The sequence below is a fragment of the Synechocystis sp. LKSZ1 genome, from assembly GCF_040436315.1.
GTDB lineage: Bacteria > Cyanobacteriota > Cyanobacteriia > Cyanobacteriales > Microcystaceae > Synechocystis.
Map to the genome: position 1 here is coordinate 2,702,959 of NZ_AP031572.1, position 230,686 is coordinate 2,933,644.

The 230,686-nt window shown below is 50.8% G+C and carries 212 protein-coding genes, 3 tRNA genes and 3 pseudogenes (1 of these 218 cut by a window edge); 109 read left to right on the top strand and 109 right to left on the bottom strand.

Translation table 11 applies throughout. The features are described 5' to 3' along the window. Positions 1-682, top strand: the 3' portion of a protein-coding gene (locus tag ABXS88_RS12230) for an ABC transporter ATP-binding protein (RefSeq protein ID WP_353672324.1). Its footprint begins 542 nt before the window's first position; only the last 682 of its 1,224 coding nucleotides appear in the window; its start codon lies off the left edge, out of view; it ends in the stop codon at positions 680-682. Here the strand turns inward: ABXS88_RS12230 and folK are convergent. Both folK and ABXS88_RS12240 read right to left on the bottom strand, forming a co-directional pair. Then, entirely contained in the window at positions 669-1,163 is a 495-nt protein-coding gene (folK, locus tag ABXS88_RS12235; RefSeq protein ID WP_353672325.1) for a 2-amino-4-hydroxy-6-hydroxymethyldihydropteridine diphosphokinase, read from the bottom strand. The two genes, ABXS88_RS12230 and folK, sit on opposite strands and share 14 nt — an antisense overlap. Further along, entirely contained in the window at positions 1,160-2,476 is a 1,317-nt protein-coding gene (locus ABXS88_RS12240) for a dihydroorotase (protein ID WP_353672326.1), read from the bottom strand. The genes folK and ABXS88_RS12240 overlap by 4 nt, the downstream gene beginning before the upstream one ends. Before the next feature lie 544 nt (positions 2,477-3,020). Here ABXS88_RS12240 and acs point away from each other — a divergent pair. After that, positions 3,021-4,988 carry an acetate--CoA ligase gene (gene acs, locus ABXS88_RS12245; protein ID WP_353672327.1) on the top strand — a complete coding sequence of 656 codons (1,968 nt, stop codon included), beginning with the start codon at positions 3,021-3,023 and terminating at the stop codon, positions 4,986-4,988. Between the two features lie 65 nt (positions 4,989-5,053). Here the strand turns inward: acs and ABXS88_RS12250 are convergent, their stop codons facing one another. From ABXS88_RS12250 to ABXS88_RS12260, 3 genes are all read right to left on the bottom strand, one after another. Continuing rightward, positions 5,054-9,868 carry a Calx-beta domain-containing protein gene (locus tag ABXS88_RS12250; protein ID WP_353672328.1) on the bottom strand — a complete coding sequence of 1,605 codons (4,815 nt, stop codon included), beginning with the start codon at positions 9,866-9,868 and terminating at the stop codon, positions 5,054-5,056. A gap of 336 nt (positions 9,869-10,204) precedes the next feature. Continuing rightward, positions 10,205-11,833, bottom strand: a complete 1,629-nt coding sequence (locus ABXS88_RS12255) for a S8 family serine peptidase (RefSeq protein ID WP_353672329.1) — start codon at positions 11,831-11,833, stop codon at positions 10,205-10,207. Beyond that, entirely contained in the window at positions 11,796-12,125 is a 330-nt protein-coding gene (locus ABXS88_RS12260) for a hypothetical protein (protein WP_353672330.1), read from the bottom strand. The genes ABXS88_RS12255 and ABXS88_RS12260 overlap by 38 nt, the downstream gene beginning before the upstream one ends. Before the next feature lie 90 nt (positions 12,126-12,215). Between ABXS88_RS12260 and hypD the strand changes: the two genes are divergently transcribed. Then, positions 12,216-13,364: a hydrogenase formation protein HypD gene (hypD, locus tag ABXS88_RS12265; RefSeq protein ID WP_353672331.1), complete on the top strand. Its 1,149-nt coding sequence runs from the start codon at positions 12,216-12,218 to the stop codon at positions 13,362-13,364. On the opposite strand, the gene cutA is transcribed toward hypD, so the two are convergent. After that, positions 13,309-13,635, bottom strand: a complete 327-nt coding sequence (gene cutA / locus ABXS88_RS12270) for a divalent-cation tolerance protein CutA (RefSeq protein WP_353672332.1) — start codon at positions 13,633-13,635, stop codon at positions 13,309-13,311. The genes hypD and cutA overlap by 56 nt on opposite strands. A 3-nt stretch (positions 13,636-13,638) precedes the next feature. Continuing rightward, complete coding sequence (locus ABXS88_RS12275) at positions 13,639-14,241, bottom strand: pentapeptide repeat-containing protein (RefSeq protein WP_353672333.1); 603 nt, start codon at positions 14,239-14,241, stop codon at positions 13,639-13,641. 380 nt (positions 14,242-14,621) lie between these two features. Between ABXS88_RS12275 and ABXS88_RS12280 the strand changes: the two genes are divergently transcribed. The 3 genes from ABXS88_RS12280 (at position 14,622) to bchN (ending at position 18,117) form a co-directional block, all read left to right on the top strand. Next, positions 14,622-15,302 carry a phosphate ABC transporter permease gene (locus ABXS88_RS12280; protein ID WP_353672334.1) on the top strand — a complete coding sequence of 227 codons (681 nt, stop codon included), beginning with the start codon at positions 14,622-14,624 and terminating at the stop codon, positions 15,300-15,302. Between the two features lie 420 nt (positions 15,303-15,722). After that, positions 15,723-16,595: a ferredoxin:protochlorophyllide reductase (ATP-dependent) iron-sulfur ATP-binding protein gene (gene bchL / locus ABXS88_RS12285; protein ID WP_353672335.1), complete on the top strand. Its 873-nt coding sequence runs from the start codon at positions 15,723-15,725 to the stop codon at positions 16,593-16,595. Between the two features lie 112 nt (positions 16,596-16,707). Continuing rightward, positions 16,708-18,117 (top strand): ferredoxin:protochlorophyllide reductase (ATP-dependent) subunit N, encoded by a 1,410-nt coding sequence (gene bchN, locus ABXS88_RS12290; protein ID WP_353672336.1) that lies wholly within the window; start codon positions 16,708-16,710, stop codon positions 18,115-18,117. Here the strand turns inward: bchN and ABXS88_RS12295 are convergent. Then, positions 18,114-18,854, bottom strand: coding sequence for a hypothetical protein (locus tag ABXS88_RS12295; protein ID WP_353672337.1), 741 nt, complete (start codon positions 18,852-18,854; stop codon positions 18,114-18,116). The two genes, bchN and ABXS88_RS12295, sit on opposite strands and share 4 nt — an antisense overlap. 77 nt (positions 18,855-18,931) lie before the next feature. Here ABXS88_RS12295 and ABXS88_RS12300 point away from each other — a divergent pair, with 77 nt between their 5' ends. Continuing rightward, positions 18,932-20,032 carry an ABC transporter ATP-binding protein gene (locus tag ABXS88_RS12300; protein ID WP_353672338.1) on the top strand — a complete coding sequence of 367 codons (1,101 nt, stop codon included), beginning with the start codon at positions 18,932-18,934 and terminating at the stop codon, positions 20,030-20,032. 28 nt (positions 20,033-20,060) lie between these two features. Here ABXS88_RS12300 and ABXS88_RS12305 read toward each other — a convergent pair whose 3' ends face one another. Further along, complete coding sequence (locus tag ABXS88_RS12305) at positions 20,061-20,837, bottom strand: fumarylacetoacetate hydrolase family protein (protein WP_353672339.1); 777 nt, start codon at positions 20,835-20,837, stop codon at positions 20,061-20,063. 192 nt (positions 20,838-21,029) lie between these two features. Between ABXS88_RS12305 and rpsF the strand changes: the two genes are divergently transcribed. From rpsF to aroQ, 3 genes are all read left to right on the top strand, one after another. Continuing rightward, positions 21,030-21,371, top strand: a complete 342-nt coding sequence (rpsF, locus tag ABXS88_RS12310; RefSeq protein WP_353672340.1) for a 30S ribosomal protein S6 — start codon at positions 21,030-21,032, stop codon at positions 21,369-21,371. Between the two features lie 128 nt (positions 21,372-21,499). Continuing rightward, entirely contained in the window at positions 21,500-21,640 is a 141-nt protein-coding gene (locus tag ABXS88_RS12315) for a hypothetical protein (RefSeq protein WP_353672341.1), read from the top strand. A gap of 15 nt (positions 21,641-21,655) precedes the next feature. Continuing rightward, positions 21,656-22,123, top strand: a complete 468-nt coding sequence (gene aroQ, locus ABXS88_RS12320) for a type II 3-dehydroquinate dehydratase (RefSeq protein ID WP_353672342.1) — start codon at positions 21,656-21,658, stop codon at positions 22,121-22,123. An 8-nt stretch (positions 22,124-22,131) separates the two neighbouring features. On the opposite strand, the gene cax is transcribed toward aroQ, so the two are convergent. Continuing rightward, on the bottom strand, positions 22,132-23,232 hold the full coding sequence (cax, locus tag ABXS88_RS12325) for a calcium/proton exchanger (protein ID WP_353674820.1): 1,101 nt from the start codon (positions 23,230-23,232) through the stop codon (positions 22,132-22,134). Between the two features lie 135 nt (positions 23,233-23,367). On the opposite strand from cax, the gene ABXS88_RS12330 reads away from it, so the two are divergent. From ABXS88_RS12330 to ABXS88_RS12340, 3 genes are all read left to right on the top strand, one after another. Beyond that, positions 23,368-24,357, top strand: coding sequence for an ATP-binding cassette domain-containing protein (locus tag ABXS88_RS12330; RefSeq protein WP_353672343.1), 990 nt, complete (start codon positions 23,368-23,370; stop codon positions 24,355-24,357). A gap of 208 nt (positions 24,358-24,565) precedes the next feature. After that, complete coding sequence (locus ABXS88_RS12335) at positions 24,566-24,727, top strand: hypothetical protein (RefSeq protein WP_353672344.1); 162 nt, start codon at positions 24,566-24,568, stop codon at positions 24,725-24,727. Between the two features lie 59 nt (positions 24,728-24,786). Next, the gene (locus ABXS88_RS12340) at positions 24,787-25,158 is read left to right on the top strand and encodes a Lin0512 family protein (protein WP_353672345.1); all 372 of its coding nucleotides are present in this window, start codon (positions 24,787-24,789) and stop codon (positions 25,156-25,158) included. Here ABXS88_RS12340 and ABXS88_RS12345 read toward each other — a convergent pair. The 10 genes from ABXS88_RS12345 to ABXS88_RS12390 form a co-directional block, all read right to left on the bottom strand. Then, a complete protein-coding gene (locus ABXS88_RS12345; RefSeq protein WP_353672346.1) occupies positions 25,150-26,112 on the bottom strand; it encodes a protochlorophyllide reductase in 963 nt (320 codons plus the stop codon). The genes ABXS88_RS12340 and ABXS88_RS12345 overlap by 9 nt on opposite strands. Positions 26,113-26,243: 131 nt before the next feature. Then, complete coding sequence (locus tag ABXS88_RS12350; RefSeq protein WP_353672347.1) at positions 26,244-27,221, bottom strand: vitamin K epoxide reductase family protein; 978 nt, start codon at positions 27,219-27,221, stop codon at positions 26,244-26,246. A 491-nt stretch (positions 27,222-27,712) separates the two neighbouring features. Continuing rightward, positions 27,713-28,912 (bottom strand): hypothetical protein, encoded by a 1,200-nt coding sequence (locus ABXS88_RS12355; RefSeq protein ID WP_353672348.1) that lies wholly within the window; start codon positions 28,910-28,912, stop codon positions 27,713-27,715. Between the two features lie 20 nt (positions 28,913-28,932). After that, positions 28,933-32,193, bottom strand: coding sequence for a hypothetical protein (locus ABXS88_RS12360; RefSeq protein WP_353672349.1), 3,261 nt, complete (start codon positions 32,191-32,193; stop codon positions 28,933-28,935). 32 nt (positions 32,194-32,225) lie between these two features. Next, positions 32,226-32,786 (bottom strand): Uma2 family endonuclease, encoded by a 561-nt coding sequence (locus tag ABXS88_RS12365; protein ID WP_353672350.1) that lies wholly within the window; start codon positions 32,784-32,786, stop codon positions 32,226-32,228. A 23-nt stretch (positions 32,787-32,809) separates the two neighbouring features. Beyond that, on the bottom strand, positions 32,810-34,318 hold the full coding sequence (locus tag ABXS88_RS12370) for a hypothetical protein (RefSeq protein ID WP_353672351.1): 1,509 nt from the start codon (positions 34,316-34,318) through the stop codon (positions 32,810-32,812). A gap of 4 nt (positions 34,319-34,322) precedes the next feature. Further along, a complete protein-coding gene (locus tag ABXS88_RS12375; protein ID WP_353672352.1) occupies positions 34,323-34,823 on the bottom strand; it encodes a hypothetical protein in 501 nt (166 codons plus the stop codon). Between the two features lie 17 nt (positions 34,824-34,840). Continuing rightward, positions 34,841-36,085 carry a hypothetical protein gene (locus ABXS88_RS12380; RefSeq protein ID WP_353672353.1) on the bottom strand — a complete coding sequence of 415 codons (1,245 nt, stop codon included), beginning with the start codon at positions 36,083-36,085 and terminating at the stop codon, positions 34,841-34,843. 257 nt (positions 36,086-36,342) lie between these two features. Further along, a complete protein-coding gene (locus ABXS88_RS12385) occupies positions 36,343-37,374 on the bottom strand; it encodes a hypothetical protein (protein ID WP_353672354.1) in 1,032 nt (343 codons plus the stop codon). Positions 37,375-37,471: 97 nt separating this feature from the next. Beyond that, positions 37,472-38,224, bottom strand: coding sequence for a neutral zinc metallopeptidase (locus tag ABXS88_RS12390; RefSeq protein ID WP_353672355.1), 753 nt, complete (start codon positions 38,222-38,224; stop codon positions 37,472-37,474). 278 nt (positions 38,225-38,502) lie between these two features. Between ABXS88_RS12390 and ABXS88_RS12395 the strand changes: the two genes are divergently transcribed. Together ABXS88_RS12395 and ABXS88_RS12400 are read left to right on the top strand one after the other, a co-directional pair. Next, positions 38,503-40,557, top strand: coding sequence for a hypothetical protein (locus tag ABXS88_RS12395; RefSeq protein ID WP_353672356.1), 2,055 nt, complete (start codon positions 38,503-38,505; stop codon positions 40,555-40,557). Between the two features lie 37 nt (positions 40,558-40,594). Further along, a complete protein-coding gene (locus ABXS88_RS12400) occupies positions 40,595-41,221 on the top strand; it encodes a flagellar motor protein (RefSeq protein WP_353672357.1) in 627 nt (208 codons plus the stop codon). A gap of 57 nt (positions 41,222-41,278) precedes the next feature. On the opposite strand, the gene ABXS88_RS12405 is transcribed toward ABXS88_RS12400, so the two are convergent. The 3 genes from ABXS88_RS12405 to ABXS88_RS12415 all read right to left on the bottom strand — a co-directional run bounded on the left by ABXS88_RS12405 (position 41,279) and on the right by ABXS88_RS12415 (position 45,357). After that, positions 41,279-41,878 carry an L-threonylcarbamoyladenylate synthase gene (locus ABXS88_RS12405; RefSeq protein ID WP_353672358.1) on the bottom strand — a complete coding sequence of 200 codons (600 nt, stop codon included), beginning with the start codon at positions 41,876-41,878 and terminating at the stop codon, positions 41,279-41,281. 9 nt (positions 41,879-41,887) lie between these two features. Then, on the bottom strand, positions 41,888-42,787 hold the full coding sequence (gene prmC / locus ABXS88_RS12410; protein ID WP_353672359.1) for a peptide chain release factor N(5)-glutamine methyltransferase: 900 nt from the start codon (positions 42,785-42,787) through the stop codon (positions 41,888-41,890). Positions 42,788-42,891: 104 nt separating this feature from the next. Continuing rightward, positions 42,892-45,357 carry an ATP-dependent Clp protease ATP-binding subunit gene (locus ABXS88_RS12415; RefSeq protein ID WP_353672360.1) on the bottom strand — a complete coding sequence of 822 codons (2,466 nt, stop codon included), beginning with the start codon at positions 45,355-45,357 and terminating at the stop codon, positions 42,892-42,894. A 321-nt stretch (positions 45,358-45,678) separates the two neighbouring features. Between ABXS88_RS12415 and ABXS88_RS12420 the strand changes: the two genes are divergently transcribed. The 4 genes from ABXS88_RS12420 (at position 45,679) to ABXS88_RS12435 (ending at position 49,136) form a co-directional block, all read left to right on the top strand. Beyond that, on the top strand, positions 45,679-46,242 hold the full coding sequence (locus ABXS88_RS12420) for a hypothetical protein (RefSeq protein WP_353672361.1): 564 nt from the start codon (positions 45,679-45,681) through the stop codon (positions 46,240-46,242). Positions 46,243-46,348: 106 nt separating this feature from the next. Continuing rightward, on the top strand, positions 46,349-47,812 hold the full coding sequence (locus ABXS88_RS12425) for an efflux RND transporter periplasmic adaptor subunit (protein ID WP_353672362.1): 1,464 nt from the start codon (positions 46,349-46,351) through the stop codon (positions 47,810-47,812). Between the two features lie 2 nt (positions 47,813-47,814). Then, positions 47,815-48,288, top strand: a complete 474-nt coding sequence (gene coaD, locus ABXS88_RS12430; protein ID WP_353672363.1) for a pantetheine-phosphate adenylyltransferase — start codon at positions 47,815-47,817, stop codon at positions 48,286-48,288. A gap of 32 nt (positions 48,289-48,320) precedes the next feature. After that, positions 48,321-49,136 (top strand): DivIVA domain-containing protein, encoded by an 816-nt coding sequence (locus ABXS88_RS12435; RefSeq protein WP_353672364.1) that lies wholly within the window; start codon positions 48,321-48,323, stop codon positions 49,134-49,136. Here ABXS88_RS12435 and ABXS88_RS12440 read toward each other — a convergent pair. The 3 genes from ABXS88_RS12440 to ABXS88_RS12450 all read right to left on the bottom strand — a co-directional run bounded on the left by ABXS88_RS12440 (position 49,133) and on the right by ABXS88_RS12450 (position 53,371). Then, entirely contained in the window at positions 49,133-50,026 is an 894-nt protein-coding gene (locus ABXS88_RS12440; protein WP_353672365.1) for a phosphatidate cytidylyltransferase, read from the bottom strand. The genes ABXS88_RS12435 and ABXS88_RS12440 overlap by 4 nt on opposite strands. Before the next feature lie 114 nt (positions 50,027-50,140). Continuing rightward, positions 50,141-50,734, bottom strand: a complete 594-nt coding sequence (cbiT, locus tag ABXS88_RS12445) for a precorrin-6Y C5,15-methyltransferase subunit CbiT (RefSeq protein ID WP_353672366.1) — start codon at positions 50,732-50,734, stop codon at positions 50,141-50,143. 102 nt (positions 50,735-50,836) lie between these two features. Then, positions 50,837-53,371: a glycogen/starch/alpha-glucan phosphorylase gene (locus tag ABXS88_RS12450; protein ID WP_353672367.1), complete on the bottom strand. Its 2,535-nt coding sequence runs from the start codon at positions 53,369-53,371 to the stop codon at positions 50,837-50,839. Between the two features lie 306 nt (positions 53,372-53,677). On the opposite strand from ABXS88_RS12450, the gene mutS reads away from it, so the two are divergent. Further along, positions 53,678-56,344, top strand: a complete 2,667-nt coding sequence (mutS, locus tag ABXS88_RS12455; protein ID WP_353672368.1) for a DNA mismatch repair protein MutS — start codon at positions 53,678-53,680, stop codon at positions 56,342-56,344. Positions 56,345-56,415: 71 nt separating this feature from the next. Further along, complete coding sequence (locus ABXS88_RS12460; protein ID WP_353672369.1) at positions 56,416-56,637, top strand: hypothetical protein; 222 nt, start codon at positions 56,416-56,418, stop codon at positions 56,635-56,637. A gap of 5 nt (positions 56,638-56,642) precedes the next feature. Here ABXS88_RS12460 and tmk read toward each other — a convergent pair whose 3' ends face one another. Beyond that, entirely contained in the window at positions 56,643-57,263 is a 621-nt protein-coding gene (tmk, locus tag ABXS88_RS12465) for a dTMP kinase (RefSeq protein WP_353672370.1), read from the bottom strand. A gap of 80 nt (positions 57,264-57,343) precedes the next feature. On the opposite strand from tmk, the gene ABXS88_RS12470 reads away from it, so the two are divergent. The 9 genes and pseudogenes from ABXS88_RS12470 (at position 57,344) to ABXS88_RS12510 (ending at position 64,864) form a co-directional block, all read left to right on the top strand. Next, on the top strand, positions 57,344-57,820 hold the full coding sequence (locus ABXS88_RS12470; protein ID WP_353672371.1) for an NAD(P)H-quinone oxidoreductase subunit N: 477 nt from the start codon (positions 57,344-57,346) through the stop codon (positions 57,818-57,820). Between the two features lie 381 nt (positions 57,821-58,201). Continuing rightward, positions 58,202-59,515, top strand: coding sequence for a hypothetical protein (locus ABXS88_RS12475; RefSeq protein ID WP_353672372.1), 1,314 nt, complete (start codon positions 58,202-58,204; stop codon positions 59,513-59,515). Positions 59,516-59,531: 16 nt separating this feature from the next. Beyond that, positions 59,532-60,689, top strand: coding sequence for a DUF262 domain-containing protein (locus tag ABXS88_RS12480; RefSeq protein WP_353672373.1), 1,158 nt, complete (start codon positions 59,532-59,534; stop codon positions 60,687-60,689). Further along, a complete protein-coding gene (locus ABXS88_RS12485) occupies positions 60,686-60,949 on the top strand; it encodes an MAE_28990/MAE_18760 family HEPN-like nuclease (RefSeq protein ID WP_353672374.1) in 264 nt (87 codons plus the stop codon). Before ABXS88_RS12480 ends, ABXS88_RS12485 begins: the two co-directional genes overlap by 4 nt. 51 nt (positions 60,950-61,000) lie before the next feature. Next, on the top strand, positions 61,001-62,020 hold the full coding sequence (locus ABXS88_RS12490; RefSeq protein ID WP_353674761.1) for an IS4 family transposase: 1,020 nt from the start codon (positions 61,001-61,003) through the stop codon (positions 62,018-62,020). A 21-nt stretch (positions 62,021-62,041) separates the two neighbouring features. After that, positions 62,042-62,554, top strand: a complete 513-nt coding sequence (locus ABXS88_RS12495; protein ID WP_353672375.1) for an MAE_28990/MAE_18760 family HEPN-like nuclease — start codon at positions 62,042-62,044, stop codon at positions 62,552-62,554. 364 nt (positions 62,555-62,918) lie between these two features. Then, the gene (locus ABXS88_RS12500) at positions 62,919-63,296 is read left to right on the top strand and encodes a cupin domain-containing protein (RefSeq protein ID WP_353672376.1); all 378 of its coding nucleotides are present in this window, start codon (positions 62,919-62,921) and stop codon (positions 63,294-63,296) included. A 192-nt stretch (positions 63,297-63,488) separates the two neighbouring features. After that, positions 63,489-63,950: a hypothetical protein gene (locus tag ABXS88_RS12505; RefSeq protein ID WP_353672377.1), complete on the top strand. Its 462-nt coding sequence runs from the start codon at positions 63,489-63,491 to the stop codon at positions 63,948-63,950. Between the two features lie 67 nt (positions 63,951-64,017). After that, positions 64,018-64,864: pseudogene (locus ABXS88_RS12510) on the top strand (IS630 family transposase). A 230-nt stretch (positions 64,865-65,094) separates the two neighbouring features. On the opposite strand, the gene psbA (ABXS88_RS12515) reads toward ABXS88_RS12510, so the two are convergent. Further along, positions 65,095-66,177 carry a photosystem II q(b) protein gene (gene psbA / locus ABXS88_RS12515; RefSeq protein WP_353672378.1) on the bottom strand — a complete coding sequence of 361 codons (1,083 nt, stop codon included), beginning with the start codon at positions 66,175-66,177 and terminating at the stop codon, positions 65,095-65,097. Between the two features lie 275 nt (positions 66,178-66,452). On the opposite strand from psbA (ABXS88_RS12515), the gene hflX reads away from it, so the two are divergent. After that, the gene (gene hflX, locus ABXS88_RS12520) at positions 66,453-68,081 is read left to right on the top strand and encodes a GTPase HflX (protein WP_353674821.1); all 1,629 of its coding nucleotides are present in this window, start codon (positions 66,453-66,455) and stop codon (positions 68,079-68,081) included. Here hflX and ABXS88_RS12525 read toward each other — a convergent pair. Further along, positions 68,061-69,290 (bottom strand): pentapeptide repeat-containing protein, encoded by a 1,230-nt coding sequence (locus ABXS88_RS12525; protein ID WP_353672379.1) that lies wholly within the window; start codon positions 69,288-69,290, stop codon positions 68,061-68,063. The two genes, hflX and ABXS88_RS12525, sit on opposite strands and share 21 nt — an antisense overlap. 388 nt (positions 69,291-69,678) lie before the next feature. Between ABXS88_RS12525 and ABXS88_RS12530 the strand changes: the two genes are divergently transcribed. The 5 genes from ABXS88_RS12530 (at position 69,679) to ABXS88_RS12550 (ending at position 76,595) form a co-directional block, all read left to right on the top strand. Further along, positions 69,679-70,614, top strand: a complete 936-nt coding sequence (locus ABXS88_RS12530) for an isoaspartyl peptidase/L-asparaginase (RefSeq protein WP_353672380.1) — start codon at positions 69,679-69,681, stop codon at positions 70,612-70,614. A gap of 89 nt (positions 70,615-70,703) precedes the next feature. Beyond that, the gene (locus ABXS88_RS12535; protein ID WP_353672381.1) at positions 70,704-71,969 is read left to right on the top strand and encodes a hypothetical protein; all 1,266 of its coding nucleotides are present in this window, start codon (positions 70,704-70,706) and stop codon (positions 71,967-71,969) included. Positions 71,970-72,087: 118 nt separating this feature from the next. Continuing rightward, entirely contained in the window at positions 72,088-74,103 is a 2,016-nt protein-coding gene (locus ABXS88_RS12540) for a GspE/PulE family protein (RefSeq protein ID WP_353672382.1), read from the top strand. Positions 74,104-74,202: 99 nt separating this feature from the next. Beyond that, the gene (locus ABXS88_RS12545) at positions 74,203-75,336 is read left to right on the top strand and encodes a type IV pilus twitching motility protein PilT (protein ID WP_353672383.1); all 1,134 of its coding nucleotides are present in this window, start codon (positions 74,203-74,205) and stop codon (positions 75,334-75,336) included. A gap of 41 nt (positions 75,337-75,377) precedes the next feature. After that, positions 75,378-76,595 (top strand): type II secretion system F family protein, encoded by a 1,218-nt coding sequence (locus ABXS88_RS12550; RefSeq protein ID WP_353672384.1) that lies wholly within the window; start codon positions 75,378-75,380, stop codon positions 76,593-76,595. On the opposite strand, the gene ABXS88_RS12555 is transcribed toward ABXS88_RS12550, so the two are convergent. After that, positions 76,592-77,302, bottom strand: coding sequence for a class I SAM-dependent methyltransferase (locus ABXS88_RS12555; protein ID WP_353672385.1), 711 nt, complete (start codon positions 77,300-77,302; stop codon positions 76,592-76,594). The two genes, ABXS88_RS12550 and ABXS88_RS12555, sit on opposite strands and share 4 nt — an antisense overlap. A 144-nt stretch (positions 77,303-77,446) precedes the next feature. On the opposite strand from ABXS88_RS12555, the gene ABXS88_RS12560 reads away from it, so the two are divergent. From ABXS88_RS12560 to ABXS88_RS12580, 5 genes are all read left to right on the top strand, one after another. Further along, positions 77,447-78,763 (top strand): deoxyguanosinetriphosphate triphosphohydrolase, encoded by a 1,317-nt coding sequence (locus tag ABXS88_RS12560; RefSeq protein ID WP_353672386.1) that lies wholly within the window; start codon positions 77,447-77,449, stop codon positions 78,761-78,763. Between the two features lie 67 nt (positions 78,764-78,830). Beyond that, on the top strand, positions 78,831-79,424 hold the full coding sequence (locus ABXS88_RS12565) for a rhomboid family intramembrane serine protease (protein WP_353672387.1): 594 nt from the start codon (positions 78,831-78,833) through the stop codon (positions 79,422-79,424). 49 nt (positions 79,425-79,473) lie between these two features. Further along, the gene (gene lgt, locus ABXS88_RS12570) at positions 79,474-80,355 is read left to right on the top strand and encodes a prolipoprotein diacylglyceryl transferase (RefSeq protein ID WP_353672388.1); all 882 of its coding nucleotides are present in this window, start codon (positions 79,474-79,476) and stop codon (positions 80,353-80,355) included. Between the two features lie 11 nt (positions 80,356-80,366). Beyond that, positions 80,367-81,149 (top strand): precorrin-4 C(11)-methyltransferase, encoded by a 783-nt coding sequence (gene cobM, locus ABXS88_RS12575; protein WP_353674822.1) that lies wholly within the window; start codon positions 80,367-80,369, stop codon positions 81,147-81,149. An 86-nt stretch (positions 81,150-81,235) separates the two neighbouring features. Continuing rightward, positions 81,236-81,436, top strand: a complete 201-nt coding sequence (locus ABXS88_RS12580) for a hypothetical protein (RefSeq protein WP_353672389.1) — start codon at positions 81,236-81,238, stop codon at positions 81,434-81,436. Here ABXS88_RS12580 and ABXS88_RS12585 read toward each other — a convergent pair. Both ABXS88_RS12585 and ABXS88_RS12590 read right to left on the bottom strand, forming a co-directional pair. After that, a complete protein-coding gene (locus tag ABXS88_RS12585) occupies positions 81,416-82,276 on the bottom strand; it encodes an MnmC family methyltransferase (RefSeq protein WP_353672390.1) in 861 nt (286 codons plus the stop codon). The genes ABXS88_RS12580 and ABXS88_RS12585 overlap by 21 nt on opposite strands. Positions 82,277-82,278: 2 nt before the next feature. Then, the gene (locus tag ABXS88_RS12590) at positions 82,279-82,620 is read right to left on the bottom strand and encodes a hypothetical protein (protein ID WP_353672391.1); all 342 of its coding nucleotides are present in this window, start codon (positions 82,618-82,620) and stop codon (positions 82,279-82,281) included. A gap of 314 nt (positions 82,621-82,934) precedes the next feature. On the opposite strand from ABXS88_RS12590, the gene ABXS88_RS12595 reads away from it, so the two are divergent. Continuing rightward, positions 82,935-83,525, top strand: coding sequence for a chromophore lyase CpcT/CpeT (locus ABXS88_RS12595; RefSeq protein ID WP_353672392.1), 591 nt, complete (start codon positions 82,935-82,937; stop codon positions 83,523-83,525). On the opposite strand, the gene ABXS88_RS12600 is transcribed toward ABXS88_RS12595, so the two are convergent. Together ABXS88_RS12600 and ABXS88_RS12605 are read right to left on the bottom strand one after the other, a co-directional pair. Beyond that, positions 83,522-84,163, bottom strand: coding sequence for a flavin prenyltransferase UbiX (locus ABXS88_RS12600; protein WP_353672393.1), 642 nt, complete (start codon positions 84,161-84,163; stop codon positions 83,522-83,524). The genes ABXS88_RS12595 and ABXS88_RS12600 overlap by 4 nt on opposite strands. After that, entirely contained in the window at positions 84,160-84,900 is a 741-nt protein-coding gene (locus ABXS88_RS12605; protein WP_353672394.1) for a HEAT repeat domain-containing protein, read from the bottom strand. Before ABXS88_RS12605 ends, ABXS88_RS12600 begins: the two co-directional genes overlap by 4 nt. A 237-nt stretch (positions 84,901-85,137) precedes the next feature. On the opposite strand from ABXS88_RS12605, the gene accD reads away from it, so the two are divergent. Continuing rightward, entirely contained in the window at positions 85,138-86,115 is a 978-nt protein-coding gene (gene accD, locus ABXS88_RS12610) for an acetyl-CoA carboxylase, carboxyltransferase subunit beta (protein ID WP_353672395.1), read from the top strand. 17 nt (positions 86,116-86,132) lie between these two features. Here the strand turns inward: accD and ABXS88_RS12615 are convergent, their stop codons facing one another. Continuing rightward, positions 86,133-87,203 carry a phosphotransferase gene (locus ABXS88_RS12615; RefSeq protein ID WP_353672396.1) on the bottom strand — a complete coding sequence of 357 codons (1,071 nt, stop codon included), beginning with the start codon at positions 87,201-87,203 and terminating at the stop codon, positions 86,133-86,135. 416 nt (positions 87,204-87,619) lie between these two features. Between ABXS88_RS12615 and ABXS88_RS12620 the strand changes: the two genes are divergently transcribed. Together ABXS88_RS12620 and ABXS88_RS12625 are read left to right on the top strand one after the other, a co-directional pair. Further along, entirely contained in the window at positions 87,620-89,353 is a 1,734-nt protein-coding gene (locus tag ABXS88_RS12620) for a peptide ABC transporter substrate-binding protein (protein WP_353672397.1), read from the top strand. Continuing rightward, positions 89,350-90,651, top strand: a complete 1,302-nt coding sequence (locus ABXS88_RS12625) for an ABC transporter substrate-binding protein (RefSeq protein ID WP_353672398.1) — start codon at positions 89,350-89,352, stop codon at positions 90,649-90,651. The genes ABXS88_RS12620 and ABXS88_RS12625 overlap by 4 nt, the downstream gene beginning before the upstream one ends. A 41-nt stretch (positions 90,652-90,692) precedes the next feature. On the opposite strand, the gene ABXS88_RS12630 is transcribed toward ABXS88_RS12625, so the two are convergent. The 3 genes from ABXS88_RS12630 to ABXS88_RS12640 form a co-directional block, all read right to left on the bottom strand. Beyond that, a complete protein-coding gene (locus ABXS88_RS12630; RefSeq protein ID WP_353672399.1) occupies positions 90,693-91,814 on the bottom strand; it encodes a site-2 protease family protein in 1,122 nt (373 codons plus the stop codon). A gap of 131 nt (positions 91,815-91,945) precedes the next feature. Continuing rightward, complete coding sequence (locus tag ABXS88_RS12635) at positions 91,946-92,143, bottom strand: hypothetical protein (protein ID WP_353672400.1); 198 nt, start codon at positions 92,141-92,143, stop codon at positions 91,946-91,948. Between the two features lie 198 nt (positions 92,144-92,341). Next, positions 92,342-93,163 carry a hypothetical protein gene (locus tag ABXS88_RS12640; RefSeq protein WP_353672401.1) on the bottom strand — a complete coding sequence of 274 codons (822 nt, stop codon included), beginning with the start codon at positions 93,161-93,163 and terminating at the stop codon, positions 92,342-92,344. Between the two features lie 239 nt (positions 93,164-93,402). On the opposite strand from ABXS88_RS12640, the gene ABXS88_RS12645 reads away from it, so the two are divergent. From ABXS88_RS12645 to ABXS88_RS12660, 4 genes and pseudogenes are all read left to right on the top strand, one after another. Continuing rightward, positions 93,403-94,284, top strand: a complete 882-nt coding sequence (locus ABXS88_RS12645) for a Tab2/Atab2 family RNA-binding protein (protein ID WP_353672402.1) — start codon at positions 93,403-93,405, stop codon at positions 94,282-94,284. 195 nt (positions 94,285-94,479) lie between these two features. Continuing rightward, positions 94,480-95,976, top strand: a pseudogene (gene bchE / locus ABXS88_RS12650) (magnesium-protoporphyrin IX monomethyl ester anaerobic oxidative cyclase); the annotation flags it as partial. A gap of 276 nt (positions 95,977-96,252) precedes the next feature. Beyond that, a complete protein-coding gene (locus tag ABXS88_RS12655) occupies positions 96,253-97,440 on the top strand; it encodes a TRC40/GET3/ArsA family transport-energizing ATPase (RefSeq protein ID WP_353672403.1) in 1,188 nt (395 codons plus the stop codon). A 14-nt stretch (positions 97,441-97,454) separates the two neighbouring features. Beyond that, on the top strand, positions 97,455-98,276 hold the full coding sequence (locus tag ABXS88_RS12660) for a DUF1350 family protein (RefSeq protein WP_353672404.1): 822 nt from the start codon (positions 97,455-97,457) through the stop codon (positions 98,274-98,276). Here ABXS88_RS12660 and ABXS88_RS12665 read toward each other — a convergent pair. The 3 genes from ABXS88_RS12665 to ABXS88_RS12675 all read right to left on the bottom strand — a co-directional run bounded on the left by ABXS88_RS12665 (position 98,265) and on the right by ABXS88_RS12675 (position 101,945). Then, the gene (locus ABXS88_RS12665; protein ID WP_353674823.1) at positions 98,265-100,184 is read right to left on the bottom strand and encodes a cation:proton antiporter; all 1,920 of its coding nucleotides are present in this window, start codon (positions 100,182-100,184) and stop codon (positions 98,265-98,267) included. The genes ABXS88_RS12660 and ABXS88_RS12665 overlap by 12 nt on opposite strands. 64 nt (positions 100,185-100,248) lie before the next feature. Next, positions 100,249-100,737 (bottom strand): hypothetical protein, encoded by a 489-nt coding sequence (locus tag ABXS88_RS12670; protein ID WP_353672405.1) that lies wholly within the window; start codon positions 100,735-100,737, stop codon positions 100,249-100,251. Next, on the bottom strand, positions 100,734-101,945 hold the full coding sequence (locus ABXS88_RS12675) for a reverse transcriptase-like protein (RefSeq protein WP_353672406.1): 1,212 nt from the start codon (positions 101,943-101,945) through the stop codon (positions 100,734-100,736). Before ABXS88_RS12675 ends, ABXS88_RS12670 begins: the two co-directional genes overlap by 4 nt. A gap of 44 nt (positions 101,946-101,989) precedes the next feature. On the opposite strand from ABXS88_RS12675, the gene ABXS88_RS12680 reads away from it, so the two are divergent. Further along, on the top strand, positions 101,990-102,649 hold the full coding sequence (locus tag ABXS88_RS12680; RefSeq protein ID WP_353672407.1) for a class I SAM-dependent methyltransferase: 660 nt from the start codon (positions 101,990-101,992) through the stop codon (positions 102,647-102,649). Here ABXS88_RS12680 and ABXS88_RS12685 read toward each other — a convergent pair. Next, positions 102,641-105,208: a TIGR03960 family B12-binding radical SAM protein gene (locus ABXS88_RS12685; protein ID WP_353672408.1), complete on the bottom strand. Its 2,568-nt coding sequence runs from the start codon at positions 105,206-105,208 to the stop codon at positions 102,641-102,643. The two genes, ABXS88_RS12680 and ABXS88_RS12685, sit on opposite strands and share 9 nt — an antisense overlap. A gap of 123 nt (positions 105,209-105,331) precedes the next feature. Further along, complete coding sequence (gene glgA, locus ABXS88_RS12690; protein WP_353672409.1) at positions 105,332-106,807, bottom strand: glycogen synthase GlgA; 1,476 nt, start codon at positions 106,805-106,807, stop codon at positions 105,332-105,334. A gap of 217 nt (positions 106,808-107,024) precedes the next feature. Between glgA and ABXS88_RS12695 the strand changes: the two genes are divergently transcribed. Then, entirely contained in the window at positions 107,025-107,327 is a 303-nt protein-coding gene (locus tag ABXS88_RS12695; RefSeq protein WP_353672410.1) for a TMEM165/GDT1 family protein, read from the top strand. On the opposite strand, the gene ABXS88_RS12700 is transcribed toward ABXS88_RS12695, so the two are convergent. Together ABXS88_RS12700 and ABXS88_RS12705 are read right to left on the bottom strand one after the other, a co-directional pair. Further along, positions 107,317-109,095, bottom strand: coding sequence for a mechanosensitive ion channel family protein (locus tag ABXS88_RS12700; RefSeq protein WP_353672411.1), 1,779 nt, complete (start codon positions 109,093-109,095; stop codon positions 107,317-107,319). The genes ABXS88_RS12695 and ABXS88_RS12700 overlap by 11 nt on opposite strands. A gap of 105 nt (positions 109,096-109,200) precedes the next feature. Next, positions 109,201-110,544: a chloride channel protein gene (locus ABXS88_RS12705; protein WP_353672412.1), complete on the bottom strand. Its 1,344-nt coding sequence runs from the start codon at positions 110,542-110,544 to the stop codon at positions 109,201-109,203. Positions 110,545-110,797: 253 nt separating this feature from the next. On the opposite strand from ABXS88_RS12705, the gene ABXS88_RS12710 reads away from it, so the two are divergent. The 8 genes from ABXS88_RS12710 to trmFO all read left to right on the top strand — a co-directional run bounded on the left by ABXS88_RS12710 (position 110,798) and on the right by trmFO (position 115,466). After that, a complete protein-coding gene (locus ABXS88_RS12710; protein ID WP_353672413.1) occupies positions 110,798-111,619 on the top strand; it encodes an HNH endonuclease in 822 nt (273 codons plus the stop codon). 151 nt (positions 111,620-111,770) lie between these two features. Beyond that, positions 111,771-112,061 carry a type II toxin-antitoxin system RelE/ParE family toxin gene (locus tag ABXS88_RS12715; RefSeq protein WP_353672414.1) on the top strand — a complete coding sequence of 97 codons (291 nt, stop codon included), beginning with the start codon at positions 111,771-111,773 and terminating at the stop codon, positions 112,059-112,061. Between the two features lie 9 nt (positions 112,062-112,070). After that, positions 112,071-112,358 (top strand): addiction module antidote protein, encoded by a 288-nt coding sequence (locus ABXS88_RS12720; protein ID WP_353672415.1) that lies wholly within the window; start codon positions 112,071-112,073, stop codon positions 112,356-112,358. Positions 112,359-112,815: 457 nt separating this feature from the next. After that, positions 112,816-113,022, top strand: coding sequence for a type II toxin-antitoxin system HicB family antitoxin (locus tag ABXS88_RS12725; RefSeq protein WP_353672416.1), 207 nt, complete (start codon positions 112,816-112,818; stop codon positions 113,020-113,022). Continuing rightward, positions 113,022-113,246 carry a type II toxin-antitoxin system HicA family toxin gene (locus ABXS88_RS12730; protein ID WP_353672417.1) on the top strand — a complete coding sequence of 75 codons (225 nt, stop codon included), beginning with the start codon at positions 113,022-113,024 and terminating at the stop codon, positions 113,244-113,246. The genes ABXS88_RS12725 and ABXS88_RS12730 overlap by 1 nt, the downstream gene beginning before the upstream one ends. Positions 113,247-113,267: 21 nt before the next feature. Then, a complete protein-coding gene (locus ABXS88_RS12735) occupies positions 113,268-113,456 on the top strand; it encodes a type II toxin-antitoxin system RelE/ParE family toxin (protein WP_353672418.1) in 189 nt (62 codons plus the stop codon). A 9-nt stretch (positions 113,457-113,465) separates the two neighbouring features. Further along, positions 113,466-113,753, top strand: coding sequence for an addiction module antidote protein (locus tag ABXS88_RS12740; RefSeq protein WP_353672419.1), 288 nt, complete (start codon positions 113,466-113,468; stop codon positions 113,751-113,753). 339 nt (positions 113,754-114,092) lie between these two features. Next, entirely contained in the window at positions 114,093-115,466 is a 1,374-nt protein-coding gene (trmFO, locus tag ABXS88_RS12745) for an FADH(2)-oxidizing methylenetetrahydrofolate--tRNA-(uracil(54)-C(5))-methyltransferase TrmFO (RefSeq protein WP_353672420.1), read from the top strand. Between the two features lie 117 nt (positions 115,467-115,583). Here the strand turns inward: trmFO and ABXS88_RS12750 are convergent, their stop codons facing one another. Both ABXS88_RS12750 and ABXS88_RS12755 read right to left on the bottom strand, forming a co-directional pair. Beyond that, a complete protein-coding gene (locus tag ABXS88_RS12750; protein WP_353672421.1) occupies positions 115,584-116,645 on the bottom strand; it encodes an Mrp/NBP35 family ATP-binding protein in 1,062 nt (353 codons plus the stop codon). 38 nt (positions 116,646-116,683) lie between these two features. Further along, the gene (locus tag ABXS88_RS12755; RefSeq protein ID WP_353672422.1) at positions 116,684-118,678 is read right to left on the bottom strand and encodes an AarF/ABC1/UbiB kinase family protein; all 1,995 of its coding nucleotides are present in this window, start codon (positions 118,676-118,678) and stop codon (positions 116,684-116,686) included. A gap of 151 nt (positions 118,679-118,829) precedes the next feature. On the opposite strand from ABXS88_RS12755, the gene lnt reads away from it, so the two are divergent. Both lnt and ABXS88_RS12765 read left to right on the top strand, forming a co-directional pair. Next, positions 118,830-120,359: an apolipoprotein N-acyltransferase gene (gene lnt, locus ABXS88_RS12760; RefSeq protein ID WP_353674824.1), complete on the top strand. Its 1,530-nt coding sequence runs from the start codon at positions 118,830-118,832 to the stop codon at positions 120,357-120,359. A gap of 105 nt (positions 120,360-120,464) precedes the next feature. Further along, positions 120,465-121,445 (top strand): 30S ribosomal protein S1, encoded by a 981-nt coding sequence (locus tag ABXS88_RS12765; RefSeq protein ID WP_353672423.1) that lies wholly within the window; start codon positions 120,465-120,467, stop codon positions 121,443-121,445. Positions 121,446-121,516: 71 nt separating this feature from the next. On the opposite strand, the gene ABXS88_RS12770 is transcribed toward ABXS88_RS12765, so the two are convergent. The 3 genes from ABXS88_RS12770 to ABXS88_RS12780 form a co-directional block, all read right to left on the bottom strand. Further along, a complete protein-coding gene (locus ABXS88_RS12770) occupies positions 121,517-122,455 on the bottom strand; it encodes a histone deacetylase (RefSeq protein ID WP_353672424.1) in 939 nt (312 codons plus the stop codon). A gap of 89 nt (positions 122,456-122,544) precedes the next feature. Next, positions 122,545-122,868 (bottom strand): hypothetical protein, encoded by a 324-nt coding sequence (locus ABXS88_RS12775; protein WP_353672425.1) that lies wholly within the window; start codon positions 122,866-122,868, stop codon positions 122,545-122,547. Positions 122,869-122,997: 129 nt separating this feature from the next. Beyond that, positions 122,998-123,960 (bottom strand): orange carotenoid-binding protein, encoded by a 963-nt coding sequence (locus ABXS88_RS12780; RefSeq protein WP_353672426.1) that lies wholly within the window; start codon positions 123,958-123,960, stop codon positions 122,998-123,000. A gap of 219 nt (positions 123,961-124,179) precedes the next feature. On the opposite strand from ABXS88_RS12780, the gene ABXS88_RS12785 reads away from it, so the two are divergent. From ABXS88_RS12785 to ABXS88_RS12795, 3 genes are all read left to right on the top strand, one after another. Further along, on the top strand, positions 124,180-125,088 hold the full coding sequence (locus tag ABXS88_RS12785) for an alpha/beta fold hydrolase (RefSeq protein WP_353672427.1): 909 nt from the start codon (positions 124,180-124,182) through the stop codon (positions 125,086-125,088). A gap of 83 nt (positions 125,089-125,171) precedes the next feature. Next, positions 125,172-126,107, top strand: a complete 936-nt coding sequence (locus tag ABXS88_RS12790; RefSeq protein ID WP_353672428.1) for a hypothetical protein — start codon at positions 125,172-125,174, stop codon at positions 126,105-126,107. Between the two features lie 16 nt (positions 126,108-126,123). After that, positions 126,124-126,801, top strand: coding sequence for a PspA/IM30 family protein (locus ABXS88_RS12795; protein WP_353672429.1), 678 nt, complete (start codon positions 126,124-126,126; stop codon positions 126,799-126,801). 4 nt (positions 126,802-126,805) lie between these two features. Here ABXS88_RS12795 and ABXS88_RS12800 read toward each other — a convergent pair. The 4 genes from ABXS88_RS12800 to rpsP form a co-directional block, all read right to left on the bottom strand. Continuing rightward, a tRNA-Ser gene (locus ABXS88_RS12800) sits at positions 126,806-126,890 on the bottom strand. A 6-nt stretch (positions 126,891-126,896) separates the two neighbouring features. Further along, entirely contained in the window at positions 126,897-127,799 is a 903-nt protein-coding gene (locus ABXS88_RS12805; RefSeq protein WP_353672430.1) for a TIGR04168 family protein, read from the bottom strand. 56 nt (positions 127,800-127,855) lie between these two features. Beyond that, positions 127,856-128,260 (bottom strand): KH domain-containing protein, encoded by a 405-nt coding sequence (locus tag ABXS88_RS12810; protein ID WP_353672431.1) that lies wholly within the window; start codon positions 128,258-128,260, stop codon positions 127,856-127,858. A gap of 4 nt (positions 128,261-128,264) precedes the next feature. Beyond that, a complete protein-coding gene (rpsP, locus tag ABXS88_RS12815) occupies positions 128,265-128,513 on the bottom strand; it encodes a 30S ribosomal protein S16 (RefSeq protein ID WP_353672432.1) in 249 nt (82 codons plus the stop codon). Positions 128,514-128,717: 204 nt separating this feature from the next. On the opposite strand from rpsP, the gene ABXS88_RS12820 reads away from it, so the two are divergent. After that, a complete protein-coding gene (locus ABXS88_RS12820; RefSeq protein WP_353672433.1) occupies positions 128,718-130,064 on the top strand; it encodes a hemolysin family protein in 1,347 nt (448 codons plus the stop codon). 4 nt (positions 130,065-130,068) lie between these two features. On the opposite strand, the gene ABXS88_RS12825 is transcribed toward ABXS88_RS12820, so the two are convergent. Next, positions 130,069-130,932: a shikimate dehydrogenase gene (locus tag ABXS88_RS12825; RefSeq protein WP_353672434.1), complete on the bottom strand. Its 864-nt coding sequence runs from the start codon at positions 130,930-130,932 to the stop codon at positions 130,069-130,071. Positions 130,933-130,987: 55 nt separating this feature from the next. Between ABXS88_RS12825 and ABXS88_RS12830 the strand changes: the two genes are divergently transcribed. Further along, positions 130,988-131,061, top strand: a tRNA-Val gene (locus ABXS88_RS12830). Here the strand turns inward: ABXS88_RS12830 and ABXS88_RS12835 are convergent. From ABXS88_RS12835 to ABXS88_RS12850, 4 genes are all read right to left on the bottom strand, one after another. Then, entirely contained in the window at positions 131,053-132,156 is a 1,104-nt protein-coding gene (locus ABXS88_RS12835; protein WP_353672435.1) for a glycerate kinase, read from the bottom strand. The genes ABXS88_RS12830 and ABXS88_RS12835 overlap by 9 nt on opposite strands. Positions 132,157-132,198: 42 nt before the next feature. Then, positions 132,199-133,125, bottom strand: a complete 927-nt coding sequence (locus ABXS88_RS12840; RefSeq protein ID WP_353672436.1) for a DnaJ domain-containing protein — start codon at positions 133,123-133,125, stop codon at positions 132,199-132,201. Positions 133,126-133,189: 64 nt separating this feature from the next. Then, positions 133,190-134,035, bottom strand: coding sequence for an inositol monophosphatase family protein (locus ABXS88_RS12845; RefSeq protein ID WP_353672437.1), 846 nt, complete (start codon positions 134,033-134,035; stop codon positions 133,190-133,192). A gap of 17 nt (positions 134,036-134,052) precedes the next feature. After that, on the bottom strand, positions 134,053-134,421 hold the full coding sequence (locus tag ABXS88_RS12850; protein ID WP_353672438.1) for a 2Fe-2S iron-sulfur cluster-binding protein: 369 nt from the start codon (positions 134,419-134,421) through the stop codon (positions 134,053-134,055). A 71-nt stretch (positions 134,422-134,492) separates the two neighbouring features. Here ABXS88_RS12850 and ABXS88_RS12855 point away from each other — a divergent pair. From ABXS88_RS12855 to gatB, 3 genes are all read left to right on the top strand, one after another. Continuing rightward, a tRNA-Ser gene (locus tag ABXS88_RS12855) sits at positions 134,493-134,579 on the top strand. 203 nt (positions 134,580-134,782) lie between these two features. Further along, positions 134,783-135,229 (top strand): Hsp20/alpha crystallin family protein, encoded by a 447-nt coding sequence (locus tag ABXS88_RS12860; RefSeq protein ID WP_353672439.1) that lies wholly within the window; start codon positions 134,783-134,785, stop codon positions 135,227-135,229. 128 nt (positions 135,230-135,357) lie between these two features. Continuing rightward, the gene (gatB, locus tag ABXS88_RS12865; RefSeq protein ID WP_353672440.1) at positions 135,358-136,845 is read left to right on the top strand and encodes an Asp-tRNA(Asn)/Glu-tRNA(Gln) amidotransferase subunit GatB; all 1,488 of its coding nucleotides are present in this window, start codon (positions 135,358-135,360) and stop codon (positions 136,843-136,845) included. Here the strand turns inward: gatB and ABXS88_RS12870 are convergent. Further along, complete coding sequence (locus ABXS88_RS12870) at positions 136,842-137,501, bottom strand: phosphoribosyltransferase family protein (protein WP_353672441.1); 660 nt, start codon at positions 137,499-137,501, stop codon at positions 136,842-136,844. The two genes, gatB and ABXS88_RS12870, sit on opposite strands and share 4 nt — an antisense overlap. Before the next feature lie 217 nt (positions 137,502-137,718). Here ABXS88_RS12870 and ABXS88_RS12875 point away from each other — a divergent pair, with 217 nt between their 5' ends. From ABXS88_RS12875 to gloA, 3 genes are all read left to right on the top strand, one after another. Then, entirely contained in the window at positions 137,719-138,198 is a 480-nt protein-coding gene (locus ABXS88_RS12875) for a Tic20 family protein (protein WP_353672442.1), read from the top strand. A 335-nt stretch (positions 138,199-138,533) separates the two neighbouring features. Next, the gene (locus ABXS88_RS12880; protein WP_353672443.1) at positions 138,534-140,249 is read left to right on the top strand and encodes an iron uptake porin; all 1,716 of its coding nucleotides are present in this window, start codon (positions 138,534-138,536) and stop codon (positions 140,247-140,249) included. Between the two features lie 114 nt (positions 140,250-140,363). Continuing rightward, a complete protein-coding gene (gene gloA / locus ABXS88_RS12885) occupies positions 140,364-140,756 on the top strand; it encodes a lactoylglutathione lyase (protein WP_353672444.1) in 393 nt (130 codons plus the stop codon). A gap of 59 nt (positions 140,757-140,815) precedes the next feature. Here the strand turns inward: gloA and ABXS88_RS12890 are convergent, their stop codons facing one another. The 3 genes from ABXS88_RS12890 to ABXS88_RS12900 form a co-directional block, all read right to left on the bottom strand. Further along, the gene (locus tag ABXS88_RS12890; protein WP_353672445.1) at positions 140,816-141,046 is read right to left on the bottom strand and encodes a NifU family protein; all 231 of its coding nucleotides are present in this window, start codon (positions 141,044-141,046) and stop codon (positions 140,816-140,818) included. A 46-nt stretch (positions 141,047-141,092) separates the two neighbouring features. Then, the gene (locus tag ABXS88_RS12895) at positions 141,093-141,737 is read right to left on the bottom strand and encodes a DUF3386 domain-containing protein (RefSeq protein WP_353672446.1); all 645 of its coding nucleotides are present in this window, start codon (positions 141,735-141,737) and stop codon (positions 141,093-141,095) included. An 81-nt stretch (positions 141,738-141,818) separates the two neighbouring features. Then, entirely contained in the window at positions 141,819-142,049 is a 231-nt protein-coding gene (locus tag ABXS88_RS12900; RefSeq protein ID WP_353672447.1) for a type II toxin-antitoxin system CcdA family antitoxin, read from the bottom strand. 67 nt (positions 142,050-142,116) lie between these two features. Here ABXS88_RS12900 and ABXS88_RS12905 point away from each other — a divergent pair, with 67 nt between their 5' ends. Then, complete coding sequence (locus ABXS88_RS12905) at positions 142,117-143,040, top strand: RluA family pseudouridine synthase (protein WP_353672448.1); 924 nt, start codon at positions 142,117-142,119, stop codon at positions 143,038-143,040. 32 nt (positions 143,041-143,072) lie between these two features. Further along, a complete protein-coding gene (locus tag ABXS88_RS12910) occupies positions 143,073-143,936 on the top strand; it encodes an MBL fold metallo-hydrolase (RefSeq protein WP_353672449.1) in 864 nt (287 codons plus the stop codon). A 27-nt stretch (positions 143,937-143,963) separates the two neighbouring features. Here ABXS88_RS12910 and ABXS88_RS12915 read toward each other — a convergent pair whose 3' ends face one another. Beyond that, positions 143,964-144,596: an alpha/beta hydrolase gene (locus ABXS88_RS12915; protein WP_353672450.1), complete on the bottom strand. Its 633-nt coding sequence runs from the start codon at positions 144,594-144,596 to the stop codon at positions 143,964-143,966. 177 nt (positions 144,597-144,773) lie between these two features. On the opposite strand from ABXS88_RS12915, the gene ABXS88_RS12920 reads away from it, so the two are divergent. Continuing rightward, a complete protein-coding gene (locus tag ABXS88_RS12920) occupies positions 144,774-146,111 on the top strand; it encodes a TIGR03279 family radical SAM protein (protein WP_353672451.1) in 1,338 nt (445 codons plus the stop codon). On the opposite strand, the gene ABXS88_RS12925 is transcribed toward ABXS88_RS12920, so the two are convergent. Together ABXS88_RS12925 and bioF are read right to left on the bottom strand one after the other, a co-directional pair. Continuing rightward, positions 146,108-148,879, bottom strand: a complete 2,772-nt coding sequence (locus tag ABXS88_RS12925; protein ID WP_353672452.1) for a protein kinase — start codon at positions 148,877-148,879, stop codon at positions 146,108-146,110. The genes ABXS88_RS12920 and ABXS88_RS12925 overlap by 4 nt on opposite strands. A 19-nt stretch (positions 148,880-148,898) precedes the next feature. After that, positions 148,899-150,068, bottom strand: coding sequence for an 8-amino-7-oxononanoate synthase (bioF, locus tag ABXS88_RS12930; RefSeq protein ID WP_353672453.1), 1,170 nt, complete (start codon positions 150,066-150,068; stop codon positions 148,899-148,901). A gap of 180 nt (positions 150,069-150,248) precedes the next feature. On the opposite strand from bioF, the gene ABXS88_RS12935 reads away from it, so the two are divergent. Together ABXS88_RS12935 and ABXS88_RS12940 are read left to right on the top strand one after the other, a co-directional pair. After that, on the top strand, positions 150,249-150,767 hold the full coding sequence (locus ABXS88_RS12935) for an adenine phosphoribosyltransferase (protein WP_353672454.1): 519 nt from the start codon (positions 150,249-150,251) through the stop codon (positions 150,765-150,767). Positions 150,768-150,779: 12 nt separating this feature from the next. Further along, positions 150,780-151,811, top strand: coding sequence for an ABC transporter permease (locus tag ABXS88_RS12940; protein ID WP_353672455.1), 1,032 nt, complete (start codon positions 150,780-150,782; stop codon positions 151,809-151,811). Here ABXS88_RS12940 and ABXS88_RS12945 read toward each other — a convergent pair. Continuing rightward, positions 151,793-153,241, bottom strand: a complete 1,449-nt coding sequence (locus ABXS88_RS12945) for a folate/biopterin family MFS transporter (RefSeq protein ID WP_353674825.1) — start codon at positions 153,239-153,241, stop codon at positions 151,793-151,795. The genes ABXS88_RS12940 and ABXS88_RS12945 overlap by 19 nt on opposite strands. Before the next feature lie 125 nt (positions 153,242-153,366). On the opposite strand from ABXS88_RS12945, the gene ABXS88_RS12950 reads away from it, so the two are divergent. After that, positions 153,367-154,887, top strand: a complete 1,521-nt coding sequence (locus ABXS88_RS12950) for an efflux RND transporter periplasmic adaptor subunit (RefSeq protein ID WP_353672456.1) — start codon at positions 153,367-153,369, stop codon at positions 154,885-154,887. A gap of 69 nt (positions 154,888-154,956) precedes the next feature. Next, positions 154,957-155,502 carry a DUF2808 domain-containing protein gene (locus ABXS88_RS12955; RefSeq protein ID WP_353672457.1) on the top strand — a complete coding sequence of 182 codons (546 nt, stop codon included), beginning with the start codon at positions 154,957-154,959 and terminating at the stop codon, positions 155,500-155,502. 22 nt (positions 155,503-155,524) lie between these two features. Here ABXS88_RS12955 and ABXS88_RS12960 read toward each other — a convergent pair whose 3' ends face one another. Genes ABXS88_RS12960 through tpiA form a run of 4 tightly spaced genes read right to left on the bottom strand, consistent with a single transcriptional unit; the run spans position 155,525 to position 159,020 of the window. After that, positions 155,525-156,382, bottom strand: coding sequence for an SWIM zinc finger family protein (locus ABXS88_RS12960; RefSeq protein WP_353672458.1), 858 nt, complete (start codon positions 156,380-156,382; stop codon positions 155,525-155,527). A gap of 4 nt (positions 156,383-156,386) precedes the next feature. Next, positions 156,387-157,274 (bottom strand): amino acid ABC transporter substrate-binding protein, encoded by an 888-nt coding sequence (locus ABXS88_RS12965; RefSeq protein ID WP_353672459.1) that lies wholly within the window; start codon positions 157,272-157,274, stop codon positions 156,387-156,389. A 4-nt stretch (positions 157,275-157,278) separates the two neighbouring features. Then, positions 157,279-158,298: an AI-2E family transporter gene (locus ABXS88_RS12970; RefSeq protein ID WP_353672460.1), complete on the bottom strand. Its 1,020-nt coding sequence runs from the start codon at positions 158,296-158,298 to the stop codon at positions 157,279-157,281. Then, complete coding sequence (gene tpiA, locus ABXS88_RS12975) at positions 158,295-159,020, bottom strand: triose-phosphate isomerase (RefSeq protein ID WP_353672461.1); 726 nt, start codon at positions 159,018-159,020, stop codon at positions 158,295-158,297. Before tpiA ends, ABXS88_RS12970 begins: the two co-directional genes overlap by 4 nt. Positions 159,021-159,228: 208 nt before the next feature. Here tpiA and ABXS88_RS12980 point away from each other — a divergent pair, with 208 nt between their 5' ends. Beyond that, on the top strand, positions 159,229-160,323 hold the full coding sequence (locus tag ABXS88_RS12980; protein ID WP_353672462.1) for an alkene reductase: 1,095 nt from the start codon (positions 159,229-159,231) through the stop codon (positions 160,321-160,323). A gap of 180 nt (positions 160,324-160,503) precedes the next feature. On the opposite strand, the gene ABXS88_RS12985 is transcribed toward ABXS88_RS12980, so the two are convergent. Together ABXS88_RS12985 and ABXS88_RS12990 are read right to left on the bottom strand one after the other, a co-directional pair. Then, positions 160,504-161,562 (bottom strand): late competence development ComFB family protein, encoded by a 1,059-nt coding sequence (locus tag ABXS88_RS12985; RefSeq protein ID WP_353672463.1) that lies wholly within the window; start codon positions 161,560-161,562, stop codon positions 160,504-160,506. A gap of 119 nt (positions 161,563-161,681) precedes the next feature. Then, positions 161,682-162,326 carry an L-threonylcarbamoyladenylate synthase gene (locus ABXS88_RS12990; protein ID WP_353672464.1) on the bottom strand — a complete coding sequence of 215 codons (645 nt, stop codon included), beginning with the start codon at positions 162,324-162,326 and terminating at the stop codon, positions 161,682-161,684. Positions 162,327-162,332: 6 nt separating this feature from the next. Between ABXS88_RS12990 and larC the strand changes: the two genes are divergently transcribed. The 3 genes from larC (at position 162,333) to ABXS88_RS13005 (ending at position 165,893) form a co-directional block, all read left to right on the top strand. Then, entirely contained in the window at positions 162,333-163,550 is a 1,218-nt protein-coding gene (gene larC, locus ABXS88_RS12995) for a nickel pincer cofactor biosynthesis protein LarC (protein ID WP_353672465.1), read from the top strand. 11 nt (positions 163,551-163,561) lie between these two features. Continuing rightward, on the top strand, positions 163,562-164,989 hold the full coding sequence (locus tag ABXS88_RS13000) for a glycosyltransferase family 4 protein (RefSeq protein WP_353672466.1): 1,428 nt from the start codon (positions 163,562-163,564) through the stop codon (positions 164,987-164,989). A gap of 199 nt (positions 164,990-165,188) precedes the next feature. Beyond that, positions 165,189-165,893 (top strand): class I SAM-dependent methyltransferase, encoded by a 705-nt coding sequence (locus tag ABXS88_RS13005; protein ID WP_353672467.1) that lies wholly within the window; start codon positions 165,189-165,191, stop codon positions 165,891-165,893. 375 nt (positions 165,894-166,268) lie between these two features. Here ABXS88_RS13005 and ABXS88_RS13010 read toward each other — a convergent pair whose 3' ends face one another. From ABXS88_RS13010 to ABXS88_RS13020, 3 genes and pseudogenes are all read right to left on the bottom strand, one after another. Next, positions 166,269-166,733, bottom strand: coding sequence for a transposase (locus tag ABXS88_RS13010; RefSeq protein ID WP_353672468.1), 465 nt, complete (start codon positions 166,731-166,733; stop codon positions 166,269-166,271). A gap of 11 nt (positions 166,734-166,744) precedes the next feature. Next, complete coding sequence (locus tag ABXS88_RS13015; RefSeq protein WP_353672469.1) at positions 166,745-167,116, bottom strand: transposase; 372 nt, start codon at positions 167,114-167,116, stop codon at positions 166,745-166,747. A 168-nt stretch (positions 167,117-167,284) separates the two neighbouring features. Beyond that, positions 167,285-168,131 (bottom strand): annotated as a pseudogene (locus ABXS88_RS13020) (IS630 family transposase). Between the two features lie 171 nt (positions 168,132-168,302). Between ABXS88_RS13020 and ABXS88_RS13025 the strand changes: the two are divergent. Further along, entirely contained in the window at positions 168,303-168,590 is a 288-nt protein-coding gene (locus tag ABXS88_RS13025; RefSeq protein ID WP_353672470.1) for a hypothetical protein, read from the top strand. Between the two features lie 173 nt (positions 168,591-168,763). Here the strand turns inward: ABXS88_RS13025 and katG are convergent, their stop codons facing one another. The 3 genes from katG to psbA (ABXS88_RS13040) form a co-directional block, all read right to left on the bottom strand. Beyond that, positions 168,764-170,938, bottom strand: coding sequence for a catalase/peroxidase HPI (katG, locus tag ABXS88_RS13030; protein ID WP_353672471.1), 2,175 nt, complete (start codon positions 170,936-170,938; stop codon positions 168,764-168,766). Between the two features lie 491 nt (positions 170,939-171,429). Then, positions 171,430-172,191, bottom strand: coding sequence for a Coq4 family protein (locus ABXS88_RS13035; RefSeq protein ID WP_353672472.1), 762 nt, complete (start codon positions 172,189-172,191; stop codon positions 171,430-171,432). A 427-nt stretch (positions 172,192-172,618) separates the two neighbouring features. Beyond that, complete coding sequence (psbA, locus tag ABXS88_RS13040; protein ID WP_353672473.1) at positions 172,619-173,701, bottom strand: photosystem II q(b) protein; 1,083 nt, start codon at positions 173,699-173,701, stop codon at positions 172,619-172,621. Between the two features lie 301 nt (positions 173,702-174,002). Between psbA (ABXS88_RS13040) and ABXS88_RS13045 the strand changes: the two genes are divergently transcribed. From ABXS88_RS13045 to cysC, 3 genes are all read left to right on the top strand, one after another. After that, positions 174,003-174,515, top strand: a complete 513-nt coding sequence (locus ABXS88_RS13045; RefSeq protein WP_353672474.1) for an isoprenylcysteine carboxylmethyltransferase family protein — start codon at positions 174,003-174,005, stop codon at positions 174,513-174,515. 157 nt (positions 174,516-174,672) lie between these two features. Next, positions 174,673-175,206 (top strand): cytochrome b6-f complex iron-sulfur subunit, encoded by a 534-nt coding sequence (petC, locus tag ABXS88_RS13050; protein ID WP_353672475.1) that lies wholly within the window; start codon positions 174,673-174,675, stop codon positions 175,204-175,206. A 155-nt stretch (positions 175,207-175,361) separates the two neighbouring features. Next, positions 175,362-175,901, top strand: a complete 540-nt coding sequence (gene cysC / locus ABXS88_RS13055; RefSeq protein WP_353672476.1) for an adenylyl-sulfate kinase — start codon at positions 175,362-175,364, stop codon at positions 175,899-175,901. Positions 175,902-175,920: 19 nt separating this feature from the next. Here the strand turns inward: cysC and ABXS88_RS13060 are convergent, their stop codons facing one another. The 13 genes from ABXS88_RS13060 to accA all read right to left on the bottom strand — a co-directional run bounded on the left by ABXS88_RS13060 (position 175,921) and on the right by accA (position 188,876). Continuing rightward, a complete protein-coding gene (locus ABXS88_RS13060) occupies positions 175,921-176,913 on the bottom strand; it encodes a pentapeptide repeat-containing protein (protein WP_353672477.1) in 993 nt (330 codons plus the stop codon). Between the two features lie 4 nt (positions 176,914-176,917). Continuing rightward, positions 176,918-178,096, bottom strand: a complete 1,179-nt coding sequence (locus ABXS88_RS13065) for a hypothetical protein (RefSeq protein WP_353672478.1) — start codon at positions 178,094-178,096, stop codon at positions 176,918-176,920. A gap of 131 nt (positions 178,097-178,227) precedes the next feature. Further along, complete coding sequence (gene holA / locus ABXS88_RS13070) at positions 178,228-179,211, bottom strand: DNA polymerase III subunit delta (RefSeq protein WP_353672479.1); 984 nt, start codon at positions 179,209-179,211, stop codon at positions 178,228-178,230. 6 nt (positions 179,212-179,217) lie between these two features. Beyond that, complete coding sequence (locus ABXS88_RS13075; protein ID WP_353672480.1) at positions 179,218-179,412, bottom strand: hypothetical protein; 195 nt, start codon at positions 179,410-179,412, stop codon at positions 179,218-179,220. Positions 179,413-179,457: 45 nt separating this feature from the next. Then, a complete protein-coding gene (locus ABXS88_RS13080; RefSeq protein ID WP_353672481.1) occupies positions 179,458-180,168 on the bottom strand; it encodes an HAD family phosphatase in 711 nt (236 codons plus the stop codon). A 41-nt stretch (positions 180,169-180,209) separates the two neighbouring features. Next, positions 180,210-181,127, bottom strand: coding sequence for an NAD(+) kinase (locus tag ABXS88_RS13085; RefSeq protein WP_353672482.1), 918 nt, complete (start codon positions 181,125-181,127; stop codon positions 180,210-180,212). Positions 181,128-181,177: 50 nt separating this feature from the next. Beyond that, complete coding sequence (locus tag ABXS88_RS13090; RefSeq protein ID WP_353672483.1) at positions 181,178-182,155, bottom strand: SDR family oxidoreductase; 978 nt, start codon at positions 182,153-182,155, stop codon at positions 181,178-181,180. A gap of 85 nt (positions 182,156-182,240) precedes the next feature. Beyond that, on the bottom strand, positions 182,241-182,648 hold the full coding sequence (locus ABXS88_RS13095; RefSeq protein WP_353672484.1) for a hypothetical protein: 408 nt from the start codon (positions 182,646-182,648) through the stop codon (positions 182,241-182,243). 132 nt (positions 182,649-182,780) lie between these two features. Continuing rightward, a complete protein-coding gene (locus ABXS88_RS13100; protein WP_353672485.1) occupies positions 182,781-184,172 on the bottom strand; it encodes a hemolysin family protein in 1,392 nt (463 codons plus the stop codon). 356 nt (positions 184,173-184,528) lie between these two features. Next, on the bottom strand, positions 184,529-186,217 hold the full coding sequence (locus tag ABXS88_RS13105) for an iron ABC transporter permease (protein WP_353672486.1): 1,689 nt from the start codon (positions 186,215-186,217) through the stop codon (positions 184,529-184,531). A 51-nt stretch (positions 186,218-186,268) separates the two neighbouring features. Beyond that, positions 186,269-187,003: a GTP cyclohydrolase I FolE gene (folE, locus tag ABXS88_RS13110; RefSeq protein WP_353672487.1), complete on the bottom strand. Its 735-nt coding sequence runs from the start codon at positions 187,001-187,003 to the stop codon at positions 186,269-186,271. A 30-nt stretch (positions 187,004-187,033) separates the two neighbouring features. Further along, positions 187,034-187,762 carry an SDR family oxidoreductase gene (locus ABXS88_RS13115; RefSeq protein ID WP_353672488.1) on the bottom strand — a complete coding sequence of 243 codons (729 nt, stop codon included), beginning with the start codon at positions 187,760-187,762 and terminating at the stop codon, positions 187,034-187,036. Between the two features lie 139 nt (positions 187,763-187,901). Next, a complete protein-coding gene (gene accA / locus ABXS88_RS13120; RefSeq protein WP_353672489.1) occupies positions 187,902-188,876 on the bottom strand; it encodes an acetyl-CoA carboxylase carboxyl transferase subunit alpha in 975 nt (324 codons plus the stop codon). 145 nt (positions 188,877-189,021) lie between these two features. Between accA and ABXS88_RS13125 the strand changes: the two genes are divergently transcribed. Continuing rightward, positions 189,022-190,248, top strand: a complete 1,227-nt coding sequence (locus tag ABXS88_RS13125) for an acetate kinase (protein WP_353672490.1) — start codon at positions 189,022-189,024, stop codon at positions 190,246-190,248. Positions 190,249-190,291: 43 nt separating this feature from the next. Here the strand turns inward: ABXS88_RS13125 and ABXS88_RS13130 are convergent, their stop codons facing one another. From ABXS88_RS13130 to ABXS88_RS13140, 3 genes are all read right to left on the bottom strand, one after another. Beyond that, the gene (locus ABXS88_RS13130) at positions 190,292-190,645 is read right to left on the bottom strand and encodes a hypothetical protein (protein ID WP_353672491.1); all 354 of its coding nucleotides are present in this window, start codon (positions 190,643-190,645) and stop codon (positions 190,292-190,294) included. A gap of 97 nt (positions 190,646-190,742) precedes the next feature. Continuing rightward, positions 190,743-191,348 carry a hypothetical protein gene (locus ABXS88_RS13135; RefSeq protein WP_353672492.1) on the bottom strand — a complete coding sequence of 202 codons (606 nt, stop codon included), beginning with the start codon at positions 191,346-191,348 and terminating at the stop codon, positions 190,743-190,745. A gap of 18 nt (positions 191,349-191,366) precedes the next feature. Beyond that, a complete protein-coding gene (locus tag ABXS88_RS13140; protein WP_353672493.1) occupies positions 191,367-192,236 on the bottom strand; it encodes a diguanylate cyclase in 870 nt (289 codons plus the stop codon). Between the two features lie 358 nt (positions 192,237-192,594). Between ABXS88_RS13140 and aqpZ the strand changes: the two genes are divergently transcribed. Beyond that, positions 192,595-193,356 (top strand): aquaporin Z, encoded by a 762-nt coding sequence (gene aqpZ / locus ABXS88_RS13145; RefSeq protein WP_353672494.1) that lies wholly within the window; start codon positions 192,595-192,597, stop codon positions 193,354-193,356. 200 nt (positions 193,357-193,556) lie between these two features. Next, positions 193,557-194,651: a chorismate synthase gene (gene aroC / locus ABXS88_RS13150; RefSeq protein ID WP_353672495.1), complete on the top strand. Its 1,095-nt coding sequence runs from the start codon at positions 193,557-193,559 to the stop codon at positions 194,649-194,651. A gap of 234 nt (positions 194,652-194,885) precedes the next feature. On the opposite strand, the gene ABXS88_RS13155 is transcribed toward aroC, so the two are convergent. Then, complete coding sequence (locus tag ABXS88_RS13155) at positions 194,886-194,996, bottom strand: PetM family cytochrome b6-f complex subunit 7 (RefSeq protein ID WP_353672496.1); 111 nt, start codon at positions 194,994-194,996, stop codon at positions 194,886-194,888. 127 nt (positions 194,997-195,123) lie between these two features. Here ABXS88_RS13155 and pdxA point away from each other — a divergent pair, with 127 nt between their 5' ends. The 3 genes from pdxA to ABXS88_RS13170 all read left to right on the top strand — a co-directional run bounded on the left by pdxA (position 195,124) and on the right by ABXS88_RS13170 (position 199,070). Beyond that, positions 195,124-196,164 carry a 4-hydroxythreonine-4-phosphate dehydrogenase PdxA gene (pdxA, locus tag ABXS88_RS13160; RefSeq protein ID WP_353672497.1) on the top strand — a complete coding sequence of 347 codons (1,041 nt, stop codon included), beginning with the start codon at positions 195,124-195,126 and terminating at the stop codon, positions 196,162-196,164. Positions 196,165-196,194: 30 nt separating this feature from the next. After that, a complete protein-coding gene (ldpA, locus tag ABXS88_RS13165; protein ID WP_353672498.1) occupies positions 196,195-197,259 on the top strand; it encodes a circadian clock protein LdpA in 1,065 nt (354 codons plus the stop codon). Between the two features lie 65 nt (positions 197,260-197,324). Then, the gene (locus tag ABXS88_RS13170) at positions 197,325-199,070 is read left to right on the top strand and encodes a R3H domain-containing nucleic acid-binding protein (protein ID WP_353672499.1); all 1,746 of its coding nucleotides are present in this window, start codon (positions 197,325-197,327) and stop codon (positions 199,068-199,070) included. A 21-nt stretch (positions 199,071-199,091) separates the two neighbouring features. On the opposite strand, the gene ABXS88_RS13175 is transcribed toward ABXS88_RS13170, so the two are convergent. After that, on the bottom strand, positions 199,092-200,312 hold the full coding sequence (locus ABXS88_RS13175) for a CemA protein (protein ID WP_353672500.1): 1,221 nt from the start codon (positions 200,310-200,312) through the stop codon (positions 199,092-199,094). Positions 200,313-200,490: 178 nt separating this feature from the next. On the opposite strand from ABXS88_RS13175, the gene hemB reads away from it, so the two are divergent. The 4 genes from hemB to ABXS88_RS13195 are packed head-to-tail and all read left to right on the top strand — an operon-like array spanning position 200,491 to position 204,336. After that, positions 200,491-201,480, top strand: coding sequence for a porphobilinogen synthase (hemB, locus tag ABXS88_RS13180; protein ID WP_353672501.1), 990 nt, complete (start codon positions 200,491-200,493; stop codon positions 201,478-201,480). 4 nt (positions 201,481-201,484) lie between these two features. Continuing rightward, entirely contained in the window at positions 201,485-202,792 is a 1,308-nt protein-coding gene (locus tag ABXS88_RS13185) for a DUF58 domain-containing protein (protein ID WP_353672502.1), read from the top strand. Positions 202,793-202,801: 9 nt separating this feature from the next. Then, entirely contained in the window at positions 202,802-203,338 is a 537-nt protein-coding gene (locus tag ABXS88_RS13190) for a cupin domain-containing protein (RefSeq protein WP_353672503.1), read from the top strand. A gap of 8 nt (positions 203,339-203,346) precedes the next feature. Further along, complete coding sequence (locus tag ABXS88_RS13195) at positions 203,347-204,336, top strand: carbohydrate kinase (RefSeq protein WP_353672504.1); 990 nt, start codon at positions 203,347-203,349, stop codon at positions 204,334-204,336. Here the strand turns inward: ABXS88_RS13195 and ABXS88_RS13200 are convergent. Together ABXS88_RS13200 and hslO are read right to left on the bottom strand one after the other, a co-directional pair. Beyond that, positions 204,323-204,781, bottom strand: a complete 459-nt coding sequence (locus ABXS88_RS13200) for a DUF4079 domain-containing protein (RefSeq protein WP_353672505.1) — start codon at positions 204,779-204,781, stop codon at positions 204,323-204,325. The two genes, ABXS88_RS13195 and ABXS88_RS13200, sit on opposite strands and share 14 nt — an antisense overlap. Before the next feature lie 76 nt (positions 204,782-204,857). Beyond that, complete coding sequence (hslO, locus tag ABXS88_RS13205; protein WP_353672506.1) at positions 204,858-205,763, bottom strand: Hsp33 family molecular chaperone HslO; 906 nt, start codon at positions 205,761-205,763, stop codon at positions 204,858-204,860. A 260-nt stretch (positions 205,764-206,023) separates the two neighbouring features. Between hslO and ABXS88_RS13210 the strand changes: the two genes are divergently transcribed. From ABXS88_RS13210 to ABXS88_RS13220, 3 genes are all read left to right on the top strand, one after another. Beyond that, entirely contained in the window at positions 206,024-207,151 is a 1,128-nt protein-coding gene (locus ABXS88_RS13210) for a DegT/DnrJ/EryC1/StrS family aminotransferase (protein ID WP_353672507.1), read from the top strand. A gap of 81 nt (positions 207,152-207,232) precedes the next feature. Beyond that, positions 207,233-210,385, top strand: a complete 3,153-nt coding sequence (locus tag ABXS88_RS13215; protein WP_353672508.1) for an ATP-binding protein — start codon at positions 207,233-207,235, stop codon at positions 210,383-210,385. A 54-nt stretch (positions 210,386-210,439) separates the two neighbouring features. After that, complete coding sequence (locus ABXS88_RS13220; RefSeq protein ID WP_353672509.1) at positions 210,440-211,369, top strand: diguanylate cyclase; 930 nt, start codon at positions 210,440-210,442, stop codon at positions 211,367-211,369. Positions 211,370-211,372: 3 nt separating this feature from the next. Here ABXS88_RS13220 and ABXS88_RS13225 read toward each other — a convergent pair whose 3' ends face one another. Genes ABXS88_RS13225 through ABXS88_RS13240 form a run of 4 tightly spaced genes read right to left on the bottom strand, consistent with a single transcriptional unit; the run spans position 211,373 to position 214,944 of the window. Beyond that, positions 211,373-212,701 (bottom strand): CHAT domain-containing protein, encoded by a 1,329-nt coding sequence (locus tag ABXS88_RS13225; protein WP_353672510.1) that lies wholly within the window; start codon positions 212,699-212,701, stop codon positions 211,373-211,375. Between the two features lie 14 nt (positions 212,702-212,715). Beyond that, a complete protein-coding gene (locus ABXS88_RS13230; protein WP_353672511.1) occupies positions 212,716-213,507 on the bottom strand; it encodes a TIGR00266 family protein in 792 nt (263 codons plus the stop codon). 18 nt (positions 213,508-213,525) lie between these two features. Further along, positions 213,526-214,221, bottom strand: a complete 696-nt coding sequence (locus ABXS88_RS13235; RefSeq protein ID WP_353672512.1) for a TIGR00266 family protein — start codon at positions 214,219-214,221, stop codon at positions 213,526-213,528. A gap of 21 nt (positions 214,222-214,242) precedes the next feature. Continuing rightward, positions 214,243-214,944 (bottom strand): TIGR00266 family protein, encoded by a 702-nt coding sequence (locus ABXS88_RS13240; protein ID WP_353672513.1) that lies wholly within the window; start codon positions 214,942-214,944, stop codon positions 214,243-214,245. Positions 214,945-215,148: 204 nt separating this feature from the next. Between ABXS88_RS13240 and ABXS88_RS13245 the strand changes: the two genes are divergently transcribed. From ABXS88_RS13245 to ABXS88_RS13260, 4 genes are all read left to right on the top strand, one after another. Then, positions 215,149-215,886: a TVP38/TMEM64 family protein gene (locus ABXS88_RS13245; protein WP_353672514.1), complete on the top strand. Its 738-nt coding sequence runs from the start codon at positions 215,149-215,151 to the stop codon at positions 215,884-215,886. Beyond that, the gene (locus tag ABXS88_RS13250; protein ID WP_353672515.1) at positions 215,867-217,426 is read left to right on the top strand and encodes a mercuric reductase; all 1,560 of its coding nucleotides are present in this window, start codon (positions 215,867-215,869) and stop codon (positions 217,424-217,426) included. Before ABXS88_RS13245 ends, ABXS88_RS13250 begins: the two co-directional genes overlap by 20 nt. A 66-nt stretch (positions 217,427-217,492) precedes the next feature. Further along, the gene (locus ABXS88_RS13255; protein ID WP_353672516.1) at positions 217,493-217,945 is read left to right on the top strand and encodes an NfeD family protein; all 453 of its coding nucleotides are present in this window, start codon (positions 217,493-217,495) and stop codon (positions 217,943-217,945) included. A gap of 42 nt (positions 217,946-217,987) precedes the next feature. Then, positions 217,988-218,959, top strand: coding sequence for an SPFH domain-containing protein (locus ABXS88_RS13260; RefSeq protein ID WP_353672517.1), 972 nt, complete (start codon positions 217,988-217,990; stop codon positions 218,957-218,959). On the opposite strand, the gene recO is transcribed toward ABXS88_RS13260, so the two are convergent. Together recO and deoC are read right to left on the bottom strand one after the other, a co-directional pair. Beyond that, positions 218,956-219,753: a DNA repair protein RecO gene (gene recO, locus ABXS88_RS13265; RefSeq protein WP_353672518.1), complete on the bottom strand. Its 798-nt coding sequence runs from the start codon at positions 219,751-219,753 to the stop codon at positions 218,956-218,958. The two genes, ABXS88_RS13260 and recO, sit on opposite strands and share 4 nt — an antisense overlap. Continuing rightward, positions 219,750-220,421 carry a deoxyribose-phosphate aldolase gene (gene deoC, locus ABXS88_RS13270; RefSeq protein ID WP_353672519.1) on the bottom strand — a complete coding sequence of 224 codons (672 nt, stop codon included), beginning with the start codon at positions 220,419-220,421 and terminating at the stop codon, positions 219,750-219,752. Before deoC ends, recO begins: the two co-directional genes overlap by 4 nt. A gap of 211 nt (positions 220,422-220,632) precedes the next feature. Here deoC and ABXS88_RS13275 point away from each other — a divergent pair, with 211 nt between their 5' ends. Then, positions 220,633-224,079, top strand: a complete 3,447-nt coding sequence (locus tag ABXS88_RS13275; protein WP_353672520.1) for a HEAT repeat domain-containing protein — start codon at positions 220,633-220,635, stop codon at positions 224,077-224,079. Here the strand turns inward: ABXS88_RS13275 and ABXS88_RS13280 are convergent. The 4 genes from ABXS88_RS13280 to ABXS88_RS13295 form a co-directional block, all read right to left on the bottom strand. Further along, positions 224,032-224,835: a cobalt-precorrin-6A reductase gene (locus ABXS88_RS13280; protein WP_353672521.1), complete on the bottom strand. Its 804-nt coding sequence runs from the start codon at positions 224,833-224,835 to the stop codon at positions 224,032-224,034. The two genes, ABXS88_RS13275 and ABXS88_RS13280, sit on opposite strands and share 48 nt — an antisense overlap. 4 nt (positions 224,836-224,839) lie before the next feature. Next, a complete protein-coding gene (locus ABXS88_RS13285) occupies positions 224,840-225,109 on the bottom strand; it encodes a DUF3143 domain-containing protein (protein WP_353672522.1) in 270 nt (89 codons plus the stop codon). A gap of 38 nt (positions 225,110-225,147) precedes the next feature. After that, on the bottom strand, positions 225,148-226,146 hold the full coding sequence (locus ABXS88_RS13290; RefSeq protein ID WP_353672523.1) for an NAD(P)/FAD-dependent oxidoreductase: 999 nt from the start codon (positions 226,144-226,146) through the stop codon (positions 225,148-225,150). A gap of 119 nt (positions 226,147-226,265) precedes the next feature. Continuing rightward, positions 226,266-226,835 carry a peroxiredoxin gene (locus ABXS88_RS13295; protein ID WP_353672524.1) on the bottom strand — a complete coding sequence of 190 codons (570 nt, stop codon included), beginning with the start codon at positions 226,833-226,835 and terminating at the stop codon, positions 226,266-226,268. Positions 226,836-227,091: 256 nt separating this feature from the next. Here ABXS88_RS13295 and ABXS88_RS13300 point away from each other — a divergent pair, with 256 nt between their 5' ends. The 4 genes from ABXS88_RS13300 (at position 227,092) to atpB (ending at position 230,551) form a co-directional block, all read left to right on the top strand. Next, positions 227,092-227,523, top strand: a complete 432-nt coding sequence (locus ABXS88_RS13300; protein ID WP_353672525.1) for a Fur family transcriptional regulator — start codon at positions 227,092-227,094, stop codon at positions 227,521-227,523. Positions 227,524-227,797: 274 nt separating this feature from the next. After that, a complete protein-coding gene (sigC, locus tag ABXS88_RS13305) occupies positions 227,798-229,036 on the top strand; it encodes an RNA polymerase sigma factor SigC (RefSeq protein WP_353672526.1) in 1,239 nt (412 codons plus the stop codon). 237 nt (positions 229,037-229,273) lie between these two features. Then, positions 229,274-229,717 (top strand): ATP synthase subunit I, encoded by a 444-nt coding sequence (locus ABXS88_RS13310; RefSeq protein WP_353672527.1) that lies wholly within the window; start codon positions 229,274-229,276, stop codon positions 229,715-229,717. A gap of 78 nt (positions 229,718-229,795) precedes the next feature. Next, a complete protein-coding gene (gene atpB, locus ABXS88_RS13315) occupies positions 229,796-230,551 on the top strand; it encodes a F0F1 ATP synthase subunit A (protein ID WP_353672528.1) in 756 nt (251 codons plus the stop codon). Positions 230,552-230,686: the final 135 nt, after the last annotated feature.

A 230,686-nucleotide genomic window follows, 5' to 3' on the forward strand; every position in this document is an offset into this window, starting at 1 on the left:
AAAACAACGGGTGGCCCTGGGCCGGGCCATTGCCCGCAATCCCCAGGTCTTTTTGATGGATGAACCCCTCTCCAACCTGGATGCCAAATTGCGAGCCGAAACCCGCAGTCAGATCGTCACCCTCCAGCGGCAGTTGGGCATTACCACCATCTACGTCACCCACGACCAAACTGAGGCCATGACCATGGGCCATCGTATTGCCGTCATGAACCAGGGGGTGATTCAACAACTGGCCACGCCCCTAGAGCTCTACCGTCAGCCCACCAATCGGTTTGTGGCAGAGTTCATTGGTTCACCGCCGATGAATTTTTTCAACGTCCGAGTTGAAGCGCCGACTCAACTCCGCCATTCGAGTTTTAGTCTGGCCCTGGGAGAGGATTGGGCTCCGCTGGTGCGCCCCTACGACGACCGTTCCCTTTGGTTGGGCATCCGCTCAGAGCATTTTTCCTTAGCCGCCCCAGAAGAAGCCAACACCCTCGCAGTCGTGGTGGATTTGGTGGAGGCCCTGGGCAATGATACTTACATCCTGGCTCATCTTATCGCTGATCCAACAGTCACCCTCCAGGCCCGTTTATCGCCGGAACAAACTGTACGGATAGGTGAACACCTCAACCTGGCCATTGCCTCAGATAAAATTCACCTTTTTGACTATAAGACTGAACAATCCCTCAGGGCCATCTAGCGGCAAGACAGCCAAGAATACCCTGACGGTCACAGGCCTGGGCCAATTGCAGAATGGTTTGGCCGGTTTTCGGTTCTTGCCAATCCGGAGCGATCTCCGCTAGGGGAATCAGCACAAAAGCCCGCTCTATGAGAAAAGGATGGGGAATCGTTAGGGTCGGACTTTGGTGTTGCCGCTGGCCGTAGAGGAGGAGGTCTAAATCCAAGGTGCGGGGCCCCCATTTTTCGGTACGAACCCGGCCAAATTGCTGTTCGATGGACTGGAGTCTGGCCAGGAGAATTTCGGGGTTAAGCTCGGTTTCCAGAACCGCACAACCATTGAGATAATTTGGCTGTTGCGGCCCCACCGGAAGGGTTTCATACCAGGCCGACACTGCTATCAAGTGCAGATCTGGTACTTGGGCCAGTTGGCTTAAGCTCTGCTCTAGGATTTGTTGAGATGGCCCTAAATTACTGCCCAAGCCGATGGCTACTGGGGTCATGGTTCAAAACGGAGGGCCTTCCCCCGGACTTGATCATGGAATTGGCCGCGGTTATAGGCCACTTGGCCATTGACCAAGGTCATTACTGGCCACCCCGTTAGATTCCACCCCTCAAAGGGACTCCAGCCGCACTTGGTTTGGAGTTCTTCCCGCAGGACAGGGTGATAGGTTTCCAGATCTACTAAAACCAAATCTGCATCATAGCCCACAGCAATTTTACCCTTGTTAGGAATACCATAAGCCTCGGCGACGGCACTTGCCATCCAGCGACTCACCTGGGCTAGGCTACAGCGACCTTTCTTGGCCTGGGTTAACATTACTGGCAAAGCGGTTTCGACTCCCGGCATTCCCGAGGGAGACTGGGGATAGGGTTTGGCCTTTTCCTCTAGAGTATGGGGCGCATGATCCGTGGCAATAAAATCAATTACTCCATCCAGCAGGGCCTGCCAGAGTACTTCATTATTTTCAGGAGAGCGGAGGGGCGGATTCATCTGGGCCAAGGTGCCAATCCGAGCATAGTCGTTAGTATTCAAAAGAAGATGCTGGGGCGTTACTTCCGCCGTAACCCAGGCTGGTTTATGTCCCCGTAGGTATTCGGCCTCGATGCCCGTGGAGAGGTGGAGAATATGGAGGCGACGTTGATACTTTTCTGATAATTTCAGGGCCAATTGGGTTGCATTAAGAGCCGCTATTTCATCTTGAATTTGGGAGTGCACCGCCGGATCGTTGTTGCCCGTAAAGAGCTTACGCCGCTCTAAAATACGTCCTTGGTCTTCGGCATGGACGGCAATCAGCCGGGTTCCCTGGGCAAAAATTGGCTCTAAAAATTCTTCAGTACTAACCAACAGGGCCCCGTGGGAAGATCCCATGAAGATCTTGATACCACAGGTGGGCTGGGCCTCGCGCAGATCGGGTAAATTATCCGGTGTAGCCCCGATAAAGAAGCCATAATTGACTAAGGACTTGGCGGCAGCCCGGGCCAATTTATCATCAAGGGCTGCTTGGGTAATGGTTAGAGGATTAGTGTTGGGCATTTCCAAAAAGGAAGTCACCCCGCCTCGGGCACAGGCCCGGCTGGCCGTACTCAAATCTTCTTTATGTTCTAGGCCGGGTTCTCGAAAATGCACTTGGGGATCGATCACGCCCGGTAGGAGGGTCAGACCCTGGGCCTCGATACATTCACCAGTCTCAGGGGCCGCCAGATGCGGCGCAATGGACTGGATCACACCATCCGCCAATAGAACATCCCCAGTCATTAATTCGCCATCGGGGAGTAAAATTTGTGCCTGCTGAATTAGACAGGAATGATTCATGGCCAGGGCCTCCAGAAACAATTGTCACCATGTTCCATTATGGCCTAAAGAGTGTTGGGTCTAGGGCATGTTATCAATCGCTTCAAATGGAGACAACAAAAAAATCATGATAACCCCTGATTTCTTAATTAAGAAATAAACAGTAGTAACAACTTAACAACATTCTCTGCATGTTGACCAATGGAAGAAATTTGCCAGCAGATGATACCCATCGTCGGATTAATCTTTATTCAGGCCCCGACATCAAAAAGTAAGTGGTTAATTTCGTTGATATTGACATGAAAGTTCTTCTTGACAGACGTCGATTATAGTTCCCACAAGTCATCAATCTATCCTAAGACGCAAAGAGAGATTTCCCTCGTCAAAGACTGTCTAGATTGTGATTTTAACAAGACTATTTAATTACTTGGGTTCTATTTAATGACTAGAATCTTTTATTGAATCAAGGGCGTTTACTTAACGAATAGTCACAATTACCGAATGGTCAGGGTTCTTTGCAACAATAAATTCAGCAATACTCCACAGCGTATCGAAAGTCACCGTTATGCCAGACTCTACCATTGAATCTATCCTCCACGAAGAACGACTGTTTGAACCACCGGCTCCCTTCTCCGACCAGGCCTATGTGCGTAGCCGCCGCGAATACGAGCAACTCTACAGTAAAGCAACGGCAAACCCGGAACGATTTTGGGCCGAACAGGCCGAGCAAGAACTGCACTGGTTCAAGAAATGGGACACTATCCTCGACTGGCAACCGCCCTTTGCCAAGTGGTTTGTCGGGGGACAATTGAATATTTCTTACAACTGCCTAGACCGTCATCTCACCACCTGGCGACGGAATAAAGCCGCCATCATTTGGGAAGGAGAACCGGGGGACTCCCGCACCCTTACCTACGGCGAACTCCACCGCGAAGTTTGTCTCTTTGCCAATGCCATGAAACAGTTGGGCATCCAAAAAGGTGACCGGGTGGCCATCTATATGCCGATGATTCCCGAAGCGGCCATTGCCATGCTCGCCTGTGCACGGATTGGGGCTCCCCATAGTGTGGTTTTTGGCGGGTTTAGCTCGGAGGCCCTGCGCGACCGGCTGGTGGATGCCCAGGCTAAGTTGGTCGTTACCGCCGATGGTGGGTTTCGCAAAGATAAGGTTATTGCCCTCAAGGAACAGGTGGATTTAGCGCTGGAGCACGGGGCGCCTTCGGTGGCCAATGTGCTGGTGGTGGAACGCACCAAGGCCCCGGTCACGATGGTACAGAGCCGGGATCATTGGTGGCACGACCTGAAAAGCCAGGTGACGGCCGATTGTCCTGCGGAGCCGATGGAGAGTGAAGATATGCTCTTTATTCTCTACACCTCCGGCAGTACAGGAAAACCAAAGGGCGTCGTCCACACCACCGGCGGCTATAACCTCTATACCCACCTCACCACCAAATGGATTTTTGATCTCAAGGATACCGATGTCTATTGGTGTACCGCCGACGTGGGTTGGATTACGGGCCATAGTTACATTGTTTACGGGCCGCTTTCCAATGGCGCAACAACGGTTATGTACGAAGGGGTTCCCCGGCCCTCGAATCCCGGCTGTTTTTGGGATGTGATCGAAAAGTATGGGGTGAATATTTTCTATACGGCCCCAACGGCCATCCGGGCATTTATTCGTATGGGGGAAGAGATTCCCAACGCCCGCAACCTTTCCTCCCTACGTCTACTGGGAACCGTGGGAGAACCGATTAACCCTGAGGCCTGGATGTGGTACCACCGCGTTATTGGCAAGGAACGCTGTCCCATTGTGGATACCTGGTGGCAAACGGAGACCGGCGGCATTATGATTACCCCACTGCCGGGAGCCACGGCAACGAAACCCGGCTCCTGTACCCGGCCCTTTCCTGGCATCGTGGCCGATGTTGTCGATCTAGAGGGCCAACCCGTGGCCGATAATCAGGGAGGCTATTTGGTGATCAAACATCCCTGGCCCAGCATGATCCGCGATGTCTATGGCGATACCAATCGTTTCCGTCGTACCTACTGGGAACACCTCACCACTGCCGACGGCCAACCCCTCTACTTTGCTGGGGATGGGGCCCGTCGAGACAGCGATGGTTACTACTGGGTCATGGGCCGGGTAGATGATGTCATTAGTGTTTCGGGCCACCGCTTGGGCACCATGGAAATTGAATCGGCCCTGGTCTCTCATACTTCCGTGGCCGAGGCCGCCGTGGTCGGCCGCCCCGATGACCTGACGGGAGAAGCCATTTTTGCCTTTGTCGTGCTGGATAGTCAGCAGGCCCCCAGTGAGGCATTAGCCCAGGCCTTGAAACAGCATGTCATCCAAGAGATTGGGGCCATTGCTCGGCCGGCAGAAATCCGTTTTACCGATGCCCTGCCCAAAACCCGTTCAGGTAAAATCATGCGTCGTTTATTGCGTAGTTTAGCAGCCGGCCAGGAAATTTCTGGGGATACATCTACCCTTGAAGACCGTACTGTTTTAGATAAACTGCGGGGCGGCAATTAGTCAATTCGTTAATCGTTAACGTTGTCGACGAGTCCCTCAGTTCAGATCAATTGAGGGACCGGAAGTCAACCCCTATTAGTGACAAAATTCGCTAGGGCCGTTTCAGCAGCATACAAAGAAGCACTGGTATCCCCAAAAGGAGCCAACCAGTTACGGCCGAAGATTTCATTGCTTGGGCCAGAGGTAGCCTGGCGTTCTAGAGGCGTATCAATCGCTTGGCTAATCAAATCAGCGCTAGCTATCTTATTGCGAATAACTTTAAGATCCTGATTGTCTCCTGGCTGTGTTCCATTACTGGCCCCTAAAGCCACGGCCAAAGCAAAATTGACTGGTGTGACTTGGTTCCGATCCAACAGGCCTGTCCAGAAGTCCCACCCCCCTTGTTCTGGATCTCGGTTAAAAGCCAGGTCATAAACTTTTCTGACCTTTTCTCGGTTACTCAAGGCCCCATAAAGACGGTCGGCTTCACTGCCGGGCGCGGGATTACCAAAGGCATTGGCCAGGGTTTCAAATTCAGGACTCCCAAAGACAACCTGCTGAGAACCGAAGACTTGATTCCAAAAGGCTAGGCCACCGGGATCACCAGGCCGGCCGTAGTAGGCGACGTAGGCAATCTGGACAGTTCCCCCTGTCAACACGAGGGGATTGGTGGGAGTATCATCCTGTTCAATAGTGCCAACGGCCTGGTTGTTGGACAAGACAGCGCCTACGGGATTGCTCAGTTTGAACAAAAAGGTTTCACTGTCTTCGTTTCTGGTATCGCCCATAATCGGCACATTAATTTGACCGATAAGTTGGCCGGCGGGAATGGTCAGGGTGCCATTGGTAGCGGTGTAATCAGCGGGATTATTGGGAGTAGCGATATCGCTAGGGGTAGCGGTATGGTCGGCAGGAGTGGCAGTGGAGTAGCTGACAGTCACGGTCTGAGCACTAGCCTGGGACAGAGTGACATTAAAGGTCAGGTTTTTAGTACCACTATTACCTTCACGGGTAGCGGCATCTTGAATACTGAGATTAGGAATCACAAAGTCATCATTCTGAATGGTTCCCGTGACTGCCGTTGTTGTCCCAATGGTATAACCCGTTCCAGTCGCTAAAGTAAGGGAAACCGTTTCATCGGGCTCAATAATGCTATCGGCAATAGGGGCAAGGGCCAGCGTGGTGATGGATGTATTAGCCGCAAAGGTAATACTACCAGGAAGTGTGGCATAGTCCAGGCCATTGGTGGCGGTACCGGCAATGGTATAAGTAACAGTTAGGGGGTTTGTGGTTGAGCCAGTCCGCGTGAAAGTATAGAAGAGACTGATACCCTTATCTTCTAGAACACTATTAGACGAAATTGATACATTAATAATAGGTGAATCATCATTTTGAATAGTAGAGGTAATTGCCTGAGAAGTTCCCACGCTGTAACCATTACCAGGAGCGAGAGTCAGCGTAACAGTTTCATCTGGTTCAATGGTGCTATCGGGAGTGGGGTCAATGGTGACGGTTGCGGCGGCTGACCCAGAGATAAAGGTGACACTACTGCCGATATTGGCGTAGTCGTTGCCATTGGTGGCTGTCCCTCCAATGGTGTAGTTAACCGTGAGGGAATTGGTGAGATCTCCGCTACGAGTGAAGGTATAAGTCAGATTTCCTGTTCCATCTTCAGTCACACTGCTGAGACTAACGGCTAGAGTAATCGTCGGCAGGGCCACTGCATCATCATTTTGAATCGTGCCTGTGACAGCCGTTGTAGTGCCGATGGTGTAGCCTGTTCCGGCCGCAAGCGTTAGGGAAACGGTTTCATCCGGTTCAACGGTGCTGTCTGGGGTTGGGTTAACCGTAACTGTTGCTGCTGCAGAACCGGGTTGGAAGATGACATTAGTTCCAAGGTTGGCGTAGTCGTTACCATTCGTTGCAGTACCACTGATGCTGTAGTTAACCGTGAGAGAGTTTGTTAGATCTCCGGTGCGAGTGAAAGTATAGACCAAGTTAGGAGTACCATCTTCTGTCACACTGCTGGGACTAACGGCCAGGGTAATCGTCGGCAGGGCCACTGCATCATCATTTTGAATCGTGCCAATAACCGCGTTAGTAGTACCAATGCTGTAGCCTGTTCCGGCCACTAAAGTAAGGGAAATGGTTTCATCCGGTTCAACCGTGCTATCTGGGGTTGGATTAACCGTAACTGTTGCTGTTGCAGAACCGGGTTGGAAGATGACATTAGTTCCAAGGTTGGCGTAGTCGTTACCATTCGTTGCAGTACCACCGAGGCTGTAGTTGACCGTGAGAGAGTTTGTTAGATCTCCGGTGCGAGTGAAAGTATAGACCAAGTTAGGAGTACCATCTTCGGTCACACTGCTGGGACTAACAGCCAGGGTAATTGTTGGTAAAGGGGCCAATACCGTAAAGGTTTTAGTAAAACTATTATTGGCATTATTGGATTCAGGTTCCTGATTGAGGTAATCGGCTTCTAAGATCAGAGTATGACTGCCCGCACTCAAAGGGCCAATCTGATAATCCGTCACAGAAGTGTAGAAATTGACATCTAAGGGCGGACTGGTTGACCAAGTATTAATGGCGACACCATCCAAAAATAATCGAGTACTAAAGCTATTGGCTGTTGCCTGAGAACCCTGATTTAAAACAGCCCAGTCAATGTATAAAGTATCCGGTGTTAAAATTTGGGATGCACTGGTGGACGTTCCTGTCGTTGTTGAAAGAACAATTCGGTCATCCCAATCGATTGGCTGATAAGGAACTAAATCGGGTAAGTTATTGGGATTGCCACTACTATCAATAATGGCAAAATTACTTGCTTGTAATGGTTGGTTGCTAAAAACCGTAATTTGATTGTTATTACCCAAGTCAATCAACGAGAAGAAAATGCCTGGTTGAATTTGGCCGCTATTGGTGATGGCGTTTAATAATTGAGTGCTAGAACTAAAGCCGTAGGCAATATCAATTTCGAGTAAATCTTGACCAACAATAAAAAGATTATCGACTTTCCCCACTGTATCCAGGCCACTACCGAGGAAAAAGCGAAAGCGGTCATTCCCAGCCCCGCCGAGAAGAATGTCACTGTCAGCGCCGCCCTCTAAAGTATCGTTGCCGTCTCCGCCTATCAGTTGGTCAACACCATTACCACCGCGTAGCAAAGTATTGCCTAATCCATAGCCTGCATCGTAGAGATAATCATCTCCATCACCACCCTCTAGGGTATCGTTGCCGTTTCCGCCGTCTAAATAATCATTGCCCTCATTGCCAAATAGTTGGTCATCTCCATCGCCTCCAAAAAGATCATCATCTCCTGTCCCTCCGATGAGGGTGTCATTCCCCAAGCCCCCTTGAATAAGATCGTTCCCCCCCAGGCCATTAATCAGGTCGGCTTGGGCCGTGCCCTGAATCGTGTCGTTGCCTTCCGTTGGCGTGGCTAAGGTGTCATCATCCTGGATAGTGCCTATCACTGCTCCAGTTGTCCCCGCAATATAGCCAATGGTCACAGAGGAAAGTTGGAGAGAAACGGTTTCATTGCTTTCGGACGTACTATCTGCAATAGGGTCAATGAGTACTTGAGCGGTTGAGGCATTGGCCGCAAAGGTGACGTTGGTGGGAATCGTGGCGTAATCGGTTCCATTGGTAGCCGTTCCCCCAATCGTATAGTTTACGGTTAGAGAATTACTCAAATTTCCTGTACGAGTGAAGGTATAAACCAAATTAGCGGTGCCGTCCTCCAAAACATTGCTTGGATTTACGGCTAGGGTTACAGTCGGTAGCGTTGAGGTATTATCTTGAAACTGTAGAGAATAGATTTCTAATTTACTATCGAGGGTACTGTTGGTTGTGCCAAACCAAACAACCTTATTGCCAGAAATACGAGGGACAAATCTTCTAGCGACTGAATCTTTAACGCCGTTTGTTAGCTGTGTTGTGGTAGTGCCGTTATAGAGAAAGAGTTGGTCGTCTCCATCAACAAAGCTAGACCAAATAACATTACTGCCAGAAATATCAACAAAAAGCTCATTCCCAGAATTGTTAGTTAATTGAGTTGTTGTAGAGCCATTATAAAAATATACTTCTGGATCTGTTGTCTGGCCTGGGTTATTGTTGCTGGCTATCCAGACAATATTGTTACCAGAGATGGGAGAATAATTGAGGGGATTATTATTAGTAGTTGTTGCAAAAGTACTAGAGAAAGCCTCTGTTAGGTCGTTATCGGTTAATTGAACTGTAGTTGAACCGTTATACAAAAAAACTTCTGTATCATTTTCGCCTGTCTTTTTCCCTAGCCAGACAACATTATTGCCGGAGATATAGGGAAAAGAGTCGGCATAACTATTATTGGTTAACTGTATAATTTGAGTGCCATCATACAAGAAGATTTCACTGGTATTAATGTCATTGGGATCACTGAGGCCCATCCAAACAACTTTATTGCCTGAGATATGGGCAAGGACGTCAGAAAAATTGTTATTGGTTAGCTGGGTGACGGTCGAGCCATTGTATAAATAAATATCTGAATCATTGCCATTAACGCCTGTCCACACCACGTTATTACCAGAGATTGCTGGCAGGGCCGAATCAATATTACTATCACTCAACTGGGTGGTGGTTGAACCATTGTAGAGAAATATCTTAGAGGTAGCACCATCTTTGACACTCCAAACGAGGTTCCCCCCGGACAAAGCAAGAAGGGTGGCAACTTGATTCTGGGCTGTTTCTGCTGGAAATTGATATTGGGCCACTTGAGTGGTGCTAGACCCATTGTTAAAGTAAATTGTAAGGGTGGTTCCATCGACACTATACCAAGCAGTATTATTGCCAGAAACAATTGGGTCTATATCGGCAATATTATTGTTGGTGATTCGCGTAATTGGAGTTGTTGTAATTGCCATTGTTTACCTATCATTAACACTAATGTTTAGATTATTTATACTTTTTGGATTTATTTATGTAATCAATGTAATGACCGATGATTGGTCAAACCCAAAACTTAATATGGCCTACTCAGGCGTTTTCGTCATGCTTCCTCATTCATTGCCAATTATAATCAAGTCTCACTAACTTTGGGGCATTTTGAGCTTGAGCTTGCCCCAGTATTGTTAACAGTATCTATGACGTTGGTAGCGTTCTTTCTACCAAGGCTTCAAGTTAAAGCTACAGATTTTCCCCCTCCGTCACCTCCCCTTGTGAAGAGGAGGACGGGTAGGATCTAGTTGTATAGTTGGGCTTTAGAGCTCCGGAACCGTCCACCAACTGAGGGCATAGGCCTGATGGGAAAAGGGATTAGGGCCAGATGCATTGACCTGGATTTGATAGTGGCCAGTGCGGGGGACAGCACAAAAAAGATGTTCGACGTTATCAACACGACTGTTGGAAAGACAGACCGGCCAAGGGCCACCGGGATTATCCAGGTCGAGCAATTGTAGATCAAGGTTGTTTAATGGCTCAGCCTGAAAGTTTTCCCCTGGATCATATTCCTGATTATGGTTGGTATCCAGCAAGCGGACAGTCCTTTCCCAAACCAAGGTGACACTGACAAAACTGTCTCCTCGTAGCGACTGGGCCAACGTATAGTGAACCCTTGAGAGTCCATCGAGCTGGCCATAGTGCCAACCGAGGGGAGGAACGGGTGCAGTAGGAGGCCAGGAACCGGCCTGTAATTGCTGGAAAGCACGAAAAGCATTCAGTTGGCCGGCCCCCATTTCAGCATCCAGGGGAATAGTGCTGTTCTGGTAGGCCGACGACTGTAACCAAGTCTGATTGTTTTTGGTCAAGATGGTACGGGTCATCCCTAAGAAATGGCCTTGAGCATCGTCCTGGAGCTTATCCGCCGAGTTGAGGAGAATGGCTTTGATCACCGCTGGCTGGCGATAGTCCAGGGTTTGCCCCAGGCGTCCCTGGGCTTGCAAACGCTCGGCCGCCTCTTGAAGTAGGGCCACGGTTCCGGTCACTAAGGGGGCCGCAAAGCTAGTGCCACTCACCCGCTGTCTTTTGCCCACCAAATCATAGGTAATGATCTGACTGCCGGGGGCGATCAGACTGACACTACGGCGATTATTTTGATTACTTTCCGGCCGAAATAACCTTTGGCCTAAACTTTGGCCACTGAGGTTAGCAAAATCTACTTTATTAAATTGCGGTGAGTCAGTCCCAAGGGTACTGTAGGCAATGGTCATGCCGTTGTAATGATCGGTGGGGATGGGGATACCGCCGTCTCCTTGATTACCCGCTACGACAAAGAGTACTTTTTCCGTTTGGGAGAGCCAATCAAGACAGAGGCTAAACAGACTTTGGCCGTCGAGCAGGGCCGGCCAACGGGGGTCTCGTTCCAGGGAGTCGCCAAAACTGAGGTTAATGGCCCGGACATCGCCACCATTCTGTCGAGCAATAAATTGACTGGTGAGGCATTCCTCTGGCTGAAAAGTTTCCTTCACCGGGCCAAGGGCCGCGGCATAGAGACGGGCTTGGGGGGCCACCCCAGAAAATTGTTTATCCTTGCCGATCAGCACCTCCGCCACCATGGCCGCATGGACATCTAAATGAGTATTAGGGACAGCGGCCTGATTGCGGAAAAAAACACCGGCTAAGCGAAAACGGGGAGGGCTTGCCACCAGTTTATCCAGGCCAAATTGGGCCGGACGGCCAATTTCCACCTGGCCCAGGGCAATTTTGCGCCCCGTTAGAAAGTAGGGGGCCTGATGCAGACGTTGGGCTTGAATCCCGTCTTCTCCCAAGGGCCAGCGTTGGCCGCTGGCTGGCCTCTCTCCTCCAGCGCTCAAGGCCAGGCAGATCGTGCCAGTAATGGCCAGAACAAAGCCTCTACTCCTTCGGACGACGGAAGATAAGCAGGGTAACATTGGCAATTTCTTCCCGGGAAATATACTCCCAACCATCGGCCCCCATATGGTTAAAAAAGTCCGCTAATTGCTGAATTCCGCCACTTTTGGGCGGTTCTTGGGGCCGGGGTTTGGGTTTGTCTTCACCGTAATATTCCGGGAATTGCTTTTCTAAAAATTCTTTGGAAAAGAGGGCCTCGGCCGGTTGGCCAGATGGCTCCGCCGGGGGACGGGCATCGGTTGGGGCTTGGGGTTGAGGACGACTATTAATATTTAAATAAACCAGCTTGTATTCCCACTGTTGGCGAGCCATAAAATAATAAAAAGGAATTATATTTAACCAGGACTGTGTGGATCTTAACCCACTCTACTACCCCAATGTTAGCTTCCTAGGGAGGGCGCTATGAAATTTGTGGATGAATATCGGGATGCTCAGCCGGTTCAGCGTTATTGCCAGGCCATTGCGGCCACTCTCAGCCGCCCCTGGACGTTGATGGAGATCTGCGGTGGCCAGACCCATGCCATCGTTAAGTACGGCATCGATCAACTGCTTCCCCCGGACTTGACCCTGATCCATGGCCCCGGCTGTCCTGTTTGCGTCACCGCCGTTGAAGTGATTGAGCAGGCCCTCTGCTTGGCCCGTCAACCCGACATCATCTTCTGTTCCTTTGGCGATATGCTACGGGTGCCCGGTCATGACCAGGATTTATTAACGATTAAGGCCCAGGGAGGAGACGTGCGCATGGTCTATTCTCCCTTGGATTGTCTGGCCCTGGCTCAGGCTCATCCCGATAAATCCGTGGTTTTCTTTGCGGTGGGTTTTGAAACCACGGCCCCCGCTACGGCCCTGGCGGTTTACCAAGCTAAACAACGGGGAATTAGGAATTTCTTTCTATTAACAGCCCATGTGTTGGTTCCCCCGGCCATGGAAGCATTATTGGCGGATCCCGACGGTCAAATCCAAGGGTTTTTAGCCGCAGGCCATGTCTGCACGGTGATGGGTTACCAGGCCTACCAAGCGCTTGCTCGTCGTTACCAAGTCCCCATTGTGGTCACCGGGTTTGAGCCCTTGGATATCGTCCGGGGCATCTACCATTGCGTTAAGCAGCTCGAAAATAACCAGGCCGATTGTGAAAATCAGTATGAGAGATCTGTTCGTCCTGAGGGTAATCTCCTGGCCCAACAGATTATGCAGGAGGTCTTTTGGGTCGTTGACCAATCCTGGCGTGGCTTAGGCCAGATTCCCAACAGTGGTTTGGCCCTGAGTCCTGCCTATCAGGCCTGGTCTGCTTCCGTTCACTTTGCAGATCGTTTGCTGGATTCGCCGACAACACCAAAAGTTAGCCCTTGTATTAGTGGAGAAATCTTGCAGGGAAAAGCCAAACCCTCAGCTTGTCCGGCCTTTGGCCAGGCCTGTACCCCTGAACAGCCTCTAGGCGCTCCCATGGTTTCCTCCGAAGGGGCCTGTGCCGCTTATTATCAATACCGTAAAATTGTCAGGGATCCTGTAGGCTCGATCCCAGCCACTGGAGATAGGGACGGGAACCCTTAACAATTTCTAGCGCAATGATTTCCGGTACGTCGTAGGAATGCAGGGCCTGAATTTGGGCCTCTAGGCTTTCAAAACGAGCTAAATCGGTCTTAATCACTAACTGCCACTCTTCCGTTTCCTGCCGTTGGCCCTGCCAAAGATAGGTGGAGTGGACGGGGAAAAAATTAATGCAAGCGGCCAGCCCCTGCTCTAGAAGATGTTGGGCCAGTTCGCGGGCCTCTGCTTGGGAAGCGGTTGTGACCAATACCACACCGTAGCGCTCTGGGGCCATGGTTTAGTTCTGCAGGAGAAAGGGAGAGGAAAAGAGGGAGAACTGATTAACGGGCAAGGTTAAACACTCTAGATCCAGGGGGGAAAAACTCTGGGGCTCATAGATCAGCGTTTCCCGGAGATTGGTATTCTGCAAAATAGCCCCCGTCAGCAGAGTATTGGTTAGGTTAGCGCCCTCCAAATTGGCATGGGTTAAATCCGCTTCGCTCAGATTGGCCCCCTGGAGGTTGGCCCCCTGGAGATTGGCCCCGCGCAGGTTGGCCTGGCGGAGATTACTGTGCTGTAGCGTGGCCTCTTTCAATTGAGTCTGTTCCAAGTTTGATTGTACTAAAAAGGCGTGACTGAGATTGGCCTGGGTCAAGTCAGCTCGAGTTAGAATAGCCTGGCTTAATTTTGCCGCCGTTAGATTGGCTAGCCTTAAACAGGCCTGTCGTAAATTAGCCTTGGTGAGAAACGTCCGGCTGAGATTCGCTCCCCTGAGGTTGGCCTCCGCCAAATCCACACCAATCAAAGTTACCTGGGATAAATCGACGTTTTGTAAATTCTTACCCAGGAAAGAGCGTTGACCTTTTTCGTAGGCTCGCAATAGTTCGTTAATGTTCATCATCGTTCGTCGCTTCTGCTGGCGGCCGGCAGGCTGCAAGAAACAAAAGGAGAAAACAGGCTTAGGATGCTTCCTTGATTGGGAGTCATCATGAAATATGAAATAAGCAGGTTTCTGTATCGGATCTTACGCCCAAAGCTTCTCTTGCTAGGGGTTTTGAGAGCAACTGTTATAAATCTTAATTCTTTATTAAACTTTCTGAGCGTGAGGAGAAAGCTGATTCTGCCCACTTTCCATAGGTTTCCTCTCGCTGATGGAATTGTCCCTAGAATCGCCACCAGGGTTGTTCTTGCTCCCCAAATCCCCTTTTTCTCTTTAAGGGCTTCAGGGCCAAGGGAAGAGGGCCTTAGGATACAGAAAGGTATTTTAACGACGGCGAAACCATGCTGATTCCCCTGACCCGCGAAACCTTTGACCAAGTCATTCCCCTAATTGCGACGGGGGCCCAATACGCCTTTGTCTGGGGCAAGGCGCGGGACTTTCTGCGGCGTCTTCTGATTTCTCTGCTGATCGTGGTTTCAATTTGGCTCTTGGTATTAGCCTTCGGCCATCATGGCGGCGGGATTGAATTAATTTGCTACATCATTGGTGGCCTCTACTGGTTTTGGTCGCCGGTTTACGTCGCCAGCCTCAAAAATAGAACCTATCGCCGTTTTCCCTACGCCGGATTTTGGCGAGGTCAGGTGCTGGATGTTTTTATCACGGAAGAATTGGTCAACAAAGAGCAACGGGCCAATCAGTTGGGAGAACTGGTGGTGATTGAAAACCTAGAACGACGCATCAATGTAGAAGTGGGGGATGACGAAGGTTTTCAGGTTATTGTGCAGGCCCCCATTAAACGTTTGTATAAACCTATCACCCCCGGCCAAACCGCAGAATTGTTGGTACTTTCCAAACAACCCGACCTAGAACGCATTGACAAGGTTAGTGACCTCTATTTACCTGACCTCGACCTCTGGGTAGGCAGTTATCCCTATCTTCGCCGTGATATTTTCCGGGACATCAGTGCTGAATTCGGTTCCCCGCGCCCTCCCCGTCGTCCTTCTCTACGCCCCTATCGTTAAGTTTTGTAAGGAATTCGGTCGCCATCACAATTATTTACATTGATTGTCTCAGGGCCAGCAGAATTTGAAGGGAGGCCGCTACTGCTAAGCCAAGGATAAAACCTATCCCTGCTAGGACAACGGTAAAATCCCCTGTCCGTGGCGATTTCCAGGGAATGGGCCCGTTGAGGGAGTAGCCTAGGAAGCCCTGGGCCTTTTTTTGTTTTTGTTTTTATTTATGAAAATTAAAACTACAAAAACTGATTTTAGAGAATTCTAAGCTTTAATTAGTCTTAAACGCCACTTGAAAACCATTTTGCTTACTTAGAGACTTATTTAAGTCATCAGAGAAGCCTGTTTACATTCAGTCATATTTTATCTTCCCCCAGGCCTGGTCAATAATGCGGGTATTGAGCGCAGATTTAGACAGGAGCAAAACCCTTGACACTTACCCTTGCTGTGTACGGAAAAGGTGGAATTGGCAAATCAACCACCAGTTGCAATATCTCCACGGCCCTGGCCAAACGGGGCAAAAAAGTGCTTCAGATCGGCTGTGACCCTAAGCATGACAGTACTTTCACGCTAACGGGCTTTCTGATTCCCACCATCATTGATACATTGCAGGAGAAGGATTTTCACTACGAGGATATTTGGCCCGAGGATGTCATCTACCAAGGCTACGCCGGGGTTCATTGCGTTGAGGCGGGTGGCCCTCCGGCCGGAGCGGGCTGTGGTGGCTATGTGGTTGGAGAAACCGTTAAATTGCTAAAGGAACTTAACGCCTTTGATGAGTACGACGTTATTTTGTTTGATGTCCTGGGGGATGTAGTCTGCGGTGGTTTTGCGGCCCCCCTCAACTATGCCGACTACTGTTTAATCGTTACCGATAATGGCTTTGATGCCCTCTTTGCCGCCAATCGGATTGCGGCCTCTGTTCGGGAAAAGGCCCGTACCCATCCCCTACGCCTGGCCGGCCTAATCGGTAATCGCACCGCTAAACGGGATTTAATTGATAAATATATTGAAGCCGTTCCCATGCCGGTGCTGGAAATTCTGCCCCTCATCGAGGATATTCGGGTTTCGCGGGTGAAGGGAAAAACCCTCTTTGAAATGGCTGAAACCGATCCATCTCTAAACTATGTTTGTGAGTATTATCTCAACATTGCTGACCAAATTCTGGCCCAGCCGGAAGGTGTTGTTCCCAAGGATGCTCAAGATCGAGATTTATTTAGTTTACTGTCTGACTTTTATCTGAATGCTGATAAGCCCAAGGTTCCATCTCCAGAGGCAGAATTGGATTTAATGATGGTTTAAGAACGAGTGAATAAGCCTTCTAAATCTCCTGGTATTGGAGAGCTAGGGGCTCAATCAAATAAAAACACTGATATCTTGCCATTTGATTAAAATACTTTCTGGAGAACGTACCATGACCGTTGCTATTGAAAACACTACGCCTTCGGCCCTTAACTTTGATTGTGAAACCGGCAATTATCATACCTTTTGCCCCATTAGTTGCGTCGCTTGGCTCTATCAAAAAATTGAAGACAGCTTTTTTCTGGTTATTGGCACTAAGACCTGCGGCTACTTTCTCCAAAATGCGATGGGAGTGATGATTTTTGCCGAACCCCGCTATGCTATGGCGGAACTAGAAGAAGGCGATATTTCGGCCCAGCTCAATGACTACGCAGAATTAAAACGAATCTGTTTGCAAATTAAGCGCGACCGCAATCCCAGTGTAATCGTGTGGATTGGAACTTGCACAACGGAAATTATCAAAATGGATCTCGAGGGCCTGGCCCCGAAATTGGAAGCTGAAATTGGTATTCCCATCGTTACGGCCCGGGCCAATGGACTGGATTACGCCTTTACCCAAGGGGAAGATACGGTACTGGCTTCGATGGTGCATAAGTGCCCAACGCCGGCCCAGATTAAAAGTGAAGAAAAGGAAGAGCGCAACGCCATTCAAAAACTGCTTAATTTCGGTCGCCACAAAGAAGACGCTAAATCCGAGCCGGATTTTGTTGATCATCCTCCCCTCGTGCTTTTTGGCTCCCTGCCCGATCCTGTCGTGACAAATCTGACCCTAGAACTGAAAAAACAAGGGGTACAGGTCTCCGGCTGGTTGCCAGCCAAGCGTTATACGGAACTCCCAGTTTTAGATGAGGGTTACTACGTGGCCGGGGTGAATCCCTTCCTCAGCCGGACGGCTACTACCCTGATGCGCCGTCGTAAATGCAAGCTGATTGGCGCCCCCTTTCCCATTGGCCCCGATGGCACAAGGGCCTGGATTGAAAAAATTTGCTCGGTTTTGGGCATCGAACCCCAGGGCCTGGCAGAACGGGAAGCTCAAATTTGGCAAGGTCTGGAAGAGTATATTCAACTGATTCGGGGCAAATCTGTTTTCTTCATGGGGGATAACCTGCTAGAAGTTTCCCTGGCCCGTTTCCTTATTCGTTGTGGCATGACCTGCCATGAAATTGGTATTCCCTACATGGATAAACGCTACCAGGCCGCTGAACTGGCCCTGCTGGAAAAGACCTGCCAAGAGATGGGGGTTCCCCTGCCCAATATTGTGGAAAAGCCCGATAACTATAACCAAGTTCAGCGCATTTACGACCTCAAACCCGACCTGGTGATCACGGGCATGGCCCACGCCAACCCCCTGGAGGCCCGGGGCATTAATACCAAATGGTCGGTGGAATTTACCTTCGCCCAGATCCACGGTTTTACCAACGCCCGCGACATTCTGGAATTGGCCACCCGTCCCCTCCGGCGCAATACCAATCTCAAGGATCTCGGCTGGGATAAGTTAGTTCGCGAAGAAGCCGCGCTCTAGAATTTCAGTTCGCTCAGGCTTGCGGCCACCTGCTCGAGGGCCTGGAGAGCCGTTAAGGAACTGCGAATCAGATGTAGGCCCCGCCGGGGTTGATTGACTAATGCCCCGGCTAGGGCTAAGGGCCGCAGTTGGCCGCGATTATCATACACACCCTGGAGATCCGGCAGGGCCTGGTCAATGTCATCACTGATCACCCGTAGCATGGCCACGGGCAGACCGTGGGCCTGGCAAAAGGCCAAGACGGCAATGCCTTCCATATCCACGACTGCCCGACCGTACTGCTGTCCTAGGGTCATTTTTTCTTCCCGTTGATTAATGACATGGTCACTGGTTAGGCCTTGCACCAGGGGATAGGCTAACTGCTGATGTAAAAATGCGGTTAGGGCGGCATCAAGGTATGCTGGTGGCACTGACGGAGACGGGCCTAACCGACGACAGGATTGGTAAAGAACCGGCTGGCCCAGGGAAAATTCCGCAGAGAGACTGCCTGCCAGACCCAGCACAATGATTTTTCCTAAGGGCCTGACCTCTACTGGCCTCGATTGCCACCATTGCGTCAGAAACGCCGTGACCGCCAAGCTACCAACAGGGAGGGCCAAAATGTTTGCGGCTAGACCCCGACGGTGCCAACCCCGACGAACCGCTTGATATTCGGCGCCCTGGGGAACCCAGAGTTGGAAGGAGGGGAGTCCGTTCGGCGTTTTAGAGCCCGGAGCATTGAGAAGGTCTTTTAACATGTGCTAAGGTATTTCTTGAGAATTATTCCTACTTAATCCAAGGTAGCTTCTTTGTAGGCTCTTATTTAGTATTTGTTATGACGGTTGTTTCCTGCTCTCTAACTACGGCTCAAGCCAGTTTTACACCGCTTCTTCAACTGGAAAACATCAGTAAACACTTTACGCCTCAAGGGTTACCTGCGTTAAAGAATGTCAGTTTACAGCTATTCCCTGGAGAAATTCTCGGGCTCCTCGGCCCCTCTGGTTGCGGCAAAACAACTTTGTTGAGAATTATTGCAGGCTTTGAAATGCCCTCCCAGGGACGCGTCTGGTTAGACGGCCAACTGATGACGGGGGCCGGCCGTCCCGTACCGCCAGAACAGCGCAATACTGGCATGGTTTTTCAAGACTACGCCCTCTTTCCCCACCTCTCCGTGGCCGAGAACATTGCTTTTGGCCTAAAGCCCAAAACACCTCGCCAGGATAAAGCCACGATTAGACAACGCATCGCCGAGGTTCTTACCCTGGTGGGTCTGGCGGGCCTAGAGTGTCGCTACCCCCACGAATTATCTGGTGGTCAACAACAACGCATTGCGTTGGCCCGGGCCCTGGCCCCTCAACCCAGTTTAATTTTGCTGGATGAGCCTCTGAGTAATCTGGACGTTCAGGTTCGCTGCCGTTTGCGTCATGAAATTCGCCATATCCTCAAGGCCACGGGCATTTCTGCCATCTTTGTGACCCACGACCAAGAGGAAGCTATGGTCATTGCCGATAAAATTGGGGTGATGCACCAAGGCCGACTGGAACAATTGGGAAGTCCAGAGGAAATCTATACCCGGCCCGCCTCCCGTTTTGTGGCCGAATTTGTCACCCAGGCCAACTTCCTGCCCGCTGAGCGTCAGGGAACAGTCTGGATCACTGAAATTTGTCATTGGGAATTATCCCCCCAATCCAACCCAGAAATCCAGCAGGGAGAAGTCATGCTCAGGGAAGAAGAGATTAGCTTGTATCCCGACCAAGGTGGGCCGGTGGTGATTCGAGATCGTCAATTCTTAGGACGCGAGTACCGCTATTGCCTAGAAACTCCCCTGGGCCAACAACTCCATGCCCGTACCCCCCTCAATACTGACTTACCCATTGGCAGTCGAGTACAACTCCAGGTTACGACCCCGGCCCCGGCCCTTTTTCCAGCAGTCTAGGCCTATATATCAACGTATATCGACGAACTTAGGCCGCAATAGTATTTTCCAGGGAACCAATCCCTTCAATTGTGACCACAACCCGGTCACCGATCTGTAGCGGACCAATGCCCTCAGGCGTTCCCGTCAAAATTACATCACCGGGAAAGAGGGTCATCACCTGAGAGATATATGCCACGAGGGCCGGTGGAGAGAACACCATATCGCTGATCAAAGCCGACTGGCAGGGCTGTTCTAGGGCGTCATCATTCACAAAGGTTTGTAATCGTGCCTCTGCACTTAGGTTACGGACAATCCAAGGCCCTAGGGGGCAAAAGCCATCAAATCCCTTGGCCCGTGTCCATTGGCTGTCTTGATTTTGCAGATCTCGGGCGGTCACGTCGTTGGCAATCGTATAGCCCCAAATTTGATTAGCGGCCTGTTCCAGAGTACAGTTTTTCGTGACTTGACCAATCACCAAGGCCAATTCCCCTTCGTAATCCACCCGTTGAGATTGGGGCGGATAGGTAATTTCTTCGTCATTGGCAATGATGGCAGAAGGGGGTTTCAGAAAGATTAGTGGCTCACTCGGGACAGTATTACCTAATTCTGCTGCATGGGCCGCATAATTACGCCCGACCGCAATAATTTTGGAAGGAGTACAAGGAGCCAACAACGTGTAGTCTGCTTCAAGTAAGGCATCTCCTAATCGCTGTCCATCGAGCCAAGGAGCAGCATCAAGTAACGCCACACTCCGGTCTAATTGCAGAATTCCGTAGTAAGTCGCCCCTGTTTTAGTTTGCACCCGAACATAGCGTTGCGCCATAGCTTCATCAATAGTGTTTCAGAAGGATTAAGAGGAATCTCCGGTTGCGGTCGCCAAAGAAACTCTCTTAGTAGTATGATAGAGAATCCTTGCTTTTGCGCTAGGCCGAGCAGGTTGAGTGAGATGAACCCATCTCCCTACTCCAAAATTTGCTCCAGACTGGTGCTAAAGCCCCTTTGTCCATAAGGAAAAATGATTATGTCTCATTATGAAATGATGGTTATCCTGCGTCCAGATCTTTCTGAAGACCAGGTTAACCAAGAAGTTAGCAAATATCAAGATTTTCTGAGTCAACAGGGATGCCAGGAAATTACTGTCAAGGTTTGGGGGAAACGTCGCCTTGCCTACACCATCGACCGGTTTGTAGACGGTATCTATGTCCTCTTCAACTACCAAGGAGATGGCAAACAAGTGGCCCCCCTAGAACGAGCCATGCGTTTGAGTGAAGAAGTCATTCGTTTTCTGACGATTAAACTACCAACGCCCAAGCCCCAGGATGAAGCCACGGCGGAAGCGGTAGCTGTTGAGGCTTAGGTCTAGCCGTCAAGATTAGCCAAAAATTGACGGCCCTGTCTGTGCGCCTCCCAGGATTTATGTTAGGCTGATGCTAACAGGATGATAGACCTGTGGAGAACCCTACGGTAGCAGGAGCCGTCTAGCCGATGGACTACTTGGAAAGATTACTGGATAAGCTCAGGGAATTAGCCCAGAAAATCATTGAAGGCCTACTTGGCCCCCAAGCGGAACCCGAACCGGAGCTAGTACCAATCCCTGTCCAAGACCGTCGTTCTCGGACTTATTAATAGTTCAATACCGGGATGTCTGCTCCCCTCAGTACGCTTTCTCCTTTAAGTATTCTCGTTTTGCATGGCCCTAACCTTAATTTGCTAGGCCTGCGCGAACCCCAAATTTATGGCACAATGACCCTAGCCGATATCAATCAACGATTGGGCCACGATGCAGAGCAATGGGGCATTACCCTGGACTGCCAACAATCTAATCTAGAAGGAGAACTGGTGAATGCTATCCACCAGGCTAGGGAAAAACACCAAGGCATTTTAATCAATGCCGGTGCCTATACCCACACCAGCATCGCTTTGCGAGATGCCCTCAGTGCCGTGGCCCTGCCTACCGTTGAGGTGCATCTCAGCAATATCTACCAGCGAGAGGCTTTTCGACATCACTCCTATATTGCTGCCATTGCCATCGGCCAGATCAGTGGCTTTGGCCTGGATAGTTACCGTTTAGGGCTCCAGGCCTTAGTGAATTACCTGCGCCGTCCTTAACGTACTGGCTAGGCCGGTTGAAAGAAGAAAGCCAGGCCCAGCAGAATGTAGGTCGCCAACAGCAGAATTCCCTCCAGCCAATTGGAGCGGCCATCACTGCTAATGGAGTTAACGATCAGCACCGAGACCACCACTGCTACCAATTCAAAGGGACTAAAATTTAAGTCCATGGGTTGGCCCATCCACCAACCGGCAATCACCAACACTGGTGCCACAAAGAAGGCAATCTGAAGGCTAGAGCCCATGACCACCGACACCGATAAATCCATTTTGTTCTTCATGGCGACAGTCACTGCCGTTGCGTGTTCAGCAGCGTTACCAATGATGGGCAGTAGAATAACCCCGGTAAAGAGGGGGGTTAGACCTAAGTTTTCCGTGGCTACTTCTAGGGATTCCACCAATAACTCAGATTCAATCGCAACACCGAGGGTTACGGTCAGCAAAACCCCGACCCATAGCCAAAGATTGGGTTGAGCCGTCGAATCATGGGCAACGATCGCGTCTGTTTCCTCTAACTCAGCAACACCAACATCGTAAAGATAGGTATGGGTTTTCATGGAAAAGAAGAGGGACAGGCCATAGACCACGATCAGCACCAGGGCCACCGCCACCGATAGTTTTTGCAGGACGACTTCCTGGATTTCATTGACCGTAAAAAAATTCAGGGCTGTCGGTAGCAAGATCGCAATCACCGCCAGGTTCATGGCGGAGGCATTGAGGCGGGCGGCCACAGGCTGGAATTCCTGTTCCTTGTAGCGTAATCCACCCAAAAACATGGCAAATCCCATCACCAATAGTAAATTACCGATAATTGAACCGGTTAGTGTGGCCTTGACCACATCTACCAAGCCGCTCCGCAGGGCCACGTAGGCCAAAATAAGTTCTGTTGCATTACCAAAGGTGGCATTCATTAAACCACCCAGATTTGGGCCGACCACCACAGCAATCTCCTCCGTTGCCGTGCCCATAAAAGCAGCTAAGGGAACAATGGCGAGGCCAGCCAAGATAAAAACGAGGGTTTCTCCCCACTCTAGAAAATGAGCCGCCAAGGACAGGGGGAGAAAGAGCAGTAGAACCAGAAAAAATGTATTTTTGCTCACAAGGAAAATCCTTAGGAAATCGTCAAGACTCTTCAAAGGATAGCGGATGCTTGGAGATTCTTCCCCTTCTCTATCTAGGGTTGCTAGGCCTGTCTTCAAGGAAACCGTTAAGCTGGGAAAGGCCCTCCTGCTCGCGTAATCTGTATGATTTCGGTTCATCATCTGAGTAAATCCTATCCCGTTGCAGTGAAGTCTCCCGGCTTGAAGGGGACCCTGGCCCATTTTTTGCATCGTACCTATCGGGAAGTTAAAGCCGTCCAGGATGTTTCCTTTACGATTCAGGCGGGGGAGGTCGTCGGTTTTTTAGGCCCCAATGGTGCCGGTAAAACCACAACCCTCAAAATGTTGACGGGGTTGATTCATCCTTCGGCGGGAAAGGTTCGGGTGGCAGGCTTTGATCCCTTTCGGCGACAGCCTGCATTTCTGGAAAAGATGAGTCTCGTGATGGGCCAGAAGCAGCAATTGATCTGGGACTTGCCCACCCTGGATTCTCTGCGTATCAATGCGGCTATCTATAAAATTTCCGATGAGACCTTTCAGCAACGGCTGGGGGAACTGAGTGAAATGCTGGCCCTCAACCAACAACTCAAGCAACCCGTCCGCAAATTATCCTTGGGGGAGCGCATGAAAGCCGAACTACTGGCCGCTCTCCTGCACCATCCCCAAGTCCTCTTCCTGGATGAACCGACCCTAGGCCTGGATGTTAATGCCCAGGTGGCCGTGCGGGACTTCCTACGGGAATACAATCAGCGCTACCAAGCCACCATTCTTTTAACCAGTCATTACATGGCGGACATTACGGCCCTCTGTGAGCGTGTGCTTCTGATCCACCAGGGCCAGTTAATGTACGATGGCGACCTCGAACAGTTAGTCGAGCGTTATGCTCCCTTTCGAGAAGTGCAAGTGGAGTTGGCCCAGCCCTGGCCGGCGGAAAAGCTACAGCACTACGGCGAAATCGAAAGTATTAATGGCCAGGAAGTCCGCTTTTTAGTCCCCCAGGAGAATCTCACCGGGGCCATTGCCCAGATCCTGGCCCAGTTGGATGTCCTCGACCTCAGCGTTAATGATCCTCCCATCGAAGATGTGATTGGCCGCCTCTTCCAAGCGGGTGTCGTCGCCAATATTAAGGATTGATTAACTAAAAATCAAGTCGCAGTCGCTCAGTCAACTCACGGAAAATCCGCAGATAATGACTTGAAAAAGCTGGGGATCATCAAGATTCTGCAATAAAAACAAAAGTTCGATGCCCCAGTGTTATCCTAAAGGTAAAGGATTGGTTAAGAGAATTTTGTCCACCTTAACTTCATCATCCCAGCCAGGATATGGCTTAGGAGGTAGGATCATGATCACGAATGCAACCCCAATTACTAGCGGTACCCAAACCCCTCAAGTAAAGACCGCTTCCACTAGTCCCTTTCAGATCCACCATCCCCACCTTGAAGGCCGCTGGATTTGGGACAGTCATCACCAACTCTATTGGCAATGGCTCAAAGTTGACGGCTAGGGCAACGAGCCTACGCTACAATAAGCAGACCGATAAACAAAAGAAAAGCCCCTAAGCGGATGGATCGTAAGCGCTTTATCATCGAAATGGGTATGGGCATTGATCAGCATGGGCAGGATCCAACGGTGGCCTGTGCGCGGGCCGTTCGCAATGCCATCGCCCATAATGCTCTGCCAGGAATCTGGGAAGTTGCGGGCCTAGAACACCCCAACCAAATGGTGGTGGAAGTGCAAGTGGCGGTTCCCTACCCCGAAGCTGTGCGAGCAGAGAATGTGTTAGCGGTACTCCCCTTTGGTCAAAAAACCCTGCACGTGGAAAAGGGCGGTATGGTGGTGCAGGGCCGGGCAATTCCAGAATTAGCGGATCAGAATGACGAAATGTTAATTGCCGTGGCCGCCGTCACGGTTTGGATTACAGAAACCTCACGCTAAGCCCACCAGTTTTTCACTAAGTTCCCAGAGTTTTTTGGCCTTGGCGCTATCACTGCCTGCGGCGGATAGTTCCTGCACAAAGGCCTCCCGTCCCGCTTTTTGACGATTGCCCCAACTCCAATGGACACCGGACTCCTTAAACTCGGGGTCAGCGACGACTTGGGCCAGGCGTTCACCAGCTAATTCTTGGCTAACGTAGCCGCCGGTAATATTTTTCTGGAACCAGGGAAAGATGGTACGGAACAGGGAATAATGATTACGGAAGAGGGGAGTATCGGCAACACAACCGGGATAGAGAGAATTAAAAACGATGCCGGTGCTGTCGTGGAAGCGGCGGTGAAGTTCCCGAGTGGTCAGCATATTGCACAGTTTACTGTCCTTGTAGGCCTTGCCTGATTTAAAGGCCTTGCCGTTGATCATGGTAATTGGGGCCTTGAAACCGGCCTCAAAACCTTCAAAATTGCCCAGGTCGGGCGGGGCGGGAATAGGAATTTTTCCTCCCAATTCTTTACTATTGGCGGTCACAGTGCCCAAAATAATCAGACGTTTATCCTGGGCAGGAGATTGCTTCAGGTCTTCTAGAAGTAAGTTGCAGAGCAGGAAATGACCCAGGTGATTCGTTGCTACTGAAAGTTCGTAACCATCGGCACTCCAGAGGGGTTCCTTCAAGAGAGGAAAATAGACAGCGGCGTTGCAGACCAGGGCATTGAGGGGCCGCCCCAGTTCTCGAAATTGGTTAACAAACCGCCGGACACTATCCAGGTGACCCAGATCTAGTTTCAGGATAGTGTAGCTATCATTGGGAAAATTAAGTTCCTGGGCTACTTTTTTGGCCTTATCCACGTTACGACAGGCCATCACCACATGCCAGCCCTTGTCAATCAAAGCCTTGGCGCCATAGAGGCCAACTCCCGATGAGGCCCCAGTTACAATAACGGTTGGTTTGGAGTCCATATAAAAAAGGTATTACTCAAGACGATTTGAATATTTCCAGCATTATACGGCCTCCTGTTCTTTCCATTGACCTGTAGGGGTTTCCTAACTCACCCTAAAGGTTTAGCCTCGTCAGGATGACGACAGCTAATCTAGCGTTTGAGCGAGTATTTAAAGTCCCGTGGCCCTTGATAGTTGCTTAACTGGGCTAACTCCTCCGGTAGTTTAACCCCCGGATTCATCTGACCATTGATTTCCCAAGTCGGAAAAGATTGAATCTTGGCGGCGACACAGGCCTGAGTCTGGGGATTGTTGCCGCTGGGATCGCACTCAATGTAGGTGATTTTTTTGAAGGCTTCTTTGCCAAGGAGTTGCTTTTGCTCGTAACAGTGGGGACACCAAAAGGCCCCGTACATTTTAATTTTGGTATCGGTCAGGTGTTGAGCCAAGGCGATCTCAGCTGGGCCAGACTCTGTGGTTATACTCCAGCCAATGGGCGGCTTGGGTTGACTGGTAATTTCAGGAATAGGAATTTTGCCGTCAGCATTGACTCTTGGCCCACTGGCATTGGCATACAGGCCCAGGGTTCCCACCAGGGTCACCATGGCCACCAAAATTCCTGTAAAAAAGACTTGACTCACTTCTTCCCACTCCCGGCCGATGATAGACAAAATAAATAATATCAAGGAACAAGTAGCAGAGCTCAAGCAATAGAGACAAGCCTCATTCAGCTTGAAAAAAGAGATGTACATTAAGTAGCCGCTGAAGACGGCCATGGCCGTTCCCCCGATTAACAAAAATCGGCCTGTCAGACTCTCTATTTGATTCCGCTGTTTCTTATTCGTCTCAGCATTGACTAGAAAAGGCATTAGGGCAAAAATTACCATCGCGGTGTAGGCCAACAGCCCAAAGAGACTCAAGGGTAGTCCAAAGACCTTGGCATAGGCGCTTTGCAGGACTAAATCACAACCAGAAGTCCCCGTAGTGGCATCGACGGGGCAAGCTGTTTTACCCCCAGTAAAAGAGACATAGGTTAAATAGGCTGTAATTAGCATACCAATCACAGCAATGGCCCCCATGATCAGACGGGAGTAGCGATGAATCCAGGGGGCGGAACGACGGCGAATCATAGCAGTTCGGCAATTAGGCTAGAGGGGGAGCATACGTCCTCTTGATTTTACCTGAAATTTCCCTCAGAGGACGTTTGAGACGTACCACCGGTAGTAGTCTGTTAAAGAAGTAATTCTTAATGACAAGGCCTGATAAACCAATTTAGTATTTGTCAGTAAAAATCTAGACTTCCAGTCCATCCAGGCCCGCTTGGCCAAGATAGTCATCGTGCCAGGTCGTCACTAGGAAATGTGTGTCACACATCAAAATATCTTACGGGTAGAACGGTTTCAGGGTAGCGGGTTTTACTCTTCGTTGATCTAAAAAGGGCCTGCGATCCTCCACGATTTGCTACGTGAGTGCATCCCACTTGAAAGAGTTCATATCAACTCAGTCTAATCTGACGCCTTCAATGTGCCTATTTCAACCGTCTTTCTCCCCCTAGCCTGTGTATACTATCTTAACTGGGATGCACCCTTGCTACGTCTGACGTATGAAATGTACGAATAATCTAGAGTGACTCAAACTTGCCAGGTTCTTCGACTTCCCAAAGGCCGGCATTGATTTGTTTGAGCTTTGCTGGTTTTACTAGTTTCAACCTTCCTGAGCCAAGGTGAACAACAAAAATTTCTGGATTTTCATTTAGATTATGCATAATCTGCGTTATATAGGGTGAGGCAATATTCGGGATGAGCCAGAATTCTTGATCAATTTCAAAGTAGAGATAAGAACCTTGAGATGGATCAGAAGGGGCTTCGAGTTGCATGATTCGACGCGCATTTAACCCAATATGGCCTTGGATAGATTGTTGGCTTAGAGTCAATGGTTGAAAGCGGGGATCTCTGAAATAATCTTGATTTTGACTGTTGAATTGATCGACTATAGCTTTTATAGGATTTGGAGGTTCATTCGGAAAAATTGATTCAGCGACGGCATTTATTTCTTCATACTCTCTATTATTGAAATTGGTCGTTGCAGTTACTGTATTTTGTGACTGTAGTAGAGAAGAATATTTATCATCGAGAGACTTTATTTCTTGATCAATTTCTTTGAAAACCTCTTTGGATTTTTGGCTACGTTCGTTAAGCTTAGTAATATATTTTTGATTTTGATCTACCTGATTTTTGACCTTAGTTAAGACCATTTCTATATCTTTTATATTTCCAGACAGCTCTCGTTGTTTTTCGCTTGATTTATGGAGTCTTAAAAACAAAAAAACAATGCTACTAATGATTCCAGAAATGCTTATGAATCCTGCAATAGTTGCTACCCAGAACCATAGAGGATTTGATTTTTCGTTTCTATTCTGTGTATTAGACTCTGATTTTTCTGCTGGAGTAAGAGCGGGAGATTGTTGATTTTTTACTTCTTTCCACTGAGAAAACTCTACAATTCCTACATCCCCAGCAATCCACCATTCTTTTGAGTCAGAATTAGCAGCAGGATTTACTTTGTACCAACAGTGACTTTCACTAAGCGTTGCTTTGGTATCACGAATTTTTAATTTATCTCCTTGTTTGATTTTTGGTCGATTGGAATCATTTTCTTTTTTTGTTGGTTGAGGCTTGAGCATCGACTGATCATCCTTAACCGTAACTTCTTGAACTGTCGAAGGAATATCAGGACAATCAATTGCCCAACTAGGCAGATAGACTGTCGAGGCTAGGCAACTGGAAGCTGAGATCAAGATAGCAAAAGAGCGTTTTTTCATAATAATTTCTCACTATTTTTTTAACTTGCGGCCTTAGACCATTGATTCGCCAAAATACCAATAAAACACCGGAGCGTTAACAAGAAAGGAGGTTCCGGCTCAAATTCCGCAATGGGCCCGGCCTTGTGAATACAGGCTTGAGTTACAGATTTCTGTAAGAGGTTGCGCAGATCATCTGACATGGTGAATAGCCCTCCTTTGCCAAAGTGCCGTAGAGATTCAATTTCCTCTAACTGCTGATCTGCAATCACCGCATTAAAGTTCTTTAGATACCGTTCTAGTTCATTAAAGGATTCCACTCGAAATTCCTCGATGGTTTCCCAATTACGATTGAGATCAAAGCGTTGATTTGGCTCAAAAGTTTGGCCATTAATGACACACACTTCCCCTGCAAAAATAGATTCCTTGCGAGCTTCCTGCCAGCCTGTTAATTTTTGCCCATTGGGTAAGACTACCAGACCTCCACAGGCTTCTTCCTTCGGTTGGGGAGAAAGCTTGACAAGATCTTCTTCTGGATTAATCCGAGACCCCGAAGCCTGGGTTAAAATGCCGCCGAGAAGTTGATTGATGCCCGCATTGGAGGTGTAGCGGCCACTAGTGGTTAGCCAATGAATAAAACGAGATCCATTTCCACCAATAAGAACAGAGGTGACGTATTCATTTTCCGTGGAAATACCTTGCTCAACCAAGTATTTTTGGATCAGTCCTAGATAGTGAAAAAGTCCCCCCAGGGAGAAAGCTACCAATGTCCGAAATTCTCGACTACGGGGCCGGTCAGCATTCATCACATACCCATTGGTTAGGATTTTCTCTGCATTACCCCGTAAATAAGTATCGAGAGCGGAGTTAAAGTTATTGCGAATTGATAGCTCTTGACGAAAAGCATTAGCATCCGCAGTGGAAAGACCAAAAATTTCTCCCACATAGGCTAAATTCGGGCGTAGAATCTGATGAAAGAGATCGCGGCCAGCATAGGGAACAGAGGCCTGGTGAATTAACTTATTTTTGCTCCAAATAGAAATATCAGAGGTTCCGCCGCCAATATCAACGCAGGTGGTATGTACTAGTTGCTGTTCGAGAATGTCCCCAAAGAATTGAGCAAAAGCAATACTTTCCGTGCGTAGTGGCTGGTTGACTAAAAAACGATGGGTTTGGCCAGATTTCTGGCTGAGTTCTTGCAATAAATTTTGCCAGGTCACTTCATAGCGATTTTGTTCTCCCTGGGAAAAAGCCGAGGGATAGGATACGCCCCATTCAATGGTATGTACTCCATCTTGAGCGGCTTGGGCAGCAATCAAGGTCAAAAACTGGTTTAGAAAGGGACGTTGGTACTGAATATTCTGCCATTTGACATTCGTTTTGATGTATTCATTGTCAAAGCTAAATTTATCTAGTCGGGGAACATAAATCCGGGCATGGCTCACAATATTGGGAATTTTGGCCTCTACTTCCTGCCAACCCCTGGTTGTCAACATCGTCGATAAAGGTGGATTGTCACCCTCGGGTAACAAGACATCGGGGATAAAAAACTCTCGGTAGGTAATAGCTTGGATGTCCTCCAGACCTCGAGTAATTTTTAACAGATTCGGCCGTAAATTGAGGCGACTGGGTTCACTATTGCCACGACGGACATAAACATTGGTGAAAGATGTCCCAAAATCAACTCCTACTGTCCAAGTACCGGCGTTACCCGCTTGGGTTTGGGGAATGCTCAACGGTAATAGCCCTAAAAAGCGAGCTTCATTATCTATCGCAGACAAAATTTCGGGGTAACGTTCACATTTCCAATAGCGATATTTTTCTTGCCCCGATTGACTGGTTTCCTGAATGGCCTGCTCTGTTGGTTGCTCAATGTTAAACGCCAGGCCACCATAGCCTTCAGCAACATCAACAAAGAGAAAATACTCTCGCCAATTACCTGGTGGCACATTAGGCCAGAGGGCCAGGGTTGGCAGGGCCAGGGTAATTTCATTTTCAGCTTTCAGAGGAAAATTCTTGTGGGTTGAATAGGTGACGGATTGATTATTAAAGCCAGATAATTTCAGCGTTAGCGTTACTCTAACGCCTGGCCCTTCCGGCGTAGTGCAAGGCTCTAATTGGACATTTTTTTCCAAATCTTGGCTACTAAAATAGTCTCTTAGAATCGGATTTAAGGGAAGGAGAATGCTGAGATTATCCAGATTCAGTTTCCGGTCTAGCCAAGTTCCCGGTAATGAGCCTTTGACCTTGGTATAATACAGATTTTCGGTAAATAAATCGGCTGGGGTAAAGAAGCGAGCATCACTACGCTGAAGGAGATTGGGCGGTAAATGTTCTAGGGAAGTGGCATCGATGACATTGATTTCTCGCGCCGACCGATTCATGATGGCCGGTAAGTTATTTTGATCGATCAAATAAAGTTGTTTGGTCGGTGTAAACCCTGTAGAGCAAAGGACACGGACATTAGATTCCTGTTTTACCATCTTGGCCGGTTTAAAAGCATCGAGACAAGGCGGTGCCAAGGGTTCCCCGAAGGGAATAGGGCGTTCTGAGGGTTCAAATACAGCTAATTGAGTCACTCCCAAGGCCTGCTGGAATTGATCCAACTCAGCCGCAATTTCTCCTGCTAGGGTGCGATTGACGGGATTACGGAGCAGGGCCGAGTGCAGATTTTGCAACCAAGAGGCCAACAAGGATTTATAGGCGGAAGTTAGGCCATTACTAATCGGATCGGTAAAAAAACCATTCTTTATCCAGGGAATCCGTCGTTCCACTTCAGGCTTGAGGTAGCCACTGGGAACAATCAGCGTGGCGGGGCTAGTAAAGCCAATGGCATGGCCTTCGAGGGTAAAGAGGTAGAGTTGGGCCCAAGGGTGCTGTCCCGACTGACCTTCGAGGACGTTGTAGTCTTCGTTGGGTAGGAGTTTCCATAAAGAACGCCCAAACTCATTGTTTTGATAGTCCTGGAGGTTGATGCGCACCGCTTGCAGTCCCAGGTTGAGGTTTTCCGATAAGGCAATCGTCGCCAACAAGCCCCGATACTGCTCGATTAACCATTGCCGACTGGGGTACCTATCGTTACGAATCGCAGAAATAAACTGCAGGGCCCGCGACCAAGGACTCGGAATCGAATTAATCTCGTTGTAAATGCCGGTGTCAAAGTCTAAACTACTGCCGATACGGTTGAAGAGGGGAACGTCAGCGATATTCCATTGGCCGGGGGCATTACCGCCCGGAAAATTCTGGGTGGTTTTGGGCAGGAGGGGATGGTAGTTGGCGTTGCCGGGCGTTGGAGTAACCATAATTTGTTAATGACAAAGGTAAAAAAATTCAGTTAAGCAATCGTTAGGACATCTGGAACGGAAAGCTGTAATTCAGGAAATTGTGGTGACGTCAGCGTCATCTCTCCCTCGCAAACCTGTTCGTCGTAAAGCCCCTCATTCAAGCAGAGAATAGTAATTTTTTGTTCTTGGGGATCAACAATCCAATATTCTGCGACCCCCAGCGCTGCATACTCAGACCGTTTGTAGCGATAATCCCGTTGTATTGAATCTGGACTCACAATTTCTACCAATAGTAAGGGAGGATCATCGCAAATAGCGTTTTTTTCTAAGGACTCTAGGGCCTGATGACGGGGAATCACGCCTAGATCGGCAATCCGAGACTTTTGCCAGCCCGTCCTGACCCCAATTTCGGATAAACAAATCCAAGGATACTGTAATCGTTGAATTTCTTGATTAATGAGCGTTTTTAGCCGATCAGCAATGAGTAAATGCAGAAAAGTGGGTGGAGACATTTTTTCCAGTTGGCCATTGACCCATTCGTAACGATTATCAGGATCGTCATACTGGCAATAGGCCTCGAAAGAGTAGGTGGTGGGTAAAGAGACAGTCATCGGCGGGCCTCCGGCTCACAGGATTACAAGAGGGTAAAGAGTTCATGGGCCAACCCCAGGACACCGTGGCCCTTAGTTCCTTGATCGGCCAAGCGATTTTTAACGGTATCCAGACGATCTTGCTGTTCGGCCTTGGCACTTTGGTTTCTCTCGATCACCAACTCGCCCAGTTTCTCTCCGTACTGGCGTTGCGTATTCGAGTTTTCTAGGGCCTGCACCAGACTTTGTAAACGGAAGAGTTGTTCGCCTTGATGGTGAGATTGCGCAATTTGTTTGGCCCAGATCAGAAAACTACGGGCCCATTGCTCTAAAGCATCGGCCTGTCTTTTTTGGTTTTCTTCGGAGAAGGCAGGTAAATTTTCCTCCCCAGTTTTCTTCAGGCTAAAAAAGCGGGGAAACCACGGTGCTCCCTTCGCAAATTTCTTCGGCCCTAATCGTTGGGCGGCCGCTAATTCCAGGGCAAAGTTATAGTACCAACTATAGGTAAAACGCACGCCTTTACTAAGCCGTTCCTTCACTAGGTCGCTATCGGGTAAATCTTTCCAGAGCAGACGGTCAGTACTGCTACGACTAATGTAGGCCGCCTGGGTTTTCTCGATGGGTTGCTCAAAACCGTTGTTGATCGCTAGGCCTGCATAGAGTTCAACAAAATGGGCATCGTTTTGTTGCTGGACGCCGCCGGTTGAGGGTTCATATTTTTTCCGTTCCTGATTGCCAATTAAATAAACCGTGTCGAAAATGCCCTGAGAATGTTCCGTCAGATACTGCAGGGCCGCCTGAGTATTCAGCGCAAAGAAACTGGTTTCTGCGAAAACGGTTTGGTCACCATCATCGGGTCTATCAAAACCGAAATAGGGCAGCAGCAAGGAAGCATTGAGGTGGACACTATCTCGAATTTGATTGGCCCGTAACTGGTTAGAAATGAGTGCCGCTAGCGTAGGAACCCCAGAGGCCCCTGTCCCCCCAAAAATACTACCAAAGAGATGGATCGCGACTTTATCGCCACCGCCGCAATCACTCTGGATATGGTTAAAGAATTTTTGCCAGTTATCACTCAGGCTGGTGGCTTGGGTATTCTCTAAATCGAGACGGCTCATGACCGCGGAACCAATGGGGGGCCGGCCCCGGAAACCGACGGCTAGATCGGCGGCCTGTTCATCGGGGCTATAGAGGACGTCAAAGAGTTGGGCCAAGGGGCCAGCAGAGGCCTTGAGGAGGGGCCGGTTAAAGATTCTGCTTAGGTTACTGTTGTGGACTACATTACCTAAGGGATTCCAGGTGCCGTAATTCTCAAACTCTCCGGTCATAAAGCCGCTGGTGTGTTCAAAGTGAGGCTTGAGGAGACGATGACAATCGAGGGTATTTTGTAGATTAATTTGAGTACGTTGGGAATTACCATTGGCCGCATCGGCATCAATGAGTAGAACCCCAAGGCGACTATTGCCGTAAACCCCGAGGGCATGGAGAAAGACGACGGTTTCAATGCATTTGGCACCACTACCACCGACACCAATCACATAAATTTTGCGCATGGGTTTAACCTCCGTATAGTTTGCGTAGGGTCATGGAAAAGGGGGGAATATATCGGAGGGAGCGGGGCGTAGCGATTGCTGTCGGTAACCAATACAACAAGATGACATCCAAAACAATAAACGGCGGTAGGATCCAGAGGGGTTCTAGACTCTGACTCGCATCTAACCAGCCGGTAAAAAAGGAAATGATCAAAAAGCCGATCAAACTCAGTAGGCCACAGAAAATACATAATAACCACCAAATTCCTCCGTTTGAGAGCACTTGGCTGGCATTACTGTAGTGGCCCTTGGCGGCTTTTCCCAGCCAAATCAGCGTTAAGAAAATGCCTAGGCCATAGACAATCCAGGTAGTTGGCCAGAATACGCCCCCCAGCCAATTATCCAGTTCTCTACTGTTCATGCTGAAAGGAATCACGGAAGAAAAAAGGTAGGGTTGTAGCCATAAAATGACGACCGTGGCAATGGCCCAGGTCACCACTAGGGCGATAAATTCTTTAGTTTTCATGGACGAAGCTCCATCATTTATTCAAAACGGGTAAATCCTAAACAATACTTAACAGCCTGTTCCGTGGCCTTCTTTTGCGTCGGCTTGCTTGCTGCACTTTCCACGGCATCCCGTAAACCTCCGATAAATAAATTCAGATTTTGGGTTTTGGCTCCATTTGGTGCCGAGACATCAGTATGCCAGCCCTGCCACGTGGCCCGGTCAAGCGCTCGCTTTTTCAGGTCAATCGTCATGATTTCTCCTTTTTTTGGGGCAAACTTACTGCCGTCAAGGGTGAGGTTTAAGACAATCTTGCCTTGCTCATTCGTCACCTGATCAATTTGTAGCGCCTGGTTGGAAACCGTAAAGTCCTGGGGACGGAGTTGCTCACTGCCTGCCAAGATGATACTGCTCTGGGAGGGGAGGGTGATTTGCAGCGGTTTGCTATCACAGGTTTGTTCCAAAAGAAGCCATTGTTCCTGTTGGTCGCGTCTCGGTTTTTGGCGGTTAATGGCCCCGGCTTGGTCAATGCAGGGATTAAGCTTATCTGGTATCTGGCTCCGGTCCATGGCGAGGGTATCGCTCCCATCTAAGGCAAAAGATGAGGCTCGAATGGCCTGATTAACATCCAGCGGTAATTTTTGAAACCGCTCAACCAAGGCATCCACTGCCCCACTCGGCCCCGTAATTAGGACATAAAAGGGACGACCTTGGCGGTCAATATTCTTGCCGGTGGTGTCGTAGCGCAGGGCCGCTTTTCCTGTATCGGCAAGGAAAATGGCACCGTTATATTGACTGCGGACTCCCACTAGCATGGCCTTGTAGCCTGGATTCTTCTTGAGGAGGTTACTGATTCGGCCCGACAACTGTCCCACTGCCGCATTATCCGGCTCCAAATCTGTGAGCAGAATCCGTAGCGTGTCCTGCTTGGGATTAGGGCCACTGATATCATAAATTTGCTCTAGAGTACTACTGACACAGGGAAAAGTCTGGTTATTAGCATTGGCTTCGCAGGCCGAGTAAAATTCAGGATTCCGGGCCTTCAAAAATTCCGTAGGAGATAATGCCTGCGTGTCCTGAACTTGGGCCCCCCGGCCAATACGCCAATAACGGGTTGGTACCGCTTTCCCCGACAATAGAGTACTAAGAGAATCAATGGTTTGGGCATAACGACTACCCCGTTGGTTCACATAGCCCAGCATGGAACCACTGCCATCGACCCCCAATTCCACTTGCACGTTTTCAAAAGGGTCTTGATTCGTTGGGCCAGAAGATTGCTCCACACAATTTAATCCTTGCCCACAGCCTGACAAAAGGAGTAGTAAGAGACCCGAGTAGAGGGAGCGTAGACTGAACAATCTCATACGATTTCTTTCACCGACCCCTGTTGTTGTTAATCATCTTGTCCCTGCACTGTCAGAAAAAAAAACTCACCATTGAGCTAGTACATTGACCAGACTGTCTAGTCATCCTATCACTCCAAGCCAATGGTAGTACATTAAGATTTTGTTAAGCCATTAGGATATTGACAGCCATGGATTTAATCTAGAGGCCCCCAATTATCATTAAGACGGGTCACCACCGCAGAGGCCTCATCATAACTATTGACAATGGCCCAAGTGTGATTGGTTTCCCAATTAATTTCCTTGAGATAGGGCTGATTTGGCAGGACGGGATGATCCTTGCGGGAGCGGAGAACATCTTTATTGTGTTTGCTGTGAAACTTGGCGTAGATAGAGGTCTCCCAGGGCAGGCCCCGGTCCCAGGCCGGTAACACTAAACAGGTTCTAGCCGTGATGACATTGCAGGGAACCAGCATTGGCCCCTTATAAACCGCGTAGGCAATGGGCATACAGGTATTGATGATAATACTCACCGGTGGCCCATAGAGTAAATGTAATTGTTGTTGCCAGTGTTGAGTGGTCAGGGCCGCTTCTAAACCGGCTTCTCCCACTGTTTTGAGAAGATTATTAAATTGCCGATACTCATCTCGTAGGGTTTGAATTTCCTCTTGCCACTTAAATTCTAGAGAGGCTTCTCCAAAACGAATCTGGCCTTTTTCCACCAATTGCCAGCGTTCATGGCGCTTCAGTAGATCCAGTTTGGCTGGTTTTTTGACCATAAATTCCTGTGGACTAATATCCGGAGTTTTCCCTTCTGCGTCAAATAGATTTTGTAAACTTTCCAGGGCCACTAACTTAACAAAGGCACCGGGCCTTGGGAATAAAAAATAGTTTTGCCGCAATTTTAAAACCCAATAATTCCCCTGGGGGTTACGGTCTAAAACCGGACGCTCGCCATCGTAATCCATCACCACCGCTACCCGTCGACAAGCTGGCTCTAGTACTTGTGGCAACTCCCCATAGACTTGAAGCAAACGACTCAGGGGCAAATCTAAGCGGGTTTCATTTTCCTCTTGAATCCAGCCCAGGCCCTGTACAGGAACAGAGCGACAAGAATTTTGATTCTCCTCAAGAGCGCGAATTTTTTCTTCCAGAATACGAATTTCCTGAGTCAAATCACTAACATTTTTAATGAGAAGCTTAATAGTACTGGAGATGCTGTCACTCATTGAATCTTCCTTCTCACGGGGGTGAGCAACTCTTTATTTTCATGGCAGAGAGCCCACGATGACATCTTATCTGACCACTGTCCAACCGGCCTAAGTCTTAAACATCATCGTCCTTCAGTAGTTGATAAATTCCCAAGCCGATTAATGGCACGATCAGAAGTAAAAAGGGGATCACAAACAATCCAGCCGAAAACGAACGGTGAGTCGGTGCCGGCGCACTATTCGGTGGTACTGGCGTTGGAGAAGTTACAGGGACGTCTGGGGGCTCCTGTCTCGTGCCTGAATTGTCCTGCGTTCCTCTAAACGCAAAAGTCTGAGAACTGCCGGTAAATCCTTGGCGAAAGGCCTGGGCTCGTTCCTCAGGCGTGCCGTGGTGGCCTTTATCCCAATAGTTGTGATCCCCTACAGCAAAGGTCAGTTTCAGGGCCTCCTCTACATCCCCCTCTTCCAAGAGATTTTTTTCTTGGGCATAGCGGGTAAACACCCCAGCAAACTCATCGGCTTTGAGTTCTCCTGCTTTTCCTTCAGGATGCTGATTCATCTGAGTTATGTAGGCATGGCCATACTCATGGGCCAGTACCACATAGGCAGCGTAGTCCCCCAAGGCTTGATTGGCCGCATTCAGAAGTTTAAGCTCTAAATAAACGGTGTGATCCCCTGGGCAATAGGCCGGCGTTTCAATTGGGCCACAGGGACTAACCGCCGTTCCTTCATAAACAAAAACCCGCGGCGGCTGCACCGTTTCTCCCTGGGGTAAGGCGGCTAGAAATTGGTTAAGCTGTTGCTCAACCTGCTTCAATGTTTGATAATTCCAGGCGCCCCAGGCAGGTAAGTTGGCAATACCAACCATTGCTGTAGCCAAGAGTAGGGAGAATCCTGGGGAAATTACGTTTGACCAACGACCAAAGCCCCTGAGGGAAACAGACCTAGGTGAATATCGAGCCTTCATCACACTACCCTAAAGGAACAGGAACACTAAAATAATCTGTCATTTGCACTATAGTCATTGGCTCAATCAATTAGAATGTGATATCTTTAAAAAACGTAGATAAAATTATTGCCTAAACTAAACCTCCTCTAGAAAAAAAGTATTCCTATTATAAGCAAACGTATAGTTATACGATAATCATGGCAGATTTCTTCAGATTATTCACTCCATATATTACCTATTTTTCTCTGATCTTTATTGTAATACCCAGCGTCATAGCGATAATATGTCGCATTGCTATTTACAAAGACTTACAAAAAACCATTGCTTATATCAAGCAGCCCAGTGAAGATAAAGCTCGGGTAATCCAAGAGAAATTTAATATCGCTAGTCAAAAATCAGATAAACTTAACGCTGGCGCAATCCTAGAAGAATTTTACCATGAACACAAATTCAAAGTGTTATGGTTTAAGCTTCAGTGTGAACCCTGGAACTATTTTACCCAGTCTTTACCTAATTTGCTGATTGCTTTCGGACTTCTAGGAACTTTTTTAGGCATCACTCTAAACCTAAAGGACATTAGTGGAATCATCAACCAAAATGGAGGTGAAGCCAGTGTTATTGTTAGTAATCTTCAAGGGCCATTGCAAAGTATGGGGATTGCTTTTCTGAGTAGTTTAATAGCTATTGTTTTTAGCTCAATTATAACCATTGTAAATTTTATATTTAATGTTGATTTAGCTCGAAACGAACTTTTTGCAAGACTCGAAAATATTTTAGACAATGATCATAGACGAGAAGAAAATAGCAGAAATAGAAATATAAATTTATTTGTTGATGCTCTCAAGCCAATGTTAAAACATGTGCTGCATGAGATTGTCTTTGATCAAGTATCTCATCCGGGGAGATCTGGTTCAGCGGTAGAAAATAATCAACCTAAAACGCTGGAAGCAATACTAGTTTCTTGGAGTAGAAGCTTCAATCATTCAATTAATTCGTTTGAACATCAAATGAAGATTTTTGAAGAAAATGTAAGCTCGATCAAGGAATTATTCCCAATCCTGGAAAGCTCTGCTGAAAGCTTTAAGTATTCATCTACGGATATTCAAAGGGCTGTTAATGGAATGCAACAGCACCAGAATAATTTATGGGAATGGAGAAATCAGTTAGCGGATACTCATGAAGAATTTGCCAAAACAACCAAGATTCTAGGGAGTAATATAAAATCCCTAATAGAAAACAATAAAAAGGCAACAGATTTGGCAGAAAGTGTTTATGAGCAAATGCAGTTATCCGCTCGTCAGCTCCAAGATAGCTCTCTAGGTTTTATAGAAGCATCAGAAATCATTAAAAGTAGCGATTTTGCCAGCAAATTGCTAGAAGCTTCATTCTTGCTAGATAATACACAAAAACAATTTGCTCAATCTTCTGCTTTTCTCCTCAACTCCACTCAGTCCATCGCCGGACTTCTTCAAGACTTTCAATCAGCGATCAATCAAGTTACTTCTCTGGGAGAGAATATTAAGTTGCTTAACCAGAGATCCGAAAGCTTACTCACTGTCAATCAGGAAAAAATGGCAGAGGTAAGCAAGGATTTTCAGTCAATTCATTCTAGTATTGAAGGCGTAAGCCTCTCTCTTCAAAAATATCAACAGAGCTATCTTGTTAGCCTCCAGAAATTAGTTAACTATCTCCACCTAAACGTGGTTCAAAAACTAGGGGAAAATTCAATCAATCTCCAACAAATTACCGATGCCATTCGAGACTATTCCTCTTCACTTGAAAATATCAGACAGGATTTACAGGCATCGACAGAGAATATTGTACAAATTGATAACCATTCAAGTCAGAAGCTAAAAGCTCTTGAAATTCTAGGACAAGAAGTTAGCGCTCTAAACCAGCAATCCAGTCAATGGCTTACGTCTAGTCAACAACAATTATCCATCGAAAATCAAGAACTAGGTCAAATCAAAGCCGAGTTATCTAAGCTGGTTTTAACCCTTCAGCAATACCAGCAAGCTTTAAATATCAAGCCTGAAATCAATATGCTGACTAAAAGCCTAGTAGAAACAATTCAACAGTCTCTCAATACAAATTCTGTTAGTTTAGAAGAGCTAGCAATCAAAGAAACAGGCAAAAATAGAGAAGAAATAGTTAGACTTTATCAAAGCATCAATCAAGGTTTTGGCAACTTAAGAGAGATCAACCTCAAACTCAATGAACTAATTAATGCCATTAATCAGAAAAAAATCTAAGTAGTATTTAGCATTCATTAGCGATCTTTTTTTATTTATGCCTCAAAGCTACCGCCATCAGAAAAAAATAGATTCTTTAAATATATATCCTGCATTTACTGATTTAATGTCCAATGCTTTTATGATTTTAAGTCTATTTTTGTTGTTGGCATTATTTCAAGCAACCGACTTGAATCGTAAACTACAAAGTGCATCCCCCATTGTAATTGATGAAAAATCAGGCAATTTTAAGTTTCCCTCTGGCAGTGCTGAGCTAACTCTACCGCTCAAGCTTTATATTACCAAACAAGTGATTCCTGCTATTGAACAAGTTGTCAAAGAAAAACAGGGAGCCATTGAATTTGTACAAGTTATCGGTCACACCGATGGACAAGAAAATAACATGGCTAGTAATTTAGATCAAAGACTAGAGACTGTTGCCGCTGGACAAGCTACCGTTAAAGTACTGACGCCTGGTTCTAATACGGATCTCGGTTTAATGCGGGCCTTAGCTGTAATTCAGGAAATCCGTAAAACGGGACGATTTCGGAAAATAGAGTTCAAAGCTTATTCAGCGGGGCAACTTTACGATGCTTCAGGGAACTTAGCCTCAATCAATCGCAAACCGGATGAAAGTAGGAGACGTATTGAAATTCGTTTTATCCCTCCCGGTAAAAAGCAATAACACCCAGACTTTACCCCCAGTCCTCAATGAGTGATAGAGACTCCAACGTTACGGAAGCTAGCTCTCCTTAATGTCCTTCAAAACAACGGAGCCTTGGCGGAGGACCTGCCAGTCTGGGGCCAACCACTGAATCACAGTAGAGGGTTGGCCGGAGGCCCCAGCTTGTACTGATAAATCTTCTGCCAGCGTCAAAACCGTGGGAAAGGCCTCGGCAATGGCTGTCATCATTATCAAGGGGGGAGAACCCGATAAGTTTGCACTAGTAGTTGCCAGCGGGCCCGTTTGAGCCAAGATCTCTAGGGCCTGGGGATGCTGAGGAATCCGGACTCCTAAGCTGCCATCCTGGCGAGGATTGAGATCAGGGGAGACAAGGGAAGATGCGGGAAGAACTAAGGTTAGGGCCCCCGGCCAATACTGGGCCATTACTGTCTGCCATTGTTGGCGTTCTGCTTCAGTTCCTGCAAGATAAGGTAAAAGATCCGCTATATCAGCGGCCATCAGGATCAAGGGCTTGTCCAAACTCCGTTGTTTGAGCTGATAGATAGCTTGGGTCTGATGGGGAAGAACCGCAAGCGCCGGAACAGTATCGGTGGGAAAACTCACCACTTGGCCCTTCCGGGCCGCTTCAATCAGGGTAGAGGCAGTAACAAGGGGCATAGGCGACAATTAACAACGATAGGCCAAAACAAAGCGCTCAATTCCTGCTAAATCCCGTCGGATCTGAATAGAGTGATAACATCCCTGCTCTTCCAAACGGGCCTGAATCAGGGGGGCCTGACCGGCCATTAATTCTACTAGCCAGAGGCCACCGGCTTGGAGATAGTCGGGCGCAGTATCCACCAATTGATTCAGACAATCCAGACCATCCAGGCCTCCATCGAGAGCCGCAATGGGTTCATGGCGGGCTACTTCTGGCTGGAGTTGGGGGATCTCTTGACGAGGGATATAGGGAGGATTCGACACCATCCCAGCAAACTGGCCCCGGAGCTGGGCCAAGGGCTCCCACCAAGAGCCTTGTAAAAACTGGATTTGTTCGCTCAATCCCCAGTCTTGACTATTTTGCTGAGCAACGGCCAGGGCCTCAGGACTCTTGTCAACAGCATACAGGGGGGCCTGGGGTAACAAATCGGCTAGGCTCAGAGCAATGGCCCCGCTACCTGTTCCCAGGTCAACCCAGTTACCTCTGGCCAGGGCCTGGTTTTCGGGCCGTTCCAGTTGTTCCTGTACAATATCAATCAATAATTCCGTTTCTGGTCGAGGGATCAACACAGCAGGGGAAACCCGGAGCCAAAACTGTCGCCAGGGGGCTTTCCCCAGTAGATACTGCACCGGATAACGGTTCTGGAGGCGACGTTGCCAGAGGGCCTTTAGCGCATCTAGGTTATGGTTAGCCGGAATAGCGGTCTGGGTAGTAAAGGTTTCCAGGTGCAGGGCCAGGCGGTCTAAGCCGGTGCAATGCTGGAGCAACCAATCCAATTCCTTGGGGTCAAGGCCCTGGTCTTGGGCTTGTTGTTGGGCCATCCGTCGCCATTGGGCCAAGGCCTGGCCATCGATCCATTCGGTCACGGTAGGAATGCGAGATAGGAGGAATAAGACGACAAAAGTAAAGGGTGGAGGGCCGACAGGGCCCTCCACCCGAGGATCAGGATACTATCCTTACCAATCGCTGACTATTCAACGCCAGGGGCAATCAGTTCCCGCTCTGCCGCAGGAAGGACGATTACTTTGCCATCCCCGTCAATATCGACGACGGCGGCACTGCCTTCCTTGAGACGACCGGAGAGAATTTCCTCCGCCAGTACATCTTCAAGTAGGCGCATGATGGCCCGACGCAGGGGACGCGCACCGTAGGAGGGATTGTAGCCCTCTTCCACTAAGCGCTCCTTAAATTTGTCGGTCACGGTCAGGGAGATATTCTTCTCAACAAGACGGGTGAAGACATCGCGTAGCAGGATTTCGGAAATTTCCTTCACTTCCTCCTTATTCAACTGACGGAAGACAATAATTTCATCCAAACGGTTCAGGAATTCTGGACGGAAGTATTGTTTGAGTTCTTCATTCACCAGGGAGCGAATGCGATTGTATTGAGCTTCCGATTGATTGTCGGAGAATTCAAAACCGAGGCCCCCGCCGCCTTTTTCAATGACCTTGGAGCCAATATTGGAGGTCATGATCAGCAGGGTGTTTTTGAAGTCTACCGTGCGGCCCTTAGCATCGGTCAGACGGCCATCTTCTAGGATTTGCAGGAGCATGTTGAAGATATCGGGGTGGGCCTTTTCGATCTCATCAAAGAGCACGACGGTGTAGGGCCGACGACGAACCGCTTCTGTTAACTGGCCCCCTTCGTTGTAGCCGACATAGCCCGGCGGAGAACCAATCAGTTTAGAAACGGTGTGGCGCTCCATGTACTCAGACATATCCAGACGAATCATGGCTTCTTCGGAACCGAAGAAGTAGGCGGCCAGGGCCTTGGTCAATTCGGTTTTACCAACGCCGGTCGGGCCGGAGAAAATGAAGCTGGCAATGGGACGATTGGGGTTTTTCAGGCCCACCCGCGCCCGTCGAATGGCTCGGGAAACGGCTTTCACCGCATCTTCTTGGCCAATTAGCCGTTGATGCAGAGTGTCTTCCATGTGCAGGAGTTTTTCGGATTCGGTTTCCGTCAACTTGTTCACCGGCACCCCTGTCCAGGAGGCCACAATGTGGGCGATCTCTTCCGAGGTGACTTGGGGTTCGTCTCCCCCGTCTTCATTTTTCTTGCTGGAAGCGATTTCCCGGATCTGCTTTTTAATCTCCATTTCCCGGTCTCGTAGTTCCCCAGCCTTATCAAAGTCCTGGGCCCGCACTGCATCATCCTTTTGCTTGAGGATTTGCCGCAGTTCCTTATCGAGTTCCTTGGCGGCTGGGGGAAGTTGGGAGTTGATCAGACGAACGCGAGAACCAGCTTCGTCGATCAAGTCAATGGCCTTGTCGGGCAGATAGCGGTCAGAGATATAACGGTCAGAGAGTTTGGCCGCCGCTTCTAGCGCCTCGTCTAGAATTTTCAGCTTGTGGTGCTGTTCGTAGCGCTCCCGCAGGCCGTAGAGAATTTCAATGGTTTCATCCACCGAGGGTTCACCGACCATCACGGGTTGAAAACGGCGCTCCAGAGCCGCATCCCGTTCGATATGTTTACGGTATTCATCCAGGGTGGTGGCCCCAATGCACTGGAGTTCGCCCCGAGCCAGGGCCGGTTTGAGAATATTAGCGGCATCAATGGCCCCTTCGGCAGCTCCCGCACCGATCAACGTGTGGACTTCATCGATCACCAGGATGACGTTGCCGGCTTGGCGAATTTCATCCATGATTTTTTTCAGGCGTTCCTCAAATTCCCCCCGGTATTTGGTACCAGCTACGAGGAGGCCAATGTCCAGGGTCACAACCCGTTTTTCTTCCAGGATGTCGGGAATATCTTTGTTGGCAATACGCTGGGCCAGGCCCTCGGCAATAGCGGTTTTACCCACGCCCGGTTCCCCGATCAAGACGGGGTTATTTTTGGTGCGGCGGCCGAGGATTTGAATCACCCGCTCAATTTCTTTTTGGCGGCCGACCACGGGATCGAGCTTGCCTTCCGCCGCCATTTGGGTCAGATTCGAGCCAAACTCATCCAAGGTAGGGGTTTTGGTACGGCCCTGGGAACCGCCGCCAGCGGCAACTTCTGCGGTTTCACCCAGCATGCGAATCACCTGAGTCCGCACTTTGGACAGGTCAACCCCCAAGTTTTCCAGAACACGGGCGGCCACCCCCTCCCCTTCGCGGATCAGACCCAACAACAGGTGTTCCGTGCCAATGTAGTTGTGACCCAGTTGGCGGGCTTCTTCGAGGGACAGTTCCAGGACGCGCTTGGCCCTGGGAGTAAAGGGAATCTCAACGGCGACAAAGCCGGAGCCCCGCCCAATAATTTTTTCGACCTCAATGCGAGCATCCTTAAGATTAACCCCCATTGATTTCAAGACCTTGGCGGCGACGCCGGTGCCTTCGCCGATCAGACCCAGGAGAATTTGTTCCGTGCCGACGAAGTTGTGTCCGAGGCGACGGGCTTCCTCCTGAGCGAGCATGATTACTTTTATAGCTTTTTCTGTGAAGCGTTCAAACATGACTTAAATCCATCACCTCAGCTTGCCCTGTGTATTGCTGATTTTAACATAGCGTCTTTTCTTAGCTGTTGTGTTCCGTACCGCTTCTCCGCTAGAATTGCGCTTTACTGGCAAGCTATGTCGGTTCTTCTAAGTCTCGCCCCGTCTACCTTCGATTTCCTTGAAGTTTCCTTGGTTCACTAACCCCACGTTCGGAAATCCCTCCACCTTCACTTCGGTTACATCTTGATTTTCCTGCTTGGGATCTTTCTTGCTCTTATTAGCGTCTCTGTTTACAATCCATTTGGCTAAGTTCGTCCCCTTCATTGATTACGTGTGCTTATGATGCCAACTATTCCTTTCCTTCGCCCCCAGTCTATCCTGTCTTTTTCGTTGGGTCTATTCACACTGAGTTTGGCCTGGATTCCCACGGCGGCCCAGAGTGCAGGAGGCTGGAACCAGTTTGATGTGTGTGTCACTGAACTGACTAACAATGACGTGAGCCCAGAGGCGGCGGCGGCCGGCTGTGCAGAGGCCCTGATTCCCAAGGAGTTATCTCAATGTGTGGCCATCATTCGGGGGGGGACGACCTTGAGTGGGAACGTGGCGCTCCAATCCTGTTTCCAAGTCCGTCGTCCCGTTGATCTAGGCAACTGCGTGGTCGATATTCAAGCAGCTACCCTCGACGGCTATCAGCCCCAGGGCAGTAGTTCCGATCCCAACAGCCTATCCCTCTCTGCTCTCAATTCCTGTCGCCAAAGTCTCCTGCCAGGTCGCCATTCAGAATGTGTGATTGCCCTGAGTCGAGATACGAACTATACCCCTATCAAGGCTATGGATACCTGCTTAGCCGCCGAAGATTTTCCCCGCGACCTCTTCCCTGCTTATCAGCAGGCCCAACCCTAGAAAGTCCATCGGTTACTTTCAATCAAATAGCTGAGTCTGATTTTTCGGGTCTGTTATAGCATTGGGGTAACCTTTATGCCCCAAGCGATTACTGCACGTAAGTTCTATGGTTTACCCTCCCTTTCCCCGTCCAGTGTTGAGCTTGACTCTGTTGGCCTGCCTCGTTTCGGCCTGTGGTGATCGCCAGGCCCAAACCAAGGCCCCCCCGGCCCTTCCTGTTCAGGTTCAAACCCTGGAACCGGCAACGGTAATCGATAGCAATGAATTTGTAGGCACGCTAATTGCCAGTGAGTTTGTGCAGTTGGCGCCGAAAATCGACGGACGGATCCTCAAAATCTATGCCGATTTTGGCCAGTTGGTGAAACAAGGGGATCCAATCCTCCTGCTAGAGCCGACCCAACAACAGGAACAGGTCAATGCGGCTCAAGGAAATGTCAATGTCCAACGGGCTAATCTGTCGGCAACGGAGGCTAACTTGAGGAGTGCTGAGGCCCAGCGGGACGCGGCCAAGGCCAATGTAGCTAGCCAACAGGCTAATGTGGCCACCCAACAGGCCAACTATGCCAATGCCCAAGAGGTGTTGAAAACTCGGGAGGCAGACCTGAAACGTGCCCAGGCCACTTTTAACCTGACGGACATCAATCTCAAGCGAGCCAAGTTCTTGGTAGAAACGGGAGTACAGCCCCAGCAGGATTTAGACGATAAAACAACGGCCTTCAAGGATTCCCAAGCGAACACCGAAGCGGCCTTCAAAACCGTACAGGCGGCCAAGGCCACGGTGCAGGCTAACCTTGGTAGTGTTAAGGCGGCTCAAGCGGCCCTGCGGCAGGCCCAGGAGAATCTTAAGTCTGCCCAACAACAGGTGAACATTGCCCGCGCCAATATTAATGCTCAGAGGGCCGCCATCGACCAGGCCCGAGGACAGTTGGGCGTTAATACTCAGGAGTTAATCTACAACCGGGTGGTGGCCCCCATTGATGGAACGGTAGGGAGTATTACACCTAAGGTGGGGGACTTCCTGCGACAAGGGGAAAACTTTACCACGATTACCAACAATAGCCAGTTTGAGATGAACATCAATGTGCCCGTTGAGCGGGCCAGTTCTCTCCGTCTCGGCCTGCCGGTGGAAATGGTGCAACCCGATGGCAAGGGAGGAAAGGTTGGTCGTATTAGCTTTGTTTCGCCCACCACCGACCAAAATAGTCAGTCGATCCTCGCCAAGGTCGTTTTTGCCAATGACGGTACCCTGCGTAATAATCAGTATGTACGGGTACGCATTATTTGGGATCAAAAGCCAGGTCTGCTGATCCCCACCAGCGCTGTGACGGCCATCGGAGCCCAGCGGTTTGTCTATGTAGCCGAGCCGAGTAAAAACGCGGAAAAAAGCAGCAATAGCTTAGTAGCCCGCCAAAAACCGGTAACACTGGGAGGTATTCAAGGACAATCCTATAGGATTCTCTCTGGAGTCGAATCGGGGGAAAAAATTGTCGTTGATCGCATTCTGGAGTTGCGAGATGACCTACCGATTGCCGCCTCTCCTGTCACCGAGAAAAAGGCTGTAGAACAGTAACCGTGATTGCTATTTACCCTGGTAGTTTCGATCCCATCACCCTGGGACACCTGGATATTATTGAGCGAGGTAGTCGCCTCTTCGAGCAGGTGATTGTGGCCGTCCTCTGTAATCCCAGCAAACAGCCCCTCTTTTCAGTGGAGAAACGTCTAGAGCAGATTCAGATTAGTACTGCTCATTTGGCCAATATTCGAGTAGATAGTTTTTCGGGTCTGACCGTAGAATATGCTAAATTGCGCCAAGCAACTGTTCTATTGCGGGGCCTACGGGTTCTCTCAGATTTTGAAAAGGAACTTCAGATGGCTCATACCAATCAAACCCTGTGGAGCGGCATTGAAACGGTTTTTTTAGCAACGACGAAGGAATATAGCTTTTTAAGTAGTAGTATTGTCAAAGAAATCGCGAAGTTTGGCGGCCCGATCGACCATTTGGTTCCCCAAAACGTGGCTACTGACATCTGTCTATACTACAGTTAATTACCCATCATTCGCTTTTATTGCTAACTGCTATGGCACGTCGAGAGAGTCCACCCGCTGAGTCCACGGATCCCAAGGCCAATAGTCGCCGCCGGGGGGGGGACTTTGATATTCAGCAACAATTGGCCCAGCTCCAGGAACTGATCTACGACAGTTTTCGGATTCCCTTAACGGCCTGGAGTGTGATCGATGAAGACAGAATTCTAGACCAGATCGATATTGTTTCCGACAGTATTCCCGATGCCATTCAAAAGGCTCTTGCTATCCTCGACCAAGAGGAGCGCATCATGACCCAGGCCGAAGAATATGCCCAGCACATCGTTCAATCGGCCCAGCAGGATGCAGCCCGGATCCTGGATGAATCGGGAATTATTCAGCAAGCCCAGCAGGAAGCCCAACAAATTCGCCAACAGGTACAACAGGAATGTGAATTGCTCCAGCGCCAGACCCAGCAGGAGTGTGACACCCTACAACGCCAAATTCGCCAGGACTGTGAGGCCCTGCAACGCCAGACCCAACAAGAATGCGATACTCTCCAGCGTCAAACCCTAGGGGAATTGGAGCAAATCCGCCAGGTCACCACCCAGGAAGTCCAACAGTACCGCCAGCAGACCGTACGGGAATGCCAGGAACTACAACGGGATGCTGACCAATACGCTGACCAAGTGCTAACCCGCCTTGAAAATCACATTGCGGAAATGATGCGTACTGTGGGCAACTGCCGGCAAATTCTTTATGAGAACTCTCCTCACTACGATGCCCCTACGCCGGTAGTTAAGTCCCCACCCACGGTTTCTAGTCCCCCTCCGGCTCCTCGGCCAGATCGTCCCCGTAAGCGCTCCCGCTAAAGGCTCTGAATGAGCGGTAACAGCAAAAGGACAAAATAGTAGACTAATGGTGCGGTAAACACGTAGCTGTCGGTACGGTCAAGAATTCCCCCATGGCCGGGAATGAGTTGCCCAGAGTCCTTGACCCCGGCATCCCGTTTCATCATCGATTCTGTCAGGTCTCCCAAAAGGCTGACGACCCCAATCAAAAGCCCGAGTAAAATTCCCGTTCCTTGCCAATAGGGCCAGTGGAGATACCAGGCCCCGACCCCAGCTACCAGAATACTCCCAAGGATTCCCCACAGGGCTCCCTCCACGGTTTTTTTAGGACTAATTTCCGATAGGCGAGTCCGCCCTAGCCATTTGCCCATGATGTAGGCGCCGATATCCGCGGCCCAGATACAGCCAAAGGCGAGGAAGGTGACGACTAGGCCGGAGGGAAATAATTCCGGGTGACTCCAAGACTCTGGCCAATAGCCCATCAAGGGAAGATTGGTTTGAATGGGAGAAGGGGTATCGGGAAGACTCGAAAAGCCAATACGAAGCCGAACCCAGTAGCTAGGCAGATAACCCCCGTAAAACAGGCCCAACAGGGAGGTGGAAATATCGGCAATGGTGGCCATCTTGGGCTGGAATAGGAGGTAAAAGCAGATTAAGGCCCCCGTCAGAGGAAACATGGCATCGGTGAGTTGGGGAGCCAGAGTGGCACTTAGGAGCAAGAGCAGGGACAGGACGATGGTGGTTTTGGCCGCTGGCGCAATTCCCTTAGCTCGTACCAGTTGGAAGTATTCCCGCAGGCCAAGGAAAATCACCAGGGCAATTGCGGCACTAAAATACCATCCCCCCAGAATTAACAGAGTTAAAGCAAGCAGAATAGCAACAATAGCACTGAGAATCCGCTGGATGGACATGGTGGAGGCCGATAACGTAAAGACTAATGCCAGGTTAAGTGAACAAGCCAGATGTTAACCCATTCTTATAGTATAGGGATGTATTAGCGAGTAGCGACGAGGAACCGATTCTCTCTAGGCCAGTTTTTCACCACTGAGAATAAAGGTCGGGTCAACGGCGGCAAAGGTTTGATGAATGCCTCGAGTCTCTAAACGATTGACCCCTGCCTGCACCACTTCGATATTACGGGCCTGGAGTTCTGCTAGGCCCTCGGAAATGAAGTATAAAGTCTCTAAATTACTGGCGGTGGCCACCACCCGTCCCCCGGGCTCCAAATATTTCCAGATCTCCGTCAGAATTTCTTTAATCGGCCGTCCCCCCTCAATACAGACTCGGTCGGGACTCGGCACCAACTCCGCCAAGCAAGTGGGCGCACTGCCCTCATAAACCTGGACATTCCGCACCCCAAAGCGTTCACAATTACGACGAATTAGGCTGGCCACCTCTTCATCGCGTTCGACGGCAATAATTTTACTATCGGGACAGAGCAGGGCCAGTTCAATGGGAATGGTGCCAGTACCCGCACCAATATCCCAGACTACGGAATTTGCCTTGAGGCGCAGGGCCGAAATCAACAGGAGTCTGACTTCGCGCTTACTCAGGGGAATACCGGGCAACCGTTCAAAGAGATGATCTGTAATACCAGGGGTGCGATAGGGCCAGAGCATAGGGAATCATGTCAGCAAAACCAATCCGTTCCTTTTGGGGCCATCCCAGGGACAACGGATGGAGAGGATAATGGGGCCAGAAAAGCTGGCCCTATCCCTAGCTTAACTGCTGAATTCAGCCGGATCGTCATTCAAAGCAATTTTAACGGGCTGAACCTGCCAAATTTCCTGGCAATATTCCCGAATCGTGCGGTCGGAGGAAAATTTCCCCATACGGGCTGAATTGAGGATCGACATTTTCGTCCACAGGGCCTGGTTTTGGTAGGTCTGGCTGACTCGGTCTTGGCAATCCACGTAGGCCTGGTAGTCTGCAAGGAGCATGTAGGGGTCGTGGTAGAGGAGAGAATTAATAATCGGCCGGAATAATTCCTGATCGCCGTGGGAAAAGTAGCCGTTGGCAATGCGGTCGATGACCCCTTTGAGTTCGGCATTGGTTTCGTAGTAGCTGAGGGGATTGTAGCCATCGGCTTTGAGCCGATAGACTTCCTCAGCAGTCAGACCAAAGAGGAAAAAGTTTTCTGGCCCGGCTTCTTCCCGGATTTCGATATTCGCACCGTCTAGCGTACCAATGGTCAGGGCCCCGTTCATGGCAAATTTCATATTGCCCGTCCCCGAGGCCTCCTTGCCAGCGGTGGAGATTTGCTCCGAGAGGTCGGCGGCGGGATAGATGCGTTGGCCCAGGGAGACATTAAAGTTGGGCAGGAAGACGACCTTGAGCCGGCCCCGCACATCGGGGTCTTTGTTGACCACTTCCGCCACAGCATTGATCAACTTAATGATCAGCTTAGCCATGAAGTAACCCGGTGCGGCCTTACCGCCGAAAATAAACGTCCGAGGAACGACGTGGGCCTGGGGATCTTGCTTGATGCGGTTGTAGAGGGTGACGATGTCCAGGACTGCTAAGTGTTGACGCTTGTACTCATGAATCCGTTTGACCTGGACATCAAACAGGGAATTAATATCCATCTCAATGTTGCGGTACTTGAGCAGGTAGGCCGCGAGGCTCCGCTTGTTGTCTTGCTTGATTTCGTGCCAGCGCTGACAAAAAGCCTCATCCTCTAAAAAAGCCTCCAGTTTGCGCATCTCATCCAGATTTTTGAGCCAACCATCGCCAATTTTCTCCGTTACCAGGGCCGACAGTTGGGGATTACTCAGTAAAATCCAGCGCCGGGGTGTCACCCCATTGGTCTTATTGAAGAATTTCTGCGGCCAGAGACTAGCAAAGTCCCGCAGGGTATCTTTTTTCAGCAGTTCCGTATGCAGGGCCGCCACGCCGTTAATGGCATGACTGCCCACACAGGCCAGGTTGGCCATGCGAATCTGTTTGCCGTGGTTTTCTTCGATCAAGGATAGGCTCTGCACCAAATGATCGTTGCCTGGGAACCAGGTTTGCAGGTCTTCGAGGAAGCGGTGGTTGATTTCGTAAATAATTTCCAAATGGCGGGGCAGGAGTTTCTCAAACAACTCCACCGACCAGCGCTCCAGGGCCTCGGGCATCAGGGTGTGATTGGTATAGGCAAAGGTTTTTTGGGTAATGCCCCAGGCAATATTCCAATCGTAGTTGTACTGATCCACCAGCAGGCGCATCAGTTCCGCAATGGCCACTGCTGGATGGGTGTCGTTGAGTTGGATGGCCGCTTTTTCGTGGAAGTCATCTAGATTGTCGTGGGTACGCAGGTGAATGCGGATCAGATCCTGGAGGGAGGCGGCGACAAAGAAATATTGCTGGGCCAGTCTTAGTTCCCGCCCAGCCGGGGTGTTGTCGTTGGGATAGAGCACCTTGGAAATGGTCTCGGCATCCATTTTTTCGGCCACGGCACGGTCGTAGAGACCAGCGTTAAAGGCTTCAAAGTTAAATTCTTCACTAGCTTCCGCTTTCCAGAGACGCAGGGGATTGACGGTATTGGTTTGATACCCAGGAACAGGTGTATCGTAGGGAATAGCTAGAATGGTGCGTTCCGGAATCCAGACCACCTTGGGATGGCCCTTTTCATTGTGGGCAATTTCCGTATGACCCCCGAGCTTGACTTCCACTGATTCATCGGGGCGGGGCAGTTCCCAGGGATTACCAAAGCGGAGCCAATTGTCGGGTACTTCTACCTGCCAACCATCCTGGATGCGTTGGTGAAAAATGCCAAATTCGTAGCGAATGCCGTAGCCAATGGCCGGGACTTCTAGGCTAGCCAGAGAATCCAGAAAACAGGCCGCTAAACGCCCCAGACCGCCATTACCCAGGCCGGGGTCAGGTTCTTGCTCAATAATTTCCCCCAGGTCGAGACCGAGTTCACTCAGCACTTGCTCTACTTTGTCGTAGAGGCCCAGATTGATCAGGTTATTGCCTAAATGGCGGCCCATTAAAAATTCTGCGGAGAGGTAGCAAACGACCTTCACCTTTTCTTGCTTATAGGTGGCAACAGTTTGGAGAAAGCGGTGGAGTAAGCGGTCACGAACCGTGTAGGCCAGGGCGATGTAGTAGTCGTAGAGAGTGGCCTGGGAGCGGTCAATGCCTTGAAGATAAAACAAGTTGTCGAGGAAAGCACGCTTAAGGGTGGCAATACTCATCCCTGTCCGGTCATCTTCGATCTGGATGGTGGCGGGTTCAGTGAGGGAAGCAGTGGGCAAGGGAGTTTTTTCCATGGGAGTAGGTCCTTAAAACCAAAAAATCCAGCGGCTTGGCAGTCCGTCGTGTCGTTACCGTCTAAGCCTAGCTGATTGTACGCTGAAGTGATGACCCAGACGGTTGAATTGCAACTAACTTGAGATGTTATTTCCGGGTTTTTCAGTGCTCTGCCCTGCTGGTGTTAACAAATCCTGAAAATTCTGGCCCGGAGACTCACTGTGACCGTGAATAGTTGGCCTTTAGTCGGGGAAAGTGCACTCTAGACTCGCGGTTCCAAGGATAGCGCTAAAATTGGAAACCGCTTCCTTTCGGTTTTGTACGCCATGACCCCTGACCCTGCGGCCTTGGAGTTTTCCGGCCCTGCCACCAATAAAAATCCCCATCGTGATTATCGTCCCCTAGACCGCGCCAAGTTAACACCCCTGTTTCAGCACTACATCGAAGCCAAGGAACAGAATCCTGGGGCCCTGTTGTTCTACCGGGTTGGGGATTTTTACGAATGCTTTTTCCAGGACGCGGTGATTATTTCCCAGGAATTAGAACTGGTCTTGACCAGTAAGGAAGGGGGCAAGGAAATTGGCCGGGTGGCCATGACGGGAGTTCCCCACCACGCTCTAGAACGTTACAGTCGGTTGTTGGTGGAAAAGGGCTATGCCTTGGCCATTGGCAATCAGGTGGAAGATGCGGCCGAGGCCCAGGCGGAAAAGCGCATGGTGGAACGGCAGGTCACTAAACTGCTAACGCCCGGTACCCTCACTGACGATAGTATGTTGCCCCCCCGACGCAATAATTTTTTGGCAGCGGTGGTGATCACCGGGGCCAATTGGGGCCTGGCCTACGCCGATATTTCTACAGGGGAATTTTTTACCCTCCAGTCCGCTAACTTGGAAGACCTGGCCCTGGAATTACTCAGGCTACAGCCCGCCGAGGTGTTGGTTCCTACTAGTGCCCCGGATGTGCGGGGCCTACTCCGACCAGGGGAAAGTTCCCCCCATTTACCCCAGGGCCTACCGACGGGCTTTTGCTATTCCCTCCGCTCCCCCAAACCCTTTGATGTCATTGAGGCTAAACAGAAACTCTTGACCATCTTTCGGATTCGCTCCCTAGAGGGCCTGGGCTGTGAGGGCCTGCCGTTGGCGATCCGGGCCGCTGGGGGCCTGCTGGAATACATCGAAGAAACCCAAAAGGCGAATCTTGTTCCCCTGCAACCCCTCAAAACCTATAACCTGACGGACTTCATGGTGCTAGACCACCAAAGTCGGCGTAACCTCGAAATTCACCAGACGGTGCGCGAAGGCAGTTTTTACGGTTCCCTCCTCTGGGCCTTGGATCGCACCTGTACCTCCATGGGGGGACGGGCCCTACGGCGCTGGCTCCTGCAACCCCTACTCGACCCCAAGGGCATCCGGGCCCGGCAACAAACCATTCAGGAATTAATCGAACAATCACCCCTACGCCAAGACCTGCGGCAAGTGCTCCGTCAGATCTATGACCTGGAACGCCTCAGTGGGCGGGTCGGGGCCGGTAGTGCCAATGCGCGGGATGTGTTGGGCCTGGCCACCTCCCTTGTCCGCCTCACGGATCTGGCTCACCTGGCCAGTCAGGGCCAATCCCCCTACCTGCGGGCCCTGCACAATATTCCTCCTGACTTGGAGGAATTGGGACGCTATGTCATTGCCAATCTCGTCGAAAATCCTCCCCTGCACCTCAAGGAAGGCGGTGTGATTCGGCCCGGTGTCAACGAGGCCCTAGACCAGATGCGTCAACGGATTGAAGATGATAATCAATGGTTAGCCAATCTAGAAGTGACGGAACGACAGCGTACCGGCATTAGTAACCTCAAGGTGGGCTACAACAAAACCTTTGGCTATTATCTCAGCCTGCCCCGCAGTAAGGCCGAGCAGGTACCCGACAACTACATCCGCAAGCAAACCCTGGTCAACGAAGAACGCTACATTACACCGGAGCTTAAGGAACGGGAGAGCCGCATTCTGACGGCCCAGGATGACCTCAACCAACTAGAGTACGAAATTTTCGTGGAAATTCGCGATAAGGTTGCGGAAAAGGTTCAACCCATTCGGGAAGTGGCCAAGGCGGTAGCAGCCCTGGATGTTCTATCTGGCCTAGCGGACGTGGCCATCTTCCAGGGCTATTGTTGTCCTGAGATCAGTGCAGACCAGGGCCTGGAAATTGTTGCGGGTCGCCATCCTGTCGTAGAGCAAATTCTCGGGGCCGGTTTCTTTGTGGCCAATGACACCCATCTCGGCTCACAGGCCCTGGAATCCCACCCCGACCTGATTATCTTGACGGGCCCTAATGCCAGCGGCAAAAGCTGTTACCTGCGCCAAGTTGGCCTGATTCAACTGATGGCCCAAACTGGCAGTTTTGTACCGGCCCGGTCGGCCCGCCTCAGTATCTGCGACCGCATTTTTACGCGGGTAGGGGCAGTGGATGACTTGGCCACGGGACAATCCACTTTTATGGTGGAAATGAACGAAACCGCCAATATTTTGAACCATGCCACCCCCCAATCCCTAGTGCTCTTGGATGAAATTGGCCGGGGAACTGCCACCTTTGATGGTCTGGCCATTGCCTGGTCAGTGGCGGAATATCTGGCGACAGCCATCAAGGCTCGAACCATTTTTGCCACCCACTACCATGAACTGAATGAACTGGCTTCTATCCTGGACAACGTGGCCAATTACCAAGTCACTGTGCAAGAACTCCCCAACGACATTGTTTTCCTGCACCAAGTCCAACCCGGCGGTGCGGATAAATCCTACGGTATCGAAGCGGGCCGCTTAGCCGGCCTACCCAAATCCGTTATCCAACGGGCCCGCCAAGTGATGGGCCAAATCGAAAAGCACAGTAAGATCGCCGTCGGTCTGCGCAAAAGTAATCCCACCAAAACCAAAGTCCAGGACAGTGCAACGAAAGGACTGCCCCCCCTCCAAGCCGAACAACTGGATATTTTTGGTCAAGTCACCTGATGCCCACAGAGAAAAGGCTCGCTTCTCTCCCGGTTTTCTAGAATAAAGAAAGATTGACTAGAGGTTCTCCCATGGATAAAGATACGCGCTTTGCTCTGCTGGTGGTTGGGGTACCCCTGCTGGGAGCCGGCTACTGTGGCCTGATGTTGGCTACAATGTTTGCCTTTCCCGAAGCCCGACTCCATCCGATTCTGACCGCAACGGTTTTTGTCCTGGCCCCTTCTATTGTGTCCGGTACGATTTGGCTGTTGTCTTCTAGCAAGGCTAAAAACAAGGCCCGTCTAGGTCTCTAGGGCCTTTAAAATTGCTGTAAAAACGCCACAATTTGTTGGTGCAGGGCCTCTGGGGATTGGTTGGCCGCTAAACAAAGCAAAGGATGGGAATAGTTCTCTAACAAACGCTGGTAGTTTCGGCTGACTTCCCTTAATTTGTCTTCTTTTTCGTAGCATTCCCGCTGTTGGCGGGCCCCCAGGCGTTGCAGGGCCTGTTCCACGGGCAAATCGAGATAAATCAAGGCATCCGGCGGGGGAAAATCCTGGTTTAAGCGCTCAATAAACTGCCAATCTTCGGGCCGGTGGGCATTGTAGGCAAAGGAAGAAAAATAGTAACGGGGGGTAATAATGTGGCAACCCTGCTGGTCACGGGCCGGGAGGATGCCGTCCTGGGCGTTGTAGAGATGGTAATAGCGATCCGCCGCAAACAGATAGCCCATCTGCTGTTCAAATTCTTGGGCCGTGGCAAAAGGCAAGATATTCGCCGCCAATACCTGACGAATCAACTGACCAATGGGCCCCGATGAAGGCTCTGGACTCACCAGCGCGGCCTGGCCCTGGCCCTCAAAATAGGTTTTTAAATAGTCCGCTTGGGTCGTTTTCCCGGAACCATCTATGCCCTCCAGGACAATAAATAAAGGCTTCATCAATTACGGCCCCTGCTTTGCTGTTGCCTGAGTTTACCCTATAATCAGGGTCAGATTTATCCTTTCTAGACAAAAGCCCTATGCCATTACTGACGACCGGAAAAGGATTTTTAAAGGCCCTAGAACAAGCCGGGGCGTTGAGTGTCTATGCGCCCCTAGAAGGCGGTTACGAAGGCCGCTATCAACGTCGTCTCCGGGCCAATGGCTACACCACCCTCTCGTTAACGGCTCGGGGCCTGGGAGATCTCAGTGCATACCTGATGGGTACCCATGGGGTTCGTCCTCCCCACCTGGGCAAGAAAAACATTGGCCTAGAGGCCGCCGTCGGCCCAGTTTATTTTGTGCCTCCCATTGCTGGCTATCAATTGGAAAACCTCTCGCCCCAATCGAAAGGCTTGGTTCTTTGGATTCTCGAAGGCTATGTGCTTTCCACGGCGGAACTGCAATACCTGGTTAACCTTACCCAGCAGGAACCCAAACTCAAAGTCGTGATCGAAATGGGCGGCGACCGACAATTTCGCTGGCAGACCCTGGAAGACTCCCTGAAGGCGGCCTAAGGCTAGCTCTTAAAATCTGGAAAAATCAGGCCCTTGGGGGCTTAATGACATCGGCCAAGCTTGTACGAAGAGCTTGGCCTGTTTTATTAGGGAATTAGAGACTTATGGTTAATCGCTAAGCTCGCTAAATTAACTGTGTATTTCGGTGAGCTAGTTTGTACGATATGTCTATCGGAGATAGCCTGTGAACGTTAATTAAAGATCATGATAATAGAGGCAATCACGACGAATGTTTCTGTATAATCCACAGGTAAGCTATCCATTCAGGGTAGAGGAGTAGTCCAATTCTAATTAGGCACAAAAGCAACATCAAATCTAGGGTTTAGATAGTCAAGTGGTTTGGTTTTTACTCTTACAAACCCATCTATTATATAGCTTGATATGAATACTTTAATTGACAATCTTGTCATCCAAAATCCGAAACGAGATGCTAAGGCTCTTGTTGGACGCACCAACATATATCCTTACTATGCTGGCTTCTCACCATCCTTCATACATACAATCCTTACTTCGAGAAGTGTACCAAAAGAAGCAATAATTGTTGATCCTTGGAATGGAAGTGGAACAACAACAACCACAGCTGCCAAGCTTGGCTATTGCACGCAAGGCTATGATCTTAATCCAGTTATGGTCGTTGCGGCAAAGGCGAGTATGCTCAATATAAGAGATAAAAGCAGCTTGTGGCCTATTGCTGTAGATATTATGAGCAAAGCCTTGAAAGACAAGTTAACAGTTGCTAGTAATGAAGATCCATTATGTATATGGATAATGCCTGATAGTGTAGCAATAGTACGTAGAATAGAGAAAGCTTTACAAATTCTTCTTGTTGATAGTAATAATTATCAAATGCTAAGAACTCGCAATGACTTTAACACACTGTCAGATATTGCTTCTTTTTTCTATACTGCTCTTTTTCGTTCCATTCGTAGTTTAGTTGATGATTTCATTGCGTCTAATCCAACTTGGGTAAAGAAACCCAAAGATCTGTCGTCTAGAATTCAGCCAAGTTCAGAAGTAATCATTAATAAATTTGGCACAGAAGTTCAAAGGATGATACAAGCTATTGAAAATGAAGATTTTAATAATCAAAGCTTTTTGGGAAAGGCATCAATTGAGGTAGCTTCGTCTGAAGCCTTACCTATTTCTGATGAATCTGTTGATTTTATTTTATCATCGCCTCCATATTGCACTCGCATTGATTATGCAGTAGCAACTATGCCAGAACTTGCTTTGCTTGGGTACGGCTTGAATAACGATTTTCAAAATCTCCGCAGAAAGCTAATCGGTACCTCAACAGTCCCACAAAAATCTATTACTCCACTACTTTCATGGGGTAAGACATGCAATTTATTTCTTCAAGAGCTCATAAAGCATGAATCAAAAGCGTCAAAGACATACTATTACAAAAATCATACTCAGTACTTTAATGCAATACACATATCGTTTTCAGAGCTTAGCCGAATACTGCACTCAAGCGGATCATGTATTATTGTTGTTCAGGATTCATATTATAAAAATATACACAATGATTTACCCCAGATATTTATCGAAATGGCAAGCAACCACAATTTAAAACTAGAGCGAAGGGTTAATTTTAACAAAACGAGAACAATGGCAGATATTAATTCAAGATCAAGTAAGTATAGAAAAAACAAATTAATAACTGAGAGTGTACTCTGTTTTTCAAAAACTTAGTTTATTGAGGTTTTATATGACATCACTAGATACTCAAGAATCAAGAATAGTTGAGCTAATTAATGCAGTTGACAATCAAATTAAGAAAGTCCATACTCAAAGTCTTGACATATCTTTTAACGAATTACTAGATATGTATAAGAGCGGTGAACTAAATATAAATCCTGACTATCAGCGATTATTTCAATGGTCTGAAGGTGCTCGTTCTCGTTTTATTGAGTCACTTTTACTAGAAATGCCAGTACCCCCAATATATGTTATTGAGGAGAGTGATGGTAAATATATGCTTATAGATGGGCTTCAAAGAATATCCTCGTATTTACATCTTCGAGGTGAGCTAGAAGCAGAACATCTGGATCCGCCAATACATCGTGGTGAAAAACTCATACTAAGAGAGTGTGATATCGTTCAAGAGTTAAATGGAAAGACTTTTGACCACTTGGGGACGGCCCTACAAATAAGGCTTAAACGTGCTTTTGTACGAGTTGAAGTCGTAAGAAAAGGTAGTGATCCCAAGTTCAGGTATCACATGTTTAAACGCTTAAATACTGGTGGTTTACTGCTAACCCATCAACAACTTCGTAATTGTACTATTCGCCTACTTGATCCAACATTCAATGATTTTATTATTAATTTGAGTAAAGAAGCTGCATTTCGAGAGTGTATAATGAGTCTAAACCAAGAGAGGGTTCTGGAAGCATATGATCAGGAACTGGTGCTAAGGTTTTTCGCGCTCAAAAATTATCGTGATAAATTTGAGCATGACGTAGCAGATTTTCTCACTGAATATATGGAGGCTGTTTCTGAGCCAGACTTGGAGAAACGGTTGTCTTTTAACTATGAGCAGGAAAAAGACATTTTCTGTAAAACGTTCCTGATTTTTCAAAAAACTCTTGGCGAATATGCTTTTGCGGCGGCAAATCGCGCACGAGAAACATTGACACGAGGTTTCGCAGTATATCATTTTGAGGCATTTACTATTGGGCTCCAGCCATATTTAGAACAACTTGATCCTAGTAATGATGTAATGATAGAGAATTTGGAGAACACTTTTAGATCAATAAAGTGTGATGAGCAATTTGTTCGAATGACAACGGGTGGAGGAAAAAATTCAAGAGGCCTTCTTCGTGATCGAATTGACTTCGTTAAAGATAGAATTCAAAGTGCAATATGAATATTTCAGATGTTTGGGCCGAGATAGAAGCGGAACAGGCTTGGCGACAGGATGAAATTAGATTTTTCCAAAATCAGTCAACATTCGTTGCTCCCGAAAAACAAGATCACTTTCGAAGGGCTCTCATTTTGCTTTTATATGCTCACTTTGAAGGCTTCTGCAAATTCGTCTTTATTCTTTATGTGAATAATGTTAATTCTGCAAATATAAGATGTGGTGAAGCAGAAGTGTTGAATGTTAGAAGAAAATCAAAAAGGTAAAGCCCCTAAACTTGTATAATTAGGGGCACAAAATCAAAATAACTGAATATGATTATATCAAACTTTCCTCAAGTTGTGCAAAAGCATCTGGGTCACTTGCCCAAAAAGGATTATCCAGAACTGGACACCTTTAAGTTTGTCTCAATTTGGCTAAGTTTCGTGCTAGACCAAAGCCAAACAAGCATGAGAAGTCAATTCAAGAGATTAAACGCGAGAGGAGAGTCAGTAGATATATCGACCTTCTCAAAAGCAAGTAAAAAGCGAAACCCAAAGGTTTTTAAAGAAATATTAAAAAAGCTAAAAAAAGAAGTAGAAGTCTCTCGAGAACCAGAAAAAAGGGAACTGGTTTTGTTTCCACTGGACTCAACAGTGATATCGTTAACGAGCAAATTATTATGGAGACAAGGACATCATCAGGTAAAACTATTTAGTGGGATTAATTTAGACACAGGAGCCCCAGGAGGAATAGTAATTAATTTTGGTCAAGGGCATGATAGTAAATATGGGAATGAAACGATAGAAGCAACGCCAGAGAATGGAGTTGGGATAATGGATAGAGGATTTTGTAGTCTAGCAAGAATAGCAAAACTGCAAGAAGAGAAAGAGCGTTACTTTGTGTTAAGAACAAAGAACAATATAAGCTTAAATATGCTGGAAAATGGAAAGTATGAAATAGGAAGTGGGAAGGAAAAGCTAGAAGGAAGAGTAGTAGTATTTAGTGATAGAGAAGAAAGAACAGAGTTTAGGTTGGCAACAAATTTACCAGAAGAGGGAGAGGGAGGAATAAGTAATGAAGAGATAGCTGAGTTTTATCGATTGCGTTGGCAAATAGAACTATTATGGAAGTTCTTAAAAATGCACTTAAAGTTGGACAGGCTAATCACTAAAAATACAAACGGAATAGAGATTCAGATTTATAGTTGCCTGATTGGATATTTAATGTTGAGATTGGTAAGAATTCCGAAAGAGTTTGGGGAATCTTTATTAGATAAGCTACGGTATTTACAGGCATTTATGTGTGAAAAAATAAGTTATGTACACTGGCTAAGAGAGTTAGTGGTAAATTGTTGAATCTGGGCTTTTACAGAATCGTTGTGTCTATTCCTTGGTGGTTCAAATAAACCATTCAATATTTCTGGTGGTGAAGCAAACTACGCTATTGCTGCTGCATCACTGTCAGATTTATTTAACACCTTACGAAATCCAGAGAAAAAGTGCCCAGAATTTCAGCGGACTTTACCGGATGATGCAGAACTCCATCTGTTTGCAAGAGACCGTGAATTTATAGAGCAGACTACTAGCTTTGACAATAGGCCGGTACAAATACCCGAAAGGGTAGTTAATGCTGAAGCTAATTTAAAACCTGTAGTTCTTCGTAAAATTTTATATCGTCTTGGTTTTTCACACGACCAGTTAAGTAATGTTGAAGGAGAAATTCATCGTCTTCTTAATTACCGAAATAAGATTGCACATGGTGAATCATCTTCAGGTATTAATTTAGATGAATACTTGGCTCTCAGAGAAGCGACATTCAAAATCATGGATGAAGTTAAACGATTAATCATAGAAGCAATACAAAATCGGCATTATCTACGTCAAGAATGAATGGATACTGAATAAATAAAATAGTTAATATAGGGCGAACATGTATTTGCTGGATAACACGATGTTCAACTAAAAAACTAAAAGACAATTTTGTTAATGTGACTTACTATCTGTTAGCGAAGAACGCTGAGCTATATCTGTGCTTGGCATGATCCGATACATCGAACATACTAGCGCATGAGGCATTGGCAGAGTTGTTTTATGGCTTTTATTGCTTGTATAGAGGTAGTGGAAGTAAATCGCTCAGAGTTGTTTAGACTCAAGTTGCTAAAATGTTGTCAGCAAGACAACAAACTTTTTTAAATTAGTCTATTCTTGATTTTCACTCTCTATTTTGAGTTGTAATAGAAAGTCAAGATTGACCATGAACAGAATATTCAGCAATGCTAAATTCGTTCAACCGACAGACGCAGAACCGATTCGGTCAGTCATCACTGAATCTATAGATGCTGCGGTTATCGTTTGGTACATCAAACCAGGACAGGAAATCTATCCCCATATCCACCCCCAGGGGCAAGATACCTGGACTATTTTGCAAGGGAAAGGAGAATATTATCTGGATAAAGCAGGTACTAAGCAGTCGATCGTTGCCGGTGATGTGGTCGTTGCTTATACCGGATGTGTGCATGGCGTATTTAACAATGGTGACGAACCACTCATTTTTATTTCGGTTGTATCGCCATCTGATGCAGGCTATCAACGCATTTCTTTGGAAAATATGTTGACCAATCCCTCTAATTAGTGTTTTATTTAGTACAATAGTTGATCGTTATTGTTATAATAAAAGACAGTATATTCAAAACATTAAATATATATAAAAATCGATGAAATTTACTCTATTTATTACAGTTTCGTTTTTTTCGGTAAATTTAAGGTATTGACTCCCCAAAGCACTCACTTTTTTGCCATAACCCAGGCCTAGGACTCTCGCATAATGTTGTCTTCCCTGCCGTGTCGCCAATTTACACAATTCTTGACTGCCGCATCGATTGCGACTCTTATCTTGCCCATCAGCCGTAAGGCCATGATCAAGAGATTGCGAGTGCCAAAGAATATCATCTTGATGTTTCAATCGGCCCATTGCCCAGAAAGTAATCCGATAGAGCAAGTGTGGCAATACCTGAAAAAAAGATTGCACTGGAAGAGTCCTAAAACCTTAGATGAATTGCACTGGAAGAGTCCTAAAACATTAGATGAGCTGAGGGAGTTATTGTGGGAGCAATTACTGGTTTTAATGAAGGAGACGATAGCCTCAATCACAGGAAGGGCATCGATACTAGAGGCGTTATCTGTGCTGGGTTTTGAAGATTTGGTATTACGGGCCCAAGCAAAATGGGATAGACAACATGCATTATTTGCCGAGGCGGGAATTGAAATTTATAGCCAATTCGATTAAGAGTGGGACAGTTGGTTATGAAATTCCGTTACAATGACTGCTGGACTCCTTTCGGAAAAAACTGATTATGGCTCACAGCCTTGATTCGCGACAAAAGGTCATTAACTTTATCGAAGCTGGTGGTAGTGTAACAAAAGCGGCGCAAATATTCAAGGTCGGCAGATCTAGCATTTATCGATGGCTTGATAGGGAAGACCTTGCTCCCACCAAGGTAGAGCATCGTAAGAAAAAAGTAGACATTAAAGAACTCGAAGAAGATGTAAAGAAAAATCCCGACATCCCCTTGAAGGAACGAGCCCAGAAATTCGGTGTTACTTCAAGTTCTCTGTGCTACAGATTTAAGAAGATGAAAATCACGCAAAAAAAAACAACTTCGCTATCAAGAAAGAAATCACGGTGAAAGAGCAAAATACTATAGAGAGCTAAGAGAGTTGGTGAAGATTTACGGTATTGCAAGCCTGGTGTTTATAGATGAAGCGGGGTTTGAGGAGTTTGTATCATCGATATATGGATGGTCAAAAAGAGGGAAAAGAATCTATGGAGAAAAGCAGGGTAGAAGAGGAAAGAAAGAAAATTTAGTGGCAGGAAGAAGAAAAGGAGTAAAAGACTTTATAGCGCCAATGTTATTTATGGGGAGTCTAAATGCAGAAGGGTTTGAGGGATGGTTAAAATATCATTTGTTACCAGATTTAAAAGGGCTATCAGTCTTAATAATGGATAATGCACCAATTCACCGAAAGAATACAATAAGACAGTTAGTAGAGGAAGCCGGGCACAAGGTATTATTTCTGCCGACATACTCACCTGATTTAAATGACATTGAACATGACTTTGGGGCGTTGAAGAGAGCAAGAATCAATGCCAATGGAGAGAAAAGTATTGACGAAATCATCCGTGAATATTGTGCCAGTTAGTGTCCCATTCTTATTTGAATTGGCTATATAGCTGATTTAGTTGATTATGGGACAATCACGAACAAGGAAAAGCTTGCTGGCAAAGGATTTCAGTCAGTCGAGCCGTATTATTGTCAATCTAAACAGCTATAAAAGGATTTCTTACAGCTAGCCAACGCAAAAGCGCCTCCCATTGTTAGAAGACGCCTTTGAGTGAATTACTTATTCAATTGTTAGTTCCATCTCAGGAATTAACCATGAATCGCAGGGGCGGTCAGAGCTACCGGAGCTTGGTCGCCAGAAGCGAGGTCTAGGGGGAAGTTGTGAGCATTGCGCTCGTGCATTACTTCAAAACCAATGTTGGCACGGTTCAGTACATCAGCCCAGGTGCTGATCACACGACCTTGAGAGTCAAGGATAGACTGGTTGAAGTTGAAGCCGTTCAGGTTGAAGGCCATGGTGCTTACACCCATCGCCGTGAACCAGATACCAATTACCGGCCAAGCACCCAAGAAGAAGTGCAGAGAACGGCTGTTGTTGAAGGAAGCGTATTGGAAAATCAAACGACCGAAGTAGCCGTGGGCTGCAACGATGTTGTAGGTTTCTTCTTCTTGACCGAATTTGTAGCCATAGTTCTGAGACTCAACTTCGGTGGTTTCACGCACCAAGGAGGAGGTCACCAAAGAACCGTGCATGGCAGAGAACAGAGAACCACCGAATACACCCGCAACTCCCAGCATGTGGAAGGGGTGCATCAGGATGTTGTGCTCAGCTTGGAACACGATCATGAAGTTGAAGGTACCAGAGATACCCAGGGGCATACCATCGGAGAAGGAACCTTGACCAATGGGGTAGATCAAGAACACAGCGGTAGCGGCGGATACGGGGGCAGAGTAAGCCACGCAGATCCAAGGACGCATGCCTAAGCGGTAGGAGAGTTCCCACTGACGACCCATGTAGCAGAAAACGCCAATGAGGAAGTGGAAAACAACCAACTGGTAGGGACCACCGTTGTAGAGCCACTCATCGAGGGAAGCAGCTTCCCAGATGGGGTAGAAGTGCAGACCAATCGCATTGGAGGAAGGCACAACAGCACCAGAGATGATGTTGTTACCGTAGAGCAGAGAACCAGCAACGGGCTCACGGATACCGTCGATGTCAACGGGAGGAGCGGCGATGAAGGCAATGATGAAGCAGGTGGTAGCAGTTAGCAGCGTGGGGATCATCAGAGTACCGAACCAACCGACGTAGATGCGGTTGTTGGTGCTGGTGACCCACTGACAGAACTGTTCCCACAGAGAAGCGCTCTCGCGCTGTTGTAGGGTAGTGGTCATGGTTTTATAATTCCTGTTATGAATTTGTCAAGGTGCGGATTGCGTTTGACACCTCCTATATTACGGATTTCCTCACCCTTTGTAAAGCTTTGTAAAGAAGTTTTAATGATGTTTTTGTTGATTGCTAAGATAAGTTTTGGTTATGTAATTGACAGGCCAAGGGCGCAAGCGGGGATCTTAAGATGGGAAAAGTACTCATTTAGGAAACGCTTATCGATACAATTTTCGGCAATCTCCAGGGCCTCAAATCCAGTCAAGTTAGACAACTCCAGCGCCTGTACCATCAACGCTTACCCGGCCATTGCCTGGCTACGGGGGAACTGGCCCAGCGCCTGGGGGCCATTAGTACCGAACTCAACCAACCCGTCTCTGTTTATGTGAATCGTCGGGGCCAGGTGATCCGGGTAGGGGTCGGCACCCCGCGTCAGACCCAAATTCCGCTCCTTGAGTTGCCGCGCTACGGGGCGGAACGTCTCTCAGGGATTCGCTGTATTACGACGAGTTTGTCGGCGGAACCCCCAACGGAATCCAGCTTAACGGCCATGGCCCTGCAACGGCTGGATGCCTTGATTGTCTTACTGGTGACGGGCAGTGGCTTTATGCGTCGCGGGGGAGGCATGGCGGGCTATGTAGACTCGGCTTATCTGGCTAATCTCCTACCCCAAATGTCAGAGGAGGAAGCGGTTACGGCCCACTGGCAGGTAACTGGCCCCCTGGGAATAGAGAAAATAAGCCAAGAAAGCGTGCTAGACCTGGTAGAAAGCCTGGAAGCGGAGTTTCAACGGGAGTTCATTGCCCGGCAGGTGGAAGCGGGCCAGGATCGGGTCTTGATCGTTGGCCTGCAAACGGACTCTGGGCCGGATCTCCTCTTTGAGGAAGGCTTGGTAGAGCTAGAGCGTCTCGTGGATACGGCGGGGGGAAAGGTGCTAGAAATTGTGCGCCAAAAGCGGTCGAGTCCCCATCCCCAAACGGTGATTGGGGCCGGCAAGGTAGAAGAAATTGCCCTCACGGTGCAAACCACCAGAGCTAATTTAGTCGTTTTCAATCGGGATCTTTCGGCTTCTCAGATTCGTAATTTAGAGGTTCGTTTAGGGGTACGGGTGATTGACCGGACAGAGGTCATTCTCGACATTTTTGCCCAGCGGGCCCAATCCCAAGCCGGTAAGTTGCAGGTGGAACTGGCCCAATTGGAATACATGATGCCGCGCCTGACGGGGCGGGGTAAAGCCATGTCGCGTTTGGGGGGCGGCATTGGCACCCGAGGGCCAGGGGAAACCAAGTTGGAAACGGAGCGCCGGGCCATTCAAAAACGGATTACTCGTCTCCAGCAGGAAGTCAATCAACTCCAGAATCATCGGGCTCGTTTACGCCAAAAACGACAAAAACAAGCCATTCCCAGCGTGGCCATTGTGGGCTATACCAATGCAGGAAAATCGACTTTAATTAACGCCCTAACTCAGGCAGACGTTTACATTGCCGACCAACTCTTTGCGACCCTCGACCCCACTACCCGCCGTCTGACAGTGCTGGATTCCCAGGGCCAATTGTCCCAGACGCTCTTGCTCACGGATACGGTAGGCTTTATCCACGAGTTACCCCCGGCCCTGGTGGATGCCTTTCGGGCCACGTTAGAAGAAGTCACGGAGGCCGATGCCCTGCTCCAACTCGTCGATCTGTCCCATCCGGCCTGGAAACGACAGTTAGAATCCGTAGATACGATTCTTCAGCAAATGCCCATCAGTACCGGCCCGATGTTGATTGCTTTCAATAAAATTGACCAAGTGTCCAGTGAAGCCCTGGCGGAAGCGCAACAGCTTTATCCCCAGGCGGTCTTTATTTCTGCTAGTAAACGCCTGGGATTGGAAACCCTGAAGCAGCACTTGCTACGCTTGGTGAGACTCTGATTGGGCCAATTTATTAGGAATGCCGGCACAGCCGCCAGGAATCGTTTCACGGGTGGCTTCGCCGCCCCAGGCACAGCAATAGTAGCGCTGGTCTTCACTGAGGTTTTTCACGTCGGTAAAGTCTGCTTTTTCCACCACTGCCCCGGTAAACTCACCGGTTTCGTAGTTGGCGGTATGGTGACGACTGCGGGGGGAAGCCATTTGGGCCGATCCGTAGAATAATCGTGTCCCCTTAAGGTCAGCCCTCTGGAGATCAGCTTCGTAGAGAACAGAACGAGATAAATTGGCCTTGGCTAGATCGGTATCCTGGAGGTTGGCTCGAATGAGGTAAATTTCACTGAGATCCACCCAACGCAGGTCTTGGCCGGCCAACTCCGCTGCTACCAGCATCACGCTCAAATTAATCACCCGAATGCCGTGGTGTCGGTCTTCCTGGTAGCCTCCTAACCCATCAAAGATCGGTCGGCCGAGGTAGTAGTCTCGTTTTAGAGGCGTCAGCAAACGGGATTGGGACAAAAACCGCAGAATTTTAGCCTTCCCTGCTGCATCTACACTGGCCAAAATGGCAGCGGTACGACCTTCGGCAAAGGCCCGCTCCTGGGGCCAGTCTTCGAGCATCCCTTCTTCATTTAAGGCCAGGTCAGAAACACCTTGGAAATAGGCATCAATGGTCTGCTGTTGGGTAATGCGGTTCTGTTGAATGGTTAGATCTTTAGAAATGACGTACTGTTGCCAGGCCACGTAGACCGCTAGCAAGGCGATCATGATCTGGCCCAGGGCCCCCACCCATTCGGCCCAGGAACCAAATTCGTCGTATTTAAAATTAGTCAACCAGTGTTGAATCAGGCGATAAACCCCTAAATAATTGGCCAATCCAGCCAGGGCCGCAAAAAAGGCCAGAATTCCGATCAAGGAGCGACGTTCCTGAGGCGTCAGGTAGCGCTGAATCCAAGATTGCACCGAAGGCAAAATCACCTGCAACGAAAATATTAGGGCCAGCAAGGCTCCCATCACTCCCAACCAGGCCCAGTGCCAGATCAGACCTAGCACCATCAGGCTGACAGCCCCTAGGGGAAAAACCGGGTTCGAGGCCCTGAAGTTTTGGCGGACAAGAACAGAAAACAAGGCAGAGGGTGCTTCTGGAAGGATCACAGGTGCTTTAGCGGTTGGCTCCAGGAGTAGTTTAGGGTCGGGGGGAGAATCGGTCATAGCAGATCAGCGACGCAGTAGCAAATTGAAGTGTTGTCGAGGGTATCGCAAAATATCGTAGCCAATCGTCGAAAGACTGGGTCTGAAACCTTGTCTTTTAGGACGACCTTATATTACGGACTTTTGGGGACTGGTATGACCCCGTCAAGACCAGGCGTTCAAGCCAATCAACCCGCTTAATTTTCCTTGGATTTCACCGCGACTGGGGGTATGTTTGGCAATGTTGGCGGATGGACTAGCGCAATTTCATCCCAAGGGAGAATAGTTTTAGGAGCCGGAAACCCTATTTTTGGAGCTGGCATTAATTTGGGTGATGCCCGGAAATCCCTGATTCTGCAAGAACCGCATGTGCTTTGATAAAGAGTAGACTTTACCCCTAACCGAACCTATGCAACCCAAACTGATTATCCACGGTGGCGCTAGTTCCCTCGACGACAAAGGGGGCCTAGCCCTGGTTCGACAATCCCTCCATCAGATTGTTATGGAAGTGTATCAGGCCCTGAATCAGGATCTGACCGCCGTGGAAGCTGTGCGCCTCGGTTGCGAGTTACTGGAAAATGAGCCTCGCTTTAATGCCGGAACGGGTTCTGTGTTGCAATCCGATGGTCAAGTGCGCATGAGTGCTTCGTTGATGGATGGCCAACGGCAGAACTTTAGTGGTGTAATCAATGTCTCTCGGGTCAAGAACCCCATTCACCTAGCCCACTTTCTTCAGCAGGAAACCGACCGGATTTTGTCGGACTACGGGGCCTTGGAATTGGCCCGCGAATTACAAATTCCCTGCTACGATCCTCTAACAGATTTTCGCATCCAGGAATGGCTAGAGGAACGCAAGGATAATTTTCAGAAAAAAATGGCCCGGTTGATTGCAGAACCTGCCGATACGGAGGCTCGCAAGGGAACGATTGGTGTAGTCGCCTTGGATCGAGAAGGACGGATTGCGGCGGGAACCTCTACCGGCGGCAAAGGGTTAGAACGGATTGGTCGGGTGAGTGATTCGGCGATGCCAGCCGGTAATTATGCCACTGCCCAAGCTGGGGTGAGTTGCACCGGCGTTGGCGAAGATATTATCAACGAGTGTTTAGCGGCCAAGATTGTGATTCGGGTCGGGGATGGTTTGTCCCTCCAGCAGGCCATGACCAAATCTATTACAGAAGCCCAGGCCCATAGTACTGATCTAGCCGCCATTGCCCTAGACCAGCAGGGCAACTTGGCCTGGGGGAAAACCTGCCCTGTGCTCTTAGCGGCCTATCATACCGGCCAGTCCCTCGGCGATACCCTAGAATTGGCGGATGATCAGGCCTGGGGGCATGTCAGTGCCTAAATCATTCGCCTAGATCCCAATCCTAGCCCTAGGGAGAATAGGCTCTATGCTAAGATTTTGGCCAACCTGTACCTCCCGTTTTGTCCATCGTGTTCCTCTCTGGCTTCTATCGTTTCCGTCGCTACGCCCTTGCCCTGACCCTTGGCCTGGCTGGCTTGGGGATTTTGCCTGAACCAGGGCCGGCCATTCCCTTTACCCCCACGGCCCCACCCCCACCAGCCACCACCCGAGAGTTGACCGATCCCCTCAATCCGGCCCGCTTTCCGGTCGATCCATTAGTCCCTGCTAGTGTGCCCTTGACACCTTTTCAACGCCGTCGTCTGCGCGAGGCTCTAGACCAACTAAATCAAGATGCCCAGGCCCAATGGAATGCCGGCAATCAAGAGGCAGCGCTGGAAATTTGGTACCGAGAATTGCGGGCCCGCCGTAAACTCAGCACCCTCGAAGAAATTAATGCCCTGGGACGGGTCGGTGGCATTGTCTGGGAAAAGAGCCGTAAGGAGGACGTCCTTGCCATTAGCAATCGCCTAGAAGCGATTAAACGAGAACAGGAACAAAAAAAAGCCTTGACCCCGGAAATTCTGACGGCCTTGGCTACCGCCTATCAACAAATTCGCAGTCTAGATGAGTCCATTGCTCTTTACCAAGAACTCCGTCGCCAGGCCCAACAACGCCAGGACATCAAGGCGGAAAACCAGGCCCTAGGGATGTTAGGTGAGCTGTATTTGGCAAAATTCGACTATCCGAAGGCCGCAGAAATATATGAGTTACTGTTGAGCCGAGCCCAAGCCAGTAAAAATACTTACGCCGAAGGGATTTTCTTGCAAAAATTAGCCATGATCTATAGCAAGGCCTCGGAAGCAGACAATGCTATTCGCATCAAGGAAGCACTTTTAAACCGCTACGTTAATAATCAAAAAATTGAGCTAGTCCCCGATCTGAAGATTGCCATTGCTGACGACTATAATCGCCTCAACCAAGCTGAAAAAGCGAGTAAAAATTATCAAGAAGCCTATACCTTAGCCTGGTCTTTGCGGCAGTACGGCGTGGCCAGTCTGGCCTTGAAAAAATTAGGAGACCTCTATTTATCTAATGGGCAAGCCAATTACGCTCTGCAAATCTATCAACAATTACTCCGGGTTGAACAACAATCCTATAACTACTACGGCCTGATGCAGACCTACGAAATCATTGCCCAACTCTACCGCAACGCGAAACAATATCCACCGGCTATTACCGCCACGGAACAGGCCCTGTCCCTGGCCCGCTCTCTCAAGTATCAAGACCGTGAGGAGGCCCTCTTGGGTCAACTACAAACTCTCACTCAAGAAATGCAGCCAACGACCCAGCCCTAGTCCTACCCAAATCTAGTTTCCCAAGGGCGATAATTCCTGAGAAATTCGCCGCTCGATGGTGAATTATGATGATGGGTGAGGCAAACTGGTTATTAACGAAACTCCCGTGGGTTGTGCTATGGCTTATTCATCTTCTAAAAAGACTCGTGCAGTTGCACTGCGTAACTACTTTTCTCCCTTTGGCAATAAGCTGGTGGCAGGGGGACATATTGAACCCGAACAGCTACGCCAGGCCCTGGTGCAAGTCAAGAAGTCAGGGCGGTCTTTACCCGAAGAGATTCAAGCCATTACCGGTCGGGCCCTGTCGCCGGATCTCCTCCGCCAGTACAAGAAAAACCAACTGTTTGAGCTAAAAGTTCTCTACGGGGTCGATAGTCTCGACCCGGAATTAGCCCCAGTGGCTACGCGGGAAATGGCGGAGCTGATTCAAGACCTTATTCCCCTAGATACCTGTCGGCGGTATAAGGTTCTTCCCATGGCTCGGCAGGATACCGACCCACCCAGCATCCTAGTGGTGATGGTCAACCCCGATGACCTGGCGGCCCAGGATGAACTCCAGCGCATTCTGCGTTTCAAAGGTCTGGAGCTACGGCGTTTGGTGATCACCCAGGAAGATTTTGAACAACTCCTGGAGCAGTATTATGGCATTCAGCAAGAACTCGAGCAGGTTCGCGAAAAACAAGCGAAGGACAAGGAATTAGATAAATTAGCCGACATTACCGATATTGTTGGCTCCCTGGACATGAATTTAGGGGAGGTGCGGGATGAAGATGCCGATTCCCTGGACTCTAAGGACGCGAACCAAGCTCCAGTCATTAATTTGGTCAATAAAGTAATGGCCAAGGCCCTCCAGGAAGGGGCCTCGGATATTCATATTGAACCCCAGGAAGAAACCCTCCGCATTCGCTTCCGCAAGGATGGCGTTTTGCACCAGGCCTTTGATCCCCTACCCCGCAAGGTGACCCCCGCAGTAGTTGCTCGTTTCAAGATCATGGCAGATTTGGACATTGCGGAGCGACGGGCCCCCCAAGATGGCAAAATTCGACGCATCTACCAGGGCCGGAAGGTCGATTTTCGAGTTAACACCATCCCAAGTCGCTACGGGGAAAAGGTTTGTCTGCGGATTCTGGACAATACAGCCACCCAATTGGGTCTCGATAAACTGATTACCAATGAAGAAACGCTAAATACCGTGCGAGAACTAGCCAGTCGTCCCTACGGCTTAATTTTGGTGACAGGGCCAACGGGGTCAGGAAAATCCACCAGTTTGTACTCTGTCCTGGCGGAGCGCAATAGCCCTGAAGTCAATATCAATACGGCAGAGGATCCCATTGAGTACTCCTTACCTGGTATTACCCAGGTACAAGTCATTCGGGAAAAGGGAATGGACTTTGCCAATATCCTGCGGGCCTTTATGCGTCAGGATCCCGATGTGATTCTAGTCGGGGAAACCCGCGATAAGGAAACGGCCAAAACCGCTATCGAGGCGGCCTTGACTGGTCACTTAGTATTGACAACCCTTCATACCAATGATGCGGCCGGGGCCATTGCCCGCCTAGATGAAATGGGGGTGGAACCCTTCATGGTGTCCGGGGCTCTGCTGGGAGTCTTGGCCCAGCGCTTGATGCGGCGGGTCTGTACCGAATGCCGGATTCCCTATAATCCCGGCCGTGAAGAACTTTCGCGCTTTGGCTTCTCTATTTCTGGAGATGAATCCATTACCTTCTACCAGGCCAATAGCCTCAGTCCTGATGAAATTCATGAGGCCCGCAAAACAGGGACGCTTTGTCCTAAATGCAATGGCAGTGGCTACAAAGGCCGAGTTGGTGTGTACGAAGTGATGCGGAACTCGGAACGCATTGCCAGCCTGATTAATGAAGGTGCCACCACCGACCGGATTAAGGATTGTGCCGTGGAGGAAGGGATGGTTACGCTTTTAGCCTACAGCTTAAATCTGGTACAGGAAGGCTATACGACCCTTGAAGAAGTAGAGCGCGTCACCTTCACCGATACCGGACTAGAGTCGGAATTACGAGCCAAGCGCAAGAGCGCCCTCACCTGCCGGACTTGTCAAGCGGAACTACAGCAAGAATGGCTCGATTGTCCCTACTGTATGACTCCCCGCTTTACTTAAACACAATGGTGAAAAATTATTGTTAATCCCCCCATTTCCTGAATCTAGCCCCTAAACTTTGAATAACCGTTACCCTCGACGACCAAGGAGCAATCTACGATGGCTGTGGAATATATTATTGAAGACCTGATGGAACAATTGGTGGAAATGGGCGGCTCGGATATGCATATCCAGGCTGGCGCTCCCGTCTATTTCCGCATTAGTGGCAAATTGAACCCCATCAATGATGAAGTTTTGAGCCCCCAGGATAGCCAGAAGCTGATTTTTAGTATGCTGAACAATTCCCAGCGCAAGGAATTGGAGCAGAGTTGGGAATTAGATTGTTCCTACGGCGTTAAGGGCCTGGCCCGCTTTCGGGTCAATGTGTATAAAGAACGCGGCTGTTACGCGGCCTGTTTACGGGCCCTGTCGTCGAAGATTCCGAATTTTGAACAGTTGGGTCTGCCGACCATTATTCGGGAAATGGCGGAACGACCGAGGGGTCTAATCCTGGTGACGGGACAAACGGGCTCAGGTAAAACCACCACCTTGGCGGCAATTTTGGATTTAATCAACCGGACGCGGGCGGAGCATATTCTCACTATTGAAGACCCGATTGAATACGTTTTCCCTAACGTCAAGAGTCTCTTCCACCAGCGTCAGAAAGGGGAAGACACCAAGAGCTTCGCAAATGCTTTACGAGCGGCCCTGCGGGAAGACCCGGATATTATTCTGGTGGGGGAAATGCGGGACTTGGAAACCATTTCCCTCGCCATTAGTGCGGCAGAAACCGGACACTTGGTCTTTGGTACCCTCCATACCAATTCAGCCGCCAGTACTATCGACCGGATTTTGGACGTCTTTCCCGCTAACCAGCAGGCCCAAATTCGAGCCATGCTCTCCAATTCTCTACTAGCGGTGTTCAGCCAATGTCTAGTTAAGAAAAAGGCCCCAAAACCGGGGGAATTTGGCCGAGCCATGGCCCAAGAAATTATGGTGATTACCCCCGCTATTGCCAACCTGATCCGGGAAGGGAAAGCCCCTCAGATTTACTCCGCCATCCAAACCGGGGCTAAATTAGGGATGCAGACCATGGAACAGGCCCTAGCAACCTTGGTGATGGCCGGCACCATTTCCATGGAAGAGGGCCTATCCAAGAGTGGTAAGCCCGATGAGCTACAGCGCTTAATCGGCGGGGCCGTCCCCTCCCCGAATGCTCCCGCCGCTAATGCCGCGGCCAAAGTCCGGCGTTAAGTTAAATCCCTTGGAGATATTGCAGGAGAAAATAATTCACCATGGCTACCTTTGTTGCCCAAGTTAAAGACAGTACCGGTAAAGTCCTGAAAAAAAAGGTGGACGCCATGTCCCCCGAGCAGGCCCGCCTCATTCTCAAACAACAGTATCCTGCCATCGGAGCGATTAAACCAGCTAGTGGCGAGATTAACCTGGAATTTCTCGAAAATTTACTCAATAAAGTTACGGTCAAGGACAAGGCCGTGTTTTCCCGCCAATTTTCCGTCATGATCAATGCCGGGGTGGCTATTGTCCGCTGTTTAAGTGTCCTCGGGGAACAATGTCCCAATCCTAAATTGAAACGGGCCCTAGGCGGCATTAGCTCAGAAGTCCAGCAAGGGAACAATCTCTCGGAGGCCATGCGCCGCTACCCCGAGTGTTTTGATGACCTCTACGTCAGTATGGTAGAAGCTGGAGAAACAGGGGGGGTACTCGATGAAGTCCTCAATCGTCTATCCAAGCTCCTAGAAGACGTGGCTCGCCTACAAAACCAGATTAAATCGGCCATGGCCTATCCCGTGGCTGTTGGGTTTTTAGCCGTTGTCGCTTTCCTTGGAATGACGATTTTTCTAATTCCCGTCTTTGCCAATATTTTTGAAAGCTTAGGCGGCGAATTACCGGGGTTAACAAAATTCATGCTGAACCTGAGCAATTTTCTGCGCAGTCCCCTGGCGATTATTCCCGTTGTTGTCATCATTGTTGCGGTTTTTCTATTCAAGCGCTATTACTCCACCCATGCGGGGCGCCGCCAAGTCGATGCCGTGATGCTTAAACTGCCTCTCTTTGGCCCTCTCAATGAAAAAACGGCTGTTGCTCGCTTTTGTCGTGTTTTTGGAACCTTAACCCGCTCCGGAGTTCCGATTATTCAGTCCTTGGAAATTGTTGGTGATACCATTCCCAATAAAATCATTTCCGACGCGATTGATGGGGCCATCGCTGAAATTCAATCCGGGGGAATGATGAGTCTAGCCTTGCAAAAAGCCAAAGTGTTTCCATCCTTAGCCATTCAAATGATCAGCATTGGCGAAGAAACTGGGGAATTAGATTCCATGATGATGAAGGTGGCCGACTTCTACGAAGATGAAGTTGAACAAACTGTTAAGGCTTTAACCAGCGTTATCGAGCCCCTTATGATGGTGTTTATTGCTGGCATGGTCGGCACGATTCTCCTGTCCATGTACCTCCCCATGTTCAAAATCTTTGACAAACTGGGTAACTAGTACAAAACCCAAACCTCCTCCGTACCTTGCACCCCTTGGTAAAGCCGCTCTAGCTGGGTAAAACCGGCAGCGGCAGCCCAGGACTGGAGATCGAGGCTCGTTTCTGGATAGTCACTACTGCGGATATGCTCCAGAATTAGTGTCTTAGTCTCAGCGGTAGCCAGGGGCCAGTCCTGTTCCATCATCTGGCCGTAGTGCTGGAGGTATTGCTCACGACTCTCACCGGCCTGACGCACGACATCCGCCCAAAGGAAATAGCCACCGGGCCGTAAACAAGATCGAGCCTCCTTTAAAAACAACTGTTTTTGCTCCTGAGACAGATGGTGTAAACAAAAAGCGGAGAGCATCACGTCTACAGGCTCCCTCTGTTGTCCAATAAAGCTCAAGACATCTGCCTGAATCAATTGAAAAGTGGGGAAGCGGCCCTGGAAAGTCTGCTGGGCCAGGGCCAAGGCCGGTTGGGAGAGATCCACACCGGTATAGCTGACCACCGGCAGACCTGTAAAGACCTGGGCCGAAAAACTACCATCGCCACAGCCGAGGTCAAAACAAGTAAACGGTTCCCAACAGTTATCCTGGAGGTAGGTTTGGAGTACCTGGGCGATCTGCCGGTGCTCCATGTAGTTATAGCGGAGGATTTGCTGATAGCTGTCCCAGGCTTGGAAAAATTGGCTAATGGCCTGGAGGTCAGGGGCAGGGCTAGACATAGGACAGAGTCGTCGGAGCGGGTTGAGGATTAGTCCTCAGCATAGCGGAAAGTTCTCCCCGTCGCTGGCTCCTGTCGGCTGAAACCCAAGTCTATTACCGGTTCCCTGTGAGGCAACCAATATCCATCCAGCGTAGGACGGCCCATGGAATGGCAACAACTCTTAAGTGCTAAACGATTAGGCAAAACCCACCCGGAAGACAGTTCCTTTGAGCGCACCGCTTTTTTAAAGGATTATGACCGCATCGTCTATTCCACGGCCTTTCGCCGTCTCAAGGATAAAACCCAGGTTTTTCCCCTGTCTAAAAATGCTGATGTCCGTACCCGCCTAATCCATAGCTTGGAAGTTTCCTGCGTGGGGCGTTCCCTGGGACGGATGGTGGGCGAACAAATTATCCAGCGTCATCAGCTCCAGCAGGTCGATGCCGCTGATTTTGGCGATATTTTATCTGCTGCCTGCCTAGCCCATGATATTGGTAATCCCCCCTTTGGCCATGCTGGGGAAGATGCCATTCAAACGGCTTTTCAGCATTGGTATCGTCAAGACAACCCCAAAGGGAGTTTACTCTCTCCCCTAGAAAAAGCGGATTTTGACCAATTTGAGGGCAATGCCCAGGGATTTCGCATTTTAACCCGCCTGGGAATGCCCCATCGCTACGGCGGGATGCAACTGACCTGTACCACTCTGGCTACCTTTACTAAATATCCCCGCGAATCCTTAATCTCTTCTAAAACCTTAAAACATCACACGGGCCAAAGCACCCGCAAATACGGTTTTTTCCAAGCAGAAAAGGAATTATTCCAGGAAGTCGCCGAGACGGTGGGGTTGGTTCGTCGTCCTGGCCCGGCCCATTGGTGGTGCCGCCATCCCCTGACCTTTTTGATGGAGGCCGCCGATGATATTTGCTATTCCATTGTTGATCTTGAAGACGGTTTTCACATGGGCCATCTTCCCTTTTCGGAAGTGCGGGATTTGCTAGCCGCCATTGCCGAAACGGATCTAGGGGAGTATGAAGTCAATCAAGAAGAAACGATTAAACGGCTGAGGGCCAAGGCCATTAATAAATTGGTCGTGGAAGTTGCTCAACTTTTCCTTGATTGGGAACCCAGCATTTTAAAGGGAGAATTTGACCAAAGCCTCGTCGGCCAGAGTCGCTTTGCCGACATCCTGAAAAACATTGAGGTTAAAACATCAGCTTCTGTGTTTCATCATCCTAATGTGGTTCGCATTAAGGTGGCGGGCTACGAAGTTTTAGGGGGCCTGTTGACGGAATTTTTGACGGCTATCTATCAAAATAATAAAAAAAGTCAACTGGTGCGCTATATGTTACCCGAGCAATTTAGCCCCGCGCCGAACCAAAGTAACTACGCTAAGATGCTCAATATTACGGACTACATCGCCGGTATGACGGATCTCCAGGCAACCCTCCTCTTCCAGCAATTACGGGGAATTACCCTATGACCGCCTCCCGGCACGGAGCGCTAGCCCTAGAGCGCCCATTACCGTTTGCTCTCCTCCATCGTTACCCATGTCTTCCTCTTCCAAGCCGTCCTTTGCCCAGATTCTGCACAATCAATGGCAAATTCTAGCCAGTTTTGTGGCTATTTTCTGGGGTCTAGAGTTTTTAGATGTTTTCGTCCTACATCATCGTCTCGATCAATTTGGCATCCAGCCCCATCGTTTCATCGGCCTGCGTGGTATCTTGTTTGCGCCCTTTTTGCACGGGGGGTTTTTGCACCTAATTAGCAACACCGTCCCCTTTCTTGTGCTGGGCTGGCTGGTGATGCTACAAGAAACCAGTGATTTTTGGATTGTCACCGTGATCACGATGCTGGTTGGGGGCCTAGGAACGTGGGTCTTTGGGGCACCGGGTTCTGTCCATATAGGGGCCAGTATTCTGATTTTTGGTTATCTGGGCTTTCTGCTGTTCCGGGGGTATTTCCAGCGTAATGGTGCGTCCATTGCCCTATCTCTCCTCGTTCTCTTCCTATACAGCGGTGCTCTGTGGGGCCTACTGCCTCTCCAACGGGGAGTTTCTTGGCAGGGCCATTTGTTTGGCTTTATTGGCGGGGCCTTGGCTGCTCGCATGATTGCTAAGGAAAAACGCTATTACTCCGGCTAAAGTGGGGGAGGGCTTTCCCCGATACCTGCTTCCCTGTTTCGTCCTGGTTATGGTACTACTGATTCCTAATTGCTGTCTCTTTTTCCCCTTCCTCACTTTTCAATCCCCTGGGCCGATCCTGTTGCAATGGGGCCCCCTCACCCTGCGCTGGTACGGCCTGTTAATTGCCACTGCGGTTCTGCTGGGCGTCCTCCTGTCCCAATTTTTAGCCCAGAAGCGTCATCTAAAACCCGAATTGATAAGTGATTTAGCCCTCTGGTTAGTGCTGGCGGCCATCCCCTGTGCCCGGCTCTACTACGTCATTTTTGAATGGCCCAATTATGCAGCTAACCCCTGGCAGGCCCTGGCTATCTGGCAGGGAGGGATTGCCATTCACGGGGCCTTAATCGGTGGCACCCTAGCGACTTTATTTTTTGTCCGTCGCCATCATCTTTCTTTCTGGAATTTGGCGGATATTTTAGTGCCTTCGGTGGCCCTGGGCCAGGGCATTGGTCGTTGGGGCAATTTCTTTAACTCCGAGGCCTTTGGTCGTCCCACGGATCTACCCTGGAAACTCTTCATTCCTCCGGCCCATCGTCCACCGGGATACCTCCAGTTCGACTATTTTCACCCCACCTTTTTATACGAATCCCTCTGGAATTTTGGTGTCTTTGCCCTACTCTTGGGGGTTTTTCTCTGGGGTCTGGGACAACCCACTCGTCTGAAAACCGGTACGGTGACCTGCTTGTATTTGGTGAGCTATAGTCTGGGCCGCTTCTGGATTGAGGGCCTGCGGATGGATAGCTTGATGCTCGGCCCTCTGCGCATTGCCCAAGTAGTGAGCCTCACCTTGATTTTACTGGGCCTACTGGGCTTACTTTGGTTGTATCTTGGCAAAACCCCCCTACCCGACTTCCGAGGCCAACAACCCACTTCACCCCAGACAAGGTAATTTCTGTGACGATTGCTAACGCGACTTCTGGCCTGCGGCCCGCCGTCTATTTTATCGGTGCAGGGCCGGGCGATCCCGAACTGTTGACGGTTAAAGGCCAACGAATTTTAGCCCAAGCAGAGGTGATCCTCTACGCGGATTCCCTCGTACCACGACAGATGCTCCAGGACGTGCGGCCCGATGCTCAATTAATTGCCACCGGCAATCAAACCCTGGAACAGATCTTACCGCTGATGATTGAAGCCGTGCATTCCGGCCAACGGGTTGTGCGTCTGCACTCGGGGGATTTGACCCTCTACAGTGCCATCCATGAACAAATCCAGGCCTTGAGCGAGGCGGACATCCCCTACGAATGTATTCCGGGCATTAGTGCTTTCCAGGCAGCGGCGGCCCGTTTAAACGCCGAGTTAACGATTCCCGATCTGGTTCAGACAATTATTTTGACCCGTATTAGTGGCGCGGCCTCGGCGGTTCCCCCCGCTGAAGAATTGGCCTCCCTAGCGGCCCACCAAGCCAGTCTGGGCCTGTATTTAGCGGCCCGTCATGTCGTAGCGGCCCAGGCACAATTATTGGCCCATTACCCCGCCGATACCCCCGTGGCTATTTGTTTCCGGGTCGGGTGGCCCGATGAAAAGCTATGGCTAGTGCCCCTCAGCGATATGGCCCTGGTAAGTCAGCAGGAAAATTTAATTCGTACCACCCTTTACCTGATTAGTCCGGCCCTAAAGCCCGCCATCCACCAGCGTTCCCGCCTTTATCACCCAGAACACCATCATTTATTCCGGCCCCGTTGAAATTGGCCAGTCAAGTCTGAGCAACCCTTCCAATGAGCTGGTAATCGCCTAAACTAGGGCTAGGAATAGCATTGAGGCCGTTGGCCATGCTCGTTGTTTTAAATAATGAACAAGTCTTCCAGGCCCACCGGGTTTGCCAAGGCTGTCTGCTGGCCAATCAAGAGGGCCTACCCCGCTGGCAAGGGAATCATCTCTGCTGTGCCGCTCCGATTAAAACGGCCCTGTCTGGCCCGGAAACTCTATACGAATGCCAAATGGGCTTTCGCCTAGCCCAGATTGAAGGTTAGCCAGCGTTTTTTCCAACGGCTGGTGGGTTCTAAATCACTGCGGCTTTGCTCTTGACGACGGTGCTGGTGAATTGTTGAAGCATCATCGCGCAATGAGGGGTCACGGTAGGGAATGGCCGCACGAGTTTGTAGGTGTTCTCTTTCTGCTGGGGAAAGGGGCCGGAGGCCTTGATCTGTCCATTGGGCTAGGGTTCCCGGTGAACGTCGTCCCACTTGAGGCGTGGGGCCAAAACAGAGGCCTGCGAGACGGAGGGCAGTACGCACTGAGGCGGCACAGGAATAGGTAGCCAGGACACCCGTTGGCCCGAGATGTTGAGCTAAAAGCTGAATAAATTCCACTGTCCAGAGTTGAGGACACTTGGGGGGGGAAAAAGGATCGAGAAAAATGGCATCAGCGGCTAACGGAGCAAGGGGACGCAGGGTTTGTCGGGCATCGCCCCAGAGAACTTGGGCGGTGAGGGTAGGGGCCTGGTAGCGACCGGTTTCGACGAGAGGGGTCAGGGCCTGGACGATAGACTGGGGCCAGGCCTGGAGCAAATGGTACTGTAACGCTTGGCGGGGAACCTCGGAGTCTTGCTCTAAGGCTACCAGGTGGATATGACACTGGGGATTGACCGACCAAATAGCCGTCAGGGCGGCGGCGGTATTGTAACCCAGGCCATAGCAGACATCGAGAAGGGTAATCGAGTCCCGTTGCTGGGCTAAGGCCGGCAATTGACAGGCCTGAACAAACTTTTGCTCCGCTTCCTGCTGAGCCCCGGAGGCAGAATGAAAGGCTTCTTGGAAGGTTTCGGAAAAAAAGGTGAAGGATCCATCCGCCGTTGCTTGAGGCGTCAACATGGTCAAATCTGGGCCAAATAATCCTCTAGATCCGTGAGTAATTGGCTGAGGTCTGCTTCGGTGCTGAGGCGAATACGGTCATCTCGCAGGGTTAGCAAAACCTTGGCGGTAAAGGGGCTGGCGTAGAGATTAGGATTACAAAAAACCTCTAGAAACACATCCCCCGCATGGCGATACTCTAGGGCATCTTGCTTGGTAGGTCGCTCCTTCTGGTTCACCTGCTGAGCAATGGTTTTTAGGCGCTGGTTAAGCTGGGCAATTTCGGTTTGCAAAGCCTGGGCCGCTTCCGGGGGAAAACGAAAGGAAACAGAACCTTGGGCCAGATTGACGGTGAAAGAAGCCATATTCGCTACCAGACACAGCTAACGGAGTCGCTTAATTATAACGGCCAAATTGGAACTGTTTTACTTTTTCCACAGTCTCTAGTTGTTTTCCACATAATCTGGTGGACTTTTCCACATTAATTAGGAGGGTTTACCAAAAGTAAAGCCTCCCTTAAAACTTTCTTAATATTTTTATCCTTGTCCATACAGTATTCCAAGAGAAGGAACCCCTTGTCCAGCCGGGAGAGACGACGTAAGAGGGTATGATAGACGAACTGTGCAGAATCGCCCTCAGGCTATCTGTTCCCATTGGATTTTTTGATAAAAACGTTTAAATGTCTCATTCCACCGATATTCATACCATGGCACGCTGGTTGGCGGCGGATTTCAGCAACCAAGCCCAAGCCTTTGAAAATCCTCCCTTTTTCGCCCATATCCGCGTAGGCATTCGCCCCCTGCCCCTGAGTCAATTTCCTGAGCCGACCCTCTTTTTAGAGCAGGCCTACGATTTTATGCTCCAGCGGCCCTATCGTTTGCGGGCCCTCCGGCTCAAGGTCATTGAGGGCCATATTGAAATCGAAAATTTTAAAATTAAGGACGAAGAGAAATTCTACGGTGCCAGCCGTAACCCCAGCCAACTGCACCAGTTGAGACCCACCGATTTAGAACCGATGGCTGGTTGTGACATGATTGTGACCTGGACGGGCCAAAGCTTTAAAGGGGAAGTCCAACCCGGCAAAAACTGTATCATCGTCCGGGACGGTAAAGAAACCTATCTCGACAATAGTTTTGAAGTCAGTGAGGCAGGCCTGATTAGCCTAGACCGGGGTTACGATCCTGCCACCGATGAGTTGGTCTGGGGTTCCATCGCCGGGGCCTTCCAGTTTCAACGCTGGGCCAGCTTTGCCGACGAAGTTCAGTTTTAAGTCTCCAGACTCGGATCAACCCCTTGGCCTCCCTGCCAACGGCGGAGCGGCACGCAATCAATGCCCAATTGGTCTAGGCTCCGGGCAACGACAAAATCCACCAGGTCTTCAATGGTTTGGGGCTGGTGATACCAAGCTGGGATGGCCGGGACAATTCTGGCCCCAGCTTCCGCTAGGGTAGTGAGATTGCGCAGATGGATCAGGCTAAAGGGGGTTTCTCGGGGAACTACCACCAGGGGACGGCCCTCCTTAAGTTGCACATCCGCCGCCCGTTCCAGCAAATCCGAGCTTAGGCCCCCGGCTAATTTGGCCACGGTGCTCATGCTACAGGGAATCACCACCATACCCAGACTGCGAAAAGAACCACTGGCAATGTTGGCCCCGACATCACCACTGCGATGACAGCGCAAATGGCCCCCCTCCAGGACACCGGCCTGTTGCCGCCAAAACTGTTCCTGCAGTTCTGGTTCCACGGGCATCCGAATACCTTGCTCTGCCAACCAGACTTGGTGGCTGGCCTTAGAGGCGACTAATTCGAGGGCGTAGCCGGCGGTTAATAAAAACTTGATGGCCCGCACAGCATAGATCAGGCCGGAGGCACCACTCACCCCCAATACCACGGGTAGAGGCTTGGTCAAATTAAACCTTCCAATTCAAGTTCTTCAATCATCTGAATGCCACGGGGGTCTCCCAAGCGGAGCAGGGCCGCCTTGGCATCTTCTTTTACCCCAAAGTCTTCATCCTCCACCAGGGCCTCTAGCAGGGCATCAATGGCCGTGGCATAGACCACGTTGGAGGGGAGTTCTCGGCAAAGTTGGCCCAGGGCCCAGGCACAATTACTCCGCACCGCCGCCATGGGGTCCCGCCGCAGGGCCTCGATTAGGGGCGGAATGGTGGCAATCACATCTTCGTAGGCTAGGCTGGCAATGGCGGGTAGGCTACTGGCAGCCCAGAGGCGCACAGCGGAAATTTCGGTTTTCAGAGCATGGAGCAAAGGGGCCAGGGCCCGGCGGTCAGCACAGTTACCCAAGGCCCAGACCACTCCCTTGCGGACATAGCCATTCCAATCGGTATTGAGCAAATGAATCAGCGGCTCCACCACTTGCGCATCAGTATTGCGCCCTAAGGCATAGGCTGCACTCACTCGAACCAGGGGACACACATCTCGAAGAAGCTGAATCAGCGGGAGAATCGCTCGATTATCTTGCAGTTCACAAAAGGCCCTGGCGGCCACCATCCGTTGGGACGCATCGGGATGGGCCAATAGCGTCAACATCAGTTCAGGATCCGGAGCCGGTACCGCTAGGCTTTCTTCATCTAGGGGATCGGTGGCGAGGGCATCCTCAAGAATGCTGAGATCGTCATAATTACGCATACAGTGGCAATTATCCCACAGAATTTCGACCGCGAAAACTAGTGGTTCAGCTCGAATCTAACCCGTGAGACGCTCTGGTGATCCTCAGGGAACACCGGTAGAGACGAGGAAGTTTGGTACAATTACTCAGAGCCTTAAAATATCAATTTTTCCTGAGCCGCAGAGACGCATGGCCCCTCGTCCACTCAAAAAGGTATCGACGCTCTTTGAACAATTCCTTTAGACGAATTTTGTAATATGTCCCTATTCGATTGGTTTGCGAACCGTGAAAAAGCTGAACCGCCCGCTGTCCAGCAACCCCAGGAACGGGAAATCGCCGATGGCCTGTGGACCAAATGCCCCAGTTGTGGAGTGCTAACCTATACAAAAGACCTCCAAACCAATCAAATGGTTTGCGCCGACTGTGGCCACCATCTGCGTGTCGATAGTGATGAACGCATTCGTCAATTGATTGACCCCAAAACCTGGCAACCCCTAAACGAGCATCTCTGTCCGACGGACCCCCTCAAATTCCGCGACCGTAAATCCTACCAAGACCGCATCAAAGACAGTCAAAAAAGTACCCAACTCACCGATGCCGTGCAAACCGGGACGGGTCTATTGGATGGCCTGCCCGTGGCCCTGGGGGTCATGGATTTTCGCTTCATGGGCGGCAGTATGGGGTCAGTGGTGGGGGAAAAACTCTGTCGTCTGATCGAATATGCGACCCGTGAACGTCTCCCGGTCATTATCATTTGTGCCTCTGGGGGGGCCAGGATGCAAGAAGGGATGCTGAGTCTGATGCAAATGGCTAAAATTTCGGGGGCCCTGCACCACCACCGTGAGGCCCGTCTGTTGTATATTCCCGTCCTAACCCATCCCACCACCGGGGGAGTCACGGCGAGCTTTGCCATGCTGGGGGATCTCATTTTGGCAGAACCCAAGGCCACCATTGGCTTTGCCGGACGACGGGTAATCGAACAAACCCTGCGGGAAAAACTCCCCGAGGATTTCCAGACCTCCGAATATCTGCTCCAGCATGGTTTTGTAGATGCGATTGTTCCCCGTACCCAATTAAAACGAACCCTGGCCCAATTGATTAGTCTGCACCAGCCCTTCTTTCCCGTCTTACCCTTGCTCAACCATGAGGTGTCTTCCCTCGAATCAGAACCACTACCGGCCCTGGGAGAAAGTCAGGAGATCCTCAATCCCAAGGCCAGCATTATTCCCAACTGATGCTTCCCCAGCCATAACTAAAACAAAGCCAAATCCGGACAGGCTAAATAACGGAGTCTTTCCAAACGTTTTGCAAAGTAGTGATAATCCAACCGGCTACAGTCCTGGAGCTTGAGATTGTTGACCTGAATGGCCCAAGACCAGAGATAGGCCGCTTGAGTGAGGCTTGGTAGACAGACCAATTCTAGGGAGGTCAAGGGAGAAACAGCCTGGTAACCCTTTAAAAAAGCTTCCCGGACTTGACGACTCAGGCCCGTTTGGGTCGCCACCTGAAGAAATTTAGCCACATCGAAGGCCCGCCAACCGTAACCGCATTGGTCAAAATCGAAGAGGGTGGGCTGATTACTGTCGGTAAAGTGAACGTTGCCACTATGGGGATCGCCCCAACAAATTCCCCAGTAGGGCGGCTCGGTGGGTAAGGCTTGGAGTTGGTGCTTGATCCGGATGCAGATCTCTCGTAGGGATTGCCATTCTGCCTGGGCTAGGGGCCAAAAAGCGGCAAGGCTTGTGAGAGATTCATCTAACAGATGGGCGAGACTTAAGGGTTGACGCTTAGCCTGGGTGTGAAAAGACTGGGCGACGGTATGAATATTCGCGACAATTTCCCCCAACAACCAACTCTGGCTAATATTCAGATCGCCAATGGCTACTGTGCCTGGGGCCTGGGGAAAGAGAGTTGCATAACGACATCCCTCTAGGGCCTGAATGGGAACAGCTAGTTTACCCTCCTGGGTAGTCAGAGGAGCCGCGACCGGCAGTTGCCGTTGGGCCAAAAAAGTTAGTAATTCTAACTCAAAATTAATATCGGAAGCCGTCCGCCAATGGTGATGGGAGATACGCAGAATATAATTTTCCGTCGCCGTTTCCAGCAAGTAAATATCACTGAGACCTCGATGCCAGAGACGACAGGCCTGGGGAATGGGGATGTCGTAGTGGCTCATTGTCCAGGGAATCAGGGCCTGGGGGGCCAGGGTCGAATAGACCACCGGCAAGGGATGGGGGGTAAACACCGGGCCCGGATAGGGAGCAGAGGCTAAAGTCGGGGCACGTTCGGCGGTAGAAAAGGAGGGGAAAGGAGACAACTGCATAGTTTCAGATATTTTGGCCGTAACGGGGACAGGACTGTTCTCACTTTTTACCCTGGGTTTAAGCCTGAAAAAAGTGAATTTGGATACGAATAAAAAAGTCTATTAAATGGGCAAACAATAATAATACAAAATTAATACAAGACAGAAGAATTACGCTCGAGCAAGCCCCATCTCTCCTCACCCATTGGCCTCACAGGTGGCGGCCAGTGATCCTTTGAAAGGAAGGGCCTAGGGGGGAGACCTGTCTGACCTTTCCAATTGACTTCTCAATTTAAAAGCCTGGCAACCTTGGCTCAGTATTCTCGGTTACACTTGCGCTTAAAATTTACAAATTGTAGGATTGCTGGGGAGCAATGCTTCTATCCTGGGGCAATCATCCCGTTACAAATATTTGCGATTTGCTGATTCCTTGAAAAATGCCCCTAAAATTTTTGGTTTGGCCCCTCCCTAGGCAACCCTTAAGCATCCCAGTCATCTATAGTTTGTTGCTTGGATTAGTGGCCTGTACCCCAGCTCCCCAAACACCGCCGCCTCCGAGTACAACCCTTAAACTGCTGTCTTGGCAGGCCCCAACTATTCTCAACCCCCACCTTTCCGCTGGCTTCAAGGATGCCGAGGCCAGTCGCATTAGCCTAGAACCCTTAGCCAGTTTTGATGCAGAAGGCAAACTTGTCCCGTTTTTAGCAGCAGAAATCCCAACCCTCGACAACGGGGGCCTGGCCAAGGATGGCCGCTCAGTAGTTTGGAAATTGAAAAAAAATATTCGTTGGTCTGATGGAACCCCTTTTACCGCTCAGGATGTGGTCTTTACCTACCAATTCATTACCAATCCCCAAGTAGGAGCCACCAGCCTCGGCAATTACGAAACCGTTCAGCGGGTGGTGGCCCTGGATGGCCATACAGTTCAGGTGTTCTTCAAGGAAGCCAATGCGGCTTGGTTTCTTCCCTTTGTTGGCGGAGAGGGGATGATTCTCCCTCGCCATGCCTACCAGGCTTACCCTGGCGATAAGGCCCGTCAGGCCCCAGCTAACCTCTTGCCTATCGGTACTGGCCCCTATCGCGTGACTCAGTTTAAACCAGGGGACGTGGTTCTCTACGAAGCGAATCCCTACTTTCGAGAAGCGAAGACCCTGGCCTTTCAGGGCCTGGAACTCAAAGGAGGCGGTGATGCCGTCTCGGCCGCCCGGGCGGTGCTTCAAACCGGCGATGCGGATTTTGCCTTTAATCTTCAGGTGGAAGGGCCCTTGCTAGATGATTTGCAACGGCAGGGTAAGGGTCAAGTCGTTAGCCATTTAGGGAGTTTAGGGGAACGCATTATCTTTAATTTCACCAATCCTCGTCCTGCCTCCGGCCCTGCTTCTAATTTCCCCAATCCCCATCCTTTCCTGCAGGATCCCAAGGTAAGGGAAGCGTTGACTTTGGCCATCGACCGGGACACCATTGCCAAACAACTTTATGGGATAACGGGGAGTGTGGCGACGAATTTGCTATTAGCCCCAGCAGAATATGTGTCTCACCAGACGCGGTATCACTTTGACCTCGACCGGGCAGCGGCCCTACTGGAGCAAGCGGGTTGGCGAGATAGCAACGGCAATGGCACTCGGGATAAGCAGGGGGTCGAACTCCAGTTAGTCTTCCAAACCAGTGTCAATCCCCTGCGCCAGAAAACCCAACAGGTAATCAAACAGGGCCTACAGGCCATTGGGGTAGGGGTTGAACTCAAGGCCGTTGACCCTAGTGTGATGTTTTCCAGTGACCCGGCCAATCCTGATACCCTGGAGCGTTTTTCCGCCGATTTGCTAATGTTTACTACCGGCAATACCAATCCCGACCCGAGCAAATACCTACAGACTTTTACCTGTGGCACGATTCCCCAGGCGAAAAATAACTGGGTTGGCGACAATTTCGGGCGCTACTGTAATCCCGAATACGACCGGCTTTGGCAACAGGCCAGCCAGGAACGGAATTTACCCCAACGTCAACAACGTTTTATTCGACTTAACGATCTCCTAGTCAATAACTTTGTTGCTGTCCCCCTGGTGCATCGGGCCGATGTGGTGGCAGTGAGTCGGCAACTCCAGGGGGTGGCGCTGACCCCCTGGGATCGGAATACTTGGAATATTAAAGACTGGCGGCGACCCCAACCATGATCCGTTTTCCCTCCCTACCCCGTTGGTTTTGGCCTTTAGGTGGCCTGATCGCCTGTTTGCTAACGCTGGGAATGCTCTGGCCCAAAGCCCCGATGGCAATCCCGGCCCCCGTCGTGGTTTCTATTCTGATGCCCGCGGTGGAAGTGGTGGAATGGCAACCCATCGTGGCGGCGTTTAACCGAGAACATCGGGATATTCAGTTGGCTATGCTGGAGGGCCCGACATCTACGGATCAACTGGAGAGTTTATACACGACTTCTTTTCTTTTGGGGGATTCTCCCTACGACTTGGTGGACTTGGACATTAGCTGGTTGCCCAAGTTTGCGGCGGCAGGTTGGTTGTTGGACATTTCTGAGCGTCTTTCGCCAACGGAACAAGCCGCTTTTCTCTCCCCTGATCTGGAAGGGGGTCGCTTTCAGCATCAGCTCTATCGTCTACCCACCTACACCGGCGCGGGCCTGCTCTACTATCGTCGGGACTTGTTAGAACAAGCCGGTTTAGAACCGCCCCAGACCTTTACTGACCTAATGGCGACAGCCAAAATACTGCAAAACCAGGGCCAGGTGGAATGGGGCTATCTGTGGCAGGGAAAACAGTACGAGGGCCTCTCGGCCATGTTTGTCGAAGTGCTGGCCGGTTTTGGCGGCTATTGGGTCAATCCAGACACCCTAGCCGTAGGCCTAGACCAACCGGCGGCCATCCAGGCCGTCGAATTTTTGCGCCAGACGATCACCAGCGGTATTTCTCCCCCAGGGGTTACCACCTACGCCGAAGAGGACACCCGCCGTCTCTTTCAAGCGGGCAAGGCCCTATTCCTGCGCAATTGGCCCTACGTTTATCCCCTAGCGAATACTGCTGATTCTCCGATTCAGGGTAAATTTGCTATCCAACCAATGGTACACCAACCGGGCCTGGCCCCTGGGGCCTGTCAGGGGGGTTGGGGCCTGGGCATTGCGCGGGGAACGCGTCATCCTGAAGCGGCCTGGGAAGTCTTGCGCTACCTGACTAGTGAGACTGTCCAAAAACAATTTAGTTTGGCCACGGGTAAAATGCCGACCCGTAAGGCCCTCTACCAAGACCCCGAAATTCTGGCCCAGTTTCCCTATTTTGCCGATCTGTATCCAGTCATTGAAACCGCAGTTCTGCGGCCCCCAATTACTCAGTACGCCCAGGCCTCGGACATTTTGCAACGCTACCTCAGCGCCGCTCTTACCGGCCGACTGACGCCGCAGGAAGCAATGCACCAGGCCAGCCAAGAAACCCGCCGACTATTAGGGCGAGTTTCCGAGAATGTTTGAACCGCCAGCAGCCTAGCGGGGTCGTATTGAGCGAAAGCAACCTAAATGCCAGCAGGCGCGAAGGATTTTTGCAGACATTGCACAATAGAGGCCTTTTCTAGTAGACCGACCACTTCACCGCTGTCTTGAACGACAATCAGTTGGGCCATTTTAGTTTGTTCCAATTGCTGAGCGGCCTCAAAGAGAGAACGATGGGCCTTGACCTGGGGCAGGGCCTCTGGAGAAGCCATTACCGCTTGGAGGGTAATCTGGGGCCAATCGGATGTCGGGATTGTTTTAAGCGCTTCCACCGCTAGGGTTCCCACCAGTTGGCCCTGGGCATCGGTGACCAAAAATTGTCGCCAGGGAGTTTGGCCGATCACATAGGTATTGACAAAATCCCGCAGGGTTAAGCTTTGTTCAACCACCGGACTGTTGGCAATTACGGCATCCTGGGCTGTATAGGCCGCCATGGCCTCTTTTAACTGGGCCTGACGGGCAGAGGCTCCGGCATTCTGGAGTAGAAAAACCCCCACGAGCACCGTCCAAAAATCTCCCACGGGCAGGAGGCGCAAAATACCCAGACCACCGATGGTCACAGCCAGCCAACCTACAACTTGCCCGGCACGACTGGCCCACAAGAGTCCTTGGTTTTGATTGCCTGTCCATTTCCAGACCAGAGCCTTGAGAATATTGCCGCCGTCCAGGGGCAGACCCGGAATCAGATTAAACAGGGCCAGGGCCAAATTAATGGCGGCCAGGAGGGAAATAATGGCTTGAAATGGTAGAGGCAGAGTCAGATTGGCCCCGATGACCGCCAATAGGCCAAAGAGAATCAAACTGACGAGGGGGCCTGCGATAGCCACCGCAAAAGCTTCTAAAGGAGTTTCGGATTCCTTTTCTAAATTGGCCAGGCCACCGAAGAGGAAAAGGGTAATGGATTTCACTTCAATGCCCTGGGCGATAGCCAAAAGACTATGGCCCAATTCATGGGCAACGACCGAAGCAAAGAGGAGAAGCGCCGTCGCCAACCCCAGACCCCAGGGAGCAATCCCTGTTAACTGAGGAAAGAGGGATAATTGTTGGCCGTAGGTGAGGGTGACGAGGCCCAACACCAAAAACCAAGAAGGATTGACAAAGAAGGGAATCCCAAATAGGGAACCGAGGCGCAGATTATTATTCATGCTGGGCTCTCCGGGGTGAGGAGTAATCTGCTTAAATTGTAACGAAATGTAAAGCTAGCTTAAAATTAACCGGTGGTGTAAATACCGCCCTGGTAATTCGGTTATCGTCCCTTCTCGTTAACAATTCGGTCTTAGTCGTAGTAGTCGTTGCTTTGAACATCACCAATGGAGGCTTCGTCTTGGTTAATGCAATCAGGGCTTTTGGCAAAGTTACAAACCCTTGCCCAGAGACGGGCCCGCGTTCCCGCCGGTCCGGCAGAAAACACGACTTTGGCCCCATTCTCGATGGTGACTCCACAAACTGGACAGACTTCAACGCGGTTGCTCATGAGTATTTATTCCTAGCGTATTGTCCCGCCAAGATACGGGTTTTTAGGGGAGGAAACCGTCATCACCACTACAAAAAAATCTCTTTCACCGGAGTGAAGGAGATGGGGCTTTTGGGTTGGGATGCAGTCGCTAACGGGAAACGCTTAGCTTTTGGAAGTAAACGTTAACGGTGTATAACCATCAGCCGGATGAGCGCTCTACCAATAGTTGGTATTGCGGCCATAGTTGTAATTGTAGTCGCCGGAATAACTCACGGAATTGCCATTCACACTCAGGGGAGATTGAAGCGTGAGGGTCAGGTCTCGGCTGGGATTAATGGTCATTACCTCTACGGTGCCGCCCCCCAGAATACCAGCAGTTGGCAGGCCCCAACCAGCCAAGGCCCCAACCGCTGCACCACCTAATACTTCCAGAGCATTGATGTGTCGGTCACCGGTGGTTCCAGCGATAATCGTGGCGGTGCCAGCACCCGCAAGGGTGCCTTTGATAATGTCTCCCGCGGTGGCCCCCTGATTTTGACTCGTAAAGCCGACTAATTCCTGGGAAACCGCATTGATTCTGACTTCTTGGCCATTGGGGAGAGTAACGGCCTGGCCTACAAAAATAATTCCTTGATTGGTAGGTTGCAATTGCCCCGTGATAGTACTACCGGCGGGAATAACAATGGCCCCATTGCTTTGACGGAGATTGACAGCGGTTTTCAGGCTAAGGGTACGGGTCTCACCGCGACGAATCTGTAGGGTTTCACCTTCGGGATAAACGACAGGAATAGCGGTTCCCGCGGGGACAACGCCATTATTGAAGGATTGGCTGATGGTGTAGCGATTAGGGAAAGTGTTAACGCTTGGCCGGGGGAGATTGGCATTACCTGGACGAAATAGGGGCTTGGCAGAAACGGATAGAGGGGTACTGACCAGTGCCCCCATGAGTACAGTGATAGTGGCTAGGGATAAGATTTTTTGGGGGGATTTGCCTAGCCCCTGGGGTTGACCGAAAGGTTGGGAGTGAAAGCCTAACATAGTGATGATCCTCGCCTAGAACGTCAAGCGGGAGGGAATTTCGTCCTCCGCTATCTTTAAGTTAGAGAGCCCAGAGGGGAATGTCAGTCCCCTAGCACATAGAAGCTAGGCGTCAGATTAGTCTGTTGTTTCCGGCCTAATGTGGAAAAAAAGGGAGTCCCCTGGGACAATTCTGGGGAGTGACCAAGCAAGCTATAGTGATCTTTGGAAAATTTGCTCTTTGAGGTGGAACGGACACAATGGCCATTATTTGGGAATTGGATTTTTATTCACGGCCGCTGAGGGACGAGGAGCAAAAAAAAGTGTGGGAAGTCCTGATCTGTGAGGCGCCCCAGACCGTCAGCCAAGATCCAGCCACCCTCTTTCGCTACAGCCAAGTTTGTCCCAGTAGTACCGTCAATTCCCTCTGGTTAAAACAGGCCATTGAAGCGGCCATAGCGGAATCAGGCCAGCGTCCCCAGAAAATTCGCTTCTTTCGTCGCCCAATGAACAATATGATTAGCAAAGCCTGTGAAGAGGCTGGTGTGACCGGGGTGGCCAGCCGACATACCTATGCCCTCCAGCTATGGCTTCAAGAACGTTACCAGCAATTTTACCCCCAACAACCTGGCTACGAGGCCAGTCTGGCCCAGGGGGCCTCGGTGCAATACCCAGAACTGAATACAGCCCCTCTCCCCGATGCCGTGCGGGGTGACCGGGGTGACCAATGGGCCTTGGTGAGCTTAGAGGCCGCCGCCTTTGAAGATATGGAAGACTGGGAAGTTGGGTTCGGAGAAGCCTTTTCTCTTAAGGCCCTGGGCCTGGCCCCAGAAACTCGCATACCGGGTTTAATCCTTTTTTCCCCACGGGCCCTGCCCCTGGCCGGTTGGTTATCGGGCCTGGAACTGGGCTACCTGAAATTCCAAGAAAAACCGCTACCGTTAATGCGTTTAGAAACCGGGGTGAGCGATAGTTGGAGTCTGGTGAATTTAACCAATGCCGCCACCGTCGCCGAGGCCAAGGGTTTTGAGCAGGCCAAAGCCGAAGCTCAACAAGTTCACTTTTTAGCAATTCAGAGCGACCCTAACAGTGAGACCTTTGCCGGTTTTTGGCTCCTCCGGGAGATGGGGGAATCGGTCTAATCAATAATACCAATTCTGCAAATGAAGGCTGTAGATGATTACCCCTCCCCTTGCTCAGGGGACAGTGGGGTTAGTTGTGCAATCAAGCTCCAGCGACTTGGGATAAGATTTAAGGCGGCTTTGTCAATAGGTTCTAATCTCAAGCCTTTCAGCGCAATCTATAATCACTGATAGCACTCTAAATTACTTAAAATAATGCGGATACTTATTGTAAATCCACCGCACCCAGCCATTGGTAGCCGCATCCCCCAGGAACAACTGCCACCTTTGGGGCTCTTAAGTATCGGTGGTCCATTGTTAGATGCTGGACATGATGTTACTCTCCTTGATGCTGAATTTGGGCCACTGGCAGAAGATGAAATCGTAGAACAAGTTTGCATTCATGATCCACAGTTACTTCTGATTGGTCACTCTGGTTCAACGTCTGCGCACCCAATCGTTTGTAAACTGACTCTTCACCTTCGTATAGCATTACCGAACTTGATCATGGTTTATGGTGGTGTCTTTCCGACATACCATTTTCGTGACATCCTGGTTCAAGAACCCCAGATTGATTTTATTGTTAGAGGCGAAGGTGAAGCCACGGTTCCAAAACTGATAGCGGCTCTTGAGAGCAACAGCGATCTGGGTAGCGTAGAAGGTATTGCCTTCCGCCGTGATGGGCAAATCATTGAAACGCCGCCTGCTCCGATGATTCAAGACCTTGACGCCTATCGTGTCGGCTGGGAACTCGTAGATTTAAAGCGATATAGCTATTATGGCGGCAAGCAAGCCGTTGTTATTCAGTTTTCTCGAGGCTGTCCACACCTTTGCAACTATTGCGGACAAAGGGGTTTTTGGGCGCGTTGGCGGCATCGTAATCCCAGGAAGTTTGCCCAAGAAATCGCCTGGCTCCATCGAACGCATGGTGTACAACTATTTAACTTGGCTGATGAAAATCCAACGGTCAACAAAACAATTTGGCGAGAGCTTTGTGAAGCCATCATTGCCGAAAATATATCAATAACAATTATTGGCTCGACCCGAGCAGACGATATTGTGCGTGATGCTGATATCCTACACCTTTACCGCAAGGCAGGCATCGAACGATTTCTGTTAGGAATGGAGAATACTGATGAAGCGACACTCAAACATATACGAAAAGGCAGTAAAGCAAGTACCGATCGTGAAGCTATTCAATTACTGAGACAGCATAATATTCTCTCCCTTGCGACTTGGGTAACTGATTTTGAGGAGGTTAGAGACCATGATTTTATCCGAGCGCTAAGACAGTTACTCTATTACGACCCCGATCAAATTATGTCGTTGTATGTCACCCCTCATCGTTGGACTGGTTTTTATCGCATGGCATCTGAAAGGCGCGTTATCCAACTCGATCAAAGTAAGTGGGATTATAAGCACCAAGTTTTAGAGACGCCACACATGCCCCCATGGCGGATTTTTCTGTGGGTAAAGTTCATTGAAATTCTGTTGCAGACTCGACCTAAAGCACTATGGCGCTCATTTCTCCAACCAGATAGGGCTTCGCGGCATGGGATGTATTGGTTCACCCTGATGGGACGTCGTGTTGTAGTACATGAGTTGATTAATTTCTTCTTTCACGATCGCCGAGTGAAAAAGGGCCCAACACTCCAGCAATTTTGGGGAATGCCCCAAGAGCACCAAGAGATTCCTTTGAGCATGGCTCGTGAACAGTTCAAACTGACGAACCCTGTCGAGCCATCTACGGCAGGAGACAGCGCAACGGTTATGTAGTGCAAGTTGATTAGCAATAGTGAAGGAACGCGACGGATAAACTTCACTTTGCTTTATATCCTTCGTGTTTAGGAATACCCGGCCAAGAGATGGCAGGGTACGAAGATGGGCCTGGATTCCTCGCCGCCCGCAAGGCTCGATGGCTTTCCAAATCCTGAACTTGGCCCCCATAATAAGAATTAGTAATGTAAATTTTTTTTAAGAGACCCTCCCATGCGCGTAATTCTGATGACCGGCAAAGGTGGTGTTGGCAAAACCTCCGTGGCCGCCGCCACTGGCCTGCGCTGTGCTGAACTGGGCTATAAAACCCTTGTCTTAAGTACAGACCCGGCTCACTCCCTCGCCGATAGTTTTGATTTGGAATTAGGCCATGAACCCCGCTTAGTCAAAGAAAATTTGTGGGGGGCAGAACTAGACGCGCTGATGGAACTGGAAGGCAACTGGGGGGCCGTCAAACGCTACATTACCCAGGTTCTCCAGGCTCGGGGTCTTGATGGAGTACAGGCGGAGGAACTGGCTATCCTGCCGGGGATGGATGAAATTTTTGGTCTGGTACGCATGAAGCGCCACTACGATGAAGGCGAATTTCAAGTGTTGATTATTGACTCGGCCCCCACGGGAACGGCCCTGCGTCTCCTCAGCTTGCCGGAGGTGGGGGGCTGGTATATGCGTCGTTTTTATAAACCGTTGCAAAATATGTCCGTGGCCCTGCGGCCCTTGGTGGAACCGCTATTTCGACCGATTGCTGGTTTTTCCTTACCCGACCGGGAAGTAATGGACGCGCCCTACGAGTTCTACGAACAGATCGAGGCCCTGGAAAAGGTACTGACGGACAACACCCAGACCTCCGTGCGATTGGTGACCAATCCGGAAAAAATGGTGCTGAAGGAATCCCTACGGGCCCACGCCTACCTGAGTTTGTACAATGTTTCGACGGATTTAGTGATTGCTAACCGGATTTTACCCGACACCATTGATGACCCCTTTTTCCGTCGTTGGAAGGAAACCCAACAGGTTTATAAGCAGGAAATTCATGATAATTTCCATCCCCTGCCGGTGAAGGAAGTGCCCCTATTTTCCGAAGAAATGTGCGGTCTAGCGGCCTTGGATCGTCTCAAGGAAACCCTCTATGCCAACGAAGACCCGGCCCAGGTTTATTACCAAGAAAATACGATCCGCATTATTCAAGATCAACAAACCTACAGTCTGGAACTTTACCTACCGGGCATTCCCAAGGAACAAATTCAACTCAATAAAACTGGGGATGAACTGAATATCCGTATTGGCAACCACCGCCGTAATCTTGTCCTCCCCCAGGCCCTGGCGGCCCTGAGTCCTTCCGGGGCCAAAATGGAAGCAGATTACCTGAAAATCCGCTTTTCTAACGCGGTAATAGCCTAGGGAGGGCAGGGGCCATGGAATGGCGTGAGATTTCGGGCTGTTGGGTACTGATTCCCCCCCAACCCGTGGCCCTGATTCATTTCTTGGGAGGGGCCTTTGTGGGGACGGCCCCCACGGTTACCTATCGTTGGTTGCTCACTCAGTTGGCCCAGCAGGGCTATGGCATCATTGCTACGCCCTTCCTCAATACCTTTGACCATCAGGCCATTGCTCGAACGGTGTTAAATCGCTTTGAAACGATTGTGGAGCGGCTCCAGGGCCAGCACCAATTACCCCGGGGCTACTTGCCCGTCTATGGCCTGGGGCACAGCATGGGCTGTAAATTGCACCTGTTGATCGGTAGTTTGTACGGGGTAGAGCGGGCCGGCAATATTCTGATCTCTTTCAATAACTATCCCGTAAAACAGGCCATTCCCCTATTAGACCAGCTTTCCCAACTAGAATTGGATAAGGTCTGGCAAACGGTGCAAACCCAATGGGATTTTAAGGCCGACATCAATCTTGAATTTACTCCCTCCCCAGAATTAACTAACCGTCTGATCGCGGAAAGCTACGCTATTCGCCGCAATCTACTCATCAAATTCCGCAATGATGATATTGATCAAACTCTGGCCCTGCAACCCCTCCTCACGGCCCGCTTTCCTGATCTAGTCGCCTGCCGCACACTGCCCGGCAATCACCTCACACCCCTGGGCCAGGAATGGCAATGGCAGGCTGGTGAGGTCTTTACCCCCTGGGATGCTGTCGGCCAATGGTTGCAAAAAAACCTGGCCCAAGACCTGCGGGAACTGCAAGAGGAACTCCTGCGTTGGCTCAACCCTGGCCTAGGGTTCTAGGGCCTTGTTGGGAAGGAGGGGCATTTCTTCGATCTCCGGTAGATTGGCCAGGGCCAAACGGGAAACGGCCCGGCCGCCAGAAAGCCGCTTGAGCAGGGCCGGTCGGGGGTCGTGGAGCAGGTAAAACATTTCATCCCCAGCGGCCCAGGTCTCGGTATTTTTGATCAACTGTAAATTCCCGTTGCGGCGCATCATCAGCGGCAAAAGTTCCCCTCCTTCAATCAGAGCCTGGATGCGGGCCTGTTGTTGGGCCAAGTCAGTATCACTGAAATTCAAGCGGCCGAGTTGCACCTGGTCATCTTTAATGTACTGATTCCAGGTCTTAAAGCGCTGTTGGTCCATAAAAATTTGAATGCCCTTATGGTTTTTTAGGGATGATTGAGTGTCCGGGGTCGGCGTCGGCATCACCACCAGCACTCGGGGGGGATTAAACTCTTCCTGAGCATGTTGGGCCAAAACCAGGTTCACTTCCCCATTACTGGTCAGGGCCAGGAAGGTGCCCATGGAATTAATGCCCGCTTCTTCCAGAATATTGGGGTCTAGGCCACTGCTATGGAAAACTGGCAGGTCTTGGTCTTTGGCCGCTTGGCAGGCCTCTAGATCAGTATCAATAAGGACAACGGATTCCCCCTGGGATTGGAATAAAGCGGCAATCAGGCGGCCCAGAGGCGTACAGCCAATGATCACCGCTCCCGTCGTCCGGGCCGAGGTAATCCCCAGGGCCAGGGCCAGGGCCTTAGCCGTCAGGCCCTGAAGAAACACCGTCATCATAATCGTTAAAAACACCAGGGCCTTGATCGCATCGCCGCCGTTAATGCCTCGTTCCGTTAACAGAATGGCAAAGAGGGAAGCCACAGAGGCGGAAACAATACCCCGCGGTGCAATCCAGGCCACAAAGCACTTTTGTTGCCAACTGAGGCTACTGGAGAGGGTACAGAGCCAGACGCTGAGGGGTCGCACCACCAACATCAGGGTTAGCACCGTTAGCACACTGCCCCAACCCAGGGCCACAATACTGGCCACAGACAGATCCGCCGCCAGCAAAATGAAGAGGACTGAAACACAGAGGATGGTTAATTTGCCTTTAAAACGCCGGAGTAGTCTTTCCTCCGGGATGGCCGAAGAGTTGAGGACAATACCCATGGCGACGGTGGCCATCAGCCCCGATTCGCCGATCAGGAGTTGAGAGCCTTCAAACACGCCCCAGACACAGGCCAGCACCAGCAGATTGCTGATTTCCTCCGACAAAAAATCAGCCCATTTTAAAAACAGACTCAGGAGCCAGCCCCCCAGAATCCCTACCCCTAAGCCTGTACCTAAGCGGAGCACAAGGCCCAGGAGAATTTCTAAAATATCCGCCTCGACAGGGACATTGGCCTTAAAGATGGTTTCCAACACCACTACCGCCAGGATGGCCCCTACGGGGTCAATCAACACCCCTTCCCCTTCCAACAGAGTGGCCACCGATCGTTCTACTTGGACTTGTTTAATCAGTGGCCCGACCACCGTTGGCCCCGTCACCACCACCAAAGAACCGTAGAGAAAAGCAATGGTCCAGGGAAACTCCGAGAGCCAATGGGCCGCCATTCCCGCTCCTGCCAGGGTAATCAGGGTACCAATGGTGACTAAATTGCGTAAACTGCCCGACACTTGGCCCAGTTGCCGCAGACTCAGATTCAGGCCCCCTTCAAAGAGAATAATGGCCACCGATAGGGCCACAATCACCTCTAGGCCCTCTCCCAACTGCTGGGGATGCAGGATTTGCAGGCCACTGATACCCAAAGCAATACCAAACAGCAATAAAAAGACAATACTGGGAACCTTGAGATAGGCTGCCACCACCTGAGCGCTAATGCCGGCTAGCACAGTGAGGACAATTTGAAGAGTCAGATTAAGGTCGCCTTCCATGGTGCTCAAGGGTTACCGGGGTCAGAATTCCAAGGCCAGAGCCAGACATAAAGACGAGAATCGCTTAGGCTAGTCGGGAATCTGCCATGGAAATATCAACCCCACGCAATTGCTGGGTCTCTCGTAAACGCTGGCTTAATGATTGAGTCGTGACTTCGATACCTTGTTTTAAGTTACCCTTTTGGACATAGAAAAAACCAGCGTCAACTTCAGGATAGGTTATCAGATCCAAGAGCAGAAAAATAACCCCCCGTTGAACGACCTCCATCCGCTCCGGCTCAAAGTCAGGATACCGCAGGGCATCTGCTCGGCATTTAAAACTCATCACTACGTTTTTGGGCGTTTCATTGGGCTTGAAATTATGGGCTAGGGTAAAACTAACGGGAGCATAGTTCCCTTCTCCTTGCTCCACGAAGGTGTAAAACGTGGAACTCCCGAGGCGCTTAGCAATGGGAATCAGGGTGGGAAAAAGAATCTGTTCAACAACTTCGGGAGAGAGGGCCCGGCCCGGCATATCGGTTAATAGGAGCTGGAGTTGGGGTTTTAGGTTCATGGGGCCTCGGTCGGACTCAGTTTTTTTAAATTGTTAGCGATGGCCGTCAGTAGGCGGTTAGTAATCTCGGGAAATTGGGCCAGTTCTTGCACCAATCGTGTCTTATCTGCTTCCGAAAGATGCATAATCATCCCCAAAATTTGTTGGACTTGATCCACAGAAGGTAGGGTGTCCTTGGGACGTGTTTGGAGTTTCTGGTCGTCGAGTTCCTCCCCCGCCGTCACAAAGGGATCCGCTAAATCTGGGGCAGGATGGAGCGTGGCTGGAAAAACCGCTTCCAGGGGAAGTCCTAGAGGGTCAAGAGGATGCAAAGACGGGATACGGCTGGGTTTGGCGACAGAAATCGGCGCCGTTCCCTCCTCTAGAGTGAACCCATCTAGAGAGGCTGGGCCTAATTCCGAGAGTTCACCAAGGGTATTAAAGGTTTGCGCTTCTAGCAGTTGGCCCTCCCAGGGCAATTTATCTAAGGAAGGCGTTGTTACCGCCTGACGGTCTAGCTGTACTTTGCGGATAGCCAAGTCAGGGGGGAGGCCCCAGAGGTACCAACGATACATTTGCTCTAGCTCTTTTTCATCCCCCGTCCATTGCAACGCCATGGCATCCTGGACGGTAATTGGAATGGCAGCCCGTAATTCCTTCAGGCCCTGCTGAGCTAAGTTGTCCTTCGGAGGACGAAGGGCCCGATAATCCTCCGGGGTTGCCTGGGGCCCTAACTGAATCAAGCGGGCGATGGCTGGTTCTCGAGCTGGCCTAGAGGGCTCTGATGATTTCTTGCCCGTGGCTTCTTCAAGACAGCGATGCACTGCTTTCCGAGCTGAAAGATTGTGTTCCGGGGCAACCCACTCTACCGTTGCTTGCTCAAACAAGCGGAGTAGACGTCGAGCTTCCCGGAGTAAGGCCTGTAACCCCTCTGTCATCGCCTCCGCCAGGCCATTGACCTGATTGAAAACGATTTCACTATGCCCCTTGACCTCCAGGCCCTGGAGGCCAAGCTTGTGGGCTTTCTGGAGACCCAGAATCAAAGCATGGTAATCGGCCTCCTCCGGAGTGGTAACGGTCAACAACTGACTAACAGTAAACCGTTTCCCCGTCGGCAAGATCAGTACCGCCGCCGCCGCCGCCAATTTCAGTTCGCTTTGGTATTCCCCGGCGTATAGTAGCGTCGGACGAGTATAGCCCTTAAGCGATTGGCTGGTAGGATAGGTCATCGTGAGTGTCAATACGATAGAGCAAAGTCAAAAGGGGCAAATCGATGGAACGCAAGCTCGAAGCCGAGGTTATGGATACACTCGAGGAAGCCATGGATTACGATGCCATGGACTTTACGGCAGTTAATACAGCATTTGCCCAACGAGCAGTGGAGCTAGGCCCTGAGCGGGCCATGATTCTAGACGCGGGAACTGGCACAGCGCGCATCCCCATTTTAATCGCTCAACTACGTCCTGCGTGGCAGATTGTGGCTATTGATCTGGCCCAGTCAATGCTGGCCCTGGCCGAAAATAACGTGGTGGCCGCCGGATGCCAAGGCCAAATTCGCCTAGAGTTTGTTGATGCTAAATTACTCCCCTACGCCAACGCCTCCTTTGATGGCGTCATTTCCAATAGTCTCCTGCACCATCTTCCCAATCCCCTCCCTTTTTTGCGGGAACTCAAGCGGGTTTTGAAGCCCGACGGCTTTATTCTTTTGCGGGATTTACAACGGCCCCAAACCCCAGACCAGTTAGAAACCTACCTCGAGAAGGTCGATGATTACAATGCCCACCAGACCCAACTATTTCGGGACTCTCTCCAGGCCGCCTTTACCCTCACTGAAGTCGAGGCCCTTCTACAGGTTGCCCAAATTCCTGGCCTAGAAATTTATCGATCCTCGGATTACCACTGGACAGCAGAAAGGCCCTATCAACTAGCCTAAAAATAGGCGTTGACGATGAACATTGACGACTTGAAAGGTTTTTTGACTAACGTGGTGGAAGAGATGGGGGAGATGATCCGGTTGTAGAAGGGTGCCATCATTGCGGCAACTACCGATATAGCTCAGTTCAATGATTTCTGAATCCAGGGCCTGGCGCCAATGTAGTTCAAACAACTGCTCTCTTAAATTGAGGGTGACGGGTTTACCGGATTTGGTCTTCTTAGCAAAGGGGATGTTCTCCAGGGCCAAAATGGACTGCATCCAGGCCTGCCATTGCTTTGGGGAGTAGGTTTCTTCAACGGCCATCATTTGCACCCGATATTCGGCTCGTTCGAGGAGACGGGTAGCGGCCGGGGCCGTAATTTCAATTTCATCCACTTGATAAATCGGCAAGTCCGGGGGCAGGAGTTCCGTCAGGCGTTGTTGAAAATCCGCTAAGGCCAGGTAATCTGTCAATTCAAAATCAACAATTTCACCGCTACTAGTGGCCCCGAGGGGGAGGGCATTGGCAATGGAAATACGCGGGCCGGGATGGAAGCCGCCGGTAAAGGCAATGGGCAGAGCGGCGCGGCGAACGACTCGGTCAAATAAGCGCACTAAATCCAGGTGACTAACCAGGGCCAGACTTCCCTGTTTGCCAAACCAGACCCGAAAACGCTGAACCCGTTCGAGGTTGGGTTTGAATTGGCCCTTAAAGTCGGGAATCGGCGGCGGCGGCACGACTATGTTATGGCCAAAGTCCAGGCCACAAACACCGCAGTGGGAACAGCCCTCAAAGGAACAGTCGGGAATGGTGGCGGCTTCCAGGGCCCGTTGGAAATCTTCCTTGAGCCATTGCTTGTCGATACCCGTGTCGAGATGATCCCAAGGCAGCGGGCCATCATAGAGGGCTTCCCCCTGAAATAAGTTACCCTGCTCAATTTGTCGATAGCTACCGCTTAATCCGGCTTCTTCGATGGCTTGTTGCCAGGCCCCGTAGGCCCGTTCCAGGTTATCCCACCAGGCATCCATGCCGGCCCCCAATTGCCAGGCCCGGCGGATTACGGGGCTTAGGCGACGGTCTCCTCGGCCCACAAAATCCTCCATGGCCGAAATCCGCACATCAGTATAGTTGACTTTAATCCCCCGCATTCCCTGGAAGGCTTCCCGCAGAAGGGCCTGTTTGCGCAGAAATTCCTCCGTGGAAACCGAATGCCATTGGAAAGGAGTATGGGGCTTGGGGGTAAAGTTGGAAATCGTTAGGGTAAATTCCAGGGGTTTGCGCTTCGGTAGGCGGCATTCCTTGCGGAGCCAACGCACAGTTTCCACAATGCCCAGCACATCGAGATCCGTTTCTCCCGGTAGGCCAACCATGAAGTAGAGTTTGACCCGATCCCAGCCTTGTTCGACGGCCGTTTTGATGCCCCGCAGGAGTTCTTCATTAGTCAGGCCTTTGTTGATCACATCCCGCAGACGTTGGGTTCCGGCTTCCGGGGCAAAGGTCAGGCTCGATTGTCGGGTTCCTCCCAGGACATTGGCAATATTTTCATCAAAGCGATCGACCCGTTGGCTAGGCAGGGAAAGGGAAATATTTTCCTTTTGCAGACGATTGCGGACTTCAATCCCTACAGCCGGCAGGGCCAGATAGTCAGAACAACTAAGAGAGAGCAGGGAAAATTCGTTATAGCCCGTTGCGCGAATACCGTCTTCAATGGCCTCAATCACCGCATTGGGTTCCACATCCCGGGCCGGCCGCGTTAACATCCCCGGTTGGCAAAAGCGACAACCCCGGGTACAGCCCCGGCGGATTTCAATGGTCAAGCGGTCATGGACAGTTTCGATGTAGGGAACCAGGCCAATGGCGTAGGCCGGAATGGGGGTGGCGACGCGGCGCAGAATCCGTTCCGGCACATCGGGCCGGTTGGGATGAACAGAACCATCCGCCTGCAGGTCATAGAAACGAGGCACGTAGACGCCTGGTACCTGGGCCAGATCCCATAACAGTTCTTCCCGATGGAGGCCCTGTCGTTTCCCTTCTTCCAATACCAGGCCAATTTCCGGCAGGAGTTCTTCCCCATCCCCCAGGGCAATGAAGTCAAAAAAGTCGGCGTAGGGCTCGGGGTTTGAAGTTGCGGTTTGGCCCCCGGCAAAAATCAATGGATATTGACCGCCTTGCCGTTCCTGCCAGGTGAGAGGAATCTGGGCCAGATCCAGCATTTCCAAAATATTAGTAGCCCCCAGTTCGTAGCTGAGGCTAAAGCCCAAAATATCAAATTCCTTTAAGGCCCGGCGCGATTCCAGGGCAAACAGTGGGGTTTGGGTCTCCCGCAGTTTTTGGGACAGGTCTGGGGCGGGTAGGTAGGTGCGGTCGCAGAGTTGCCGGGGTTGGCGATTGAGAATGTTGTAGAGAATGATGTGCCCCAGGTTTGAGGCCCCCAGTTCGTACACTTCTGGGTAGGTGAGCACCCAACGAACACTGGCCGATTCCCAGTCTTTGTGGAAAGCCCCTAATTCATTACCAAGGTAGCGGGCAGGCTTGTGGATTTCAGGGGTAATGAGGGTTTCAAGGGGAACAGCCATGGGAATACCGGAAAGACAAGGGCCTCCTATTATGCCACGGGCTTTGGCCAGCGCGGAAAGAGGCCCTCATTGCTGAGAAGCGGAAAATCAAGGAGGCCATTGTTTAAAAGGGCCCTGCCAACTTTATTTATGGCGGATGTGTTCGTAAATCCCAACGTACTTCTCTCCGGGATGGTTCCAGGAGTAGTCGTAGGCCATGCCTTGGAGGGCCAATTCCCGGAAGGTTGCCGGTTCCTTTTCGTAAAGGGTAATGGCCCGACCCAGGGCCGTTTCGAGGGCGTATTGGTCAGGTTGATAAAAGACAAAGCCGTTGCGTTCTTCAGGCAAGTGCTCTGTGTCGTAATCCCAATCAAAGACTGTATTCACCAGGCCCCCGACCCCGCGCACCACCGGCACGGTGCCATAGCGCAGGCCAATCATCTGGGTGAGACCACAGGGCTCGTAATTACTGGGCACCACGATAATATCCGCCGCCGCATAGATTAAGTGGGCCAGTTCTTCGTTAAAGCCCAGTTCGAAGTGGACATCAGGGTTACTGTTCAGGTGCTGTTTTTCATGCCAGAACCATTGATTAATGCCCGGTTCCGTTGCCGATCCCAGCAGCACAAACTGGGCTCCACGCCCCAGGGCGTAGTAGATCGAGTGATGGACGAGGTGAACGCCCTTCTGGTCGTCCAGACGACCAATGAAGCAGACAAGGGGTTTGTCCTCCTCCCGCAGGGGGAGACGTTCCCGCAGGGCCTTTTTATTTTTGGCCTTTTCGCTAAAGGTCTCCGAACCGTAGTGGAAGGCAATGAGGGGGTCAATTTCAGGATTCCAGACTTCGTAGTCAATACCATTGAGAATGCCGCCAAATTTACCCTGGTGAATTTCCAGGGTATGTCCCAGACCACAGCTAATGTCGCTGTAGCGGGCTTCCCAGGCGTGGTGGGGCGACACCGTATTGACGTAGTTGGAATAGACAATGCCCGCTTTCATAAAGTTAATGGCGGCGGGGTTGAAGTTATCCTGCAGGCGGTCGTAATGGTAGTAGTAGGCATCGTTATTTAAGCCCGTGGCCCACAGAACATTAGGCCCGGCAATGCCCTGGTGTTTGAAGTTATGGATGGTGTAGCAAACCCGTTGGGTGCCCATGCCGTGGTGGCGATAGATTTCGTAGAGTAGCACCGGAACCAGGCCCGTTTGCCAATCGTGGCAGTGGATAATATCCGGCCGCTTGTTACTGCGGTGCAGAAATTCCATGGCCGCCTTGGAGAAGAAGGCAAAACGCATGTGGTCATCAAGAGCGCCATAGTAGTGGCCTCGATTAAAGTAATTTTGGCCAGAATGGGGCTGAATAAAGAAGCAAAGACGACCATGCACCCAACCACAAAACACGGAACAATGAACCGCTCCGCCCTCCCAGGGTACCCACAGATCACGATAGGCATCATGGAGTCCCCAAATTTGGTCGTAGCGCATGCAGTCGTACATGGGCACAATAATTTCAACGCAATGGCCGCGGATTTCTAGCTCTCGACTCAGGCCATAGATAACATCGCCCAAACCTCCTGCTTTAATCACAGGGGCGCACTCCGAGGCGATCTGTACAATATACATACTGACTCCTAATTTAATAACTTCGTATTGATAATCGATGGGTTGAGGATTGCTTGTATTTTCCTACATTCTCGTCCAGTTGCAAGGCAGAAGCAGTCGGCTCTCTCTGGGATCAAAGAACTGGGCCAGCGGAACCCGTCGGCCTTTCGGAGATAATTAAGGTAGCCTATCCTGGCCCTTTTCTAAATTTTCTAAATTCGGTGCTTTCCGCCTGTCTATGGTTGCCCCTGCTCCCTCTAGCTATTTTCGACCGGTTTTTACCTCTACTTTTCTCACCATTTTTCTGGCAGAAATGGGAGACAAGACCCAACTCACAACCCTGTTGATTAGCGCGGAGTCTGGCTCTCCTTGGGTGGTGTTTGCCGGAGCGGCCCTGGCCTTGATTGCCACCAGCCTCCTTGGCGTATTAATTGGTTACTGGATTGCCCGACGACTATCCCCCAAAATATTAGATTTCTGCGTGGCCCTTCTGCTGTTGCTGATTGCGGGCCTGTTGATGGGGGATGTGGTCACGAGTTAGGGTCATTCTCCTTGGGAATTTGGCTCACACGGAAGCCAGGAGCCTGATAATCCGACGGTAAATAATTTTCAGGGATAGTACTTTGATGACCGTCCCTCAGGGCATAGTAGCTGGGGGACATAATCTCGATGCCTACTTGGTTGCAGTAGTCTTGAATATTTTGGTGCAACTCAGCATAAATGTGAACCATGCGGTCTGGGTGATCGGTATGGGCGTTGAGTTGATAGCTGACGTAGAAGTCATCCAGGCTTGTTTGAAGCACAAAGGGACTGGGGTCGGACAGAATATCTGTCGTGGCCAGGGCCGCTTGAATCAAGGTTTCATGGACGTGACGCCAGGGCAGATCGTAGCCGAGGGTCACGGTGGTTTGCAGAATTAAGTAACGCTTCAGTTCACGGGCGGCTGCACTCAGGTTAATGACATTACTACTGAGTAGAGAGGAATTGGGAATAGTAATAATGCGATTGGTGGGAGTCATAATTCGAGTCACCAACAAGGTCTTTTCTAAGACAATTCCAATCACATCGCCAATCTGAATACAGTCTCCACCTTGGAAGGCCCGCGTATAAATTAAAATAACACCACCGACTACGTTAGCGACGGCGGAAGTTGATCCCAAGGAAAAAAGAATCCCCAAAAATACTGAAACCCCCCGAAAGGCCGGTGAGTCGAATCCAGGAAGATAGGGAAAGGCAACTACGGCGGCCAGGGCAATAATCAGAATTAAGACTAAGCGATAGGTTGGCTCTGCCCACTCCTGATAAAAGCCAGGAATATTTAAGTTACCTCGTTCAATGGCTCGAAAGAAGGGCCGAATGGACTGTAATAGGTAATAGGTCGTGAAACAAATGAGAACCAGAATAATTAAATTGGGAATATATTGGGCAACGCCCTGAACAACAAATTCTACAGCAATAAAAAAGTAGGCTAAAATACTTTCACTAATGTTTCTTGTCCAAGGAAATAGACCTAAAATAAAACTAATGTAGACATAAAAAAGAACCAGACCCAAAAAGAAACGAATAAATTTTAAGATGCGTAAGCAGAACCGACTAATATGATGAGCGGAAATGATTTCAAAATTCTGAATCTTTAGACTAGGAAGACGGCGATTAAGCCAGGTGGTGATAGACGGGAAGAGTTTGCTAGAGAGATATAAAATAAGACGAGTGATGATGATTAAAGCAATACTAGCAACGACAGTATAACCGAGGGCCTTTAATAAATGGTCAACACTGCGCTCCTCTCGATATTGGCTAATAGCCGCTCGGATATAGGTTAAGGCCTGTTGCCCTAATTTTTCTTTCGATTCTCGATGATCCCTGGCATCCTGGGTGGTAATCGTGAGAATGATGGTATTGCCGGCTCGCAGATAAAGGAGGTCATTTTCTGGCTCCTGAACCAGTTGGATTTGCTCGGGTGTAATGCTGATGTCACGAGCTACCAGAGATAACCGTTGACTAATGGCCTGGGCCCGCTCTTGGGCCGAAAACATACCCACCCCCCGGCGCACGACAAAGAGGGGTTCGTTATCCAAGAGAACCGGATAACCATCTATTTTATTCGTCGTTGGCAGGGCCGGTTCTGGTGGCGAAGCAACGTCCGCTGGTGTTGTCTGCGCCAGGCCGAGTAAAGAAGGCGTCGAGAACAACAATAAAACAACACTTAGGCTAAGAAAAAATCCTTTAAATCGCCGATAAAACCGAGCAAATCCCCGTAAACTAGCTTGTCCCAAGGGGGCCTCCGTCCATAGTGAGTTTCTCATCATATTATCGTTATCTTTGTCCGACAGCTCTCCCAGGCCCTTTTCAACATCCTCTCAGGGCCTGGGCCCGTTCTTGGCCAGAACGATTTTTTGGACTGACGATGACGGCTAGCGACTCGGTAGGCGCAGGGAACTGGAGAGTTGGTTGGCTAACCGTGCCGTCACCAATCCAGCCAAGGCGGCAACGATTACGGTGGCAAGACAGGTAATTTGGGCCGTTTCTGGGCCCCCCACCCCGAGTATCATCGCCACGGCAGTCAGCGGTAGCCGATAGCCACCCGCAATACCGGCCGCGGCCCCGGCGGCTCCAGCCAGATCGGCTGAAATTCCAAAGGCTGTTGCAAATACCCGGCCACTCAGGTCGCCGATCGCCAGAAAGGGAACAAACACACCACCACAGCCTCCAGCGACAACGGCGGCAGTAGTAGAAGCGGCCCGGAGCAGAGCTACCGCCAATAGTTGATAAGGGGTCGTTGTAACGGTTTCTGACCAGAGGATGGCAGCACCCCCAGGGCCAAAAGCTACTGTTGGGGAAGCAATCCCTCCGATTACCATGGCTAGCAATAGCATGGCTATGCCACCCATCAGAAGACGAAGAACCGGCTTGGTTCGCAAACCCCTCGCCCAATAGATCGCTTCCCCCGTGAGGGCCGTAATCGCACCGGCAATCGCTCCGATAAACAAAGTGGCCCCCACTGTATCCCAAAGATTAGCCGGAGGAACCTTCGGTACAACCAGCCGGATTAGATTGAGATTAAAGGCCGCATTAATCCCCCATCCCACTAGGCCCCCAGCTAACATCGCCATCACTCGCTCCAGGGTAATCGGAACCTGGCGTCGCTGACTTAGCTCAAACATAAAAAAACTGCCCACCAGCGGGATTCCCATCAATGCAGACACCGCTGCCGCCCCACCGCCGATCCCCATCGGCCGCACCAGTGGGCGCAGTGACGGATTTATGGTGCCTAACCAGACACCTGTTGCCACACCAATATGAGCCGCTGGTGATTCTGTGCCCATTGTTGCCCCTAGCCCAACCGTGGATAGGATGGCAAGGGCCCGCAACGGGGCCAATTTCCAGGGGAATTTCTCTTCTGCTCCCGAGGCATTCACCACGTCACCCGTTAAGTCGGCGCGGGCAATGTCATGGGGGAAGGAATACCAAGAGAATAGGGAACCCCAGCGGCCAGGGAACGTAGCCTCACGGGGAACTAAGGTCTGGATAGATTGGCCCTTACCCAGTCCAAATAGGACTAATACCGCTAAGGCAACACCGACTAACGGCAAAAGCAATAACCAGATGGTCGCTTGTCCAGAGGCAACATCGAGGATTTGCTTGATCAACTGAGTTAGTAGCACCGCCGCTAGGGAGCCGACTAAACCGCCAAGTAGCCCTCCAGCAATTCCCAGGCTCACTTTAACGAACGGAGATCGTTGTGTTTCCTTCAGCATGGTGTTGAATTACCCTCATTCTCGGCTGGATTTCGGTGGGTATTCACTAAAATTACCTGAGAATTGGGCTATTTGTAATGTTATATGGCAATTTTTTTGTGATTACTCCATTGGAGCGTAATATACGGAGAGTTTCTGTCTAATCTCTAGTTAAGTGGCTTAAGTCTCCGGTGATGACGTTAGCGCAAGGTTATCTGTAAATGATGCCAGATCTGGTGGGCAGAATAGGCATATATGACTTTCGTAATTACATATGGCAACTTTCCTATTAGCTTGGAATCCTAAACGGTGGCATTGGAATGATATTGAGGAAATGTCACAATCAGTTCAGGCTGGGCAATTAGTTACCGCTCGTTGGAGCTGTGGTAATTCTAAACGTCTTCAACGTGGCGATCGTGTATTTTTTATGAGGTTAGGTCAAGAGCCCAAAGGAATTTTTGCATCAGGATATGTTATGCAAGGTTCCTATGAAGATCTGCATTGGGATAGTGAGAAGGCATCCTCTGGAGAAACTGCAATGTTTGTCAGAGTTCGGTTTGATGAATTACTAAGTCCAGCAAAAAGTAATGTTTTACCGCGCCAGATGCTAGATACAGAACCTTTCAAAGAAATGTACTGGGATACTCAAATGTCAGGAGTGCAAGTGCCTGATAGTGTTGCATCAGAGCTAGAAAAGCTATGGGAAGAATTCTCTCATTCTCCAAGTTTTCTATCGCCTGAAGAAGTTTCAGAGAATGACGCGCATTATGAAGGTGGAGTACAGCACGTAACAGTTAATGCCTATGAGCGTAATACTAAAGCTCGGAAAATTTGTGTTGAATACTATGGTGCAAGTTGTTTTGTTTGTGGTTTTGACTTTAGCAAAGTCTATGGTGAGCTAGGTGATGGTTTTATTCATGTTCACCATCTGCGTCCACTATCGGAGATTAAACAGGAGTATCAGGTTGATCCGATAAATGATCTACGTCCTGTCTGCCCTAATTGCCATGCTATGATTCACCGTCGTACTCCACCCTTAAGTATTAAAGAGCTTCAGGAGGTGTTAAATAATGCTAGATTGCAGCCAGCTATCTAACACTTCACAGCAGCGGACAGACGAAAGCCATTGGTGCTGAGTTTGAGGTTATCTACCGCCGCTTCGTTTTGCCGTTAGTCTGCTTCTCCATGAAATGACAAACGAACTTCGTTCCCTTGCCGCCCTGTATCCTATGAAATACACTTAATGCATGATTGAAGTTCGCCAAACTGAAGCTTATTCCCAATGGTTTAATGCTCTACGCGATCGACAAGCCAGAGCACGTATTGATGTTCGTATTCGTCGTCTATCGATGGGTAATCCTGGTGATGTAAAGCCTGTCGGCGGAGGCGTATCGGAATTGCGGATTAATTATGGCCCTGGCTACCGCGTGTATTTCACAAGAAAAGGGGATACATTTATCGTTTTGCTAGCTGGTGGAGATAAAAGTACTCAAGATCAAGACATCAAAACAGCTTTAGATTTGGCAAAAGACTTATAGGAGGTCATAATGGACAAACTTAAAACCTTGCCTTGGGACGCAGCAGAGCATTTAGAAACCCAAGAGGATATTGCCGCATATCTTGAAGCAGCCCTTGAAGAGGCTGATCCAGCTCTAGTCGTAGCGGCCCTTGGAGACATTGCCCGATCTCGAGGGATGACAAACATTGCCCGTGAAACAGGACTGGGACGAGAGAGCCTGTATAAAGCGTTATCGACCGAAGGGAATCCAGAATTTGCAACGGTTCTCAAGGTATTGAAAGCCCTTGGTTTACGCTTACAAGTTGTCGCTGTTTAGTCAAAAAATGCAGGCCAACAACTCTGTTTTAGCAGACGGAATAGAGGTTATCGGCTGAGTGACGGACACATTTCTTGGTACACTGGCTGCTACCAAGCTTGTAACCCAGATACAACAAGGGTTTCAGCGTTTTGGGGTTGTGGACTAGTCGATTTAATCAAACTCAGTCCTAGCAAGGATTTGAGGCACTTGTGTCCGTCAGTGAGCATATTCCCTCCGGGCTTCCTAGCCTCTTTCTTCCATTCTAATTCACCGAGTTTGACGAAAGAGGGTTAGCACAGACTAGCAATCGGCAGTCGATCTAGTATTTAGTTTTTATGGTTTAGTATTAAGATTTTTCATTTTTTCATTACATGTAACTATCCTTTCTAAACCGTCTGTTATTGCACACCTCCAAGCGTTTAACAACAACAGGTTAAAATGGTAGAAGCGACACTTTTTGTTGAGGAAGCGTGTTATGAGGTTTAGCGTAACGCTCGATCGTGATGAAGATGGAATATGGGTTGTAGAGTGTCCCAGCATTCCGGGATGTGTGAGTCAAGGTCAAACGAAACAAGAAGCCCTTGAAAATATCCAAGATGCGATCACAGCCTGTTTACAGGTTCGGGCAGAGCGCGGAATGCCTTTGACCGTGGAGACTCACCAAGTTGAGGTGGTCGTCTAATGGGTTCTGCTTTATCTGTCATGAGTGGGGGCGAAGTCGTGCGTGTCTTTGAATCGTTAGGTTGGGAGGCCGTGCGGCAAACGGGTAGCCACATCATCATGACAAAAGACGAAGAGCTTGTAACGCTTTCGATTCCTGATCACCGCGAAGTTGCGAAAGGGACTCTGCGAAGTTTGATTCGCACCGCTGGATTAACCGTAGAGGAATTTGTTGCTGCCAAGTAGCTCATAGAGCGCAGACTAACGATGGGTAATCCTGGTGATGTCAAGCCTATTGGTGGAGGCGTATCAGAATTGCGGATTGATTATGGCCCTGGCTACCGGGTGTATTTCACAAGAAAAGGAGATACATTTATCGTTTTGCTAGCTGGTGGAGATAAAAGCACTCAAGATCAAGACATCAAAACAGCTTTAGATTTGGCAAAAGACTTATAGGAGGTCATAATGGACAAACTTAAAACCTTGCCTTGGGACGCAGCAGAGCATTTAGAAACCCAAGAGGATATTGCCGCATATCTTGAAGCAGCCCTTGAAGAGGCTGATCCAGCTCTAGTCGTAGCGGCCCTTGGAGACATTGCTCGATCTCGAGGGATGACAAACATTGCCCGTAAAACAGGACTGGGACGAGAGAGCCTTTATAAAGCTTTATCGACCGAAGGGAATCCAGAATTTGCAACGGTTCTCAAGGTATTGAAAGCCCTTGGTTTACGCTTACAAGTTGTCGCTGTTTAGTTAAAAAATGCAGGCCAACAACTCTGTTTTAGAAGACGGAATAGAGGTTATCGGTGAGATACCAAGGTTACTAACCGTTGCTGAACACGACCGTTTTGAATAGGGCCAAGTCTCCCATCTATTCCATTGTTTGAGTTTAATGAGTTATACCACTAATGGAATCACAAGGGCTATTTGGGATGGCAGGGATTATTTAGACCTAGAATCTGATTAGGGTTGTTTTGACTATTGCTAGAGGAGTTTTGCTAACTCCTTATTTTTTCTCCAGGCTCAACCCATTAAAATAAAGGTTCTCACCACAGCCCAACCGAGCCAGCTAATTTGGAGTCCCTAAACCCTATGCCAACGTCTCTTCCCGTTCATGTTATTGGTGGTGGCCTTGCCGGTACCGAGGCGGCCTGGCAGATCGCCCAGGCAGGGGTGCCGGTGATTTTGTCGGAAATGCGGCCGGTGCGCCCCAGTCCTGCCCATCACAGTAGCGAATTGGCGGAACTGGTTTGTAGCAACTCCTTTGGGGCTAAGGAAAGTGACCGAGCGGCGGGCCTGTTGCAAGAAGAATTGCGCCGTCTGGGGTCTGTGATTATCCACACCGCTGACCACCATGCAGTCCCTGCCGGCGGGGCCTTGGCCGTGGATCGGGGGGTCTTTAGTCAGGCCCTGACCCTGCAATTGGCCCATCACCCCCTGGTGGAATTACGCCGAGAGGAGGTTACGAGTATTCCTTCGGAGGGCATTGTCGTTTTGGCCACAGGCCCCTTGACCAGTCCGGCCCTGACGGATTCTCTCCAGCAACTCACGGGCCTGGATTATCTCAGCTTTTTTGATGCGGCCAGTCCCATTGTGGTCGGGGAATCCATCAATTACGACCTTGCCTTTTTTGCCTCTCGCTACGACAAGGGCGAAGCGGCCTATCTGAATTGCCCGCTGAACAAGGAACAATATCTAGCTTTTCGGGAGGCCCTCTGTCAGGCGGAGCAAGCGGAACTCAAGGACTTTGAACGGGAAACGGCTCAGTTTTTTGAAGGCTGTCTACCCATTGAAGAACTGGCCCGGCGGGGAGAAGATACCATGCGCTACGGGCCCTTAAAACCGATTGGCCTGTTTGATAGCCGTCTGGGGGATTTCCGAGATCCTGCGAACCGAGATAAACGCCCCTACGCCGTTGTTCAACTCCGCCAGGAAGATAAGGCCGGCCAACTCTGGAATATGGTTGGTTTTCAGACCAATTTAAAATGGGGCGAACAAAAGCGAGTCTTTCAGATGATTCCTGGTCTGGAGCAGGCGGAATTTGTGCGGATGGGGGTGATGCACCGCAATACCTTTATTAATGCCCCGCAACTCCTCAGCCCAACCTTAGCGTTTCAGAAACGCCCCCACCTCCTAGCCGCTGGTCAGTTAATCGGCACAGAAGGCTACGCGGCGGCCGCGGCCGGGGGCTGGCTGGCTGGGACGAATGCGGCCCGACTGGCCCTGGGCCAAGAACCTTTAACCCTACCGGAGACCACCATGATGGGGGCCTTGTTTCACTTTACTAGCTCGGCCTCCCCGAAACATTTTCAACCGATGCCGCCCAATTTTGGAATTCTGCCGGAATTGCCCCAACGGATTCGCAATAAACGGGAACGCTACGGCCACTATCGCGACCGGGCCTTGGCAGATTTAAGCCAATGGCAACATTCCCATGACCTTGCGCTCCAGGTTGCTAGAGCTTAGTAGGCATTGCCCACGATAACATGGCAGAAGATGGAGGTCAGGTCGAGATGCGCTAAAGTCATGGTTCAATTCCTAGGAAACGCCAATTATGGAGTTTATGCGGGATTAGTATTACGTCTAGGCCAGAGCTGCCAGGGAAACCTTCGCCGCCACCTGTTGAGCGATGGCCGTCAGGGCCTGGGCCGATGCGGATTCCGGCAGGGCCATTACCACGGGTAGGCCTTGGTCGCCGCCTTCCCGCAAGGCAATTTCTAGGGGAACTCCTCCGAGGAACGGCACCCCTAATTCCTGGGCCGTTCTTTCGCCCCCACCGGAGCCAAAGAGGTCATAGCGGCGGTCGGGCAGATCCGGGGGAATAAAGTAACTCATATTTTCCACAATGCCCAAAACCTTGACGCCCATTTGTTGGAACATCTTCAGGCCCCGGCGAGCATCCAGCAGGGAAACCGTTTGGGGTGTTGTCACAATCACGGCACCGGCCATGGGCACCGCCTGGGTGAGGGTGAGTTGGGCATCACCGGTGCCGGGGGGCATATCCACCACCAAATAATCTAATTCTCCCCAGTTCACTTGATAAAGAAACTGACGAATAATACCGTTGAGCATGGGCCCCCGCCAGATGACCGGTTGGTCAGGGTCGATTAAAAAGCCCATGGACACCATTTTCACCCCGTAGTTAAAGGCCGGTTCCAGGATGTCTCCCTGGGCCGTTTGTTGGACTTGAACCGAAGCTTGGGTCAGGCCTAGCATGGTAGGGGCATTCGGGCCGTAGATATCAGCATCCAAGAGGCCGACCTTGGCACCGGCCTTGGCCAAGGCCACTGCAATGTTCACCGCCACGGTGCTCTTGCCGACTCCGCCTTTGCCACTAGAGACCGCAATAATATTTTTGACTTGATTCACCGATTGACGGTCGGGTAGGGATTTTTGTTGGGGGGTTTCCGCCGTGACCTCAACGTCAACTGTTTCGACCCCTGGTAATTGCTTGACCGCTTTTTGGCAATCCTCGACGATGAACTCCCGCAGGGGACAGGCTGGGGTGGTCAACACCAGGGTAAAGGAAACCTTGCCATTCTCCACCTGGACGTTGCGGATCATATTGAGTTCGACCAGGCTTTTTTGCAGTTCCGGGTCTTGGACAGGTCGGAGGACATCAAGAATCGCTTCAGTCGTAATCATGGTGGTATGAATGGTTCCCAAGGATGGCCCTTCCGATTCTACCGGCTTTTGATGCCTGGGGAGAGGTCTGGGCTAATCTCCCATTCTAGGGCCCAGTGACGAATCAAACGGGCCAGGGCCTTTTGCAAGAGACCTTCCGCAATTTGTTGGCCCATGTGCTGGGAGGTGGGATTGGTCAGGAGTTGGGTCATGACCGGAATTAACTTCATGGGGTCAAAGCCCGGCGTGGTTTGTAAAATTTGCCAAATGGTTTTGAGATGTTCCCAGGAACTGGGGGCCGGGTTAGAGTTGATGGGGATCGGAGGCATTGGTGGGGTTTCCAAGCCTAACTGCTGGCGCAGGTTGAGGGTTAGGTTAGACCAGGTATGACGACCGAAATTATCCAGGGCATTGGTTAACTCAATTACCAGCCGGTCGCGCACAAACTGGCCCCGTTCCGAAAAGAGATAGTCACTGACTTGGTTCAAAATCCGGTCGAAATCGTAGTCGGGGGAAGAACGGGCATTACGCAGGAGGTTTTCCAGCCGATTCCAGCGAAAACTATCTTCTTTAAACAACAGATCTCGTAGAGAAGCCCGCAGTTCGGGGGATTGGTCGGTGAGCAGACGCTTGGCCACGTAGGGATAGGCCTTACTGAGGACTTTGAAATTAGGGTCAATGCCAATGGCGATCCCCTCTAACGTCACCATGGAGCGAATAATCAGCGCGTAGTAGGCCGGCACTCGAAAGGGAAACTCATACATCATGGCCGACATTTGATCGGTAATGCTCTTGAAGTTTAATTCCGCCACACTGGCCCCGAGGGCATTGCCAAACACTTGGTTGAGGGCCGGTACGATGGGGGCCAGATCTGTATCCGCTTTGAGGAATTCTAGATTAACGTAGTCCTGAGCCAGGGCCTCAAAATCGCGATTGACCAGATGCACCACTGCTTGAATTAGGCCGTAACGTTGGTAGGGCTGGATATTGCTCATCATGCCAAAATCCAGATAGGCCAGGCGGCCATCAGCCATAGCCAAAAGATTCCCCGGATGGGGATCGGCGTGAAAGAAGCCGTGCTCCAGTAACTGCCGCAGGGAACATTGCACCCCGACTTCCACAAGATGGGTGGCATCAATGCCCTGGGCCTGGATGGCTCGGATATTGGTTAATTTCGTGCCCTCAATCCATTCCATCGTTAGTACCCGCCGCCCGGTGTACTCCCAATAGATACGAGGGACATAGATTTCCGGCAGTTGACCGTAGAGTTGGGCAAATTTTTCGGCATTACAGCCTTCCTGGAAGTAGTTCATTTCCTCGAAGATGCGGCTAGCCAGTTCATCGGTAATGGCCACCAGATCGGAACGAACCCGCTTGACCCGTTTTTGTACCCACAGGGCCAGGGAACGCATGATGTAAATATCAAGGGTGATGCGACGCACTAGGTCGGGACGCTGGACTTTAACGGCGACCTTTTCACCGGTTTTGAGCGTGCCCTTATAAACCTGGCCCAGGGAGGCGGCGGCAATGGGCCGCTCGGAGAGCTCAGCATAGATCGCTTGGGGCGGTGCCCCCAATTCTTCTTCAATAAACTGGTAGGCGACTTCGTTGGGAAAAGAAGGGAGTTGGTCCTGGAGCGTGGTGAGTTCCTCTAGATAAACCGGTGGCACCAGATCAGGCCGTGTGGAGAGGGCCTGGCCAATTTTGATATAGGTCGGGCCTAACTCGGTAAGCAAGCGACGCAAACGAACAGCTTGTTGGCGGGAGTGTTTGGGATTTTTGCCCCGCAGATTATCCCACCAAATCCCCAGGTAAAACGCCAAAAAGGGGAAGAAGATATTCAACAAGCGACTCAGGACTTGCCAGGGCCGCCGTCGATAAAAAGCAGTGATTAAGTCTGGGTGATACTGCCAGCTTTCCGGTACCATATCGCAGACGGGCCCGAGGTCTTCTTGGTGGCCCTGGGGTAAACGGGGCGCCGGGACTTCCTCTACTACTGCTTCCAAAGTGAGGGATTTTGCATCGGTCGAAGGCGGCAGTAGGGCTGGGGGCATAGGTCACTCAGAATGGGGACTGTTTTTGTTAATTATTGTAACAAGAACTGTTGAGCAGTAAGCTTTAGACAACGTGATCAAGGCTTTCACCACTATGGCCCTCCCCCCCCTACTCCAGTCAGCGATGTTGCTACTACTGGGAGGACTGTTGATGGGCCTGGCCGTTGCGCCCTGGTCTTGGTTTCTAACCGCTTGGGTCGCCCAGATTCCTCTCTGGCTCTATGCCCGACGACGCAGGAATGACCAACTCCTACTGGGGGCCCTGGCCTGGGGCGGGGGTTTCTATGGCCTAGTCTTGAGCTGGATTACAGGCATTCATCCCATGACTTGGCTGGGGGTGCCCTGGCTGGCCAGTCTGGGCATTGCCCTGTTTTGTTGGTTGGCCATTACCCTGTGGGGCGTGGTTCTGGTCTGGTTTTGGCTCCTGGGCCTGGCTTTAGTTGAGCAAAGAATTATTGTTCTCTCAAGGCCCTGGCAGACTAGCCTTCGGCTCTGCTGGGGAACAGCCCTCTGGTGCGCCCTAGAACACCTCTGGAGCGGCAGTATTCTCTGGTGGAGTCCCCTAGCCTATACCCAAAGTCCCACGAATCTCTGGCTACTGCAATGGGGCCAACTATCCGGGCCAACAACCCTGACCGCAATTTTGGTCTTGATTAATGGCCTGGGGGCCGAAATGTTCTGGCGCTATCGTTATTCTGGCCTATCCCGTCTAGGCCTGAGTCAAGGGCTTGGGCTGACGTTTCTGCTCCTGCTGGTTGTTCACGGTGGCGGCGCTTATCTGGCCCAGCGGCCGCTTTCAGATAAAACCGACGAAGCAATCCAGGTAGGTCTGATCCAAGGCAATATTTCCAACCCGATTAAACTCACGCCCCAGGGGATACAGCGGGCTCTGGAAGGCTATACCGCAGGCTATCAAAGCTTGGCTAAGAATGGTGCAGCGGTGATTTTAACCCCGGAGGGGGCCCTGCCCTACTTCTGGGAGGATATTGTTGCCAACGGTCCTTTTTATCAAACTGTCCTACGAACCCACGTTCCGGTTTGGCTTGGGGCCTATGGCCAACAGGGCCAGCAAAATCAGGACTATACCAATAGCCTTTTTGCCATTGATGGCCAGGGCCGCCTGGTGGGACGCTACGACAAAGTTAAATTAGTTCCCTTGGGAGAATATATTCCCCTCCGGACTTGGTTGGGGGGCCTGGTTCAACGTCTCTCCCCTCTCAAGGGCGAATTGGTTCCCGGCTCAGAGGCCCAGGTCTTTCAGACTCCCTTTGGCCCGGCGGCGGTGAGTATCTGCTATGAATCCGCTTTTCCTGAGCGCTTACGACGACAAATTCAGCAGGGGGCCACCTTCATTCTGTCCAGCGCCAACAATGCCCACTACAGCGCAGCCATGCCGGCCCAACACCACGCCCTGGATGTCCTACGGGCCATTGAAAATGACCGCTGGCTGGCCCGGGCCACCAATACGGGCTATTCTGCAATCATTTCCCCCAGGGGCGAAACCCTTTGGCGCTCCGCGTTAAATCAATACCAACTTCATCAGGCCCCCATTTACCGCCGCACTACCCAGACCTTCTACAGCCGCTGGGGCGATTGGCTGACTCCCTGCTTGCTGGGACTGAGTGGGAGCATTACATTCCTGGCTTGGGTCATGACCAAAACAAACCCCGGCAGACGTTGACCAATCCGCTATAATAGGGAGTCTGTATCCTGGCTTAAATAGTGAGTAACAGGAGGCATTCGCAAAAAAATTACGGAGATCAAGGGATTAGGACTTAAAACATACATGGCCAGTCAAACAATTACACCTTCAAAAAACATTGGATTTACCCACGAAGATTTTGCCGCTCTGCTCGATAAATACGACTACCATTTCAGCCCTGGAGATGTGGTAGCCGGGACGGTCTTCAGCATGGAGTCGCGGGGGGCCCTGATTGATATTGGTGCCAAGACCGCTGCCTTTATTCCCATCCAGGAAATGTCGATTAACCGGGTTGATGACCCCGATGAGGTCCTCCAGCCCAACGAAACCCGAGAATTTTTTATCCTGACCGACGAAAACGAAGATGGCCAGCTAACCCTCTCCATCCGTCGGATTGAATATATGCGAGCCTGGGAACGGGTTCGTCAGCTCCAGGCCGAAGACGCTACAGTCCGCTCTAATGTTTTTGCCACCAACCGTGGGGGGGCCTTAGTCCGGATCGAAGGCCTGCGCGGTTTTATTCCCGGTTCCCACATTAGCGCCCGTGAAGCGAAGGAAGATTTAGTGGGGGAAGACCTGCCCCTCAAATTCCTAGAGGTGGATGAAGAGCGTAATCGTCTGGTGCTCAGCCATCGTCGGGCCCTGGTAGAACGCAAGATGAATGGCCTAGAGGTGGGCCAGGTGGTCATTGGTTCCGTGCGTGGCATCAAACCCTACGGGGCCTTTATTGATATTGGTGGTGTGAGTGGCCTGCTCCACATTTCTGAAATCTCCCACGACCACATTGATACTCCCCACAGCGTCTTCAATGTCAATGATGAACTGAAAGTGATGATCATTGACCTGGATGCAGAACGGGGCCGGATTTCCCTGTCCACCAAACAATTAGAACCGGAACCCGGTGCAATGCTGAAAAATCGTGACCTCGTTTACGAGAAAGCCGAAGAAATGGCCGAAAAATACCGTCAGAAACTCCTCGCGGAAGCGGAAGGTCGCCCGATAGAAGAAGAAGTTCTTGATATTCCCTCGGCCTTTGAAGACGAAGATTTGGGCGGTGAAAATTAATTATTCCGCCTGAGTTAGAGCCTTGTTGCCCCCCAGTTGTCTAGGATAACGGGGGTTTTTTATGGCAACTTTTAGGAAAGACCGACCGTATAGCCGAAATTTTGAAGTAGGGGCCGCAGGGTAGCCACGACGGATTGGCCCAGGGCCTCAAGGTCATAGCCGCCTTCCAGGCCAAACAGCAGTCGAGACGTCCGGTTCCAGAGTTGTTGACTGAAGTAGCCGTAATCCTGGGGCTTGAGGTTCATACTGGCCAGGGGGTCGGCCTGGTTAGCATCGTAACCGGCGCTAACGATCACGAGATCGGGCTGAAAGCGGTTCAAAAAGGGTAAAACTTGCTGCTCAAAGGCTCGTTGGTATTCGGCTCGCCCACTTCCCGGTGCCAGCGGAATATTGAGAATGCGATCGGTGGAATCCTGGGCCCGGCCCGTGCCAGGATAAGCGGGAAATTGGTGTAGGGAACAGTAGGCAACCTGAGCCTGCCCTTTAACCAAGGCTTCCGTACCGTTACCATGATGGACATCCCAATCCAGAATCATGACCCGATTAATTCCTGGTTGCGTTAAGGCGTAGTGGGCGGCAATGGCCGCATTCCCCAATAAACAAAAGCCCATACCCCGGTCTCGCAGGGCGTGATGCCCCGGTGGCCGGGCCAGTACAAAGACCGGCTCTTGCGTTTGCCCAACCAATTCTACCCCATCTAGCCAGGCATTTACTGCTAACAAGGCCACTTCAAAACTTCGAGCAGAAACAGGGGTATCGGGGTCAAGATGCTCTCCCCCTCGTTGGGCCAGGGCCGCCAGCTGGTGTAAATAAGCGGGGCTATGGCATTGCAAAATAGAGGGCCTAGGATCTCGGTCGTTTAGAGGTGTGGGGGTGCGCCAATTTAAATAATTGGCCTCGGGCATCTGTTGGAGGGCTGCTACGATAGCCGAGAGTCGAGCGGCGGATTCGGGATGAAAAGGCCCCGTCTCATGGTCAAGAAATTCTGGCGAGTAGAGAATGGTAACCATGGCCCGAATACCGTCTAATGGCTAGCTCCATTATCCGAGACCCCTGGCCCTTCTGAACACCCCTTTTCGAGACGAACTGAACCCAGGCCCTAGGACATCTTAGCTAGGGCAGAGATTTTTGAGAGTTTATCTGGTTCCAGACCCTTGAGATCTTCCAGCAATAACCAACCCTCTTTCAGTAAGTTAGCAAAGACAAAGATTAACACCGGATAGCGACTATCATACTTACCATCCATCTGATGTCGCTTGGCACTCAGATAATCATGAAGTTGCCAGACCTCGTCAATGTCTTGAATGGTGGGGGTTTCGTGAGAAATTTTATGAATCAAAGCCTGGGCTTCTCGGTGGTAGGCCGTTTGAATAGCCTGTTGAGCAATCTGTTGTTCTTCTGTCGTCCAGTTTAGGTTAGTCACTTGTCTGCAAAGGGTTTTTTAAAAATGTATAAAACGTATTAACGCCGTTAAGAAACGCACCCTACGCTTTGGGAGAGCGATAAGATGCGTTCAGTACTCAATACCAAAGTTTAGACGATTTTGAGGATTTTATCGACGGGCAAGGTTCACCAATTCCTTGGGAGATGCCAAGAGGTCAATCGCCACAAAGAAAATTTTGTTTTCAGGATTGAGCAGGAAGCGCCAGGCCATATTCATGCCGACCCCACCACCAAACCAGGGGGTTTGGACTTTACCCGTGACTTTAATTTGGGTGTAACCATCATCGGTGGGTTCCACGATACCGCGCTCAGGAATCAGCTTGAGGTTTTGGCATTCTTCACGGAAGAAACGCAGAACGGCATCACGGCCAACGATCGGGCGTTGGAAAGGCGGTTGCAGGGCGCCATCTTCGGTGAAGAGGGTGATGAGGACGTCGAAATCGTTGGCATTGAGGTTATCCATGTAGCTCAATACCGTGGCATTGTTAACGCCCTCAATGGTAACAGCGGTTCTTTTGCTTATTTCGGTGGGAACAACAACCGGCTCAGAAACCCGCTGGTAACGACCTAGTTTGTTGGCATCAAAGCCCATGTCCACCACGGAGTTACGGAGCACTGTAATTTGTTGGCCCGACTCTAGGTTACGAATGGCCTGTAAAACCGCAGAGGCATTGGCGGAGAGTTGATAACCTTCGGGAATCGGGGCCACCAGGCCTTCTTCCATCCATTCACCAAGGCGATACCAAAAACCGAGTTTGATGTTGGCAGTCCAGGTGGCGTAGGCCCGGCCGATCGGGGTATCGGCGTTGTTGGCTAGGTCGCACATGACTTGGGTTTGCTGACGACCCGGCAGGGCTTTGATTTCATTAAGGGTGCCTTCCGCTAGCACCATACTGGCAGCCCCAGGTGCCGCGATTGTAATGGTTTGACCCATTTCTAGGTAAGCAAACCAAATTAAGGCTAGTTGATCTTCTGCGTTGAGTTGTTTGAAGCGCGCAATCGTTGCAGGAACTGAATCGGCGGCCAGGGTTTCTGGAAAAATAGAGCGAGCTGTATCGATAGTAAATGGCATAGTACCCTCCTTGGTTATAAAACCAATTATGCGCGACATGATGCGCTAATGACTCTCCTCAACCTAACATGAATTTACAAAAATTTACATAAACTTGCGTTATTTCTTTTTTTTTGCTATGGAATTCGGGATAGTCAATATCGTTAAGTCCGTCGTAACCCCGGCCTGCGGCAAGCGCTTTGTCGTAGGCTAGAATAATCTTTCTCATTTCGATTATTGATGCTTGTAAACTGGCCAGAGCGTATTGGACAGCAACGAGAATGGAGTTGGCGGGGTTGGCAAATCCGCTATAGTTTCCAACATCCAGCAACGGGAGAGTCTTCCTTGCCTCCACTCCTCTTGCTCCATGGCTTTGGGGCCGCGATTGAGCATTGGCGGCACAATATTCCAGCCCTGAGCCAAGCGACCAATGTCTATGCCCTGGATTTATTAGGGTTTGGTGGGTCGCGCAAGGCCAATGTGCCCTATAGCGCTTATCTCTGGAGTCAGCAGGTCTATGACTTTTGGCGACAATTCATTAACCGGCCGGTAGTGCTGGTCGGTAATTCCATCGGTTCCCTCGTCTGTCTGACAGTGGCTTACCAATTCCCTGAGATGGTGGCGGGGATAGTGATGCTGAGTTTACCGGATGTTTCCCTGCGTCAAACGGCCCTACCGGCTTTGATTCAACCTTGGATAACTCGTTTAGAAAATGCTGTGGCCGCTCCGGCCTTGCTCAAGCTGTTGTTTCGTTTTCTGCGTCGTCCTGGGGTGATCCAGCGCTGGGCCGCTATTGCCTACAGTAATCCCCAGGCCGTAACCCCAGAGCTTGTGCAAATTATTAGTCGCCCGCCCCAGGATGAGGGCGCCAACCAGGCCTTTTGTCGCTTGTGTGAGGCGGTGCGTCAACCGGGCTTTGCCCCCCCGGCCACTGAAATCCTGCCCCTTCTGACTCTACCGATACTGCTGATTTGGGGCCAGGATGACCGCATGGTTCCTACCAGTTTGGCCAAGGGATTTGCCGGACTGAATCGTCGGATTGAACTACAGGAATGGCCCCAGGCCGGCCATTGTCCCCAGGATGAATGTCCCGAACGTTTCAATCAGGCCCTGCTCATTTGGCTGAAGACTCACTTTCCAGGGCATTGATTTTAGCTTGGCCTCTACCGAAATTTTGGTGCTTTGGGCTAAGATACGGGACAAAAGATTTTTTCTGTAGTGGCTCAACTTCCATGACCTCTCCCTCCTTGCCCGAAACCAACCCCGAGACCCTAACGGATCTGCCAATTACAGCGGAGTTAGTCCCGGAAGAGAGGAGCGCTAGCCTAGCGGTTGTGGAAAACACACTCCAGGCCACAGAAAGTATCGACTATAATTTTGTCAATCACTCAATTCCCTCCTCCGAGTCGTCTCCTTCCGTCCGGGTCAAACCGTTACTAACGCCCTGGAGTCTGGGGGGAATCCTCTGTTTAATCGTTGCCAACGGACTTTTGACTTGGCAACAAGTCCTACCCATGGCTTCCCCGCCACCTAGCCCTCCAAGCCTACCGTCAGCGACGGCCCCTCTCCCTAACCTTAACCCCCTAGCTCTCAATAAATTGAGTGAGTTAACACCGATGGTGACCCGCTCCCCTGAACCCGTCACCGTGGCCCCTGCTCCACCAACTCCAAGTCTGGCTAGCTTGATCCTGCCGCCTTCCCTACAACCTCAAAATACCGGGCTAGTCGCCACAACCCTACCCCCAGCGAATCTACCGCCAACCATGCTTCCGCCCGCTCGTTCCCTTCCGACTCTGGCCCTTCGTTCCACCTATCCCCCTGCTCCCAGCAACAGTACTCCTCTCCCACCACCGCCTCCCCCTACGCTTCCCGCCCCTGTTTCTGCTTTACCTCCCGTCAATCCTTTGGGAACAACACCAAATCTGAGTAATCCTCCCGTTAATAATCCCCAGGGAGCCAACCTTCCCTACGCGGCTACACCTCCCAGTGTTCCGGAAATGAATCCGGTGCCGAATCAACCTCCGGTGCCGTCCTCTAGTTTTAACCATCGCACCCGGCAAACCTTGATCAAACAGTATAATCGAGGCCTGGAACCCTCACCGGCTGTCCCAAATAATGAGGCCCAGCAATTGATCCAAGAACTCCAAAACCTCAACCAGACAGAATAGGCCAGCCGAAAATACCATGGGTTTATTCGACCTCATGGGGCGGTTACTCCGCTCCCAACTTAACCAATTCCACCAAAAACTGGAAGACCCCGAAGTCTTGCTTGAGGAAATGACGGCTCAAATGGAATTGGAGTTGATTGAGTTGCGTCGGGCTTTGGCGGAAGCGATCGCAGTTTCTAAAAGTACTGAGCGTCAACGTCTAGCTCAGCAAGGTATTGCTCAACGCTGGTATGAACGGGCGCAATTGGCCTTAGACAAAGATAATGAGGGCCTGGCCCGAGAGGCCCTCCAGCATTGGCAAAATTACCAGATGCAGGAGACCAGTCTGGCCACTGCGCTCACAGAGCAACAGCAGGTGATTGGCAAAATTCGAGCCGATCTACTCGCTCTAGAACAAAAGTATTTTGCCATCAAAACCCAGAAAAGTCTCTACCTGGCTCGTCTTAAGGCCGCCATTGCCGCCCAAAAATTAGTTGAAATTACCAGTCAAAACCGCTCTGATGGTGTCAGCCATCTATTTGAGCAGATTGAACTCAAAATTTTAGAAATGGAGGCTCAAGGAGAATTGGTGACTAATCAACCGGATCCTCTGGAGTCCCAATTTCGTTATTTGGAACAGCAATCCGTTGACAATGCCTTGGCTCAATTGAAAGCCCGGAAATATCAGCAACCCCGAGATCATTTTTCTGGCTAAGCAACGGAGAGGGTGGGATTCGAACCCACGTTGAGTTTCCCCAAACCCGATTTCAAGTCGGGCGCATTCGACCACTCTGCCACCTCTCCAGATGGTCAGGAACTCATCCTAGCATAGATAGACTCCCGCTCAACACAGTGGCCCTGGGGATCCATCCAGATCGATTCAATAGCCTGGACTTGCTGATTTTGCCAATGGATGAGAGAAAAATGATGGCAGGATGAACCGGTGGCCGGCGGCCAGGGACGAATTCTGGGCACACAGGCCGCATTAAGGTATACCGTGCCATGGCTGTCTTCCACCACTCGAGTTCTCAGGCAATCCTGGCGATGGCGGAGACGATGGTGCATATGGCCAAAGGCCACCAAGGGGATGCGCTTTCTCAGTTGTCGGGCCTGCAACAGGGCCTCACTAAAATCCGGATCTCCGTGGTCTCCCCCCAGGGGTTGCCAATCGCGACCGCAGATCGATTCCGGTTGATCTCCCAGGCCCCAGGGCCCATTATGACCGAGGAAAATGAGGGTGTCCGTTTGTGTTTTCTGGATGTTGTCCACCATTTTAAGGATGGACTCCCGGAAGTTGGTAACCCCGTAGCGTTCCCGCAGAAAGGTTTTATTTTTCCAATCTGGCCCTCCCCAACTAAAGGGCCGACTGCCCACCACTGAAAATTGCCAGGACAAAAAATCTAGCTTGCCATAGCCGACATGGCTCTCCGCCAATAGTGTTAGTTGGGTCTGAACTCGGTCTTCTTGCCCATGGTCGTAGGGGGCCTTTTTCCGTCCCCAGCTAGAGGCCGTGTACCAAGCATCATGGTTACCCAGTACAACAGCCTTGGGTAGGTCTAGGGCTGCAATGGAGCGAACCACCGGCAGAGATTCATTGCCCAGGTCTCCCACAAATAGAACCAAGTCAACACCAAGCTGTTGCAGGGCCAGATGATCATTCGTATTCCATAGATCATGAATATCACCGACCACGGCAATGTAGAGAGCAGACATGGCTTCAAAACAAAGGGGAATTCCGACCGAGGGTATCGAGCGTTGGCCCCTAGCATTTAGACTGAGGGAGAGGAAAGGGGCGCAGAGGAAACCACCGGGCGACGACGGGGACTCGTGCGGGATTCTGGGGTCGCAGTAGAAGAACGACGTCGCCGTAAACCCGCGTTTCGGCCGGTTTCGCGTTCTCCATCGTAGATGTCGAGGTAGAGGGATTGTCCTGCTCCTGCCGCGGCACTGGTTAGCACGGCTCGAATAGCGGCTAAATTCCGACCGCCACGACCAAATACCCTGGGCTTATCCGTTTCTTGGAAGGCAAGACGAATCCAGACCCGCTGTTGTTGGTTGGCTTGTTCGCAGTCTACGCACAGGGAGTCTGGAAATTCTAGAAAGGGCTTCACTAAAAACTCTACCAAACCAACGTAATTGGGAGTAGCGGCTGGTAAGGGCACAGAAGAAACCATGCGTCTAGGCTTTGAGCTGTTCAAAAACTTGCGCTTTTTCCAGGAGGGCCCGGACGGTATCCGTCGGCTGAGCCCCTTGTTTCAGGCGCTGTACAATGGCGGGCACATCCAAACGGGTTTCGTCGGTGCGAGGATTGTAGAACCCGAGTTCTTGTAGGGCGCGACCATCCCGACGGCTGGTGCTGTGCATGGCCACGATCCGATAGCTTACTTCTCTCTTCTTGCCAAAACGTTTTAAACGTAACTTGATCATACTTTCTCAAAATTCACCTTTACGATTCTAGCGTATTCTCGCCGTAACACAATCTTCTGTGTCACCGGCAGGACTGTGGCATAATCTCAATCAAGGCCAGATTGGCAACTCCCCTGCCGACTTCTGCGTCACCATAGTTGCTTTCTCAAAAAGCCCCTTCGTCCCGATTAAGGCGATCTCTTTTATCAATTTTCCTTTTCTCGAATGTCTTCTATCGCCTTTGAAATTTTCCTGATCCTAGTGCTAATCATTGCTAATGGTGTTTTCTCGGGATCGGAAATTGCCATTGTCTCTGCCCGCAAGGTTCGGCTAGAACAGTTGGCCAAACAAGGAAATCGGAAGGCCCGTCTGGCACTAAAACTGGCTAATTCCCCTAATAATTTTTTATCAGCGGTACAAATCGGGATTACCCTCATCGGCATCTTGAGTGGGGCAGTGGGGGGAGCCACAGTGGCTCAGCGTCTCGGGGTTTTTCTCCGCGACGTTCCCCTCCTACAGACCTATAGTGAACCCCTCAGTATTTTCATTGTTGTCACTCTGATTACCTACCTTTCCTTGGTGATCGGGGAATTAGTTCCCAAGCGGATTGCCCTCAGCCACCCGGAACAGTTGGCCTGTCAGATGGCCCCCGCGATGCAGGGCTTGTCACGGCTAACGGCCCCTATCGTTTATCTTTTAGGCGCTTCTACGGATACGCTCCTAGCTTTACTCGGGGTGAAAAGTAATGAAAGTAGCCCGATTACTGAGGAAGAAATTAGAGTCTTGATCGAGCAGGGAACCCAGGCCGGCATGTTCGAGGAAGCCGAGCAGGAAATGGTAGAACGAGTGTTTCGCCTTGGTGACCGTCCCATTAAAACCCTGATGACTCCCCGCACAGCTATTGCTTGGTTGGATGTGGATGCTCCCTGGGAAGAAAATCAAAAGGAGATCTCTGAAACCCCCTATTCCCGCTTTCCCGTTGGCCAGGACAGTTTAGATGATTGCCTCGGTTTTGTCCGGGTAAAAGATATTCTCAATGCCCAGTGGCAAGGCCCTGTCGATCTCCGTCGGCTGGTTCAACCCCCGATTTTTGTCGCAGAGAGTACCCGTTCTCTCAATGTACTAGAAATGTTTCGCCAGTCTGGCACCCACATTGCTCTGATCACGGATGAATACGGCGGCATTGAGGGCCTGGTCACTCTGAATGATCTGATTGAAGCCATTGTGGGTAATATTCCCAACGATGATGAAATTGAGGAGCCGCAAATTATCCAACGAGAGGATGGCTCCTGGCTATTGGACGGTCTACTTTCCATCGATCAGTTTAAAGAACTCTTTGACCGAGAAACCCTTGCCAATGAAGCAGAGGGCAACTACCACACCCTCGGCGGTTTTATCATTGAAACCCTCGGCAAAATCCCCCAATCTGGGGATTACTTTCTTTCCGATGGTCTGCGTCTCGAAGTCGTTGATATGGATGGGATTCGGATCGATAAAGTGCTAGTCAGCCAACTTCCTTCCTCCGAGGCCGATGACGATCCCAGGGCCGAATCCGAGACCTCTGAAATTTGAATGATTACTCCAGGTAGGTCTGCAACGCCTCCCGCATGACCGCCACCGGGGCCGCTTGGCCCGTCCAAATTTCTAGCGCGGCCGCTCCCTGTTGTACAAGCATTTCAAGGCCATCCAGGGTTATCGCCCCTTGACGCTTAGCCTGTTGCAAAAAGTGAGTGGGTCTAGGCGTATAGATCAAATCATAAACAATGGCCTGGGGCGACAACGTTTTCATCAGTTCATCGCTAACGGGGGAAGCGGTGACATCCGGGGCCATGCCAATAGGGGTAGTATTAACTAATAGTTGAGTAGCTGGAATCAAACGCTCTAATGCATCCCAACCATAAACTTCCAGAAGCTTTTCCAGGGCCGGGTCAGGCCAACTGGTCTTAAATACTGTCAGTTTATCCAAATCACGCCCCACCACTTGGATACAAGGACAGCCCAATTGAGCTAGGCCGACGACAATGGCCCGGGCCGCGCCACCATTACCTAAAACAACGGGGGTCACGGAAGACCAGTTTTGGTTTAACGCCTGAAGAGGAGAAATAAAACCGGCAACGTCCGTATTGGTACCGTGCCAGCCCGCTTCAGTTCGCCAAACAGTATTAACAGCGCCGACCTGTTGCGCAACGGGGGTTAACTGCTGCAGGAGAGGAATAATGGCTTGCTTGTGGGGAATGGTGATATTAAAACCCTGGACGCCAATAGCGGCGAGGCCGGCCACAGCCATAGTTAATTCTGTCGGATGGATGGGCCAGGCCACGTAAACCCAATCGATACCCAGAGCTGTAATAGCGGCATTCTGCATCAGGGGAGACAGGGAATGACTGACGGGATGGCCAATCACCCCCAGGAGTTTTGTTTTGCCCGTAATGGTCGGCATGGTGCGAATAAAGTTGCTCAACTATTTTTGTTTATGATATATTGGGTAACTGCACGGACGTATAGCTCAGTTGGTTAGAGTACATCGTTGACATCGATGGGGTCACTGGTTCGAATCCAGTTACGTCCATACCAAACTTTTTTTAAGTTCTTGACATCGTTGCTTTAAGGCTGAGGCGGGGCTTTGACAGGCCTGTTCAGCACTAATGTCTGGCCCGACCAGGGAAATAATCTGAGCAACCCCAGGATAATGCTCGAAGCTAGATTGACCAGCCAGAATCACCAGGGGTTTACCGTACTTTTGGGCCAACTGCCAGACCCCCGAGACGACTTTGCCTTGCCAGCTTTGAACGTCCAGAAAGCCTTCACCGGTAATCACCAGGTCACAGGCCTGGAGCTTCTGTTCAAGGCCCGTCAACTCAGCAATGGCCTGAAATCCTGATTTGAGTTGGGCCTGCAATCCCCATACGGCTCCGGCCCCTAATCCCCCGGCGGCCCCGGCCCCTGGAAAATTGGCCTCAAAGCCAGTTTCTTGTTTTAAGATTTGGGCAACGTTGCGTAGGCCCAGATCAAGACGCTCCACCATGGCGCTATCAGCTCCTTTTTGAGGGCCATAAACATAGGCGGCTCCTTGGGGGCCGTAGAGAGGATTGGTCACATCGCTCCAGAGTTCTACGGGGGGTAGTTTAAAATCGGAGGGAGGAATAATTTGTTGCAATCGAGATAGGCCCTGGCCCCCGAGGGGAATGGCGTCGCTATTGGCATCTAAACATTGCCAACCCAGGGCCATCAACATCCCTAGACCCGCATCATTGGTGGCCGAACCGCCGAGGGCCAAAATCACTTTTTGAGGATGCCGAGCTAAGGCCTGGGTAATTAATTCTCCGGTACCGTAGGTGGTGGTTAACTCCGGATTCTGTTCTGAGGGGGTTAGCAATGTCAGACCGCTGGCCTGGGCCATTTCCACTACGGCAACTTGAGATTCGGGGAGCCAGAGATAGGCGGCCTCAACCGGCTGGGAGGGTAACGGGCCACAGACCAAATGCTTTATCCATTGAGCACTGGTTAAACAAGCGGCTAGGGCCAGCAGTGTTCCCTCTCCCCCATCGGCTAGGGGATGACTGTCAACGGTGAAAGTCTCCTGCAGTTCATCCCGGATAATTTGACAAACCTGGAGAGCGGTTAGGGTTCCTTTAAAAGAATCCGGAGCTAGTAAAATTTTCATACGCCTTCCCCCCTGGCCCCTGAGCAAATCTGAGATGGAGTACTATTTCTTTTTGTTACCAAAGAGCCCGCCCAGAAAGCCGCCTTTGCTATCCTTGCTAGCGGATTTTTGGGTATCTGATAGGGTTTGTTTGTCTAATTCCCGCTTAGCCATCATGATTTGTGGATTCTGGGGATCGAGTTCCACTGCTGTCTTGATGTGAACTTTAGCCATGGTCAGCATACTATTTTTTAGGTAAGCCATCCCCAGTAAACAATGGGCCTGACTATGTTTGGGGTCTAGCTTCAAAATTTCCCGCAGTTCTCCAATGGCCGCATTGTACTGGCCCTTTTCATAGTAATCTTGGGCACGGCGCAGATAGGTTTCCTGGGGAGACAGTTTAACGGGTTCTGCCTTCGGCGGTTCGGGTATTGGCGCAGAACTACTCGCTGTCCGTTCGCTTTGAACTATTGTGCGTTGGGATTGGGCAATGACCTTGGCAGGGGTTTCTGCTTTGAGTAGTAAAAAGACGAGATTAAGGTCACTAAGATGGGCAATTTTGCTAAAAACTTGCTCTAAATCACCGTAAAGGTCACGAATCAATGGGTTCAGGAGTTGGCGATAGACTAGTTCTGGATTGTTTTTAGCGGCCCATAGCTTTTGGGTATCTGGAGAGGCCTGAACAAGAGAAGTGCGCTCCTGGGTCAGATTGCGAGCTGTTTGGGAGGCAATGAGTAGGTGTTCCGTACGACTATTTTCCCGAGAGAGAATTTCATAGGCCGGATTCACTAACTTAGAAAAAAGTTTTTCGGCTAGTTTTTTTTGAGACTCATCCTCTGTTTTGCAGGTATCCGGATGCAGGATGTGAGCAATTTTTAAGTAGGATTGTCGAATCTGCTGGGAGGTCGCATCGAGGGGAGTCCCTAAAATGGCATGGTGATCCATCACGTCATACTTAAAGAGGCCTTGCTTAATGGGGAATGAAATCATAGCAAACTACAACTGCCTATCCGATGCGACTGTCCCTATCTTTTTACTATTATCTGGTAAAGTCTCAGGGAATACTAGCTTTTGGGGGACTTGTCAAAGCTTGAAACCAGGCCGAAGCGTCTTCTAAAGCCTGACTAAGGGCCCCATGGATAGGGCCATTGGTGGCCAAAATTCGACCAGAGGCCAACACTAGAGGACTCCCATCGTAGGCACTAACCTGGCCCCCAGCTTCCTGAACCAAGATAATACCCGCGGCAATATCCCAAGGATTAATGCCCCGCTCCCAATAGCCATCGAGACGGCCACAGGCCACATCTGCTAAATCAATGGCTGCCGAGCCACTGCGCCGGACGCCCTGGGTTTGGTGGGTCAGGTAGCAGAATTCTGCATAATTATTGTCTGCCGTTTCTCGACGGTCGTAGGCAAACCCTGACACTAAGAGGCTTTTGCCCAAATCCTTTGTTTGGGAAACTCGAATCGGACGGCGATTGAGATAGGCCCCCAGACCTTGGGCCGCCTGGAACAACTCCTGCCGGAAGGGGTTATAAATGACCCCGACGACGGGAACGCCCTCCACCAACAGGCCCAGAGAAATACAAGAGAGAGGATAACCATGGGCATAATTCGTCGTGCCATCCAGAGGGTCAATGGCCCACAGGCAAGTATCCGTTTCCCGACCAGAATAGCCCGATTCCTCGGCTAAAATGGCATGGTCAGGACAGTGGCGCGACAGAATTTCTAGAATGATCGCCTCTGCTTGTTGGTCAGCCTCCGTGACCAAATTACCGGCCTGGCCCTTTTCTTGAATCTGAGTCAGCTTGCCGTAGCAATCCTCTAGGACAACGCCTGCCGCCAGGGCCGCCTCTGTGGCAATTTCTAGCCAGGTTTTTAACGATTTCCGATCCAGCATCCTCGCCACTCAACGCACTAATCATCTTCTAACGGTAGGCCAAAACGGACGCGGCCACCGCCAAAATAACGGCCAAATTGCAGTTCATAGACTTCATCCTCGTCCTGAGTCTCCACTTCTAGGTCAGAGCGAGCGTAGCTCACACAGAGCAGAGCATAACCCCGGTCTCGTAATTCTTGGGAGAGACCGACGGCTTCGGGTTGGAAAACCTCTCCTGACCGAATCCGCACCGCACAACTGGTACAGGCCCCGTTGCGACAGGAAAAGGGCAGTTCATAGCCCTGGTGTTCCGCTTGGTGCAGGATGTAGCGGTCGCTGGCAACGGTTAGATCGTGGATTTCCCCGGTTTGGCGATGGTGGACACGGAGACGGTAAAACTGGGCCATAAAAAATTTTGGGATTAAGTATTTGGGATTACGCTTTGCTTATTGTACAATGGACTTTTGTGACCACTTTTGGAGAGGTGGCCGAGCGGTTGAAGGCGCAGCACTGGAAATGCTGTTTGGGGGTAACTTCAACGAGGGTTCGAATCCCTCCCTCTCCGTTGCTAATCAGCAAAATTGAAGATGATGTTCTGTCAGGCCCAGGGGGCGGTGATTCGGTAAATCCCCCTCCTAGGGGTCTGGATAGCCGATCCTGATACCCAAGGGCCAGGGGATAAGCTGAGGGTGGAGGGTACGCAAACAAGGCGACTCTCCCAAACCTAAATGCAACCCGAATTGAGTTCTGTGTTTGGAGGCAAGCATAATGGCATTACTCCGTTGGCAACCCCTCAGGGAATTAGATACCCTACAACATGAAATGAACCGTCTCTTCGATACCCTCAGTCCCCAGGGCCTTTTAAAAGAAGGTGACGGCTGGCCGAGTTTCATGCCCCCGGCGGAAATTACGGAAACGCCTGAAGCTCTTCATCTTAAAGTCGAAATTCCTGGCCTACAGGCGGAAGATATTAACGTTGAAGTCACCCGTGATAGCGTCAGCCTTAGTGGCGAACGGCGTTCTGAAACCCGTGCGGAAGAAAAAGGCGTAACCCGTACTGAATTCCGTTATGGCAAATTTGAACGGGTCATTCCCCTACCCAGCAAGGTAGACAATACCCAAGTCACGGCGGAATACAAAGACGGTATCCTCACTCTAACGCTCCCTAAAGCGGAAGAAGAAAAAAACCGCGTCGTTAAAGTGAACTTAGGTTAGGTTTCTTTTGGCGGGATCGCTCGTCATTTCCCCTCTCCCCTGGCCGGCCAGGGGAGTCTTTATTGACTTAGGGTATTGGCCGGGTTTCAGAGCCCTATAATAGACTGAGCTAATTCGTGATCGACACTATGACCGCTACCGCCGTTAAGACTGACTACGAAGCCGTCATTGGCCTAGAAACCCACTGTCAACTGAATACTGCCAGTAAAATCTTCTGTCAGTGCTCTACCCAGTTCAACAGTCCCCCTAACACTAACGTTTGTCCTGTGTGTTTGGGCTATCCAGGGGTCTTGCCCGTCCTCAATCAAGCGGTGCTGGCGGCGGCGGTTAAACTCGGCCTGGCCATTAACGGCCAGATTGCCCCCTACAGTAAATTTGACCGGAAGCAATATTTTTATCCAGACTTGCCGAAAAATTATCAAATTTCCCAGTACGACCTGCCCATTGTCGAGCAGGGTTCCCTGGAAATTGAATTAGTTGATAAAAAAAGCAAACAAGTTACGCGCAAAACCATCGGCATTACCCGTCTCCACATGGAAGAGGATGCCGGGAAATTAGTCCATGCAGGCAGTGATCGTCTGGCAGGCTCAACCCACTCCCTGGTAGATTTCAATCGCACGGGGGTGCCTTTGTTGGAAATCGTCTCGGAACCCGACCTCCGCTCGGGCCAGGAAGCCGCTGAATACGCCCAGGCCCTGCGTCAACTGGTACGGTACCTGGGGATCAGTGATGGCAACATGCAGGAAGGCTCCCTCCGCTGTGATGTCAATATCTCGGTGCGGCCCGTCGGCCAAGCTAAATTTGGTACGAAGGTAGAAATCAAGAATATGAACTCCTTCAGCGCCATTCAAAAGGCCATTGAGTACGAAATTGAACGACAAATCGAGGCCCTGGAAAACGGAGAGGCCATTGTCCAAGAAACTCGTCTCTGGGAAGAAGGCAGTCAACGGACGATCAGTATGCGGAAAAAAGAAGGTTCTAGCGATTATCGATATTTCCCCGAACCTGACCTGCCCCCCCTAGAAGTCTCCGAAGCGCAAAAACAGGCCTGGTTAGCAGAACTGCCTGAACTTCCCGCCGCCAAACGAAGTCGCTATGAAGTCGAGTTTGGTCTCTCGGCCTACGATGCGCAGGTATTAACGGAAGACCGTGAGGTGGCTGAATATTTTGAAAAAGCTGTTCAGGCCGGTGGCAACGCAAAATTAGTCGCTAACTGGATTACCCAAGACATTGCGGCCTACGTCAATACCAACAAAATCAACATCGGAGACTTAGCTTTCACTCCCCAGGGCCTGGCGGAACTAGTGATGTTGATTGAAAAAGGCACCATCAGCGGCAAAATTGCCAAGGAAATCCTACCGGAATTGCTAGAAAAAGGAGGCTCTCCTCAAAAAGTGGTCGAGGCCAAGGGGATGACCCAACTCTCAGATCCGGCAGAATTGGGCCGTATCATTGCCGAAATTTTGGCCGCCCATCCCAAGGAACTAGAGAAATACCGGAGCGGCAAGGGCAACATGAAAGGGTTTTTTGTCGGTCAAGTGATGAAACAAACCAGTGGTCGGGCCGACCCGAAATTAACCAACCAGCTCTTGGAACAGCAGTTAGCGGAGGCCTAGGCCGGGGGATTCTGGAGGCGTAGGGCCAAATTGAGATAATGGCAGACAACCTCATCCGGCACTTGGCTAAAGTCTTCGTACCATAGCCCAATAGATTGCAGGGGAGCGGGTTGCAAGAGGCAAAATACCCGATCGACGCGCTGGCAGAGTTGTTGGTAGCTATCCGGTGCAATCACAGGAACAGCTACGATCAGTTGCCTTGGCCCCTGTTGTTCAGTGATGGCGATTGCCCCCTGGAGAGTCGCCCCCGTAGCCACGCCGTCATCGACTAAAATCACCGTTTTTCCTTTTAGAACTGGAAGGGGTAGCCCACGACGATAGCAAGCATTGCGTCGGGCAATTTCCTGCTCTTCTTCTTGTTGTACTCGGGCTATCTCTGTCGTCGTAATTTTCAAGTAATCCACAATATCTTGATTAATGACCCGCAGACCGCCCAAGGTAATTGCGCCCATCGCCAACTCTGGCTGGCCCGGTGCCCCTAATTTTCGCACCAGACAGACATCCAAGGGCCATCCCAACTGACGCGCAATGGGATAAGCAACCGGGACTCCGCCCCTGGGTAAAGCGAGGACTAATCCCGGTTCATGCTGAATCAATCCTTGCAACTGATCCGCTAGCTGTTGTCCGGCCCAAAGACGATTCGGTAGTCGTTCCATCTGGTTTGATCCTCCTACTGGCAATAATGAGCCTGGCGGTGATCGACCGGTTTGAGGGGAGCTTTTTCCCTAAATGTCCTCTAACTTCAGGCTAACAAGTTTGCTGAAATCCTGGGGGCCTGTAACTGACAAAGGAGGCCCTCTACCAGGAAGACCGTTGTCGGTGATAATGGAAGCAACTCGCGTTGTTCAATCAATATTGAGAGGAATAATCAGGATGACCTGGCGTGGTTCGGTGGATGTCAAAGATAAAATTTTTGGAGCGCTTGTTTACCTCATTCCCCTGCTGGATGCTTTCATGTTCGGCAAATTTCTCTTGACCCAGTTTCCTGCTCTCGCTTTAATTTACCTTCCTCTAGGGCCTTTGCTCCAGTTTTACTACCAGTTTCCCTTCGGTTCCTTCATTGTTTTTCTGGCGCTTTTCTTCGCGGTAGTGAGAAATGAGCGGATCTCCCATTTCATTCGCTTCAATGCCATGCAGGCCATCCTGATGGGGATTTTACTATCCCTATTTGGTCTAATTATGCAGTACGTCTTTGTTGGCCTAGGCATTGACCTCCTCACGGAAACCCTCTATAACTTCGCTTTTTTGGGGGCTATCGTCGCCACCGGCTACAGTATTGTCCAGTCTATCCTCGGCCGCTACGCAGAAATTCCCACTATCTCAGAGGCCGCTTATTCCCAGGTGCGATGGTAAAAAAGAACGCTAGCTTCCCATGCCTATCTACCTTCGCTTGTCATTAAGAAAGCGTTAATTCTTCCATGACAATTCTCAAAAGAAGATGGCAGAATTCCTTGTTCTTCAAAAGCTCGGGCTTCTTTAACTAAACTTAACTTGGCCCTTCCACTGAAGCAATTTTTACAAATTCGGATTTGATCTTGAATTTTGTCAACAAGTCGGTATAATGGCACTTAGGGAAGCTCATTGCCTACACTCTCTTTGTGGGTTTGAATATCCCAAAGTCATTGTGGTCAAGTCCCTATCCACAGAGTCAACCACATTTCTTGCTCAGGTGTGAGGATTATCTAGCTATGAATAAAAAGTTCTTACCTTTACTCAAGGCACTTCCCATTGCGGTAGGTGCGTCCTTGATGTCTTTTCAGGGCTCTATCGCTGCTCCCCAGGATGCCGTTAACTCCCAAGTTCTACCGACTGCTAATCAGACTGACGCCCTGGAAATGATGCGGCGCCGTCAAGACATGAAACGCTTTGATGCCAACATGGGGGCAGATCAAGGCATGTCCCAGGTTACCAGTGTTTCTGAACTCCGCGATGTTCAACCCACCGAATGGGCCTATGAGGCACTGAAAAGCTTGGTTGAGCGCTACGGTTGTATCGTAGGTTATCCTGACCGTACCTTCCGCGGTAACCGAGCCCTGTCTCGTTGGGAATTCGCCGCTGGTTTAAACGCCTGTATGAATGTGATGGAGCGCCTCATTCAAGAGAATGTTGCCGTTCTACGAGAAGATATTGATAAATTGAAAGCCTTAGCTCAACAGTTTGAGCAAGAACTAGCTGCTCTGGGAGCGCGTGTTGATAACCTAGAGTCTAGAGTTTCCTTCCTAGAAGATCATCAATTCTCTACCACCACTAAACTCAACGGGATCGCTATTTTCTCGCTGGAAAACCAATGGGGTGGTGAAAAAGCTATTGACTGGCGTCAACAAGATTTACTGAACCAAGGTCGCCGTAGCGCCCCCGCCGATGTTGATGAAATTGCAACCTTCTCCGACCGGGTTCGTCTCAACTTTGACACTAGCTTCACCGGCAAGGACTTGCTGAAAACTCGTCTACAGGCGGGTAACGTTCCTAACCTGAGTGGCCCTACCGGCACCAACATGGCTCGTCTTTCCTTTGACGGCTCTTCCCCCAACAACAACGTTGACCTCAACAAATTGTGGTACCGCTTCCCCATGGGGAATCTGAAAGCTTGGGTTGGTCCCCGTGGTTTGGCCCTTGATGATGTCTTCAATACCTATAATCCCTACCTCCAGAGTAGTGACACGGGGGCTCTCAGCCGCTTCAGCCGCTATAGTCCCTTCGTTAACCGGGGGCCTGAAGGTGCAGGTTTAGCTCTGCAATACGATTTCAGCAAGCAATTTAACATCGTTGCTACCTACTTGGCTGATGATGGTCAAGCCAGCACCCCTACTGCTAACAATGGCTTTTTCAATGGTAGCTTCAGTACTGGTGCTCAGCTAAACTACAAGGCTACTGATAACCTGGGAATTGGTTTATCTTATCTGCACAAGTACTACAGCGCTGCGGCTCGTCCTAACCTAACCGCTGGCACGGGCAGTGTGATTGCCAGTGATCCCTTCTACGGTACCCCTACCACGGTAGACACCTATAACCTCCAAGGTAACTGGAAAATCACCAACAACCTGAACCTGTCTGCTTGGGGTGGTTATGCGAACGCCAATGCTCAAGGTGGGCGTCGTAATGGTCTCAGTGCTGACCTCTGGACTTGGAATGCTGCCCTTTCTATCCTTGACTTGGGTAAAGAAGGTGCTGTTCTCTCCTTTAGTGGTGGTTTGATGCCCTACGCTCCCTACGTTGGTAGTCTAACAGGGGATTTAATCAGCAATGATCGTAGCGCTCCTTACATCATTGAAACCCAGTACGCATACCCCATCAACAAAAATATCCAAATTACCCCTGGCTTCTACGTTATTCTTAACCCAGAAGCTAACAGCAACAACTCCAGCATCTGGGTGGGTGTTCTGCGGACAACCTTCAAGTTCTAACCAAGATTTCGTTTAACTTGAACTTTTTTAGAAATTCTGTCTTCTCGAATTAACGGGGAGACAGTTTTTTTCTGTTAGGATAAGCCTGGGTATTGGCTAAGGACAAAATAAACGATGCGAATTATTCACACCATGTTACGAGTGGGAAATCTAGAGGAATCCCTCAACTTTTACTGCGATATTTTGGGGATGACCTTATTGCGTCAAAAAGATTATCCCAGCGGAGAATTTACCCTAGCCTTTGTCGGCTATGGTGCGGAATCAGAACAGGCAGTGATTGAATTAACCTACAACTGGGGTATCGAAAAGTATGAGCTAGGCAATGCCTTTGGCCATATTGCTCTGGCGGTGGATGATATTTATGCCACCTGCGACAAAATTAAAGCCCGCGGCGGCAAGGTAACTCGCGAACCCGGGCCAATGAAGCATGGGACGACGGTAATTGCCTTTGTCGAAGACCCCAATGGCTACAAAATTGAATTGATTCAGGCAAAAACTGAAAATTAAGGCTCCCTAGATTTGAGGGAGCCAAGGTATTTATCCAAGGGCCAATATTGAGCGCTTAACTAGAGGACTTGCTCTACCTCTGCAATTTCAGGAATCATTTCCCGGAGTTTGCGCTCGATGCCCATGCGTAGGGTCATGGTAGAACTGGGACAGGAACCACAGGCTCCCTGAAGACGGAGTTTTACAATGGGGCCATCGAGTTCGACCACTTCCACATTGCCGCCATCGGCCATCAAGTAAGGACGCAATTCATCTAGGACGGTTTCGACGTTGTCTAGGGTAAGTTCCATGGTTGACCTCAATATCGTGCTTGTTGATTTTAACGCGGGGCTAGGTTTAGTCACCTAATAATTCCAGGTTAGTGTAGATGAATTCCGTGACGATGGTCTGTCCTGCTGAGTCTATCGCTTCAATTTTTTGATAGACAGGCAGATAGTAACCGTTCAGATTTTCGTACCGGTCTTGAAAGTGCCGTTGGCCTCGCAGGGCCTGACTTTGGGCGTCTCGGAAAATCGCATGGTATTGAATGGGCAAGTAACCTTGCTCTGTTTGTAGGCATTCCTGAGTGTCAATGGTGAAGGCCATTGGCCCCATGACTCGGCTCACTTGGCAAATCTCTGACCCCCGGATTTTATAGTGAGACCCCATGGCATCGCCTTGAACAAGAATCGCTTGGGCTCCGGAATCATCCGTTTCACCGAATCTAAATTGATTTTTGCTGTGGGCCTGCTCAAAGGAACGCCGTTGGCGATGGGTCACGATATCTCGGAGTTGGTGCTGGATACTCTCTTGTACGGTGGGGTCTTCAAAACCCTGGACCATGACACTGAGGTCTCTGCTGATTTGCACCTGGCCTTGGTAACATTCTTCGCCTTGTTGGAGGGTTAAGTCGGCATGATACCCCGGAAACTGAGCATCCCAGGTATAGCGACTTTCGTAGGCTGTCCGAAATAGGTCTTGAGCAGAGAGAGTTAGCGTCATAGCATCAATAGAAAGATTAGAAAAACCTGTTTGAGGAAGGTCTATTTCTAATTTTGACGGCTAATTCCTCGTCTGCCAAGCTTAGTCGTTCCATTCTCCCCGCGGCGGTACCGGGGGATTCCGGCGGAGAGTGCGCGTCAGATCATCATCCCGTTCTTTTTCACCCCGGAGCCATTGTTTAACAGCGGCTTCAATGATGCGACTGGGTTCATTGGTTAAGTGTTTGAGTTGCTCTAGCAAATCCGCATCCAGATGAATGGAAATTTCTTCTTTCTCGGCATTACGGGGGGTCGAGGCCAGGGGGTCAGTCATAGGTCACAATCATGCGTCTCCTTTAGTATTGTATCCTAAGGCCCCTTGCCGTAGAGGAAAGTACCCCGTGAGCCAAAATCAGTGCAATCAGGGTTGGATTTATCGAGAGGTAGTAGATGCTCAAGCCACAGGCCAGGCCCTCCTCGACTATTACAGTCAACGTTATCCCCATTCTCAACGGAGGGAATGGCAGGCTCGCATTGAAGCGGGCCAAATTTTAGTCAATGGCCAAATCCAAAAGCCGACCTACCCATTGGCCCAGGGCCAACACTTGAGTTACCAGCGCCCACCCTGGCAGGAACCCTCAGTTCCCCTCGATTTTGAGGTGTTATACGAAGATGAAGACCTCTGGCTGATTGCCAAACCATCCGGCTTACCCGTCCTACCCGGTGGCGGCTTTGTGGAACATACCCTGTTACATCAACTCCAGCGCCGTTATCCCCAGGAACACCCCGTACCGATTCATCGCCTCGGCCGGGGCACCTCCGGTATTATGCTGATTGCCCGTTCTCCCCTAGCCCGCCAACATCTTAGCCAACAATTGCGGGAGCGCCGTCTCTACAAACGCTATCGGGCCTTGATTGGCCCTGGTGCCCTCCCCTGCCGATTTGATATTGACCAACCCATTGGTAAGATTGCCTACCCCCGCCTGGGTTATCTCTACGGCGCAACGCCCACGGGAAAAGCTGCCCAGAGTCAAGTAATGGTTCTGGAGCGACGGACAGCGGCGACCCTGGTGGCAGTTCGTATTCTCACAGGCCGGCCCCATCAAATTCGGATTCATTTAGCAGCGGTGGGTTATCCTTTGCTCGGCGACCCCCTCTACCAAAGGGGAGGGCTACCAAAACCTATAGTGGCCGATAGTCCATCTGCGATTCCCAGTGATTGTGGCTATTGGCTCCATGCCCAGACTCTGGCCTTTGAGCATCCCCGACATGGTGGGTGGACAACCTGGACTTGCCCACCCCCAGGCCCCCTCGCCGATAAGTAGGCCTGGCAGGCCCTTTCTCCTAGGATAAAGAGATGACAAACGAGCGCTTTCAAATTAAGTTTTGGGGAGTCCGGGGGAGTATTCCTTGTCCAGGCCCGGATACGGTCTACTACGGCGGTAATACGACCTGCGTTGAAATGCGGGTGGGAACGGAACGACTAATTTTTGATGGGGGAACGGGGCTCAGACTATTGGGAGAATCCCTCCAGGGCCAGATGAATCTCCAGGGCCATCTTTTCTTTACCCATACCCACTGGGATCATATCCAGGGTTTTCCTTTTTTTGCGCCAGCCTTCCAGCGGGGCAATCACTTTAAAATTTATGGTGTACCCACACCTGATGGCTCGACTATCCAGGCCCGGCTCCATGACCAGATGCTCCATCCTAATTTTCCTGTGCCGCTACAGATTATGCAGGGCAATCTGGAGTTCTACGACCTCGAAGTGGACGAAACCCTATACATTCAGGATATTTGTATTGAAAATCGCAAGCTTAACCATCCCGGAGAAGCAGTAGGCTATCGTGTCAGTTGGCGCGGCATTCACGTCGCTTTCGTGACGGATACAGAACATTTTCCCCATCGTTTGGATGACAATACTCTTTATTTGGCCCACCAAGCTAATGTCCTGATCATTGATGCGACCTATACCGATGATGAATATTATGACCCTCAAAACAGTCGCGTCGGTTGGGGTCATTCCACCTGGCAAGAGGCCATTAAAGTGGCCCAGGCTGCCCAAGTCAAGCAACTGATTCTATTTCACCACGACCCTTCCCACCACGACCGACGAATGGCGGCCATTGCCGCCGAGGCCCAGCAACAATTTCCTAATACCCTTGTGGCCCAGGAAGGGCTAGTTTTAGAATTTTTGCCTGTACCATTGATCAAGAGCTAGGGTGACGTTGTTTTGAGCCAGGGAATCTCAGCTTAAAGGAGCAGTTTGCTGTTGCACAAAGGTTTGCAGGCGAGTCACAACGGAGGATGGAATTTCGTGACCCATATCGAACTCTTCGTACTCTAAAGCCGGCTGAAATTGATGCAGGATATCTCGGGCTTGGCGAGCAGCCCCAATGGGAACGACCCCGTCTTGGCGGCCATGAATGATCAGGATAGGAGGAATAGTCGCATTCCTGACGTCCGGCTGAAAATGCAGATAACCACTCAGGATACAAATCCCCGCTAGGGGGAGGTCTAGCCCCACATCCAGGGCCATGGCGGCTCCCTGGGAAAAACCCGCTAGAATCGTGCGCTGGAGAGGAATTCCCGTGGTTGATTCCAGACCCAATAACCACTGCCGTAGTAGCTGACGGCTAAGGGCCAAACCGCTCTCATCCTGGCTTTCTAGGGCATACCAGGCTTTTCCTTGACTCACGTGGGGATGGGGAAACGGTGCGCTGGGAAAAAGAAAGTGATAGGACGGTAAATCAAGACTCTGGGCCAAGGGGGCCAGGTCATCGGCATCGGCCCCCCAACCATGGAGCAAAATCAGCAGATGGTGATGGTGGGGTTCCTGAGGAAAAGGGGCGTAAATCGTCAGGGCTGAGGGAACAGACAAGGGATTGATTTTTGGGGATTGAAGGTAAACGGGTAGAAAAATTGTTGAGTAATTTGAGCCAGTCTGGTCTTGAATTCAGCTAATCCGATCGAGATCTCGACAGGACGAAAGTGGGAAATCAAAAGGGCCTCTGTCTTTCATCTTAAAATGGAATGTCTCCCGCTCCGATGAATTGTCATGAGTGATGCAACGATCCGTCCGGCCCTGATTAGTACTGTTTTGCCCGACTCCATTGCGGCGGAACTCGGTTTTGAGGTCGGAGATGCCCTAGTGAGCATTAATGGCGTTCAACCCAGGGATTTAATTGATTACCAATTTCTCTGCGCCGAGGAGTACCTCACCCTAGAAGTCCTCGACAGTCGCGGCCAGGCCCACCAGCTTGAAATCGAAAAAGATATGGATGAAGACTTGGGTTTAGGCTTTGAAACGGCCCTCTTCGATGGTTTAATCCAGTGTAATAATCGTTGTCCCTTTTGCTTTATTGACCAACAACCCCCCGGTAAACGGCAAAGTCTGTACCTCAAAGATGATGATTACCGCCTCAGCTTTCTCTACGGCAGTTACCTAACCCTGACGAACCTCTCCTCGCGGGAATGGCAACGCATTGAACAACTTCGGCTCTCCCCCCTCTACGTCTCGATCCATGCCACCGAACCGGCAGTCCGCAGTCGCCTGTTGAAAAATCCTCGGGCCGGTCAAATTCGCGAACAGTTGCAGTGGTTCCAAGAGCGGCGCCTGCAAATTCATGCCCAGGTAGTGGTGTGTCCCGGTATTAACGATGGAGAACATCTCACCCAAACCCTGCTAGACCTGGCCCAGTTCCACCAAGGGGAGATTCCTGCCGTGATTTCTGTGGCCGTGGTGCCCGTTGGTTTGACCCGTTTTCGGCCCGCTGAGGATGAATTGAGCCCGGTCAGTCCGGTCAAAGCCAGAGAAGTGATTGCCCAAGTCCAGGGCCTGCAGAAGCAATTTCAAGCCCAGTTTGGCGGCCAGTTTGCTTGGTTGGCGGATGAATGGTTTTTGATCGCTCGCCAGGAACTCCCCCCAGCCGCTCACTACGAAGATTATCCCCAGATTGGTAATGGGGTGGGTTCGATTCGGCAATTTCTCCAGCAGTTCACCGATTTGGCCGAAGAGATCTTACCGGCCCAGGTGGATCCCCCCCGACACTATACCTGGGTGGTGGGTAATGCTGTGGAACAGGCCTTTCAACCGCTAGTCACTCGCCTCAACACCGTCGAGGGCCTGACGGTCAGCCTAGTGGCCCTCAATAGTGACTACTGGGGCCAGGAAATTACCGTCACTGGCCTACTAACCGGCCAAGACCTGATGCAAAAACTATCGGGACGTGACCTGGGGGATGGCCTCCTGTTACCGGCCCTGATGCTTAAACACGATGACACTTGTTTTCTTGACGATGTCACTGTTGAGGAAGTGGCCAAGGCCCTGCAGGTGCCGATTTTTCCCGTAGCAGATATCGAGGCCCTGCTGTGGCACTGTGCGGAAGAGGCCTAAACCACCCAACAGCGAATCACACCGTCCTGGTCTCCAGCCATGAGAATATTCTGATGAAAGGTCAGGCAGTTGATGGTATTGGTGTGGGCGCGGATACGGCGGGCCTCCTTGCCGGTCAAGAGATCCCAAAGATGGATGGTGCCATCGCGACTGCCAGCGGCCAGGTAGTGACCGTCACTACTGTAGGCCAGGGCCTCGATGTAGTCGGGATGACGAAAGGAGGGTTTCAGTTGTTTGCCAGATAGGGTATGCCATAGGCGAACCGATTTATCCCAACTCCCCGAAGCGACGAACTGATCGTCGGGACTGAAGGCGACACAGCGGACATGGTGCTTGTGGCCCGTGAGTTGATGCAATTCTTGCCCCGAGGCCACTTCCCAGAGACGGAGGGTTTGGTCTTTGCTAGCGCTCACCAGGAGATGACTGTCGTGGCTAAAGGCAACGGCAGTGACGTGGTCTAGATGGCCGGCAAGGATGCGTTGGGGCCGATGACCCCGTAGTAATGGCCAGCGCTCGGAAAGTTCCCATAAGCGCACCTGATTTTCCCAGCCAGCGGAGGCGATGTATTGATAGTCGGGACTAATGGCTACTGTATCAATCCAATCTCGATGACCGGGGAAAGCCCGTACCACGTTGCCCACGGTAACATCCCAGAGGCGCAGGGTTTTGTCCCAACTACCGGATAGTAAAAAACGACTATCTGGACTAAAGGCCACACTAGTAACGGCATCATGGTGTCCTGTTAGGGTATTAATCCGCCGGGCACTGCTCCGGTGCCAGATGGCAATAGTCGGGTCGTTGCTGGCACTGGCTAGGAGTTGGCCATCGGGGCTACAGGCCAGATCATAAATCCAATTACTGTGGTGCAGAATCTGCTGGATTTCCTGACCATTGTCTAATTGCCACCATCGCACAGTGCCGTCAAAACTGCCAGAAACTAGGGACTGGCCATCCCGACTAAAACTGAGGGTATGGATGCGATTATGGTGGCCCCGAAGACGCTTGAACTCTTGCCCATTGGCCACTTGCCACAGCCGAATTGATTTGTCGTTCACCCCCGCACTTGAGGCCAAGTAGTGATTATTGGGACTAAAGGCGAGGGTTCTAATCCAGTCAATATGGCCCTTTAGCCGTTCTAAGGGTTGGCCCGACGGAATCAACCAGAGTTGAATCGTATTGTCGCGGCTCCCCGAGGCCAGAATGGCACCATTCGGACTAAAGGCTAAACTTTCGACCGGTTGTTGATGGCCCCGGAGGCAACAAATTTCCTGGTCTAGGGTGCAATCCCACAGCGAAATACTGCCATCGGGACTCCCCAGGGCCAGATAGCGGCCATCGGCGGTGATAACCAGAGCCGTGATCACACCGGGGGGCTTGACCAAGGAGCGAATTTGTTCACCCGTTTTGGCGTCCCAGACCAGAATCAGATCGCTTTTATGATGGCCACAAATTAAGTGTTGGTCTTGGGTGCAGACAAGATGGTCAATATTTTGGGGATGGCCTTGAAATTGCTGGATTAATTTTCCTGTGGCCAGATCCCACACCGAAATCCAGCGTTGATAGGTTGAGATCAGCAGACGAGTATCAAGGCTAAGCTGGCCCTGATGGATGGGGCTGTCAATTTCCCAGAGCACTTTATTGGCCCTGAGGTCAAAGAGGGCCGCTCCCCCGGCGGATAAGGCCACCACTAGGCCAGGGGCCAAGGCCTGAACAGAACGGATGACGCCCCGACCCAGGCGATGCTGGAGGCGGTCTCGGGCCAGATCTGGATGGATAAAGTCTCCCCGGAGATAATCGGCCCCCTCTCCCCCCAAGTGATGCTTGGCTCGATATTGGCCCTGTTGTCCTGCGTCCCACCATTGCCGAACCGTTTTGGGACGTTGTTCTCGTCGTAGGTGCAGGGCCTCGGTGAGGAGGGTCTTCCAGGGATGCAAAAGGCCCTCCGGTTGCCAGGACTCCTGCTCCAATAAACGCTTCATGGCCGGTGGGGGGAGTTTGCCGGTAATCAGTTGGTGGGTCATCATCCCCAACTCAAACAAATCACTTTCAGGGCCAATTTCTCCGCCACTCATGAGTTCCGGCGCCGCATAACTTTCGGTAAAGAGCCGCGTTTCGATGCGTTGGGCATTAGCCAGGGAGCGAGCCGCGCCAAAATCAATTAAACAAATTTTATTGTCCGGGGTCAGGATAATATTTTCGGGTTTAATATCGAGGTGACAAACGCCATTTTGGTGCAAGACATCCAGGGCCTCGACCATCTGAGCCACAATGGATTCGACCCTTGGTAAGGGCAAACGATAACCAGGATGAGTCTTGAGAATACGAGTTAAGGTTTTGCCCTGGATTAAATTCATCACCATGTAGGCTGTTGCTCTATCCTCAAAAATGTCATAGACCTTGACCAGGTTGGGATGGTTTAACTTGGCCAGAATACGCGCCTCTTCCATAAAGCGGTAGCGGCCCCGTTGAAATGCATTCTTTTTATCCAGGGGAATCAGAACCGAGTGATCGGCTTGATGGCGAAGAACGAACTCAGTGGGATAGTACTCTTTAATGGCAAAAACTTCGTTGAGAACCGTATGGCGGGCCTGGTAGGTAATGCCGAAGCTCCCCCGGCCAATGGCATACTCAATGCGGTAGGTGTTGGAGCGCAACAATGTCCCGGCGGGAAGCGTATCTCGGAGGAGGGAAGGCAGGTGAATTTTACAGCGGGGGCAATACTCCGTAGCGGCGGGGATATCATCCTGGTAACAATTGAGACAGCGCATGGGAGAAGCAGAGAGAGAATTAGCCTGTTACCGCCGTTGATTGAGTCAGGGCCTCCATAAGCTGGTCAAGGTGCGCTTGGCTGTGGGTCGCCATGACCGACAAACGAAGACGGCTAGTGGGAACCGTGGGCGGCCGAATCGCCGGTGCAAAGAGGCCTTGGGTTTTAAGGGTCTGTGCTAATTGTAGGGCCTCTTGCGCGTGGGGAATTTTGATACAGATAATCGGTGAATCGGAAGGAAGCAACGAGAGGGACAGGGAGTCCAGCCGCTTCTTGAGGTAGGTCACATTAGACTTTAGGCGTTCTAGGCGTTGGCTGTCCTGTCGAATGATTTGCACTGCTGCCAGGGCCGCGGCCGTATCCGCAGGAGATAAGCCGGTGCTGTAGATCCAGGTGGCCGCACGATTACGGAGATAGTCGATTAGCCGCGCACTCCCGGCCACGTAGCCCCCTAAACTGCCCAGGGCCTTACTCAAGGTGCCGATTTGGATCAATTCCCCCGCAGGCCAGCCAAAATATTCCCGACAGCCGGCCCCCGCCTGACCGAGGGTTCCGGTTCCATGGGCATCATCTATTAACACCATACAGCCGTAGGTTTTCGCTAAATCCAGCAGGGCCGGCAGAGGACAGACATCTCCATCCATGCTGAACACCCCATCACTCACCATTAAGCAACGCCGATAATCTTGTCGATGTTCAGCTAGTTTTTGCTGTAGATCTGCGGCATCACCGTGTTGATACGTAATAACCGTTGCACCACTCAGTTGGCCGCCCCGTTTCAGGCTGGAATGATTATACTCATCTTCTAGAATTAGATCCCTCGGCCCCACCAGGGCTAGGAGAGTTCCCAAGTTAGCCAAATAGCCAGAACTAAACACTAGGGCGGCCTCCGTGCGTTTCCAGGTGGCCAGGGCCTGTTCTAATTGCTGATGGAGGGGACGATGGCCACTGAGGAGACGAGAGCCGGTACTGCCGGTTCCCCAGGTTTCCAGGGCCTGGATAGCGGCTTGCTTGAGGCGAGGGTCATTGGCCAGGCCAAGATAATCGTTACTGGCAAAATTAATCAGGGATTGGCCCGCGACTTGAACGACTGGGCCCGGAGGACTTTCGATGGGGGTGACATTGCGATACCAATGGGCCTGGTGAATGGTATTTAAGGCTTTATCGAGCCATTGGTAGGGATCAGCCATAGGGTTTTTTGAGGAGAAATGGTACAAATTTACGGATTTGACGGGCAAGATACACTCACTCTGGCTTAACCTATCGGGCCAGACCCGTCAACCTATAGGGGCATTCTAGTATTTTAGGCTTCCCAGGCTTCCGCAAGTCTGCTATAACTAACCCTAACTTCCCCTAAGTCGGCCCTGACGATGGATTTAAAATCATTAATTCGCGATATTCCCGATTTTCCTAAGCCGGGAATTATGTTTCGGGACATTACCACGCTCCTTAGCCATGCCGAAGGACTGCGCTACACCCTTGATACCCTGACAGCAAAATGTCGCGAGGCCGGCCTAACTCCGGACTATGTGGTGGGCATGGAATCTCGGGGCTTTTTATTTGGTGTCCCCCTGGCCTATCAACTCCAGGCCGGCTTTGTGCCAGTCCGCAAGCCCGGAAAATTGCCTGCCGCTGTCCACCACATCGAGTACGAACTAGAGTATGGCAGTGACCGCTTGGAAATTCATCAAGATGCTCTAATGGCGCACCACCGCGTCTTAATCGTGGATGACTTGATTGCTACGGGGGGAACCGCTAAGGCCACGGCGGAATTACTGGCCCAGATTGGTTGTGATGTGTTGGGGTTCGCCTTCGTGATTGAATTAACAGCCCTGGGGGGGAGACAACAATTGCCGGATCTGCCCATCATTTCCCTCGTGGAGTACTAAAACCGAATTCCGATGACGCGACGCTTGTCCTCCCCTTCCGGCCTGGCCCTACTGCCCAGCCTCGATACTTTTTTTTACATCAGTAAACGCTGTGCCCAGGGCCTGTTAACCTTGCTGTTAGCTTCCCTTTTGAGCTTTATCATTATCCAACTGGCCCCCGGTAGTTACCTCGATACCCTCCAGCAAAATCCCAAGATTTCCCCCGAAACCCTGAATCAACTCAAGGTGCAATTCGGCCTGGATCAACCCTGGTACATCCAGTACGGCCGCTGGCTCTGGCAAGTGGTGACTCAGTTTAACTTTGGCCAAAGCTTTGTCTATAATCGCTCCGTCGCCTCTCTCCTCGTAGAGCGAATTCCTGCTACTCTCCTGCTGGCCCTGACCTCCATTCTGCTGACCTGGGCCATTGCCCTGCCCCTGGGCATTATCAGCGCCGTGAAACAGAACACCTGGCTAGACCGGGGCCTACGGGTATTGAGTTACCTGGGTCAGGGTTTTCCCAGCTTTATCACGGCCTTGCTTTTACTAATCCTGGCCCAGAACCTTTCGCCACTCCTGCCCGTGGGCAATATGACCAGCCTCAACTATGCGGAATTTTCTCCCCTCCAGAAAGTCCTTGATATTCTCTGGCATCTTATTTTGCCGACCCTGGCCCTGAGTATCACCAGTTTTGCGGGCCTCCAGCGGCTGATGCGGGGCCAGTTGTTAGATGTTCTGCGCCAAGACTACATCCAAACCGCTCGGGCCAAAGGCCTACCGGAAAACCGGGTACTCTACGTCCATGCTCTTCGTAATGCCATTAACCCGTTAATTACCCTCTTGGGGTTTGAGTTCGCCAGTCTCCTGAGTGGGGCCTTTATCGCCGAATTTTTCTTTAACTGGCCTGGGTTAGGACGCTTAATTCTGCAAGCGGTCACTGCCCAGGACCTCTACTTGGTCATGGGCAGTCTGATCATGGGGGCAGCCATGTTAATTGTGGGTAATTTATTGGCCGATCTTTTGCTCCAGTGGGTTGATCCCCGTATTCAACTAGATGATTTGTAGGCCTCAGGCCTTGGGTTGGGAGTAGTTGTCACCTCCGGCATTCGTTCCGGCAAGAAGGCCTGGTCGCTGAGACTGCCCGTTAGATGGTGCTCAAAGATTTCCGCCGAGGGCAAAAGGGCCGGGGAGGATTCTTGATTTTTGATGGCTTGGGGGTCTCCTTCGGGGAGTAGGCCCAGAAGCGGAAGGGGCAAGAGGGTGGATAGATTGGTGATGATAACCAAAAGGCCCAGATTCTCAAACTGGGTTTCTGTTACGCCTAGCCAATGGGTCAGTAGTGATCCCAGTTCGTAGGAGATCAGGCCGGAGAGGTTCCAGATCGACATTAGTAGGGCAAAGAGGGTGGCTTCGATGCCTTGGGGACATAGACGCGCTGATAGGACTAAAACCGGCATAAAAGCCACCTGGCCCATCACCGTGAGGATGAGATTATCCCCCAGGCTAAACCAATGGTCATCAATGCCCAGGGCCCGATTGCTATGGGTAATCAGAATCAGGGTTGTTAGACCTAAAATCGCTGAAATTACCGTGCTCCAGCCCAGCATCGGCCGAAAGGGAATGGTTTTTAAAAATCGCTGGTATAGGGCCACCCCGATTAGACTGGCAATGCTGGTCACTAACCGCACCCGGCCTAAAAATTCCGGTTCAAAGCCCAATTCATTGGTGGTGAAGTAGAAAAACGCCGAATCAGCATTGGGCGTAGCCTGCCAGAGAAAAATAAACAATGTCGGCAACAGAATTGTTTTTTGGCCCATGGCTTGCCAGAGCTGTCGCAATTGCTGGCCCGTGGAAGGCACTAGGGCCTGATGTTCGGCTCGATTGAGGGGTTGCTCCTCAATTAAAAAAGCGGCCCCTGTGGCCACTAGGGGAAACAGAGCCGTAATCAAAAAAATCGTTTGGGAAGAGACCAGTTCTAGTAACAAGCCACTGAAGTAAGCCGTGACGATGCCCCCCAGGGCCGAGATGCCCCAAGTTAAGGATTGGAGGGAACCTGCTTGGCTCAAGGATTCCCGTTGGGCCCGTTCCACTACGAGGGAATCGACAATCACATCCCCTAGGGCCACCGAGAGGGAGGCCAACAACAGCATCAGGGTAGCTCCCCAGACCGTTTGTACCCAGAAGGCAAACATCAGCCAGGCTAGGCTCCCCAGTAGGCCCGAAATAACGAGATAGGGGCGACGACGATAGCCCCCTAGGGGCAGACCATCAGACAACAGGCCAAACAGCGGTTTGATAATCCAGGGCAGGGCCGCAATGCCCAACAAGGCCCCCATTTGAGCCGGGCCGAGGCCCAGGTCATCCTTGAGGAAAAAACTTACCGCCAAGCGCGATAGCCCCAAAATTCCCTGTACAAAGTAGATACTGAGGATGGCCGCCAGTTCCCAACTGGGGCGCTGGCCAAACAACAGGGCCTGAGAAAATTGTTGGAGCATGGGTAGAAGGGCGGCAAAAGGGGGCATGCGGTCTAGGGAGGAGAAGTCAAAAAGTATGAAGATTCATTACGACGATCTTAACGTTAGTATAGACACAGTTAACCGAGCAATTTTCGCGCTTTCCTATGTTTCTGTCGCCGCTGAATTACTTTAAGCGTCCTCTGCCGCTCCTGCTCGGCCTTCTGGGAGTGGGCATTATTGCCGTGGGTGGATTCACCTATCGCTTAATGCAGGCCCCCCGTCAGGAAACGGAACTGGAAAAATACACGGTGCTGGTTCAGCGCGAAAACTTAGCCGTAGAAATCAAAGCCAATGGCACGGTACAACCGATTCAAACCGTCAACATTAGCCCGAAAACCCCTGGTCGTTTAGTCCAACTCTTGGTGGAACAGGGGGATCAAGTCCAACAGGGCCAACGCCTGGCCATTATGGAAAATCGTGAAGCCTTTGCTGATGGGCTCCAGGCCCAAGCCCGCCTAGAGGAGGCCGTCGCTCGCTTCAGGGAAGTCGAAGCCCGCATCCCCCGAGAACTCCAGCAATTACAAACGGAAGTCAACCAGGCCCAGACTCGCGTGGCCCAGGCCCGTTCCCAGTTGGCCGTTAGTCAAAATCGTTTACGAGAAGTCCAGGCCCGCATCCCCAAGGACATTGAACAACTCCAGGCCCAACTCCGGGCTGCCGAATCTCGTCTCAAGTTGGCGGAAAATCGGATGCAACGCAATCAAGACCTGATCAACGCGGGGGCCATTTCCCGTGACCGCTTTGATGAGGTTTCCAACGATTACCTCAACGCCCGTGCCGCGGTGGTGGAAACCCTCGGTCGTCTACAACAGGCCCAGAATACCGCCTCCCCGGAAGTCGGACAAGTTCAAGAACAAATCCAGCAACTCCAAGCTGCCATTGTGGAAGCCGAACAGGCCCTACAGGGTAAACTCTCGGCCCTCCGACAACGGGAAAGCACCGCACCAGCCGAGTTGGCTTCCCTCAAGGCCAATGCTCAGGCGGCCCGAGCCAACCTAGAACGAAGCAAAATTCAATATCAAGACACCTACATTACGGCCCCCTTTAGTGGGGTAATCACCCAGAAGTACGCCACTGCTGGAGCCTTTGTTACCCCGACAACCTCCGCCTCCAATACCGCTTCCGCTACGTCTAGTTCGATTCTGGCTCTGGCTAGCGGTCTCGAAATTGTGGCGCGAGTTCCTGAAGTGGACATTGGCACGCTGAAGTTAGGCCAGAAGGTCGAAATTCAAGCGGATGCCTTTCCCAATGAGCGTTTCCAAGGCAAAGTGATTCGCATTGCCCCCGAGGCCATTCTGGAAAATAACGTTACTTCCTTTGAAGTCACCGTGGGTCTAGTGACGGGGCAGGATAAACTCCGCTCCAAAATGAATGTCGATGTGGTTTTCGAGGCCGATAATCTCTTCAATGCCCTGACGGTTCCCACCGTGGCCATTGTTACCCAAGCAGGCAAAACTGGGGTGATGGTTCCCGATGCCCAAAATCAGCCCAAATTCCAGCCCGTCACCATTGGTCTGGTGTTGGATGAGCAAACCCAAGTCCTTGCTGGCCTTCAGTCGGGCCAACGGGTATTTATCGACCTCCCCAAAGATAAACGGCCCAAGGAAAAGACCGGCTCAAACTAGGGCCCTGGATCGATATTGAGGATTGTAAGCTAGGATCCGCCATAGCATCCTGATATTCCTCGCCGCCCTATGTTTCCTTTGCTTTCTCGATGTCTCTACACTAGTCTTCTGGCCGGGTTATGGTTAAGCCAACCCAGCTTAGCAGGCCAGTTGAGCAATGGCCAGACCTTTTTTAATGCCCCGCCGATGCTCCTGGACTACGCGAGTACCTACACCGTAGTATCCGCCAACGCCGCCAAATATTATTTCACCTTCAGCCTGCCCCCAACGGCGGTTGAACCCCTGGCCAAAGTTGTATTTCAGCAACAACCCAACCCCGACCAAATTCAATTCCAAGCCGACCAAACCATTGCCTTCCTTGGCACTCAAAATAACCGAGGCACACCGCTGACCGTCCAATCTGCTACCTGGGATGCCAATAGTAGCCAGGTGACGGTGATCCTAGACCCCCCCGTCCCCCCTGGATCGACCTTTAGTATCCGCCTCCAGCCCGTTCAAAACCCAGATATTCCGAGTACCTACCAGTTTCGAGTTTTTGCCTATCCCAGTGGCAGTCAATCCCAGGCCATGGATCTGGGTGTGGCCCGTTTCCAGTTCTACCGTTTCTACGACTAGAACGCGTGAAGGCCAGCCGCACCTAATCTGAACCCAGGGCCTGGGTCAGGGCCTGTTGGCTAACTTGGTTATAAATTTGCACTAAGGCCTGTTTGGCCTCCTGGGCCGTTTCGTAGGGGAGGGGTAAAGGCCCTAGCAAATCTAAAAGACTGGTGACATCGCCAGGAGGAGCAATAACCACCCAATCCGTCTCCGGGGGCCGGTCGTAGCGCCAAAAGGCCTGGATGAGCGCCAAGGTGTCTTGCTTACTATCCTTAGGCTCGGAAGCGGAAGATGAAGTTTGGGCGACGGAAGTCGCTGGAATCGTTGGGGTGCTATCTGCCGAATATTCGGAAGTCTGGGTTTGCTGACGCTGGTCCCGCAGGGCCGCTAGAATTTGTGACCGACTCCGGCCCCGCAGTTGAAAAATAACAAAGGGATCTTCACTAAAACGGTCGGCCAATTGATAGTACACAGCCCCGATGTGTTTGCAAGGATTAGCCTTATCGGGACAGCTACAACGGGAATGGACATCCCCCAGGGTATAGGGAAAAAGATTGAGGCCATTTTTGATAAAAACCTGCTCGATGGTAGCCGGCATCTGGCCCGAGAGAAGTTGGGCAGAATACAGGGCCTTTTCCGCCAGAGACGCCACCACAAACTGCCAATCTTCGTCGTTGAAAGGGTCGAGCCACAAGGATACCTGGTAGGGCTGTACTTCGCTTCCCTGCACCTGGGCCAAGAGTTCGGCCCCCTGAAAACTGAGACTGAGAACGTTACCCTCGCGGGCGTAGTTTCTGGCCCGTTCTAGTCGTTTTTTGAAACGGTAGGAATCTAATAGTTCTAGCCAGCGTTCGACCCACCATTGACGGCCATTATTGGCCCCGGCATCATGGTTCATAGCATTATTTTCCCAAGGTTGAGGAGGGGGAAGGGGTTCGGCAAGCTTGGTTGCTCTCCTGAAGAACTGGTAACAGGGATCCCACCCACTTGCGATAGATGGCCCGAGCTTCGGGTAACGCTAAAACCCGATTAACCAGGGCTTTCCATTCTGGGTCATTTCCCGGCAGAATGAGGCCGTAGCGAATGCAATCGAGGGGCATTTTAGGCACAATTAAGTAATCTTGACCAAGGTTCAGGTTTAACAGCAACGCTTCCCCAAACAATAAAATACCATCACTGGCAAAGGCATCGATTTTCTCTTGTTGGAGGGCCTGGACACCCCGAGTCCTCCCCGTAATTCCTTGAAATTCCTGCAACCGAGCCTGGGGGTAGCGCTGGCGGAGAAACTGGGCCGTGGTGGTATCCCGCAAGACTCCGATGTCAACCTGATCTAGTTCCCCTTGGGGATTAAACGTCTTGGTGGAATCGGCTCGAATTAAAAATTGGGTTCCCGTGAGAAAAATGGGTCGAGAAAAGGTCACGGTCTCAGGCACGTCGGGCCGGATAGTATTGGGGCCGCATTCTAGGGCCACGCCATTGTCTGTCACCAGGTCAAAACGATTAAAAAGAGTGGACTGATAAAGCTTGACTAAAATGAACGGATTATTGAGTTGGCGCACGACTTCTGCTTTGAGGAGTTCCGCAAAATCAATACAAATGCCAGTCCACTGTTGATTCAGATCCTGATAGCCGAAGGGAACTGCATCCTCCCGCACCGCAATTTTTAATAGCCCAGTCGCTTGGATCTGTTCTAGGGTGGAGGACGCTTGGGCCCCTGAAGGGCAACTACTCCAGAGCCAACCCAGGAGGATTACAAGCCATTGCCACTTGGGGCTGATCAACTGTTCCATCAAGCTATGCCCATTGGTCTAAAACATCTTTCAAGATAGCTTCTTCCAGCCAGGTTTTAGCAACGACGGTCAAAGGCAGGGCCAGCAAGAGACCTAACAGGCCAAAGAGACTGGCAAAGAACAGTTGGGCAATTAGGGTTAGGGCCGGCAAGAGGGAAACCTGTTTTGCCATGACGATGGGGGTCAGCCAGTAACTTTCAATATTTTGAATAATAAAGTACAAAAAGAGGACAGCCCCAATTTTCCAGGGGGAATCTAACAGGGCAATCATCAGGGGAAAGACCACGCTAGCTGCCGGGCCAATATTGGGAATAAAGTTCAAAATACCGGCCATCAAGGCATGGACAAGCACCAGTTTGATCTGCAAGGCCCAGAGTCCCAGACCACTCAGGAGAGCAATAAAGACCGAATTAATCACAATTCCCGTCAACCAATTACCCAGGGCCAATTCCGACAAGGTTAAAATTTCATCGGCCCGTCGCCGATAGAAGGAGGGAAATAATTGCAGGGCCAACCGACGATAGGCTTGGGGTTGCAGAACCAGCATGACACTCAAGGCCAATACCAGTAAAACCTGGAGAGAGGCAACTACCGAATTGGAGAAAAACGCTAAGACATTTCCCAATAATTGGGCCCCCAGGGCCGAAAGAGACTGGCCCGAGGAATTTCCCGACCACCATTGTTCTAGCCCCCAGAGTTGGCCCTGGGTCTGGAGCGTTGCCATCACGTTCTGGAGACGACCCAGTACCTGTGGCATTAATTTCAGGAGGTCTTGAAACTGTTCCCAAAAGGGCGGCACTACCAGCGCAATAAAACAAACGCTCAGCAGACCGGCTCCCCCTAGGGTCAACGTCAAGGCCCAGCGCCGCCGACAACCCCAGTTCTGGAGGGTATTAACTAAACGATGGAGGGCAATGGCAATCACAATGGCCAAGAAGCCCAGTAGCAGCAGCTGGCGAATTTGCCATAGCACGTAACTGGCCATGGCTAAACTCAGCAGTCCTAACCATTGCGGGAGCTTCATTGGTAATTGACAATACGAGCAAAGCCTTGGGGGTCTAGACTGGCCCCGCCCACCAAGGCTCCATCAATTTCTGGCTGGGCCATAATTTCATCAATGTTATCGGGCTTCACTGAACCACCGTACTGAATCGTTACGTCAGGATGACTGAGCAGGGCCCGGATTACTCCAATCACCCGATTAGCCTCCTGGGCTTCGCAGGTATCGCCGGTGCCAATGGCCCAGATCGGTTCGTAGGCAATCACCAACTGGGTTTGATCGACATTCACTAGGCCCCGTTGAATTTGCTGGATAATCACACTTTCCGTTTCCCCCGCATCCCGCTGGGCCTTGGTTTCTCCCACACAAAGAATTGGGATTAGGCCCTGTTTTTGAGCGGCAATCACGCGCAGATTCGCCGTTTCGTTGGTTTCTCCAAAATATTGACGACGTTCACTGTGGCCCACCACCACGTATTGAACCCCCATTTCCCACAACATGGCCCCAGAAATTTCGCCAGTATAGGCCCCTTGTTCTTCCCAATGGATATTTTGAGCACCTAAACGAATCCGACTGCCGTGCAAACTCTGAGACATCGTCCCTAGAGCGGTAAAAGGGGCACAAAGAACCACTTCCCGGCCAGGGTTGGTCTCCTCCACCAACGGCTTAAAGTGTTGTAAAAATTCCTGGGACTCAGCTTGAGTCTTGTGCATTTTCCAGTTGCCAGCAATGATGATATTTCGCACGATGGGTTCTAAAACGAGGGCATCAATAGTAAAGTTTCCAGACTCTAGTTTAAGGCTTGGGGGCCATCCTGTTAGGATTCTTCCCTGGGTATCCCTCCTCGTCCTGGCTAGAATCTCTCCACCGATACATTCCCTTGAGTGGCTTTTCGACTACAGTTTTTACTGCTCCCCTAGGGGCAAATGTTGTCCTTCCCCCGGATCTCTCCCGATGATGCACCTGTTAACCCCCTTCAACCTCGGCTCCCTTAGCCTGAAAAATCGAGTGGTTTTGGCCCCCTTGACCCGAGCCCGCACTGGGGCTGACCGCGTGCCAACTCCCTTGATGGCCACCTACTATCGACAACGGGCAAATGCTGGCCTGATTATTAGTGAGGCGACGGTTGTTTCAGAAATTGGTATCGGTTGGAGAAATTCCCCTGGCCTCTACAGCGATGCCCAAATGGAGGGTTGGAAACCCATCACCGAGGCTGTTCATGAAGAAGGGTCTGCCATTTTTGCTCAATTGTGGCACTGTGGCCGGGCCTCCCACAGCGATTTCCATCCCCAAGCAGGACTCCCCGTGGCTCCCTCCGCCATTGCCATTAACGGTGAGGGTGTTTATACGCCCCAAGGCAAAAAACCCTACGAGGTGCCCCGAGTATTAACCCAAGCAGAGATTACCGCGACCGTGGCCGACTATCGCCAAGCCGCCCTCCGGGCCAAAGTAGCCGGTTTTGATGGGGTTGAAATCCACGCGGCCAACGGCTACCTGATCGATCAATTTCTACAAGCCAAGACTAACCACCGCCAGGATGAGTACGGCGGCAGTCTCGAAAACCGTTTTCGCTTTCTACGGGAAATTATCGAGGCTATTCTGACGATTTTTCCCTCCCAGCAGATAGGGGTTCGCCTTTCTCCCAACGGTATTTTTAATGATATGGGTTCACCGGACTACCGAGAGGCCTTTACCTACTATGCCCAACAATTGGATAGCTACAAACTGGCTTATTTGCATGTAATGGACGGCTTGGCCTTTGGCTTTCACGAATTGGGCACCCCCATGACCCTGGCGGAATTTCGAGGAGTCTTTTCGGGCCCATTGATGGGGAATTGCGGCTATACCCAGGCCACGGCGGAAGCAGCCATTGCCGAAGGGCTAGCTGATCTGATTGCCTTTGGCCGGCCCTATATTTCCAATCCAGATCTAGTTCAGCGGTTTACCCACGGCTGGCCCTTGGCAGAGAATGCCGACCCGTCAGTTTGGAACGGTAGTGGAGAAGATTTTGCCTTGGGTTACACGGACTTTCCGCCCTACCAGGCCTAGGCCTAGACAGTCATTCCGGCCCTGGTTGATGGGAGAAGAATAATTACTTGAAACGCTTGCCAGAAGCAGGTTTTCAAAATAGAAAAGCTTAGGAGTTCCAAATCCTTATCTGGTAATCGTTTTGGCACCATATCCATCATTAAAAAATTAGTCCCGGAGTCTGCCAGCCTGGATCCCCACCTAGAAGTGGTACCAATCCCGAATTGAGGTAGCAAAAGTCTGTTCTTCATCATCGGGAGGATTATCCCGCATAAACTCCATAATTTGCGTTTCTTGAGCCTCGAAACTTTTCTGGAGTGCTTTTTCCGTACTAGGCCTGCCCGGAGTTGACGGCTCTTTCAATAAACGCCGGAAGGCTTTACGCACATTCGTAGCCAAATTATAAACACTGAGTTTTTCTTCCCCCAAGCCATGGAGCTTTAAAAAATCTTCGATTTCCTTCAGCGATGTGCGATAGGCTCCGAGCACTCTATGTATCGTGTCAGCTAAATCCCCGTAGGTCAAGCGTCCCTTAACGTTGCCGGTTTCCCTCACAAATTCTTCTAATTCCGTCAAAATGGTATGGGCAGAACTAAAGGTATCGATATTGCAGAGATTTAAAGGGGTGGCCTTGCGGATAGGATCACGCATGACGGCTCCAATGCCTTGAAGAACAGCCCGATGGATGCTGTCTCGCATCTCTTCTACCTTACGCTGTTGATAGTATTTACCTTCTTCACTGGAAACGTAGAGCGGGGGTAAACGATTGAGGGCATAGGCCGCAACCTCTGCGACACTGACAAATTTCGCGACGTTGGTAGGCAGTTTTTGAAGTTCCTCAAAAATTTCATCTTTAACGATAACTTCCATCAGATTGATCGAAACTTGGCTGGTTTGTTGCTTACTTTTTTCTTTTTCTTCAATCAACGCTTGGATAGTCGATTGTTCCACGACGTCAGGATCGACTTGATACACCGGGGCCAAAATTTCTAGCATGGCCTTAGCAATCGGAGCGTACACCTCTTGGCGATTTAAGCCTGTGACAATCCCATGCAGGGCCCTAATCAAACGATTAATGGTGGGATAAGTCTTGATGACGCCATGGGTTAAAGCTGTAAAAGATTCTTGATTTAAAGTCGCCGGATCGTTTGCCCATACTTTGTAATAAAGACCGTAGAGAAGTTTCTTGATTCTGAGGGCCTCAGGATGAGCTTTTAGATTGATAACAGCCTGTCGTAAATGATCCTTGACTGAATTCATTGAACGCTCCCAGAGTTGGAGGTTGCTTGACCCTCTAGAGAGTCAGTGTCTACATCTACTATAGCTAGCAGCCGGGTCAATTGACTCTCAAGCAACGGCTCAGCGACATTTGTATTATTTTAGTCGGCAGAGGAAAGTAGCCCTTCTAGCTTTTCCCAGCCTAGACCCTGGCGTAGGACTTCTGGTTCCTGACCTGTGAGGTCAATAATACTGGAGACAAGATAGCCCGTATCTTGATCATCATCGATAATCATATCTACTAACTTCTCAAAACGGTCAAATAATGCAGCTTTATCCAATTGTTGCCAGTCATCCTGGTCAGGTAAGTGAGCTGATGTGGAAATAATCGGATTATCGAGAATCGTTAAAATACTCTGACAAACAGAGCTATCCGGCACTCGAATCCCGGTCGTTTTGCGTTTAGGGTTCATCACCAGCTTGGGCACCAGTTTAGTTGCAGGTAAAAGAAATGTGTAAGGCCCTGGAATCAGACGACGCATCAGACGGTAGGCACTATCCGCCACCTGGGCATATTCAGAGATATTGGACAGGGAGGAACAAAGGAAGGTTAGCGGCTTATCATTAGAAAGTTGCTTGAGTTGTCTGACCCGTTGCACCGCTGACTTATCATTCAGGTCACAACCAATGGCATAGACTGTATCCGTGGGATAGAGCATAATCGCCCCACGACGAAGGGCTTCACAAATGCTCTCCACAGTCCGCTGTTGGGGATTGCGGGGGTGGAGTGAATAAACCGTTGCCATAGTTGTATGACCAAAATAGCGTATTTAGATTGCCCGGCTGGGATTGCAGGGGATATGTGCCTCGGGGCCTTGGTGGATTTGGGGGTTCCTTTAGAATACCTGATAGCGCAACTCCAGCGTCTGGGCCTCGAAGAACAATACCAACTCCAGGCCCAGGGGGTACAACGTCAGGGCCAAGCTGGAACTCAGGTTCAGGTTTGCCTGCCGGAGTCGTCCCCCACGCACGGCCATCATCGCCATCTACCGGAGATCGAAGCCTTAATTCGACAAGCGGGCCTACCGCCTCAAGTCTCAGCCTGGAGCCTCAAAATTTTCCAAACCCTGGCCCAAGCAGAGGCCGCCGTCCATGGTATTCCCCCGGAAAGGGTTCACTTCCACGAAGTCGGGGCTGTGGATGCCATTGTGGATATTGTTGGGACTTGCTTGGGTCTGGACTATCTAGGCGTCGAAAAGCTCTATTGCTCGGCCCTGCCAACAGGAGGGGGCACTGTTCAAGCGGCCCACGGTCGTTTAGCGGTTCCTGTACCGGCCGTTTTGCAATTGTGGCAATCCCGTCAGGTTCCTGTTTATGACAATGGCATTGTGGCGGAATTAGTAACGCCAACTGGAGCGGCCATTGCCGTCAGTTTGGCCGAGGCCTTTGGAGCCGTCCCCGCGATGACTCTCCAAAAAATTGGACTGGGGGCCGGTAGTAAAGATTTTCCCATTGCTAACTTCCTGCGACTCTGGCTAGGGGAAAGTTCAGAATCGTTTCCCACCCCCTGGGGCCAAACGGAGACCATTATTCGACTCGAAACCCAACTCGACGACCTTAATCCCCAGGTTATTGGTTATCTCTTTGAGCAACTTTACCAGCAGGGGGCCTTGGAGGTCTTTACCCAGGCCATTGGCATGAAAAAATCCCGTCCAGGTATTTTGTTAACCGTACTATGTCTGCCGGAAACTCAACAGGCCTGCCAAGAAATTTTATTTCAAGAAACCACAACCCTAGGGATTCGTGTCACCCCCCAACATCGCTTAATTTTGCAACGAGAATGGCAAACCGTGGAAACCCCCTATGGCCCTGCTCGGGTAAAATTGGCTTACAGTCAAGGCCCTAATCGAAAACTCCTCAATGTCCAACCTGAATTTGAGGATTGCGTTGGATTAGCCCAATCTACTGGCCGGCCCTGGCAACAAATTTACCAAACTGTGATGGGGGTTTGGTATTCTAAAAATAATTAGGAGTAAACTAGATGAAAATTACATTTGTTGATTTCACTCCGTGGAATTATTCCATTGGTAGTGTTTATGAAGTTCCTCTAGGTGGTTCGCAGTCTGCGCTTTGCTATTTAGCGATGAATTTAGCACAGTTAGGACATGATGTATTCTTGGTTAGTTATATAAGTGCCCCTCAAATATCCTTTGGAGTAGCTTGTTTACCATTAAATTGTGTCGCTCCTGAATTTTGGACTCAACAAGATTATATTATTATTCTTAATAATTCTGGCTATGGCCGCTACATCAAAGATCACTGCCAAGGGCACACAAATCTTATTCTTTGGACTCAACATTCCTATGATCAACCGGGAGTACAAGAATTAAGAAATGAAGCCGAAAAAAATGCTTATGATTTCTTTTTTATGGTGAGTGAATGGCAAAAAGGAGAGTTTATACGAGAATTTTTATTACCATCGGAAAAGATACTAGTTTTTCGTAATGCTATCGGAAAAAAATTTGAAAATCTTTTTGATAAACAATCACCTTTATTTAAACAAAAATCACAATTACCAATATTGTTTTATACAAGCGCTCCTTTTAGAGGATTGGATTTATTGCTAGATATTTTTCCGGAGATTTATAAGGAATTTCCAGATATAAAGCTTAATATTTATTCTAGTATGAAGGTCTACCAAACTCCTGGAACTGAAGATTATTTAAACTATGGTGAGCTTTATGAGCGTTGCCGAAAAATGCCAGGGGTAGAATACATTGGCTCCCTTCCGCAACAGCAATTAGCCCAGGAATTAAAAGAAGCAACGATATTGGCTTACCCAAATACCTTTGCTGAGACGTCGTGTATTGCTGTGATGGAAGCGATGGCAAGTGGTTGCTATGTAATTACCAGTGAGCTGGGCGCACTACCAGAAACCACGGCCGGCTTTGGTACACTAATCTCTTTTGAAAATGGTATAGCGTCTTACAAAGCAAGATTTATTGAAGTAATTTTGGATATTCTAAGAAAGTTTAAATCTGATCAAAAACAAGCAATTGAAGAGGAGCTATTGGCACAAATAAAATTTGTCAATGAGAATTACAACTGGACAAAAAGAGCAGAAGAATGGTCATTGAAATTATACGAATTAATGGAAGAAAAGCTTTGGCAATCAGAAAACTTTTGGCAGGCTCAAAAATGGTATCAAGAAGCGATAGAGAAGCATCCTCAAGTTGCTGAATTTTACTATCACTATATTCTTACCTCTATTTTGTGTGATGATGAAGAATCTGCTCTTTCAACACTGCTATACCTGTCTGTTCCTAGTGAGCTTGATGTAACCAAGGCAACCTTGAACGAGTGTGCATGGACTACTTTTTTTGGGGGGTATATAGATCAACTAGACAAGAAAAGTTTGAATCCAGCTTATAAGAAAAAAATTGATTCGTTTTTAAAAAAAATAAATTAAAATATATTCAAGGCTAAAAAAAAGTCCCCATGCAATACAATTGCAATACAATAACTTTTACTGCATACCAAGATTTCTTATGCCTTTTTTTTAACACAGATATATAATCGATGATATATGACTCAAGTGATAGCGTCTTGATTTTTATCATTTTCCGATTAATTTCTAACTATTTAAAAATAAGCAAAGGAGCCATTTCATGAACAACTTCAGTCCTGAACAAAAAATGCAGACAGAGTTTATATCTAAAAATCATCAAAGGCCAGATAGTTACTTTGGTGAATTTTTTGGTTATATGAAGCAATCTTTGGCTGCTGGAGGTTCTGAATTAGGTCTAGGCATGACGCTATTTTCGCTTGCAGTTAGCACAAAAGCTACAAGAATAATAGAAATAGGAAGATTCAAGGGATTTTCAACTCTTTGTCTTGCTAGTGCATTAAAATTTTTGGATATTGGTTGGCAAGAGCCTAAGCAACATCAGCAACGCCCAGACATAAATTACGATGTTTTCGAAAATCCTGGAGCAGGATTATTAATTTCAATTGATCCATTCCCTACAATAGAAGCAGAAGACTTGATTACCAAAACAAATCTAAACAAGTATGTTCAGTTCATTAATAAACGTTCAGATGAAGTTGATCTAGAAGGAGAATATGATTTGATTTTCATTGATGGTGATCATAGTTATGATGGGTGCAAACAAGATACTTTGCTGTATGTTCCATGGTTATTAAGATCTGGAGGTTACTTCATATTGCACGACTATTTTGGGTGGTATGATACAGAAGGACAAAATAATTCGCCTATCAAAAAAATTACCGACGAAATTATAGCCGAAGGCATATGTGAGCATATCTTGATTGATACGGGTTACATGTCTTTTACTGTGTTTCGAAAATGGTAATTGTTTAAGTAGGTACAAAGCAAGTAAACCATAATACCAGGTCAATAATGAATCATCAAAAAAATGAATACCAATAAAAAGTCCACTCATCTAAATCAATACTCTTGGTCTCCTTTTCAGCCTGTTCTCAGTTATGTTGAATCTCTTATTTCTAGCGATTTTAGAGTACTAGAAATAGGTCCTGGTCACATTCCTTTTTCTGCAGCAACTGAATTTATTGATTGGCAATCTTATCCTTCTCATGGCTCATCAAAAACAAAAATTCACGAATTAGATATTAATATTGATCCTTTGCCTTATGAAGATAAAAGCCTAGATTTTATTTATTGCAGACATGTATTGGAAGATATAGCTGATTTAAATAAGGGTGGGGCACTAGCTAGCACAATATTCACGGATTATTTCGTCAATACTTTTCTCTCCATTGGCATTGATTCTCGCTCTCTTCAAGGCACCAAAGTCATGTTCAATATCATTTAAATCAGGTGAGTATGTCGGTAGAAACAATACCTTGTGCCCGGCTTCCCCTACTAGCTGTCTTATTGTATTCTTTCGGTGAATTGGTGCATTATCCATGATTAAGACTGATAGCTCTTTCAAAGCTGGTAGCAAATGATATTTTAACCATCCCTCAAACCCCTCTGCATTTAGACTCCCCATAAATAACATTGGCGCTATAAAATCTTTTACTCCTTTTCTTCTTGCTGCTACTAAATTCTCTTTCTTTCCTCTTTTCCCCTGCTTTTCTCCATAGATTCTTGTTCCTCTTTTTGACCATCCATATATCAATGACACAAACTCCTCAAATCCCGCTTCATCTATAAACACTAGGCTTGCCATACCGTAAATTTTCACCAACTCTCGTAGCTCTCTATAGTATTCTGCTCTTTCACTGTGATTTCTTTCGTGATAGCGAAGTTGTTTTTTTTTCGCGTGATTTTCATCTTCTTAAATCTGTAACACAGAGAACCTGAAGTGACACCGAACTTCTGGGCTCGTTCCTTCAAGGGGATGTCGGGATTTTTCTTTACATCTTCTTCGAGTTCTTTAATGTCTACTTTCCTCTTACGATGCTCTACTTTGGTAGGAGCTAAGTCCTCTCTATCAAGCCATCGATAAATGCTAGATCTGCCGACCTTGAATATTCTTGAAGCTTTTGTTATACTACCGCCAGCTTCGATAAAGTTAATGACCTTTTGTCGCGAATCAAGGCTGTGAGCCATAATCAGTTCTTTCCGAAAGGAGTTCAGCAGTCATTGTAACGTAATCTCATAATCAACTGCCCCACTCTTAATCAAATTGGCTATATTTATAATCCTGCTTGGATATGCAAAGAAATGTCTCGTTGTGCAAAATCTGGATATATAGCCAATTCAAATAAGAATGGGACACTAACTGGCACAATATTCACGGATGATTTCGTCAATACTTTTCTCTCCATTGGCATTGATTCTTGCTCTCTTCAACGCCCCAAAGTCATGTTCAATGTCATTTAAATCAGGTGAGTATGTCGGCAGAAATAATACCTTGTGCCCGGCTTCCTCTACTAACTGTCTTATTGTATTCTTTCGGTGAATTGGTGCATTATCCATTATTAAGACTGATAGCCCTTTTAAATCTGGTAACAAATGATATTTTAACCATCCCTCAAACCCTTCTGCATTTAGACTCCCCATAAATAACATTGGCGCTATAAAGTCTTTTACTCCTTTTCTTCTTCCTGCCACTAAATTTTCTTTCTTTCCTCTTCTACCCTGCTTTTCTCCATAGATTCTTTTCCCTCTTTTTGACCATCCATATATCGATGATACAAACTCCTCAAACCCCGCTTCATCTATAAACACCAGGCTTGCAATACCGTAAATCTTCACCAACTCTCTTAGCTCTCTATAGTATTTTGCTCTTTCACCGTGATTTCTTTCTTGATAGCGAAGTTGTTTTTTTTTGCGTGATTTTCATCTTCTTAAATCTGTAGCACAGAGAACTTGAAGTAACACCGAATTTCTGGGCTCGTTCCTTCAAGGGGATGTCGGGATTTTTCTTTACATCTTCTTCGAGTTCTTTAATGTCTACTTTTTTCTTACGATGCTCTACCTTGGTGGGAGCAAGGTCTTCCCTATCAAGCCATCGATAAATGCTAGATCTGCCGACCTTGAATATTTGCGCCGCTTTTGTTACACTACCACCAGCTTCGATAAAGTTAATGACCTTTTGTCGCGAATCAAGGCTGTGAGCCATAATCAGTTTTTTCCGAAAGGAGTCCAGCAGTCATTGTAACGGAATTTCATAACCAACTGTCCCACTCTTAATCGAATTGGCTATATAGAGACTCCATCTCCCATAGCAGAATCTTGTCGTCATATTGATGGAGGAGCTCCATTTCATAGAGGATATATACATCATAGATATTTGGTTTGGGTTAATGATGACACATTAACTTTTTTGCCTAAATATCCAATTATTGAATATCTAGATTTTCTAGATGAAGATACTGAAATAGTGGAGTTACTGAATATGAGCCCTATTTATTGGAATACATACTATTTCTGGCAGGATCAAATTAAATTCTCATTACTTCAACACGATCAGGATTTCAAAGTTCAGTTAGACTATAAAGATGTAATTTCTGAAGCCATTAAAAAATCAGCATTAAATTCTTTAGAACTTTTCTTGCAACTTGGGCTAGATTCTGAGTAGCAGTGACATTTTCTAGAGCTAAAAGCATCAAGCCTTAAACAAACTACTTCGCTACAATAGTGCTTGAGCTTACAGCGAGAATAGCAAGCAGTTGAATCGAGATTTGGAGCACGTCAGAATAAGCACAAAACCCCAGGCCACAATTGGGAGTGACCGGGGGATTTATCTGGCCATTAAACAAGGTCGAAGCGATCGGCGTTCATCACCTTAGTCCAGGCGGCCACAAAGTCCTGCACAAACTTTTCCTGGTTATCATCCTGGGCGTACACTTCTGCATAGGCCCGCAGGATAGCGTTAGATCCAAAAACCAAGTCAACCCTTGTCGCTGTCCATTTGACGTGATCGGTTTGGCGATCCCGAATCTCATAAAGATTATTGGCGATAGGTTTCCAGGTGTAGTTCATGTCTGTTAGGTTAACGAAGAAATCATTCGTCAGTACCCCTTCGCGTTCCGTGAATATGCCGTGCTGAGTACCACCATAATTAGTCCCCAAGACACGCATACCACCAACCAAAACAGTCATTTCATGGGCCGTTAATCCCATCAGTTGTGTACGATCCAGCATTAATTCCTCTGGGCTAACCGCATAGTCTTGCTTGAGCCAGTTGCGATAACCATCGTGGACAGGTTCCAATACAGCAAAGGAGTCTGCATCGGTCAGGTCATCCGTGGCGTCGCCTCGACCAGGGAAAAAGGGAACGGTAATCTCAAAACCGGCAGCTTTACTCGCTTGTTCAATCCCAACGTTACCGGCTAGTACTATCACATCGGCGACGCTGGCACCGCTTTCCGTGGCAATGGCTTCCAGCACGGCTAAAACCTTTGTGAGACGAGCCGGTTCGTTACCGACCCAGTCCTTTTGAGGGGCCAGGCGAATACGGGCTCCGTTGGCTCCTCCTCGGTTGTCCGAACTCCGAAAGGTTCTGGCACTATCCCAAGCGGTGGTAACCATTTCGCTGATACTTAGCCCACTCGCAGCAATCTTCTCTTTCACGGCTTGAAGATTATAGTCGGTTGGCCCTGCCGGAATAGGATCTTGCCAAATCAGGTCTTCTTGAGGTGCCTCTGGGCCAATGTAACGAGACTTCGGCCCCATATCTCGGTGGGTCAGCTTGAACCATGCCCGTGCAAAGATCTCGGCAAAGTAAGCAGGATCCTGGTAAAAACGTTCGGAGATCTTCCGATAGTCAGGATCCATTTTCATGGCCATATCAGCATCGGTCATGATCAGGTTGAGACGGAGCGTAGGGTCTTCCACATCGAAGGGCTTGTCTTCTTCTTTGATATTGATGGGTTCCCACTGCCAGGCCCCCGCCGGACTCTTCTTCAACTCCCATTCATAATTGAGCAAGAAATGGAAATAACCGTTGTCCCAGCGAGTGGGGTAAGTTGTCCAGGCCCCCTCTAGGCCACTGGTTACTGTGTTACGTCCAATGCCGCGATGAGTCTTGTTCAGCCAGCCTAGTCCCTGGTCTTCAAGATCTGCTCCTTCGGGTTCCGAGCCCAGCAACCCAGTATCACCGTTGCCATGGCATTTCCCCACGGTGTGGCCCCCAGCCGTCAGGGCAACTGTCTCCTCATCGTTCATGGCCATACGAGCAAAGGTTACCCGCACGTCGTGAGCGGTTCTGAGGGGGTCAGGATTCCCATCGACGCCTTCGGGATTGACATAGATCAGGCCCATCATCACAGCGGCCAAGGGATTGTCTAAATCGCGCTCACCGGAATAGCGGCTATTGGGGTTATCAGTCGGGGCCAGCCATTCGGTCTCCGAACCCCAATAGATATCTTTTTCTGGATGCCAGATGTCTTCTCGTCCGAAGGCAAAGCCAAAGGTTTTCAGTCCCATGGATTCATAGGCAATGGTGCCGGCGTAGGCAATTAAATCGGCCCAACTGAGTTTATTACCGTACTTTTTCTTGATGGGCCAGAGCAGACGGCGTGCCTTATCTAGATTGGCGTTATCTGGCCAGGAGTTGAGAGGAGCAAAACGCTGGTTTCCGGTACCGGCTCCCCCTCGACCATCCGCAATCCGATAGGTGCCAGCGGCATGCCATGACATCCGGATCATCAGGCCCCCATAATGTCCCCAATCGGCTGGCCACCAAGCTTGGCTATCGGTCATCAGCGCCTGTAGGTCTTTTTTTAGCGCGGTGAAATCTAGTTTTTTAACTTCTTCTCGATAGTTAAAGTCCGCTCCCATGGGATTGGTTTTACTATCATGCTGATGCAGAATATCAAGATTAAGGGCCTTGGGCCACCATTCCATACTAGACATGCTATGGGCTGTTACAGCCCCATGCATTACCGGACATTTGCCCCCGAGGTTAGCCTGATTTTGACTCATTTCTCATATTCCTTTTTAAAGTTGATAATCAATATGCGGGTATTTTGTCGCATTCTGTAAGATTTAGTGTCCGACTTTAAACGTTGAGTAACCATCAATCATACATAGCTACGAATTATAGAGAAGAAAATTTATCTGTCACTCCAAATAAAGATTTTGTTAATATTTTCTACCTATCATCCTGGAAGATCCTAGCTATTCTAAATGGGGGCATGCAGGGCCGATGACCCAAAATCTAAAGTCTCCAGAGCTAGGTTAACCCAACCCATCTCAGCATTCCCTGAGGCCAGAGTAGAAAAAAAGCCCCCTAGACCTAGAGTGCTTCCATCCCTCGAGACCAAGACAAAGAATCAGAAACGGTGGGGTTTACCTAACCCTAAGTTTGAGGCGTAGCCAAGGCTACTACTTGGGTCTTGCCCAATGGGTTGTTGGGAATTTCATGAATGAAGCCCATGGAATAGGTCAATGGAGGGTCAATCCGTTGAAAGAGCTCAGGTGATCGCGGATCGTAATCTTGGATCGCTGTACCAGCTATAAATGCCCTCGGTAGCGGGTTCGATCTGGAATTCCGCTCGCAGTTCATCGAGGGAGTGTTCTAACATTTCTTCCCACTTCACAGGAAATAATGGTTTGGCCTTCATTCCCATCTCGATCCCGTCGCTAATCAGACGGAAACGATAGCCTAGGGTTCTTGCCTGTTCGATCGGATCTTCCACTTCCGAATACAGTCCGTCATTGGCAAAGAAAGCCATCATCATTGAGAGCAGATCGAGGAAAACAAAGGCAGGGAAGCCAATTTGCCCGCCGAACACTGAAATTACCCCTAATTCCCCGAAATTATCCAAACTAAACCCGGTCAGAATATGGTGAAGATCGTGGGTCTTATAGACTCGGAAGATGATGTAATCTTCTGGGTTTTCAAAACTAGGGGGAGTGCGATAAAACTGGGGATTGTAGCCCAGTGTGCTCATGATCCTCCCGTAAGTCCAACCAAGAGAACCCTTCGGCATATTTAACATTGCCTCTAGATTATAAGGAGGGCCAGCATAGCGCTCTTCTAACATCGCCCGTGACGCAGGATCTTGCTCGATGGCCTTGACGCAGATGCTCATTGGACGAGTCCCTTTGAGTCGATCGCTAAGATCGAAAACATTATTGACATCTTTTCCCGCACCCGCTGCTTTATCGACTAATTCGAGGAATTTTTGCAGGTTTTCGGGCGTAATTACTTTATCGATATACTGGAAACCCATAATTATCTCTCGTGAAAGGTTTTTGGTGAACGGCCCCACTCTAAACAGATAGGGCTTCCGACTCAAAGAGTCACTCTCTATTCCATACTAAAAGGTTTAGAACAGAGAGTCTTAGATCCTGGTGATAGGCTCATCCCTCGTTTCCAAAGTAAAGATGTATGGTGTCTACAAAGAGGTTGAGGAATCTCGCTTGATTTTAGCTTTCCGATGCTGTGCTAACTACCTACAAGCATAAAACATTGAGCCCCAAAGGACGGGGATTTCAAGTCCTTGCTGTTGAAAGTCTTCCAGGGCCAAACTAACTGCCAAGCCTCTACTCTATCCCGGCGTTCCCTGAGGCCATGGTAGAAAAGAAAAAAGCACCCTAGATCTAGAGTGTTTCCATGACTTGACACCATAACGAGGAATCAAAAACAGTGGGGTTGACTTAGCCCTGGATGTCAGGCGAAATCCAGGCAACCACTTGGCTCTCACCCGAGGCTAGGTCGAGGGGGAAGTTGTGGACGTTGCGTTCGTGCATTACTTCAAAGCCAATATTGGCGCGGTTGATCACATCGGCCCAGGTACTAACGGGATGACCTTGAGCATCCAGAATGGATTGGTTGAAGTTAAAGCCATTCAGATTAAAGGCGAAACAGGAAACCGCCAGGGCCGCAAACCAAATGCCGACGACCGGCCAGGCTCCAAGGAAGAAGTGGAGAGCCCGACTATTATTAAAAGAGGCGTATTGGAAGATCAGGCGGCCAAAGTAACCGTGGGCGGCCACAATATTATAGGTTTCTTCTTCCTGGCCAAATTTATAACCCGTATTTTGGGACTCAATCTCAGTCGTTTCACGAATCAAAGAAGAGGTCACCAGAGAACCATGCATGGCGGAGAAGAGCGCACCACCGAAGACACCCGCCACTCCCAGCATGTGGAAGGGATGCATCAAGACGTTATGCTCCGCCTGTAGCACCAGCATGAAGTTAAAGGTACCAGAGATCCCTAGGGGCAGACCATCGGAGAAGGAACCTTGACCGAGGGAGTAGATCAGTAGAACCGCAGTAGCGGCGGAAACTGGGGCCGAGTAGGCGACGCAAATCCAGGGCCGCATGCCGAGGCGGTAGGACAATTCCCACTGCCGTCCCATATAGCAAAAGATACCGATCAGAAAATGGAAAATAATCAGTTGGTAGGGGCCACCGTTGTAGAGCCATTCGTCTACGCTAGCGGCTTCCCAAATGGGGTAAAAGTGCAGGCCAATAGCATTGGAACTGGGAACCACGGCCGCCGTAATAATGTTATTGCCGTAGAGCAGAGAACCGGCAATAGGTTCCCGAATACCGTCAATATCCACGGGGGGTGCGGCAATAAAGGCAATCACAAAGCAGATCGTCGCGGTCAGTAGGGTGGGGATCATCAAGACACCAAACCAACCAATGTATAAGCGGTTAGCCGTGCTGGTAATCCACTGACAAAAGCGGGACCATAGACTTTGATCCTGTAATCCAAGTTGAGAAATGGTCATATCAGGATACCTAAAAAATAGGAAAAAATAACGCGCTGACCTACCGAAATCAACAGAAGAGTAAAATCAGCTTATTTATTTTATAATCAATTGGTTATTTTACTGTCAAGTCCTATTTGGGATTAGGTCCGCTTCTACTCAGAGGGGATAGAAACTCAAGAACAGGATTAAGCCCAGACAGAGCAAGGCAATCCGCAGGGAGGGAGAGGACATGACACAAGCTAAATCACCATATAGCGATTCTACTAAATAATTTTTGAGGCTACCATAAAGACTTAGGGATTCTTTTCACAAGCTGTTTATGAAGACAATCAAAGATGGGCCATCATTTGGCCCTTGGTGGCGCGGCCAAAAGGGTGAATACTGGGTGCTGGCCCAGGGCGTCCTCTGTGTAGGGTTTATGCTTTTGCCAGTATCTCCGTTGCCGGCGCTGGAGAGCCTACCGGCCCCTTGGCACTACGGCCGTTGGCTAGTGGCCGCCAGCCTGGGATTACTAGCCCTAGTTTTAATGCTAGGAGGAAGCCAGGCCCTGGGTAAAAACCTCACGCCTCTCCCCCACCCCAAGGCCGAGAGTGAACTGGTGACGACGGGCCTCTACGCTTGGGTGCGCCATCCCCTCTACAGCAGTCTGATTTTTCTGGCCCTGGCCTATGGCGTCGGACGCAGTAGCTGGGTGCATCTGCTAGGGGCTTTGGTGCTGTTCATCTTTTTTGACCAGAAAGCCCGCCAGGAAGAGCAATGGCTCCAGGCCAAATTTCCAACCTATGCCGACTACCAAACCCAGGTCAAAAAGCTAATTCCCGGCGTTTATTAAGACCCATGCTTATCCCTCCACCTCTGCTACACTTCCTTTGCTAGGCAGGACGGGGGAGCGGTATCGTCGGGTTTTAGAGATTTGGGATTAGTTGCAAGTTGTTACTCAATCGTTAATTGGTTATATTAAAAAATATTACAATTTTGAGGCTACAACCATGGACAACTCCGTTTCCCTTGAGGCCCCCTCTCTGTCGCGTCGACAACTCTTGAACTTTTTGACCGGGGCCGTTGTGGCCTCGGTGGCGGGCTTCGCTGCTTACCCTGCCGCCCGGTTTTTGAATCCCCCCTCGGAAGCGGGAGCGGGAGGCGCCATCCTGGCAAAAGACTCGTTAGGCAACGTTATTCCGGCTTCGCAGATACTGGCAGAGGCCCCAGGTTCTCGGGCCTTAGTAGCGGGCCTGGCGGGAGAACCGACTTATCTCATCGTTCAAGCTGATCAAACCCTGGCTGAAATAGGCCTGGTAGATGTTTGCACCCACTTGGGCTGTACCTTTCCTTGGAATGCCACCGAGCAAGAATTTCAATGTCCCTGCCATGGATCACGCTATGCCGCCGATGGTTCCGTAACCCGTGGCCCGGCCCCCCTGCCGCTGAAACTAGTCAGGGTGACGGTGATCGATGACGGTATTTGGTTGGCCCCCTGGACGGATCTCGACCCCCGCACCGGCGCAAAACCTTGGTGGGTGTAGTTTCCGCCGGGCTAGAGGGAAACCCCCTGGGTGGGAATCGCTGACCGTACTGGCCCTGATGCTTACCGGGCCGAGATAACCCTTGTCAGAGCATACCTGGCCGGGGTACGCTCTAGGTCGGTCACGATTTTTTCCATAAGACATCTTAAACAATTATGAAACAGCAAGGCGTAACCATCTGGCTGACGGGCCTGAGTGGTGCAGGCAAAACCACCATTACCCATGCCCTCGAAAAAAGACTGTTGGCCGGAGGCTACAGTATTGAAGTGCTCGATGGTGACGTGGTGCGAACAAACCTGACCAAGGGCCTAGGCTTTAGCAAGGAAGACCGGGACGAGAATATCCGTCGCATTGGTTTTGTGGCTAATTTGTTAACTCGCCATGGCGTTATTGTACTAGTTTCTGCCATCTCTCCCTATCGAGAAATCCGAGAAGAAGTAAGAGGCAAGATTGGCCATTTTATTGAAGTATTTGTCAATGCACCCCTCAGTGTCTGTGAAGAGCGGGATGTTAAGGGCCTCTATCAACGGGCCAGAAAAGGTGAAATTAAAGGCTTTACCGGCATTGATGATCCCTACGAGGCCCCCCTCAATCCTGAGGTTGAATGTCGTACCGACCTCGAAGACCTAGAGGAAAGCGTCGAAAAAATTTGGCGAAAATTGCTGGAAGCCGGCTATATCAACGCAGCCAATTAACGCAATCGAGTCTAGGGGCCTAGCGACTCACTTGCCCATCGGGCATCATAGCCCCCTGGAAGTTAGCCCCGGCCATATTAGCGCTCATCAAGTCAGCCCGCACCAGGTTGGCATTGATAAAATTGGCGTTCATCAGATTGGCCCGGGCCAGAAAAGCTTCAATCAATTCGGCCTCTTTAAAGTTAGCCCCGGTCAAATTAGCTCGGCTCATATCGGCACTATTCATGCGCGTCAGGCTCAGGTTAGCTCCACTCAGGTTAGCGCGGCTAAGGTTGATATGGGTCATGATCGCCCCTTGGCAATTAGCACTAATCATTTCGGCCTGGGGTAGTTGGGCCCGCATTAAGTTGGCATTGACGAGGTTAGCTCCATTCAAACGGGCCCCGGATAGGTTGGCATCTGTGAGCAGGGCCCCCCGCAGATTGGCATTGGTCAGGTCGGTTTTGCGGAGATCAGCATCCCGCAGGTTAGCCTCTCGTAGATTGGCCCCACTGAGGTCGGCTCGGCTCAAGTCCACTCCCTTCATATTGGCCCCCTGGAGGTCGGCCCGAGCCAGAATAGCGGCCTGTAAATTGGTGTAGTAGCTCTTTTTTTCCTGGCGCATATTGGCCCCCCGTAAACAAGCGCCCGTCAGAGTGGCCCCACTGAGATCCGCTCCCCGCAAATCAGCCCCAATTAAATTGGCATCCTGGAGGGTGGCTAGGGTAACATCACTATCGCGTAAAATACCGCCTTGGAGCAGAGCCCCATGGAAATTGGCATTGCGCAGATCGGCCCCACTCAAGTCACTTTGGTTTAAGCTGGCCCCACTGAGATTAGCCCCGACTAAGTTGGCCTGACAGAGATTGGCCCGGTTGAGGTAGGCAAAAAGAAGATTGGCCCCGCGGAGGTCAGCTTCTGTGAGGATAATACCGATCAGATCCGCGCCACCGAGGTCGATACCAGGGAGTTTAATGCCGGTAAAGAGGGTTTCTCCTGCTTGGTAACGCTGAATTAGTTCTTGGGCTTCCATGGCTTTAGAGGAGGGGTTTAAGGACTTTCATTAGGGTAGTGGCCGTATGGGTATAGGCCTCGGCCTCGGGCATCTCCTTGGCCTGGGCGTAGAGTTTGAGTTCTACTTCGTTGCAGGGCCGCTGGCTAAGAATTACCTGTTCAATCAGATCGTCCAGACCATAACTACGGAGCATTCCCCAATCTTGGCCGTTGCGATTCCAGCTATGGAACAGAATCGAGAAGAGGAGGATCTTGGCCCGCAGAGGATTGGCATACTGCATGATTTCCGAGCGCAGATCGAAGAGGTTATAGTCCTGTTTGGTTTCCTTCGAGGCCGGTGGGTTGGGAACAGGTACCGTTCCTAGAACCGTGAGGAGAGGCTCTGCACTCCTGGCCGGGGCTGGAAAATTGACGATGGCAGTCTGTTGATGCCCTGCATCGCGGCGAACAACGGCTAAAGCAGGTTCTGGGGTTGCATTACCGGCAAAGGAGAGGGAATCTTCGTACAACTTCTCCATCTGTTGCAGGATGACATTAGCAATGGCCAAGTAGAGAGTGGCTTTATTGATATTGTTAACAATCTGCTCAAAACTAGCCCTTAACTCAGCCAAATAGGGGTAGCGTTGGCGGAGTTCAAGAATGAGATTCACAAAGCCGTACTGATTAATTTTATCTAGGCTATTTTCCCAGTAGCCCTTGCCAACGGCAAACATCAGTTTTTCAATGCGTCCAGCCTCAGGGTGTTGACTGAGGTTTTGGGCAATATGACTGGCGAGCACCTGGGGACTGGCAACCAGGGCCGAGGAGGGGGTCGGCGAAACCAGGGGAGGATTAAAGCCCGTGGGCTGTTCAACGGATTCCACTTCGATGGCCGGAGCAACGTCTGGCTCCGCTTCTTCTGCCTTAGCGGCATAGATCGGCCCGAGTCGATCCAGAATCATCTTGGCCACAGCAGCATAGACCTTGGGACGATTCAGGGTCTTCACCAGCTTATACAAGGAAAAGGTGAGTTGCTCAATACTCGGCTTGATCTGAATGAGTTCTAATAGTAAGGATTCTAGGGACTGACTATTCAGAACATTGGGGTCATTTTCCCAATACTTTTTGCAGAGACAGAACACTAATTTTTTAGCACGCTGTCCTTCATCGTGCTGCTCTAGATAACGCGCCGTCTCGACAAGGATTTCAGAAGATAGGGCCATGGGCTTAGGATGCAGAAAACAGGTTAAGCGAATTCCTCTCACCGGAGGAGACGAAGCAAGCAAGGGAAATGGGCGTTATCTCTACCATCATAGAACTCCTCTCTCTGCCATTACTAAAGTATGCCCAATTTTTAACCCTTGAACAGCAGGGATAGCTCCAAGACTTTGGTCTGTAGGGTTCTGGCGGGATCGGCCCCCCGTTTCAGTTGCCATTCGAGATCCCGGAGTAGGGGCCAGCAGGCCAGTAGTTGCTTACTAGTTAGTCCCTGGAGTTCCTTGCGAATAAAGTAGAGTCGTTTAGGATTGCTGAGATCGGCGCGACTGGCGATCACTTTTTCGTCCTTTTCCCCGGATTCCAGGGCCAATTTAATGACAATCCAGGTGCGAAACTGGCCCACTAGGGTGGCCACAATTTTCAGCGCTGGCTCATTGCGGGCCAGCAGATCCGCCACCAACTGGAGGGCCTTAGCACTGTTGCCCTGGCGTAGGGCCTCAGCCAATTGCAGGCTACTTTGGGTGCTGGAATGAATTAGGGGACGAACTTGCTCGACGGTTAGGGGCTGGCAGTCACTGGAGGCAAGGAGTTTGAGTTTTTCTAACTCATTCCAAATTTGACGGGTGTTGTTACCCAGGGCTTCCGCTAAAAAATTGGCCACGGCGTGGGTTAAGGGGAGGCCCAAATCCTCGGCAATGCCCGTAATCTGAGCCACTAACTCATCACTTTTCCAAGGCGGAATTAGGGAAAATTCTCGCACTTGGGCCTGGGTTTGCAGCAGCTTTGTTGCTTTCAGGCGGCCATCGGGCTTTTTACTACTGGTGAAAAGGAGATGGCACTGGGGGGGAATTTGGGGCAGGGTGAGGGCCAATCTCTCCAACAAGGCCTCGCTACAATGCTGGCCCAAGGTCGATTCCACCACCCACACCAAGCGGTCACCGGCTCCAAAGGGAGGCGTCAGGGCCTGGGTCAGGGCCTGGCGGGTTGCATCCTCTAGTTCCCCTGGGATTTTTTCAAAGTTAAAGGCCTGCCACTGGGGGTCGAGTACCCGCTTTTGTAATTGCTTGACAGCTTGTTTGAGGGTAAAGTCATCCTCACCCCAGTAAAAATAAACTGGCATAACCCGTTAACGGCCCTTGAGGGCCTTTTGGAAGTTTTTGCGGTAGCTGGTATTGACAATAAACAAGGCGGGCCAAAGTAGGGAAAGCGTCAGACGGGCAGGCAAGCCCCGGTCAAAGTTAGTGTGGCGATAGCCCGAGAGAAATTTCCAGATGCCACCGATATAGGCAAGGGCGAGGAGGAAACCAATAATACCACCCATAAAAACTCAACGCATCAGCAAAATTGACGTCTCCTAGTGTAACGTCTAGGCCTCTGCGAGCGAACGCCGGGCCATGACAACTTCAATGCGGTCTAGGTCAATCTCGGTAAAGGAATCGACGGCCCAGTTGGCCCACCGTTGCATGAAGTGGTAGGGATAGGTATGGGCAAGGCCTAAAACTCGCATACCAGCGGCCTTAGCAGCCTGGAGTCCGGCCCAGCTATCTTCAATGGCCAGGCATTCCTGCGGCAACAGATCTGGCTGACGCTGTTGCAACTGAGCCAGGGCCAAAAGATAACCGTCTGGCTGGGGTTTACTCTGGGCCACGTCTTCCCCTGTGACCCGCACCGAAAAATAGGACAACAGCCCCCCCCGTTCTAGGACGTAATCCACCTCCGAACCAATGGCCCCCGTCACGAGGCCCCGTTCCCAAGGCCGTAAACTCAGCCGCTCGAGAAAGGCCTGTAGGCCAGGGTAGAAAGGGAGCGGGTCAAGCTGGCGCAGGGCCTGCCGATACCCCAAGGCTTTTCTGTGGATCAACTTGGTTAGGTAATCTTCACTGATACTGCGACCCCGATAGGCCCATAAATCCGGCAGGGCCGCCCGGTCACTTCTTCCCAGGGCAAACTGCTGGTATTCCCCCAGGGTCATGGGGCGCAGATTTTCTTGCAAGAGTAGCTCATCAACCAAGCGTCGGTGAATGGCCTCATCATTGATAATGACGCCATTGAAATCGAAAAGTACGGCTTTTAACATGAATCAGACATCAAGGCACCATGGTACTGGCAAGGCTGGTATCACGGTAATTCGACCGACGTCGGTTTGGCAATGTGGGGCAGGCCCCAACCCAGTTTTTCTCGCAAAATCCGAAAAAATTCCGGCGATTGTAGGCGAATGAATTTAGCGATAAAGGGGGATTTTTCGAGTTGAACCCGGTCTTCGGGCAGGACATAGCAACCGCCATTGCCGTCCACCACCATCACCATGCGATTAGGCGTTGCGGGAAATACCGTCACCGGCTCACTGTCAGAAAACACTAAGGCCCGGGAGGCCAGGGAATGAGGACAAATGGGGGCCAATTGCAAAACCGGGACATCCGGTGTCACCACCGGCCCTCCTGCGCTCAGGGAATAGGCCGTTGAGCCCGTGGGGGTTGAAATAATAATGCCATCGGCGGCAATATCAACAGGGGCGTGTAGACCAATTTGAATTTCAAAATGGCACATGCTGGTCAGGGGTTCGCGGTGAATCACCATCTCATTCAGGGAGAGGGCCTCCCAGAGGAGCGTCTCTTCCCGGAACAAACGCACGGCTAACATGGAGCGTTTTTCAATGCAGTACTGGCCACTAAGGAGTTGTTCCACTGCCTCGGCCAGTTGATTTAAGTAAATTTCCGTCAAAAAGCCCATGTGACCTGTGTTAATGGTCAACAGGGGTACCCCAATGGGGGCCAGTTGGCGAAAGGCCGATAGAACAGTACCATCTCCCCCCAGCACGACGGCAAAGGGCATATCGGCATCAAAGTCCGGTGGGGTCAAATGTTCAATGCGGGTATGACAAATAGGCCGCTCGGGTTGGGAATAGCCCAGTAGGCCGCCTCCCCCCGTTGCCATGACGACCTGATGGCCCGCTCGTTGAAACTGAGCCTGGAGGTCTTGGGCAACTTTGCAGGCAATGGGCTTGTCGTCGTTGAAGATAATGCCGACTTTTGGCACTGGCGCTAGATCCTACAAAATACACAGTATGGACGGTAAGGATGCTGGCTTTAGAAAAAGAAGCCCTTTTTCTTTTTATTCGTTCCCTGACTCTTACTTTGCTCGAAGTCGAGTTCCTTGAGTTTTTTCAGGATCCGTCCGAAATATTCTTGTAAGTAGGATTCTAAGGTGGTTGTTTCCTTTGGATCAAGGCCAAAACACTCATAGGTCTCAGCCATGGGAGCCGTCAGGGCCTTGCCACTGGCGAGGACTTCTGCAAAGGCCAAACGGTCGGAAATATTATAAGTCCACTGAAAAAAGCGGGTGAACTGGCGCATAAAGCGCAGGGCCCCCAGGGGAATTTTAGCGATGCGAGCCGTCCGCCCTGATAACCGTTCACACAATTGAATAATTTCTTCTCCTGTCCAGGCCTGATTGCCGACGAGGGCAAAGGTGCGTTTTTCCGTAGCGGGCACAGCTAAGGCTTGAACGGCAAATTTAGCAATGTCTTGGGTGTCCATGTAGGCTGTGGGAGTGGTTTCCCCGGTCATCCAGACGGATTGGTTATCCAGGATTGGAATGGCGTACTGGCTAATTAGGCCCTGCATAAAGCCGCAGAGTTGCAAAATGGTATAGTTGAGGCCTGATTCCATTAAAAATTGTTCCGTACAGGCCTTGATGTCCATCAGGGGAACGGTGGGATAGTTGGCGGCTCCCAGAATGGAAAAGAAAATATAGCGGTCAATGCCGGCGTTTTTCACCGCCCGAATCAGATTCACTTTGCCGTCCCAATCCACTTTTCGCACAGATAGGGAATCGGTGGCTCGGGCCGTAGCGGCGTCGATCACCGCTTCAATGCCCACCAGGGCCGGGGGAAGGCTGTCAGGTTTACAAAGGTCTCCGGTGACAAGCTCTGCCCCCCACTCCTTCAGAAACGCCGCTCGCCTTGGACTCCTGACTAAACAACGTACTGCATGCCCCTGGTCTAGAGCACGCCGAACCACCTGCCGTCCCAGGGTACCGGTCCCACCAACCACCAATAGTTGCATTTAAGTTTCGTAACGTTTTTTAAAGTTTCTCTAAGATATTATCAGAATCTGTTCCGTTAGGATTTGCAGGGCCGACAGATTTTCCCTAGTCGTCTTCGAGGAGGCCATTGGGCCCCGCCGCTTGGCAATGGGCTAAAAACTGCTCAAAGGCTGGGCGATTCGCCACGTCAATAATTCTGCCGCCAATTTCATCAAAGGTAGTGTTGCGGGGTTTGCGCCAGATGGGGGCCAGGGTAATTTCGACCTCCGGCAGTTGGGGTTGATCGGCTCGTTTAAGCATGACGGAAAAAGAAACCTCCGCCGGCCAGGTATTGGGGAGACTCAGACAGATCCCCGTTGAAGTCAAATCGAAGGAAACGCCGATAAAATTATGTTCCGGGTCAAGTACTTGACAAAAAGCCAACAGTCGCTGCTCGGAACGGCGTTCCTGCATCCGTTTTTCAAACTCGGCCTCAGAATACTCGCCGGGGGCCGGGGTGGGCTGGTCTATCATAAAGTCTCCTTGCTAAAAACGGTGAGTGAATTGGCTCTCCAGTATTTTAGACAAAAGGCTCCTAGAGTTCACCCCCAAAGTGTTCTTGGCAAGGCCCTGAATTCCCATCTGTTCCCAGACATCAGGAAAGGCTTAGGAGATAGGAGCGGAAGCCAGTGATGTCGAGGGTGATTCGAGGGACGTTGGCGCTTTTGTTACCCTACTCACCAAGGAACGATGAATGCGGATAGTTTCTAATTTTGGCCCGCTAGCGGTCACGACAGTAAAGGTCAACGGCCCGTACTCTAAACTCTCACCCGGGTTGGGAATCCGCTGCCATGTGTAGAGTAGGAATCCACCTAGGGTTTGATATTCATCGGTGAGGGGCAATTGCAGGCCGAGAATTTTGTTCGCTTCTGCTACGGTAATCCGTGCTTCCACCAGCAACGTCTGGGCATCTAAGCGTTGTAAGAGCAAGGGATTGTCGCCCTCCTCTGCTGATTCATCCCCTACAATCTCTGTCATCAGGTCTTCGAGGGTTACCAGGCCAGCGGTTCCTCCAAATTCATCGACAATGATCACCGCCTTGAGTTGGGTTTGTTGCATGGTCACCAGAAGTTCCGTCAGGGGCGTCGTCTCCGGGAAAAAACGCACGGGCTTGACCCAGGCACGGAGGGGAGAGGTCGGACTCAGTTGGCCCTGGTGTAGGGGCTTGGCCAAGTCGTGGAAATCGATTACTCCCTGAATGTCATCCAGGGATTCCCCCTTCACAGGAAAACAAGCATGGCCCGTCTGAGTAATGGCGGCTAATAAGTCCTGTAGAGTAGCGGTTTCCGGTAAAACCACCAATTGGGAACGGGGCACCATGATCGACTGGGCTAGGCTATTGCCGAGGCTGAACAGATTTTTCAAGAGGGTACGTTCGTGGCTATTTAGGCCGCTGGATTCCCCTTCGGTGCTGATGATTAGTTGTAATTCCTCCGGGGTGAGCCGTTGGGCCCAACGATGATGACTAATTTCCGCCCCCCCTAACCGTAGTAACACCTGGGTGGAGTAATTTAAGATTCCGAGGAAAGGAGAGATAACGCGGGCGATTCCTTGGATCAGCGGCGCTAAGGCCCGAGACAATTGCTCGGCGTAGAGGAGGGCCCAGGATTTAGGACACAATTCCCCTAGAACAATTTGTAAATAAGCGATCGCCACAAAGGTAATGGGAATGGCTAGCCCATGGGTGAGGACGGTCAAACCAGGGGCAAGACTCCCCGGCCCTGAAAAGAATTTTTGGAAGATGAGGGCCAGGGTATTTTCTCCTAGCCAGCCGAGGGTTAAGCTCGCCAGGGTAATTCCCAATTGGGTGGTGGACAGTAGTCGGTCTAGGCGACGCTGTAAAAATTGCACCGAGCGGGCAGGGCGGTCTCCGGCCTCCACGAGTTGATTGATGCGGGAACGACGAACCGCAATGATCGAAAATTCGGCAGTGACAAAAAAGGCATTAATCCCGATTAACAATAGGATTAAAAATAATCGACTGACAATCTCATCCATGGATATATCAAAATACTAAACTTCCCCAACAGGGCCAGGTAACAGGCAGGCGAGGCTGGCCTGTCTACGTCTCCGGCAAATCGATGCTCTACAATTGCAGACGCAGAAGCATAAGGAACCACGGCCGAGCGCTGGGCCAAGGAGAACGGAGACACCTCTGGGGGATAGTAGTCATAGGGCGGGAAAGGGATTGCCCACAACAAGACCGTCATTGTATCGAAATCGAGTCGGTCAAAACGTTGCCAGTGAGCCATTAATGGCCGATGACAAAGGTGGACAGCCTTCCCCTCAACTCCACGGGGATAAAGGAAAAATCACAATAATGTCCTATGATACCGCTTCCTCAAAATTTCGTCCTAGCTTAGCCGTGAGCTGGACGGGGGACGGGATTTTGCGATCTGGACACTCAGGAGAATAACGGGCAACAGGCCCACGACAATGATCGCTAGGGCCGGCGCGGCGGCCTCCGTCAAGCGTTCATCGGAGGCGTATTGATACACTCGAATCGCCAGGGTATCGAAATTGAAGGGACGAATCACCAGGGTTGCGGGTAATTCCTTCATCACGTCCACAAAAACTAGCATGACGGCCGTTAAAATTCCCCCACTCATCAGGGGCAGATGGACATTGAGCAGAACCTGCAGGGGCGATTTGCCCAGACTACGGGCCGCATCATCTAAACTGGGCTTGATCTTCGTCAGACTACTCTCCAAGGCCCCAAACCCCACCGCTAAAAATCGGACGAGGTAGGCATAGACGAGAATGACCAAGGTGCCACTCAATAGAAGCCCTGTGGAAAGGCCAAACGTGGCCCGCATCCAGGCATCCAGCCGATTATCAAAATAGCCTGCCGGAATCAGCACGCCTACGGCAATCACAGAGCCCGGAATCGCGTAGCCCAGGGCGGCAATGCGGACAGCGATCCGGAGTAACAGGCCCTGTTCTAAGCGTTGGCCATAGGCCAAAACCAAACCGAGAACAACGGCCAGCACCGCCGTCATACTGGAAACGAGTAGGCTGTGGCTAGCCAATTGAAAAAAGTTATTTTCTCCAACCTCTTGGGCATAGGCCCAGCAGAGATAGGCTAGGTAGGTTGCGGGGGCAACAAAGCCCAGTAGGAGGGGCAATCCCGTCAGGATCAAGGCTGCTAAACAACGCCATCCCTTTAAAGCGTAACGAGGGAGGGGATGGTGGGCACTGCTAGTTTGGTAATATTTGGCCCGTTGGCGAGACCAAGCTTCCAGTAGGAGTAGGGCCAGAATAAATAGCATCAATAGCACCGCCAACTGGGCCGCCCCGTTGCGTTCTCCCTGGCCAAACCAAGTATTGTAAATGCCGGTGGTAAAGGTATTAACCCCAAAATACTGCACCGTTCCAAAATCATTGAGGGTTTCCATCAGGGCCAGGGCCACCCCCGAGACAATGGCTGGCCGAGCCAGGGGCAGAGCCACTCGCCAAAAACTTTGCCAAGGGCCACAACCGAGGGAACGACTGGCTTCCAGACAAGCCAGGCCCTGTTCCAGGAAAGCCACCCTAGCCAAGAGATAGACGTAGGGATAAAGCACCAACACAAACAGGGCCATGGCCCCCCAGAGGGAGCGGATACTCGGAAACCAGTAATCCGTAGCGGACTGCCAGCCCAACAGGTCGCGAAGCCAACTCTGCACAGGGCCGTAGTAGTCCAATAGATTGGTGTAGGTGTAGGCCAACAGGTAGGCCGGGGCAGAAAGGGGCAACAGTAGCCCCCATTCCAGATAGCGACTGCCAGGAAATTGGCAGAGGGTGACCAGCCAAGCCGTACTCACCCCCAGAACTAACACCCCTAAGCCCACCCCCAGCATCAAAATCAGGGAATTGAGGATGTATTCCCCCAGCACAGTTTCCGCCAGTTGTTGCCAGAGGGCCCAGTTAATGGAAAACAGGCTACTGACAACCGCAAAAACGGGAATGGCAATTAACCCGGCAATCACCAGGGCCAGGAACAGCCAAATAGGGTGCCTTCCGGGTAAGGACAGTCGTTTCACAAAAAAGGGGGCATCAATCATAGATAGCGGTACAGAGGTTCTTTACTCGTTTGACCGCCATGGGAGCTTGCCTTAGTAGAAATTAGGCTTGTGGCGAATCAAGTTGAGAAACTCTTCGCGGGTTTTTTGGTCTTCCTGAAAACTGCCCAACATGGCACTGGTTACTGTCCAAGAACCGGGCTTCTGCACGCCTCGCATCACCATACACATGTGAGTGGCCTCCATCACGACGGCGACCCCCTGGGGTTCTAAAATTTCCTGGATAGCCTCGGCAATCTGGCGGGTTAGCCGTTCTTGCACCTGTAAACGACGGGAATACATTTCGACGATGCGGGCTAACTTACTGAGACCCACCACCTTTTGATTGGGGATATAGGCCACGTGGGCATTGCCCATAAAAGGGAGCATGTGATGTTCACACATACTAAAGAAAGTGATGTCCCGCACCAGCACCATCTCGTTGTGCCCTTCATCAAAGATGGCCCCGTTCACCAAGGTTTCTAGGGATTGGGTATAGCCCTGGGTCAGGAATTGCATGGCTTCAGCCACCCGTTTGGGGGTCTTGAGCAGGCCCTCGCGTTCTGGGTCTTCTCCCACCGCCGCCAGCATGGTGCGAACGGCATCCATCATTTTTTCCTTACTGGCTTCAGCTTCCTCCACGTGAATTTGCGCCTGTTGACCATTGTGGGTGTTCCGGTCAGGGAGGGTAGACAGTCGCTTACCAAGGGGGGACGTATCGCGGAGTTCGTTGCCGTTGATCATGCCGTTACGGTTACTGGAAAGGTCGGAGGAAGGAGCAGTGGTCATAAATAAAAAGTAGAAGGCTAGGTAGGGAAATTAAAAGGTTCCTGCGCTGGGCATTAGGGTCAGGGACTCAATGACGGCGGACGAGGGCAAAAGCGCCGTCTGGAGAATGGCCTGGGCTACAATCTCCGGCGTTAACATTTGAGTCCGGTCGAAATCGGCTTGAACCGTGGCCGTGTCCCAGATGGGGGTATTGGTTGACCCTGGAAAAATGGTTGTTACCCGAATTCCATGGTGCCTTTCCTCTAGGGCTAATACCTGGGAGAACATGGCCAAGGCGGATTTACTAATGCAGTAGGCCCCCCATCCTGCAAAGGCATGGTGGGCCGCAATGGAACCTACATTGATGACGATGCCATGCTTCTGGGGCCGCATGGTTGCCAGGACAGCCATGGTGACCTGGAAAATACTGGTTAGGTTAAGGTCTAGAACCATCCTCCAGTCGGCCAGAGAGGTTTGTTGCAGAGAGTTGGTATAGCCCATCCCCGCATTATTCACTAAAATATCCACCGGGCCGAAGTCCTCTGCAATCGCTGTCATCTGGGATGCAATAGAATCAAGCTGACTCAGATCCAGACAGTAGGCCTGGGCTTCACCACCAGCTTGACGAATTTGCTCCACAACGCCCTGCAACTTATCTGCCGAACGTCCCAGCAAGGCAACGCGACAGCCAGCTTGGGCAAAGGCAAGGGCAGTGGCTTGACCAATGCCGCTACTGGCACCGGTAATAATGGCTCGCTGATGGTGTAAGGAAGAATTCATAGACAAGGAGAGGTTCTGCGGTGGGCTCGGTTCCAGGGCCAGAGCAAAGAAACTTAAGGGATGGTTAAGAATTGTAAACTTTCGCCTCGGCTATTATATCATCGCTGTTCCTTGGGATTATGCAAGCTCCGGGGATGGATTAACTTTCCAAGAACTGGCCCATGGCCCGGAATTTTTGGTAGCGTAGTTGCCGACGTTGCTGGGGGGTCAGATGGGATAAATTTTCCAGATTCGTCAACAGGGCCTGCTTAAGTTGCTGAGCCGTAGCTAAAGGATTGGTATGGGCCGCCCCAGAGGGTTCAGGCACAATTTCATCTATGATTTGTAGTTCCTTAAGATCCTTCGAGGTGATTTTTAAGGCCACAGCGGCCTGGGGCGATTTCTTGGCATCCTTCCAGAGGATCGCGGCACAGGCTTCAGGGGTTGCCACGGTATAGACGGCATGCTCTAGCATTAAAACGCGGTCGCCTACGCCAATGCCCAGGGCCCCTCCAGAGCCGCCTTCACCAATGACCGTACAGAGGATGGGCACATTAAAACTAAACATTTGTCGCAGATTATAGGCAATGGCTTCCCCTTGGCCGAGTTTTTCCGCCTCGACCCCAGCCCAGGCCCCAGGGGTATCAATGAAGGTAATAATGGGCATCCCAAATTGCTCGGCGTGCTCCATCAGGCGCAGGGCCTTGCGGTAGCCGTTGGGGGCTGGCATGCCAAAGTTCCGCACCACATTATCCTTGGTATCGCGCCCCTTCTGATGCCCCAGAATGACCACGGGCCGGCCCTCTAACCGGGCTACGCCCCCCACTAGGGCCGGGTCATCGTAGCCGCCCCGGTCACCGTGCATCTCAAACCAATCATCCGTAATCGCTTGGATGTAGTCGAGGGTGCTAGGCCGCCGGGGATGACGGGCTAATTGCAACCGTTGGGACGGATTCAGATTGCCAAAAATTTCTTGACGGAGTTGATCGGCTCGGCTTTCTAGTTGGGCAATTTGGTCAGAAACATCCACATTCTCTTCCTTGGCCAGTTCGCGGATTTGGTGAATTTTTTCCTCTAGCTCGTGGAGAGGCTTTTCAAAATCCAATAAAAAAACGCGACGCTCGCTCTTGTTCATTGTGGGTGAATTAACCAAAAAAATTGCTAAAGCCAGTTCAATGCCCCCATTTTACCCGAGAGTGTCGGCCAGGAATCGGCCCTTTGATTACCCCAGCTTAAGCAAGTGTCCTTAGCATGGAAGACAGCCTGTCTCTAAAATAACCATGAAAATCTTGGTTCTCAATGCCGGCTCCAGTAGCCAAAAGAGTTGTCTCTACGACCTCAATGGCCCTGTTTTGCCGCCCCATCCCCCGGAACCCCTCTGGGAAGCCTTCATTGATTGGACAGGGCCAAGGGGCCAGGGCCAGTTAACCCTCAAGGCTCGGGGCCAAAAACAAACCCTACCGCTAGCCAGCAGTGATCGTCGCCAGGGCATTGCGCAAATGCTCCAAACGTTGACAACAGGAGAAAAGTCTGTGCTGGCCAACTTAGCCGAAATTGACTGTGTAGGCCATCGGGTCGTTCACGGCGGTCTCGATTACGCGGAGGCTACTCCTATTACCCCAGCTGTCAAGGCCACCATTGCGGCCCTGATTCCTCTGGCCCCGGCCCATAATCCGGCCCACCTGGAAGGAATTGAGGCCATCGAAGCCATCCTCGGTGATGTTGTGCAAATTGCCGTGTTTGATACGGCCTTCCACCGCACCCTTCCGGCCGCCGCCGCCCTGTACCCCATTCCCCAGGCCTGGACGGATCTCGGCATTCGTCGCTATGGTTTTCATGGGACGAGCCATCGCTACTGTGCCCACCAGGCCGCCCAACTCTTGGCCCAGCCCCTTGACAGCCTCAAAATGATTACCTGCCACATTGGTAATGGGGCCTCCCTAGCGGCCATTCAAAATGGCCAAAGCATTGATACCACCATGGGTTTTACGCCTCTAGAGGGCCTGATGATGGGGGCCCGTAGTGGCTCCATTGACCCGGCCATTTTGCTCTATCTGTTACGAGAACAGAGTTATCAACCGGAACAACTCAACGAAATTTTAAATAAACAATCCGGTCTCAAGGGGGTTTCTGGCCTATCGGCGGATCTGAGAACCATTCTCCAGGCGCAGGCAGAGGGAAATCCTCAAGCCGAACTAGCCTTTGCCATGTATATTCATCGTTTTCGGGCCTGCCTCGGCCAGATGCTAGCTTCCTTGGGAGGCCTAGACGTACTCGTGTTTACGGCTGGGGTGGGAGAAAATTCGGCCCTGGTGCGGGAACAGGTTTGTCAAGGCTTTGAATTTCTGGGTCTCCAGTTAGACCCGATTAAAAATGCTCAATCCGTTGCCAATACAATCATTTCTCAGCCGGAGTCCACGGTACAGGTCTTAATTATTCGCACCGAAGAAGACTGGGCCATTGCCACGGAATGCTGGCAGATTTGCTCCCCAAAAGACCCGCAATAATCAACCCTTGTCTCTAAACGAAAGGACAACCGGCCCAGCAGGATTAGAGTAACACCAGGTTGAGTTGGGGCATCAAGCGCTGTAGGTTACGGAGAGACTTGGTTTGCCAAAGAATATTTTTAGAGCCCTGTAGCGTGAGCTGAATGTTCCCTTTTTCACGAATTTTGACGACCAACATCGACAGCATACTAATGCCTGAACTGTTGAGAAACTCTAGGGATTCTAAATTCAGGGTCAGACTGGGTGACGTTTCCACGGCCTGTAACATCATCTCCATCAGGGGTTTATATTCGGCCATACCTTCAAGACGGAGAAAACCCTGGCAAAAAATCGTTGCTGTCTCGGGCTCGTAGCGAACACAGTAGTCGGGGGTACTAATTTCGGTGATATGTTCCACGCCTATCTCCTTATTGTGTAGTGCATTCAGCTTGGTCAAAAGCAAGGCCCATGGGACTGGGGGGCATTTTCCTAAGTTGTGGTCAAAATTGAGGGCATCAGATGGCTAGATGCACCATAACTGAGACCCATAGACGATTCGGTTGGTCTACCACTGGAGTAAATCGCCAGCCAAAGCGGGCTTCATAGTCGTAGATCATGGTTAACAGGCCAATGTGGGATTCCCCCGCCCCCATGGCGGTTTTTTCTAATTGCTCGAAGTAGAGTTGGGCCGGGTCACTCTCGATTAATTGACGGATAAAGGCCTGATATTTTTGGGCGGCCCCTTCATCAATCGGATTACTGGCCTCAAAAATAATCGCCTCTTCGTAAAGTCGTAGGGTGATGCTAATGGGCAAGGTTACAGATTGATCTCCGTATTTAACGGCATTCTCCAGGAGCTCATTGGCAATAAAACTGACCGAGGCCTTGACGGTGGCTTGCTCGCTTAATTCCTGACTATCCACACTTTTGCCCGGAAAAAACGACGAAAAATAATCCCCGAGAAAGTCGGCCGACAGCCCATAATTACGCCAACGTTGCATGCGAGATTGGTCGCTGAGGGTGAAATTAAGGGTTAAAAAGTCATGGCAAAGAGGGACGGGATCGAGAAACTCTCCAAAGATTTCCGCCGAGGCCGGAGCAGGGGAAGGGGACGCAGACATAGGTTTTTTAGACAGAACTTAATAAGGAGTAGGGGACTGAGTGCAGACAATGCAGTTTTTGCCTTGTTGCTTGGCTTGGTAGAGACAGTGATCCGCCATTGCCACTAAGCTTAGAGGGTCAACCGTTGCCTGGGGGACGGTAATCGCAATGCCAAAGCTCATTGTGACATGGCCTGCAATGGGTGAGGGATGGTGGGGAATCTCTAGTAGGTTCAGGGTCGCCTGCATTCGTTTGGCCGTGTGGCCAGCCCCAGCTTTATCGGTGTAGGGCAGGAGGGCCGCAAACTCCTCTCCCCCGTAACGAGCAAAGAGATCGTAGGGATTGCGGAGACTGGCACTTAATGCCTGGGCCACCCGTCGTAAACAGTCGTCCCCACTGAGGTGACCATAGAAGTCGTTGAATTGTTTGAAATGGTCAATATCACACAGGATTAAGGCCAGAGGCTGTTGCTCTGCGCCAAGGGTTTGCCACTGCTCGTGGAGATGGTCATCAAAGCGACGCCGGTTGGCAATTTGGGTGAGGGCATCCAAGTTGGCTAGTTCCACGGTCTCGCACAGTTTCTCTCGCCATTGAGCATCCACCACATCCCCATGTTGCATGATGGTCTCCACCATAATTTCTAGGTCTTCTTTTTGGCGAGAAATTAAGGATAACAAGCTTTGAAGCTTCGCTTCTGCCCGCTGTTTTTCTGCAATTTCGGCCTTGAGCTTGACATTGGTATCGTTAAGTAATGCTTCAATCATGTCCCCGTGCTCGGCAATAGTACTTAAAGCAATATGCAGATCTTGGTTTTCTTGTAGAAGGGCTCGGTTTTCCTGCTCTAGTTTTTCGATGTGGTCAAGGGCAGTCGACAAGTCTATATCAGTGTCGGGAGTCAAGAAGGTCATGGCCATAGGCAGAGATGCAGAAGCACGATAATCGTTCGTTGTCAGTGTAGACGCGGTTACTTTCTAGTCTTTCCCTCGGGAGCCGCACTCTGGCCAGAGATGCCAGGGGATCAAGGTCGTCTGTTCTTAAAGCATAGGACAGACAAAAGGAACTGACTCTTAAGATAGAACACAATCGTTAAAATGCTAATTTTTTCAGAAAAAAAGGCATGGACTTGGAACTTTTTCGGGACTAGGCTCTTCCTAACGTAAGGATTAGAAAATCCGAGAAAAAAGCGCTATGGCGTGGCCTTATGACTATATTTTGGCCATTCTGACGTCTGATTTTACAAAATCTTAAGATTTGGACAGTTGAACAATGAAAAAATACGTTGCAGAATTAATCGGCACCTTCTGGCTTGTCCTGGGAGGCTGTGGTAGTGCAGTTTTTGCCGCCTTTGTTTCAGTCCCTGGAGGAACCAATACCAATGAATTGGGCCTTGGCTTCTTGGGAGTTTCCCTGGCTTTTGGTTTAACAGTATTAACAGGAGCTTATGCTTTTGGTCATATCTCGGGGGGACATTTTAATCCCGCCGTTTCCTTCGGCCTGTGGATGGGGAAACGCTTCTCTAGTGCAGACCTATTGCCCTACATCATCGCCCAAGTCCTCGGCGCAACAATCGCTGGGTTGCTGATTTATATCATTCTTCAAGGCTCCCCCGCTGCGATTTTCGAAGCTGTTTTTAAGGGAGGCAATCCTTTAGCGACGAATGGTTTTGGGGCTCATTCTCCCCAGGGTTTTGGCTTGGTCTCAGCGGCCATTACGGAACTCGTCCTGACTTTTATGTTCCTGTTAGTTATTCTCGGGGCCACTGACCGGAGAGCCCCCCAAGGTTTTGCCCCGGTTCCCATTGGCCTGGCTTTAACCCTGATTCACCTCATCAGCATTCCTATCACTAACACATCGGTTAATCCAGCTCGTAGTACTGGTGTTGCGCTATTTTGCGGCAACGTAGAACTGATTGGCCAACTGTGGCTCTTCTGGATTGCACCTATCGCGGGCGCTATCGCCGCCGGTTATGTCTATAGCAATTTCTTTGAAGAATCGGCCCGTAACGCTCCTACACCAGAGGCCGAATAGTTAACTGACCCCACTGTCCCCTTGTCAAGGGAGGTTCCGTAGGCAGAGGGGGAAAAAATCTGTAGCCTTAACTTGAAGTGTTGGTATAAACCGGCCGGAAATCTCCTCCAGCCCAGACGGCGGGGGGATTTTTTTGTCCATTGAGTCGCTATACCCGCAAGGTTTAGAATAAAAGACTTGTCAGCACAGCACACAGAACTATGGGCAATACCTTTGGACATTTATTTCGAGTCACGACCTTTGGCGAATCCCACGGGGGAGGCGTTGGGGTGATTATCGATGGTTGTCCGCCCCGTTTGCCCCTCTGTGAAGCTGACATTCAAGGAGACCTCGACCGCCGTCGTCCTGGCCAGAGCAAAATCACGACCCCTCGTCAAGAAAGTGATATTTGCGAGATTTTGTCGGGGGTTTTCCAAGGCCAGACCCTGGGTACGCCCATTGCCATCCTGGTAAGAAATAAGGATGCCCGTTCCCAGGACTACGACGAAATGGCCCAGAAATACCGGCCCTCCCATGCCGATGCCACCTACGATGCCAAGTACGGTATTCGTAACTGGCAAGGCGGGGGCCGTTCCTCCGCCAGAGAAACCATTGGCCGGGTAGCCGCTGGGGCTATTGCCAAGAAAATTTTGGCCCAATTTAGTGGGGTTGAAATTATTGCCTACGTGCAACGTATCCAGGACATTGAGGCCAATATTGATCCCAGTACCGTCCGCCCAGAGCAGGTTGAGAGTAATATTGTTCGTTGTCCCGATGGCCCGACGGCGGAAAAAATGATTGAGCGGATTGACCAAATTCGTCGGGAGAAAGATTCTCTTGGGGGCGTGGTAGAGTGCGTCGTTCGCAATGTTCCTAAGGGTCTGGGGGAGCCAGTTTTTGACAAACTGGAAGCGGATCTAGCCAAGGCAGTCATGTCTTTACCCGCCACCAAGGGCTTTGAAATCGGCTCAGGTTTTGCCGGAACCCTCTTGACAGGTAGTGAACACAACGATGAATTTTATCAAGATGAGACTGGCGACTGGCGTACCCGTACTAACCGTTCGGGAGGGGTACAAGGGGGCATTAGCAACGGTGAAATGATTACTCTCCGAGTGGCCTTTAAGCCCACCGCTACCATTGGTAAAGAACAAAACACCGTCACCCAAACAGGGGAGGAAACCACCCTTGCCGCCAGAGGCCGTCACGATCCCTGTGTTTTACCCCGCGCTGTCCCGATGGTCGAAGCCATGGTGGCCCTGGTATTGTGCGACCACCTACTCCGCTTCCAAGGCCAATGTCGAACCCTGCCAAAATAAAAATGGGTAAAACTGTTTACACCGAAACCAGTATCTTAGGTTATCTCACAGCCCGATCAACCCAAAACCGCCTCCTTGCCGCAAATAGGGAAAATTAACAAAGATTAGTCTTGATCTTGACTATGGGTTGCCTATTCTCTGCACCCCCCAAAAACATTTCCCCCAGCACCAGGGCCAGGGGAAAAGCACAGCAACACCGCTCATCCGCTGAGTGATCGCGGGGAGTCAGCGGATTTATTCTTCACTGCCTTGTAATTTGATAATTACAAAGCCCCAGGCCAGGCCGGCTAAGGTCAAGCCAATGAGCAAAAAAGCACCATTGGTTAACATGCTCTCTGCGGTCATAGTGTCTCCTCGATAGTTTTGAAAAAAAATTACAAAAAAATGAATGTCGTCCTGCTCCAGGCGAATCGGCCTAGTACCAGGGTTCAAAATCATTGATAGTGGTATTATCCCACAGGACTCCGCCCCCATGCCCCTGCCCCAACTTGCCCTGACCCTTGGTGATCCCGCTGGCATCGGCCCTGAGGTGGCCCTTAAGGCCTTGGCCAATCCGACCCTAAGCCAACGGGCTGAGATTACCCTCGTCGGTTGTCGTCGGTTATTGCTAGACACCTACAGCCAACTCCAATCCCAGGGCCTGACCCTGGCCCATCCCGACCAATTTGCCTGGTTGGACGTGGATTGTTCCGCAGAGCAAGGCACTCAAATTCAAATCGGTCAAGGAAACGCCGCCAGTGGACAAGTCAGTTTTCAAAGCCTAGACTGTGCGATTCAGGCCACCCTGGCGGGCCAGTTCCAGGGCATTGTCACGGCCCCCATTGCCAAAGTGGCCTGGAAATTAGCCGGCTATGATTTTCCGGGCCAAACCGAAGTGCTGGCCCAACGGGCCGGTGTTAAGCAGTTTGGGATGCTCTTCATTGGCCGTTCCCCCATGACGGGATGGACTCTGCGGACTTTGCTGGCTACTACCCATATTCCCCTGCACCAAGTTCCCCAGGCCCTAACACCGGCCCTGATGACCGATAAACTAGAACTTCTTTTACAGTGTTTACACCAGGATTTTGGCCTGATTCGGCCCTGTATTGCCATTGCCGGTCTGAATCCCCACAGCGGTGAACAGGGCCAACTGGGAACCGAGGAACAGGCCTGGCTCATGCCTTGGCTAGACACCATGCGGGTGCGTTATCCCCAGGCCCGATTACTGGGCCCTGTGCCACCGGATACCCTCTGGGTGACAGCGGGCCAGGCTTGGTTCAAGCAGGCCCAAGCGTCAGAAATTGATGCTTATCTGGCCCTGTACCATGACCAGGGTCTGATTCCGGTAAAACTTCTGGCCTTTGACCAGGCCATTAATACAACTATCGGCCTGCCCTTTGTGCGCACCTCTCCCGACCACGGCACCGCCTTTGATATTGCGGGCAAGGGCATGGCGCGGCCCGATAGCCTCCAGGCCGCCATCCAATTAGCCATTGAGCTGGTTCAACAACGTGGAGAAGAATCCCCAGTATAGAATTGAACTATTGCAACTCAATTTGTACTGATGACCCTTCCCTCTCTCCTGACCTCGACTGCTCCCCTCGACTCTCTTCAACAAGGGCACTGGGTTAAGTTAATCTGCGGGGCCAGTTACCAAGATTTGCCGGCCCTCCGTAATTTGGCCCTGGTATACAGCTTGGCCGGAGTGGATTGTATTGATTGCGCCGCTGATCTCGCAGTGATTTCAGCGGTGCGGGAAGGCATGACCGTGGCCCAACACCTTTCTGCTCGTCGGGAGTTACCCTGGTTAATGGTCAGTCTGAATGATGGAGAAGACCCTCATTTCCGTAAGGCTTTCTTTTCAGCCAATCTTTGTCCCGCTGATTGTTCCCGGCCCTGTGAGGGCATCTGTCCGGCCCAGGCTATTGATCAAACCGGTGTGTTAGCAGAAAAATGCTACGGCTGTGGTCGTTGTTTGCCCCTCTGTCCTCTGGGACTGATTAATACACAATCCCACCGAGTTCAGCCGGGCCAGATCCAACCCTGGCTAGCGGAGGGCCTAATTGATGCCATTGAACTCCATACCCAAGTCGGCCACGACACCGAATTTAGCCAATTGTGGCAAGCCATTGCCCCCTGGTCGCACCAACTCAGGCTCTTAGCTATTAGTTGTCCGGCCCATCCCCAGGCCTTAGATTATCTGCAAACACTCTACGGCCATCTAAAGTCTTTGACCATTCCTCTGCTCTGGCAAACCGATGGCCGTCCCATGAGTGGGGATATTGGCCGAGGAACGACCCATGCCACGATTCGCTTTGCCCAACAGGTCTTGGCTTCGGGCCTGCCGGGCTTTGTGCAATTAGCCGGTGGTACCAACGCCCACACGGTCACGAAATTAGACACCTTAAAGCTCCTAGCTCCCCAGCGGCCCCATATCCATGGCGTGGCCTACGGTAGTTTTGCCCGCACTCTACTGGTTTCTCACCTCGAACATCAGGTTTCTCCCCAGCAGTTCCCATTGTTGAAGCTAGAACAGTACCCAGACCTTCTGCAATCGGCCCTGGCCTGCGTCCAACCCTTGATAACCACCTTGAAAGCAAAGGTCGGAAAAAGTCTGGCTAAAACATAGGGTTTTGCCCATCTTCCCCCAAATTTTGTTATCTTCAAACTTACAACGCGCCGCTTCCATCCGTAATGCCAGAATCAGTCTTAAGCCCACGGACTCAGACCACCGACGATCTTTTTCAATTACTGGATATTCTTCCCCTACCCATTCGTTCCATCCTGGTTGAGCATCCCCAACGGGATAATTTAATCGAAGTGGTCATGGATCTCGGCCGTTTTCCAGAGGCCCGCTTTCCCCAGGGAGCCATTTATTTGAGCGAAACTCCGATCACCAAGGCCGATTTGCAGTACTCCATCGCACGAGTGGGCCTCTTTAGCAGTGATAATCGGGCCGGCATTGAGAGAACCCTGCACCGTATCAGTGCCATTCGCAACCGCACCGATGAAATCATTGGCCTGACCTGTCGGGTGGGCAGGGCCATCTTTGGCACGATTACGATGATTCAAGACCTGGTGGAAACTGGGGAATCCCTTTTACTACTAGGTAGGCCAGGGGTAGGCAAAACAACGGCACTCCGGGAAATTGCGCGGGTTTTGGCCGATGATCTGAATAAACGGGTGGTGATTATTGATACCTCTAACGAAATTGCGGGTGATGGTGATATTCCCCATCCGGCCATTGGCCGGGCCCGACGGATGCAGGTGGCGCGACCGGAACTGCAACACCAGGTGATGATCGAAGCGGTGGAAAACCATATGCCGGAAGTGATCGTCATTGATGAAATTGGCACGGAACTCGAGGCCCTGGCCGCTCGCACGATTGCGGAACGCGGTGTACAACTGGTGGGAACGGCCCACGGTAATCGCTTGGAAAATCTGATCAAAAACCCCACCCTTTCTGACCTGATTGGCGGCATTCAGGCCGTAACCCTCGGGGATGAGGAGGCCCGCCGTCGGGGTTCCCAAAAAACCGTTTTGGAACGCAAGGCCCCGCCAACGTTCAGTATTGCTATCGAAATGCTAGAGCGGCAAAAATGGGTGATTCATCCCGATGTGGCCCAGACCATTGACACCCTTCTGCGGGGCAAGGAACCCGGCCAGCAGATCCGCACCGTGGATGAGCAGGGGGCTGTCCAGGTTATTCAAGAAGCGCCGCCGGCCCCCAGCCCCAGTTATTCCCGCTCTGTGCCATCTTTTATGCCGGAAACGCCCCGGCCAACAGGATGGCGGGCCTCGGGCCGCATGGCCCCCTTGAGTCCCTTGACCTCAACGGCCCCGAGCCATGATTTTGACCATCTCCTAGAGCAGTCCTGGCAACAACCCGAAAGTGAAGGCGACAAGGTACGCATTCCTGGCCCCAATGGGGAAGATTTGCCTATTTACGTCTACCCCTACGGCATCGGCCGGGCTCAACTGGATCAAGTGATTGATGTGCTCAATTTGCCAGTGGTGATCACCAAGGATATTCAGACAGCAGATGCGGTGGTGGCCCTGCGTTCCCACGTCAAAAACCATGCCAAACTCCGACAAATGGCCAAGGGCCGCCAAGTGCCTATCTACGGTGTGAAGTCCAACACCATTCCCCAAATTAGCCGTAGCTTAAAACGTCTGCTGGGCATGGATGACCCCCATACCCCAGAAGCCGCCGATCTGCGACTGTTTGCCCGTAGTGGCGACGATGATGAACTGGAGGCCCTGGAAGAGGCCCGGTTAGCGGTGGAGCAGATCGTTATTCCTACCGGGCAACCGGTGGAACTCCTGCCCCGTTCCCCCAAGGTGCGTAAAATGCAACACGAATTAGTGGAACATTACCGTCTCCAGTCCGATAGTTTTGGCGAAGAACCTAACCGTCGTCTCCGTATCTATCCAGCCTAAATTGGACAGTTAACCAGGGCCTTACTTTTGCATCTTCTCCAGGATGGCAACGGCAGAAGGCGATTGGCGGGTAAAGTAGTTAAAAATCAGCAACTTAAAAATGGAGTCCAGAATAACGGGTATCGTTGCAATAAAGAGAAAAATAAAGTTGCGATTTTCGGGAATACCTAAATGAGTCATTAATGTTCCTAAAATCACTTCCCAACCTTCTGCTGAGTGAAAGCCCACAAAGGTATCCGTTAGCAAGATGAAAATAAAGACCTTGGTGACATCACTGAGTCCTAAAAAGTAGCGACTAAGGAACTGGCGAGCAATGGTAAACTGCCGGCGAAAGACGATAACCAGCAAAACGAAAGCAGCCAAAGAAGTCAGATCCGCAAAAATATTTTTAACGCCCTCCTGACTGCGACGAGCGGCTTGGAGAATAATTTCCTGGGCCTTTTCCCGTAGTCGTTCCGTTTTATCTAGGTGACTGTCTTCTCCTTTGAGCAGTTCATAAATCTCCAGACCTTCTTTAAAGTGAACAAATTCCTCAATTGATTCCTGAATAATTTCCTGCTTAAACTCGATTTCTTCTAATTTGACAGATTGAATCCTCAGATGATTGAAAATCGGGCTAAAAATCAAGTTTTTAGACAAGGTCTGAACCAACACTGGCACAATCACCAAAACAATCAAAAAACGCAGGGCAATTTTCCGCTGTTGTCGGAGTTGACGAAATTGCTGGACAATTTCCTGCTCTGAATTGGGGTCAAAGGGCCGGCGGATTCCCCAGGTTTTCTGCCCCGTTTTTTCATCGGTCATGGGGGTGAGGAGCGAGCGATGTTCAGAATCTTCGGTCGTACTTGTCTGCGGGGCCATCGGAACCCCCTCTAGCCCTAGGTCTTCTTCCGTTGTTCGATACTTGCCCACAATGGCCTCAATAGTGCTGAGGCGTTGCAGAATCTCGTCTTCCGGGGTCGAGACTGTTGAGGAAGCACTGAGGTTAGCCAGCCAGGTCTTGCCCCCCTGAAATTGCAGAAGATTGAGACGGACGCGCCGTAATTCCCGGTCAAGGCTGATTTTGAAATATTGGTAGGTGCTTTGGCCAATCTCGGTTGTTGGGCTAATTTTGCCACCACCAAAATGCGCTAGCTCTAGGGCCTGGATAGCCAGGGCCGCTTGGTAGGCTCGTTCCAGGGCCTGTAGGGCCTGTTGACTTGTCCATTGATTTAGTTGTTGCCACCAGTTCACAAGGGCCATAGGCTGACGCGCAATACAGATTTCCCAAAATTCCGCCTTCATTGTACTGAAGTTAAGGCTTGCCACTCGGCCGTTTCGCCAAATATTACAAAAGGTAACGGGAAACCCTAGGCCCCTCTAGGATCGCCGTAGACTGATAACTTTAGTAAATTGACCGTTTAACATTACTCCTTAGCCTATGTTTCCTGTGACTCGTCCCCGCCGCCTCCGCCAAACTGCTCCCCTGCGCCGTATGGTGCGGGAAACGGTTTTAACGGCGAATGATTTAATTTATCCCCTCTTTGCTGTGCCGGGAACCAGTGTGGCCCAGGAAGTAAAATCGATGCCGGGGGTGTATCAACTTTCGGTGGATAAAATTGTCGAGGAAGCGAAGGAAGTTTATGACCTGGGGATTCCGGCGATCATTTTGTTTGGCATTCCCGAAGATAAAGATAATGATGCCACCGGAGCCTGGCATGATTGCGGCATTGTCCAAAAAGCGGCTACAGCCGTCAAGCAAGCGGTTCCCAACCTGGTGGTCATTGCCGATACCTGTCTGTGTGAATATACCAGCCATGGCCATTGTGGCTATCTCGAAACGGGGGATTTAACCGGCCGCGTCTTAAACGACCCCACCCTAGAACTACTGAAAAAAACGGCGGTTTCCCAGGCCCGGGCTGGGGCCGATATTATTGCGCCCTCCGGCATGATGGATGGCTTTGTCCAGGCTATTCGGGAGGGTTTGGATGAAGCGGGTTTCGGGGATACGCCCATTCTTTCCTACGCCGCCAAGTACGCTTCCGCCTACTATGGCCCCTTCCGCGATGCCGCCGAGTCTTCGCCCCAGTTTGGCGACCGCCGTACCTACCAGATGGACCCCGGCAATGGCCGGGAGGCCCTGAAGGAGGTGGAATTGGATATGCTGGAAGGGGCCGATATGCTGATGGTTAAACCGGCCCTGTCCTACATGGACATTATCTGGCGCGTCAAAGAAATCACCAATCTGCCCGTGGCCGCCTACAACGTTTCCGGGGAATATTCCATGGTCAAAGCGGCGGCCCTCAATGGCTGGATTGATGAGAAAAAAGTCACCCTGGAAACCCTGACCAGCTTTAAACGGGCCGGAGCCGATCTGATCCTGACTTACCACGCCAAGGATGCCGTGCGCTGGCTAGCCGAGCAGGACTAGGCCCATGGTGCCCACCCTCCGCTTTTATTTGTTGCTGGCCCTGGGGGGCCTCCTGGCCATGGGCTTAGCCCAGGGTTTTGGCCAAGGCATTGCCCTGGGAGGGTTGGGCCTCTACGATGTCGTCTTAATTACCTTCGGGCTAATCGATGCCCGCCAGGCCAGAAAACAACGGATACAGGTTCAGCGTTTGCCCTTTGGCCCCCTTTCCATTGGGCGGGATAATGTCATTCACCTTAGCTTGACCAGTCAAGGACAGGCTGCTCGGGTCTGGATTCGGGATGCCTACCCCAGTCAATTTATTGTTTCTCAGCATACCCTCCGCGCCGCTCTACAGCCGCGTTCTCAACAGATTCTCAGCTATAGCCTCCAGCCTAACCAACGGGGCCAGTACCCATGGGGGCAAATCCAGGTGCGCCAGTTGGGGCCCTGGGGCCTGAGTTGGCAAGACTGGCGGATTCCAGCGACGACCAGCGTGGCGGTTCATCCTGACCTCATGGCCTTGAAATCCCTCAGTATTCGCTTAACGTTGGAGAGTTCGGGTAACCTGCGCCAAGCGAGACGACTGGGCCTAGGCACAGAATTTACGGAATTGCGCGACTATCAACAGGGGGATGACCTCCGCTACGTCGATTGGAAAGCAACGGCCCGGCGGGCCCGGCCCCTCGTCCGTGTCCTGGAACCCGACCGAGAACAAACAGTGATGATCTTGCTCGACCGGGGCCGCTTAATGACGGCTCAAGTCGCTGGCCTGCAACGCTTTGATTGGGGCCTGAATACGGCCCTGGCCTTGGCCCTGGCGGCCCTGCATCGCGGCGACCGAGTCGGTTTAGGCGTATTTGATCAACAGATTGCCGCTTGGCTTCCACCGGAACGGGGCCTGGCCCGACTTTCCCTAATGCTAGACACCGTGAGCCCGCTCCAACCTGTCCTCCAGGAACCGGATTACGTCGGGGCCATCTCTCGTCTGGTAAGTCAACAAACCCGTCGGGCCCTGGTGGTAGTGATCACGGATCTAATTGATGAAACTGCCTCGGCGGAACTCTTGGCGGCCCTGGTGCGGCTCATGCCCCGCTATCTGCCCTTTTGCGTCACTCTGCGTGACCCCCAGGTAGACCAGTTGGCCGAAATGCCAATTCAGACCATTAGCCAGGCCTATCGTCAAGCCGTTGCTCGTCATTTGCTAGAGCAACGCCGGGTGGCCCTGGCGAAACTGAAGCAACGGGGCGGCCTGGTTCTGGATGCCCCCGCGTCCCAAGTCAGTCAACAATTGGTTGACCAGTATCTCCGTCTCAAGGCCAAAACCCTACTCTGAGCGTTCACCATGATGAATCCCCTTCCCCTACCGGCATTGCAAACCCTGATCGACCATTTGCAGCTGAGTCCCCATCCTGAAGGGGGTTATTTTCGCGAAACTTACCGGGCCCCGGAAAGTATTCCCCAGTCCGTTTTACCGCCCCGTTTTCAGGGAGAGCGTCAATTCTCAACGGCCATTTATTTTTTGTTGCCGGAAGGCGGAATCTCTTGCCTCCATCGCATTGCCGCTGATGAAGTCTGGCATTTTTATTTAGGTGGCCCTTTAACCATCGTGCAGATGCATCCTGACCAAGGCTTAAAAACAACTCAACTTGGCCCGGATCTACTGGCTGGAGAAATACTCCAGTGGGTTGTCCCCGCCGGTTGGTGGTTTGGGGCCTATTGTCCCCTGGGTAGTGGCTACAGTCTGGTGGGGTGTACCGTAGCCCCCGGCTTTGACTTTGCCGATTTTGAAATGGCCGAGCGACAAGCTTTGCAAGCGGAGATGGGGCATCATCCCAGCGCCCAACCTTGGATCGAAAAGCTGACCCCTGACCTTCTCTAGCAAGACCCATGATGATAACGGCTCCCCAAGTTCTCTGCCTCGGTGAAATGTTGTACGACTGCCTCGCCGATCAAAGCGGCTTTGAATTTTCCCAAGTCCAGTCCTGGACTCGCTATCCAGGCGGCGCACCGGCTAACGTGGCCTGTGGTCTGGTGAAGTTGGGCATTCCTGCTGGCTTTATTGGTTGTGTGGGAGACGATGGCCTCGGTCAAGCACTGACGGCAGTCCTACAAGCCGTAGGAGTCGAGCTCGGCGGACTCCAGGTGGTGCCGGGCTGGCCAACTCGGCAAGTCTACGTTACCCGGACTCCAGAGGGTGAGCGTCAATTTGCGGGTTTTGGCGCCACTGCCACCACGGATTTTGCCGATACGCAACTCCGGGCCGACTTGTTTCCGGCTTTTCTATTTCAGTCAGCGCAGTACTTAGTCTTGGGAACCCTAGGCCTAGCGAGCCATCCCAGTGCTGAAGCCATCCGCCAGGCCCTGCAACAGGCCCGAGGACAACAGGTTCAAATATTCCTGGATATCAATTGGCGGCCGGTGTTTTGGCCTGAACCCAACCAGGCCCCTGACATCATTAAGGCCCTGCTGAAGGATGTCGATATTCTCAAATGTACTGACGAAGAGGCAGAATGGCTTTTTCACACCACTGACCCCCAGACTATTCAAAACCAGTATCCGAACCTGCGGGGCGTTCTGGTAACTGCGGGGGCCAAGGGCTGTTCCTATCACTTAGGAGCTTGGGGCGGCCATATCCCCGCCTTTGCGGTTGCTGTCCAGGATACAACGGGGGCCGGTGATGCTTTTGTTGCCGGATTCCTGGCCCAGGTCTGTACCCTTGGGGAACGCCTGTGGCAAGAGGCGTCCCTCGCCAGCCAGGCTATTCGCTATGCCAGTGCCGTGGGGGCCTTAACCACTCGACTGCCAGGAGCCATTGCGGCGCAACCGACGTTCGAACAGGTACAAACCTTTTTGGCCCAGGCCCCTAGAGTTTGCTGATGATGCGCTGAACAATTTCCACCCCTGTTACCGCTTGCCAGCCAAAGAGGCCGATCAGGGTGATGTTGAGGGTGATATGAGTGATCCGGGCCAGCTCATTACCCTTTTGCATCAGGGGAGACAGGGCCGCCGACACGGCAATCAGAGTAGTCATCCCTAGGCCAACGAGTAGATGGGGGCCGACAAAGAGTTTGCCATTATTCCAGTAGGTCACAGCCATGCCACCCACGGTTCCTAGCACCATCAGGGCCAGCAGAGCCGAGCCCACCAGATAATGCTTGGTCTTCACATCTTTCTTAATTAATTCCTTGCGAGTTTCGGCATCGGCGGAACGGATTTTACGGGACTGAAAACCCAACACCATGGCATAGATGGATAGCCCTAGCAGGGCCCACATCAACAGGGGATGACCAAATTGACTATAGATTTTAAGGGATTCTGGCATAATGAAACTCCAGGAAGGTTCTACTCTAAGGATGACGACTTCAGAAAAAGTAACATAGGTTTGTGGCCAACGGGGGCTAGGCTTCCGCCTGCTCTTGGCGTAGGTCAGCAATTAATTGCCCCAAGTGATCCCGACTGGCCTGGTAAACTTCGCCGCAAAACTCGCAGGTGGCCTCCGCGCCATTGTCCTTTTCGATCATGTCTAGCAGTTCGTCTTCCCCGAGCATCTTGAGGGCCCCCAGCACGCGATCAAAGGAACAGCGGCAATCAAAGCGGACGAGTTGGACATCCGGGAAAATGGTGAGGCCGAGATCCCCCAGCAATTCGTGCAAAATATCCGTCAGGGATTTACCGGCCTGGAGCAGAGGCGTAAAACCCTTGAGGGGGCCAATGCGGGACTCCAGCAGTTCAATTAAGGCTTCATCGCGAGCCGCCTTGGGCATGATTTGGATCAACAGACCCCCGGCCGCTGTCACCCCTTCCCCCCCGACGAACACCCCTAGCAGGAGGGCCGATGGGGTTTGTTCGGAGCTAACCAGGTAATGGGTAATGTCATCGCCAATTTCCCCCGAGACCAGTTCTACCGTGCTGGAGTAGGGATAACCGTAGCCCACATCACGGATCACGTAAACGTAGCCCTCGGAACCAATGGCCCCGCCCACATTCAGTTTACCTTGGGGGGTTGGCGGCAATTCCACCCGAGGATTCTGGACGTAGCCCCGCACGGTGCCATCCAGGCCCGCATCAACAAGGAGCCCTTTCATGGGGCCATTTCCTTTAATGCGGATATTGACCCGTGACCCTTCTTTTTTCATACTGGAGGCCAGCAATAGCCCGGCCGCCATACTCCGGCCCAGGGCCGCCGTTGCCACGTAGGACAGTTGATGCCGTTGACGGGCCACTTCAGTTAGTCGGGTGGTAATGACACCGACGGCTCGGATTCCTCCCTCAGCGGCGGTGGCACGAATGAGCTGGTCTGCCATAGGTTCCTTAATATTTTGTTACAACACCAGTTTTTATTCTAACCCCAAGGCCTCGGTCTCGAACCCCGGCCCAACCCTTCCTCCCCTTGTGAAGGGGCAGTGCCGCAGGCGGAGGGGTAAAAATCTGAAGCCTTAACTGGGAGGATTAGGTTGAGAGCTTGCGTCTCTGCCTTGGATTTGGTCGGAATGCTTCCCATCGCTGCAAAAATTTGTTTTCATAGGATGAATCATAGAAAGCGCTCTTTTAAAACTTTACCTACGTGAATAAGCTCCCCCCCGTTGATTTAGCCCGCCAGTATCAGCAGATTGATGCCGAAGCCAGCGCCGCGGCCCTGGCCGTTCTACGCTCCGGTTACTACATCGGCGGCACGGTGGTTAGTGAGTTTGAACAGGCCTTTGCTCAGTCCGTGGGAATGCCCCATTGTGTTAGTTGTAATTCAGGAACGGATGCGCTTTACCTGGCCCTGCGGGCCTTGGGGATTGGCCCAGGCGATGAAGTGATTACCTCCGCCTTTACTTTTTTTGCCACCGCTGAAATGATTTCCGCTGCCGGGGCCAAGCCGGTATTTATCGACATTGACCCGGCCACCTTTAACCTCAATCCCTCATTAATTGAAGCGGCCATTACGCCTCGTACTAAGGCGATTATGCCGGTGCATTTGTTTGGTCAAGCGGTGGATATGACCCAGGTGATGGCCCTGGCGAACCAATACCAATTGAAGGTGATTGAGGACTGTGCCCAGGCCACGGGAGCCCAATGGCAAGGAAAAACCGTTGGTAGTTGGGGCGATGTGGGGGCCTTTAGTTTTTTCCCGACCAAAAACCTGGGGGGCTGTGGGGATGGTGGCGCCATGACCGTCCAGTCGGAACGCTTAGCCGCGGAGCTAAGAATGCTTAAGGAGCACGGCAGTCGTCAGCGCTACTACCATGAAGCTATTGGGGTCAATAGTCGTTTAGATGCCCTCCAGGCAGCCGTCCTGCAAGTGAAATTGCGTTACCTGGAGCAATGGAATCAAGCAAGGCAAATTTTGGCCCAAAATTACGACCGTCTTCTGGCCCCTTTACCGGGTATTATTTTGCCCACAGCCTTGGCGGGAGGAATCCACGTCTGGAACCAATACACCATCCGGGTTTTGAGCGATACATCTTCCCCCTCCCATCGTCGGGACCGCGTCCGAGAGCAACTGTTGGCGCAGGGCATTATCTCGATGATCTACTATCCCATTCCTCTTCATCAACAACACGTGTACGGTGAGCTGGGCTACGGTGCAGGTACCCTGCCACACACAGAACAAGTCGCCACGGAAGTTCTTTCCCTACCCCTCTTTCCCGAGATGACCGTAGCAGAGCAGGAGCGAGTTGTCTATGCCCTCAAGGAAATCCTATAGTTAATCTAGGCTAAGTCGGAAAAAGTACCATTCCCCCGGCTTCGTTACGCTAGCGAGTTGCTTCCAGCGGAGGTCAAACCTATGGGCCAAGGGAAGAAAATCAATGGATTATTATTGCTTCTCATCCTGGCGGGCTATCTGGGGAATTATTTCACTGTTCCTCTCTATTTTGGGGTGGAATTTATTTTTGGCAGTGTGGCCACCCTAGTCATTCTCAGTCACTACGGTTGGTTTTTGGGGGTATTCAGTACTGTACTGGTGGGTGCCCATACTATTGTCCTGTGGCATCATCCCTATGCTTGGTTTGTCCTCATCTTAGAGGCTATTTTTGTCGGCTGGCAATTGCGTCGTCATCCCGGCAATCTAGTTCTCATCGATAGTATTTTTTGGGTGGTGCTGGGCCTGCCCCTAGTTTATATTCTCTATCATTTTCTGCTGGGAATGCCCCCCGTCGCGGCGGAGTTGGTGGCCTTAAAACAGGCGGTTAATGGTATTTTTAACAGCCTCGTGGCGACGGCCCTACTTCGTCAAATTCTACCCTATCTTTTTCCTTCTTCCCGATTTTCCCAGACCCAGCTATCCCTGGCCCAGACCCTCTTTAATCTGTTGGTCACGTTCATTTTTTTACCGCTATTGTTGGTGACTATTCTCCAGGGCCAACAGGCCTTTCAAACCATGGAGACTGAAATCATAACAGAACTCCAGGCCTTGGCAGTGCCCCTACAGACAAATGTGCAGTATTGGTATAACCAGCATGTGAATGGGGCCAAAACCTTTGCCGCTGGCATAACCCCCTTACTTCTAGAGCCGACCAATCGGTCTTTGTCCACAAAGATCACCCTAGACCACTTCACCCAATCCTTTAAGCAGGCCTTTCCTGGGTTTTCCACCCTCTACGTGGCTAATGCCCAGGGCAAAATTATCAGTAGCCGCCCCCAACGCAATGAGGTTGGCGAATCTTTGGTGGGAAAAGTGCGACAGGATCAGGTGTCGGCCCTGCAAAATATTCCCCATCAGCAACCGTTGATTTCTCCCCTCCATCAAGATGGGGCCCAACTGTCCCCCCACATCGGCATCACCATCCCCATTCGCCAAGGCCGACAACTGCTGGGTTTTATCTACGGTTCCTTGGATATCCAGCCTATTCAACAGTTTCTGGTGTTAAATCCCCAGCTTAAACACCTCGAAGTCCTCGTTCTAGATGACCAGAATCAAATTATTTCTTCTAATAAAAGAGGCCTGAAAACCATCCGGCAATTGAACCTAGAGAGCAATGGCAGTCTGCGGCGACTCCCTGGAGGGATTCAGCATTGGCTTCCCAATCTTTCTGTATCGCCCATGACCCGCTGGCGTCAGTCCTACTACTACGATCGTTCCCCTTTGTCGGGGGAAGCCCTCTGGCAATTGGTGGTGCGGATTAGCCCCGCTACGCAAATTGATCTGCTCCAACAGATCTCCGTCAAAAATCTGGGTATTTTGATGGTTGTGACCGTGATTGGTTTTGCTACCGCTGCGATGATTAGTCGTCGTTTGGCCCAGCCCCTCCTCCAGCTTGCGGGCCTGTCCACCAATATTCTTTATCAATTGGAACATCCTGAAAATCGCTTTGCCCAACTCAATAGTCCTGTGCGGGAAATTGCCGTCCTGGCCAGTAATTTTGAGAAGATGGTGCAGGTTTTGCAGAATCAATTTCGCCAACTCCGCCAGGCCCGAGATACCCTAGAACAACGAGTAGAACAAAGAACCCAGGAGCTAGCGCTAGCGAAGGAAAAGGCAGAGTCCGCTAACCGTACCAAAAGTGAGTTTTTAGCCAATATTAGCCATGAAATTCGCACGCCCATGAATGCCATTTTGGGTTTTTGTGACCTGCTCCAGGAACAAATCCATGACCCGACGGCTCAGTCCTATCTTCAAGCCATTAGCGCTAGCGGTAAGACCCTGATGGCTTTGATTAATGACATCCTAGACCTGTCTAAAATTGAAGCGGGGAAACTCGTTCCTAATTACGAGGCGGTGGATGTGGCCCAGGTAGTGGGTGAAGTCTATACGATCTTTGCCCCTATCGCTGAACAAAAACAACTACAGCTAGGTACTCGAATGGGAAGTGGAATCCCCTCCTTGCTAGAGTTTGACGGGATTCGACTACGGCAGATGTTATTTAATGTGGTGGGGAATGCCCTCAAGTTTACGGAGCAGGGCCAGGTCACGATTCAGGTGGAGGTTACCCCGTGCTCCGAGCCTGAGTTTCGACAGTTATTGCTGCAGGTGACCGATACGGGAATTGGCATTGCTTCGGAGGATCAAGAACGCATTTTTGATGTCTTTACCCAAAGTGAGGGCCAGAGTAACCGGAAATACGGGGGTTCCGGTTTGGGACTGACCATTACCCGCCGCCTGATCGAAATGTTGGGAGGACGCATTGAATTACACAGCAGTCTGGGCCAAGGCAGTACTTTTCGGCTTATTTTCCCCCAGGTTAAAGTCCTCAAGGCCATAAGGGATGACCTAGACGATGCTGGTGCAGACAGCAATCTGGCCCAGTTCGCCCCTGCCACTATCCTGATTGTTGATGATGTGGCTTCCAATCGTTTTCTACTCCAGGGTTTTTTCCTGGGAACGGCCCATCGCATTCTGGAGGCAGAAAATGGCCTAGAGGCCTTAGCGATCCTCAAAAATCAGTCAGTAGACGTTATTTTGCTCGATCTACTGATGCCGGTAATGGACGGCAAAACCTTGATCGAGAGACTACGCCAAAACCCGGCCACCGCGTCTATCCCAATTGTGGTGGTGACCGCTTCCCAAGTCCAGGGGATCGATTGTTTAGTTCAAAAACACTGTCAAGGTCAATTGAGTAAGCCCGTTACCCGCACGGCCCTGGTGGCGGTCTTCAAGTCACTCCTACCCCGTTCAGCACAAACGACAAACCCCGGAGTGAGTGTTGCTTCCCTCGCTCTGCCGTTAATGGACTATGCTTATTTTCCTCCCGAACTTCTTGGCCATTTGGCTGAGGCGGAAGGCCAATGGGAAAAGTTACGTCATCATTTGATTGTGCGCGACCTACGGGCCTTTGCCCAAAACCTGCGGCAGTGGGGAGAAGATTTCCAGTGCCTGCCCCTACTCCAGTACGTTCAATCGCTCGAAGCGGCCCTGGCCCAGTTTGATAGTGAAAATATTGAGAAAATTTTGGCCCTGTTTCCAGAAATTTACCAAGCCCTAGCAGGGGGAAACAAATAGGCTAAGCTGGGGATTAAACCCCAACAGAGCGTCCCCCAGCGCGATTCTTTACCAATGAAGCCTTTCCAGCCAGAGAAATTTTTGATCCTGGTGGTTGACGACGTGCCTCGCAATCTACAGTTAGTCGTTGAAATTTTAGACCGGGCTGGTTATATGACGACCTTTGCCACCGGCGGCAAACAGGCCCTGGAACGCCTTAGGGCCAGTCAACCCGACCTCATTCTCTTAGATTTGATGATGCCGGAAATGAGCGGGTTAGAGGTTTGCGAAAGAATTCGAGCCGAGCACCTAGAGCTTAATTTACCCATTATTTTCCTGACTGCCAGTAACGAACGTGAGCATCTGATTCAGGCCTTTGATAAGGGGGCCATGGACTATATCAATAAGCCTTTCTATGCGCCTGAACTCCTGGCTCGGGTTAAGACCCAATTACTCCTCAAACAGGCCCAGGATGAACTCAAGGAAGCCTACCAAAAATTAGAAGACATTGCCCTGCTCGACCCCCTGACAGGCCTGGCTAACCGGCGAGCGATCGCGACTTTTTGTGAAACGGAGTTTGCCCGCACCCATCGCTACGGGGATGAGTTTGCCGTGATGATGATCGACCTCGACCACTTTAAACAGGTGAATGATCATTACGGCCACCACTGTGGAGACGAATGCCTCAAGCTGATCGCCGGCGTTCTCCACGATAGTCTGCGGGATACGGACAAAATTGGCCGTTTTGGGGGAGAAGAATTTGTTGCCATTCTGCCCAAAACCAGTCTTGACCAGGCCCTGGTGTTAGGGGAACGTCTTCGCCACCAAGTTGTGCATCTCTGTCCCAAGATTGAACAGCAGACGATTTACCTATCAGTCAGTATCGGCATTTCTAGCTACTGCAAATCCGATAGTAGTATGGGCGATGCCCTGCGCCGGGCCGATAATGCGCTCTACAATGCCAAGGCCCAGGGCCGGAATCGAGTTTGTAGTATCAGTCATTAAGGCCTAAAGGGGACTGCCAATCAGGGAAAAACCGGCCCAATAGAACGGGTGGGAGAGGTCACTGGCCTTAGCCGTTTGTAAGACTAGCGGGAGAGGCAAAACTCCCCGAGAACTCACCAAGGCTTCCTTCTTGAGGTAGACTTCCCCACGAATCATGGCTTTTTGAGTCTCTTGGAGGGCCTTTGCCTTATCCCCCGTCTGGTGGAGACGTTGGTAAAATTCACTCATCAGAGCCAGGGTTCCCGCATCACTCACTGACCAGAAACTCGCTAGGGCCGAGCGGACACCGGCTTGAATGGCCAGGCCCGAAAAGCCTAATTCTGCATCTTCGTTCCCAACGGCAGTCTGGCAAGCACTCAACACCAAGAGATCCACGGGGGGATTGTTTAAATTCAGTTCCCCCATCTGGGCTAGGGTGAGGCGACGATTGCCGAATTGGATATAGGATTGCTCTGGGGTACCCGGCAGAAAATCTGCATGGGTAGCTAGATGCACGATTTTGAAAGGTTGGCCCTGGCGCAATTGGCTGAAACCTTGAATCGAGAAGGGTTGATTGAGCAGAAATTCCCCTGGCCAAGGAATTTGGGCAATGGTTTCTAATTCCGTGGCCACCCCCGGTAGGGCCGGTTTGTCCTGAAACTCCGAGGCTCCCAGGGCCAGGACTTGGGCATTTTTTAAATTCCCCTTAGCGATGGTGGATAGATTAAACCCCGGAATGCGGGTAATGCCGTATTTTTCGACTAAAAATTGTTGGCCATCGTAGAGGGCAGCAAAGGGCACAGAGCGCAGGCCTTTACCCACGCAAAAAATGAGCGTATCGATCTGCGCTTGTTCAAGGGCAGGGGCAATGGGGGCAATAATCCAATCGTAGAGTTGCTTCCCGGTCGTGAGGTAATGACGGCGCGTACTGGGGCGAGTGAGGTCGGCAATAAAGGCCTGACTGACTTGCTGGACTTTAGCCCGATTGGCTTCGGGGAGATGGTACCCGAGGGGGGCCCGGCCGGGTAGAGCAACTAAGCTGACTAATTCCGTTTCCTCGGAGGTGAGCCAGAGAACGGCCATCCGCTTACCCGTTTCTTGCTGGAGAACTTGAAGACGCTCAGCAATTTGGTTGCCACTGAGGGTGACGCTGGCGAAGGCCCGTTGAAAGTAGGCCTCGTAGTGTCCCTTCCAGAGCGTTTCCATGCGGGGAATCATTTGGTCGGCAGCCAGGGCCTGGATGGGCTTCTTGACCATGGCTTCGGCAAATAGTGGCGGAACTAAGAGGCCGATGAGAAAGTAAAGTACTAATAAAAATTGAGCCCCGATGGAGCGAAGGGACGGCCGTGCCATGGAAAACTCTCCTGCTAGGGTGCTTCAATTGTACGAACACTGGGCAAAAAAGATTTCAAGTAGTTCAAAAAACTGTGGTCTTGGCGGCTCTGCAACCAAACCTGTCCTTCGCCCCGGAGACGACACAGGCGCCCTTTCCCCCCAAACAAATTTTCCTTCAAATGATCAGCACAGAGCCCTTCACAGACTTCGACTTCATAGTCCAAACTATCCTCAAAGGCCAAAACGTAGTCGGGGTTGAAGGTAATTGTTTCATCGACCGCAACATCCAAAAGTCCGCCGCAGGAACTAAACCAGAGGTCTCCCTGGCCGGTGAAATGTAGGAGGGCCGTGCTGTCATCATTGTAAAAATCCTGCATTCCCGTAAAGTGAGTATTAATCTGTACCGTCGGTTTACAGGCCAAAAAATGAGATGAATGGAGGTACAGGCCCTTTTTGTCTGAGAGGTGGTAGTGGTGAATGTCTCCGGGCAGGGGCGGCGCGAGGCGTAGATGGCCCGCTTGGCTATCCGCAGAAAATTGATTGAGCACAATCACCTCTCGGCCCAGGATCTTCGCCAGGTTTTGGAGCAGGCCGCCTCGTAATTTAGTCATCAGCGTTACGCTGGGATCCATCGCGACCACCGTGGAAGCATCCACCAGAATACTTTTCTTGGGGGTTAATTCCAGGTCTAGGGTGGTGTAGAGGGGTTCATGGTCAACGGTAAAGTAAATGTCGCGAACCTCGGGAGGCTCGGCTTTTTTTTCCCGCCCCTCCTTGGCACTAAGAATGAGGCTTTCAGCTAGGTTTTCTTCGATGGGATCCATGGTGGCATTAGAGCAGTGCTAAGGCGGGCTGAGTTTAAAATGGGCAGGCTTGAGGCCCAGGGACAGGGCCTTGGCCATGGCCTTAGGACGATGGGTTTGGCAAAAGAGTTTACCCTCCCCTTTAAATTCGCAGAGGGTCTCCTGCCCGCTGGCAAAGGGCAATAGCCAACTTTTCTGGCGTGGTAGGATTTTGGCCCGGAGGCTATTTTCAAAAGCCACTACATGCTCTAGGTTAATGCGATAGCTGTGGTCGATGGTAATTTCATAGAGGCCCCCGAGGGCACTCATTAACACCAGACCGTCGCCAAATAAGCTCAACCAAGTACTTTTTTCAGCTTTCATCTGGGATTTAAAACTTTGAAAGCCCACAAAAATTTCAATACTGCTGCTCGAGGCCAGGTAAGAACTGTGGCGAATAATTAACTTGTATTGACTTAGGCGGTAACACACTAAGTTGCCCACTAAGGGGGGCGCCAGCAATAATTCTCCACCTTGGTCATCGGCTTTAAAGCTATTTAGAAATAAGGATTTAATCTGGGTGGCGCTGACCTTGGGTAATTTTGCCACTTCACTCCCCCGACGCAGGAGGGTCTGGGTCTGTAAATTACCCTTCATGGCGATTAAAGCCCCCGCCTGGGCCAAAACTTCTTCGTTGGGCTCTAGGATCAGGTGGGCCACGGCCATTTCTGGTTGATGGAGAAAATTAACTTGCATGGGTTACGCTTCCAGCATCCTTCAACGGCATTTTAGCCGCAGATAGCGACTGAGGCCACTTAAACTTCGGGATTGAAGGTAGACCGCTCCCCCACCGATTAATTGGGAAATCATCCCTTCCCCCGATACTTCCGAACCCACGACTCCCTTGGGGAAGTTGACCCTCAGCTTCAGCTTGGGGCTATAGGCCACCAGATGATGATGTTCGACGGCGAGACGCTGATGAACCGGGTAAGACGATAGATAACCACAACTGGCCACAAACACCCGGCCCTTACCCGATAGTTTGAGAGCAAACAGGCCCTGGCCGGCCAACCAACTAGAAAAGCCGGCCCATTGCAGGCCCATGCGGACGCCCGTGGTGTGGGCAATGTGAAAAGCTGGCTGGATACAAAGCCCTGCCTTGGTGATATCCAAGGGTATCAAATCTCCCAGAGCCCCCTGGCTTAAAGTAAAGGTGAGGGGTTCCGTCGTTGGATTTTGGACAAGATTGAGCACCGGAATCTTTCCCCCCAGGCCACGGAAGAGAAGACTCGCAAGCCACCCAAGACCCAGGCGCATTTTGAGGGTTAACCCTTCATCCAAACTCACCAATGTATCGAGACTTACATACAGCTGTTCTTTGGGTTTCAGGGTAATGTAGAGCAGGGAGAAAGCAGGTCGGAAACGAATCTTGTACTGCACCGGTGGGGTTATCCTGAACGCAAATAAAGATAATCCCATTTTGCCCCATCCCGCACGATTTCCCTGATGCTTTGCTCAATTCTTGGGCATCCCGTCATATAACTTCAAATTTCAGTCGAGGCATTGGCCCTGTCGTGATCAAAATCCCATGGGCTCTTCATCCATTTTGTTAACCTGGTGCGTAGTTATCGTGGATCCCAATCACCTCGCTTAATTACACCGCCCTTCGCTTCAATGGTTGCTATGTGCTTTTCCTCGTCGCTAGTCCTGGGGTTTACAAGCCTTGTCCTCGGGGCCAGTCCCACCGGAAACCCCTCCCTTAATTTTCATCCCCAGCAACTTCTACTCCAGGCCTTGGAGTGGATCGAGCACCTTGGCCCTTGGGGCGTTTTGGCCTTTATCGGACTCTACACCATCGCGACAGTGGCCTTGATTCCGGGTACTTTCCTCACCTTGGGGGGCGGGGCCATTTTTGGGGTGGTGATGGGTTCGGTATATGTCTTCACAGGAGCCACCCTGGGGGCCATTAGCGCGTTTTTGGTCGGCCGTTATCTGGCCAGGGATTGGGTGTTTCATAAAATTGCGGCCAATCGTCGTTTTCGCGCGGTAGACCAAGCCGTTGGTCGAGAGGGCTTTAAAATTGTGCTATTGACCCGTCTTTCTCCAGCCTTCCCTTTTATTTTGCTGAACTATGCCTACGGCATTACCCGTGTTTCCCTCAAGGACTATGCCCTGGCTTCGGTGGGGATGATTCCTGGTACGGTTAGTTATGTTTACCTGGGGGCCGTGGTCGGCAATCTGGCCCTGCTGGGTACGGAGACAACAGCAGTAGCTAATCCCTGGGTACAGTGGGGTCTGCGGCTTCTTGGCCTGGGGGCCACGGTATGGGTAACGGGCTATGTGACTCAAATGGCCCGCAGGGCCTTAGCCGATAGCATCGTTGAAACAGAGGAGGCTTCCCATGAGTCCAGCCATGGATAGGGAAGGGCCCGGCGGCCCGAGTATTCTGCCCTTAGATGACCATAATCAACGGCTACTAGCGGCGGTTCATCCCTCGGACTGGCAGAATCCCCAACCCCAAGAGCGCTACGATGTCGTCGTGATCGGTGGTGGGCCGGCTGGCCTGGTGGTGGCCGCAGGCTGTGCGGGGCTAGGGCTAGGTTTAAAGATTGCCCTAATTGAAAAGAATTTACTGGGCGGCGATTGTTTAAATGTGGGCTGTGTCCCCTCCAAAAGTCTCCTGCGTTCGGCGCGGACGGTGGCAGAGTTACGACAAGCCCAGGCCCTAGGGTTCTCAGGAGTCGATTCCCCAGCCATTAACTTTAGCCAAGTCATGGAACGTCTACGGCGCATTCGAGCAGACCTCAGTCCCCACGATTCGGCCCAGCGTCTACAGGGCCTGGGGATCGATGTATTTTTGGGTCAAGCCCAGTTCGTCAATGCCCAATCGCTGAGGGTAGAAGGCGCGGTTCTTCAGTACCGAAAAGCGGTGATTGCCACCGGAGCTAGGGCCAACCATCCCCCCATGCTTGGCCTGGCGAAAACCGGTTTTTTAACCAACGAAACCGTCTTTTCCTTAACAGAATGTCCCCCTCGTCTGGCAGTTATTGGTGCTGGCCCTATCGGTTGTGAATTGGCCCAGGCCTTTCAGCGTTTGGGTTCCCAGGTCACACTCCTCCACAAGCATGACCGGCTTTTAAACCGAGAAAACCCCCAAGCGGCTGACCTGTTACAGGAGGTTTTTCAGCAAGAGGGCCTAGAGCTAATCCTATCGGCCCAAATTCAAGCCGTAGAGCCGGTGGCTGGCGGAAAACAGATTATTTACCACCAAGGGGGCCAAACCCATACCCTGGTCGTTGATGAAATTTTAGTTGGTGCTGGCCGAGTCCCCAATCTAGAGGGCCTCAACCTCGATGCCGCCGGGGTGGAGTACGATGCCCAAACAGGGGTCATGGTCAATGACTACCTACAGACCAGCAATCCCAACATCTATGCGGCCGGCGATATTTGCCTGCCCTGGAAGTTTACCCACACCGCCGATGCCGCCGCCCGTCTGGTGATTAAAAATATGCTGTTTTCCCCTTGGGGCCTGGGACGGAGCCGCCTGAGCCAACTGATTATTCCTAAGGTCATCTACACCGATCCGGAAGTGGCCCAAGTCGGTCTTTCTGCCGAAGCGGCCCAGGCTAAGGGCCTTTCCTTCCGGACGATTCACATTGCCCTAGGGGAGATTGACCGCGCCTTAACCGACGGCGAAACCGAGGGCTTTCTCAATATTCTCCATGGCCCAAACAACGACAAAATTCTGGGGGCAACCCTGGTGGCCCGGCACGCAGGGGAAATGATTTCAACCCTTACCAGTGCCATGGTAGGGAATCTGGGTCTCAATCACCTAGCGGGGGTGATCCATCCCTACCCGACCCAAGCAGAAATCGTGAAAAAAGCGGCGGATGCCTACCGTCGTAGCTTGCTCACCGACCGGAGTCGGGCCCTGCTCCAATTCCTCAGCCGGCTGGCTTAGCCAGAACCTGTAATCCATCAGGATTTCTGGGCTAGCATACAAGAGCGTCATCCCCTTCTGCTCCCTATGAACCCTGTTCCGCTTTGGATTATTGCCGGCTCTGTTTTGTGCCTGCTGGAACTGATCTTCCCCACGGCTTTTGTCGAGCTGATGATGGGGATTAGCGCCATTATGGTGGCGGGGATTGCCCTGGTCATTCCCAATCCAGGGATTCAGGTCGCTTGCTGGTTGGCGATTTCAACCTTCTTAGTCATCGTGTCCCGTCGCTTTCTACCCCAACGAGCGGCCCATCGTCGGCCCCTCCAAGATGCCGTGGAAGGAGAAACCCTAACGGCGATTTTACCGGGCCAAGCCGGCCGAGTGCTCTACGAAGGCAATTCCTGGCGGGCTGAGTGCCAAGACCCCTCCCTGGAATTGGCCCCCCAGCAGAAGGTTTATATTATTGGTCGCAAGGGCAATACGCTAATGGTTTATCCGGTGGAAGAGCCCAACCCTCAGTCTCTATTTCCAGCAGAATAAACAGCATTAATTACAATCAAATTATTAGGAGACATTACAGCAATGGAAGGTTTATTTATTCTTTTCTTTTTGGCCTTTGGCGGCTCGGCCCTCTTTGGTTCTGTCAAAATCGTCAATGAAAAAAATGAGTACTTAGTAGAGCGCCTCGGGAGCTACAACAAAAAATTAGAACCGGGCATGAATTTTGTGGTTCCCTTCATTGACCGGGTGGTTTACCAGGGTACTATCCGCGAAAAAGTCCTCGACATTCCCCCTCAATCCTGTATTACCAAGGACAATGTTTCCATCACCGTGGATGCCGTGGTCTACTGGCGCATTGTGGATATGGAAAAGGCCTACTACAAAGTGGAAAATCTCCAGTCTGCCATGGTCAACTTGGTATTAACCCAGATCCGAGCCGAAGTGGGCAAAATGGAACTGGACGAGACCTTTACCGCCCGTTCTGAAATTAATGAACTGCTCCTACGGGAATTAGATATTTCCACCGATCCCTGGGGCGTTAAAGTGACGCGGGTAGAACTGCGGGATATTATGCCCTCCAAAGCCGTGCAGGATTCCATGGAATTGCAAATGGCCGCCGAACGGAAGAAACGGGCCGCGATCTTGACCTCTGAAGGGGAACGGGATGCTGCCATTAACTCGGCCCAAGGGAAGGCCCAAGCCCGCGTTCTGGATGCCGAGGCCCAAAAAACCGCCGCTATTCTTAAGGCCGAAGCCGAGCAACAACAAAAAATCCTAGAAGCCAAAGCCACTGCCGAGGCCTTAGCGATCCTGACTCAAAAACTCAGTTCCGACCCCAATGCTCCCGAGGCCCTGCGCTTTTTATTGGCCCAGCAGTACCTGACCATGGCCGCTAGCATTGGCACCAGTGATAGCAGTAAGGTGATGTTCCTCGACCCCCGCAATATTCTGGCTACCCTAGAGGGCGTTAATTCCGTTGTGGGCCAGGGCCAACTCCAGGCCCTGGGTCTAGAACAGGCCTTGGAAAAAATTGACCGCCACCGGGCCAGTTAAAACGCGAGATCAACGAGGGTATCTAACAGGGCCGCCGCCTTAAAGCGATGGTCGAGATGGTGCTGGGCATAGTCCCGGAGCAAGTGTTCCAGGTCTATCCAGTATTTGTCTCGAAAGGCCCGGGCCAAGGTCGGAGGCAGGATTTGTTGGGGGTCTGGTAGGGTGGGCTCGGCTAGGTGTTGCAAGAGCATGAGGGTAAGGGCATTGATTTTGGCAACGCGGCCAGGAACCGGAAGTTCAATCAGGCCCCCTTGTTCGGCACTAAAACCAATACGCCAGTGACTATCGATGAAGTCCGGTGTGATCGGTTTTTGGCTTACACAACAGTGATGCACCTGGGGCGCAAAACCTTCCAGGGCCAATAAATGAAACAGGGCCTGGGCCAGGTATGCGTGTAGGGATTGCTCTGGGTGTAGCCGGGCCAAGCGTTGCAGATGTTCTTGCAAGAGATTATAGAGGTCTGTCTGGGCCTGGTTTTCGCTCCCCAGACGTAGAACCACTTCTACTAAATATTGACCGGCCGCCAGCTTGCCCACATCTTGGCTGAGATGCGGCGGACTCTGGAGACTGTCGATGTGTAAAATCCGGGCCAGGCTCCGCCCTTGACTGAGGTGAAACTGATTAGTGGCAAAAATTTCACAGCGGCCTCGCAGGGGAGATTTTCCCTGACGAGCACCGGGGGCCACCACTCGCATCAAACCACGCTCGGGGGACAGAATCGTTAAGAGACGGTCGGCTTCCCCCAGGGGCAGACTTTTAAGAATGATGCCGGTGACATCGTAACAGCGACTCATTCCAGGGCCCGTTGTTGTTGGAGCAGGTCTACCCCATGGGATGTCCCTAAACGGGTTGCGCCGGCTTCGATCAGGGCAATTGCCTGCTCTAGGGTGCGGATACCGCCCGAGGCCTTAATGCCGACCCGGACCTGGATTAAGCGGGCCAGAAACTGGACATCGGCCACGGTGGCCCCACCAAACCAACCCGTACTGGTTTTCAGATAGCTCGCCCCGGCATCTAGACAAATATCGGCGGCCAGGCGTTTTTCGGCTTCTGTCAGGCGAGACATTTCTAGAATGGCTTTGACCTTTTGTCCCGTCGCTTCACAAATTTGGGCGAGGTCTTGGTACACTTCATTAGTCAGGCCTGCTTTGAGCCAACCTTGGTTAATCACTACGTCCAATTCCGTGGCCCCGGCTTCTGTTGCCTCCTGGGCCTCGTAGAGTTTGCTGGCCGATGTACTGGCCCCACTGGGAAAACCAATCACGGCACAAACCGCCACCTTTTTCCCCCGTAACCGTTCTACGGCCTGAGGAACGGCACTGGGATAAACGCAAATAGCCGCAAAACGATGGTGCTCGGCCTGGTCACAGGCCCTGTTGAGATCCTCGGGGGTGGCGGTAGGGTCGAGGAGGGCATGGTCAATGTAGGGCGCAAGGTCGAGGGAACGAGCAAGGTCGGTCATGGTGGGAAAACGTTTAGGCCTGGCTTATATTTTGGCAGAAATGAGTCGGCCTCCCAAAGGCCAGGACATATTGATTTTTCGATAGATTAAACTGATTAGCAGACTCACGGCCCAAGTAAGTTTGATACAGTGGAGCCTGGGGAATTAGTCTAGCCATTATCGCGTTCGTGGGCGACTCCTCCCCAGCTTATCCCCATCCTTCACAGCTACTATGGTCTCGGAGACAGGGCAACTTCAACAGCCAGAGGCCCAGATTGATTGGTCAGCGGTTTGCCAGTCAATGCTGGAACGGTTCTTACCCCGTAATTCGGTCAATACCCAACCCCACAGTAAACAGGTGTTGTCCAAGGTGGTTCCCAAAACCCTCCGGATTACTCCTGTGCTCCGCAGGACGTCTGCTCAGGCTGCCTCGCCCAAGTATGGGCCCCAGGCTTTTTTGCACCATCTCATTGCCCAGGGCCTGGCTAAATCCAAGGGGAAACGCTTGGCAATTTTGGGAGAAGCGGGGACGGGAAAAACACTTTTTTTACAATATTTTGCCCATTGTCTTCTCCAGGAAAGCGAGGGCCAGAGCCTGCCCATCTGGATCAGCCCGGCCCAACTCAAGCAACTTTCGTTACGGGATTACTTGATGGGCCCCTGGCTAGAGCAGGCGGCCCAGGGCCACGTCCTTAGTCTGCCGCTGTGGCGACTCAGTTTTACCGAACAACTCCAGAGTGGACGGCTGTGGATTCTCGCCGATGGTTTTGATTACAGTTACGCTGACCTCGATACACCAACGCACCAAGGGCCGCTTTCGAGCCTGATGAGTTCCCTCCAGGATTGGTTTCGTCTTCATCTAGTGCTCACTTGCCGGCCCGAAACCCGTCAAAGTGACCCCAAGGGCCTGGTGGGGTTTGAGCGTTACCAAACGAGTCCCCTAGCTTATCCCGAAGAGGTGGAGCTGGCCATTGAGGATTGTTTGGCCCCCCAGGAAAGAGACTCCCCTGCTCCCCCTGAGCATCAAGATTTAGCCCAATCCCTACGCCAGGTTTTAGCCCAGGGCCAGCGAGAACATCTACGGCAGTGCCTGACTTCCCCCATCCGTTTGCTTCTCTGTTGCCGCTTTTGGCAGACTCGCCCCCCGGTCTTTCCCGCCAATCGGACGGCCCTCTATCGAGAGCTAAGTGAAGCCTTTTATCAGTGGAAAGCGGAATTAGTCTCTACCAATGGAGAACAACGCCAGAGCCTAGCCCAGGCCTTTGGCGAATTAGGTAAACGGGTACTGTTGGAAGACCGACCCAAGGACCAGTCCCTCTCCCAGGCAGATATGGAAGCGGTTTTCGGCAAAAATTCTCCCCTCCTACGCTTGGCCCTGCAACTCGGGTGGCTGATTCCCCGCGGCCTGGTGCGGGAAGGGGCCTGGGAACGGGGATATGGCTTTTTTGATCGCTCCTTTCGGGATTACTTTACAGCCCTTGTGATCGATAACTGGCAGTTCTTTCTAGAGCCCGCTACCCAGTCCTATCGGCTCTTCGACCCCCAATGGCAAGCGGTGATGCATTTCTGGATGGGTCGCACCGACGTAGCTGCCCAAGCGAAGAATGACTTTCTTGAAACTTTACTGGTCTTTGATGACCATTGCAGTCCCGAAAATTTCTACGGCAAACGGGCCTTTCTCTTGGCCGCCAGTCTTCTGCAAGATTATCCCGACTTCCCCCAGGCCGACGCCATCCTAGAGCAACTCTGGCAAGCTAGCCAGGGCCAGACCGATAGCCCACTCCAGTGGCAGAAGCTCACAGCGGACTGTCTGCCCAACACCGACCGCTCCCATCTGATTGCTCTACTGTTGAAGCGCTTAACGCTCCCAGAAGCAGGGGCCAATGGGATTGCACCAATTTGTTCCTATCTTGCCCAGTGGGGGCCGGGTGATGAGGCGGCCATGACAACCCTCCAGGCGCAACTCCGTCAGGTAGATCAGAAGACTCAGCGCTTTAATTTAGCCGAAACCCTCGGCCAGATCCATCCAGGGGATGAATTGGCCCTGCAAACTCTGATTCAAGAACTGCAAGACCCTAACCACGATGGTTACTACTTGGCCCTCCAGGCCCTGGGTAAAATCGCCAAGGGCAACCGCTCGGCCATTGCCGCTGTTCTGGAGGCCCTTTCCCTTGACCTGTCTCCCGTACAACATCGCCAGTTATTAGTCTGTTTAGAACACATTGCCCGCCACGATGACCTGGCCATTGCCAGTTTGACCCAACGCCTCCGTACCTATCCCGAGGGCCCCTTCCGCTGTCAGGTGGCTGAAAGCCTAGAAAAAATTGACCCCGGTAATCCCACGGCCCTGTCTCTACTCCGGCGTTTACTCCTGCCCCAGGAGAGCCTCGATACTCGTAAACAGGGTATCTATAGCCTCGGGGAAATCGCCCTCCCCTCGGCCGCGGTGATTAATGATCTGGCGGCCCTACTCCAGGACAGTGATATTTTTCTGCGTTGGTTGGCCATGAGTAGCTTGGCCAAAATTGGCAATGGTCATCCGACCGCCATTGCGGCCCTGGAAAATCTTCTGCGGGATATCCTGGACCAACCGACTTCGGAAGAATCGGAATGGCTATTGAAGGAAGGCGTCGATGCCCTAGCCAAGATCGATCCCGGCAATCCTCTACTCCTCCATACGCTAGTCCATTTACTGGAAAATCCCCTCGACCCCCAGACCCACCAGGATAGTGCAGAAATTCTAGGCCAACTGGATCCCGGTAATCCCAGTGCCATCAACGTCCTGCTAAAGCTCCTGCGTAAAAATAGTGATGAATTTATCCAGCGCCAAGCCGCTACCAACCTAGGACTGATCGATCCCGGCAACCTAACAGCTATGATGGCCCTGATCAATCTTCTCAACCAGAGTAGTAATCAGGATATTAAACGCTTGGCTGCCCAGAGTTTAGGCCAAATTGGCCAGCAAAACCCTGCGGTAATCGCGGCCCTGGTGCGGAGTGTTGAACGACAACCGGAACGGGAAACCCTGCGGGCTATTATTCAAAGCCTGACTAAGGTCGGCCAAGGCAATCGAGAAGTGGCCCATCTCCTCCTCAATCTCCTGCGTCGTCAAACGGACCCGTCCCTGCGTCTAGAGATTGCTGAAAGCCTAACCACCATTCTTCCCCAAAAAATGCTGACCTTTGTGGTGACCCAGCTACGGGATTGGTGTACTCAAGGCAGTGACCACCGCCAACCGGCTGACTGGGAACTCCTCTGGCATTGTGCCCAGGCCTTACCCTACACCACTTTTTATCAGGCCTGGCATCACCATGCTTTGGAAGAGGCCAATGCCCCCAGTCTATCTCCGGATCATTTTTGGGTCGGGCAGGCCAGTCTGACGGTAGAGCATGGCTATCAAAAAGTAGCCAAACATCCCGGCCAAGCTGTCGCCCTCTGGGCCTTAACCGTTCCCCAGGCCACAGAACTATCCGCAAGTCCAGCCTGGGAATTGGAAACCCTGGCTAACCTGGCGCGACAATTGCGTCAGCAATGGCCCACCCTCCAGAGCATTGTGATCCATCATCGTTTTGGGCCGATGACCGCGGGAGACATCTCCTTGGTGGTGGCCATCGGTGCCCCCGATTTTTCCCTAGCCTGGGAGGCCCTGCGGGACATCCGAACGGCCCTCCAACCCTAATTGCCGACAAAAGGCCAAAACCACTTCCACCTCATCGGTCTGTTGAGGGTAGGCTAAACTCGGACGGGCAATCCGGATGAGGGGAATCTTTAGGGCCTGGGCCACCTGAGCCTTAACCGCTTCTCCCCCTGCCTGGCCTGAGGCCTTAGTGACGACAAGGGTAATCTGCCATTGTTGCCAGAGGGCCTGCTCTAGGGCCGCACTAATGGGGGGACGCAGGGCCATCAACTGTCCAGCCTGAAAGCCGCCTTGGGTCGCCAGGGCCAGAGCCGTTGGTGTGGGCAGAATACGAGCAAAGAGTGCAGCCCGTGGTTGCCACGGGAGGAAGTGGGGCAGGGCCTTGGCCCCGAGGGTCAATAACACCCGCTGGCCCTGGAGATAGGAGCCTTGGAGGAGTTCGGTCAGACTAGCCAGGGTTGTGACACCAGCGGTTGCCGGTACAGTCGGCCGTTCGTAACGGAGATAGGGGAGTTGGTATTGGAGCGCCCCTGCCATGGCTAGTTGGGACACTTGTGCGGCAAAGGGATGGGAAGCATCGACAATGGCCCGGATCTGATGCTGAGCTAAAAATTGGGGTAAATGCTCTGGCTGGAGGATTTGGACTTGAATGGCGAGATAGGGGCTAGGGGCATAAAGCCGTTGCGCCGCTGGCGTCGTGACCGTCACCAAGCAGGGAATCGCCGCCGCCGCCAGAGCCTTAGCTAGAATGGCACTTTCCTGGGTACCACCAATTAACCAGACCCGTCCTCTGTCCATCTCCCTAGGGGCCGGCGAGGACTGCTGCTTCAATATCTTCTCGGCTCAAGGAATACTTAAAACTACGGGCAATTTCCCGTTCTGAATTCCGAGGAAAATAGCGCACCGTCACTTCTTCAATGTCGAGGCACAATTCCGCCGTCCATTGGGGAAATTGAATATGCCAACAGTGGGGGGCTTGGGTATCTTTTTCGCCACCGAGGGCCGTTAACCAGCGCTCAATCTGCGGCAAGGGATGATTGTAGAGGGGGGTATCAGCAGGGGGGAGAGTCATAGATAGTAGGAAGTCTCGATAGGGCCAGACAGGACTTGCTAAGCTAGTTTAGCCAAATTTTCTTCCCATTTACGGGGGGCACTGGCCCGACGGATATTACGCCAGATCTGAGTAGCGGCTAGGGTGCCGTCGGCAACAGCGACAGAGACTTGATTAAGGCCTTTCTTGAGGTCTCCCAGGGCAAATAGACGCGGGTGGCTGGTCTGGGCCATGTCATTGGTGACTAAATTTTCCCCGTCCCACTCCAGATTGGGAATGCCTTTGAGGTAATGGTTATGGTAAATAGAGCCCATGTTGATTAGGCCGGTTGTGGCTTCCACCACTTGTCCATCGGCCAATTTGATCCCCTGGAGGTGGTGATTTTCCCCCAAAAATTCCACAATCGGTTGTTCGTAGAGGGGATAGCCATGCTCAGCTAATTTGGCCCTCATGGCATCACCAACAGAGCAGAGGCCATGGGTCAGTACCGAAATGTAGGGGGTAAACCAATTTAGAACAAAGGCGGCGTTAATTTGACCTTCTGTACCGGCGATCAAGACCGCCTTTTGATCCCACATGTCAAAGCCATCGCAGATCATACAAACGTGGAGAGTATAACCTGCGTAATCATAGACATTCTGCATATTTTCTAGCTGGGGCAGATGATCCATAATCCCGGAGGCCGCAATCACGTATTTACCGTGAAAAACGGGATAGATGCTATCGGTTTTACCCACCTTGACCTTAACCGCAAAGGTCTCTCCTTCATCCACCACCTCCTCTACAAAACCCCGTAGGTAGTCTGCCCCCCAATCAAGAGCTTGTTTGGTGGCATGGTTTAAAATATCTCGCCCCGGGGTATCAGGGTCTAGACCAACGTAATTGCGCAGATCCTGCATCCAGAGAGACCGGCCTTTACCTTTCTCAATGACCAAACAGGATAGGCCATAGCGAGCTAGATAGATAGCTGCAGAAAGCCCCCCCATGCCGCCGCCCACCACAATGGCATCATAAACTTGGTCTAGGCGGGTGTGGAGATTTTTGCTAGAGAGTTTCATGGTGGCAGTCTCCTAGGAAAATACGAAGTAGGAACAGTCTAACCCCCTACTCCGATAGCAAGGAGTGGAGGGGGCCAGATTACTGATTAGGGAGATTTCGAGAAACTTCCTAAAGAAAATTAGCCAACAAATTCTTTGCGAGGAGCACAAACGCCGGTGGCGTCTGTTCCTTTGAGGTAAGCCAGCATCGTGTCGGCATCAGATACTTCAAAGGGGTCGGTGGGACAGTTGTCAGCGAAGTCAGGTTCAACAAACATTTTTTCGATCACACCATCGTTGACTAGCATGGAGTAGCGCCAGGAACGCATGCCAAAGCCGAGGTTAGCTTTGTCCACCAGCATCCCCATTTTGCGGGTAAATTCACCGTTACCGTCGGGGAGTAGGAAGACATTTTTGGCCCCAATTTCTTTGCCCCATTTGAACATGACAAAGGCATCGTTCACAGAGACACAGATAATTTGATCAACCCCTAGGGCCTTGAATTCATCGTAGAGTTCTTCGTAGCGGGGCAGGTGATTAGAGGAACAGGTGGGGGTGAAGGCACCGGGTAGGGAGAAGACCACCACTTTCTTACCACCGAAAATTTGCTCCGTGGTTTTGTCTTCCCAACGGTAGGGGTTGGGGCCAGGGACGGATTCGTCGCGGACACGAGTCTTGAAAACCACACTGGGTAGGCGTTCGGGAGTCATAGTTACCTCTTCAGTTAAATGCAGGGTCAAGAATACTTGAGGGGGGGTAGGCGTGAGTTGCCCCACCTGTTAATCAGAATAATTCTGAGTTAGAAATAAGTCAAGTATTTGAATTATCCATTTAAAATAATCTATAAAGCTTAAGAGAGACTTAAGGCCAATGCTAGGATAAAAAAGTTAAGGCATAATAAAAGACCAATTTATCGAGACTCGATGGCGCCTAGGTTGCCATTGTTCAGTTAGGGGAGGTGTCACCATGGCATTGATGACGGCAGAAATTATTCAAACCCTCAAGACAAAAGGTCTGCGGGTAACTCCCCAGCGCTTTTCCGTCTATGCCAATCTCCTGGCACGAGCCGATCATCCTACCGCTGAGCAGATTTTGCTCGACCTGAACCAAAATGGCCCCCAATCTTCCCAGGCGACGGTCTATAGTTCCCTCCAGGCCCTGCAAAAAGCAGGTTTGATCCGAGAAGTCCTACTGGAGTCGGGGGTGAGTCGCTACGATGCCAACATCCAACCCCACCACCATTTCCGTTGTCGTTGTTGTGGTGAGATCCAGGATATTCCCTGGGCTCAACTCCAGGACTTGAACCTGCAATCCCTACAATCAGGCCGACGGGTCGAGGGCTACGAGATCACGATCCATGGGGTTTGTGACGATTGCCATCCGACGGAAAGATTCTAAATTCGGTAGAACCATCGCTTGGTATTGATGAAGTCCCGTCGGTTGTTCTGGGTAGGAGCCTAGCGGATTTTGCTAGAATCTGCGTAGAGACCATCGTGACCGTTAGTTTTTCGATATTCCCGAGATGGAGTACTTTCATCGCCGAGCATCCAGCTATCAACCTAGCTCAACGCGATGGTGATTTTAGTTGGCCCGACTGGGAATACTAAAGATAATGCCCCAGATAATCTAGAACTATTATTAGCGGTGACTCAATCCGTGGGAGAACGCCACCATGCTCGACCCCTTTGACCTCAACTTTGCTGACGATGGTTTTTCTGCTCTACCAGATACGGTTAGGGAAGCAGAGGGGCTTTCTCCCGAAGACGCAGAATTTTTGAGTCTGCAACTTCCCGACCTGGCCTATACGGAAATGATTAGTCGGCAGAAAGCCAGTACGGATCTAGTGAGGCTCTATCTCCAGGATATTGGCCGGATTCCCCTGCTCAAGCGGGAAGAAGAAGTAGCCCTGGCCCAGCAAATTCAGCGCTATCTAGACTTACTGAAACTTCGGGAGCAGGCCCTGGCCCAGCAAAATCCGGCCCTCCAGCGTTTTGTGCAAGTAATTTATTACCACGATGCCCTCCTTTCCCGTTTTGGGCATCGTCCCTCCTTTGAACGCTGGGCCAAGGAAGCCGGTCTGGAGGTGGATGAATTAAAAGAAGTACTGGTGTTGGGGAAGCAGGCCTGGGCTGACCTGGCTAACGTGCCCATTACTACCCTTGAAACCTTACAAAAACAAGGTATTCGGGCCAAGGCGCAAATGATCAAGGCCAATTTGCGGCTAGTGGTTTCCGTGGCCAAAAAATATCAGAATCGCGGCCTAGAACTGCTGGATCTGATCCAAGAGGGAACCCTCGGCCTAGAGCGGGCAGTGGAAAAATTTGACCCGACCAAGGGCTATCGCTTCAGTACCTATTCCTACTGGTGGATTCGCCAGGGCATTACCCGAGCCATTGCCACCCAGGGCCGGATGATTCGTCTACCCGTTCACATCACCGAAAAACTGAATCGCATCAAGCGAGCCCAGCGCAAGATTTCCCAAGATAAGGGCCGCACCGCCACCCTCGATGAAGTGGCCTATGCCCTAGAGATGACCCCCAGCCAAATCCGAGAAGTATTGACCCGAGTGCCGCGCGCCGTTTCCCTAGAGCTAAAAATTGGTCAAGATAAAGATACTGAGCTCCTAGATTTAATTGAGGCGGAAGACCCGTCTCCGGAAGACAACCTCATCCACGAATCCTTGCGACGGGACTTAGAGGAAATTTTGGCGGATTTAACTCCTCGGGAGCAGGAAGTCATTACCTTGCGCTATGGTTTCCAGGATGGCACCGCCTATTCTCTATCCGATATTGGCCGTATTCTCCAGCTTTCACGGGAGCGCGTGCGCCAAATTGAAGCCAAGGCTCTGCAAAAACTACGCCATCCTCGCCGTCGTGACCGGATTCGAGACTACTTCGACAGCTTGGAATAAGTCAAACGACTGAACACTAGCTTACCGACGAATGGCCTCGGCTCGCTTCCTCGCATTGCCAGGCTGAGGTGTTTCACGCCTCTTAACCCTAGACATCATCCCGACCAAGGCCCCACAAAAAATAAAAATTGTGTTACAACGCCGTGATATGATTGCTTCTGGCTTAGGGCGTCGAGGCCTTTCGGCCGAGCCAATTCCTAAGCACAGTTTCTCTGTGTCTGCGTAATAGCGAAAAGCGTGACTCCGCCTATTTCCCCCTCTGACCCTCTCGCTCTGGCAGAGGCCCCTCTCGGTGCCACTGTCGTTGAGACCAGCGTCGATAACGGCATGCGAGAGTTTTACGAGCTTCAGCAACGTTTATTACTCTGGACTCTGGGGGCCAGCATCGTTATTTTTGGCTGTGTCTGGTGGGCCTATGGCCTAGCAATCGCGCTGAATTACTTACTCGGTGCTGGTGGTGGTCTTATCTACCTTAAGCTATTGGCCAGAGATGTTGAACGGATAGGCGTCCAATCAGGAAGAGCAGGCATGAAGGGATTAGCGCTGTTTGCCGGCTTAATCATCATCGCAACTCAGCGAGAAAGTCTTCAAATACTGCCTATTTTCCTGGGATTTCTAACCTATAAAACCGCCATCATCATCTACATGCTCCAAAGCGTTTTCACGCCGACGACAAAGTAGACCATGAGAGGTTCAGGAAGGGTTTAGTTCATGACTAAAATTCCCTTGTCCTAACTGAGTAAATCTAACCGAATAACAATGTTAGCTGGTTTGAGCGTCGTAAATTTGTTTCCTTTTGCCGCCCTAGAAGTGGGTCGGCAGTGGTATTGGGAAATTGGGAATCTTAAATTACACGGGCAGACCTTTGCGACCTCTTGGTTTGTTATCCTACTCTTGGTAATCGCCTCCCTTGCGGCGACGCGAAGCGCTCAACGAGTTCCCAGCGGTATCCAAAACTTAATGGAATATGTGCTAGAATTCCTGCGCGAATTGGCGAGAAACCAGTTAGGAGAAAAAGAGTATCGTCCTTGGTTACCTTTTATTGGAACCCTGTTTCTCTTCATTTTTGTATCGAACTGGTCTGGGGCTCTCTTGCCCTGGAAGCTAATTCATATTCCTGCGGGAGCAGAATTAGCGGCACCGACCAACGATATCAACACCACTGTGGCTCTGGCCTTACTAACTTCTTTGGCATATTTTTATGCTGGGTTAAGTAAGAAAGGATTGGGCTATTTTGCCAACTATGTGCAACCCATTCCCGTCCTCTTACCGATTAAGATTTTAGAAGATTTCACCAAGCCTCTTTCCCTCAGCTTCCGTCTTTTCGGCAACATCTTGGCAGATGAGTTGGTGGTTGCTGTACTGGTACTTCTCGTGCCTTTATTTGTGCCCCTGCCCCTGATGGCCCTAGGATTATTTACCAGTGCCATCCAAGCTTTAGTGTTTGCCACCCTGGCTGGAGCCTATATCCATGAGGCGATTGAGTCGGAAGGTGAACACGAAGAGCATGGGTAAAGATTAAGTCGGAAAACCTGGTGAAAGCAATTGCCCGGAGACGGGCCTGACCCTTTCAGTTCTGGCGATCCGAACTGGCTTGACCTATGCAAATCCTGGGAAGTCGCCGAAGGAAAGCCAAAATCTCTTGTTATT

Coding starts and splice junctions, on each gene's coding strand:
- katG (WP_353672471.1), bottom strand. CDS start 170,938: ATGAGTCAAAATCAGGCTAACCTCGGGGGCAAATGTCCGGTAATGCAT.
- ABXS88_RS13095 (WP_353672484.1), bottom strand. CDS start 182,648: ATGATAGACCAGCCCACCCCGGCCCCCGGCGAGTATTCTGAGGCCGAG.
- ABXS88_RS12370 (WP_353672351.1), bottom strand. CDS start 34,318: ATGCGCAAAATTTATGTGATTGGTGTCGGTGGTAGTGGTGCCAAATGC.
- ABXS88_RS12545 (WP_353672383.1), top strand. CDS start 74,203: ATGGCTGTGGAATATATTATTGAAGACCTGATGGAACAATTGGTGGAA.
- cutA (WP_353672332.1), bottom strand. CDS start 13,635: ATGGCCCCAGAGCGCTACGGTGTGGTATTGGTCACAACCGCTTCCCAA.
- ABXS88_RS12330 (WP_353672343.1), top strand. CDS start 23,368: ATGATTTCGGTTCATCATCTGAGTAAATCCTATCCCGTTGCAGTGAAG.
- larC (WP_353672465.1), top strand. CDS start 162,333: ATGACCAAAATAGCGTATTTAGATTGCCCGGCTGGGATTGCAGGGGAT.
- ABXS88_RS12645 (WP_353672402.1), top strand. CDS start 93,403: ATGGCCATTATTTGGGAATTGGATTTTTATTCACGGCCGCTGAGGGAC.
- sigC (WP_353672526.1), top strand. CDS start 227,798: ATGCTCGACCCCTTTGACCTCAACTTTGCTGACGATGGTTTTTCTGCT.
- ABXS88_RS12840 (WP_353672436.1), bottom strand. CDS start 133,125: ATGATTTCATTCCCCATTAAGCAAGGCCTCTTTAAGTATGACGTGATG.
- bchN (WP_353672336.1), top strand. CDS start 16,708: ATGACCGTTGCTATTGAAAACACTACGCCTTCGGCCCTTAACTTTGAT.
- ABXS88_RS12735 (WP_353672418.1), top strand. CDS start 113,268: ATGGGTAATCCTGGTGATGTCAAGCCTATTGGTGGAGGCGTATCAGAA.
- ABXS88_RS12770 (WP_353672424.1), bottom strand. CDS start 122,455: ATGGTTACCATTCTCTACTCGCCAGAATTTCTTGACCATGAGACGGGG.
- ABXS88_RS13250 (WP_353672515.1), top strand. CDS start 215,867: ATGAGTCCAGCCATGGATAGGGAAGGGCCCGGCGGCCCGAGTATTCTG.
- lgt (WP_353672388.1), top strand. CDS start 79,474: ATGGTACTACTGATTCCTAATTGCTGTCTCTTTTTCCCCTTCCTCACT.
- ABXS88_RS13220 (WP_353672509.1), top strand. CDS start 210,440: ATGAAGCCTTTCCAGCCAGAGAAATTTTTGATCCTGGTGGTTGACGAC.
- ABXS88_RS12360 (WP_353672349.1), bottom strand. CDS start 32,193: ATGGTTACTCCAACGCCCGGCAACGCCAACTACCATCCCCTCCTGCCC.
- trmFO (WP_353672420.1), top strand. CDS start 114,093: ATGCCAACGTCTCTTCCCGTTCATGTTATTGGTGGTGGCCTTGCCGGT.
- ABXS88_RS12615 (WP_353672396.1), bottom strand. CDS start 87,203: ATGCAGTTGTCTCCTTTCCCCTCCTTTTCTACCGCCGAACGTGCCCCG.
- ABXS88_RS12315 (WP_353672341.1), top strand. CDS start 21,500: ATGGACTACTTGGAAAGATTACTGGATAAGCTCAGGGAATTAGCCCAG.
- ABXS88_RS12960 (WP_353672458.1), bottom strand. CDS start 156,382: ATGAACCATGATGCCGGGGCCAATAATGGCCGTCAATGGTGGGTCGAA.
- ABXS88_RS12555 (WP_353672385.1), bottom strand. CDS start 77,302: ATGTCTAGCCCTGCCCCTGACCTCCAGGCCATTAGCCAATTTTTCCAA.
- ABXS88_RS12540 (WP_353672382.1), top strand. CDS start 72,088: ATGGCTTATTCATCTTCTAAAAAGACTCGTGCAGTTGCACTGCGTAAC.
- ABXS88_RS12450 (WP_353672367.1), bottom strand. CDS start 53,371: ATGGAAAAAACTCCCTTGCCCACTGCTTCCCTCACTGAACCCGCCACC.
- ABXS88_RS12345 (WP_353672346.1), bottom strand. CDS start 26,112: ATGGACTCCAAACCAACCGTTATTGTAACTGGGGCCTCATCGGGAGTT.
- glgA (WP_353672409.1), bottom strand. CDS start 106,807: ATGTATATTGTACAGATCGCCTCGGAGTGCGCCCCTGTGATTAAAGCA.
- ABXS88_RS12950 (WP_353672456.1), top strand. CDS start 153,367: ATGTTTCTGTCGCCGCTGAATTACTTTAAGCGTCCTCTGCCGCTCCTG.
- recO (WP_353672518.1), bottom strand. CDS start 219,753: ATGAGTCGCTGTTACGATGTCACCGGCATCATTCTTAAAAGTCTGCCC.
- ABXS88_RS12895 (WP_353672446.1), bottom strand. CDS start 141,737: ATGACGCTAACTCTCTCTGCTCAAGACCTATTTCGGACAGCCTACGAA.
- ABXS88_RS13275 (WP_353672520.1), top strand. CDS start 220,633: ATGGTCTCGGAGACAGGGCAACTTCAACAGCCAGAGGCCCAGATTGAT.
- ABXS88_RS13170 (WP_353672499.1), top strand. CDS start 197,325: ATGCCAGAATCAGTCTTAAGCCCACGGACTCAGACCACCGACGATCTT.
- ABXS88_RS12250 (WP_353672328.1), bottom strand. CDS start 9,868: ATGGCAATTACAACAACTCCAATTACGCGAATCACCAACAATAATATT.
- ABXS88_RS12625 (WP_353672398.1), top strand. CDS start 89,350: ATGATCCGTTTTCCCTCCCTACCCCGTTGGTTTTGGCCTTTAGGTGGC.
- ABXS88_RS13235 (WP_353672512.1), bottom strand. CDS start 214,221: ATGCAAGTTAATTTTCTCCATCAACCAGAAATGGCCGTGGCCCACCTG.
- ABXS88_RS12425 (WP_353672362.1), top strand. CDS start 46,349: ATGGTTTACCCTCCCTTTCCCCGTCCAGTGTTGAGCTTGACTCTGTTG.
- ABXS88_RS13080 (WP_353672481.1), bottom strand. CDS start 180,168: ATGTTAAAAGCCGTACTTTTCGATTTCAATGGCGTCATTATCAATGAT.
- ABXS88_RS13015 (WP_353672469.1), bottom strand. CDS start 167,116: ATGGCTCACAGCCTTGATTCGCGACAAAAGGTCATTAACTTTATCGAA.
- ABXS88_RS12940 (WP_353672455.1), top strand. CDS start 150,780: ATGACGCGACGCTTGTCCTCCCCTTCCGGCCTGGCCCTACTGCCCAGC.
- ABXS88_RS13290 (WP_353672523.1), bottom strand. CDS start 226,146: ATGAAACTCTCTAGCAAAAATCTCCACACCCGCCTAGACCAAGTTTAT.
- hslO (WP_353672506.1), bottom strand. CDS start 205,763: ATGGCAGACCAGCTCATTCGTGCCACCGCCGCTGAGGGAGGAATCCGA.
- ABXS88_RS13195 (WP_353672504.1), top strand. CDS start 203,347: ATGATGATAACGGCTCCCCAAGTTCTCTGCCTCGGTGAAATGTTGTAC.
- ABXS88_RS12275 (WP_353672333.1), bottom strand. CDS start 14,241: ATGATGAACATTAACGAACTATTGCGAGCCTACGAAAAAGGTCAACGC.
- hypD (WP_353672331.1), top strand. CDS start 12,216: ATGAAATTTGTGGATGAATATCGGGATGCTCAGCCGGTTCAGCGTTAT.
- aroC (WP_353672495.1), top strand. CDS start 193,557: ATGGGCAATACCTTTGGACATTTATTTCGAGTCACGACCTTTGGCGAA.
- ABXS88_RS12460 (WP_353672369.1), top strand. CDS start 56,416: ATGGATAAAGATACGCGCTTTGCTCTGCTGGTGGTTGGGGTACCCCTG.
- ABXS88_RS13065 (WP_353672478.1), bottom strand. CDS start 178,096: ATGGCCCTATCTTCTGAAATCCTTGTCGAGACGGCGCGTTATCTAGAG.
- ABXS88_RS12405 (WP_353672358.1), bottom strand. CDS start 41,878: ATGCCCCTTGTTACTGCCTCTACCCTGATTGAAGCGGCCCGGAAGGGC.
- ABXS88_RS13255 (WP_353672516.1), top strand. CDS start 217,493: ATGAACCCTGTTCCGCTTTGGATTATTGCCGGCTCTGTTTTGTGCCTG.
- ABXS88_RS12715 (WP_353672414.1), top strand. CDS start 111,771: ATGATTGAAGTTCGCCAAACTGAAGCTTATTCCCAATGGTTTAATGCT.
- ABXS88_RS12355 (WP_353672348.1), bottom strand. CDS start 28,912: ATGAAAAAACGCTCTTTTGCTATCTTGATCTCAGCTTCCAGTTGCCTA.
- ABXS88_RS12350 (WP_353672347.1), bottom strand. CDS start 27,221: ATGATTCGCCGTCGTTCCGCCCCCTGGATTCATCGCTACTCCCGTCTG.
- ABXS88_RS13175 (WP_353672500.1), bottom strand. CDS start 200,312: ATGGCCCTTGTGAACTGGTGGCAACAACTAAATCAATGGACAAGTCAA.
- gloA (WP_353672444.1), top strand. CDS start 140,364: ATGCGAATTATTCACACCATGTTACGAGTGGGAAATCTAGAGGAATCC.
- ABXS88_RS12660 (WP_353672404.1), top strand. CDS start 97,455: ATGGAATGGCGTGAGATTTCGGGCTGTTGGGTACTGATTCCCCCCCAA.
- ABXS88_RS12440 (WP_353672365.1), bottom strand. CDS start 50,026: ATGTCCATCCAGCGGATTCTCAGTGCTATTGTTGCTATTCTGCTTGCT.
- ABXS88_RS12550 (WP_353672384.1), top strand. CDS start 75,378: ATGGCTACCTTTGTTGCCCAAGTTAAAGACAGTACCGGTAAAGTCCTG.
- ABXS88_RS13100 (WP_353672485.1), bottom strand. CDS start 184,172: ATGGATGAGATTGTCAGTCGATTATTTTTAATCCTATTGTTAATCGGG.
- ABXS88_RS12390 (WP_353672355.1), bottom strand. CDS start 38,224: ATGGTTGGTATTGCCAACTTACCTGCCTGGGGCGCCTGGAATTATCAA.
- ABXS88_RS12240 (WP_353672326.1), bottom strand. CDS start 2,476: ATGAATCATTCCTGTCTAATTCAGCAGGCACAAATTTTACTCCCCGAT.
- ABXS88_RS12420 (WP_353672361.1), top strand. CDS start 45,679: ATGATGCCAACTATTCCTTTCCTTCGCCCCCAGTCTATCCTGTCTTTT.
- ABXS88_RS12385 (WP_353672354.1), bottom strand. CDS start 37,374: ATGAGTGACAGCATCTCCAGTACTATTAAGCTTCTCATTAAAAATGTT.
- ABXS88_RS12780 (WP_353672426.1), bottom strand. CDS start 123,960: ATGCCATTTACTATCGATACAGCTCGCTCTATTTTTCCAGAAACCCTG.
- ABXS88_RS12640 (WP_353672401.1), bottom strand. CDS start 93,163: ATGTTAGGCTTTCACTCCCAACCTTTCGGTCAACCCCAGGGGCTAGGC.
- aroQ (WP_353672342.1), top strand. CDS start 21,656: ATGTCTGCTCCCCTCAGTACGCTTTCTCCTTTAAGTATTCTCGTTTTG.
- ABXS88_RS12845 (WP_353672437.1), bottom strand. CDS start 134,035: ATGCTGGATCGGAAATCGTTAAAAACCTGGCTAGAAATTGCCACAGAG.
- ABXS88_RS12970 (WP_353672460.1), bottom strand. CDS start 158,298: ATGAAGCTCCCGCAATGGTTAGGACTGCTGAGTTTAGCCATGGCCAGT.
- bioF (WP_353672453.1), bottom strand. CDS start 150,068: ATGGCTGATCCCTACCAATGGCTCGATAAAGCCTTAAATACCATTCAC.
- ABXS88_RS13185 (WP_353672502.1), top strand. CDS start 201,485: ATGGTGCCCACCCTCCGCTTTTATTTGTTGCTGGCCCTGGGGGGCCTC.
- deoC (WP_353672519.1), bottom strand. CDS start 220,421: ATGACCGACCTTGCTCGTTCCCTCGACCTTGCGCCCTACATTGACCAT.
- ABXS88_RS12765 (WP_353672423.1), top strand. CDS start 120,465: ATGGCCAGTCAAACAATTACACCTTCAAAAAACATTGGATTTACCCAC.
- ABXS88_RS12475 (WP_353672372.1), top strand. CDS start 58,202: ATGAATACTTTAATTGACAATCTTGTCATCCAAAATCCGAAACGAGAT.
- ABXS88_RS12340 (WP_353672345.1), top strand. CDS start 24,787: ATGGATCGTAAGCGCTTTATCATCGAAATGGGTATGGGCATTGATCAG.
- ABXS88_RS12720 (WP_353672415.1), top strand. CDS start 112,071: ATGGACAAACTTAAAACCTTGCCTTGGGACGCAGCAGAGCATTTAGAA.
- ABXS88_RS12665 (WP_353674823.1), bottom strand. CDS start 100,184: ATGGAAGGCGACCTTAATCTGACTCTTCAAATTGTCCTCACTGTGCTA.
- ABXS88_RS12925 (WP_353672452.1), bottom strand. CDS start 148,879: ATGCGCTGTCTCAATTGTTACCAGGATGATATCCCCGCCGCTACGGAG.
- psbA (WP_353672473.1), bottom strand. CDS start 173,701: ATGACCATTTCTCAACTTGGATTACAGGATCAAAGTCTATGGTCCCGC.
- ABXS88_RS12790 (WP_353672428.1), top strand. CDS start 125,172: ATGACCTCTCCCTCCTTGCCCGAAACCAACCCCGAGACCCTAACGGAT.
- ABXS88_RS12985 (WP_353672463.1), bottom strand. CDS start 161,562: ATGAATTCAGTCAAGGATCATTTACGACAGGCTGTTATCAATCTAAAA.
- ABXS88_RS12980 (WP_353672462.1), top strand. CDS start 159,229: ATGATGCACCTGTTAACCCCCTTCAACCTCGGCTCCCTTAGCCTGAAA.
- atpB (WP_353672528.1), top strand. CDS start 229,796: ATGTTAGCTGGTTTGAGCGTCGTAAATTTGTTTCCTTTTGCCGCCCTA.
- gatB (WP_353672440.1), top strand. CDS start 135,358: ATGACCGCTACCGCCGTTAAGACTGACTACGAAGCCGTCATTGGCCTA.
- ABXS88_RS12795 (WP_353672429.1), top strand. CDS start 126,124: ATGGGTTTATTCGACCTCATGGGGCGGTTACTCCGCTCCCAACTTAAC.
- ABXS88_RS12850 (WP_353672438.1), bottom strand. CDS start 134,421: ATGGCCCAGTTTTACCGTCTCCGTGTCCACCATCGCCAAACCGGGGAA.
- ABXS88_RS12505 (WP_353672377.1), top strand. CDS start 63,489: ATGTTGTCTTCCCTGCCGTGTCGCCAATTTACACAATTCTTGACTGCC.
- ABXS88_RS12655 (WP_353672403.1), top strand. CDS start 96,253: ATGCGCGTAATTCTGATGACCGGCAAAGGTGGTGTTGGCAAAACCTCC.
- ABXS88_RS12415 (WP_353672360.1), bottom strand. CDS start 45,357: ATGTTTGAACGCTTCACAGAAAAAGCTATAAAAGTAATCATGCTCGCT.
- ABXS88_RS13190 (WP_353672503.1), top strand. CDS start 202,802: ATGATGAATCCCCTTCCCCTACCGGCATTGCAAACCCTGATCGACCAT.
- ABXS88_RS12300 (WP_353672338.1), top strand. CDS start 18,932: ATGACGGTTGTTTCCTGCTCTCTAACTACGGCTCAAGCCAGTTTTACA.
- ABXS88_RS12695 (WP_353672410.1), top strand. CDS start 107,025: ATGGTTGCCCCTGCTCCCTCTAGCTATTTTCGACCGGTTTTTACCTCT.
- ABXS88_RS12365 (WP_353672350.1), bottom strand. CDS start 32,786: ATGACTGTCTCTTTACCCACCACCTACTCTTTCGAGGCCTATTGCCAG.
- ABXS88_RS13090 (WP_353672483.1), bottom strand. CDS start 182,155: ATGCAACTATTGGTGGTTGGTGGGACCGGTACCCTGGGACGGCAGGTG.
- ABXS88_RS13240 (WP_353672513.1), bottom strand. CDS start 214,944: ATGGGATTATCTTTATTTGCGTTCAGGATAACCCCACCGGTGCAGTAC.
- ABXS88_RS12875 (WP_353672442.1), top strand. CDS start 137,719: ATGACCTGGCGTGGTTCGGTGGATGTCAAAGATAAAATTTTTGGAGCG.
- ABXS88_RS12755 (WP_353672422.1), bottom strand. CDS start 118,678: ATGCCCCCAGCCCTACTGCCGCCTTCGACCGATGCAAAATCCCTCACT.
- ABXS88_RS12260 (WP_353672330.1), bottom strand. CDS start 12,125: ATGGCTCGCCAACAGTGGGAATACAAGCTGGTTTATTTAAATATTAAT.
- aqpZ (WP_353672494.1), top strand. CDS start 192,595: ATGAAAAAATACGTTGCAGAATTAATCGGCACCTTCTGGCTTGTCCTG.
- ABXS88_RS12280 (WP_353672334.1), top strand. CDS start 14,622: ATGCTGATTCCCCTGACCCGCGAAACCTTTGACCAAGTCATTCCCCTA.
- ABXS88_RS12480 (WP_353672373.1), top strand. CDS start 59,532: ATGACATCACTAGATACTCAAGAATCAAGAATAGTTGAGCTAATTAAT.
- ABXS88_RS12670 (WP_353672405.1), bottom strand. CDS start 100,737: ATGAACCTAAAACCCCAACTCCAGCTCCTATTAACCGATATGCCGGGC.
- ABXS88_RS13225 (WP_353672510.1), bottom strand. CDS start 212,701: ATGGCACGGCCGTCCCTTCGCTCCATCGGGGCTCAATTTTTATTAGTA.
- ABXS88_RS12910 (WP_353672449.1), top strand. CDS start 143,073: ATGACAAACGAGCGCTTTCAAATTAAGTTTTGGGGAGTCCGGGGGAGT.
- ABXS88_RS12725 (WP_353672416.1), top strand. CDS start 112,816: ATGAGGTTTAGCGTAACGCTCGATCGTGATGAAGATGGAATATGGGTT.
- ABXS88_RS12860 (WP_353672439.1), top strand. CDS start 134,783: ATGGCATTACTCCGTTGGCAACCCCTCAGGGAATTAGATACCCTACAA.
- ABXS88_RS12255 (WP_353672329.1), bottom strand. CDS start 11,833: ATGTTACCCTGCTTATCTTCCGTCGTCCGAAGGAGTAGAGGCTTTGTT.
- ABXS88_RS13280 (WP_353672521.1), bottom strand. CDS start 224,835: ATGGACAGAGGACGGGTCTGGTTAATTGGTGGTACCCAGGAAAGTGCC.
- ABXS88_RS12835 (WP_353672435.1), bottom strand. CDS start 132,156: ATGAAAATTTTACTAGCTCCGGATTCTTTTAAAGGAACCCTAACCGCT.
- ABXS88_RS13000 (WP_353672466.1), top strand. CDS start 163,562: ATGAAAATTACATTTGTTGATTTCACTCCGTGGAATTATTCCATTGGT.
- ABXS88_RS12880 (WP_353672443.1), top strand. CDS start 138,534: ATGAATAAAAAGTTCTTACCTTTACTCAAGGCACTTCCCATTGCGGTA.
- ABXS88_RS12635 (WP_353672400.1), bottom strand. CDS start 92,143: ATGAGCAACCGCGTTGAAGTCTGTCCAGTTTGTGGAGTCACCATCGAG.
- ABXS88_RS12680 (WP_353672407.1), top strand. CDS start 101,990: ATGGAACGCAAGCTCGAAGCCGAGGTTATGGATACACTCGAGGAAGCC.
- mutS (WP_353672368.1), top strand. CDS start 53,678: ATGACCCCTGACCCTGCGGCCTTGGAGTTTTCCGGCCCTGCCACCAAT.
- ABXS88_RS13135 (WP_353672492.1), bottom strand. CDS start 191,348: ATGTCTGCGTCCCCTTCCCCTGCTCCGGCCTCGGCGGAAATCTTTGGA.
- ABXS88_RS13245 (WP_353672514.1), top strand. CDS start 215,149: ATGTGCTTTTCCTCGTCGCTAGTCCTGGGGTTTACAAGCCTTGTCCTC.
- ABXS88_RS12335 (WP_353672344.1), top strand. CDS start 24,566: ATGATCACGAATGCAACCCCAATTACTAGCGGTACCCAAACCCCTCAA.
- ABXS88_RS13010 (WP_353672468.1), bottom strand. CDS start 166,733: ATGGCAAGCCTAGTGTTTATAGATGAAGCGGGATTTGAGGAGTTTGTG.
- accD (WP_353672395.1), top strand. CDS start 85,138: ATGTCCCTATTCGATTGGTTTGCGAACCGTGAAAAAGCTGAACCGCCC.
- ABXS88_RS12375 (WP_353672352.1), bottom strand. CDS start 34,823: ATGAAAACTAAAGAATTTATCGCCCTAGTGGTGACCTGGGCCATTGCC.
- ABXS88_RS13005 (WP_353672467.1), top strand. CDS start 165,189: ATGAACAACTTCAGTCCTGAACAAAAAATGCAGACAGAGTTTATATCT.
- ABXS88_RS12700 (WP_353672411.1), bottom strand. CDS start 109,095: ATGATGAGAAACTCACTATGGACGGAGGCCCCCTTGGGACAAGCTAGT.
- ABXS88_RS12605 (WP_353672394.1), bottom strand. CDS start 84,900: ATGCGTAATTATGACGATCTCAGCATTCTTGAGGATGCCCTCGCCACC.
- ABXS88_RS12470 (WP_353672371.1), top strand. CDS start 57,344: ATGCCATTACTGACGACCGGAAAAGGATTTTTAAAGGCCCTAGAACAA.
- ABXS88_RS12740 (WP_353672419.1), top strand. CDS start 113,466: ATGGACAAACTTAAAACCTTGCCTTGGGACGCAGCAGAGCATTTAGAA.
- ABXS88_RS12485 (WP_353672374.1), top strand. CDS start 60,686: ATGAATATTTCAGATGTTTGGGCCGAGATAGAAGCGGAACAGGCTTGG.
- ldpA (WP_353672498.1), top strand. CDS start 196,195: ATGACCCTTCCCTCTCTCCTGACCTCGACTGCTCCCCTCGACTCTCTT.
- ABXS88_RS13075 (WP_353672480.1), bottom strand. CDS start 179,412: ATGGGTGGTATTATTGGTTTCCTCCTCGCCCTTGCCTATATCGGTGGC.
- ABXS88_RS12890 (WP_353672445.1), bottom strand. CDS start 141,046: ATGGAACTTACCCTAGACAACGTCGAAACCGTCCTAGATGAATTGCGT.
- ABXS88_RS12565 (WP_353672387.1), top strand. CDS start 78,831: ATGTCTTCCTCTTCCAAGCCGTCCTTTGCCCAGATTCTGCACAATCAA.
- cysC (WP_353672476.1), top strand. CDS start 175,362: ATGAAACAGCAAGGCGTAACCATCTGGCTGACGGGCCTGAGTGGTGCA.
- ABXS88_RS12990 (WP_353672464.1), bottom strand. CDS start 162,326: ATGGCAACGGTTTATTCACTCCACCCCCGCAATCCCCAACAGCGGACT.
- ABXS88_RS12585 (WP_353672390.1), bottom strand. CDS start 82,276: ATGTTGACGCCTCAAGCAACGGCGGATGGATCCTTCACCTTTTTTTCC.
- ABXS88_RS12560 (WP_353672386.1), top strand. CDS start 77,447: ATGGAATGGCAACAACTCTTAAGTGCTAAACGATTAGGCAAAACCCAC.
- ABXS88_RS13230 (WP_353672511.1), bottom strand. CDS start 213,507: ATGGATCCCATCGAAGAAAACCTAGCTGAAAGCCTCATTCTTAGTGCC.
- tmk (WP_353672370.1), bottom strand. CDS start 57,263: ATGAAGCCTTTATTTATTGTCCTGGAGGGCATAGATGGTTCCGGGAAA.
- ABXS88_RS12675 (WP_353672406.1), bottom strand. CDS start 101,945: ATGACCTATCCTACCAGCCAATCGCTTAAGGGCTATACTCGTCCGACG.
- ABXS88_RS12955 (WP_353672457.1), top strand. CDS start 154,957: ATGTTTCCTTTGCTTTCTCGATGTCTCTACACTAGTCTTCTGGCCGGG.
- folK (WP_353672325.1), bottom strand. CDS start 1,163: ATGACCCCAGTAGCCATCGGCTTGGGCAGTAATTTAGGGCCATCTCAA.
- ABXS88_RS13060 (WP_353672477.1), bottom strand. CDS start 176,913: ATGGAAGCCCAAGAACTAATTCAGCGTTACCAAGCAGGAGAAACCCTC.
- ABXS88_RS12580 (WP_353672389.1), top strand. CDS start 81,236: ATGCTCGTTGTTTTAAATAATGAACAAGTCTTCCAGGCCCACCGGGTT.
- ABXS88_RS12400 (WP_353672357.1), top strand. CDS start 40,595: ATGCCTCAAAGCTACCGCCATCAGAAAAAAATAGATTCTTTAAATATA.
- ABXS88_RS12595 (WP_353672392.1), top strand. CDS start 82,935: ATGTCTCATTCCACCGATATTCATACCATGGCACGCTGGTTGGCGGCG.
- ABXS88_RS12500 (WP_353672376.1), top strand. CDS start 62,919: ATGAACAGAATATTCAGCAATGCTAAATTCGTTCAACCGACAGACGCA.
- ABXS88_RS13215 (WP_353672508.1), top strand. CDS start 207,233: ATGGGCCAAGGGAAGAAAATCAATGGATTATTATTGCTTCTCATCCTG.
- pdxA (WP_353672497.1), top strand. CDS start 195,124: ATGCCCCTGCCCCAACTTGCCCTGACCCTTGGTGATCCCGCTGGCATC.
- ABXS88_RS12630 (WP_353672399.1), bottom strand. CDS start 91,814: ATGAATAATAATCTGCGCCTCGGTTCCCTATTTGGGATTCCCTTCTTT.
- ABXS88_RS12525 (WP_353672379.1), bottom strand. CDS start 69,290: ATGACCGATTCTCCCCCCGACCCTAAACTACTCCTGGAGCCAACCGCT.
- rpsP (WP_353672432.1), bottom strand. CDS start 128,513: ATGATCAAGTTACGTTTAAAACGTTTTGGCAAGAAGAGAGAAGTAAGC.
- ABXS88_RS12920 (WP_353672451.1), top strand. CDS start 144,774: ATGAGTGATGCAACGATCCGTCCGGCCCTGATTAGTACTGTTTTGCCC.
- ABXS88_RS12750 (WP_353672421.1), bottom strand. CDS start 116,645: ATGATTACGACTGAAGCGATTCTTGATGTCCTCCGACCTGTCCAAGAC.
- ABXS88_RS12935 (WP_353672454.1), top strand. CDS start 150,249: ATGGATTTAAAATCATTAATTCGCGATATTCCCGATTTTCCTAAGCCG.
- ABXS88_RS12810 (WP_353672431.1), bottom strand. CDS start 128,260: ATGGTTTCTTCTGTGCCCTTACCAGCCGCTACTCCCAATTACGTTGGT.
- ABXS88_RS12965 (WP_353672459.1), bottom strand. CDS start 157,274: ATGGAACAGTTGATCAGCCCCAAGTGGCAATGGCTTGTAATCCTCCTG.
- ABXS88_RS12945 (WP_353674825.1), bottom strand. CDS start 153,241: ATGCTCCAACAATTTTCTCAGGCCCTGTTGTTTGGCCAGCGCCCCAGT.
- holA (WP_353672479.1), bottom strand. CDS start 179,211: ATGCCAGTTTATTTTTACTGGGGTGAGGATGACTTTACCCTCAAACAA.
- ABXS88_RS12710 (WP_353672413.1), top strand. CDS start 110,798: ATGGCAACTTTCCTATTAGCTTGGAATCCTAAACGGTGGCATTGGAAT.
- ABXS88_RS12705 (WP_353672412.1), bottom strand. CDS start 110,544: ATGCTGAAGGAAACACAACGATCTCCGTTCGTTAAAGTGAGCCTGGGA.
- ABXS88_RS12730 (WP_353672417.1), top strand. CDS start 113,022: ATGGGTTCTGCTTTATCTGTCATGAGTGGGGGCGAAGTCGTGCGTGTC.
- ABXS88_RS13105 (WP_353672486.1), bottom strand. CDS start 186,217: ATGATTGATGCCCCCTTTTTTGTGAAACGACTGTCCTTACCCGGAAGG.
- lnt (WP_353674824.1), top strand. CDS start 118,830: ATGGGCCTGGCCGTTGCGCCCTGGTCTTGGTTTCTAACCGCTTGGGTC.
- ABXS88_RS12305 (WP_353672339.1), bottom strand. CDS start 20,837: ATGGCGCAACGCTATGTTCGGGTGCAAACTAAAACAGGGGCGACTTAC.
- acs (WP_353672327.1), top strand. CDS start 3,021: ATGCCAGACTCTACCATTGAATCTATCCTCCACGAAGAACGACTGTTT.
- ABXS88_RS12825 (WP_353672434.1), bottom strand. CDS start 130,932: ATGCCGACCATTACGGGCAAAACAAAACTCCTGGGGGTGATTGGCCAT.
- petC (WP_353672475.1), top strand. CDS start 174,673: ATGGACAACTCCGTTTCCCTTGAGGCCCCCTCTCTGTCGCGTCGACAA.
- accA (WP_353672489.1), bottom strand. CDS start 188,876: ATGAACAAGAGCGAGCGTCGCGTTTTTTTATTGGATTTTGAAAAGCCT.
- ABXS88_RS13155 (WP_353672496.1), bottom strand. CDS start 194,996: ATGACCGCAGAGAGCATGTTAACCAATGGTGCTTTTTTGCTCATTGGC.
- ABXS88_RS12530 (WP_353672380.1), top strand. CDS start 69,679: ATGCAACCCAAACTGATTATCCACGGTGGCGCTAGTTCCCTCGACGAC.
- ABXS88_RS12900 (WP_353672447.1), bottom strand. CDS start 142,049: ATGACTGACCCCCTGGCCTCGACCCCCCGTAATGCCGAGAAAGAAGAA.
- ABXS88_RS12590 (WP_353672391.1), bottom strand. CDS start 82,620: ATGGCTTCTTTCACCGTCAATCTGGCCCAAGGTTCTGTTTCCTTTCGT.
- ABXS88_RS12685 (WP_353672408.1), bottom strand. CDS start 105,208: ATGGCTGTTCCCCTTGAAACCCTCATTACCCCTGAAATCCACAAGCCT.
- ABXS88_RS12295 (WP_353672337.1), bottom strand. CDS start 18,854: ATGTTAAAAGACCTTCTCAATGCTCCGGGCTCTAAAACGCCGAACGGA.
- cbiT (WP_353672366.1), bottom strand. CDS start 50,734: ATGCTCTGGCCCTATCGCACCCCTGGTATTACAGATCATCTCTTTGAA.
- ABXS88_RS13285 (WP_353672522.1), bottom strand. CDS start 225,109: ATGACTCTCCCCCCTGCTGATACCCCCCTCTACAATCATCCCTTGCCG.
- ABXS88_RS13035 (WP_353672472.1), bottom strand. CDS start 172,191: ATGGGTTTCCAGTATATCGATAAAGTAATTACGCCCGAAAACCTGCAA.
- ABXS88_RS13260 (WP_353672517.1), top strand. CDS start 217,988: ATGGAAGGTTTATTTATTCTTTTCTTTTTGGCCTTTGGCGGCTCGGCC.
- ABXS88_RS13295 (WP_353672524.1), bottom strand. CDS start 226,835: ATGACTCCCGAACGCCTACCCAGTGTGGTTTTCAAGACTCGTGTCCGC.
- ABXS88_RS13125 (WP_353672490.1), top strand. CDS start 189,022: ATGAAAATCTTGGTTCTCAATGCCGGCTCCAGTAGCCAAAAGAGTTGT.
- ABXS88_RS12435 (WP_353672364.1), top strand. CDS start 48,321: ATGGCACGTCGAGAGAGTCCACCCGCTGAGTCCACGGATCCCAAGGCC.
- ABXS88_RS13115 (WP_353672488.1), bottom strand. CDS start 187,762: ATGAATTCTTCCTTACACCATCAGCGAGCCATTATTACCGGTGCCAGT.
- hemB (WP_353672501.1), top strand. CDS start 200,491: ATGTTTCCTGTGACTCGTCCCCGCCGCCTCCGCCAAACTGCTCCCCTG.
- rpsF (WP_353672340.1), top strand. CDS start 21,030: ATGATTATGTCTCATTATGAAATGATGGTTATCCTGCGTCCAGATCTT.
- ABXS88_RS13045 (WP_353672474.1), top strand. CDS start 174,003: ATGAAGACAATCAAAGATGGGCCATCATTTGGCCCTTGGTGGCGCGGC.
- ABXS88_RS12805 (WP_353672430.1), bottom strand. CDS start 127,799: ATGTCTGCTCTCTACATTGCCGTGGTCGGTGATATTCATGATCTATGG.
- ABXS88_RS12870 (WP_353672441.1), bottom strand. CDS start 137,501: ATGGAACGACTACCGAATCGTCTTTGGGCCGGACAACAGCTAGCGGAT.
- ABXS88_RS13300 (WP_353672525.1), top strand. CDS start 227,092: ATGGCATTGATGACGGCAGAAATTATTCAAACCCTCAAGACAAAAGGT.
- ABXS88_RS13200 (WP_353672505.1), bottom strand. CDS start 204,781: ATGCCAGAATCCCTTAAAATCTATAGTCAATTTGGTCATCCCCTGTTG.
- ABXS88_RS12785 (WP_353672427.1), top strand. CDS start 124,180: ATGCTTGTAAACTGGCCAGAGCGTATTGGACAGCAACGAGAATGGAGT.
- psbA (WP_353672378.1), bottom strand. CDS start 66,177: ATGACCACTACCCTACAACAGCGCGAGAGCGCTTCTCTGTGGGAACAG.
- folE (WP_353672487.1), bottom strand. CDS start 187,003: ATGACCACTGCTCCTTCCTCCGACCTTTCCAGTAACCGTAACGGCATG.
- ABXS88_RS12620 (WP_353672397.1), top strand. CDS start 87,620: ATGCCCCTAAAATTTTTGGTTTGGCCCCTCCCTAGGCAACCCTTAAGC.
- ABXS88_RS13140 (WP_353672493.1), bottom strand. CDS start 192,236: ATGACCTTCTTGACTCCCGACACTGATATAGACTTGTCGACTGCCCTT.
- ABXS88_RS12820 (WP_353672433.1), top strand. CDS start 128,718: ATGTCTTCTATCGCCTTTGAAATTTTCCTGATCCTAGTGCTAATCATT.
- ABXS88_RS12395 (WP_353672356.1), top strand. CDS start 38,503: ATGGCAGATTTCTTCAGATTATTCACTCCATATATTACCTATTTTTCT.